The 230,686-nt window shown below is 43.2% G+C and carries 191 protein-coding genes and 2 tRNA genes; 102 read left to right on the forward strand and 91 right to left on the reverse strand.

Annotated elements, in window-relative coordinates:
- The coding region (locus tag J1N09_RS00005) for a fibronectin type III domain-containing protein (RefSeq protein ID WP_265197326.1) at window positions 1–2,121 on the forward strand (2,121 nt) is incomplete at its 5' end.
- Window positions 2,122–2,192: 71 nt separating this feature from the next.
- Here the strand turns inward: J1N09_RS00005 and J1N09_RS00010 are convergent.
- The 14 genes from J1N09_RS00010 to hemA all read right to left on the reverse strand — a co-directional run bounded on the left by J1N09_RS00010 (window position 2,193) and on the right by hemA (window position 13,759).
- Window positions 2,193–2,579, reverse strand: a complete 387-nt coding sequence (locus J1N09_RS00010) for a hypothetical protein (RefSeq protein WP_265197327.1) — start codon at window positions 2,577–2,579, stop codon at window positions 2,193–2,195.
- Between the two features lie 45 nt (window positions 2,580–2,624).
- Window positions 2,625–3,338 (reverse strand): 3'-5' exonuclease, encoded by a 714-nt coding sequence (locus J1N09_RS00015; protein ID WP_265197328.1) that lies wholly within the window; start codon window positions 3,336–3,338, stop codon window positions 2,625–2,627.
- Window positions 3,339–3,383: 45 nt separating this feature from the next.
- Window positions 3,384–4,544, reverse strand: coding sequence for a serine hydrolase domain-containing protein (locus J1N09_RS00020; protein WP_265197330.1), 1,161 nt, complete (start codon window positions 4,542–4,544; stop codon window positions 3,384–3,386).
- 9 nt (window positions 4,545–4,553) lie between these two features.
- A complete protein-coding gene (locus J1N09_RS00025; RefSeq protein ID WP_265197331.1) occupies window positions 4,554–5,027 on the reverse strand; it encodes a methylated-DNA--[protein]-cysteine S-methyltransferase in 474 nt (157 codons plus the stop codon).
- Window positions 5,028–5,085: 58 nt separating this feature from the next.
- Window positions 5,086–6,189 carry a CNNM domain-containing protein gene (locus tag J1N09_RS00030; RefSeq protein WP_265197332.1) on the reverse strand — a complete coding sequence of 368 codons (1,104 nt, stop codon included), beginning with the start codon at window positions 6,187–6,189 and terminating at the stop codon, window positions 5,086–5,088.
- 64 nt (window positions 6,190–6,253) lie between these two features.
- A complete protein-coding gene (locus tag J1N09_RS00035) occupies window positions 6,254–6,766 on the reverse strand; it encodes a DinB family protein (RefSeq protein WP_265197333.1) in 513 nt (170 codons plus the stop codon).
- A gap of 15 nt (window positions 6,767–6,781) precedes the next feature.
- Window positions 6,782–7,756, reverse strand: a complete 975-nt coding sequence (gene hemB, locus J1N09_RS00040) for a porphobilinogen synthase (protein WP_265197334.1) — start codon at window positions 7,754–7,756, stop codon at window positions 6,782–6,784.
- A gap of 10 nt (window positions 7,757–7,766) precedes the next feature.
- The gene (gene hemF / locus J1N09_RS00045; protein ID WP_265197335.1) at window positions 7,767–8,669 is read right to left on the reverse strand and encodes an oxygen-dependent coproporphyrinogen oxidase; all 903 of its coding nucleotides are present in this window, start codon (window positions 8,667–8,669) and stop codon (window positions 7,767–7,769) included.
- A complete protein-coding gene (locus tag J1N09_RS00050) occupies window positions 8,666–9,409 on the reverse strand; it encodes an EI24 domain-containing protein (protein ID WP_265197336.1) in 744 nt (247 codons plus the stop codon). The genes hemF and J1N09_RS00050 overlap by 4 nt, the downstream gene beginning before the upstream one ends.
- Complete coding sequence (locus tag J1N09_RS00055; RefSeq protein WP_265197337.1) at window positions 9,409–9,900, reverse strand: DUF6973 domain-containing protein; 492 nt, start codon at window positions 9,898–9,900, stop codon at window positions 9,409–9,411. The genes J1N09_RS00050 and J1N09_RS00055 overlap by 1 nt, the downstream gene beginning before the upstream one ends.
- Window positions 9,901–9,902: 2 nt before the next feature.
- Entirely contained in the window at window positions 9,903–10,931 is a 1,029-nt protein-coding gene (gene hemE, locus J1N09_RS00060; protein WP_265197338.1) for a uroporphyrinogen decarboxylase, read from the reverse strand.
- Complete coding sequence (locus J1N09_RS00065) at window positions 10,924–11,586, reverse strand: uroporphyrinogen-III synthase (protein ID WP_265197339.1); 663 nt, start codon at window positions 11,584–11,586, stop codon at window positions 10,924–10,926. The genes hemE and J1N09_RS00065 overlap by 8 nt, the downstream gene beginning before the upstream one ends.
- Entirely contained in the window at window positions 11,583–12,491 is a 909-nt protein-coding gene (gene hemC, locus J1N09_RS00070; RefSeq protein WP_265197340.1) for a hydroxymethylbilane synthase, read from the reverse strand. Before hemC ends, J1N09_RS00065 begins: the two co-directional genes overlap by 4 nt.
- A 2-nt stretch (window positions 12,492–12,493) precedes the next feature.
- Window positions 12,494–13,759, reverse strand: a complete 1,266-nt coding sequence (gene hemA, locus J1N09_RS00075; protein WP_265198094.1) for a glutamyl-tRNA reductase — start codon at window positions 13,757–13,759, stop codon at window positions 12,494–12,496.
- A 195-nt stretch (window positions 13,760–13,954) separates the two neighbouring features.
- Between hemA and J1N09_RS00080 the strand changes: the two genes are divergently transcribed.
- From J1N09_RS00080 to J1N09_RS00150, 15 genes are all read left to right on the forward strand, one after another.
- Window positions 13,955–14,848, forward strand: a complete 894-nt coding sequence (locus tag J1N09_RS00080; RefSeq protein WP_265197341.1) for a helix-turn-helix transcriptional regulator — start codon at window positions 13,955–13,957, stop codon at window positions 14,846–14,848.
- 68 nt (window positions 14,849–14,916) lie between these two features.
- Window positions 14,917–15,546, forward strand: coding sequence for a DUF4760 domain-containing protein (locus J1N09_RS00085; RefSeq protein ID WP_265197342.1), 630 nt, complete (start codon window positions 14,917–14,919; stop codon window positions 15,544–15,546).
- Window positions 15,547–16,304: 758 nt separating this feature from the next.
- Window positions 16,305–17,342, forward strand: a complete 1,038-nt coding sequence (gene hemH / locus J1N09_RS00090) for a ferrochelatase (RefSeq protein WP_265197343.1) — start codon at window positions 16,305–16,307, stop codon at window positions 17,340–17,342.
- Entirely contained in the window at window positions 17,343–18,770 is a 1,428-nt protein-coding gene (locus J1N09_RS00095; protein ID WP_265197344.1) for an MATE family efflux transporter, read from the forward strand. It begins immediately after the preceding gene.
- Window positions 18,771–18,824: 54 nt separating this feature from the next.
- Window positions 18,825–19,676, forward strand: coding sequence for a polyphosphate kinase 2 (gene ppk2, locus J1N09_RS00100; RefSeq protein ID WP_265197345.1), 852 nt, complete (start codon window positions 18,825–18,827; stop codon window positions 19,674–19,676).
- On the forward strand, window positions 19,676–20,506 hold the full coding sequence (ppk2, locus tag J1N09_RS00105) for a polyphosphate kinase 2 (RefSeq protein ID WP_265197346.1): 831 nt from the start codon (window positions 19,676–19,678) through the stop codon (window positions 20,504–20,506). Before ppk2 (J1N09_RS00100) ends, ppk2 (J1N09_RS00105) begins: the two co-directional genes overlap by 1 nt.
- A 97-nt stretch (window positions 20,507–20,603) precedes the next feature.
- On the forward strand, window positions 20,604–23,714 hold the full coding sequence (locus J1N09_RS00110) for a WD40/YVTN/BNR-like repeat-containing protein (RefSeq protein WP_265197347.1): 3,111 nt from the start codon (window positions 20,604–20,606) through the stop codon (window positions 23,712–23,714).
- Window positions 23,698–23,937: a hypothetical protein gene (locus J1N09_RS00115; RefSeq protein WP_265197348.1), complete on the forward strand. Its 240-nt coding sequence runs from the start codon at window positions 23,698–23,700 to the stop codon at window positions 23,935–23,937. Before J1N09_RS00110 ends, J1N09_RS00115 begins: the two co-directional genes overlap by 17 nt.
- The gene (locus J1N09_RS00120) at window positions 23,937–24,479 is read left to right on the forward strand and encodes a CopD family protein (RefSeq protein WP_265197349.1); all 543 of its coding nucleotides are present in this window, start codon (window positions 23,937–23,939) and stop codon (window positions 24,477–24,479) included. Before J1N09_RS00115 ends, J1N09_RS00120 begins: the two co-directional genes overlap by 1 nt.
- Window positions 24,480–24,536: 57 nt before the next feature.
- Window positions 24,537–25,997 (forward strand): sensor histidine kinase, encoded by a 1,461-nt coding sequence (locus J1N09_RS00125; protein WP_265197350.1) that lies wholly within the window; start codon window positions 24,537–24,539, stop codon window positions 25,995–25,997.
- Between the two features lie 55 nt (window positions 25,998–26,052).
- Window positions 26,053–26,835 (forward strand): enoyl-CoA hydratase/isomerase family protein, encoded by a 783-nt coding sequence (locus J1N09_RS00130; protein ID WP_265198095.1) that lies wholly within the window; start codon window positions 26,053–26,055, stop codon window positions 26,833–26,835.
- 82 nt (window positions 26,836–26,917) lie between these two features.
- Window positions 26,918–27,985, forward strand: a complete 1,068-nt coding sequence (locus J1N09_RS00135; RefSeq protein ID WP_265197351.1) for a PA0069 family radical SAM protein — start codon at window positions 26,918–26,920, stop codon at window positions 27,983–27,985.
- A 56-nt stretch (window positions 27,986–28,041) separates the two neighbouring features.
- Window positions 28,042–29,790, forward strand: a complete 1,749-nt coding sequence (locus J1N09_RS00140) for a hypothetical protein (protein ID WP_265197352.1) — start codon at window positions 28,042–28,044, stop codon at window positions 29,788–29,790.
- Between the two features lie 44 nt (window positions 29,791–29,834).
- Window positions 29,835–33,752: a carboxypeptidase-like regulatory domain-containing protein gene (locus J1N09_RS00145; protein WP_265197353.1), complete on the forward strand. Its 3,918-nt coding sequence runs from the start codon at window positions 29,835–29,837 to the stop codon at window positions 33,750–33,752.
- A gap of 96 nt (window positions 33,753–33,848) precedes the next feature.
- Complete coding sequence (locus J1N09_RS00150) at window positions 33,849–34,706, forward strand: carboxypeptidase-like regulatory domain-containing protein (protein ID WP_265197354.1); 858 nt, start codon at window positions 33,849–33,851, stop codon at window positions 34,704–34,706.
- On the opposite strand, the gene J1N09_RS00155 is transcribed toward J1N09_RS00150, so the two are convergent.
- Both J1N09_RS00155 and J1N09_RS00160 read right to left on the reverse strand, forming a co-directional pair.
- Entirely contained in the window at window positions 34,703–35,455 is a 753-nt protein-coding gene (locus J1N09_RS00155) for a lysophospholipid acyltransferase family protein (protein WP_265197355.1), read from the reverse strand. The two genes, J1N09_RS00150 and J1N09_RS00155, sit on opposite strands and share 4 nt — an antisense overlap.
- Window positions 35,456–35,521: 66 nt before the next feature.
- Window positions 35,522–35,932 carry a BrxA/BrxB family bacilliredoxin gene (locus J1N09_RS00160; RefSeq protein ID WP_265197356.1) on the reverse strand — a complete coding sequence of 137 codons (411 nt, stop codon included), beginning with the start codon at window positions 35,930–35,932 and terminating at the stop codon, window positions 35,522–35,524.
- A gap of 159 nt (window positions 35,933–36,091) precedes the next feature.
- Here J1N09_RS00160 and J1N09_RS00165 point away from each other — a divergent pair, with 159 nt between their 5' ends.
- From J1N09_RS00165 to J1N09_RS00200, 8 genes are all read left to right on the forward strand, one after another.
- Window positions 36,092–36,835, forward strand: coding sequence for a TerB family tellurite resistance protein (locus J1N09_RS00165; RefSeq protein ID WP_265197357.1), 744 nt, complete (start codon window positions 36,092–36,094; stop codon window positions 36,833–36,835).
- Window positions 36,836–36,900: 65 nt separating this feature from the next.
- Window positions 36,901–37,299, forward strand: a complete 399-nt coding sequence (locus tag J1N09_RS00170) for a hypothetical protein (RefSeq protein ID WP_265197358.1) — start codon at window positions 36,901–36,903, stop codon at window positions 37,297–37,299.
- A 63-nt stretch (window positions 37,300–37,362) separates the two neighbouring features.
- On the forward strand, window positions 37,363–41,682 hold the full coding sequence (locus J1N09_RS00175) for a CusA/CzcA family heavy metal efflux RND transporter (protein ID WP_265197359.1): 4,320 nt from the start codon (window positions 37,363–37,365) through the stop codon (window positions 41,680–41,682).
- Between the two features lie 10 nt (window positions 41,683–41,692).
- Window positions 41,693–42,838 carry an efflux RND transporter periplasmic adaptor subunit gene (locus tag J1N09_RS00180; RefSeq protein ID WP_265197360.1) on the forward strand — a complete coding sequence of 382 codons (1,146 nt, stop codon included), beginning with the start codon at window positions 41,693–41,695 and terminating at the stop codon, window positions 42,836–42,838.
- Between the two features lie 71 nt (window positions 42,839–42,909).
- Window positions 42,910–43,566, forward strand: a complete 657-nt coding sequence (locus tag J1N09_RS00185; RefSeq protein WP_265197361.1) for a metal-dependent transcriptional regulator — start codon at window positions 42,910–42,912, stop codon at window positions 43,564–43,566.
- Window positions 43,550–44,341 carry a transporter gene (locus tag J1N09_RS00190; protein WP_265197362.1) on the forward strand — a complete coding sequence of 264 codons (792 nt, stop codon included), beginning with the start codon at window positions 43,550–43,552 and terminating at the stop codon, window positions 44,339–44,341. Before J1N09_RS00185 ends, J1N09_RS00190 begins: the two co-directional genes overlap by 17 nt.
- Window positions 44,342–44,352: 11 nt before the next feature.
- The gene (locus tag J1N09_RS00195; protein WP_265197363.1) at window positions 44,353–45,183 is read left to right on the forward strand and encodes a ZIP family metal transporter; all 831 of its coding nucleotides are present in this window, start codon (window positions 44,353–44,355) and stop codon (window positions 45,181–45,183) included.
- 41 nt (window positions 45,184–45,224) lie between these two features.
- The gene (locus tag J1N09_RS00200) at window positions 45,225–45,641 is read left to right on the forward strand and encodes a hypothetical protein (RefSeq protein ID WP_265197364.1); all 417 of its coding nucleotides are present in this window, start codon (window positions 45,225–45,227) and stop codon (window positions 45,639–45,641) included.
- Here J1N09_RS00200 and J1N09_RS00205 read toward each other — a convergent pair.
- From J1N09_RS00205 to J1N09_RS00220, 4 genes are all read right to left on the reverse strand, one after another.
- Window positions 45,638–45,796 carry a hypothetical protein gene (locus J1N09_RS00205; RefSeq protein ID WP_265197365.1) on the reverse strand — a complete coding sequence of 53 codons (159 nt, stop codon included), beginning with the start codon at window positions 45,794–45,796 and terminating at the stop codon, window positions 45,638–45,640. The two genes, J1N09_RS00200 and J1N09_RS00205, sit on opposite strands and share 4 nt — an antisense overlap.
- 9 nt (window positions 45,797–45,805) lie before the next feature.
- On the reverse strand, window positions 45,806–47,905 hold the full coding sequence (feoB, locus tag J1N09_RS00210) for a ferrous iron transport protein B (RefSeq protein ID WP_265197366.1): 2,100 nt from the start codon (window positions 47,903–47,905) through the stop codon (window positions 45,806–45,808).
- Window positions 47,906–47,908: 3 nt separating this feature from the next.
- Window positions 47,909–48,133 carry a FeoA family protein gene (locus J1N09_RS00215; protein WP_265197367.1) on the reverse strand — a complete coding sequence of 75 codons (225 nt, stop codon included), beginning with the start codon at window positions 48,131–48,133 and terminating at the stop codon, window positions 47,909–47,911.
- Window positions 48,134–48,210: 77 nt separating this feature from the next.
- Window positions 48,211–48,873 carry an SCO family protein gene (locus tag J1N09_RS00220; protein WP_265197368.1) on the reverse strand — a complete coding sequence of 221 codons (663 nt, stop codon included), beginning with the start codon at window positions 48,871–48,873 and terminating at the stop codon, window positions 48,211–48,213.
- A gap of 139 nt (window positions 48,874–49,012) precedes the next feature.
- Here J1N09_RS00220 and rseP point away from each other — a divergent pair, with 139 nt between their 5' ends.
- From rseP to J1N09_RS00235, 3 genes are all read left to right on the forward strand, one after another.
- Complete coding sequence (rseP, locus tag J1N09_RS00225; protein ID WP_265197369.1) at window positions 49,013–50,332, forward strand: RIP metalloprotease RseP; 1,320 nt, start codon at window positions 49,013–49,015, stop codon at window positions 50,330–50,332.
- 71 nt (window positions 50,333–50,403) lie between these two features.
- Window positions 50,404–50,477: transfer RNA gene (locus tag J1N09_RS00230), tRNA-Asn, on the forward strand.
- Between the two features lie 114 nt (window positions 50,478–50,591).
- Window positions 50,592–50,879, forward strand: a complete 288-nt coding sequence (locus J1N09_RS00235) for a GIY-YIG nuclease family protein (protein WP_265197370.1) — start codon at window positions 50,592–50,594, stop codon at window positions 50,877–50,879.
- A 140-nt stretch (window positions 50,880–51,019) separates the two neighbouring features.
- Here J1N09_RS00235 and J1N09_RS00240 read toward each other — a convergent pair whose 3' ends face one another.
- Together J1N09_RS00240 and J1N09_RS00245 are read right to left on the reverse strand one after the other, a co-directional pair.
- Window positions 51,020–52,270, reverse strand: a complete 1,251-nt coding sequence (locus J1N09_RS00240) for a sensor histidine kinase (RefSeq protein ID WP_265197371.1) — start codon at window positions 52,268–52,270, stop codon at window positions 51,020–51,022.
- Complete coding sequence (locus J1N09_RS00245; protein ID WP_265197372.1) at window positions 52,261–52,947, reverse strand: response regulator transcription factor; 687 nt, start codon at window positions 52,945–52,947, stop codon at window positions 52,261–52,263. The genes J1N09_RS00240 and J1N09_RS00245 overlap by 10 nt, the downstream gene beginning before the upstream one ends.
- A 223-nt stretch (window positions 52,948–53,170) precedes the next feature.
- Here J1N09_RS00245 and J1N09_RS00250 point away from each other — a divergent pair, with 223 nt between their 5' ends.
- From J1N09_RS00250 to J1N09_RS00260, 3 genes are read left to right on the forward strand one after another with little or no spacing between them, the layout of a single operon-like run.
- Window positions 53,171–54,001, forward strand: a complete 831-nt coding sequence (locus tag J1N09_RS00250; protein ID WP_265197373.1) for a universal stress protein — start codon at window positions 53,171–53,173, stop codon at window positions 53,999–54,001.
- 13 nt (window positions 54,002–54,014) lie between these two features.
- Window positions 54,015–54,824: a universal stress protein gene (locus J1N09_RS00255; protein WP_265197374.1), complete on the forward strand. Its 810-nt coding sequence runs from the start codon at window positions 54,015–54,017 to the stop codon at window positions 54,822–54,824.
- 39 nt (window positions 54,825–54,863) lie between these two features.
- Window positions 54,864–55,265: an amino acid permease gene (locus J1N09_RS00260; RefSeq protein ID WP_265197375.1), complete on the forward strand. Its 402-nt coding sequence runs from the start codon at window positions 54,864–54,866 to the stop codon at window positions 55,263–55,265.
- On the opposite strand, the gene J1N09_RS00265 is transcribed toward J1N09_RS00260, so the two are convergent.
- From J1N09_RS00265 to J1N09_RS00300, 8 genes are read right to left on the reverse strand one after another with little or no spacing between them, the layout of a single operon-like run.
- Complete coding sequence (locus tag J1N09_RS00265; RefSeq protein WP_265197376.1) at window positions 55,237–55,704, reverse strand: hypothetical protein; 468 nt, start codon at window positions 55,702–55,704, stop codon at window positions 55,237–55,239. The genes J1N09_RS00260 and J1N09_RS00265 overlap by 29 nt on opposite strands.
- A gap of 37 nt (window positions 55,705–55,741) precedes the next feature.
- The gene (locus tag J1N09_RS00270) at window positions 55,742–57,556 is read right to left on the reverse strand and encodes a V-type ATP synthase subunit I (RefSeq protein WP_265197377.1); all 1,815 of its coding nucleotides are present in this window, start codon (window positions 57,554–57,556) and stop codon (window positions 55,742–55,744) included.
- 8 nt (window positions 57,557–57,564) lie between these two features.
- On the reverse strand, window positions 57,565–58,176 hold the full coding sequence (locus J1N09_RS00275) for a V-type ATP synthase subunit D (RefSeq protein ID WP_265197378.1): 612 nt from the start codon (window positions 58,174–58,176) through the stop codon (window positions 57,565–57,567).
- Window positions 58,177–58,178: 2 nt separating this feature from the next.
- The gene (locus tag J1N09_RS00280) at window positions 58,179–58,748 is read right to left on the reverse strand and encodes a DUF2764 family protein (protein ID WP_265197379.1); all 570 of its coding nucleotides are present in this window, start codon (window positions 58,746–58,748) and stop codon (window positions 58,179–58,181) included.
- A complete protein-coding gene (locus tag J1N09_RS00285; RefSeq protein WP_265197380.1) occupies window positions 58,745–59,344 on the reverse strand; it encodes a hypothetical protein in 600 nt (199 codons plus the stop codon). The genes J1N09_RS00280 and J1N09_RS00285 overlap by 4 nt, the downstream gene beginning before the upstream one ends.
- Window positions 59,337–60,668 (reverse strand): V-type ATP synthase subunit B, encoded by a 1,332-nt coding sequence (locus J1N09_RS00290; RefSeq protein WP_265197381.1) that lies wholly within the window; start codon window positions 60,666–60,668, stop codon window positions 59,337–59,339. The genes J1N09_RS00285 and J1N09_RS00290 overlap by 8 nt, the downstream gene beginning before the upstream one ends.
- Complete coding sequence (locus J1N09_RS00295) at window positions 60,649–62,394, reverse strand: V-type ATP synthase subunit A (protein WP_265197382.1); 1,746 nt, start codon at window positions 62,392–62,394, stop codon at window positions 60,649–60,651. Before J1N09_RS00295 ends, J1N09_RS00290 begins: the two co-directional genes overlap by 20 nt.
- 16 nt (window positions 62,395–62,410) lie before the next feature.
- Entirely contained in the window at window positions 62,411–63,553 is a 1,143-nt protein-coding gene (locus J1N09_RS00300) for a universal stress protein (RefSeq protein WP_265197383.1), read from the reverse strand.
- A 382-nt stretch (window positions 63,554–63,935) separates the two neighbouring features.
- Here J1N09_RS00300 and J1N09_RS00305 point away from each other — a divergent pair, with 382 nt between their 5' ends.
- Both J1N09_RS00305 and J1N09_RS00310 read left to right on the forward strand, forming a co-directional pair.
- Window positions 63,936–64,730 (forward strand): universal stress protein, encoded by a 795-nt coding sequence (locus tag J1N09_RS00305; protein WP_265197384.1) that lies wholly within the window; start codon window positions 63,936–63,938, stop codon window positions 64,728–64,730.
- A 384-nt stretch (window positions 64,731–65,114) separates the two neighbouring features.
- Window positions 65,115–65,873 carry a DUF481 domain-containing protein gene (locus J1N09_RS00310; RefSeq protein ID WP_265197385.1) on the forward strand — a complete coding sequence of 253 codons (759 nt, stop codon included), beginning with the start codon at window positions 65,115–65,117 and terminating at the stop codon, window positions 65,871–65,873.
- 52 nt (window positions 65,874–65,925) lie between these two features.
- On the opposite strand, the gene J1N09_RS00315 is transcribed toward J1N09_RS00310, so the two are convergent.
- Complete coding sequence (locus J1N09_RS00315) at window positions 65,926–67,308, reverse strand: tryptophanase (RefSeq protein WP_265197386.1); 1,383 nt, start codon at window positions 67,306–67,308, stop codon at window positions 65,926–65,928.
- A 145-nt stretch (window positions 67,309–67,453) separates the two neighbouring features.
- Complete coding sequence (locus tag J1N09_RS00320; protein ID WP_265197387.1) at window positions 67,454–69,145, reverse strand: T9SS type A sorting domain-containing protein; 1,692 nt, start codon at window positions 69,143–69,145, stop codon at window positions 67,454–67,456.
- A 246-nt stretch (window positions 69,146–69,391) separates the two neighbouring features.
- Here J1N09_RS00320 and J1N09_RS00325 point away from each other — a divergent pair, with 246 nt between their 5' ends.
- The gene (locus tag J1N09_RS00325; protein ID WP_265197388.1) at window positions 69,392–70,114 is read left to right on the forward strand and encodes a T9SS type A sorting domain-containing protein; all 723 of its coding nucleotides are present in this window, start codon (window positions 69,392–69,394) and stop codon (window positions 70,112–70,114) included.
- 67 nt (window positions 70,115–70,181) lie between these two features.
- Here J1N09_RS00325 and J1N09_RS00330 read toward each other — a convergent pair whose 3' ends face one another.
- Both J1N09_RS00330 and J1N09_RS00335 read right to left on the reverse strand, forming a co-directional pair.
- Complete coding sequence (locus J1N09_RS00330; protein WP_265197389.1) at window positions 70,182–71,846, reverse strand: DUF6029 family protein; 1,665 nt, start codon at window positions 71,844–71,846, stop codon at window positions 70,182–70,184.
- Window positions 71,847–71,877: 31 nt separating this feature from the next.
- Complete coding sequence (locus tag J1N09_RS00335) at window positions 71,878–72,363, reverse strand: TlpA family protein disulfide reductase (protein WP_265197390.1); 486 nt, start codon at window positions 72,361–72,363, stop codon at window positions 71,878–71,880.
- A 166-nt stretch (window positions 72,364–72,529) separates the two neighbouring features.
- Between J1N09_RS00335 and J1N09_RS00340 the strand changes: the two genes are divergently transcribed.
- The gene (locus J1N09_RS00340) at window positions 72,530–73,594 is read left to right on the forward strand and encodes an Omp28-related outer membrane protein (RefSeq protein ID WP_265197391.1); all 1,065 of its coding nucleotides are present in this window, start codon (window positions 72,530–72,532) and stop codon (window positions 73,592–73,594) included.
- A 77-nt stretch (window positions 73,595–73,671) separates the two neighbouring features.
- Here J1N09_RS00340 and J1N09_RS00345 read toward each other — a convergent pair whose 3' ends face one another.
- Together J1N09_RS00345 and J1N09_RS00350 are read right to left on the reverse strand one after the other, a co-directional pair.
- Window positions 73,672–73,902, reverse strand: a complete 231-nt coding sequence (locus J1N09_RS00345; protein WP_265197392.1) for a ferredoxin — start codon at window positions 73,900–73,902, stop codon at window positions 73,672–73,674.
- A complete protein-coding gene (locus J1N09_RS00350; protein WP_265197393.1) occupies window positions 73,902–75,143 on the reverse strand; it encodes a peptidase U32 family protein in 1,242 nt (413 codons plus the stop codon). The genes J1N09_RS00345 and J1N09_RS00350 overlap by 1 nt, the downstream gene beginning before the upstream one ends.
- A 143-nt stretch (window positions 75,144–75,286) precedes the next feature.
- On the opposite strand from J1N09_RS00350, the gene J1N09_RS00355 reads away from it, so the two are divergent.
- Together J1N09_RS00355 and J1N09_RS00360 are read left to right on the forward strand one after the other, a co-directional pair.
- Window positions 75,287–76,030 carry a DUF6503 family protein gene (locus J1N09_RS00355; protein ID WP_265197394.1) on the forward strand — a complete coding sequence of 248 codons (744 nt, stop codon included), beginning with the start codon at window positions 75,287–75,289 and terminating at the stop codon, window positions 76,028–76,030.
- 48 nt (window positions 76,031–76,078) lie between these two features.
- A tRNA-Arg gene (locus J1N09_RS00360) sits at window positions 76,079–76,150 on the forward strand.
- A 158-nt stretch (window positions 76,151–76,308) separates the two neighbouring features.
- Here J1N09_RS00360 and J1N09_RS00365 read toward each other — a convergent pair.
- Entirely contained in the window at window positions 76,309–77,271 is a 963-nt protein-coding gene (locus J1N09_RS00365; RefSeq protein ID WP_265197395.1) for an NAD-dependent epimerase/dehydratase family protein, read from the reverse strand.
- Window positions 77,272–77,370: 99 nt separating this feature from the next.
- Between J1N09_RS00365 and J1N09_RS00370 the strand changes: the two genes are divergently transcribed.
- On the forward strand, window positions 77,371–77,970 hold the full coding sequence (locus J1N09_RS00370) for a hypothetical protein (RefSeq protein ID WP_265197396.1): 600 nt from the start codon (window positions 77,371–77,373) through the stop codon (window positions 77,968–77,970).
- 74 nt (window positions 77,971–78,044) lie between these two features.
- Window positions 78,045–80,114, forward strand: a complete 2,070-nt coding sequence (locus tag J1N09_RS00375; RefSeq protein ID WP_265197397.1) for a M13 family metallopeptidase — start codon at window positions 78,045–78,047, stop codon at window positions 80,112–80,114.
- A gap of 30 nt (window positions 80,115–80,144) precedes the next feature.
- On the opposite strand, the gene J1N09_RS00380 is transcribed toward J1N09_RS00375, so the two are convergent.
- Together J1N09_RS00380 and J1N09_RS00385 are read right to left on the reverse strand one after the other, a co-directional pair.
- Window positions 80,145–80,951: an SDR family oxidoreductase gene (locus J1N09_RS00380; protein ID WP_265197398.1), complete on the reverse strand. Its 807-nt coding sequence runs from the start codon at window positions 80,949–80,951 to the stop codon at window positions 80,145–80,147.
- Window positions 80,948–83,362, reverse strand: coding sequence for a M20/M25/M40 family metallo-hydrolase (locus J1N09_RS00385; RefSeq protein ID WP_265197399.1), 2,415 nt, complete (start codon window positions 83,360–83,362; stop codon window positions 80,948–80,950). The genes J1N09_RS00380 and J1N09_RS00385 overlap by 4 nt, the downstream gene beginning before the upstream one ends.
- Window positions 83,363–83,468: 106 nt before the next feature.
- Between J1N09_RS00385 and J1N09_RS00390 the strand changes: the two genes are divergently transcribed.
- Window positions 83,469–83,933, forward strand: coding sequence for a CBS domain-containing protein (locus J1N09_RS00390; RefSeq protein WP_265197400.1), 465 nt, complete (start codon window positions 83,469–83,471; stop codon window positions 83,931–83,933).
- Between the two features lie 5 nt (window positions 83,934–83,938).
- Here J1N09_RS00390 and J1N09_RS00395 read toward each other — a convergent pair whose 3' ends face one another.
- A complete protein-coding gene (locus J1N09_RS00395; RefSeq protein ID WP_265197401.1) occupies window positions 83,939–84,289 on the reverse strand; it encodes a hypothetical protein in 351 nt (116 codons plus the stop codon).
- A gap of 4 nt (window positions 84,290–84,293) precedes the next feature.
- Entirely contained in the window at window positions 84,294–85,223 is a 930-nt protein-coding gene (locus tag J1N09_RS00400) for a hypothetical protein (protein WP_265197402.1), read from the reverse strand.
- A 124-nt stretch (window positions 85,224–85,347) separates the two neighbouring features.
- On the opposite strand from J1N09_RS00400, the gene ileS reads away from it, so the two are divergent.
- From ileS to J1N09_RS00415, 3 genes are read left to right on the forward strand one after another with little or no spacing between them, the layout of a single operon-like run.
- Window positions 85,348–88,749 (forward strand): isoleucine--tRNA ligase, encoded by a 3,402-nt coding sequence (gene ileS, locus J1N09_RS00405; protein ID WP_265197403.1) that lies wholly within the window; start codon window positions 85,348–85,350, stop codon window positions 88,747–88,749.
- A gap of 4 nt (window positions 88,750–88,753) precedes the next feature.
- The gene (locus J1N09_RS00410) at window positions 88,754–89,137 is read left to right on the forward strand and encodes a TraR/DksA family transcriptional regulator (RefSeq protein WP_265197404.1); all 384 of its coding nucleotides are present in this window, start codon (window positions 88,754–88,756) and stop codon (window positions 89,135–89,137) included.
- A 56-nt stretch (window positions 89,138–89,193) separates the two neighbouring features.
- Entirely contained in the window at window positions 89,194–89,826 is a 633-nt protein-coding gene (locus J1N09_RS00415; protein WP_265197405.1) for a hypothetical protein, read from the forward strand.
- Window positions 89,827–89,829: 3 nt separating this feature from the next.
- Here J1N09_RS00415 and J1N09_RS00420 read toward each other — a convergent pair whose 3' ends face one another.
- The 6 genes from J1N09_RS00420 to J1N09_RS00440 all read right to left on the reverse strand — a co-directional run bounded on the left by J1N09_RS00420 (window position 89,830) and on the right by J1N09_RS00440 (window position 94,180).
- A complete protein-coding gene (locus J1N09_RS00420) occupies window positions 89,830–90,978 on the reverse strand; it encodes an ATP-binding protein (RefSeq protein WP_265197406.1) in 1,149 nt (382 codons plus the stop codon).
- Window positions 90,979–91,060: 82 nt separating this feature from the next.
- Window positions 91,061–91,462: a DUF2752 domain-containing protein gene (locus tag J1N09_RS15535; RefSeq protein WP_414826838.1), complete on the reverse strand. Its 402-nt coding sequence runs from the start codon at window positions 91,460–91,462 to the stop codon at window positions 91,061–91,063.
- Window positions 91,449–91,727, reverse strand: a complete 279-nt coding sequence (locus J1N09_RS00425; protein ID WP_265197407.1) for a CD225/dispanin family protein — start codon at window positions 91,725–91,727, stop codon at window positions 91,449–91,451. The genes J1N09_RS15535 and J1N09_RS00425 overlap by 14 nt, the downstream gene beginning before the upstream one ends.
- A gap of 28 nt (window positions 91,728–91,755) precedes the next feature.
- Window positions 91,756–92,337, reverse strand: coding sequence for a 5-formyltetrahydrofolate cyclo-ligase (locus J1N09_RS00430; protein WP_265197408.1), 582 nt, complete (start codon window positions 92,335–92,337; stop codon window positions 91,756–91,758).
- Window positions 92,337–93,308 carry a succinylglutamate desuccinylase/aspartoacylase family protein gene (locus J1N09_RS00435; protein ID WP_265197409.1) on the reverse strand — a complete coding sequence of 324 codons (972 nt, stop codon included), beginning with the start codon at window positions 93,306–93,308 and terminating at the stop codon, window positions 92,337–92,339. The genes J1N09_RS00430 and J1N09_RS00435 overlap by 1 nt, the downstream gene beginning before the upstream one ends.
- Entirely contained in the window at window positions 93,305–94,180 is an 876-nt protein-coding gene (locus tag J1N09_RS00440) for an ATP-grasp domain-containing protein (RefSeq protein WP_265197410.1), read from the reverse strand. Before J1N09_RS00440 ends, J1N09_RS00435 begins: the two co-directional genes overlap by 4 nt.
- Before the next feature lie 99 nt (window positions 94,181–94,279).
- Between J1N09_RS00440 and uvrC the strand changes: the two genes are divergently transcribed.
- The 9 genes from uvrC to J1N09_RS00485 all read left to right on the forward strand — a co-directional run bounded on the left by uvrC (window position 94,280) and on the right by J1N09_RS00485 (window position 107,222).
- Window positions 94,280–96,076 (forward strand): excinuclease ABC subunit UvrC, encoded by a 1,797-nt coding sequence (uvrC, locus tag J1N09_RS00445; protein WP_265197411.1) that lies wholly within the window; start codon window positions 94,280–94,282, stop codon window positions 96,074–96,076.
- Window positions 96,073–98,307: a patatin-like phospholipase family protein gene (locus J1N09_RS00450; RefSeq protein ID WP_265197412.1), complete on the forward strand. Its 2,235-nt coding sequence runs from the start codon at window positions 96,073–96,075 to the stop codon at window positions 98,305–98,307. Before uvrC ends, J1N09_RS00450 begins: the two co-directional genes overlap by 4 nt.
- A 162-nt stretch (window positions 98,308–98,469) precedes the next feature.
- Window positions 98,470–99,627 carry a homogentisate 1,2-dioxygenase gene (locus tag J1N09_RS00455; RefSeq protein ID WP_265197413.1) on the forward strand — a complete coding sequence of 386 codons (1,158 nt, stop codon included), beginning with the start codon at window positions 98,470–98,472 and terminating at the stop codon, window positions 99,625–99,627.
- 86 nt (window positions 99,628–99,713) lie between these two features.
- On the forward strand, window positions 99,714–100,874 hold the full coding sequence (gene hppD / locus J1N09_RS00460) for a 4-hydroxyphenylpyruvate dioxygenase (RefSeq protein WP_265197414.1): 1,161 nt from the start codon (window positions 99,714–99,716) through the stop codon (window positions 100,872–100,874).
- A gap of 97 nt (window positions 100,875–100,971) precedes the next feature.
- Complete coding sequence (locus tag J1N09_RS00465) at window positions 100,972–101,742, forward strand: DUF3108 domain-containing protein (protein ID WP_265197415.1); 771 nt, start codon at window positions 100,972–100,974, stop codon at window positions 101,740–101,742.
- Between the two features lie 9 nt (window positions 101,743–101,751).
- Window positions 101,752–102,684 carry a tryptophan 2,3-dioxygenase family protein gene (locus J1N09_RS00470; protein ID WP_265197416.1) on the forward strand — a complete coding sequence of 311 codons (933 nt, stop codon included), beginning with the start codon at window positions 101,752–101,754 and terminating at the stop codon, window positions 102,682–102,684.
- An 18-nt stretch (window positions 102,685–102,702) separates the two neighbouring features.
- On the forward strand, window positions 102,703–103,926 hold the full coding sequence (locus J1N09_RS00475; protein ID WP_265197417.1) for a M23 family metallopeptidase: 1,224 nt from the start codon (window positions 102,703–102,705) through the stop codon (window positions 103,924–103,926).
- Between the two features lie 181 nt (window positions 103,927–104,107).
- Window positions 104,108–106,684, forward strand: coding sequence for a TonB-dependent receptor (locus tag J1N09_RS00480; RefSeq protein ID WP_265197418.1), 2,577 nt, complete (start codon window positions 104,108–104,110; stop codon window positions 106,682–106,684).
- 94 nt (window positions 106,685–106,778) lie between these two features.
- Window positions 106,779–107,222, forward strand: coding sequence for a COX15/CtaA family protein (locus tag J1N09_RS00485; RefSeq protein WP_265197419.1), 444 nt, complete (start codon window positions 106,779–106,781; stop codon window positions 107,220–107,222).
- Window position 107,223: 1 nt separating this feature from the next.
- Here the strand turns inward: J1N09_RS00485 and J1N09_RS00490 are convergent, their stop codons facing one another.
- Window positions 107,224–108,294, reverse strand: coding sequence for an endonuclease/exonuclease/phosphatase family protein (locus J1N09_RS00490; RefSeq protein WP_321160781.1), 1,071 nt, complete (start codon window positions 108,292–108,294; stop codon window positions 107,224–107,226).
- A gap of 245 nt (window positions 108,295–108,539) precedes the next feature.
- On the opposite strand from J1N09_RS00490, the gene J1N09_RS00495 reads away from it, so the two are divergent.
- The 6 genes from J1N09_RS00495 to J1N09_RS00520 are packed head-to-tail and all read left to right on the forward strand — an operon-like array spanning window position 108,540 to window position 114,788.
- Window positions 108,540–111,347, forward strand: a complete 2,808-nt coding sequence (locus tag J1N09_RS00495; RefSeq protein ID WP_265197420.1) for a carboxypeptidase-like regulatory domain-containing protein — start codon at window positions 108,540–108,542, stop codon at window positions 111,345–111,347.
- A gap of 15 nt (window positions 111,348–111,362) precedes the next feature.
- Window positions 111,363–112,787, forward strand: a complete 1,425-nt coding sequence (locus J1N09_RS00500) for a DUF5689 domain-containing protein (protein ID WP_265197421.1) — start codon at window positions 111,363–111,365, stop codon at window positions 112,785–112,787.
- A 26-nt stretch (window positions 112,788–112,813) separates the two neighbouring features.
- Window positions 112,814–113,302, forward strand: a complete 489-nt coding sequence (locus tag J1N09_RS00505) for a hypothetical protein (protein ID WP_265197422.1) — start codon at window positions 112,814–112,816, stop codon at window positions 113,300–113,302.
- Window positions 113,295–113,678 carry a cupin domain-containing protein gene (locus tag J1N09_RS00510; protein ID WP_265197423.1) on the forward strand — a complete coding sequence of 128 codons (384 nt, stop codon included), beginning with the start codon at window positions 113,295–113,297 and terminating at the stop codon, window positions 113,676–113,678. Before J1N09_RS00505 ends, J1N09_RS00510 begins: the two co-directional genes overlap by 8 nt.
- A gap of 6 nt (window positions 113,679–113,684) precedes the next feature.
- The gene (locus J1N09_RS00515; protein ID WP_265197424.1) at window positions 113,685–114,080 is read left to right on the forward strand and encodes a nuclear transport factor 2 family protein; all 396 of its coding nucleotides are present in this window, start codon (window positions 113,685–113,687) and stop codon (window positions 114,078–114,080) included.
- Window positions 114,081–114,086: 6 nt separating this feature from the next.
- The gene (locus J1N09_RS00520) at window positions 114,087–114,788 is read left to right on the forward strand and encodes an aspartyl/asparaginyl beta-hydroxylase domain-containing protein (protein WP_265197425.1); all 702 of its coding nucleotides are present in this window, start codon (window positions 114,087–114,089) and stop codon (window positions 114,786–114,788) included.
- A gap of 57 nt (window positions 114,789–114,845) precedes the next feature.
- Here J1N09_RS00520 and J1N09_RS00525 read toward each other — a convergent pair whose 3' ends face one another.
- The 5 genes from J1N09_RS00525 to J1N09_RS00545 all read right to left on the reverse strand — a co-directional run bounded on the left by J1N09_RS00525 (window position 114,846) and on the right by J1N09_RS00545 (window position 122,947).
- Complete coding sequence (locus tag J1N09_RS00525; RefSeq protein ID WP_265197426.1) at window positions 114,846–116,741, reverse strand: OmpA family protein; 1,896 nt, start codon at window positions 116,739–116,741, stop codon at window positions 114,846–114,848.
- A gap of 24 nt (window positions 116,742–116,765) precedes the next feature.
- The gene (locus J1N09_RS00530) at window positions 116,766–117,680 is read right to left on the reverse strand and encodes a type IX secretion system membrane protein PorP/SprF (protein WP_265197427.1); all 915 of its coding nucleotides are present in this window, start codon (window positions 117,678–117,680) and stop codon (window positions 116,766–116,768) included.
- Window positions 117,681–117,704: 24 nt separating this feature from the next.
- Window positions 117,705–119,816 carry a gliding motility-associated C-terminal domain-containing protein gene (locus J1N09_RS00535; RefSeq protein WP_265197428.1) on the reverse strand — a complete coding sequence of 704 codons (2,112 nt, stop codon included), beginning with the start codon at window positions 119,814–119,816 and terminating at the stop codon, window positions 117,705–117,707.
- Window positions 119,817–119,839: 23 nt separating this feature from the next.
- Entirely contained in the window at window positions 119,840–121,867 is a 2,028-nt protein-coding gene (locus J1N09_RS00540; protein ID WP_265197429.1) for a gliding motility-associated C-terminal domain-containing protein, read from the reverse strand.
- Between the two features lie 120 nt (window positions 121,868–121,987).
- A complete protein-coding gene (locus tag J1N09_RS00545) occupies window positions 121,988–122,947 on the reverse strand; it encodes an endonuclease (RefSeq protein WP_265197430.1) in 960 nt (319 codons plus the stop codon).
- Window positions 122,948–123,025: 78 nt separating this feature from the next.
- On the opposite strand from J1N09_RS00545, the gene hflX reads away from it, so the two are divergent.
- Window positions 123,026–124,231, forward strand: a complete 1,206-nt coding sequence (gene hflX, locus J1N09_RS00550; protein WP_265197431.1) for a GTPase HflX — start codon at window positions 123,026–123,028, stop codon at window positions 124,229–124,231.
- Between the two features lie 52 nt (window positions 124,232–124,283).
- Here the strand turns inward: hflX and J1N09_RS00555 are convergent, their stop codons facing one another.
- The 20 genes from J1N09_RS00555 to J1N09_RS00655 form a co-directional block, all read right to left on the reverse strand.
- On the reverse strand, window positions 124,284–125,201 hold the full coding sequence (locus J1N09_RS00555) for a DUF3078 domain-containing protein (RefSeq protein ID WP_265197432.1): 918 nt from the start codon (window positions 125,199–125,201) through the stop codon (window positions 124,284–124,286).
- 116 nt (window positions 125,202–125,317) lie between these two features.
- Window positions 125,318–125,824, reverse strand: coding sequence for a DUF2480 family protein (locus tag J1N09_RS00560; protein WP_265197433.1), 507 nt, complete (start codon window positions 125,822–125,824; stop codon window positions 125,318–125,320).
- Window positions 125,825–125,831: 7 nt separating this feature from the next.
- The gene (locus J1N09_RS00565; protein ID WP_265197434.1) at window positions 125,832–127,265 is read right to left on the reverse strand and encodes a hydroxymethylglutaryl-CoA synthase family protein; all 1,434 of its coding nucleotides are present in this window, start codon (window positions 127,263–127,265) and stop codon (window positions 125,832–125,834) included.
- Window positions 127,266–127,278: 13 nt separating this feature from the next.
- Complete coding sequence (locus J1N09_RS00570; RefSeq protein ID WP_265197435.1) at window positions 127,279–127,605, reverse strand: DUF59 domain-containing protein; 327 nt, start codon at window positions 127,603–127,605, stop codon at window positions 127,279–127,281.
- Between the two features lie 3 nt (window positions 127,606–127,608).
- Window positions 127,609–128,034, reverse strand: a complete 426-nt coding sequence (locus J1N09_RS00575; protein WP_265197436.1) for a SufE family protein — start codon at window positions 128,032–128,034, stop codon at window positions 127,609–127,611.
- Between the two features lie 6 nt (window positions 128,035–128,040).
- Window positions 128,041–128,445, reverse strand: coding sequence for an META domain-containing protein (locus J1N09_RS00580; protein ID WP_265197437.1), 405 nt, complete (start codon window positions 128,443–128,445; stop codon window positions 128,041–128,043).
- 88 nt (window positions 128,446–128,533) lie between these two features.
- A complete protein-coding gene (locus J1N09_RS00585; RefSeq protein WP_321160782.1) occupies window positions 128,534–129,763 on the reverse strand; it encodes a cysteine desulfurase in 1,230 nt (409 codons plus the stop codon).
- Window positions 129,764–129,773: 10 nt separating this feature from the next.
- Window positions 129,774–131,087: a Fe-S cluster assembly protein SufD gene (sufD, locus tag J1N09_RS00590; protein ID WP_265197438.1), complete on the reverse strand. Its 1,314-nt coding sequence runs from the start codon at window positions 131,085–131,087 to the stop codon at window positions 129,774–129,776.
- A gap of 21 nt (window positions 131,088–131,108) precedes the next feature.
- On the reverse strand, window positions 131,109–131,861 hold the full coding sequence (gene sufC, locus J1N09_RS00595) for a Fe-S cluster assembly ATPase SufC (RefSeq protein ID WP_265197439.1): 753 nt from the start codon (window positions 131,859–131,861) through the stop codon (window positions 131,109–131,111).
- 3 nt (window positions 131,862–131,864) lie between these two features.
- On the reverse strand, window positions 131,865–132,308 hold the full coding sequence (locus J1N09_RS00600) for a hypothetical protein (protein ID WP_265197440.1): 444 nt from the start codon (window positions 132,306–132,308) through the stop codon (window positions 131,865–131,867).
- Window positions 132,309–132,320: 12 nt separating this feature from the next.
- A complete protein-coding gene (sufB, locus tag J1N09_RS00605) occupies window positions 132,321–133,769 on the reverse strand; it encodes a Fe-S cluster assembly protein SufB (protein ID WP_265197441.1) in 1,449 nt (482 codons plus the stop codon).
- Window positions 133,770–133,785: 16 nt separating this feature from the next.
- Window positions 133,786–134,115, reverse strand: a complete 330-nt coding sequence (locus J1N09_RS00610; RefSeq protein ID WP_265197442.1) for a HesB/IscA family protein — start codon at window positions 134,113–134,115, stop codon at window positions 133,786–133,788.
- Between the two features lie 154 nt (window positions 134,116–134,269).
- Window positions 134,270–135,346, reverse strand: a complete 1,077-nt coding sequence (locus J1N09_RS00615) for a cytochrome-c peroxidase (protein ID WP_265197443.1) — start codon at window positions 135,344–135,346, stop codon at window positions 134,270–134,272.
- A 3-nt stretch (window positions 135,347–135,349) separates the two neighbouring features.
- Window positions 135,350–136,147 carry an MbnP family protein gene (locus J1N09_RS00620; protein ID WP_265197444.1) on the reverse strand — a complete coding sequence of 266 codons (798 nt, stop codon included), beginning with the start codon at window positions 136,145–136,147 and terminating at the stop codon, window positions 135,350–135,352.
- Between the two features lie 26 nt (window positions 136,148–136,173).
- Window positions 136,174–137,553: a hypothetical protein gene (locus tag J1N09_RS00625; protein WP_265197445.1), complete on the reverse strand. Its 1,380-nt coding sequence runs from the start codon at window positions 137,551–137,553 to the stop codon at window positions 136,174–136,176.
- Between the two features lie 11 nt (window positions 137,554–137,564).
- Window positions 137,565–138,971 carry a choice-of-anchor B family protein gene (locus J1N09_RS00630; protein ID WP_265197446.1) on the reverse strand — a complete coding sequence of 469 codons (1,407 nt, stop codon included), beginning with the start codon at window positions 138,969–138,971 and terminating at the stop codon, window positions 137,565–137,567.
- 19 nt (window positions 138,972–138,990) lie between these two features.
- A complete protein-coding gene (locus tag J1N09_RS00635; protein WP_321160783.1) occupies window positions 138,991–140,406 on the reverse strand; it encodes a choice-of-anchor B family protein in 1,416 nt (471 codons plus the stop codon).
- Between the two features lie 108 nt (window positions 140,407–140,514).
- Window positions 140,515–141,927: a choice-of-anchor B family protein gene (locus J1N09_RS00640; RefSeq protein WP_265197447.1), complete on the reverse strand. Its 1,413-nt coding sequence runs from the start codon at window positions 141,925–141,927 to the stop codon at window positions 140,515–140,517.
- 49 nt (window positions 141,928–141,976) lie between these two features.
- Window positions 141,977–143,893, reverse strand: coding sequence for a choice-of-anchor B family protein (locus J1N09_RS15495; RefSeq protein ID WP_321160784.1), 1,917 nt, complete (start codon window positions 143,891–143,893; stop codon window positions 141,977–141,979).
- 186 nt (window positions 143,894–144,079) lie between these two features.
- On the reverse strand, window positions 144,080–145,327 hold the full coding sequence (locus J1N09_RS00655; RefSeq protein WP_265197448.1) for a choice-of-anchor B family protein: 1,248 nt from the start codon (window positions 145,325–145,327) through the stop codon (window positions 144,080–144,082).
- Between the two features lie 165 nt (window positions 145,328–145,492).
- Here J1N09_RS00655 and thiL point away from each other — a divergent pair, with 165 nt between their 5' ends.
- Entirely contained in the window at window positions 145,493–146,545 is a 1,053-nt protein-coding gene (thiL, locus tag J1N09_RS00660; protein WP_265197449.1) for a thiamine-phosphate kinase, read from the forward strand.
- Between the two features lie 514 nt (window positions 146,546–147,059).
- Here the strand turns inward: thiL and J1N09_RS00665 are convergent.
- The gene (locus J1N09_RS00665; protein ID WP_265197450.1) at window positions 147,060–147,830 is read right to left on the reverse strand and encodes an alpha/beta fold hydrolase; all 771 of its coding nucleotides are present in this window, start codon (window positions 147,828–147,830) and stop codon (window positions 147,060–147,062) included.
- A gap of 29 nt (window positions 147,831–147,859) precedes the next feature.
- Between J1N09_RS00665 and brnQ the strand changes: the two genes are divergently transcribed.
- Both brnQ and J1N09_RS00675 read left to right on the forward strand, forming a co-directional pair.
- Window positions 147,860–149,158, forward strand: coding sequence for a branched-chain amino acid transport system II carrier protein (gene brnQ, locus J1N09_RS00670; RefSeq protein WP_265197451.1), 1,299 nt, complete (start codon window positions 147,860–147,862; stop codon window positions 149,156–149,158).
- Between the two features lie 270 nt (window positions 149,159–149,428).
- Entirely contained in the window at window positions 149,429–149,725 is a 297-nt protein-coding gene (locus J1N09_RS00675; protein WP_265197452.1) for an isoamylase early set domain-containing protein, read from the forward strand.
- A gap of 61 nt (window positions 149,726–149,786) precedes the next feature.
- On the opposite strand, the gene J1N09_RS00680 is transcribed toward J1N09_RS00675, so the two are convergent.
- The gene (locus J1N09_RS00680; RefSeq protein WP_265197453.1) at window positions 149,787–151,079 is read right to left on the reverse strand and encodes an aminopeptidase P family protein; all 1,293 of its coding nucleotides are present in this window, start codon (window positions 151,077–151,079) and stop codon (window positions 149,787–149,789) included.
- 129 nt (window positions 151,080–151,208) lie between these two features.
- On the opposite strand from J1N09_RS00680, the gene J1N09_RS00685 reads away from it, so the two are divergent.
- On the forward strand, window positions 151,209–154,052 hold the full coding sequence (locus J1N09_RS00685) for an exo-alpha-sialidase (protein ID WP_265197454.1): 2,844 nt from the start codon (window positions 151,209–151,211) through the stop codon (window positions 154,050–154,052).
- Between the two features lie 69 nt (window positions 154,053–154,121).
- On the opposite strand, the gene J1N09_RS00690 is transcribed toward J1N09_RS00685, so the two are convergent.
- Window positions 154,122–155,108 carry a T9SS type A sorting domain-containing protein gene (locus J1N09_RS00690; protein WP_265197455.1) on the reverse strand — a complete coding sequence of 329 codons (987 nt, stop codon included), beginning with the start codon at window positions 155,106–155,108 and terminating at the stop codon, window positions 154,122–154,124.
- A 435-nt stretch (window positions 155,109–155,543) separates the two neighbouring features.
- On the opposite strand from J1N09_RS00690, the gene J1N09_RS00695 reads away from it, so the two are divergent.
- The 3 genes from J1N09_RS00695 to J1N09_RS00705 are packed head-to-tail and all read left to right on the forward strand — an operon-like array spanning window position 155,544 to window position 158,982.
- Window positions 155,544–156,209 (forward strand): succinate dehydrogenase cytochrome b subunit, encoded by a 666-nt coding sequence (locus J1N09_RS00695; protein ID WP_265197456.1) that lies wholly within the window; start codon window positions 155,544–155,546, stop codon window positions 156,207–156,209.
- Window positions 156,210–156,221: 12 nt separating this feature from the next.
- Window positions 156,222–158,225, forward strand: coding sequence for a fumarate reductase/succinate dehydrogenase flavoprotein subunit (locus J1N09_RS00700; RefSeq protein WP_265197457.1), 2,004 nt, complete (start codon window positions 156,222–156,224; stop codon window positions 158,223–158,225).
- A gap of 10 nt (window positions 158,226–158,235) precedes the next feature.
- A complete protein-coding gene (locus tag J1N09_RS00705) occupies window positions 158,236–158,982 on the forward strand; it encodes a succinate dehydrogenase/fumarate reductase iron-sulfur subunit (RefSeq protein ID WP_265197458.1) in 747 nt (248 codons plus the stop codon).
- A 7-nt stretch (window positions 158,983–158,989) separates the two neighbouring features.
- Here the strand turns inward: J1N09_RS00705 and J1N09_RS00710 are convergent, their stop codons facing one another.
- Complete coding sequence (locus J1N09_RS00710; RefSeq protein WP_265197459.1) at window positions 158,990–161,224, reverse strand: response regulator; 2,235 nt, start codon at window positions 161,222–161,224, stop codon at window positions 158,990–158,992.
- Between the two features lie 106 nt (window positions 161,225–161,330).
- Here J1N09_RS00710 and J1N09_RS00715 point away from each other — a divergent pair, with 106 nt between their 5' ends.
- The 3 genes from J1N09_RS00715 (at window position 161,331) to J1N09_RS00725 (ending at window position 163,817) form a co-directional block, all read left to right on the forward strand.
- Entirely contained in the window at window positions 161,331–162,467 is a 1,137-nt protein-coding gene (locus tag J1N09_RS00715) for a methionine aminotransferase (RefSeq protein ID WP_265197460.1), read from the forward strand.
- Window positions 162,468–162,561: 94 nt separating this feature from the next.
- The gene (locus J1N09_RS00720; protein WP_265197461.1) at window positions 162,562–163,041 is read left to right on the forward strand and encodes an ankyrin repeat domain-containing protein; all 480 of its coding nucleotides are present in this window, start codon (window positions 162,562–162,564) and stop codon (window positions 163,039–163,041) included.
- Window positions 163,038–163,817 (forward strand): amidohydrolase, encoded by a 780-nt coding sequence (locus J1N09_RS00725; protein WP_265197462.1) that lies wholly within the window; start codon window positions 163,038–163,040, stop codon window positions 163,815–163,817. Before J1N09_RS00720 ends, J1N09_RS00725 begins: the two co-directional genes overlap by 4 nt.
- Here J1N09_RS00725 and J1N09_RS00730 read toward each other — a convergent pair.
- Both J1N09_RS00730 and J1N09_RS00735 read right to left on the reverse strand, forming a co-directional pair.
- On the reverse strand, window positions 163,804–165,408 hold the full coding sequence (locus tag J1N09_RS00730; RefSeq protein ID WP_265197463.1) for an Ig-like domain-containing protein: 1,605 nt from the start codon (window positions 165,406–165,408) through the stop codon (window positions 163,804–163,806). The genes J1N09_RS00725 and J1N09_RS00730 overlap by 14 nt on opposite strands.
- 23 nt (window positions 165,409–165,431) lie before the next feature.
- The gene (locus J1N09_RS00735) at window positions 165,432–165,962 is read right to left on the reverse strand and encodes a ComF family protein (protein ID WP_321160785.1); all 531 of its coding nucleotides are present in this window, start codon (window positions 165,960–165,962) and stop codon (window positions 165,432–165,434) included.
- A 220-nt stretch (window positions 165,963–166,182) separates the two neighbouring features.
- Here J1N09_RS00735 and J1N09_RS00740 point away from each other — a divergent pair, with 220 nt between their 5' ends.
- Both J1N09_RS00740 and J1N09_RS00745 read left to right on the forward strand, forming a co-directional pair.
- Window positions 166,183–167,067, forward strand: a complete 885-nt coding sequence (locus J1N09_RS00740) for a hypothetical protein (RefSeq protein WP_265197465.1) — start codon at window positions 166,183–166,185, stop codon at window positions 167,065–167,067.
- A gap of 63 nt (window positions 167,068–167,130) precedes the next feature.
- On the forward strand, window positions 167,131–168,666 hold the full coding sequence (locus J1N09_RS00745; protein ID WP_265197466.1) for a glycine--tRNA ligase: 1,536 nt from the start codon (window positions 167,131–167,133) through the stop codon (window positions 168,664–168,666).
- A gap of 47 nt (window positions 168,667–168,713) precedes the next feature.
- Here J1N09_RS00745 and J1N09_RS00750 read toward each other — a convergent pair whose 3' ends face one another.
- The gene (locus J1N09_RS00750; protein ID WP_265197467.1) at window positions 168,714–169,076 is read right to left on the reverse strand and encodes a hypothetical protein; all 363 of its coding nucleotides are present in this window, start codon (window positions 169,074–169,076) and stop codon (window positions 168,714–168,716) included.
- Between the two features lie 203 nt (window positions 169,077–169,279).
- On the opposite strand from J1N09_RS00750, the gene J1N09_RS00755 reads away from it, so the two are divergent.
- Window positions 169,280–171,472 carry a T9SS type A sorting domain-containing protein gene (locus tag J1N09_RS00755; protein WP_265197468.1) on the forward strand — a complete coding sequence of 731 codons (2,193 nt, stop codon included), beginning with the start codon at window positions 169,280–169,282 and terminating at the stop codon, window positions 171,470–171,472.
- Window positions 171,473–171,698: 226 nt separating this feature from the next.
- Window positions 171,699–174,329 (forward strand): T9SS type A sorting domain-containing protein, encoded by a 2,631-nt coding sequence (locus J1N09_RS00760; RefSeq protein WP_265197469.1) that lies wholly within the window; start codon window positions 171,699–171,701, stop codon window positions 174,327–174,329.
- Between the two features lie 49 nt (window positions 174,330–174,378).
- Here the strand turns inward: J1N09_RS00760 and J1N09_RS00765 are convergent, their stop codons facing one another.
- Window positions 174,379–177,798 carry a hypothetical protein gene (locus J1N09_RS00765; RefSeq protein ID WP_321160786.1) on the reverse strand — a complete coding sequence of 1,140 codons (3,420 nt, stop codon included), beginning with the start codon at window positions 177,796–177,798 and terminating at the stop codon, window positions 174,379–174,381.
- A 263-nt stretch (window positions 177,799–178,061) separates the two neighbouring features.
- Between J1N09_RS00765 and J1N09_RS00770 the strand changes: the two genes are divergently transcribed.
- The 4 genes from J1N09_RS00770 to J1N09_RS00785 all read left to right on the forward strand — a co-directional run bounded on the left by J1N09_RS00770 (window position 178,062) and on the right by J1N09_RS00785 (window position 184,487).
- Window positions 178,062–178,826, forward strand: coding sequence for an exodeoxyribonuclease III (locus J1N09_RS00770; protein WP_265197470.1), 765 nt, complete (start codon window positions 178,062–178,064; stop codon window positions 178,824–178,826).
- Window positions 178,827–178,847: 21 nt separating this feature from the next.
- Window positions 178,848–179,798 (forward strand): flagellar motor protein MotB, encoded by a 951-nt coding sequence (locus tag J1N09_RS00775; RefSeq protein WP_265197471.1) that lies wholly within the window; start codon window positions 178,848–178,850, stop codon window positions 179,796–179,798.
- Complete coding sequence (locus J1N09_RS00780; protein ID WP_265197472.1) at window positions 179,798–180,838, forward strand: NADP(H)-dependent aldo-keto reductase; 1,041 nt, start codon at window positions 179,798–179,800, stop codon at window positions 180,836–180,838. The genes J1N09_RS00775 and J1N09_RS00780 overlap by 1 nt, the downstream gene beginning before the upstream one ends.
- An 82-nt stretch (window positions 180,839–180,920) precedes the next feature.
- Entirely contained in the window at window positions 180,921–184,487 is a 3,567-nt protein-coding gene (locus J1N09_RS00785) for an HYR domain-containing protein (protein ID WP_265197473.1), read from the forward strand.
- 3 nt (window positions 184,488–184,490) lie between these two features.
- Here the strand turns inward: J1N09_RS00785 and radA are convergent, their stop codons facing one another.
- On the reverse strand, window positions 184,491–185,855 hold the full coding sequence (gene radA / locus J1N09_RS00790) for a DNA repair protein RadA (RefSeq protein WP_265197474.1): 1,365 nt from the start codon (window positions 185,853–185,855) through the stop codon (window positions 184,491–184,493).
- A gap of 71 nt (window positions 185,856–185,926) precedes the next feature.
- Between radA and J1N09_RS00795 the strand changes: the two genes are divergently transcribed.
- The 8 genes from J1N09_RS00795 to J1N09_RS00830 all read left to right on the forward strand — a co-directional run bounded on the left by J1N09_RS00795 (window position 185,927) and on the right by J1N09_RS00830 (window position 202,048).
- The gene (locus J1N09_RS00795; RefSeq protein WP_265197475.1) at window positions 185,927–188,935 is read left to right on the forward strand and encodes an ATP-binding protein; all 3,009 of its coding nucleotides are present in this window, start codon (window positions 185,927–185,929) and stop codon (window positions 188,933–188,935) included.
- A complete protein-coding gene (locus tag J1N09_RS00800) occupies window positions 188,932–189,573 on the forward strand; it encodes a response regulator transcription factor (RefSeq protein ID WP_265197476.1) in 642 nt (213 codons plus the stop codon). The genes J1N09_RS00795 and J1N09_RS00800 overlap by 4 nt, the downstream gene beginning before the upstream one ends.
- Window positions 189,574–189,673: 100 nt before the next feature.
- The gene (locus J1N09_RS00805; protein ID WP_265197477.1) at window positions 189,674–193,741 is read left to right on the forward strand and encodes an HYR domain-containing protein; all 4,068 of its coding nucleotides are present in this window, start codon (window positions 189,674–189,676) and stop codon (window positions 193,739–193,741) included.
- Between the two features lie 17 nt (window positions 193,742–193,758).
- Window positions 193,759–194,256: a T9SS type A sorting domain-containing protein gene (locus J1N09_RS00810; RefSeq protein ID WP_265197478.1), complete on the forward strand. Its 498-nt coding sequence runs from the start codon at window positions 193,759–193,761 to the stop codon at window positions 194,254–194,256.
- A gap of 3 nt (window positions 194,257–194,259) precedes the next feature.
- A complete protein-coding gene (locus J1N09_RS00815) occupies window positions 194,260–194,928 on the forward strand; it encodes an outer membrane protein (RefSeq protein WP_265197479.1) in 669 nt (222 codons plus the stop codon).
- 12 nt (window positions 194,929–194,940) lie between these two features.
- Window positions 194,941–198,150 (forward strand): hypothetical protein, encoded by a 3,210-nt coding sequence (locus J1N09_RS00820; RefSeq protein ID WP_265197480.1) that lies wholly within the window; start codon window positions 194,941–194,943, stop codon window positions 198,148–198,150.
- 9 nt (window positions 198,151–198,159) lie between these two features.
- Complete coding sequence (locus J1N09_RS00825) at window positions 198,160–201,474, forward strand: hypothetical protein (protein WP_265197481.1); 3,315 nt, start codon at window positions 198,160–198,162, stop codon at window positions 201,472–201,474.
- Complete coding sequence (locus tag J1N09_RS00830; RefSeq protein ID WP_265197482.1) at window positions 201,458–202,048, forward strand: hypothetical protein; 591 nt, start codon at window positions 201,458–201,460, stop codon at window positions 202,046–202,048. Before J1N09_RS00825 ends, J1N09_RS00830 begins: the two co-directional genes overlap by 17 nt.
- A gap of 61 nt (window positions 202,049–202,109) precedes the next feature.
- On the opposite strand, the gene J1N09_RS00835 is transcribed toward J1N09_RS00830, so the two are convergent.
- The 4 genes from J1N09_RS00835 to panC form a co-directional block, all read right to left on the reverse strand.
- Entirely contained in the window at window positions 202,110–203,264 is a 1,155-nt protein-coding gene (locus J1N09_RS00835) for an alpha/beta hydrolase (protein WP_265197483.1), read from the reverse strand.
- A 50-nt stretch (window positions 203,265–203,314) separates the two neighbouring features.
- Window positions 203,315–204,286, reverse strand: a complete 972-nt coding sequence (locus J1N09_RS00840; protein WP_265197484.1) for a lysylphosphatidylglycerol synthase transmembrane domain-containing protein — start codon at window positions 204,284–204,286, stop codon at window positions 203,315–203,317.
- A gap of 1 nt (window position 204,287) precedes the next feature.
- The gene (gene panD / locus J1N09_RS00845; RefSeq protein WP_265197485.1) at window positions 204,288–204,638 is read right to left on the reverse strand and encodes an aspartate 1-decarboxylase; all 351 of its coding nucleotides are present in this window, start codon (window positions 204,636–204,638) and stop codon (window positions 204,288–204,290) included.
- Between the two features lie 80 nt (window positions 204,639–204,718).
- Window positions 204,719–205,567: a pantoate--beta-alanine ligase gene (gene panC / locus J1N09_RS00850; protein WP_265197487.1), complete on the reverse strand. Its 849-nt coding sequence runs from the start codon at window positions 205,565–205,567 to the stop codon at window positions 204,719–204,721.
- 196 nt (window positions 205,568–205,763) lie between these two features.
- Here panC and J1N09_RS00855 point away from each other — a divergent pair, with 196 nt between their 5' ends.
- From J1N09_RS00855 to J1N09_RS00895, 9 genes are all read left to right on the forward strand, one after another.
- Window positions 205,764–206,573 carry a glycogen/starch synthase gene (locus J1N09_RS00855; RefSeq protein WP_265198104.1) on the forward strand — a complete coding sequence of 270 codons (810 nt, stop codon included), beginning with the start codon at window positions 205,764–205,766 and terminating at the stop codon, window positions 206,571–206,573.
- A 15-nt stretch (window positions 206,574–206,588) separates the two neighbouring features.
- Window positions 206,589–208,145 (forward strand): DUF4270 domain-containing protein, encoded by a 1,557-nt coding sequence (locus J1N09_RS00860; RefSeq protein ID WP_265197488.1) that lies wholly within the window; start codon window positions 206,589–206,591, stop codon window positions 208,143–208,145.
- A 9-nt stretch (window positions 208,146–208,154) separates the two neighbouring features.
- Entirely contained in the window at window positions 208,155–210,002 is a 1,848-nt protein-coding gene (gene glmS / locus J1N09_RS00865) for a glutamine--fructose-6-phosphate transaminase (isomerizing) (protein WP_265197489.1), read from the forward strand.
- 143 nt (window positions 210,003–210,145) lie between these two features.
- Window positions 210,146–210,868 carry a sulfotransferase family protein gene (locus J1N09_RS00870; protein WP_265197490.1) on the forward strand — a complete coding sequence of 241 codons (723 nt, stop codon included), beginning with the start codon at window positions 210,146–210,148 and terminating at the stop codon, window positions 210,866–210,868.
- A 3-nt stretch (window positions 210,869–210,871) separates the two neighbouring features.
- Window positions 210,872–211,768: an aminotransferase class IV gene (locus J1N09_RS00875; RefSeq protein ID WP_265197491.1), complete on the forward strand. Its 897-nt coding sequence runs from the start codon at window positions 210,872–210,874 to the stop codon at window positions 211,766–211,768.
- A gap of 167 nt (window positions 211,769–211,935) precedes the next feature.
- Complete coding sequence (locus J1N09_RS00880; protein ID WP_265197492.1) at window positions 211,936–214,695, forward strand: TonB-dependent receptor; 2,760 nt, start codon at window positions 211,936–211,938, stop codon at window positions 214,693–214,695.
- Window positions 214,696–214,705: 10 nt separating this feature from the next.
- Window positions 214,706–216,208, forward strand: coding sequence for an SGNH/GDSL hydrolase family protein (locus J1N09_RS00885; RefSeq protein ID WP_265197493.1), 1,503 nt, complete (start codon window positions 214,706–214,708; stop codon window positions 216,206–216,208).
- Between the two features lie 242 nt (window positions 216,209–216,450).
- On the forward strand, window positions 216,451–217,956 hold the full coding sequence (atpD, locus tag J1N09_RS00890) for a F0F1 ATP synthase subunit beta (RefSeq protein ID WP_265197494.1): 1,506 nt from the start codon (window positions 216,451–216,453) through the stop codon (window positions 217,954–217,956).
- A 10-nt stretch (window positions 217,957–217,966) separates the two neighbouring features.
- Window positions 217,967–218,245, forward strand: a complete 279-nt coding sequence (locus J1N09_RS00895; protein ID WP_265197495.1) for a F0F1 ATP synthase subunit epsilon — start codon at window positions 217,967–217,969, stop codon at window positions 218,243–218,245.
- A 111-nt stretch (window positions 218,246–218,356) separates the two neighbouring features.
- Here J1N09_RS00895 and arsB read toward each other — a convergent pair whose 3' ends face one another.
- From arsB to J1N09_RS00910, 3 genes are all read right to left on the reverse strand, one after another.
- Window positions 218,357–219,415, reverse strand: a complete 1,059-nt coding sequence (arsB, locus tag J1N09_RS00900) for an ACR3 family arsenite efflux transporter (RefSeq protein WP_265197496.1) — start codon at window positions 219,413–219,415, stop codon at window positions 218,357–218,359.
- A 20-nt stretch (window positions 219,416–219,435) separates the two neighbouring features.
- Window positions 219,436–219,768 (reverse strand): ArsR/SmtB family transcription factor, encoded by a 333-nt coding sequence (locus J1N09_RS00905; protein WP_265197497.1) that lies wholly within the window; start codon window positions 219,766–219,768, stop codon window positions 219,436–219,438.
- A gap of 73 nt (window positions 219,769–219,841) precedes the next feature.
- Complete coding sequence (locus tag J1N09_RS00910; RefSeq protein ID WP_265197498.1) at window positions 219,842–220,378, reverse strand: GNAT family N-acetyltransferase; 537 nt, start codon at window positions 220,376–220,378, stop codon at window positions 219,842–219,844.
- 144 nt (window positions 220,379–220,522) lie between these two features.
- Here J1N09_RS00910 and J1N09_RS00915 point away from each other — a divergent pair, with 144 nt between their 5' ends.
- The 3 genes from J1N09_RS00915 to bioA are packed head-to-tail and all read left to right on the forward strand — an operon-like array spanning window position 220,523 to window position 223,559.
- Window positions 220,523–221,668 carry an aminotransferase class I/II-fold pyridoxal phosphate-dependent enzyme gene (locus tag J1N09_RS00915; RefSeq protein WP_265197499.1) on the forward strand — a complete coding sequence of 382 codons (1,146 nt, stop codon included), beginning with the start codon at window positions 220,523–220,525 and terminating at the stop codon, window positions 221,666–221,668.
- Window positions 221,665–222,294, forward strand: coding sequence for a dethiobiotin synthase (bioD, locus tag J1N09_RS00920; RefSeq protein WP_265197500.1), 630 nt, complete (start codon window positions 221,665–221,667; stop codon window positions 222,292–222,294). The genes J1N09_RS00915 and bioD overlap by 4 nt, the downstream gene beginning before the upstream one ends.
- Entirely contained in the window at window positions 222,291–223,559 is a 1,269-nt protein-coding gene (gene bioA / locus J1N09_RS00925) for an adenosylmethionine--8-amino-7-oxononanoate transaminase (protein ID WP_265197501.1), read from the forward strand. The genes bioD and bioA overlap by 4 nt, the downstream gene beginning before the upstream one ends.
- Here the strand turns inward: bioA and J1N09_RS00930 are convergent.
- Window positions 223,548–224,003, reverse strand: coding sequence for a cytochrome c oxidase assembly factor 1 family protein (locus tag J1N09_RS00930; protein WP_265197502.1), 456 nt, complete (start codon window positions 224,001–224,003; stop codon window positions 223,548–223,550). The genes bioA and J1N09_RS00930 overlap by 12 nt on opposite strands.
- Before the next feature lie 64 nt (window positions 224,004–224,067).
- Here J1N09_RS00930 and J1N09_RS00935 point away from each other — a divergent pair, with 64 nt between their 5' ends.
- The 6 genes from J1N09_RS00935 to J1N09_RS00960 all read left to right on the forward strand — a co-directional run bounded on the left by J1N09_RS00935 (window position 224,068) and on the right by J1N09_RS00960 (window position 230,092).
- The gene (locus tag J1N09_RS00935; RefSeq protein ID WP_265197503.1) at window positions 224,068–225,219 is read left to right on the forward strand and encodes a beta-ketoacyl synthase N-terminal-like domain-containing protein; all 1,152 of its coding nucleotides are present in this window, start codon (window positions 224,068–224,070) and stop codon (window positions 225,217–225,219) included.
- 65 nt (window positions 225,220–225,284) lie between these two features.
- Window positions 225,285–225,893, forward strand: coding sequence for a hypothetical protein (locus J1N09_RS00940; protein ID WP_265197504.1), 609 nt, complete (start codon window positions 225,285–225,287; stop codon window positions 225,891–225,893).
- A 10-nt stretch (window positions 225,894–225,903) separates the two neighbouring features.
- Entirely contained in the window at window positions 225,904–227,316 is a 1,413-nt protein-coding gene (locus J1N09_RS00945) for a flotillin family protein (protein WP_265197505.1), read from the forward strand.
- 8 nt (window positions 227,317–227,324) lie between these two features.
- Window positions 227,325–228,419 carry a biotin synthase BioB gene (gene bioB, locus J1N09_RS00950; RefSeq protein ID WP_265197506.1) on the forward strand — a complete coding sequence of 365 codons (1,095 nt, stop codon included), beginning with the start codon at window positions 227,325–227,327 and terminating at the stop codon, window positions 228,417–228,419.
- Window positions 228,420–228,499: 80 nt separating this feature from the next.
- Window positions 228,500–229,129 (forward strand): fibronectin type III domain-containing protein, encoded by a 630-nt coding sequence (locus tag J1N09_RS00955; protein ID WP_265197507.1) that lies wholly within the window; start codon window positions 228,500–228,502, stop codon window positions 229,127–229,129.
- A 96-nt stretch (window positions 229,130–229,225) separates the two neighbouring features.
- Window positions 229,226–230,092, forward strand: coding sequence for a cupin-like domain-containing protein (locus J1N09_RS00960; protein ID WP_265197508.1), 867 nt, complete (start codon window positions 229,226–229,228; stop codon window positions 230,090–230,092).
- A gap of 53 nt (window positions 230,093–230,145) precedes the next feature.
- On the opposite strand, the gene J1N09_RS00965 is transcribed toward J1N09_RS00960, so the two are convergent.
- Window positions 230,146–230,634 carry a regulatory protein RecX gene (locus J1N09_RS00965; RefSeq protein ID WP_265197509.1) on the reverse strand — a complete coding sequence of 163 codons (489 nt, stop codon included), beginning with the start codon at window positions 230,632–230,634 and terminating at the stop codon, window positions 230,146–230,148.
- Window positions 230,635–230,686 lie beyond the last annotated feature (52 nt).

Here is a 230,686-nt window from a genome sequence, read left to right on the forward strand (position 1 = left end):
CTTACGGCTTCCAATACTACCCAGACCACCACTGATCTGAGCTGGACAGCCTCTACGGATAATGTAGGTGTAACGGGATATGACGTTTATGAAGGCGTAACACTTATCGGCACAACCGCCACAACTAGTTTTAATGTTACGGGGCTCACCGCGGCGACTTCATACTCCTTTACCGTGGTTGCCAGGGATGCGGCTGGTAACACATCTGCCGCGAGTAATGCGGCAAACGTGACCACTCTGGATCCACCGGACACAGAGGCACCTACCTCTCCTACCAATCTTTCGGCATCAAATGTCACCATGACGAGTCTCGACCTGTCCTGGACGGCTTCGACCGATAATGTAGGAGTAACCGGATATGAAGTTTACGAAGGTGTCAATTTGTTAGGATCTACGGCAGGAACGACCTTTAATGTTTCCGGGCTAAGTATGGCGACATTATATACCTTCACGATAGTGGCCAAGGATGCTGCTGGAAATTTATCGGTACCTAGTGCGCCACTGGATGTTACTACCATGAGTGATACAATAGCTCCAAGTGCTCCAACAAATCTTACGGCTTCTAATACTACTCAGACCACTACTGATCTGAGCTGGACTGCTTCTACGGATAATGTAGGCGTAGCTGCGTACGATGTATATGAAGGGGCGGCTGTAATTGGCTCAACCGGCAATACAAATTTTACTGTTTCAGGCTTGACTCCTTCAACGAGTTATGCGTTTTCAGTTGTGGCTAGGGATATGGCTGGGAATCAGTCTTCCCCGAGCAATATCGCCAATGTTACCACCCTCGATGAAGCAACCGGATGCACTGGAGGTATCTCAGCTTATCCTTATAACGAGAGTTTTGAGGGATCCTTTGGCGGATGGACACAGTCATCCAATGATGACTTGGATTGGCTAAGAGACAGTGCGGGAACACCCTCTAATAACACAGGCCCTTCGGCAGCAATTGATGGAAGCGTTTACATTTACGTTGAGGCGTCAGGTAACGGAACCGGTTATCCGAATAAGAGAGCTATTATTACATCTCCGTGTTTTGATCTGTCCAGCGAAAGCATTGCAATATTCAGTTTTAATTATCATATGTTCGGATCTACCGATATGGGTTCATTAGCACTTGAAGCAAGTGGAGATGATGGAGTTACATGGAACACGCTGTGGAGTCAGACGGGTAACCAAGGAAACTCCTGGCAAGATGTTTTTGTCGATCTATCCGCATATCTTGGCGGTGGTGTTCAACTGCGTTTTAATCGACTGACTGGTGGGACTTGGCAGGCCGATATTGCAGTTGATAATCTTCAACTACTGAATGAGTTAAATAGTGGCTGTTCGGCGGGATTAGCCCTTCCGTATTCTGAAAGCTATGAAAGTTCTTTTGGGGATTGGACCCAATCTACTAATGATGACCTTGACTGGACAAGGATCTCAAATGGCACACCTTCCAATAATACTGGGCCATTAGGCGCATCAGACGGATCATTCTATGTGTATGTCGAAGCGTCCGGAAATGGAACGGGCTATCCGGATAAAAGAGCAATTCTGAATTCACCGTGTATTGACCTCAGCACCTTTAATTCTGCAACTGTTAACTTTGATTATCATATGTTTGGCACTACAGATATGGGAATTATTTCCCTTGAAATAAGTACCGATAATGGCACTTTGTGGACCAGTATTTGGAGTCAAACCGTCAATCAGGGAGATCAATGGAACGGCGTAAGTTTGGATATTTCCAGTTACGTAGGAGGTGGAGTACAACTTAGATTCAACAGGCTTACCGGAGGTACTTGGAGAGCAGATGTTGCGATTGATAACTTCTCCATAACCGGTTCTATGTCGATGGCTCCAGTAACAACACCGATTGAGCAAACATCTGCAACCACCGTTTCGGAGATCAAGGAATTCACTCTTTATCCTAATCCGGTTCGTCAGGGTGTGCTGAATGTTGGATTTACTGGAAAAATAGACTCATATAAAATCTATAATATGTATGGCCAGGTAGTATTATCGGGCAATTTCATAGAATCGATTGATGTATCCCAATTAAGTGCAGCAGCTTATTTAATTGAGCTGCAATCCGGAGAGGATAGACTGAAAGGATATTTCATTGTTGAATAGAAACACTCAAGCTAAAAGCCTCCTGATAACAGGAGGCTTTTTTTATTTTAAACTTAAATTATCTTCTATTACTAAAGAGGATCGCCAACTTTCACATCGCAACGATGCCCTGGTTGGCCATGCGGTGGATTTATCTTCGGGTTAGCAGCTCCTGAATTAGTGTTCAATGGCGTAGCCGAATTTGTGTTTGCCGGAGGGGAATTCAAGGGTGCACCTACCGGAATATCACATCGGTGGCCAGGTTGGCCATGAGCCGGATTCTTGGCAATAGCTTCAGATGTCTCTGATGTCTCAGTTGCCGGAGTTTTGGTCATCTTTTCACTTACAGGGGTTATGTCTACTTTATTCCCATCGGCGGAACCCTTTTTTGCGTCTTCCCTACAGGAAGCTACCAGAATGAACAACATTGTAGTACAGATCAGGCCTAATAGACCAAGTTTATGTTTGAAAGTCTTCATATCATCAGTTTTTGATCGACTGTAAAGCTACAAAAAACAATACAGCTAAACCGAAACGACCTCATCTTCTTCAAGCAGGGGGTCATTTCGCAAACGAAGAAAGATCTGAGCCACAGTAACTGTGTCCTTTTCACAGTACTTAATGATTCGATCGATATCCGCTTCATCATAATAGACATCCCGTACCTGGCTTCCGTCTATGTCGTCCTTGGGTGAGGGAATACCTAAAATATGAGCCATTAGTTTTAGGGAAGTGAAAGTCTTGTAGTCCCCGAATTTCCACAATTCCATGGTATCCAGATGAGGAACCTCCCAGGGTTTTTTCCCGAATAAATTCAGCTTATTGGGTAGTGGTATACCGTGAATGATCATTCGCCTGGCGATATAAGGGAAATCGAATTCCTTACCATTATGGGCACAAAGGAGGTGATGCGGACGATTGAAGTGAGTCTCCAGTAAATTCTTGAATTCCTTAAGAATGACGTCTTCATCACCATGAAAACTGGTCACCCTGAAGTTCTGTTGATCGCCTTTCAGATTAAAAAACCCGGCGGAGATACAAATAATCTTACCAAATTCAGCCCAAATACCGGCACGGTCGTAGAATTCCTTTGGTGTGAATTCGTCCTTTCGCTGGTATTGGGTCTTTTGCTCCCACAAATCCTGGGCTAAAGGGTCAAGTTGGTCGTAATGCTCAAACTGGGGTACGGTTTCTATATCCAGGAACAGTATGTGTTCAGGATTTATTCTATTCAACATAGGATCATTGAATTATTGGGGAGTCATCTTAAAAGTACAAAAATATCAGGAACTCCCGTTCAACATCTTGTACCCCTCTTCGATATAGATCCCAATATCCTCGGTGAATTTTCCTACCCCTGCATCCGGACTCTTGGAATGTCCAAGACGAACAATGATGACATTGTCCTCAGGATTTACAATGACATACTGGCCCAGGTGGCCACGCATCATAAAAAAGGATTTTCCATCCGGGCTATCATACAACCACCAGCCATACCCGTACTGCGGACTCTCAGGGAATCGAGGTCGCACAGACAGGTCCACAAAAGCCGAATCCAGCACTTGTTTGCCCCGCCATTTTCCGTGATCCTTATACAACTTCCCGAAACGCGCGAAATCTCGGGCGTTTCCCGCAACACAACAATAGGCTTTTACCATTCCGTTGTCTTCGCTGTCTACCTGCCAGGGGGCATCGGCTTTCGCGCCCAGTGGTTTCCAGAAGGATGCACTAAGGTATTCACTAAGGGTCATCCCCGTAGCCTTTTCAATTACCATGGCTAGTAACTGTGTGTCTCCACTGGCGTATTTGAACTTTTGCCCCGGCTCCTCCACTACTTTGAGTCCGAGGATCACCTTGTTCAGATCGTCGTCAAAATAGGCACGTGTCGTAATGGAAAACGGGGAATAATATCTTTCATCCCAATTGGTTCCGGAGGCCATAGAAGATAGGTCTCCCACGGTCATTTTCGCCGCTATCCCTTCGCTGAATTCAGGGAAAAAGTCACCTACCGGCTGATCAAGCCCTCTGATATAGCCCTGTGAGATCGCTTTGCCCATCATTCCTGAGACCATGCTTTTTACCATGGAGAAAGAATTGGTTTTACTATCTGCATCATACCCATCGTAATAATTCTCGTACCAAACACTATCGTTCTTGATGATCATGTAGGCGATAGTGCCTAGTTCAGCATTGACTTTTTTCAATTCTGATGTTTCTTCTACGCTATTGTACTCTTTGTGCAGGGGCCATTCATCGTGTTTGCCGGATTCGATTGTACTATTGTCGAAATAATTATAATCGTCCAGGAAAGCGGTAGTATGACCGTTGAGGTAAATGGTTCTCACTGCTTTCAGTAAGTAATCTGTGTCTGTGATGTAGAGTGTTGCTACCAGCAGAACAACCAGGACTACCAGGACTTTGAGGAATTTTTTCAGATATTTCATATTGTTATTTTAGAATAATTGGGTTTGTTTAACCGGACTCTCATGTTCCAGCAACCACTTTTTACGATGCAGGCCTCCGGCATAGCCAGTTAACGAGCCATCGCTGCCAACAACTCTGTGGCGTGGTATTATGATGGCTATAGGGTTTTTTCCATTAGCGGAAGCCGCAGCCCGTATCACTTTTGGATCTCCAAGTTCATTAGCGATCTCTTGGTAAGATTTTGTTCTGCCAAATCTCACTTCACCCAATGTTTTCCACACTCTTTTCTGAAAATCAGTGCCATTTGGGTTCAATTTCAGTTCGAAATCGGTTCTGACCTTACTGAAATATTCCCGGAGTTGCGCTACGACAGGCTTTAGTGACTTAGGGATTTCTTCGGAACTTACCATAGGATCATCTACAAAGGAAACTTCGGAAATACCCTCGAGATCACCGGTGATTCGTAGCATTCCAAGTGGCGTTTCCATGGCATATTGTTCCATGTTTACGAATTTACTTATTTTCAGTAGTAATTCTGAAAAGAAAACACAGAAGTGAAGATCAATCCTCTGACGGCTCCTGATTCTGGGTCTTATCCGTAAGATCGATACCCATGCGTTTTGCGCGGCGCTCCCAATTCCTGCGAGCTTGTTTCTGCATGTCCTCAATGGCGTCACTTTCGTCCATGATCTCCAGGCCGAGCAAGGTTTCAATAATATCTTCCATGGTCACGATACCAATGGTATTTCCGAAGTCGTCCACCACCAGAGCGATATGCCCTCGTTGCTTGATAAACTGGTCAAATACTTCGGGGATTGGTTTCTCGTCTTCAACTACAAAAATATCGCGACGAATATCGGCTAATACCTTATTACCTCTTTCCTGAACAATCTCTTCCAGCAGATCATCTTTAAGAACAAACCCGGTGATATTGTGTGATTTTTCCCGATAAATAGGAATTCGGGAAAACCGCAATTTCTGATGCCCTTCATAGAATTCCTGGAGCGAGGTTTGTTCGTCTTCCATTATAACAACAGGGAATGGGGTCATGATGTCTTTTGCCTGTACCGACTTAAAGACAAGAAGGTTTTTGATCACCACACTTTCGCTTTCTTCGAAAACACCTTCCTGCTCCGCCGCATCGGTTATAGCTATAAACTCCTCACGGCTCATAGAAGTAACATGGGCCGATTTCCCAATCAATTTAGTGGTAAGCATCAGCAGCCATAAAATGCCTGTATACTTCAGGGGAAAGATGATGACCCTAAGGGTTATAGCCGTAAAGGCACCTAGTTTTTTCCAGTAAGTCGCTCCAATCGTCTTCGGAATGATTTCAGAAACAATAAGTACCAGCAAGGTCATTATTGCAGATACGACCCCCACTATATTGAACCCGAGGATCTCCACTTTATACGGAAGCTTTTCAGCTTCAACACCAACGAGAATAGCACCTACCGTATGAGCGATGGTGTTGATGGTAAGAATAGCGATCAAAGGTTGATCAATGTCTTTCTTGAGTTGCGTTAGCGTTTGCGCATACCCTTTACCTTCCTGGTCTTTGAGGCGAAGAAAGGTGGGTGTAAAGCTCAGCAATGCCGCTTCCAGGATGGAACACAGGAAGGAAAACAGAATAGCGAGAAAGGCATAAAGAATGAGCAGAGTCATGCACGCGAAATTTATTGCAAGTTAAGACAATACTGAAAAATGATGGTTCATTATTACTTGGAAATTACCAACCTACGTATGAAGGGGGCTCAATTCCCTTGAGATTCAGGTAAACTATTAACTGGCCCCGGTGATGAGTGAGATGATCTTGCAATAGATTCAAAATTTGAAGTCGGCTTTTAGGACCAGCGAAAAAAGAAACGGTTTCAGCCAACTCTTCCTCCGTAGTATTTGCGATTACTTCGCTGGTATTTTCGAATGATTGAGTTAATGATCTGATCAATGCCTCTTTTGTTCCATCTGTTGCAGTAACTGGCGCGTCCTTTTCCTGAAAATAACTATTCGTTAACCATTCGATGTTTTTTTGAATGTGCAAAAGTTGCTCTTCAAACGACATTTGTCTCTCGGTAGGTTTAAACCCGAAGTCTTCTTCCGGCATGGCCTTGATCACTTCAAGCAGGTAGTTTTTGGAATTCTCCCATTTTTCGAGGAAAGCCCCTTTTGGGGTTTCTTGCTGGGCATTCAGATGAGTTCCACACATAAGGATACACAAAAATATAAAGAAGGTTCTTTTCATATCATAATTTATTAATTAGGATAGCATTTTAACTACATCTTTAGCGAAATAACTCGCGATAATATGAGCGCCTGCCCTCTTGATAGCTGTGATCTGTTCCATCATTACAGCATCGTGGTCTAACCATCCCTTTTCAGCAGCGGCTTTCAGCATGGCGTATTCCCCACTCACCTGGTACACAGCTACGGGAACATCCACACTGTTGCGAATATCACGTACGATATCAAGGTAACACAGTCCGGGTTTCACCATAACGATATCGGCTCCTTCGTTTATATCCATTAGGGTTTCCCGAATTGCTTCATCCCGATTGGCAGGGTCCATCTGATAGGTCTTTTTGTCTCCAAAACCGGGTGCCGAGTCCAGCGCGTCTCGAAATGGGCCATAAAATGCCGAAGCGTATTTGGCACTGTAACTCATGATCCCGGTATCGTGAAAGCCTTCATCTTCGAGTAGGGTTCGGATTTCAAAGATCCTTCCGTCCATCATGTCGCTGGGAGCGACAAAATCGGCGCCTGCTTTTGCGTGGCTTAAGGCCATTTCGGCAAGTACGGCATTGGTGTCGTCGTTTAGTATTTTTCCTTCGGAAACGATACCGTCATGTCCAAAACTGGAATAGGGATCGAGGGCGACATCCGTCATAACTACCATCTCCGGAGCCGTTTCTTTCACGGTTCGAATTGCTCGCTGCATCAAACCTTCGGGATTGAGGGCTTCCTTTCCCGAGTTGTCTTTCAGTTCATCCGGAACTTTCACAAACAGCAGCACTCCTTTCAAACCCAGTGACCACAGCTCGTTTACTTCCGAAGTAAGTAAATCCAGGCTGTAGCGGAAATATCCCGGCATGGAAGAAATCTCCTCTTTTACGCCTTTTCCTTCAACCACAAAAAGCGGGACCAGGAAATCATCTGGCGCGATCAGGGTTTCTCTCACCAAACTCCGAATGGATTCGGAAGTTCTTAATCTTCGGTTTCGTCTTAATGGATACATAGTTTAACCTTTAAACCCAATTCCTGGGATTTTTCAAAACATTTTCCAATTTTTCTTCCTCACTTCCCGGCTCAGGCTGAAAATCATAACGCCATTGCACATGAGGAGGCAAACTCATAAGAATACTCTCAATCCTTCCATTGGTTCTCAACCCAAACAGGGTCCCTTTATCGTGCACCAGGTTGAATTCCACATAGCGCCCTCGCCGTATTTCCTGCCAGTCGCGATGATTTTGCTCGTATAGAAGGTCCTTTCTGCGGTTTACTATGGGAACATAGGCTTCGAGAAAGCTGTCGCCTACTTCAGTAATAAAATCATACCAGCGCGCCAGGGACATGTCATCAACAGGCTTTAAATAATCGAAGAAAAGCCCTCCGATTCCCCTGGCTTCGTTTCGGTGCGAATTGTGGAAGTATTCATCACATCGTTTTTTGAATTTGGGGTAAAATTCCGAATCGTGACTGTCACAGGCATTCTTGCATACCGTATGAAAATGAACTGCATCTTCCTCGAAAAGATAATAGGGAGTTAGATCCTGCCCTCCGCCAAACCACTGAGTAGCGATGTTTCCTTCAGAATCGTATAGTTCGAAATAACGCCAGTTGGCATGCACCGTTGGGACAAATGGATTTACAGGATGGATCACCAGGCTTAACCCACAGGCGAAGAAATCGGCGTCACTTACACCGAAATACTGTTGCATACTCTCTGGCAGTTTTCCGTGTACTTCACTGATGTTCACACCGCCTTTCTCAAATACATTTCCCTCCTGGATTACCCGTGTTCTTCCACCACCACCTTCGGGGCGCTCCCAAAGATCTTCTTTGAAAGTGGCTTTTCCGTCTATGTCCTCGAGTGCTGAGGTGATAGTGTTCTGAAGGTCGCGTATATAAGTTACAAACTGCTCTTTCATTTTTCTTCTGAAGGGTTTAAGATCTTAACGGTCTCGGTTGTTGCGGCGGTTACCGATAGTGGAAGGACCAGGATAATACCAATAACAGGTATTAGCAACATCAGCATGAAAACCATACCGTTACCGATGGCAATTCCGCGGTGATCACTCACAAACCGGACACTTTTTGTATAACCAAGATGTCGTTCCAATGTATAGTCCATATTTCCGAAGCCTGCGTAATAGGATTGTACGAAAAACAGGAGGAAACCGGATAAAAAGCCAATCACAGGGATGAAGCCAAGTATAAAAATTGGTATTGAAAGAAAGATCTCCATGATGAGGTTTCTTCCATTTACTTTTATGCCTCGCCAGAGCTGAGCCATAAAGGACGTATTCCGGTGTTCGGGTGTAATACCAGTTATGTGTGCCTCGATCTTTTCTGAAACAGGACTCATAAAGGGTGCGCTTAACGCGAGGACAATATGTTTATATAGAATGAGACCAAGGGCGACGATGATAAGCCCACCTATAAAGTCACTAATCGCTCTGAAAGTCTCCGACCCCCATTCCCAAACCCAGGCTTTTGCGATGAATCCTCCAATATTGTCAGAAAGGCCATAAGCGCCAAAACCAACTAGCACAGCAATGACCACACTAATTAGGATGGGAACACCGAAATATTTCCACAACCCCAGGTCGCTTATTAGCTTAAAAGTTCCACTGTAGGCTCGTAGTCCTCGAATTATATTTTTAAACATTATTCTGAAATATACACTAACTGATCCTCATCAGCTGAAATTTCTTCAATTCTTGCAATATTTATGGCATTTTCGGTCATTTTCAGCAATTTTTCGACGTTTTCCATCATATTTTCAGAAAAACCAACTAAAAACTGTTCCCTCCCAATTCTGTTATTATGCAAATCCATGGCAACATCCAATGGTTCGTTTTTTGTCACTTTTTCATATAAATCTGTGACTTTTTTAGCCCATTTAGATGATTTTCTGTCATTTTTAAGCCATTTTTGGCAAAAACGGCAAATTTCAAAGTTCCAAAGTGCATGGCGAAAAGCATTGGCCTTTCCGTTGCCGTGATGGGCCATTTTCCCAAACCGCGCATCGCAAATTTTAACGGTATATTTCGATGCTCGTATGGTAGGTGCGATCAAGAACGGATTCGTTACAAAGAGAAGCCCAAAACGAAAGAGTTGTGGGATGCTCATTTGTCGAATACGTCTCCAGATATTCATTGTTAGTCCGTTCGATACGATTTCACCGCTTCTATAAATGCAGCTGCATTCTCTACAGGTACATTGGGTAAAATTCCATGACCTAAATTTACAATATATCGGTCTTTACCAAATTCATCTATCATCTGCTTCACCATTCGTTTTATTTCTGAAGGAGGACTAAATAAGCGCGATGGATCGAAATTTCCCTGTAAAGTTATTTGTCCGCCGGTCAGGTATCTTGCATTCCCGGGAGAACAGGTCCAGTCCACGCCCAATGCTGAGGCCCCGCTTTTCGCCATGGTATCCAACGCAAACCAGCATCCTTTTCCGAAAGCAATTACATGAGTTTCGTCCTTCAGGGCATCAATGATCTGCTGAATATATTTCCAGCTGAATTCCTGGTAATCCTCCGGAGACAACATCCCTCCCCAGCTGTCGAACACCTGTACTGCATTAACGCCTGCCTTTACTTTTTCCTTGAGATAAGCAATGGTCGTGTCCGTTATTCGCCGGAGTAGATCATGCGCCACCTTTGGATCTGTAAAACATAACTCCTTGGCCTTAGCAAAGTTTTTGGAGCCCTGGCCTTCTACACAGTAGCATAAGATAGTCCACGGACTTCCGGCAAAACCGATAAGCGGGATCTCATCGTTTAATTTTTCCTTGGTCATTTTAATGGCATCCATCACATAGCCAAGGGAATCCTGAATATCCGGGATGATAACCTTGTCCATGTCTTTTTCCGAACGGATTGGGTCCGGTAGCCAAGGCCCTACACCGGGTTTCATTTCCACATGAATGTTCATGGCCTGGGGGATAACAAGTATGTCGCTGAAAAGGATAGCAGCATCCATACCGTATCTGCGAATGGGTTGAACAGTGATCTCACTGGCCAATTCCGGGGTCTGACAACGAGTAAAGAAATCGTACTTCGCTTTGATCTCCATAAATTCCGGCAAATAGCGCCCAGCTTGTCGCATCATCCATACCGGAGGGCGCTCAACACTCTCTCCTCGCAGGGCCTTCAGAAATAAATCGTTCTTAATCATTAGTTCTCAAAATTTTTACTGCTTTGGCAATCACACTTTCTATAGTAGTTTGATTGGCAACGTGCACGTTGGGAGTATATTTTCGGGCCTCGGAAGCAGTGGTTTCACCTATGCAAATAACAGCTGCACTCCCAGTTTTATTTTGTTGTGTAAAACTATCAACTCCACTAGGGCTGAAAAACAGGATTCCATCAAATATTTGGTTAAAACTCCTTGTTTTTAACTCAGTTTTATATGTTTTTAGCTCAAAAAGTTGATTTTTTGACGAATTTAGGCGATCTGGTAAATCGCTCTTACGAAGGGTTCCGCTGAAAAAATAAAAATCTTCATTTTCGAACGTTTTATCAATAAAATCAGCTAATTCTGAAGCATTTTTGGCCGTTTTTACCACATTTTGACCAAATTCAGTCAATTTTGTGGCTGTTTTGGGGCCAACGCAGTAGGTCTTTTTAATTTGAAGATTTTCAGGCTTGTTTTCGAACACTATATCGACTGCATTTCCGCTGGTGAAGATCGCATTATCAATCTTGTTTGGAAAGTCAAATTTAAGTGGAATAATTTCGATGGCATTGTAGTCCACGAATGAACATCCGGCATTGAGCAGCAATTCCTTTTGTGCAAGGTTCAATTGTTTTGTGGATAGTAATCTTTTCACTGCGCTTTCCGTATCTCCTCCATTAATTCCTTCCCGCCCTCATTCAATAATTCAATCGCGCTCGACTTTCCTAAGTCCAAATGCTCACCTAGTGAAATACTCTTCTTAACATCAAGCTTTTGCTTACCGTCGAGGGAAAGTAGTGTCCCTTGGAAATGAACGGTGTCGTCCGAGATCGTTGCCAGGGCGCCAATAGGGGCCGTACAACCGCCTTCCAGAACATTGAGGAATTCACGCTCGACACCTGTACAGATAGCCGATTCCTCGTGGTTAAGTTTTTCAGTGACTTCCCTGCTAAAATCATCAGTTTCCAATGCTACAACTACCATAGCCCCTTGAGCAGGCGCGGGTACCATCCAGTGCAGCGATTCGAATTCGTCCGGCAATACATTGATCCTCTCCAGGCCGGCTCTTGCGAAAATAGCACCTTGCCAATTGTTATCGGATAGTTTCTGCAGTCGGGTATTTACATTCCCGCGCAACCCAACCACTTTGTGATCTGGATAACGATTGAGCCATTGAGCCTTTCTGCGCAGACTACCGGTGGCAATGGTGCAGGACCCATCGGGATGAAATTCCCCCTTGTGAATCAGTATGTCTTCAGAAGATGCCCTTTCCAGTACGGCGGTTTGTACTATGCCTTTGGGTAGGAGGGTTGGGACATCTTTCATGCTGTGAACGGCAATATCCACCTCTCCGTTTAGCATAGCAATATCAAGGGTCTTGGTAAAAATGCCCGTAATACCTAATTCATATAGGGGTTGATTTAGGATGAGATCACCGGTGGATTTCACGGGAACTAGTTCCGCTTGGTATCCCAGCTTTTCTAAAGCTGATTTCACCGTGTTGGCCTGCCAAAGGGCCAGGGTACTGTCCCTCGTCCCGATTCTTATGATTTTGCTCACACCTATTGGGTTGGTAGTTTAAAAACTTGCTTAATCAGTTCAATGCTTTCTGAAGTAGGGGCGTCGCTGTTTTTAAGGTGATTCGCAAATTGGGTAGTGATCTTTTGGATAACCCGATCGGTAACAACGCTGGCTTGTTCCTCGTTAAAATCGGAAAATTTCTTCCTTTGGTTATCGATCTCTCCTTCCTTGATCTCGGCAAGTTTTAGCTTAAGCGCTTTAAGGGTGGGGGCAAACTTTCTGTTTTCAGCCCAGGTATTAAATTCTTCCTCGATTATCTCAATGATCTTTTCTGCCATTGGGACTTGTGATTGCCTGTGTTCCAGAGTACTATCAGTCACTTTTACCAGCTCGTCCAGGTGTACCAGGGTAACCATTTCGTTTTCCGTCACATCGGGTGAGACGTTCTTCGGAATGGACAGGTCTAGAATAAGCAGCGGTTGTTTCAGGTGAAGCAGATCTTTATTTATCGTAGGGTTTTGAGCTCCCGTAGCGACAATTAGAACATCACTGTGCGCTATTTCCGATTCAATTTCCGAATAATCCTTAACAACCAGGTTGAATTTCCCGGCCATTTCTTCGGCTTTCGGTTTGGTGCGATTTATAAGCGTGATATGTTTGTTTTGGGTATGTTTTATGAGGTTTTCACAGGTGTTTCGACCAATTTTACCAATTCCGAAGAGTAAAATATCCTTTTCAGAAACATAAGGAACACGTGCCATTATATACTGAACCGCTGCAAAACTCACGGAAGTTGCACCTGAAGAAAGTTCGGTTTCATTCTTGATCCTTTTACTTGCCTGGATCACCGCGTTGGCCAGCCGCTCCATATATGCGTTGAGAATGCCCATTTTTTTAGACAATCTGAATCCTTTTCTCAACTGACTAATGATCTCGAAATCACCTAGTATCTGGCTATCAAGTCCTGTTGCGACTTTAAAAAGATGTGATACCGCTTCTTTTTCCCGATAAACATAGGCTACGGTTTCAAATTCTTCAGCTGTACCATTTGTGAATTGGCAAAGGAGTTCGATGAGTACCTCGGGTGAAGAGGCAAATCCGTAAAGTTCGGTGCGATTGCAGGTTGAGAGGGCACTTAAAGAAGTAATTCCCTGCTTTCTTGCTTGTTCAAGTAGCTGAATATTAGCTTCTTCAGTCAAACTAAAATGACCCCGAGTTTCGGCGTCGGCTTTTTGGTAGCTCAACCCGATTGCATAGAAATGCAATGCTCCCTGAGGATTTGTAAACGATTTACCGTTAGAATTCATACCTGAGGTGCAAAAATAAAGTCTCATAAAATCAAAAAATAACGCCAGAGGCATCAAATATGTCGAAACCTGTTAATTAGTGCTAAAAATTGACATTTATCATCAAATTCGCCTAATTTCGGCATCTCACAACGTCTGTTATGCGTTGTTATCTAGAATAGTTCTAAATAATAACTTTAATTTCTGAGGAATGTCATGTTGGAAAATGTCGCTCAAAGTATTTACGATGAAATTTCATTAGATTCGGAAATATTTATACTGAAATTCACTAATGATACTGATGATAACAATCTGTTTAAGAGAGAGGTGAGTTCCAGTTATATACAGTTCCATTTTTGTGTAAAAGGGTCTGCTTCATTCAGTTTCAACAATGGAAATTACCGTTTACCGATTACTGAATCAACATCCCTGTTATTGTACAATCCTCAAAGGGATCTGCCCATTGAGGTGGCTGTTAGTCCGAGGTCTTGGGTTCTGTCACTATTAATTCCTATAAAGAGTTTTCACGCCTTGTTTTCTCGTGATGCCGATTATATCACTTTTCTGAGTGAGGAAAACAAGGATCGCAAGTATTATAAGGATGCCCCTATAAATCCGTCTATGGCTATTGTAATCAATCAATTGCTGAACTACAACCTACATCCTACGGTAAAACCGCTCTATTTTAAGGCGAAAGCGTATGAATTGCTGAGCCTGTATTTCAATCGGCCTTCTGATGGGAATATTGAACAGTGCCCGTTTCTGGTGGATGAGGATAATGTAGCGAAGATCCGAAGGGCAAAGGAGATCATTCTCAAGCGAATGGCAGAACCACCATCGCTTCAACAACTGGCAGATGAGGTTCAGTTACCAATAAATCGACTGAAAGAAGGATTCAAGCAGATCTATGGGGATACTGTTTACAGCTTCCTGTTTGATCACAAAATGGAACTCGCCCGTCAATTGCTGGCCACCGGATCACATAACGTGAATGAAGTAGGCCTGAAAGTGGGCTATAGTACGGCCAGTCATTTTATTTCTGCATTCAAGAAAAAATACGGAACGACTCCCAAAAAGTATGTGATGGGACTTTCTAATGGCGGAAAATAATTCCTCTTGTTACCTATAAGATTTTGACTAGGAGAATTTAATGTATACATTAGATAAAAATTCTCATTATGAAACACGAGTTAAATATTAAATACAGAATAAAATATGTTTGGTTAGGAGTAATTCTAATGATTATAGGTGGAATTGTACTGTTTGCTTCTTTAGACTATTACGATATTTATTTCGGTGTTAGGGAGGTAATTATCTATGTCGCTGGAGTGAGTGCAACGATGACTTTGTTTTATCATGCATTCAGCTTGGAATATCAGATTAACACACAGAATAAAAACCTGGATCTTCAAAGAGCAAAATATACCTACGATATTCTATCACAATGGACAAGTCCTGAAATGAGAGAATGTGTTAATGAGGTTCGTAATTTATTGATAACTCCGGCTCGAGAGAAAGAATTAAATGATATTACTAAAATTCAAGATTTTGCCGAGTATTTAAAGAAAAATCAGAAGGACAGAAGCTACCTTGTTCAAACCTTAAATTATTTCGAAACTATTTCTACTATGATTGAAACCAAACATATTGATTTGGATATTGTTAAAAAGACTTTTAAATCGCTATTTGTTAGTTATTATTTGGTTCTAAAGAATTATATAGATTTTAGGCAGAAAGAATATCCCGATAGTTGGATGTATTATGAGAAAATATGTAAAATATGGATCGAGGACAATAAAACGGCATAAGATTTGTTTTCTTAACTAATGAATTAATTTTTTATATATTTAGGAATTGTTATAAGTTTTAACAACTTACTTTTGCTCTAATTAACACTTAAAATTAAACAATCGAATATGAAACATCTTAGCACACTACGCGCCAATGCTAATGGCGTCGACGGACTTTAATCTTTTTTGGTTAAGACACTAATAACTATATACGATTTAAATGTATCTATTGCATGACAAAAAGGCATTTAAATTTGTAAAAGGTTTAATTACATTCTTATCTTAACGAATTAACAAATATTTAATTCAACTTTAGCATGTACGTTAAAATGCTGATATGTTGAGTTATATTAGTTGATATTATAGGGACGAAAGTCCCTTTTCAATTATTTAATAGTAGATATAAGCGAGATAAGAGAAATGGTAAATGCACCAGAACCAAACACGAAAAAAAGTTTCGATTAAACCCTTAATTACGCAGCCATTTGTCTGGGTATTATGCAAAACGTTATTTGCAACTGGAAAAGGTTAAGACTAAAATAGCCCTTAGCTCAAAGCTCCTTGATATAAGGTAAAAGCCTAACTCCCTTAAGGATTGAAATATCCCTACCCTTTAAAATGGCCAATTCCTGCCGACATTCCATCAACATATTGTTTTATTCCACTTTGAATAAAGATGTCGTTGGTTTTATTTATGGAATGATAACGTTAATCTACTCCTAAAGCCCATTGTTGTTATTCATATTGAGGTATTTTTGTGTTGAAATTTAACACACATGAAAGGAGTTCTCCTAGTAAATTTAGGTTCACCGGATAGCACCGATCCTAAAGATGTAAAGAAATATCTGGATGAGTTTTTAATGGACCCCAGGGTGATCGATGTCCCTAAATGGGCACGAACGCTATTAGTAAGAGGGATCATTCTCAATACCCGTCCTAAAAAATCGGCCGAAGCCTACAGCAAGATCTGGTGGGAAGAAGGTTCACCGCTTATTGTTATTTCTGAACGACTTCAGAAGAAAGTACAGCAAAAACTCAATATTCCCGTTGCACTTGCTATGCGATACGGCAGTATGACCTTGAAGAACGGACTTCAGGAATTAGTGGATCAGGGAGTGAATGATATCCTGTTGGTGCCGTTGTATCCTCAGTTCGCCATGGCAACTACCGAAACCATCGAAGTAAAAGTGGATGAACTTCGGAAGGAATTCTTCCCACAATTGGAGATTACCTCGTTTCCACCGTTTTACAACAAACAAGACTATATAAAGGTACTCTCTCAGAGCATTTCCGAAGTACTGGAACAAACAGATTATGAGCATCTCCTCTTTAGTTATCACGGAGTGCCAGAACGACATATTCGCAAAAGTGATGTTACCAAATCCCATTGTAAGATCGATGGGCAATGTTGCATGACCAAGTCGCCGGCACATCAGTATTGCTACCGCCACCAGTGTTTCGAAACTACCAGACTGGTAGCCGAGGAACTACAACTCAAGGAAGGAACCTATACAACTACCTTTCAGTCGAGGCTAGGCTTCGATCCATGGTTACAGCCTTACACCGACAGGACCATCGAACGTATGGGTAAGGAAGGTGTTAAAAAGATGGCCATAGTTACTCCTGCCTTCGTAAGCGATTGCCTGGAAACCCTGGAAGAAATCGCTATGGAGGGAGAAGAGATCTTCCACGAGGTAGGAGGAGAAGAATTCACCACAATTCCCTGTTTGAACGACAGAGACGACTTTGCCTCGTTGCTAGCCAATTGGATAGAGCGATGGACCGTAGTCGATATCAAAAAAGCCATCGCATAAATGGCATCCCGAAACCGATCGGCCGAACTGGGAAGTAAGCCCATAAGCAAGCTGCTGTTGCAGCAGGCGGTTCCGGCCTCCATCGGTATCCTGGTCATGTCACTCAATATGATCGTGGACACCATTTTCGTTGGAAGATGGATCGGTCCGCTGGCTATCTCTGCAATTACCGTAGTAATACCGGTTACCTTCTTTATAGGAGCCATTGGTCTCGCGGTGGGTATAGGCGGAAGCTCAGTCTTGTCACGGGCATTGGGTGCAGGAGACAATGAAAAGGCACTTAGGGTATTCGGGAATCAAACCACAATTACATTTTTCACTTCTGGAATCCTGGCTATACTGGGACTGGTATTTCAGTATCAACTCATAGATTTCTTTGGAGCCGATGATTCCTTCCGGGATCTAGCTCTTACCTACTACAGAATTGTTCTCTACGGAATCGTGATGCTGGCCATGTGTATGATGGGGAACAATGTGATCCGTGCCGAAGGAAAACCCAAATTCGCCATGTATGCGATGATGTTACCCGCTATCGGTAACATCTTTATGGACTGGATACTAATTAAGGTATTCGACATGGGAATGGCAGGTGCTGCCTGGGCGACCTTTATCAGTTATGCCGTTTGCTTTGTCTTTATCTCCTGGTTCTTCCTTGTAAAAAGTGAATTACGGTTGAAATTCGAATCCTTCTTCCTGCAGCGAAAGATCGTGAATGAGATCAATGCCCTGAGCTTTGTAACGTTGGCCAGGCAGGGAACAATAGCGGTATTAACAGTGTTACTTAATAATATATTGATTCGTTATGGTGATTCGCTGGACATTGCAGCCTATGGTATAATCAGCAGGATGCTTATGTTCGCGCTTTTCCCGGTGATTGGTGTGAACCAGGGATTCCTGCCCATCGCAGGTTATAATTATGGGGCGAAGAAATTCGCAAGGGTACGAGAATCTATCAATACCTCGATAAAGGCTTCTGGAGTATTCGCTCTGATTATTTTTACTATCATCATGATCTTTCCCGCTGAGATCGTTTCAATTTTTATTAGCAATTCCGATTCCCTTGACGCTGCCACACTGGAAAACAACCAGGAGATCCTTCGAAGGACGCCCTCTGCTCTGCGATGGGTATTTGCCGCAACACCGGTAATTGTGGTTCAGCTTATCGGGGCTTCTTATTTCCAGGCCATCGGTAAAGCCATCCCGGCTTTACTGTTAAGTCTTACAAAACAAGGATTTTTCCTTATTCCTTTGCTTCTAATTTTACCTCCTTTTATCGGCGTTTTTGGTGTTTGGATCGCCTTTCCCATAGCCGATGTCCTTTCCACTATCCTCACTGGTTATTTTCTGAATAAGGCCGTGGTTAAGGATTTGAATCCGCATATTAAGGCTGAAAGTGCATCCGTTTCAGAAATTGGCGGAACTGACTAATATCATATTTTGATCTATTTGAAGTCGTGACATTTGTAAATTAACGTTGCGCCTATGCTTGTACTAAATGATTTCAAAAATGTTTCCGACCGGAAAACATTACTTACTGTTTTAAAATCAAAATTACCCGAAGAACTCTACAGCGATGTGATGAGTTCTGTTTATTATGAGGAAGATCTGCTTAAACTCCAGGCGGAGTTGGTTGATTTTCAGAAATGGGTCACAAAAGAAGGCCGAAGGGTCTGTGTAATTTTTGAAGGCCGTGATGCCGCTGGGAAAGGAGGCGCTATTCGTCGTTTTACAGAACACTTAAATCCGCGTTCAATGCGCGTGGTTGCACTTACAAAGCCAACAGCAGTTGAAAAAGGTCAGTGGTATTTCAGAAGATACATAAAGGTATTACCGGATCCGGGAGAGATCGTGTTCTTCGACCGAAGCTGGTATAACCGGGCTGTAGTAGAACCCGTAATGGGGTTTTGTAATGATGAAGAGTACGATAAATTTATGGTGCAGGTTCCTGAATTCGAACATATGTTGTACGAAGATGGAGTGGATATCGTCAAATTCTGGTTTTCTATTTCCAAGGAAGAACAACAGCGACGATTCAACGCACGTCTTGAAAACCCACTAAAGCAGTGGAAATTCAGCCCTGTAGATAGGGTGGGACAACAAAAATGGGACGATTACACCTTCTACAAGGACCAGATGTTCAGTAAAACACACACCTCATTCTGCCCATGGATGATCATCAAGACGAATAATAAGAAAGAGGCTCGTCTTGAAAGCATCCGCTATGTACTGTCCAAGTTCGATTATAAAGGAAAAGGAGATTCCGGAGCGACCTTGTTCCCGGATCCTAACATAGTACAACGTTATCACAGAATGATCAAACACTCAGAATTCTAATGGCTTACAAACTATCATCCAAAGAGCGAAAGCTCCTCAATTCAAAGAAAGGGATCAAACAACTGATACTTACCGAAGGGCACTCAGTGGCGAAAGCTGTGAAATACTTAAAGTATGAAGCCAGGCTGAAATCGCTTCAGGAGGAATTGATCAAACTTCAGCAATGGGTATCAGACAATGACAAGAAGGTTGTGGTTGTATTTGAAGGAAGAGATGCCGCGGGTAAGGGTGGTGCCATCCGAAGGATCACTCAGTACCTAAATCCCAGGGAGTTCAGTATTGTAGCCCTTCCGAAGCCAACCGAAGAAGAAGAAAGTCAGTGGTACTTCCAGCGCTATATAAACAAGCTTCCGCAAAAGGGTAAGATCGTTTTCTTCGACCGAAGTTGGTATAACCGAGCTGTTGTAGAGCCTGTGAACGATTTCTGTACGGATCAACAGTACAGGACCTTCATGAACCAGGTGAATGAGTTCGAACGGATGATCATCGAATCGGGTATCATCCTTATCAAGTTCTATTTTTCAATTACTAAGGATGAACAGGCCAGGCGTTTTGAAGATATTAAATTGAGTCCTGTTAAGAAATGGAAATTCAGCCCTGTAGATCGGGATGCTCTTCGCCTTTGGGATAAATACACCGAATACAAATCGGCTATGTTTGAAAAGACCAACACAGAATTGGCACCCTGGCACATTATCAAAGCAAATAAGAAGACTAAAGCCCGAATTGAAACAATAGAGAAGATACTGGAGCTTGTTCCATACTTGCCGAAGGATGGTGAGCTCATTGAACATGTCTCACTTGACCTTATTAACGGAGGAGAGAAATAAAAATATCGCAATTCTTAAATAAGCGTTAATACGCCGGCTTCACTGAAGGTTTAGGCTGAAATTACCTATATTTAGCCAAACCAATTCAAACAAAAACATGTCGCTGAACCATCCTAAGATAAAGGTGATATTCCTTTGCTTTCTCCTTTCTATTATTTCTGAAAATCTTTTTGCACAAACCTATAATTCTGAACGCTACGATGCTCTCGAATACCGACTTGTTGGACCATTTAGAGGAGGACGTAGTGCTGCAGTAACTGGTGTTCCCGGCAAACCCAATCTCTTCTATTTCGGTGCGACGGGTGGTGGAATTTGGAAGACCACGGACGGCGGCCGGGAATGGGAAAATATTTCCGATGGGTATTTCGGAGGATCCATGGGAGCTATCGAAGTTGCACAGGACGATCCCAACGTTATCTATGTTGGAGGTGGTGAAAAAACAGTCCGTGGAAATGTTTCTTCGGGCTATGGTATCTGGAAGACTGAAGATGCAGGGAAAACATGGACGCGAGCCGGTTTGGAGAAAAGCAGGCACGTTCCGCGAATTGCAATTCATCCCAAAGATCACAAAGTAGTGTATGCGGCTGTTCTTGGAAATATCTACAAACCTACACAGGAAAGAGGCGTTTTCAAAAGCACCGATGGTGGCGAAACATGGAGAAAAACACTTTTCGCGAATGAGAATGCGGGAGCTGTAGATCTCATTATGGACCCAAATAACCCGCGTATCCTTTATGCTTCGACCTGGAATGTACGCCGAACGCCTTACAGTCTTTCGAGCGGTGGCGATGGTTCCGCCCTTTGGAAAAGTACCGATAGTGGTGAAACATGGAAAGAAATTTCAAAGAAAGAAGGATTCCCAAAAGACACTCTGGGGATCATTGGTGTAACTGTTTCACCGGCTAATAGTGAGCGCGTGTGGGCTATCGTTGAAAGCAAAGACAAAGGGGGGGTGTACCGAAGTGAAGACGGTGGCGAAACCTGGAAACAAGTGAACAGTGAACGAAAATTACGTCAGCGTGCCTGGTATTATACTCGTATCTATGCCGATCCAAAAGACGAGGATGTCATGTATGTTCTGAATGTGCGATATCACAAAAGTACAGACGGAGGTAAGACCTACGAAACTTATAATGCACCGCATGGAGATCATCACGACCTGTGGATCGCACCTGAAAACCCGGACCGAATGATCATTGGGGATGACGGTGGTGCACAAGTCACCTACGATGGCGGAGAAACCTGGAGTACGTATTACAATCAGCCAACATCACAGTTTTACCGGGTTACCACGGATAATGCGTTTCCATATAGAATCTACGCGGCTCAGCAGGACAACTCAACAATCCGAATTGCCCATAGGAATGAAGGCAGGAGCATCAATGAAGATGACTGGGAATCCACAGCCGGAGGTGAAAGTGCGCATATAGCAGTGGACCCTGAAAATAATGATATTGTTTACGGCGGAAGCTATGACGGCTTCCTAACCAGGTATAATCACAAGAACCGAACTGTACGCAGTATTAGTGTATGGCCGGATAATCCCATGGGGCACGGAGCCGAAGACATGAAATACCGTTTTCAATGGAATTTCCCCATCTTTTTCTCACCTCACGACCCGAACAAGTTGTACACGGCTTCCAACCACCTCCATGTTTCAACAAATGAAGGACAGAGTTGGAAACTAATTAGTCCTGATCTCACACGAAATGATCCTGATAAACTAGGTTCTTCCGGTGGGCCGATCACCCAGGACAATACGTCTGTGGAATATTATTGTACCATTTTTGCCGCGGCAGAGTCGCCGGTAACGCCGGGTCTGCTATGGACGGGAAGTGATGATGGATTGGTACATGTGTCCAGAAATGGAGGAACCAGCTGGGACAATGTTACACCCAAAGGTATGCCAGAGTGGATGATGATCAATAGTATTGAACCCTCAATATTCGATGCAGGGACCTGCTATATCGCCGGGACGAAATATAAAACGGGAGATTTTGCACCTTACCTATACAAAACCACCGACTACGGTAAAACCTGGACCAAGATCACTAAAGGGATTCCTTCGGAACACTTCACAAGAGTATTGCGTGAAGACCCGAATAAAAAAGGCTTATTGTATGCAGGTACGGAAACAGGTATGTATATTTCTTTCGACGACGGTGCCAACTGGAGTTCTTTCCAACTGAATTTGCCGATAGTACCTATCACCGATTTGGCGCTTAAGGACAACAACCTCATCGTTGCCACCCAGGGTAGGAGTTTGTGGATCATCGACGACCTTACGGTAGTTCATCAATTGGCAGCTAGTGCTAGCAAGGACAATTACCTATTCAAACCTAAGGACACCTATCGAATGGGTGGAAATTCACGAAAGGGCTCGCTTACTTCAGGCACTAATCATCCGTCGGGTGTGATGACCTATTTCTATGTGAAGGACCCTTCGGAAAAAGAAATCAAACTAAGCTACCTGAATAGCAGAGGTGATACCATAAAGACCTTTAGCAGTAAAGACAAAAAAGACAAACTGAAAGTGAAAGCCGGTTCCAATATGCACAGCTGGAATCTCAGAGGCAAGGGTGCCGAGCGCCTTGATGGTATGATCCTTTGGTGGGCGAGTACCAATGCACCCAAGGCAGTTCCCGGGCAGTACAAAGTAGTGCTGGAAGTTGGTGATGAGGCCTTGTCACAGCCCTTCACCGTGGTGGCCGATAAGAATGCTGAAACCGACCCTGCAGGGATGCAACGACAATTCGACTTTATCACCGATATCAATGAAACAGTGGACAAGGCGCATAAATCGATAAAGAAGATCCGGAAGATCAATAAACAGCTTGAGGCCTTTCAGAAACAATACAAAGACAATGAACAGGTAAAAGCACTGGTGGAGAAAGCTAAGGAGCTTTCGGAAGATTTCTCCGATATAGAAAAAGCTCTTTACCAGACTAAAAACCGCAGTGGCCAGGATCCGTTGAATTTCCCTATCAGGCTAACGAATAAACTTGCGCATTTAAACAGCCTGGTGGGTATGGATGATTTTCCTCCAACCGATCAGGATATAGCTGTAAAGAATGAATTAACGCAAAAGATCAATTCCGAACTGGACAAATTTGATCTCCTGGTTTCAAATGAAATTGAGAATTTCAACGAGGAATTCAATACTATGAAACTGGATTATTTGTTTATCGAGAGTGACGAAAAAGAATAATGATTGGAGGGTAGGTATACTGGCATTCGCAGCCACCTGTGTTATTGAAATAGGAATAGCGCTGCTGTTCTTTTCAGACTTTTTGCTTTCGATCATTCCGGGATGGCATACCACGATTTATCCACCGGCTACTATCATAGCAGCTATCGTAATAATTGCAGGTTTAACCATACTTTTGTACAATAGTTTTAAGAAAATAATCAGTAAAATACTAAACGCCTAGTGGCCTACAATTATATAAAGTCTCTTCATCTCATCTTTGTGATCACCTGGTTTGCCGGCTTGTTTTACATTGTTCGTCTGTTCGTCTACCAGATCGAAGCTTCTCTAAAGCCTTCACCCGAGAAGGAGATCATCGGTGACCAACTGAAGATCATGGCCAAGAGACTTTGGTATATCATTACCTGGCCGTCGATGATCCTGGCCACCGGTTTTGCCATTTGGCTGGTAATTCTCCGACCATTCTACATGACGGACGCCTGGATGCAGGTGAAATTAGGGTTCGTAGTACTGCTCATCATTTATCACATCAAATGTCATGTCATTTTCAAGGATCTTCAGCGCGACAAAGTGAAATACAGCTCGAATTTTATGCGGATCTTTAACGAAGGAGCCACTATCATTCTTTTCGCGGTGGTCTTTTTGGTAATTCTGAAGAATGCCGTTAACTGGATCTACGGAACGGTTGGGATCATACTGTTCGCTGTGCTTCTGATGTTGGGTATCCGGCTCTATAAACGAATCAGGGAAAATAAGGAGGGATAGGGATTCGCCGCACTGTTTTTGGTTTGATTATTGCTATCTTCACTGAAAAATTTACGCTTGGCATTCTACAAACGTTCACTTAGGAACCGCATTTTCTTTTCCATGATCGTACTGATCGTTCTGGCATCGGTACTGATCGCCGTGGTGACGATTTTTCAATACCGCGAAGAAGCCCGGGATTATCACCGCGAAAGATTACTTCGGAAAGAAGGGAACATCCGCGAGAATATCGATTATGTACTTCGGAATACTACGTACCCTGTTGAGACGGAACAAGTGCCTCTGATCTTCAAAGAAAAGATCTACGAGATCAAGGATATTCACAAACTGGAACTCTACCTGTACGACCTTGAAGGGAAGCTGCTGAAGTCGTCCAAAGCCTCATTTTTTAAGGATACCACCCACACCAAAGTACCTCAGTATGTGTTGGATGAGCTAGGGTCAAGTTCCACCAAGCACTTTATAGAAGAATTCACCGAAGATGGCCAGGAATACCAGTCTTCTTACAGTGTGATCACAGACCTTTACTTCAAACCCTTGGCGATCCTAAATTTACCGTATATCGAAGACGATGGGTTCATGAATAAGGAGTTGAAAGAGAATCTTTCCCGATTGGGGATGGCCTACCTTGTCATGCTACTCATTGCTATTATACTGGCTTATTTCCTGTCGAATTACATCACACGCTCTCTTAACGACGTGAGTGAGAAAATTTTGGAAACCCGACTAAACCGTCGTAATAAAAAGATCATGTTGAACGAGAACACTACCGAGGAGATCTCTACTTTGGTTAAGGCTTATAACGGTATGATCGATGAGTTGGAAAGCAGTGCGGCCCAGCTGGCGGCTAATGAGAGGGAAGCAGCCTGGAGGGAAATGGCAAAACAGGTGGCGCACGAGATCAAGAACCCACTAACCCCTATGCGACTTACGGTGCAGAGTTTTCAGCGGAAGTTCAATCCCGAAGATCCTGATGTAAAGCACAAAATGGAGGAGTACAGCAATACCCTGATCCAACAGATCGATACCATGAGTTCCATAGCTTCGGCCTTCTCTACCTACGCTAAAATGCCGGCCCAGCAGGACGAAACCCTCAATGTGGTACAGATCACCAAACTGGCACTGGATATTTTTAATGAGAATTACATCTATTACTTCCCTGTAGAAAAAGAGCTCATAGCTCGTTTCGACAGAACTCAGCTTATCCGAGTGGTGACCAATCTTATCAAGAACAGTATCCAGGCCATCGAACAAGCGGGACAGGAAGACCCAAGGATTGAGGTGAATGTTTTTTCTGAAGGAGAAAACGCTGTGATTACAGTTAAGGACAATGGAGTTGGAGTTTCTGAAGAGAACCTCAACAAAGTGTTCGAACCAAAGTTCACAACCAAAACCAGCGGCATGGGACTTGGTCTTGCCATGGTTAAGAAAATCGTGGAAACCTACAACGGATCCATCACCCTCGAATCCAATGAGAATGAACACACTATTTTTAAGGTTACATTCCCTAAATCCTAAGGGATTTTTGTAATTTTATCTTCTACATGTCCCCAAAAAACTAAACCAATTCATGATGACATTCGAAAACGTACTATTCGATTCCGAAAATGGGATCACGACTATTACTATTAACAGACCTTCAAAATTAAATGCACTAAATCGCAAAACGATTCAGGAACTTCACGATGCTTTTAAAGCAGCAGAAGAAGATGTCAACACCAAGGTCGTCATTGTAACCGGAAGTGGCGAAAAAGCTTTTGTAGCCGGTGCTGACATCAGCGAATTTGCCGATTATTCCGTTTCACAGGGAGCCGAACTAGCTTCCCAGGGCCAGGCGCTGTTATTCGACTATGTGGCGCATTTATCCACTCCTGTGATCGCAGCCGTAAATGGTTTTGCTTTGGGTGGCGGACTCGAACTGGCGATGTCTGCCCATTTCAGAATTGCCAGTGACAATGCCAGGATGGGACTGCCGGAAGTGTCCCTGGGCGTAATTCCCGGTTACGGGGGAACACAAAGATTGCCACAACTGGTGGGTAAAGGCCGCGCTTTTGAAATGATAATGACAGCCGGAATGATCAATGCCGAGCAGGCCAAAGACTTTGGACTGGTGAATCATGTGACAAACCAGGAGGAACTTCTACCTCTTGCTGAGAAATTAGCCGGGAAGATCATGAACAATTCATCTGTTGCTATCGCTGCGGCAATTACTGCCGTCAACGCCGGATTTGAGGATGGTGAAAATGGTTATGATGAAGAGATCACCCAATTCGGAAAGTGTTTTGGTACTGCCGACTTCCAGGAAGGTACCCAGGCATTCCTTCAGAAACGAAAAGCAGATTTCCCAGGAAAATAGGAAAAAATCCAAAATACTTCGGAAATATTCCAAAAATTACTAGCTTTGAAACACTCCACCAAGTTTTTCAAAGCTATTTTTTATGTCTCGATCTCACAATGGGCGAGGTGCACAACGCCGGGTCCATAATCGCTTTTTTGAACTGAGTCATGAGCTACGCGATGACTTTCTGAACTATTGTATTTCCGAAGGTGAAGATCCGGAGGCGATAAAAACCAACTATATCGATGTCTTTCCGAAGAGTTTCGTTAATAAGGTAGAGAGTCCGGACGTGCGTATGGAATATTCAGCTAACCCCTACCAGGGATGCGAACACGGATGTGTGTATTGCTATGCGAGGAATTCCCATGAGTACTGGGGGTTTGGTGCAGGGCTGGATTTCGAAAAGAATATTCTTGTAAAGAAGAACGCCCCTGAATTATTAGAGCAAACCCTTCAGAAAAAATCATGGCAGGGAAACACCATCGTTTTGTCCGGGAATACAGATTGTTACCAACCGATTGAGCGAAAGCTGAAGATTACCAGGCAATGCCTTGAGGTTCTCCTGAAATGGAAACACCCTGTTGGAATCATTACCAAGAATTCACTTATCCTGAGAGACCTGGATTTACTGAAAGAAATGGCGAAACTGAATACGATCGCGGTTCATGTTTCCATCAATTCTCTTTCCGAAGTAACCCGTCGTCTCGTGGAACCAAGGACGGCCAGTATCAAACAGCGCCTAAAGGCAGTTGAGGTGCTTTCAGACAATGGAATACCGGTGAATGCAATGATCGCACCTATTATTCCCTCACTCAACAGCCATGAGATTCTTCCCATCATTAAGAAAGTGACAGATCTGGGAGCTGTTAGTATTGCTCATACGGTGGTACGTCTGAATGGGCAGATCGCCCTGCTATTCGAAGACTGGGCAAGAAAAGTGATTCCCGATAAGGCCGATAGAATCCTAAGCCTGATCGCTCAGTGCCATGGAGGAAAACTTAACGATAGTCGGTGGGGAACTCGCATGAGAGGAGATGGACCCGTTGCTCAGCAAATAAGGGATACCGTAGCTTTGGGCAAGAAGAAGTATTTGAAAGGGAAGAGTATGCCTAAATTGGACAGTTCGCATTACCTGCAATTGAAAGATCCGCAAATGAGATTATTCTAAATTATAACGAGCTGTTAAAGTGTTTTTATCCTGATATTTAATTCAATATCTTTAGAATGAATCTAAATAAAATTGCTATGGGTTCTAACTACACTTACCGATTTGCAGTCATCAATTTCGGCTATTTCCGAAGCTTCTGCCTACTTCTTTTTGTATTCGCTTTTTTTACCGGCTATTCGCAGTCTTATGTTAATTCAAATTCTTTTGAACTTACAGGGAATGTTCAAAACACGGATGGAGCTCCCCTGATGTATGCTGATATACATATTAAAGACAGCTTTATCGCAACCTTGAGTGATGATAAAGGCAATTTTTCCATTGAAGCAAAGAAGGGTGATATACTTGTTATTACCGGCTTCCTGATGAAGACCATGGAATTTCCGGTTACTTCGGAAGAGTTCATGTCTATTCGATTAGAATCGGACGTGGAGCTTCTGGACGCGATTCTTCTAAGTCAGGAAAAAGAAGAAAAGGAGCGCATGAGAACGCCTTTTCAGAAGGTAAAGAAACGCGGACTCGGATATCCAACCCAACAATTCAGGAATAAAGATTTCTGGCCGGGTGATATCAGTGTTTTTGAAACCTTGTATCGAAATCCTTTGCTAGTGGCCACTAACGGAGGAGCTATTGCGTTACAAAGATCTCGCGGACAGCTGGGCCAGATGCCGGCTATGGTAATTTTAGACGACGTACCTGTGGATCAATCTATTCTCCAGCAACTCGATCCTGACCAAATCCGAAGTGTATCTTTTGTTCGTTCGCTTGCGGGAACGATTAAATACGGGAGTTTAGGTTCTGGAGGTGTTATTTATGTGAAGTCGAAAAACATGGACAATTTTGACGATTCTGAAGACATTGAACCGCGTTCGGCCCTGGCAACAGACAATGACTATGTGGAGGACCTGCTCTCTCTGGAAGAATCAATTGAAGATTCTCGCTACATCGCCCAACTGAAGTCCGCAGTAACCTTCGAACAGGCAAAATCCATCTACCAGCAGCATACGATAAGCCTGGGGGTAAGCTCTTTGCTTTATTATTTAGAGGCATCCGAGTTTTTCACACAATGGGATCTGCTGTATTCCCATAAGATCTTGTCAAGATTATTCCGGTTGAGCAACAACAACCCAAAGGTTTTGCTCGGAATTGCATATCAGTGTGAGCAATTGGGTCGCTTCAGACAAGCTGCCTATGTGTACCAGGAATTGATGTTAATGAGGCCGGATCATCTTCAATCCTATTTGGACCTCGCACAGGTGTACACTCAAATAGGTCACTACAAATTGGCCAACAGCCTGTACCGTCAGATGTTGTACAACAACATCCCAAACCTTGATTTCAGGCCGGTAGAGTTCCAGGTGATCACGGAGTACAGGCGTTTCCTGTCGAAATTTCGATCTAAGGTGAATTTCCAGGGATTGCCTAATGAATTATTAATCCCGAATTCCCGAAGAACGGTTCGAATTGTTTTCGAATGGACCAATCCACTCACTGAATTTGAGTTTCAGTTTGTAAGTCCGGACAAGAAATTCTATAATTGGAAACACACGGCCTTCGAAAACAAGAGCTATATCGAAAGTGAACTGGCCCTGGGATATATGACCAAGGACTTTGTTATTGAAGAGGCCGCTCGAGGGGATTGGATAGTGAACATCAACCGATTGAGCGAGGATAATGAGAACATCCCCACATTCGTAAAGTACACCCTGTATAAGAACTACGGCTTGCAAAATGAAACTATAGAAACCAAGGTGGTTCCGCTCACCAAGCTGGAAGATAAAGTGATGTTAGATGAGATATTAGAGTGAATGAAGTAGGTATTCACAAAATTGTTTTAGTAAAGAGGTTGTAAATGAAAAAAATAGTACTCCTTCTTCTGGTTTTTACAGTGACCCTGGGTGTTGCTCAGGAGCGCTCAACACCTTCGGGGCAACTAGTAAATGGTAATGTTGTTACTACTAGCGGAACCCCTATCCAGGGGGCTACTATCCTGGTAAAGGGTACTTTCATAGAAACCACAACCGATGTGGACGGAGCCTTTCAAATTGAGGCCAATGGTGAAAACACCCTGTTGGTTAGTGCCTTCGGGATGTATTCCAAGGAGGTTTCGGTGGATTCGTTCGATCTTCCTCCCATCAAGCTAACACCCGTTTCAGAAGAACTAGGAGAGGTAGAGATCAACCAGAAAAGGACGTATGAGAAAAAGAATGTCGTAAGTGGAAGCGGAATAAGAAAAGCATTAGGATTCAGCGGAGATCAATTTCGCGAACTTTTTGTTGGGGAATATGATCCGGACCTGTTTGTTTCTATAAACAATATGCCGGGTATTGAGGCTCCTATCGCGAATCAAAACCAATTTGGAAGTACAGGAAATTTCAGATACCTGGGAATTTCAAGGTTCAGACCAAAAGGATCTACAGCTCCACCACCACCTGCTACTATAATCATAGATGATGTTTTAGCGGAACAATGGCAGCTAAATAGTATCCGTCCTGAAATGATCGTGAATATTATGATCATAGAAGAAAAAGCACGGATGATGAGTTATTCAGGAAGGTTCGGTAAGAAACTGGAAGGCACAGGTGTTATTGTGATCGACACTATTTATGGTTCAATGTATGAAGGTGAAAAGGAGCTCCCATCATTGCTGGCGGATGGCAATGATTACGAGAACGATGCCATTTCCATGAATCAGGCCATGAAAAAACCGGATTACCTGCTAGCCCTGGAGCAAGCCACCTCTTTTGCAGAGGCACGTAGCATTCACCAGAAACAACTCAATGGCATGGATACTGCCTCCTTGCCTTTTTTCCTGGATACAGCGCACTACTTCAGGAAGTGGGACACGGAGTATTCCGAAGGGATTATGGACCAGCTCTACCAGATGGGCAAGGGGAACTCCAAAGTACTGTTGGGCATGGCCTATCATTACGAAAAGCTGGGAGAGCTTGGCAAGGCCACTTATCTGTACCAGGAGCTGATAGTAATGCGGCCCGAACGAATTCAGTCCTATAGAAACCTGGCACATATCTACGCTCAGACCGGGAAGTTCGAACTGGCCAATAGCCTATACAAACAGATGCTTTTTAACAGCATTGAAAATGTTGATTTCACCCCCATCGAGGCGATTGTTATCAATGAGTACCGAAATTTCCTGTCCAGGCATAAAAACGAGATCGACTATACAGATCTTCCTTCGGAATTACTCATAGCCGGCTATAAAAAAGACGTTCGTATGGTCTTCGAATGGACCGATCCTATGGCACAGTTTGAACTTCAGATGGTGAGTCCGAAGGGCAAATACTACACCTGGAAACACGATGAGTTCGATTCCAGGGAACTGTTGGAAGAAGAGTTGAAGTATGGCTATGGGATGAAGGAATTCATCATCGACGATGCAGAGCCCGGGGATTGGACCATCAACATTGAAGGCACGGGAGAGGTGAATGAGCAACTACCCAACTATATAAAATACACTGTCTTCTACAATTACGGCACACCTGAAGAGACCAAGCAGGTCCAGGTGGTGAGACTGAACGCTTTTGACAAAAAGGTAACCCTGGATGCCATTAGCCAGAATGCGGCAAAGTCGGATATACGAAAAAGAGACTTGCCTCAGCGTATCCTGCTGTACTGGGATGCTTCGCTGAACATGCGATTTAAGAACCATCGGAAAGAGAAACAATTTCTGGAATCCTATCTTCAGTTGATCACTTCCGAAGGAAAACAAGCCACTGTTGAAGTGGTCTCCTTCGGAAAAGACAGGTTGAATACAACTCCATTCACCCTTACATCAGGGAATTTTGATGCACTTTGGAATCACCTGGAAAAGATCGACTACAATGGTCCTACGGACTATTCAGAAATACTGAAAGAAAACGATCTCAATGCGCAGATCGCACTGGTATTTTCAGATGGAAATTCGTTTGCACAGGAACCGAAATCGGAACTGGGCATCCCTGTCTTTTGTATCAACAGTCACCCGGATGCCAATCATGTGGTGCTGAATGACCTGGCATTTTACTCAGGAGGATATTATATCGATCTCTACAGTCAAACTGTGGACATGGGTATGGAGAAATTGCTAACTGATGTCGTAGTGAATGAAGACTATGCGGCTTATAAACGAGGTCTTGACAAGAGTGAGCTTGTCTACGGAGTAATACATAATGAGAACGGTCCTATTGGTGGTGCCAGGGTTCGGGTGAGAAACAGTTTTGATGAAGTACGTACCGGGAACAATGGCATGTATCGCATTCGTGCAGCACAAGGCGATGTGCTTCAGGTCAAAGCGCTGGGCATGGTTTCTAAAGACACTGTGATTGGCGAGTCCAAAAAGATACACATTCGTATGGAACCCGATGGAGAGCTACTGGAAGAGGTAAGGGTGATGGCACAGAAGTCGGGAAATGAAACAGTAAAAACACCCTACGGCGAGAAAAAGAAAGCCGCGGTGGGATATTCAACCCGCAGTGTTGTTACCAGTGATGACATTCGTCCGGACCAGATCGAACTCTGGCAGATCTTACAAAAGATGCCGGGTGTTGTGGTTGAGGATCCCGGAGGTTCGAATCCGAGGTACAAACTCAGAAGGACCATGGAGATCACTATCCAGGGCACCACTTATCCTGTGCTTGTTGTAGATGGCATGGTGTACGAACAAACGGGTCAGCAACCCTATGTGAATGTCCAGCAGATAGAAAGTGTGAAGGTGCTCAACTCCCTTAGCGCTACAAACCGATATGGACAGTTAGCGGCTTTTGGGGCTATTGTGATTGAGATGAAGGACGGTTCAGAACGGGAAGTAGTGGACCAGCCTGAATTAGAAACAGTAAAGGGTAACGAGTATGATGAGGAAGTAGTTACTATCGAAATGGCCTCTATGAACGCTGAGAAACCAGGCTATCTCAAGGAGTTGGAAGCTGCCGGGGATTTTGAAAGTGCCAAAACGCTGTATTACGATATCCTAAGACAGAACAATTTGCCATCGGTGAGTTTCTTTTTAGATGTTGGGAAATACTTCCGAAAGTGGAATGCAGAGTTTTCCAACCAGCTGCTTTCCAACATTACTGAGATCGCTCCCAACAATACCAAGGCTTTAAAGTCGCTGGCCTATTCCTTTGAATCTTTTTCTGAAGATGAACTGGCCACACCCCTTTACGAACGTATTGTAAACTTACAGCCTGCTTCCGTGCAGTCGTACCTGGACCTGGCCGGGAATTACAAACGGGTAGGGGAATACCAGATGTCGGCAACCCTCTACAAACAAATGGTGGCCAACAGTATTCCGAAGGTGGATTTCAACGATGTAGGCGTGATTGTCTTTAATGAATTCAAACAACTTATTGCGCTGCACAAGTCGAAGATCGACTTCAGCGATATTCCCAACGAGCTTATGAAGGTAGGCTTCAAGAAAGACCTGAGGCTGGTAGTGGAATGGAACGATCCTATGGCCGACTTTGAACTTCAGTTTATCACACCCGGCAAGAAGTACTTCCCTTATGTGCACAATCTGTACGGTGACCAGGAAATGCTGAAGAAAGAAATGGAGCAGGGATTTTCTATAAAGGAGTTCGATATTGAGGATGCCGACCGGGGTAAGTGGACAGTAAATGTGAAATACTCCGGAACAAGGGATGAGCTGAACCCGACCCTATTGAAGTATACGCTTTACCGAAACTTCGGACTCCCGAATGAAGAACGTATCATCAAAACGGTGAAGTTGCAGGACTTTGACGGTAAGGTCACACTGGATTCCTTTGTCTATTAGGACAGGGTAGGTTTACTCATTGAAAAAGTCGTTTGGCTCAATCTAAGTGGTATAAAAGTTAAAAGTAGGATAGCTTCATAGTACAAAAGATCAACTATGAAGAAAATTACACTACCATTATTCTTGCTTTTTTGCTTTTTTTCAATTGCACAGGAGAATATTATCATAACAGCAACCCTGATAGATGAAAGCTCCGGGAAGCCTGTTGAATTTGCCAATATCGGGTTTGAAGGCCGTGGTGTAGGTACCGTAAGTACTCAGAGGGGAGAATTTGAATTGTATTTGAAACCAGGGTTTGTTGCACAGGAGTATGAGCTCATGATCTCTTGTATTGGTTATGAAACTATCCGTTTACCTTACACCAGTTGGATAGGATTTACAAATTCGGAAGAAAAAATCTTTCTAAAACCTCAAACCACCGAACTGGACCCGGTGGTAATACTTTCCGGTAAGCGGGAGTATGAAAAACTGGGAAGTGAGACCTATTCGCTAAGTGAACTTGGCTATTGGGTGGATAAGGATGCATTAGGAGGGGAACTCGCTTCAAGGATCACAATTCAGAATGAAAGAACCCGTCTTCACAATTTCAAATTCCATGTGATCCGAAATGAGGCGGACAGTGTGAAGGTGCGGATCAACATCTACAGCTGCAGGAATAATATGCCGGGTGACAACCTGCTGTCAGAAAGTATTTATCATACCATTTCACAAGCCAAAGGAATAGAGGAAATATCGTTTAAAGATCACAATATCGTTGTGGACGAAGACATCGTGGTGGGTATTGAGATGGTTGAGGCCTATGGAGAGGATCTCTATCTGTCGGTTTCGGCTACCCCTTTCGGCGGCACTGCTTATCTGAGGGAACGCAGTATGGCCCACTGGGATGTACGGTGGAATTTCGGACTCGCATTCGGGATGTTGAGTTCGTATCCGGCGAACAGGGCAAGTCCCTAATGAGATTTAATTTCCCCGGTTGTTTCAATTTCTGAAATCACCAGGTGCTCAACCTTATCGATTAGTTCGTTAGTATCCTGTCCTGCTATTTTTATTGCCGGATGCGCCTTCAGAATAAAATGGGTCCCAATAGGGATCGGGAACATGCCAAATCGTTGTAATTTCCAGGAATTGCTGATACTTACCGGTAGGATCCAGGCATCCGGAGCATTCTCAAAAAGAGTCATTAGCCCTTTTCGCTTAAAGGGTTTAGGCATTCCTGTCCTACTTCGTGTTCCTTCAGGAAAAATGACCACGGCACGGTTGTATTGCTGAATGTACCTTCCCATTTTTACTATTTCTGAAGTGGCTTGATTGGGGTTTTTTCGGTCGATGAGCACAGATCCACCGTATTTCAGGTTATACGAGATCCTTGGGATATTTTTACCCAGCTCCTTTTTCGAAATGAACTTCACGTGTAATTTCCGAAGGAACCAGATAAGTGGAGGGATATCCCACATGCTTTGATGATTGGAAGCTATGATCACAGGGGCTTTATCGGGCAGGTAATCCGGTATCTTGATGGAATAGGTCGTACCTAGTAGGTGCAATGACCGCACGACAAACAAGTTAAAGTAATCCACACTCTTCTTATGGGCAGAATAACCGAACAAGTTTAGGCATATCCTCTGGATTGGATCGAACAACAGCAGGAACAACCCGAAAACGAGGTAGAACAGAACGGTTAGAGGATAACTGAGTAGCTTCACATGTCAAAATTAAAAAAACCGTTCACATGGAATGCAAACGGTTCTTTATGTTATTGTTTCTGAAGTCTAGCAGTACTCGTTATAAGCACCTTTCAGGTTCTCGGCGATCAACTCGGCAGAACGACCTTCGATGTGGTGGCGCTCCAGCATGTGTACCAATTCCCCGTCTTTGAATAATGCCATGGAAGGAGAACTAGGCGGGAAAGGAACCATTTTGGCCCTTGCTGCGTCTACAGCATCCGTTTCCATACCTGCAAATACGGTAACGAGGTGATTCGGAGTTTTTGCATTTTGCAATGAAATTCGCGCTCCCGGACGTGCGTTGGCCGCAGCACAGCCACAAACTGAATTTACAACCACCAGCGTAGTTCCTTCTTTTGCCAGGGCCGTTTCCACATCGGAGGCGGTCTTTAGTTCGGCAAAACCAATTTTGGTAAGATCTTCACGCATGGGTTTTACAAGTTCTTCAGGATACATAATATCTATTTTTTAAGGTGTAACAATTTTTGGCAAAGATAGGGAATAAAGTTGCTAAATAAATCACAAAACAAAAGCCGGACGCGGCGAAATATGTAACAACAAGGAGCTGAGGATTACTTATCTTTGTCAGGTTTCACAAAACACCCCTTTTTATTCATGATTCGATGGTTAGCCGCAATTATTGGTTATATGTTCTACCGCTTCCCGGGAGCCATTATCGGCTTCATAATAGGCAGCCTCATCGATGCCACTATGGGCGGAGGAAAGAAAAAAGGCGGTTACAGGCAGGTTTTTCAACAACAACGTACGGATCGGGTTAGTCCGGCCGACTTCGAACTCAACCTCCTTTCCCTGGCATCCCTGGTTATCAAGGCAGATGGATCTGTTGGTCAGGCCGAACTGGATTATGTGAGGCGTTACTTCGTGCAGGCCTATGGAAAAGAAAGAGCGAATGCTACTTTCAAAGTGTTTAACGAAGTAATAAAGAAGCGAGAGATCTCGGCACAACGTATAGGTGGGCTGCTTCGACAGCGAATGCGTTATGAATCGCGATTACAGGTGATCCACTTTTTATTTAGCATTGCACAGGCAGATGGTTATGTCACAGATGCGGAGCAAAATGTGATCAATCAGATTTCGGTAAACCTCGGAATTCAGAATGCGGACTATCAGAGTATTAAGGCGATGTTCTTCAAAAGTGCCGACAGCGCCTATACCATTCTTGAGATAGAACGAACGGCAACTGATTCCGAAGTAAAATCTGCCTACCGCCGTATGGCGAAGAAGTACCATCCGGACAAGCTACAGCACATGGATGAGGCCTATCGCAAAGGTGCGGAAGAGAAATTCAGAAAAGTAAAAGAAGCTTACGAACAACTTCAGAAGGAGAGAGGATTCTAACAGAAACCTGTTATTGTAACCTATGTTACCATGTATTCTCAGGAATTCACTAATTTTATATGGTAATGGTGAAGTTAATTTCTTCTTTATTCACAATATTGATTCTCTCCCAGAGTATTGGAACTTACTTTGGAACGGTGGAGGAATTCAAGGTATTGCTCGAACATGCCAATGTACATTCCGAAGAATACGGTGACAACTTCATCGTTTTTCTTTCGAAACACTACGGAGACATGAAGGAACATCATTCGCACGATGATCAGGACAAGGAGAATCAACATGAGGATCTGCCTTTCACACATAACGAATGTTCACATTCTCCTGTTACATTAACTGAAACATTTATAGCATTTTCCCTTCTGAAAGTCGAATCCATAAGTGATCGTGTATCCATGTTCGGCTATGAGGATCTATACACCTCCCTTTATACCTCAGGCATTTTCCAACCGCCAAAAAGCGCATAATTCATCTTTCAAAGATCGAATTGTTTAACAACGCCGAATTTTCGGTTCGTTTACTCATGAATTATGCTTTCAAAAATCATAGATTTCAGTATTAGGAACAAGTTCTTAATTCTCCTGTTTACTCTTCTTATTGTAGGCTTTGGCCTGTATTCTTTACTCCGAATTCCCATTGGAGCAGTTCCTGACGTTACCAACAACCAGGTTCAGGTTATTACAACCTCCGAGAATCTGGGTACCCGGGATATGGAGCAATTCATTACCTATCCTGTCGAGCTGGAAATGGCGAACCTACCCGGTGTGGTTGAAATTCGTTCGATCTCAAAATTCGGATTGTCAGTGGTAACAATAGTCTTTGAGGAAAACATGGGGACCTATCTGCCGCGTCAGCTCATTGCGGAGAAGATTAAATCGGCTTCAGAAAAAATCCCTGAAGGTTTCGGCACCCCTGAAATGGGGCCTATTTCTACCGGCCTGGGGGAAATCTATCAGTACATACTCGACGTGGAACCCGGTTATGAAGAGCGCTATTCAGCTATGGACCTGAGGACAATTCAGGACTGGATCGTTAAACGGCAGCTGTCTGGGATTCCCGGGGTTGTTGAGGTTAACAGCTGGGGAGGATACTTAAAACAATACGAGGTAGCCATATACACTGAGAAACTCAACGCCATGAATATTTCCGTGAAGGAGATCATGGTGGCACTAGAGAATAACAACAATGTTGGAGGTGGTGGATATATAGAGAAAGTGAACCAGGCGTACTTCATTCGCGGTGAGGGGCTGGTTTCGTCTCTTGAGGATATCGAAAACATTGTTGTGAAAAATATCGATGGGTTCCCAATTTACATCCGGGATGTCGCCGATGTGGGTTATGGTAGTGCCACACGTTACGGAGCCATTACCGGTAATGGAGAAGGCGAGAAAGTACTGGGCCAGGTAATGATGCTAAAAGGAGGTAATCCAAACGAAGTTATTAATGCGGTACACGAAAGGGTGGCTTCGATATCAAAAACATTACCTGAAGGAGTCTACATCAATGGTTTCCTTGAACGGAGTGAACTTATTGGCAAGACCACCTATACAGTAGCCGAAAACTTAATTCTGGGATCCCTGATCGTAATTTTCGTTGTGGTGCTTCTACTTGGTAATCTGCGCTCAGGGCTGGTTGTAGCTTCAATAATTCCTTTAAGTTTATTATTCGCTTTATCCTTGATGTACCTTTTTGGTGTAGATGCGAATTTAATGAGCCTGGGAGCCATTGATTTTGGGATCATTATCGACGGGGCTGTCATTATCATTGAGTTTACGGCTTTTCAAATCTCCAAAAAGTTTATTGATAAAGAATCATTGGATTCACAGTCCAGGCAGGAGTTGATTGATGAGGCAACCAAATCCAGTGCGTCGAAAATGATGAATTCGGCCATTTTCGGGCAACTTATTATACTGATAGTTTTTATACCGATACTTTCACTCAGCGGTGTTGAAGGCAAGATGTTCGGCCCTATGGCACTTACCTTCAGTTTTGCGTTGATTGGAGCAATGTTGCTTTGTTTGACCTATGTTCCTGTTGCCGCTTCGTTGTTTTTAAAACCTACGATCAGGGGCAAAAGAAATATTTCGGTGAGGATCATGAGTTTTTTAAACCGGTTGTATGATCCAACAATACGATGGGCATTGCGAAGTAAGAAGCTGGTATTGGTGTCGGCAGTATTACTACTCGGCGGTTCGGTGTATCTATTTACTACAATGGGAGGTGAATTCGTCCCTACCCTGGATGAAGGAGACTTTGTTATTCAACCTGTCTTGAAAACCGGAACCTCATTGAGCAAAACAATAGAGATCACCACTAAAATTGAGCAGATCCTATTGGATGAATTCCCCGAGGTTGACCAAGTAGTAAGCAGGATCGGGGCCGCCGAAGTCCCAACGGATCCGATGTCGATGGAGGAAAGTGATGTTATTATTCGACTAAAACCCAAGAGCGAATGGGTTTCGGCAGCCACCAAGGACGAACTAGCCGATAAATTCAAAGAAGCACTGAGCGTACTTCCCGATATAGAGGTTGAATTCACTCAGCCTATTGAAATGAGATTTAACGAATTGATCACCGGGGTTAGAGCAGACATTGCTATTAAAATATTCGGGGAGGATCTCGATGTGTTAAACAAAAAAGGAAATGAGATCAAGGCGGCAATCCGCGAAGTAGAGGGTGCTGCCGATATTACGGTGGAAAAGGTTGACGGGTTGCCGCAGATGAATGTGAAGTATGATCGCTCAAAAATAGCCCGTTACGGATTGAATGTTTCAGATCTAAATGAAATGATCTCCATGGGATTCTCAGGAAAGTCCCTGGGAAGTGTTTTTGACGGTGAAAAGAGATTCGACCTGGTTCTCCGGTTGAAAGAGGACAAAAGACGTGATATCGAAAACATCGAGAATTTATACGTGGATGTACCAAGTGGTGGAAAGGTCCCGATGAGAGAGCTGGCCGAGATCAAGTATACAAAGGATGCAGCGAAGATATCTCGTGATGATACCAGGCGAAGGATCGTAGTTGGGATCAATGTTCGGAATAGGGATCTTCAGTCTGTTGTTGATGATGTACAGGAAATCATTGAGAGTGAAGTAACTCTACCCGTTGGCTATTCGATCTCCTATGGAGGACAGTTTGAGAACCTGCAAACCGCGAAAAGCCGACTCAAAGTAGCTGTGCCAATTTCCTTGCTGCTTATTTTCCTACTACTCTATTTCGCCTTTGGATCCATTAAAGATGCGCTGATGATCTTCACCGCGATCCCATTATCGGCGGTTGGTGGAGTATTGTTGTTATGGCTACGCGATATGCCTTTTAGTATATCCGCCGGTGTGGGCTTCATCGCATTATTTGGAATAGCCGTACTGAATGGTATAGTATTAATTGAGCAATTCAAACACCTAAAAGACAGTGAGATGAAAGAAAATGATGAGTATATAGTCTACGGAGCCAAAAGCAGGCTCAGGGCGGTATTATTGACCGCAAGTGCGGCCGCACTTGGATTCTTACCCATGGCTGTATCTACCAGTGCAGGTGCCGAAGTTCAGCGCCCGCTGGCTACTGTTGTTATTGGAGGATTGGTTACTTCAACCTTACTGACCTTAGTTGTGCTACCGGTGTTGTATTCTATCTTCCGGAAAGAACGGAAATTAAAGATAAACCGAAACCTGGTTGTTTTATGTTTGCTGCTATTTGGATCATCATTCACTTTCGCTCAGGAAAAAGAGTACAGTATTAGCGAATTGAAGCAGCTTGCATTTGAGAACAATCAGGGTTTGAAATCAGCAGATCATGCTGTAAATGAAGCGAAAGCCATGATTGGTACGGCATTCGATTTTGACAAGACCAATCTTTACTTTAGCTATGATGAAAACAATCTGGCGTTCAACAATGAAGTGCTGGAGGTTGTTGGTATTCAGCAGGACTTTCTCTTTCCAACGGTTTATTACGCCAGGAAGCGATTAGGCAAGACCAGGGCGGCTATGGTAGAAAGCACCTATGACATTCGAAAGTGGCAGGTTGAGAAAGAGCTGATGTCGGCCTACAATGATCTGCTGTTTCATAAAGAGCGAGAAGATATTTACACTTCTCTCGACAGTCTGTATGAGAGGTTTGCCTATGCGGCTAAACGGAAATTTGAGTTGGGAGAATCCAACTACCTCGAAAATGTCACTGCAAAAGCCAAGCATAGAGAAATAGCCGCAGAGCTGCTTCAGGTTAAAGAAGATATTGAGAAGGACCTGATCGTACTCCAGGCTATAGTTCAATCGGAAGAAAGTTTTAAAGTGAAGACTGAACCTTTATCTGAATTGGATGTTTCACAAATGGACCTAGAGAATAATCCGTTCCTGTTGTATTCACAAAATCGTGAATTGAACGAACAGGCGGAATTTAAGCTGGAAAAACAGCAGTTATTGCCCGATATTTCCCTTGAATATTTTACAAGTGTCAACCCTTCATTCGACCAACCATTTCGGGGTTTCCAGGCAGGATTGAAAATACCGATCCTTTTCAATGGCAAGAACGCTCGCATTAAAGCCTCCAGGATTTCGAAAGATCGAAGCGCCGTAGATCGAATTCAGGATAAAATTGAATTGGAAGCCAGGTACAATGTGCTTGTTACTGAACTTCAGAAGCAGGCCGGGCTCTTACAATACTATAAGAATGAAGGTGTATCCCTTTCCGAAGAGATACTGAGAGCGGCAAACTTGGGCTATAAAAATGGGGAGTTGGACTTTTTCCAGTATATACAAAGTGTAGAAAACGCGAAGGACATCTCACTTTCCTATCTGAAAAGCTTGTATAACTATAATCAAACGGTCTTGAAAATTAACTATTTAACATTGTAATCTATTAGCTATGCTACCAAGAATAATAATATCTATCCTGGTTTTATCACTATTTGTTGCTTGCGGAAAGAACAAGGAACAGCAATCCCCGGATGAAACGAATTCAAATGAAGGAGACGCTTTTTCAGAAATCCGGGTAACATCCACTCAATTCCAAACAGGACAGATGGAACTTGGAAGTCCGAAAGAAATGGATTTCCCTAGATATATTCGCACCTCGGGAATTATCGATGCCCCTCCCGCCAATAAGGCCGTTATTAGCGCTCTGGGTGGGGGTCATATCAAAGAGATCCTATTGCTCGTTGGAGATAAGGTAAAGAAAGGCCAGAGACTTCTAACCATTGAGAATCCGGAGTATATCCGATTGCAGCAGGAATTTCTGGATGCGTCGGAACAACTGTCATTCCTTGAAAATGAGTATGAGCGACAGAAGACCCTGTACGATGAAAGAATCACTTCCCAGAAGAACTATCTGAAAGCGGAAGCCGATTACAAAAGAAACCTGGCAGTATACAATACCCTTGATAAGCAGCTGAGAATGCTAAACATTGATCCTGTTGGGGTAATGAATGGCCGCATCGTGTCCAGTGTGGGCATATACGCACCAATATCCGGCACTGTTACTAAAATTTCAGCAAACAAAGGTTCCTATGTTACTCCTACCGATGAGATCATGAGGTTGGTGAATAGTGATCATGTGCATTTGGAGCTGGAGGTGTTTGAAAGAGATGCCATGGATGTAAAGGAAGGGCAGCACATAGAATTCTACTTTCCGGAACGTTCCACAGAAAGCTATTCAGGAGAAGTACATTTAGTAGGGGCACAAATAGATGAAGTTAAAAGGACGACCAAGGTTCATGGGCATTTTGAAAAATCGGATAGTTTGAATTTCTCTGTTGGGATGTTCATTGAAGCTGCAATTAAAACGGGTGAGATCAAAAGACTGAGCCTTCCTGAAACCGCTATAATCACAAAGGAGGACAACACCTACGTACTGAAAGTAATTGAGCAAAACAGTCAAGAATACAGTTTTGAGTTGGTAGCTGTTGTGGTGATTGAAACCTCTAACGGTCACTCGGCCATTCAGCCTACGGACCGCCTGAAACCTACAGATAAGTGCCTCGTTAAAGGCGGATATGGCCTGACAGTCGATTAGTTGAACACAATATTTAGGGTTGTCTAAAAAAACATAATAGATAAATCCAAAAATATATTTACTTTTGCCCCATGTATTCGTTGGCAGAAGAAAATTATTTGAAGGCTATCTACCACCTTGAACAGCAAACCAAGGGGGAGGTAAGCACCAACGCTATCGCAGAGCGTATGAGCACTAAACCGTCTTCGGTGACGGATATGATTCGCAAATTGGCGGATAAAAAACTACTTTCCTATAAACGGTATAAAGGAGCATTACTTACTTCGGATGGGCGTAAGACCGCAGCCAATGTGATTAGAAAACACAGGTTGTGGGAAGTGTTTCTAGTGGAAAAACTGAATTTTCATTGGGATGAGGTGCATGAGATCGCAGAGCAATTGGAGCATATCAAGTCTGAAGAACTCATCTCCAGGCTGGACAAGTTTCTTGGTAGTCCTGATTTCGATCCGCACGGCGATCCAATTCCTGACAAGCATGGAAATGTAAAGCGTACCGAGAAGAAACTACTTTCAGAACTCAATAAAAAACAACGCGGCGTGTGTGTGGGGGTTAAGGAGTCCAGTAGCGATTTCCTACAATACCTGGATAAGAAGAAGATCACGATCGGGACCAAGGTCACGGTTCTGGGTAAGGAATTCTTCGACGGATCCATGGTGATACAGGTAGGACGCGACCAATTCTTTATTTCAAAAAAAATTGCAGAGAATCTATATGTACAAACAAATTAAATCAGTATCAGTTGCTCTGTTGATTTCAGCCGTGGCGATTGCCCAGGAAAATAGTGATGTGAAAGAGCCTATGGTTACCGATCGACCGGATGTTACTGAGGCGTCCAGCACGGTTCTTAAGGGGGCGCTTCAAATAGAAACAGGAGCGTTTTACACCTCTTCGGAAGAGAATGGGGTAAAGCAGGAAGTTCTTGGTTATAATACCACTTTGTTGCGGTACGGGATCCTGAAGAATTTTGAGCTGCGGTTAGGTTGGAATTTCGAAGAAGGGCGCACTACGGTAAATGGAATGGAGCTGATGGATATTAGCAGTGGCTTTTCACCGCTACTGGCGGGAATGAAAGTTCAAGTGACCGAGGAAAAAGGACTCATGCCGGAAGTGGCCTTAGTTGGACATATTTATTTGCCATTTACAGCAGGTTCGGACTACCGTCCTGAAACTACGGGTGCAGATTTCAGGATCGCAGCTTCTCATACAATTAGTGAAAAATCCGGAATTGGGTACAACCTGGGAGCGGCCTGGCGAAATGATTCTCCTGAAGCTAACTTCCTTTATTCTGTATCGTACGGTTACAGCGTTTCCGAAAAGATTGGTCTCTACGCCGAAGTATATGGTGATTTCCCGGAAAACAGCAGGGCGAATCATTTTTGGGATGCGGGTATAACCTACCGGCTTTCCAACGACCTGCAACTGGACGCTACGGTTGGCACAGGGATCAATGAAGGACAGGATATACTCATTAGCGGGGGTGTTAGTTACAGAATATTAAATTAAACTAAAGAATTATGTTAGATCAATTAGTTGAATTTGCGAAACAGAATCCAATTTTAGCCGCTTTTTATGCTTCTGTGTTCACCTGGGGACTTACTGCCTTAGGCGCAGGATTGGTGTTTTTCTTTAGAAAAGCCAGCCGCGCTTTACTTGATGCGATGTTGGGTTTTACAGGAGGTGTAATGGTGGCGGCAAGCTTCTGGAGCTTATTAGCTCCTGCCATTGATAACAGCGAAGGCGAGGGATTCATAAAAGTAATCCCTGCAGCAACGGGCTTCCTCCTGGGAGCATTAACCCTTTTCGGACTTGACAAATTGTTACCTCACCTGCACATTAATTTTAGAAAGTCGGAAGCTGAAGGAGTAAAAACCAACTGGCATCGAACCACGCTACTGGTTTTGGCAATTACCTTGCATAATATTCCGGAAGGGTTAGCCGTAGGGGTATTGTTTGGAGCAGCAGCCACAATGGTTGGTGTTGAACAAACAGAAATGATTATTGCTGCCATTTCACTGGCCATTGGTATTGGTATTCAGAACTTTCCAGAGGGCTTTGCGGTTTCCATGCCGCTTAGACGTGAAGGTGTTTCCAGATTCAAGAGTTTCTGGTACGGACAACTTTCTGCTGTTGTGGAACCGGTAGCGGCAGTTTTAGGAGCAGTTGCGGTAAGTATATTCGACCCGATTCTTCCTTATGCATTAGCCTTTGCGGCCGGAGCCATGATATTCGTCGTGGTTGAGGAGGTAATCCCTGAAACACAAAGAGACAAGTACACAGATCTTGCCACCATGGGATTTATTGGAGGTTTTATTGTGATGATGTCGCTTGATGTTGGACTTGGATAGTTTGGCACGGATTTCTCGTTATCTTTATTAAAATGTTTGACATGAGATCAATATGTGCTTTGGTTTTCTTCGGAATAGTTTTCTCGGTATATCCCCAGGAGGAAAAGGTAGATCCCCCTCAGATCGCTATAAAGATCCAATTGGGAGAAACTATTACACTCGACGGAACCCAGATTACATTTTCTGAAGTGCTGGAAGATTCCAGGTGCCCGCGTGAAGTTCAATGTGTTTGGGCTGGTAGCGCAAGGGTTAAAATAACTATCGCTCTGGACAGAGAGAATGCAAGTTCACGAGAATTGATATTTGGAGCGATAAGACAGGGAGAGACCAGCAATAATTTGGTTGCTGAGACGGATGATTTTCACTACGAAGCTATCGGGATTAGTCCCTATCCCCAGGTCCCCGGGGAGGAACTGGATTATTCTTTATTGGTTAAGAAGGTGAAGAAGGAAAACTAGTGGCAAGCACAATCTTTGTTGCCACATTTGGTACGTCCGCCATCAACAGTAGTAACGGTCCTCTTGCGCGACTCGAAGATCGGGTCCCAGACGAATTTCTTCAGAAGAAATCCAACAGCCAGAGAAAATGTTATTAGTACCAGTACAGTTTGCATAGTTCAAAGTTAACTTAAAAATTGATATGCGCCAAGAGCTACTACATAGGCAATGGCACTCATCACTACCAGTTGCCACATAGGCCATTTCCAGCTATTAGTTTCTTTTTTAACCACGGCCAGCGTACTCATACACTGCATAGCGAAGGCATAAAACAAGAGAAGTGACACACCACTCGCGAAGTTAAATCGAGGTGTGCCTAATACTGGATTCACTTCGGCGGCCATTCTGTTCTTAATAGTTTCTTCTTCTTCACTTCCCACGCTATAAATGGTAGCAAGGGTTCCAACGAACACCTCTCGAGCTGCAAAGGAACTCACAATGGCAATCCCTATTTTCCAGTCGTAGCCCAAAGGCTCCACGGCGGGTTCAATACCTTTTCCAAGAATTCCGATATATGATTTCTCCAATTTGAAAGCAGCAATCCTGGTTTCCAATTCTTCTTTGGAAAGGTTTTCGGCACGGGATTGTTGAGCAACGATCTCTTCCGCATTGTTGAAATCGCCCGGGCCGTAGGATGCCAAAACCCAAAGGATGATCGATATAGCCAAAATGATCTTTCCTGCTCCTACTACGAATGATTTCGTCTTCTCAACCACGGTAATCCCCACATTTTTAAACATAGGAACCTTATAATTGGGCATTTCAACCACAAAAAAGGTTTTGGAACGGATCTTCAGTACTTTATTGAGCAACCAGGCAGAAAATACAGCTGATGCGAAACCTAAGATATAGAGAAACATAAGGGTAAGTCCCTGCAGACTAAAGATGCCCATCACCCTCTCCTCGGGAATTATGAGGGCGATTATAATGAGATAGACCGGCAACCTGGCGGCACAGGTAGTGAAGGGCGTTACCAGGATAGTGATAAGGCGTTCCTTCCAACTTTCAATATTTCGTGTTGCCATGATCGCAGGAATGGCACAGGCAGTTCCTGAGACGAGGGGAACCACACTTTTTCCGCTCAGGCCAAATCTTCGCATGACTCGGTCCATCAGAAAGACCACTCGGCTCATATAGCCGGACTCCTCCAGTATGGATATGAAGAGAAAGAGGAATGCGATCTGCGGAATAAAGATCACGATCCCGCCTAAACCGGGGACAATACCTTCGGCGATCAGGCTGGTAAAATCACCCGGCGGCAATGTTTTTTTCATCCACTCACTAAGTGAAGCAAAGGTGCTGTCGATAAAGTCCATAGGATAGCTACTCCAATCGAAGATCGCCTGGAAAATCAAAAGAAGTATTCCGAAGAAGATCACATATCCCCAAATGTGGTGGGTAAGCACCCTGTCTAACCGGCTCCTGAGGTCTTTAGCCTTTTTGCTGTCCACAAATAGTGATTCCTTGAGCACCTCGTTAATGAACTTGTACCTGGCAATGGTTTCTTTTTGCTGAAGTCGTTTCAGGGTGCTTTCGGATTCAGTCTTGAAAGAGGCCATTCCTTTGTACTCCTGCCTGTCCAGTTTACCGAAGTTTACATCCTGTGTTATAACCAACCATAGTTTATACAGGTGCTGATCGGGAAAGGCTGTCCGTAGCCTGTCGAAATATTCAGTGGAGATAGAGGAAGCGTTTAAGCAGGGTTTTAGGGAGAGAGTGTTGTAATTGAAAATTAATTCTTTCAGGTAGTCGAATCCTTCATTCTTCCGCGCACTTACCAGGGCGATCTTTGTTTCCAGTTGCTGCTCCAGTTTTTCAACATCCAGCGAAATAGCTTTTCGCTTCATGCGGTCGGCCATATTGATCACCAGGATGGTAGGAATCCCAAGATCTTTTATTTGAGTAAAGAGCAGTAGGTTCCTTTTCAGGTTTTCTATTTCTGCCACTACCACCGCAACATCGGGAAAATCCTTGTCGTTTTTGTTCAGAAGGAGTTCGATCACTACGCTCTCATCCAGAGATGAAGCATTGAGGCTATAGGTGCCCGGGAGATCCAGGACGTGTGCTTTTAAAGTGCGATCCAGCTTGCAGACCCCTTCTTTCTTTTCAACGGTGATGCCCGGGTAGTTACCCACTTTTTGGTTAAGGCCGGTAAGTCGGTTGAAGACTGAAGTCTTTCCGGTATTTGGATTACCAATGAGGGCTACGTTGATTTGCCGGGCCATGAATTACTTCAGTTGAATTTCGATCTTCTCTGCGGTTTCCTTCCGAATGGCCAGGTGGCTGCCGTTTATGTTCAGGTACAATGGATCGTTGAAAGGCGCTTGTTGAACTAGTTCAACTTCATTGCCGGGAAGACAACCCATTTCGAGGAGTTTTAAAGGAACCGATTCTAGAGGAAAGCTCTTTATTATAGCGTTCTGTCCCTTTTGAAGATCGGCAATGGTGAGCATACGTGCTATTTAGATTGATTATAAACAATGCAAATGTACACTAAATTGGGCAGCAAAAAAAGTGATACGAAGGGGAATTATTCACTCTTCAGTACTTTGATATCTTCAAGTAATTTCGAAATATCTTCAGGATTTGTACCGTCGTAAAAACCACGGATTCTTCTTTTCTTATCTACCAGGACAAAATTCTCTGTATGTATAAGGTCGTATTCACTGTAGGGAACATCTTTGGCCGCGAGATAGGATTTACGAGCCAGTTCATAGATCTCCTTTTTATCTCCGGTTACCAGATTCCATTTGGAGTCGTCCACACCTTTTTCGACCGCGTATTTTTTTAGCTGGGCCACACTGTCAATTTCGGGAGTCACACTATGGGAGAGCAGCAGTACTTCCTGGTCATCCTTTAGTTGTTTTTGAATTTCAACCATGTGGTCGGTCATGATAGGGCAAATCGTCTGACAGGTGGTGAAGAAGAAGTCGGCCACATAAATTTTTTGCTTATAATCTTCCTGAGTGATAATTTCCCCATTCTGATTCGTAAGGCTGAAATCGGCTATGGTATGGTATTTCCGAATATGCTGAACTGTGCTGTCAACCAGTTCGGACGTGACGTCATCCGGCTGATAGATCGGGAGTACTTTCTTGGGGTCAAGTGCCTGGTACATGATTGTGATGATGATAGCAGAAAGCACGAGCAGGACAATTCCGAAGAACTTGTATTTGGCAAAAAATTTCAACATAGCAGAGCAAAATTACAACCGTACAATATAATGTCCATGCCGTAACAGTTAAATATTTTGTAAGACTGGCAGCTCGTTTTGTTTTTATTTTCATAAGAAGCGCTAAAAAGGTTACTTTTGTGCTCAATTTTATTGCTATATGAGTCCATTTGCAGTTAAGGCTATTCAGCTAATTTTAAGCTTATCCATATTGATCGTGCTTCACGAACTGGGTCACTTTATCCCCGCCAAGTTATTTAAGACCCGGGTTGAGAAGTTCTTTCTCTTCTTTGATGTGAAGTTTGCCCTGGTCAAAAAGAAGATCGGGGATACGGTATATGGAATTGGATGGCTTCCGCTAGGAGGTTATGTGAAAATTTCCGGGATGATCGATGAGAGTATGGATAAAGAGCAGATGGCCCAGCCACCTCAGCCCTGGGAATTCCGATCCAAACCAGCTTGGCAGCGTTTGATAATCATGCTTGGGGGAGTTACAGTGAATATTATTGTCGGGATGCTCATCTACGTGGGTATTATGTATTTCCACGGTGAGTATATCACCACCAATGAAGATATGCCTAACGGATATGCCGTAGATGAATCATTCGAAGCATATGGTTTTCAGGATGGGGATAAGATTCTTCGTGTGAATGGAAAAGAATTCAGAGATGTATCTGATATTAACAAAGAACTTCTGCTGAGAGATGTTACAGCCGTTGAGGTAAGGCATTCGGACGGGAATGTCGAAACAATCAATTTACCAGAGGATATTGGTTCAGTAATGTTTGAATCGGATGTAATAGAACCATTTATCCCTTTGCTACAGCCTGTTATGGATACGGTGATCCCGGATTACCCGGCTTTTTCGGCAGGATTTAAGAACGGGGATAGGATAGTTAGTGTTAATGGTACACCAATAGAGTATTACCATGATTTCCGAGCTGAAGTAAAAAAGCGAAAGGATTCCGTGAACACTATTGTGGTATCTCGAGGAGGAGAGAACGTATCTATCGATGTTACACCTAATGAGAATGGACAGATAGGTGTGGATTATGATCGATCTCTAATAAGTAGAACTCATGTCACCTATGGTCTTGGTGCTAGTTTCTCGAGAGGAATTGGTTACGGATACGACATACTTCGCGATTATGTGAAGCAGTTCAAATATGTATTTACAGCTAAAGGGGCCACACAGATCGGTGGTTTTGGAGCCATAGGAAATCTATTTCCACCTACCTGGAGTTGGGTAGCATTCTGGCATACAACAGCTTTGATCTCTATTATTCTGGCCTTTATGAATGTGTTGCCAATTCCGGCTCTGGACGGGGGTCATGTTGCATTTTTATTGTATGAAATGGTCACGGGTCGTAAACCTGGAGATAAATTCCTGGAGTATGCGCAGATGATCGGATTCTTCCTGCTTATTGCGCTGGTTCTGTTTGCGAATGGTAATGATATCTATCGCTGGCTGTTCCAGTAAAAAAAGTAATATTTCTTTTTTGCAGCACTTAAAAAAAAATTATATTTGCGTCCGCTTTAAGCGATAACCATTCCTCCATAGCTCAGTTGGTTAGAGCACCTGACTGTTAATCAGGGTGTCGCTGGTTCGAGTCCAGCTGGAGGAGCGATAAAGTAGAGCAGAGCTCACTTTATCGCGGTGAAGTGAATGAAATTCTACTTTACTGCGATTTTCGGATTTAAAACCCATGCTATAACGGCATGGGTTTTTTGCGTTTGTTATGGTGTTACCTTACTGTGTTTATGTATTGCAAAGTGAAAGAGATCTGTTATTGTATCATGGTTATACAACAAATTTAGAGAAGAGATTAATTGACCATAACATTGGACGTACGATCAGCACTGCAAAGAGGAGACCCTTGAGATTGGTTTATTGTGAGTTCTTTTCCAACAAAAAGGATGCAATTCGCAGAGAAAAATATTTTAAAACTACTACTGGGAAAAGAATGCTTAAATTATTGCTTAAGGAAACACTTAAGTCTATAAATTATCCCAGGCGAGGGTTATAATTTCCAAACTAAGCGACTACAGGCCTCTTACGAAAGTGAGGGCTTTTTTCATGGAAAAACTCTATAGACCGGAGTAAATAGGAATTTTAAAAATAGCGACTTATTGAAAAGCCAATCAATAAGGATGAAATTTCTCATACTTAGGCTTTAAATCTCAATGAAAATGTATGAATTTCTTCTTTGGATTCATAGTTCAAGGTGAACTCATAGATTTCGCATATCTTTTGATTGATAGCCAGACCAAGTCCTAATGAGTCTTTAGATGAACTTCCCTTTTGAAATCTATCAAATAGCTTATCCGGTTTTACCTCTGAAACATCACCACAATTGGTTATCTCAAATGTGTCAGTACTGAGCCTTATTTTAATCCATCCTCCTTCTTTATTATGCTGAATGGCATTATTGATGAGATTTGTAAAAAGGATGTCGGCAAGAATATGGTCACATTCAATGGTCATGGGTTGGAGCTCCGTGGATATGTCAAGATTCTTAAAATTGATGATCTCCTCCATATTGTTTAGGATGTTCTCAACAAGGGTACTTACGTCTACTCGATCCAATCGTTTGAATTCCTGATTCTCGATTCTCGAGATTAGGGTTAGGGCTTTTCCTATTTTAGACAGCTTATTAGTTTCCTGGTAGATCGACTCAACCTGACGAAGTTCATTTTTATTTAAGTTTTTGCTTTCTAATAAATGGACTACTTTGTTTCGAATAATGGCCAAAGGGGTCTGAATTTCATGTGAGATATTCTCATTGAATTCCTTGAGATTTTGAAAATCCTTCCTTACTTGTTCCATAAGGGTTATGATAACTTGATTTATTTCTTCAAATTCACGAATTCCTGAAGAATTCAGCTGTGTGGATTCCATTTTCGAGAAATCATATTGCTTGAGCATAGATAGATTTTTGAAGAATGGATGCCACGTCGATCTGTAAATTTCCTGATGGATTAGATAGAGCCCTATAACCAGTAAAAGCAATATCGCGAAAGTTGCAATGAAAAAAAACCAAATCAGCTCTTCGATCTCCGGCAACATATGTCTCAATGTTATTTTAACGGGCTTTTGGTCAATTGAAGAGCTAAATGAATATAATCTATAAGGAATATTTTTGTCTGTATAAGCCTCGAAAAACAAAGTGTCTTTAAATTTTGGGTTCAATTCAAATCCTTTATCAATTGGGGTCACCTCGTGAAGATAGTTGGATATAGGTAGATCCCCGTCTTTTGCCAGGTGATATTGAATACGCTCTTCTTCATGTAAAAGCGTCTCTTCCACTTCACTGTTGAACAGATACTGAATGAGAAAGTAATCTGCGCCTATCATGATGGGCATAAGGAAGGCAAGAAAAATGAGGTAACTTGTATTTGTTTTGCGAATTAGGTCCATTCTTGGTCGGTAAATTTATATCCAACACTGTAGATAGATTGAATATAGTTTTTGCCTCCCAATTCGCCAATTTTCTTGCGCAGGTTGGCCAGGTGGGTGTAAATGAATTTATAAGAATCTGCCATTTCGATATGGTCACCCCATAAGTGTTCCGCAATGGCTTCTTTTGTTAAAAGACGATGCTTGTTAACAACGAAGAAATGAATGATGTCAAACTCTTTTTTAGTAAGGTTCATAGGTTTGTCGTTAATAAAAATCTCATAGCTGTCAGGCTTTATCTTGATTTCATTAAAGTAGATCTCCCGACTACCCTGGTAGGCTTTTCTTCGGTATAGCGCTTTGATCCGGGCATTGAGTTCCGCCAGGTAAAATGGCTTTGTCAAATAATCATCTGCTCCGATTTCCAAACCATGAATTTTATCTCCAACCGAATTCTTGGCCGAAATAATTATAATCCCTATATCGATGTTTTCCTTTTTCACCTCTCTGATTATGTCCAGGCCATTGCCGTCAGGTAAAGTGATATCTACCACAAGTATGTCGTAAGGGAAGAAACCGATTTTTCCCATGGCCGATTTGTATGTGGGTGCGATTTCGCAGATGTTTCCTTCCTCCTCCAGAAAACTTTTAATATCCTGCAGTAGTTCAAGATTGTCTTCAATTACAAGTACTTTCATGACTGCTCACATTTAGAGTTTATTCTGAAAGGAACTAAATTGGTAATAGGAACAATAGTTTCAGCAAATGAAACAAGATTCGTGTTGCAAGCAAATTTAAAAATATAAATTGGCAATCACCCTAATAGTTATTGGTATTAAGGCAATAAAATCTTAAACTTTCCTAAAGGTTTTTATCTTAAATTATAATGTTAAAAGCGTTCTATTATAGATTTCTATTGCGATGAAAAAAATTCTAATTCCTACAGATTTTTCAAAAAACGCTGAAAATGCAGCAGTCTATGCCCTTAATCTTTTTAAAAGCGAAGAATGCGAATTTCATCTGTTGAACACCTTTTTGCCTTCTGCTCAATATGATGAACACTATCCCTGGCATGATGAACTGGAGGATTCAACCCCCCAAAAATCGAAAAAAGGACTGGCAGCTCTATCAGATAAGCTTGCTAAAAAATATAAATCAGACAAACATATTTTTTTCGAACATTCAGCAATGAATACTATGATAGGGGAAATCAAGAAGACGATTAGAAAGGATAGTATCGACCTGGTAGTTATGGGCACCCATGGTGCTACCGGAGCCAAGAACAAGTTTTTTGGGTCGAATACCACGCAGGCCATAAGAAAATTAAATACACCCTTACTGGCAATTCCGTCTGAGTTTACATATAAGCCACCGAAAGAAGTCTTATTCCCAACAGACTACGAGATTGCCTACTCTGATAAACAGTTGGCAGAGCTGTTGCATATTTCCAAATGTCATAAGTCACGTATTAGGGTATTGCATATTTCACCTCAATTAGAACTTTCAGAAGACCAGAATAGTAACAAATCGACATTGGATGGTGTCTTGTCGGACATCGACCATGATTTCCAGCTTGTACACGGAGAAAACGTACGTGACACAATAAATGAATATCAGTTAGGGAGTACAATAGATTTTCTAGTGATGATCAAAAACAAACACACCTTCCTGGAACGCCTTTTTAGTAAATCGGAAATCAAGCAAATAGGGCTTCATATTAAGGTTCCGTTTTTAGTAACTCCTTGGAATTGAATAAAGTAATATCATGAAAAAGATTCTCGTACCTACCGATTTTTCACCAGTTGCCGACAATGCCTTGGAATATGCCATTGAATTGGCCGGATGGTTAGAGAGCAACATTTATCTATGCCACATGTATTCGTTTGACAAGGTTACATATAACCTCGAATATCCGAAGGATCAACAGCCTTATGCTAAGGAGTTAGAGCGCAGAATGAAAAGAACGAAACTCAAATATTCCAAAAGAATTGAAGAGAAAGGGTTATGGATTCGCACCTTCGTAGAGGAGGATACGATCTTGTCCCTGTTCAGCAGAAAAGTGGATGAGTTTGGGATAGATATGATAGTTTTGGGCAGTACCGGATCAACGGGCATTTCAAAGATATTTTTTGGCAGTACTGCGGCTACTGCGTTGCAAAATGCCAAAGTACCGGTGCTGGTTGTACCTCCCGGACACTCATTCCACAGGCTTAAGAATATCGTTCTCTCAATCGACCATAATTTATTAGTGCCCAATGTGTTATCAGCCCTAACTGAACTGGCCAAAAGGTTTAATGCCAAAGTGAGCTTACTCAACGTCATAGAGCATGAGAAAGACCATGTAGGCTGGAAGCTCGGAGCACTGCTTGAAGGTGTGGAAACGAATTTTCACGAAGTACGAATTTCAAAAAGCATCAATGAAACCATTAACCAATTCATTGAAAAGGAGCATTGCGATCTTCTTTGTATGATCCGAAGAAAACGGAGCTTCATTAGAAGCGTCTTCAGAAAAAGTGTCACAAAAGCCCAGGTATTCAGCAATAAGGTGCCACTGCTGGTGCTACCTGAATTGTAGACCTGTAAACATAGCAGAAGAACAATCAAATAGGATACTGTGAAGCTTAAAAAGGAATTAGGTCTATTCGATGTATTTGCCATAAGCACCGGGGCAATGTTCAGTTCGGCCTTTTTCTTACTACCGGGAGTAGCTGCTCAATATACCGGCCCATCAGTAATATTGGCCTATTTTCTTGCAGCCATATTAATATTACCTTCAATGTTTAGTGTCGCCGAGATTTCGACTGCCTTACCGCGATCCGGAGGAGCTTATTTCTTTCTCGATCGCAGCCTTGGACCAATGATGGGAACTATAGGTGGCATAGGTACGTATATCGCCCTGTTATTAAAAACAGCTTTCGCACTTGTGGGGATAGGTGCATATGGGGCCATTGTCTGGGACATCCCTATAAAGGAGACAGCAGTTACAATTACCCCGTTGGTAATCCGGTCATTGTGAATATCATAACAAAGAGTGCCACAGTCTCCACGATACCGATGATCATAATGTATTTTGCCGTATCACTTGCGCCCGAAGCAATGGCGTCGCAGGCACGAGCCCCGGCTTTGCCCTGGAATATGGCAGACCCTGCCATTGCGGCACCTGCGCCAAGTCCAATGATAGTTTGCCAAATGTAAGTATCGGGAGATAGGTTAGCATCTGCAATGGCGTTCTTTAGGATCATTCCATAGATGACCTGGGAGAGCGGTGCACCCACAAAAATAAGCATAGCCATAGCTGTCTTTTGGCCACTGAGAATCATTTTCTTCCAGGCACCAACAGCAGCCATTCCAGCAATCCCGGTTCCTATAGCGGATCCTATTGATGCTATACTGAGAGATAAACCCATATCACCAAGGCCTGATACTTGTGTTGTTAAAAATATGATATCTACCATAATCTTGTTTTTAAATTATATACTTCGGAATCAATAATTATTTATTCGATTTAAAACTATTACCGGGGGAATTCAATTTAAAAGGTTTAAAGGCTTCTCCGGAAAACTGGACGCCCAGATGTCCTGCAAACTCCAACATATTGAGTCTTATACCATGAACCATAACCGCCATTAGAGCCAGAACGATATTCAGCCCATGCCCTAAAAGTAATGCAAATGCCATCACAACTAGTTTTAAGATGCCAATTCCTTCCGTTTCTTCAGGGATGATCATATTGTTAAAACTCGCAGCGACCGCAGCTGTAGCCATCCCCACAGCGAAAAGTCGAACATACGAAACGATATCCGAGAATCCACTGATTAGACTAAGCGGTAAGTTTGCCAGGGAAACACCAACACTTTTCAAAAAGTTTTTACTTTCTGCGGAGAAGAGTGCTACGAATGATGCTCCAACTACAAAAAGCCAATTACCCCAGGAGGGCATGGGGTTTCCTAACACAAGTTGTTCAGACACGAAGAACAATCCCCATACCAATGCAATCCAGCCTATCTCACTTAAGAATCTGATGGAGTTGATGAATCGGAACACTCGAATTCCATGAGCAATGGTGAGGTGAATGGTTCCGATTAAAAATGATAGATGCATCATAAATGAAATATTGTCCACTCCAAAACTAGCAATTTCAGGAATTATCAGGTCGTTCAATACCGGGATTGCCGCAATCTTTTCAGAACCAAAATAAGTACCGCTGAAGACGCCCCAAACGATAGTTGCTCCACTCAGCACTAAGATCAATACCCTCAGCTGCGGACTCAACTTTTTACGCAGGAAAAATGTTAACAGAAGAAATATAAATCCGTAGCCGGCATCTCCAACGAGCATAGCAAAGAACAGTGCGAAAGCAATTAAAAAATATATTGATACATCCACTTCCTTGTAGCCAGGTACTATGTCAATGAACTTCATTACCGGGTTGATGATGCTGATCCATTTGGGATTCTTTATATAAACGGGAACGTCCTCGGGCTTCTCCGGTTCCGAGATGTGATAACCCCAATTATTGGCTTCGGCAGCGGCAATAAAATCCTTAACATTGATTGTGGGAAGGTACCCCTTCAGATACTTGAGCCTGCCATCGATATCACCCATGCCCTGCAGGGTCTGCTGCGCACGCAATTGTTCAGACAATTGATCCTTATATAATTCGAGCATGCTTATATTTCCTGTCCGATCTTCCATAAACTTTTCAACCCTCAGGAGTTGCCTTTCCTTTCTTCCAATTTGGTAGCAAAGATTTTCGAAGGACAGTTCAGGTAAAGCTTCTTCTTGATGTTCCAGCTTTTCTGATTCATTCCTGCCAACTAATACCAATGGAACCTTACCGTTTTGTTCCGGCATGGTCATGGTGAAATATTTTTGATTTGCGGATTTAGCCATCGTTTTATCCAATAGGTACAAACGGAGGAAGATGCCTTTTTCCTTCAGATAGACGATCTCTTTACTATCAACTTCAATGCCCCAGGTTTGGTACCATTCGCGTTGCTTGTATAAGTCCTCAAGTTTTTCCTGGCATATCTGCTTGATTTCTTCAGCCCGTAACACTCTGTCAACGATCTGTTTTGGATCTCTGGAGATGTATTTTTTGCCATCCCTGTCATCTGTTTTCTTTTTCGGGTGGTCTTTTAGAATTTTGATAACATGTTCTGCTCGCTCAAGGATGAGCTTACGTCTTTCTGCAGTTCCATTGTCTGAGCCATTGACTTCCCGGATTTCAATCGCACCCAGTTCACCTAACTGAAGGATGGTATCATCCACATTACGAGCGGAGGCGAATAATAGTATTTCTTTCATCCTTACGATCATGCCGTTGCCTTATTTTCTTCTTTCTTCTTTTTTACCAATTTAGCGCACCCGATGGCCAATCGCTCTACGTCTCCTAGATAAATTTCAATTTTTCGAATGTTTTCCATGGTTTCCGGAATGAATACCTCCTGAAGTGCATTCTTCATTCTTCGGGCCTCCGCCCATTCTTCCGAGAGTAATTCGAGATTTCTACGTTCTATTTGCAAGATGGAAAAATTCATTTTTTGGTCACGAACTACTTCAGATGCAGCATCGACCCACAACGGAGTGTTGAAAAGGTCGATTTCCGTATCTTCAAACTCAATATCTTCAAACACGACAACAGTCACACCTGCTATTTCCCTTTTTCGTGTGATTATCCTATCAATTGAAACAAGTTCATTCAGACCTGCGATATCTTCAGCCATGACAGCGATCCAATTTTTAACCTCCTCATTCGTAGCAATCATTGATTCTTCTATACGATTAATATTGTTTTCTACGATCCGGACCTCCTCTTTTAGCTGCTGTTCTTTCATTTCGAATACTGGAAGGGCAGTGTTGTATTCAGCGAGTTCCTTCTTAAGGCTAGCCAGGGTATTCTTATTCATAAGGATCTTATCGGCCATGACTAGTCTTCCTTAATTATTTTTAAAAAATTCTCAAACCCTTGTTTCTGGTCGAAACCCCACCAACGTATTAGTAACAGTAATTTTAGTTTATATATGATCAGGGCTCCGAAATTATCGTACTGCCCGCTGGAAATATCTTCAAGATAATTCCATTGTAGTTTCAATAAATGAACTTCCTCTTCCAGCGGATTACCAGGGTTAATTGCTAAGATCTGGTCTGAAGAAGAACCAGTGTCAGTTCCGTTCCTGCGGCCAACTCGAAGCTGCTCAACTCCTTTTTTTTGTTGAAATACATAGTTTGAAAAATCCGCTATAACGTCCAGATCACTTTTCTGAAAGATCTCAAGGTGGATGTTCTCTAACCGAATGCTCTTGAAGAGACGAAATTGGCCTGATCTCAAGAATTTCTCCGCTTCATCATCAAGGATCGCAACCAGGTTCATTTCATTATCGGGCTTGTTCGCATACTTAGAAAAAAGAGAGTAAACCTTGTGGCGTTCTTCAACCGCGTCCCGGAAAGACAAATAAGGCAGACTACACATCACGTATTCCAGGTTCCCTGTGATCATCGCTTGGATTCGTTTTTTATGAGTTCAATCCATTTCGGACTGAGATTGGCAAACAACAATTCTGTTACTTCTTCCGGGGTGATTTCATAACTCCACCCTCGGTCTTTATTTGAAATTTTAAAACCTTCGATCAAGTTCTTTTCCGTGATAATCGAAACGAGATTTTCTGAAGTGCTCAAGCGTTGCTGAATTTTATCGGCCAGTTCCTTTTGCATATTTTCCGGGAGTTCAACAGTTGCTTCACCACCCACATTCTCAACGATCTTCAGAATTGCATTTACTATTGTTTCTGAAGTAACCCCGTCTTTCACTTCTCTTTCCAGCACCGACTTGAGTAATTTTAGCAGGTCATTTCGTACCGATATGGAAAGATCTCTGGCAGCTTGCTGAAGGGCTGCTTTCCCTTTTTCTCGCGTTGCCTCCGCCTCCAATTCAGCACTTTGTAGCATCTCATCTCGTTTCGCTTCTGCCTCTTCTATGATCTTTTGGGACTGCACTCGCGCATTTTCCAAAATTTCCCTGGTTTTATTGTCAGCTGCTTCAATAGCCTCCGATTTTAGTGTGGCGATTAATCGATCCAAGGTCTTTTCACTCATGACTCATCTCTTTTAGTATTTTGAATTTCCTTTCTTCCGGCCAGTACTGCTCTATTAATTTGGAGGATAGCCCAACTTCTTCCTTTTTGAAATGTAGCGCAAGAATATCCCAACAAAGGTCCAATGCATCTTCTAATTCGACATAGACGAAGGGATCCATTAACTCCTTCTGAAAGGTTTTTCTGTATTCAAGTAAACGCAGGGAGTAATCGTCCTTAACCGATCCAAATTTCTGCGCTTTAACCCGTTCTTCAGCCTCGGATAACAACTTTGCCATGGCGTTCATGATACTTCGGTGGTCGGGTCTCGTTTTATCGTTCACTTGTTGCTTTAACCGACTCAGTGATCCGAAGAGCTCAAGATATCCATCTTTCATGTAAAGCTGACCCTCGGTGATGTAACCTGTATTGTCAGGTACAGGATGAGTAACATCGTCCATGGTGGTAACCCCCAAAATGGTGAGACTTCCGGCACCATCAATATCTGCGGCCTTTTCATAGCGGCTGGCGAGCTGGGAATACAGATCTCCCGGATACCCCTGGTTAGCAGGTATCTGGTCCTGAGCATTCGCCAGCTGCCTTAGGTAATCAGACCATTGTGTCATGTCCGACAGCAATACAAAAGCATTCTTACCCTGGAGTGCGAATTGCTCCGCTACGGCCAGGGCCAGATCCGGAACCATTAGTCCTTCAACGATTGAATCACGATGTGTATGAATGAACATGATCGTCTTGTGTTTACTTCCGGCCTCTTCAATTCGCTTTCTGAAATAATGGTATTCATCGTATTTTAGTCCTACGCCACCTATGATGATCACATCTGCGTCGGTTTGAGCCGCGATGTTGGCAAGTAGCCGATTATACGGTTCTCCTGCCTTCGCAAAAATTGGTATTTTTTGTGAACGCACCAATGAGTTGAAAACATCGATAAGAGGAACGCCGGTACGGATCATTTCTTTCGGAATAAGGCGTTTCACAGGATTAATGGAAGGACCTGCCACTCGTACCATATCGGCAAGCAGTTCCGGCCCTCCATCTATTGGTTGTCCGTTCCCGGAGTATATCCTTCCCAGCATATCATCCGAAAAACCCACTTGTACAGGTTTGCCGAGAAAACGTATTTTGCAATCTGTAGACACTCCAAAACCACCTCCGAACAATTGCAAGGTTACTTGGTCACCATCAAGGGCGATAACCTGAGCTAATGCTTTTCTTCCATCGGGATAAATAACCTCAGCCATCTCCTTATTGTGAATATCCTTGGCCTTAATGGTTAAGATAGCCCTGCCGATACTATCTATATTCTCATATGTTTTCCTCAACATGTGATCGTAGTTTAACCAGATTAACGAGTTTGTTTTTCTGTTTTTCGAATTCTTTATCATCAGGCTTCAGATAATTCCAATCAAGAAAAGCCTGCCTAATGAAGTTGAAGTGAGATCGGATTTCCTGCTTTCCTTTTATTTCGATAGGAGTATCAATAATGTCTTTCACCATGTTAAACATTAGTCTTAATCGTTTCGGGGTGGTCACACCATCTACCTCATGGAAACTATTCTGCTGTAGGAATACCGCATCCAGTAACTCAGCCTTTTGGTATCGAATATAGGAATCATCGGTAATCCCTTTTTCCCCCATTAAAATAATATTAGAGGCTATTGTCTGTCCGTCACGAAGCAATTCGAGTAAATATGTTACTTCTTCATGCTCCAGGAGTGACGGGTATTTTGAATTACTGTCTATACGGTCTATCGCCGGATATTTCCGGGCGTCGGACAATGCCCTGGACAATCCCCAAAACGCCCCTGTGCTTAACAATGTTGCCTGGGTTACCGGCTCATCAAAGTTCCCACCAGCCGGAGAGACTGTGCCAATGATGCTGAGGGAACCGGTAAGTCCGCCTTCCAGGATTTCAACTCCTGCCCGATCGTACAAGGCAGAGATCAGAGTTGAGATATACATGGGAAATGCCTCAGGACCCGGGATCTCCTCTTTTCTACCAGATGTCTCTCTCAGCGCCTGTGCCCATCTTGAAGTCGAGTCTGCTAACATCAGCACGTTCAAGCCTTGTTTTCGAAAGTATTCACCAACAGTTGTAGCCATATAAACTGATGCTTCACGGGCTGCCACTGGCATAGAAGAAGTGTTACCCACGATATACGTGCGATCCATTAATGATTTCCCCGTTCGTGGATCTGTTAATTTGGGAAAATCCTTGAAAACTTCAACCGCTTCTCCGGCACGTTCACCGCAAGCTGCAATAATTACAACATCCGCCTGGGAATGTCGTGCCAAACTGTGTTGAAGCACAGTTTTGCCAGCACCGAACGGCCCCGGGTTGCATGCTGAACCGCCGTAAGCAATAGGGAAGAGTGCATCCAATATGCGAATTCCTGTTGGCATAGGTGTTTCGGGAACGGAACGCTGGTGAAATGGCATAGGTATTTTAACTGGCCATTCAAATGCCATGGTGAGTTCTGTGGTGTTTCCAGCATCATCCACGATAACTCCTATACAATCATCAACAGTATATTCACCAGCATTCATGACCTTCTCAACAGTATATTCACCACGAAGTGAGAAAGGAACAAATATTTTATGTTCGAAGAGTTTTTCTGGCACAGAGCCTATTACAGAACCACCAGTTACTTTATCTCCCAAACTGATTTTTGGAGTAAAGGGCCATTTTTTGGTAGTATCTAGAGGATCTACTTCAAGGCCTCTTTCGAGAAACCATTCGATCTTACCCAATTCGTAGAGTGGATTCTGAAGACCATCGGTAACCAGTCCCAGAATACCCGGCCCCAGTTTAACAGTGAGTGGAAGCCCAGTAAACTCAACGGCATCACCTACTTTCATCCAACGCGTATCTTCAAAAACCTGTAAGAAGACATTACCTTCTTCCTTTACGTCGATTACTTCGGCCTTGAGTCTTTTTTCATCCTCAAGTACAATGTAGGCAACCTCACCATTCATCACAGCACCCTCAAGGATTTTTGCTCCTACCAGCGACTCGCTAACACTCGTCACTTTTCCTGTTGATTTTTGCATCCTTTACTGATATTTTCTATTTACGCCGAAGTTTCCGTACCTCATCTTCAATTTTCTGATTCCACATCTGATCCAGAATATCTCGCACATTTGCTCTGTACTTATTGGCTTTTTCTTGTTCTCCGAGCTTCTCATACGCCTTAGCTAAACCTCTGTGAGCCGGCACATGAATTGCACTGATGCTCAGACATGCTTCCAAGTGACCAATGGCTTGGTCGTAAAATCCATCATCTATCAATTTCATGGCTGTTTCATGTAGCTCCTGAATATCTCGCATATCCGTTTCCAATTGCAGGGAGATGACATCTTGAGATTTTAGTGTTAGGAACGAACAAGGGACTTCGCGCACAACTTTCTCCGTAACGCTTCCCATAAGCATCCTGTTAATTCCTGTTCGCCCGGCTGTACCTATTACAAGAAGGTCTATCATCTTTCTTGAAATGCTACTTAGAATTTCTTCAGAAGGATTACCTTTTGGGATTTCCTTAGTCCAATTCAGGTCCCTTAGATTGAAATCTTTTAAAAAGGAATCCAAATCCTTTTTGTGCATGGAATATTGATGTTCAATTTCTCTCTCCTGTTCTTTTTCAGAAAAAAACCAGTTGGAACCCTCAGGCTCACAGACAGCCAGAATGGTTAACTCGGATTTAAACCTTCGAGCCATGGTAATTGCGTTATTGAGGGCCCGTTTCGAAGTTGGAGAGAAATCAACAGGGCACAATATATGATGTACATTCAGTAAAACGCCTTCCTTAATAATAAAAACCGGTTTTTCGCTTCTATGAATAACACGTTGAGCTGTAGTACCCAACCGAAAAGAATCACTTTTCTTGGTTTCTCCAGAACCCATGAGGATCAGGTTTGCTCCAGTATCCAAAGCTGCTCTCGTAATTGCCTTATACGGAGTACCAGTCATTAGTAAAGATTTCTTAACCGAGACTCCTTCATCCGATATCTGTTTTTCAACTTCTTGTAATTTGGTAACAGTAGTTTCCTGAAGTGATTCTCGAACTTTATCGTTGGAAATATTATCCGGCAGAATATGAATTGGGATAATGGTCGAGTCAAATATTTTCGCCATTTCTATGGCATTTGCTAATACATTTTCAGAAGAATTACTGAAATCAAGAGCTACTAATATCTTTTCTAATAGTTTCATATTATACGATCTTTAAAGATGCACTAAATTAATTATTGATTAAGTGTGTTATAGGGAATGAGCTTTGTTTAACTCATTCTTAAAAGTATTGAGAAATTCTTAAGAGAAACTTAAGTATTAAACAAAATCCAAAAACTCTTTTTAGTATTTTTATGTTCACATTCGTATGCTATATGACAGCTCAATGTTGCGCGGATTGGTTTTCAATCGATTAGGTCTTGTGTAGTAACAATCTTGCGTTATTCTAAAGTTTTTCTAAAGAATCTTTTAATAAATTTATAAGTAACTTAGGAACAAAGAATCGATATGGTCGATTTTTGTTGATGACCTAGGTAATAGATCGTGACCAAAAAAATATACATTCACTTTAATTGAATTGAAAATGAATAGCATTCTCGTTCCAGTAGACTTTTCTGAAGCCTCATCAAATGCATTGACCTATGCGATCAAATTGTTTGGCTCAAACACTTTGGAAATTACATTGATCCATTTTTACGGAGCAAGATCGACCGCATTTGTGATGAAAAACATAGATAACGTATTAGAGGATGATGCAAACAGAAGTATGAAAAAACTTCTGAAAGATTTCCAGGGGAAATTCCCCAATGTGGTTTTCAAAACTAAAATTGTCAAAGACTACGCTGTTTCTGCAATAACTGAATTGGGAAATAAAGGAGATTATGATTTCATAGTTATGGGAACGGCGGGAGCAAGTGGATTGAAAGAAGTGTTTATGGGAAGTGTTGCCGGGGGAGTAATATCAAAAACTTCGGCGCCCGTAATCGTTGTGCCAAAAGCCTATGATTTTAAGTCAGTAAAGAAGATAGTCTTTGCTGTAAGTGACATACCGTTTTCTAGCTATGAAGTGATTGAACCATTAGTAAAGATAACAAGACTACAAAAGAGCGACCTTAGGCTTCTCCATTTTGCTCAAGAGAAGACACCTCAGATTGAGAGGGCTTTAAGCACTTTAGAAGATCTGAATCCTACGGCAGAATATCAAGTAGGAAGTGGAGACATAAATAAGGATCTTAGCAATTATTTAAAGAAGGATCAAGCTGACCTGGTTTGTCTTGTTCGCGCTCAAAAGGGATTTGTAGACCGTTTGTTTAAGGAAAGTGTGACGCTAAAGCAAACGTTTAGCAGCCCCGTTCCTTTACTCATTCTTCACGAATAGCGACTGGGTCCATCTAAGCGACGAACAAGAGAATCAACATAGGAAATGAGATGAGCAATCGATGTGGAAGTACTGAAAACACTGGCCTTACGAAAAGTCATATTTTCCATACCGGCGCATTCGAAAATTCGAAATGTTTTAGAAGTTAAACAGAGGAACTAACTTTTGGTTCAAGTCTAATAAGAGTCGAATTTCAAATAATTTGATAAATAACAGGCTATTGCGGTGCGATAATAGTCTAATATGAGGAGCGATAAAGTAGGGTGGAGCTCACTTTATCGCTGTGAAGTGAACAAGGTTCTACTTTTCTACGATTATCAAACTTACAAGAAGATTGGATATATTTGGCGCTTAGTACCACGGCTTAATTCTCGATAACACAGCATGAAAAAGATACTTTGTTGTTTATTGTTGATTCCTGTTTTCCTTTTTGCACAAACCAAGGAGAAGGATTCGTTAAAACTAAGGGCAGACTTGTCGGTAACCGGGTTTTTGCAAAGTGGAAATGTTGACACATGGATCTTCAGGGCCAAGTCGGAAGTGAGTTTCAGATCTTGGGGTAACACAGTCTTTAAAACCAAGAACTCCTATGTATACCAAGCTTTTGATAAGGAGAAGGCCGATGAGGATATTCTAAGTCTCAATTTCCTGGAATTTAATCCCACACGAAAAATCTATCCTTTCGTTTTGGGTTTTTTCAGCACCAATTTCCGCAGGGAGATCAACTATCGCTATCTCCTGGGGGCAGGAGCGAGTTTCAAAATTCTTAATAAGAAGAACTACGAGCTGAAGGCCTCCACCTCATTAGAATATGAGAACACCGATTTTAATCTAACCACCTTTAATGTCCCGGAGTATAACGGCAGTGAATCCATCGAAACCTACCGAGCGACCTTTTGGCTCTATGGTAAATATCATTTGTTTAAAAATAAGATCGTTTTCAGTCATGAAAGTTATGTGCAACCATCACTTGAGCAGATCAATAATTATCGTTGGAGGGCTGATATTAGTTTAGAAATGCCGATATGGAAGTATCTGAATTTCAAGATCAACTACATCCACGTTTTGGAAAGTATTGTTGTTATTGACCAGTCCAGGGTTGACCGGTTTCTGACTTTTGGATTGACCATAAAGAATTATTGATCCATGACAGGAGCTTACTCAGAATCCAGTCATTGACTGGTTCTTCCAATTTTTAATGTGAAATCTTCTCCAACTTCACAGTAAAATGACGCATTATCGGAGCTTCATCCACTATACTATAGCCCCTTTTTGCTTGTTCACGGGAATCGTAGATCTTTTTAAGGACTGCCGCTATATACCGCATATGATTTAAGGAATAGGTCCTTCGTGGGATAGCAAGCCGCACTAATTCCAGATCTGGATATCGGTTTTGGTGGGTAAAGGGATCGCGGTCGGCCAGGATAGTGCCTATTTCAACGCTCCGGATACCTCCTTCAATATAGAGTTCAATTGCCAACGCCTGGGCCCTGTATTCATTACGAGGAATGGTAGGCACAAACTTGTTAGCATCTAAAAATATGGCATGCCCCCCAAAAGGCTGAAGTACGGGAATTCCATGTTCTACAAGCCGTTCGCCTAAAAAGGCAACTTGTTTTATCCTGGTCTCGAGATAATCGAATTCGGTGGCCTCGTCCAAACCAACAGCCAGTGCTCCCATATCGCGTCCATTCATCCCTCCATAGGTAAGGAAACCCTCGTACATGATATTGAATACAGTAGCTTGTTTATAAAGCTCTTCATCACGAAGGGCTATAAATCCACCCATATTTACAAGGCCGTCTTTTTTGGCACTCATGGTCATTCCATCAGCATAAGAAAACAGCTCTCGGCAAATCTTCTTGATGGACCAGTCTTGATACCCTTCTTCCCTGATCTTGATGAAATAGGCATTTTCAGCAAAGCGCGCAGCATCAATAATTAGTGGTGTGTGGTACTTTTTACACACTTGCGATACTTTTTTGATGTTCTCTATGGACACTGGCTGCCCTCCCGCTGTGTTACATGTTATCGTATGCACAACAAAAGGAATCTTGTCTGGCGGATTGCTGCGGAATGCATTCTCAAGCTTTTCGATATCGATGTTACCTTTGAAGGGATGGTGCAGACTGGTATCGAATGCTTCATCGATGGTGCAATCCAAAGCCGTAGCCTTTCTGAATTCAATGTGCCCCTTGGTGGTGTCGAAATGTGCATTACCGGGTATGATATTCCCTTCCTTCACCATTACTGAAAACAAAACATTCTCAGCAGCTCTTCCCTGGTGAGTTGGTAAAAAGTAGGGGAATCCAGTGATTTTTTCAACAGCGTCTTTTAGCTTAAGGTACGACTGAGATCCTGCATAACTTTCATCGCCCATCATCATTTCGGCCCATTGTTTGTCGCTCATGGCCCCCGTGCCTGAATCGGTCAAGAGGTCGATAAACACCTTTTCCGAAGAGAGATTGAAAAGGTTGTAATTGGCTTCTTCAATCCATTTCTTGCGCTCTTCAACAGTGGACGGTTTAATGTATTCCACCATTTTGGTCTTATAGGGTTCTGCGTAGGGAAGATTCATACTTTGAATTTGCTGAAAAGTAAAACTTCCCTCTAATTCATGCCATGATTTATGTCAGTTCGGAAGTCGAAACATACCCATGAGAATGAGCATAAAAAAACCCGAAGAATCCTTCGGGTTTTTATTTTATGTGAGTTCAGGTAAATTAGTTTACTACTAACTTTTTAACTTCTACCTGCCCTTGTCTTTCCACTTGAACAAAATACATTCCAGTAACAAGATTAGACACATTCACTTCGTGACTATTGGATAGGTTTGAAGAGGAATGAACTTCTCGTCCCTGCATGTCGTACATGACAATATTTGCGCCTTCCGCATTACTTATGGTAAAGGTTGAAGTAGCAGGGTTAGGAACTATATTAATTCCATCTACTGAAGCATCACCAACATTAAGAACCCCATTGGTCTTAAATTGAGCAGAAATCTCCTCACCAAAGAACCCACTGGTGTTGATTAAAACGTGGTCATTGTTTGAATCGGTAAGACGGAAGTAGTACTGTCCGTCACCACCTGTATCGGTCAAAGTAAACTTATGACATCCTATATCATCAAGGTTGAACTCTAGCTCCACGTCTTCATCGGGGGCATAAGGACCTCCGGATTGAACTATATCACCATTAACATTTTCGATCTTCCAGGTGATCTCGTCTCCATTTGCATCACAGGATAGTCTGAAAGAATAACTGTTGGTATGCTCAAAAGTGATTTCTGAAAAGCTATTGGTAGCTGTATTATTGGTGTTATCCTCATCATTCGGGATGGAGAAGTTGATGGTATTGGTGGATTGAACCGCATAGGAAATCGGATCCAAACGAACATCTTCTTTTTCATAAGGGCCAAGATTTCCAGTCCAGTTATATGTTTCGGTTGCCCCTCCATTGATGGAATATTCAATTGCTAAACTTGTAAGCGGATTATTCCCTCTGTTTTGGATTGTAATTTCCGGAGCATAGTCGATACCACACTGAGCATCAATATCAAATTCAGCTTCTAAGGCAGCATCATTATTGAACGGAAGATTCGTATATGTTGGGAAAGCACCGTTTCCGCTAATTACTTCCTGATTGGTTTCAGTCATAAAAACAACTAATTCCAATTCTTCCAGGTTTACAGGAACGTTATTGTACGAAGCGGGGATGGTATACGTATAGTTTCTGTCTATAAAGCTTCCCTGGGTTGTAGGAGAAATAGATTCTCCCCATTGCCCTGTAATCATATGTACTAAACGATACTGGTGAGGGTAATTGTTACCCAATCCACCTCCTGTTTGAGGTCCTAATGTATTGTTTTGCAACAATGCTACATTTAACTGGTTAGTAGCCTGAGGACTATTACCTGTATAGAAAGCTTCCACGTGAACAGATATTTCACTAGCCGAGATATCTAATTCAGCTTCCACAGCCATATTCAGATAAGAAGCTTCGCCAAGGATTTGATTGGAAGCACTTGCCCATTGCCCTCGGCTCATGGCGGTGTGTGGACCACCACTTTGCGACTGTCCTGGGAACACATGCCTGTTTACTGTTCCGGCAGGGTATCCTACAAGGTTACTTTGGTTTGCGATTGCGGTTCCAAAAGGTGTTCTGAAATCGGGTTGTCCCGGTCCTGGAACAGCAAAGGACCCTACGTGGATATTAACTAAGAATACATTATCCGGACTCGAGTCTTTGATAGACTGTGCAATTGCGTGTCCTTGTGGACAGAACACACAGCTGATTCCGGTAAATTCTTCAAGAATCACTTTCTTGTTTTCAGGTGAAGTAGAGACAATGGTCTGCGCAAAACAGCTGCCTCCCATCACTAATGCAATAATAAAAGAGTAAAATTTTATTTTCATAATTAGGCTCATTTTGTGAAATTGAATATCAAATATATGTTAATAAATTCATAATTTATAATCAAATCCTTCTTAAGTTTTAATTTTCATTTAACCTATTAATTAGGTAGGATAAAAAACTCTACATCCCTTTACAACGCTGTATTTGAAGAATTTAACCATTCTTCGTATGCTCACGCATATTCATGATTATTTTCATATCTTTCGACAAACATTTTAACGAATCTTTAATATTTAATTATAGTGATGCAAAAAATACTTTTAGCGGCAGCCCTAACCGTTTCAATGGCTGCTTCAGCACAGTTTAATGTTGAAACACATGATGGTACGCCAATTACTGACGGTAGTACTTTCGGATTCAACACTTTAGATGAACAATCAGCTTCTTTGAAGTTCTATGTGAACAATGAATCTACTACGCAAGAGATTTATATGAAAATTGAATTTGTAAGTGCTGTCAACTATGACGGGACTGACATGCAATTATGTTTTGGTCTTTGTTACGACCCTATAAGTGTAGGGACTTCTTACCCTCCTGGGAACGAAGTGGTTACGATTCAACCAGGTTCAAACCAAGGAACCCCTGGGGATAAATTCTGGAATTATAACGATGGTGGCGGGAACCCTATAGAGTATGAATTCAGGTTTTACCAGGTAGATGGATCCGGTGTTCCTACGGGTGAAGAACTAAGCTTTACATACTTGTACGATTCAACTCTTGGGGTGGAAGGTCAAAATAAAGTAAACGCTTCTTTGCTTTCCACTGTGGTTAGTGAAGATCTTCAAATCGTTTCTCAAGAGGAGGTTAACGTAAAAATATACAATCTGCTTGGGGCAATAGTGGCCGAAAGAACACTTTCTTCGGGTACTAATAGTATTTCCCTTGCTAGCCTGGAATCTCAGGTATACATGGTTCAGATGACTAACGAATCTGGAGCAACTTCCGTAGAGAAGATTGTGAAAAGATAAATAACACCTCAGTAATAAAAAAAGGCCTGGAATTTCCAGGCCTTTTTTATTTAATGATTTTTCTACTCTAGAAGTTCACAGACAAGTTTATACTCAACCCATTGTTTGCGGGTACAAATCGGCAAACACCACCTACACAGATCAATCCTCCTCGTTGTCTTCCGTAATTTAATCCAAGGCGCGTTCTTCCTTTACTATAACTTCCTCCCACATTGTAGTAATGCAGCTCTCCTTCACCCGCATAATTAAATGCATCCGCCACGTAAACAGATAGCCTGGAGTTAAAATTGAATTCTGTCACTAAGCCTGCCCAGTCTTTTCTGTCTTGTTCTGTCCACAAGTGCTGTCCTACCAAACGAAGAGATTTACCATTATTGAACTTAATAGTTCCTTCAGCCACCACTACAGTAGCTTTAATATCGCCTTGTTGTCCTAACGGGCCACCCAGGACCACGCCTTTGTCGGTAATTACGTTTTGAAAAGTAAGTACGGAGCTAAACTTGGAACTCCAGCGGTTTTTTATTTCGAAATTCACATCGCGCCAGTAACGATCTCCGCTTCCGATGAATTCAACGTCGTAGGACAGATCTTCGTTAAAAGTAGTATCCAGACCTCCCCAATACGAGAAGTTGAAAGCAACTTTGGTTCGGTACTTACCCAGGAAACTCTCCTTCGGGAAAGTGTAATAGATATCCGTCTGTGTTCCTACTTCTCCAACGCGCTGTTCCAGGTTATCCGTTAATAGCCTGGGCTGAGGATTGTATACGTAGATGTTGGTAAGCAGGTAATCCTGTTGTTTGGTCAAACCGGGAGTATAATTGATCAATTGCTGATTGAATTGGTTCCCCTCTGCCAGTCGGTCTGAGTAAAATGAGAAGTTTTCAAGTCTTCTGAATGTGGAATTAATTCCTAATCCCTTTTGGGAGTAACCCAGGTTCACAAGCAATGCCGTACCATCATACAACCTATTGGACACCAATTCTCCTTCAGCGGCAATGGCGTCTTCATCCTTCATACCCGCTTCTACGCCTCCGAAGAAGTTCCCAACGCCAAAATCAAGCCTTGCTCCATAAGCGGCTACGTTACTGGGAATTACTTCGTTCGAGCCTCTGTCCTGGTAACGGTTTACATAGCTGGCTCCAAACCGAAGGTCTATATTTTCAAGCTCGGCCACATTGCCGATATCCAGATTGGAATCGAGAGCTGTTACAACCCCTTCTGAAACATTGAAACCATCACGTTGCTGTCCAACCAATGCAGTTACATCCCAATAATCGTAAGGCGTCCACTTAACTCGCGCCCCTCGTATAGCTGTGTTAACACCAAGTTGCCTGTCTTCCCAACTTCTTAGGAGTAATCCACTTCCGAATTGCTCATAGAAATATCCACCGGTTATATCGAGGGTTTCATTCTTGAAATTCAGGAAATAAGTTGCGACACCATTGTTTCCGTCAAAAACCGGGCTATAACCCAACAATGCCGATGGCAGGTATAGTTCGTATTGAACTCCGGCCGTAAATTTTCCGTAGGTATAGTTTAGCTGAAGATAATTATTGGCACGAAATTGATCCTCGGGCAGAAAAGTGGCACCGGGATCGAAAGTAAACAAGTCATCGTCTTGTTGCAACCATTGAGAGTTTGATTCGAAGCCACCGTAAAAGGTACCTTCCTCTTGAGCGAGTGACACCGCACTGCAAAGCAGCAATGCCACGATTAGGGTAAGTTGTTTCATGTTCTGGTTGATAGGATTTTTTGAAGTTGTCCTAGTTGGAATATTCCTGGACGTGGTCGTAAAGTTCGTTCTCTGCTCCCGGAGTATACCCTGAATGGCGGTATACGATCTCTCCGTTTTTTACCAATAGTGTGAGTGGAACAGTGGCTGCTCCTAAAGCCCGCTTAACATCATTATTGGTGTCCAGAAGAATTTCATAATCCCACCCTTTACCATTAATGAGTGGTTTTACTCTTTTTACCGTTCGGCTGTCATCTACAGAAATAGCAATGAGCTTCACGTTTGTCTCATCTTGCCAATCTTCATATACTTCGCTGATGGCATCTAACTCTTTCAAACATGGAACACACCAGGTTGCCCACAAAGAAATAATAACCGGATCGTCACTGTTAGCAACATCCTGAAGGTTTACATCCTCCTGACTCATGTTGGTTAAAGTAACATTTGGAAGTTTATCTTGAGCATAAATAAGGGTAGAAGACCCAATAAATAGTAGGATAAAGAACTTTTTAATCATGGTTTAGGATTGTTTGTTGTTGCACAATATTAATGAAAATTCACCACAAAAGCCCAATTTTTCAATTGTGACTATTATTACACCTATTGGGTCGTCGTGGTTTGATGGTCTTTAAGAAAAAATTAACTATTTTAGAAGCCCAAATAACGTGCCGAAAATTATGATTATGTTGAAATTCAAATCTCTCTCTCTTACAATCTTATGTGCAGTCGTGATTTCCCTAGCGGTTACTTCATGTAGCAAAAAGGAAGATTTCACCAATCTTGGTGTAGTTCCAGTAGCAAATTTGGAAAATGGTTTGGTCTTCAGAAAGGCCTCTCTTAAAAACCAGCAGGTTACTTTCCAGCTTTTCGACGATGATGGAAATGAAATACTTGAAGATGTTACGTACTACGTCGATGAAAACGCTCTTGATAACAATACATTCCTTTCCGACGTTGAAGGTACTTTTGAAATCTACGCAAGATTCCTTCTAAACGGAGAAGAAGTAGTTACCGAAACCGAAACCTTTGATGTTATCACACCTGTTAAAAAAGTGGTTGTAGAAGACTACACCGGAACCTGGTGTGGCTATTGTCCATCCGTAACTGCTGCTATTGAAGAAGTCCTGGCTCAGACCACTCATGTTTCTGTTGTGGCAATTCACAACGGAGACGATCTTTCATTACCTATAGAACCGGTTATTCGGGATGGTCTTGGTATTCCCGACGGATCGCCGAGGGCACGGATAGACAGAACGATAGTTTGGGGAACACCTTCTCCGGCTAATTTTCCAGTAGATGAGGTGCTTCCTTATGCAGGAATACCCTCAAATACAAGCATCGCTATTCAATCCAACATTCAGGGTGGAACTATTTTTGCCACGGTCACTGTTGCTTCTGAAGACGTCCTGGAGGGTAGAAAACTTGTGCTTTATCTAGTTGAAGATGGAATATTAAGAGACCAGACCAACTATTACAACCAGGATCCTGATAGCCCGTATTTCAATATGGGGGATCCGATAGTAAACTTCGAGCACAATCATACGCTTCGAGGGAATCTTTCCGATGTACTGGGAGATGCAATTCCTGATACCCCTGCACTTACCGATTATGTTGCAGATTTTTCGTTTTCAATGGATCCTGAATTCGTAGCCGAAAATCTGCACCTTGTCGCCATGGTGGTGGATTCAGACAACCTGGCTATCAATTCTCAAAATGCTTTGGTAGGCGAGGAAAAGCCTTTTGAATAATATAGGCTCAATTGTAGATTCTTTCAGAAAGTAAGTCATGAAACTTTATTCTTCTCTGTCGAAAACACAATGAAGAACTAGATGAGTTTTGCGGTTATTATTTTTACAGGGCAGGCTTTTGAAGCTTCAACACAACCATCATAGATGGTGTTATCCACTGATTTCAAAGTGTGAAATCCCTTTTTTTCAGTAGCATGTAGTAGGACGGACTTTCCATCCTTCTTGGACATTTGAAATTGACCGGGTGCCAATTCCACGCAGTAGTTGCAACCGATACATTTATTGCGATGCAGCGTAATTACAACCATTAACCGGGAACTATCTTGTACAATTTATCAGAAGGCCTTATCCTGAATTTCGTTGGAATGGTGCAGGAATCACCTTTCTTGGCAATACTCAAAGGTTCATCATTAACTAGCATTTCAGTTAGCTCAAACTCTTCAACTCCGGTCGTTGGCCCGGTAATTAGAATCGTATCCCCAATTCGGATATCGTATGCTTCAATTAGGAATTCACCAATGCTGGGTTTAGGGAAGAAATGAACTCCTTTGCCCACATATACCTTCTTCTGGGTTGCTTTGGAACCTGAGACATTACTCCATTCCCCCAATTTCTGACCTAAATAATAACCGCTCCAGAATCCCCTGTTGTATACTTTTTCCAACTCGGTCATCCAATGACTCACTCGTTCAGGTGTATAGGTTCCTTCATCGATTGCATCGATCGCCTCACGGTAGGTTTTAATAACTTTTGCCACATATTCCGGAGCCCGTCCCCGTCCTTCAATTTTTAATACTTTCGCGCCGGTATTAATAACCTGGTCCAGAAAATCAAGAGTGCATAAGTCCTTGGGAGACATGATATATTCATTATCCAACTCGAGCTCGACACCGGTCTCCTGATCGATCACACTATATTTTTTTCGGCAATTTTGCTTGCAGGCACCTCTATTGGCAGACGAATTATAAGTGTGCAAACTCATATAACACTTGCCTGAAACTGCCATGCAAAGAGCTCCATGTCCAAAGATCTCGACTTCGATTAAATTACCGGATGGGCCTTTTATCTGGTCCTTCTCGATCTGTTCACATATCTTCTTTATCTGTCGCAAACTTAGTTCCCTGCTTAGAACTACCGTATCCGCGAATAAAGCGTAGAATTTAACCGCTTCGATATTGGTAATATTTACCTGGGTAGATATATGAACTTCCATCCCGATCTCTCGAGCATAAGCAATCACCGCCTGATCCATAGCTATTACTGCGGTAATACCAGCAGACTTTGCTGCACTCAACAGGGTTTTGATCACAGAAAGGTCATGATCGTAAATAATAGTATTCAGTGTCAGGTAGGTGCGTATCCCTTTCGCGCTGCAACGTTTTACGATCTCCGGGAGGTCTTCGATAGTAAAATTTATACTCGCCCGGGCTCTCATATTTAACTGTTCTACACCGAAATAGACAGAATCTGCACTATTGTCAATAGCAGCCTGTAAGGATTCAAAATTTCCGGCCGGCGCCATCAATTCTATTTTACCCGATTTTGTCATAGTTCTACACTTTCTGAATGATGTGGTAAAAATACAGCATTAATTTACATCTCAGTAGGTAAGCTTGAAGACAACTCATGGACTTAATAGTTATTTGAAATATTGTCCTGTTATTTACAACTAATCGGTTAAATTTGATTGTTATGAGAGGATTTATCCCATTAATCTCCGGCTTATTGTTCTTGATGATCTTAACAGCTTGTATCAGCGATGAGAAGATCAATGCCGATACCCTGTTGGAAAAGGCGATGGGTTCTCATGGATCAGAGAATATTTATGGCAAAGAAATAAATTTCGACTTCAGGGATTGGAGCTATGTCCTTGATCGTGACAGCGCCTCCTACACCTATACCAGGATAAAGGATTCTATAGAAGATAAGCTTCACAGCAAAAGAGGATTCTCCAGGTCTGTGAACGGTGAAAAAGTAAAATTGGCCGATTCCATGGTGACCAAATACAGCAATTCCCTGAATTCCGTACTATACTTTTTCCAGCTTCCCCTGGTATTGGAAGATGCAGCGGTTCAGAAGGAATACCTGGGTACACTATCAATTAAGGAACAAAAATATCATACGCTAAAAGTAACTTTTCGCCAGGAAGGAGGAGGGGTGGATTTCGAGGATGAGTTTCGATATTGGATCAATGCTGAAACCTATGAAATAGACTACCTGGCCTACTCTTACCTTACCGATGGCGGCGGAGTGCGCTTTCGCGAAGCCTTCAGAAAAGAACGTCTCGAAGATATATTGTTCCAGGATTACCGGAACTTCAAGCCTAAGGAGAAAGATATTCCATTGGATAGCCTCCCGGACCTCTTCGTGCAAGGTAATCTCCAATTGCTTTCTACCATAGAGAACATGAATATAAGTGTAGAAACGGGGAAGTAATCACTTCCGGATATTAGATAAATCCTGTATTTTTGTGATCCTTTTACCGGCCCCGTAGTTCAATGGATAGAATAGAAGTTTCCTAAACTTTAGATGCAAGTTCGATTCTTGCCGGGGCTACAAAGTAGCACCGCAATTGTGCTTAGCACAAGAATGCGGAGCATTTGAATCGATGTTTACCCTGAGCGTTAGTCGAAGGGATTCTTGCCGGGGCTACAAAGACCTCTTCCCGCGTGAGCGGGATTTTTTGTTTGACCCAAGAATGGAATTCATACTTTCTATTCCGAAGTACGTCGTAGCGAACCCTGAAGATTCTCCAGCATCACCTCGGTCATCTCATCCAAATCGTAAGTGTGGGCCCATCCCCAATCTTTCCTGGCTTCAGAATCGTCCATGCTGTTCGGCCATGAATCGGCAATGTCCTGCCTGAAATCCGGCTGGTAGACGATCTCAAACTCTGGAATATGCTTTTTTATAGAAGCCGCAATATCTTCAGGACCAAAACTTATAGCCGCAAGATTGTATCCACTACGTATCTTTACTTCTTCCGATTTAGCCTCCATAATACCAATAGTGGCATTGATGGCATCGTCCATGAACATCATAGGTAAAACTGTTCCCTTGTCCAGGAAGGAAATATATTTTTTATGCTTGATAGCCTTGTGATAGATCTCAACGGCATAGTCTGTTGTTCCTCCACCGGGTGCCGTTTTGTAACTGATCAATCCGGGGTAACGCAGACTGCGAACATCTACTCCGTATTTCTTATGATAGTACTCACACCATCTTTCCCCAGTGAGTTTACTAATACCGTATACCGTGGAAGGTTCGGTGATAGTGTTTTGGTGTGTATTGATCTTTGGAGTGCTCGGTCCGAAAACGGCAATACTCGATGGCCAGAAGATCTTCTCGATCTTTCCTTCTTTGGCAAGATTCAAGACATTGAACAGCGAGGTCATATTCAGGTTCCATGCTTTCATAGGGAATTTTTCCGCAGTAGCGGAAAGCATGGCAGCCATGAGGTAAACCTCAGAGATCTCGTAGTTGATCACGATATCTTCAATAGCGCTATAGTCCATTGCGTCCAGCACTTCAAAAGGGCCACTTTCCATAAGCTCCTGGTTTCCCTCCCGGATATCGCTTGCAATCACTTTATGAGGCGCATAGATCTTTCGTAACCGTTCCGTAAGCTCCGAACCAATCTGACCGCTTGCTCCTATTATCAAAATCCGTTTTTTCATGAAATCCGTTATAGCTTATGTAAATATAATCATATTCCTTACTAAATCTTTTAACTCTCAGTCACATTTTTTTGATGGAGTACTTTATCTTTGTCCTTAATGAATAAAGGGATTCAAGGAATTTTAGTTGCGATGTTGTTTGGGTTGTTCCTGTGTGTTTCCTGTGAAGATTCGGCAGCGGATCCCGACGCAGAAATTGTTTCGGAACAAGAACTCTCCAATACCTTCGGTGATACTTCCGTACCATTACCAAAGCTAACGTCAGGTGCCGAGAACATCCTCTCTAATTGGCCCGTATTTGAGGATCTGAGAAATGAGCTTCGCACCATGAAAGGCACAACGATTTCAGAAATTAAAGTGAAAACCGAACGACTCGAGCTCTACGCGGATTCCCTTATGAAGACCATTCCGGATACCTTATCCACTAAAGCCATTCGTTCCAGGTTGCTTATTGTAAACACCCGTGTAAACATGCTCGGCCAGGAAGTACGAAAATCTCGTCTGGATTCCACCATAATCGAGGAATGCATGTTCGAGTTGAATAATGCAGGAATAAATTTTATCAACCAGATCGAGGCAAAACTTCAGAAAGATCAGATCAACCAGGAGCGGAGAGAGGATGAAGAGAAAGAATTGGAGAAACAGCAGCGTTTTCTGGATTCAGTATACCAGGCAGAACTCGAAGATCAGCAAAATTAAGTGTAACAAATCGGAAATTTTAATACATATAGCACAGGCGTTCACGCCTGTAATCACTAAAAACATATCAAAAAATGAAAACCGACTATTTCAAACTACTTTTCTCTGCGGCTGTGATGGCACTTGTTGTTGTGGCGTGTGCAGAAAAGGATGGTAAGATGGCAATGGAGGATGATGGCCCGCACGGCCTTATCCTTGCCAACATGGACACTACTGTAAGTCCGAAAAATGACTTTTATAATTACGTGAACGGCACCTGGATGAAGAATACTGAGATTCCCGACGATCAGGTGCGTTGGGGAGGCTTTATGGTACTTCGGAAAAGCACAGATAAGGACGTATTGGAGATCCTGGCGAACGCTAAGGGAAATGATAAATACACTCCCGATACCGATCAGGCCAAAGCAATGATGATCTTCGAATCTCAACTGGATACAATGGCCAGAAACGAGCGCGGCATCGAACCACTTCAACCAATCCTGGATAAGATCGCTGCGGTTTCTTCCGTAGAAGAATATCAGAAGCTCATGACACAGGAAGCCGTAACGGTTTCACAGCCATTCTTTGGCTTTGCAGCCTTTTCTAATCCTAGCAATAGTTCGATGAATTCAGGATACATCATTCCCGGAGGATTGGGATTGCCGGATCGCGATTATTATACTAATTCGGATGAGGCGTCAAAAACCATTCGTAAACAGTACCAAGATCATATCACTCGTATGCTTCAGTTTCTTGGAGATTCTGAAGAAGATGCGAAGGCACAGGCCGAGACCATTCTAGCCTTCGAAACACGCCTGGCCGAGCCAAGGCTGGATAAAGTAGCACGCAGGGATTTCAGAAATTTCAACAATCCGAGATCCATGGGAGAACTTCAGGAGATGGTCCCACAGATCCAATGGAATCAAGCATTAAAAGACCTTGGAGTTACTAAAGAAGTAGATACGGTTCTTGTAATGCAACCTGCTTACATGGAAGTTATGAGACAGATCATGGAAGAAGGAGATATAGAAACCTGGAAAACCGTTACCCGATGGGCTACACTCAATAGCGCCGCCGGATATCTAACAACCGAGATCGACAAAGCAAACTGGGACTTCTATTCCAAGACACTTCGCGGAGCGAAGAAACAACGCCCGGCAGACGAGCGTGCCTTGGCCACTGTGAACGGAACGGTTGGTGAAGCATTGGGTAAATTGTATGTAGACGAAAAATTCCCGCCTGAGGCAAAGGAGAAAGCAGAACTTATGATCGCCAATGTGATCGCTGCGTATAAAGACAGAATTCGTGCCCTGGACTGGATGAGTGACAGCACAAAGACCAAAGCGATTCAGAAATTGGACAAATTTACGGTGAAGATAGGTTATCCCGATAAGTGGAAGGATTATTCAACAATGAATGTAAATCCTGAAAACGGATACTTCGAAAATATGATCGCAGTTGGTGAATGGCAGTTGAAGGACAACCTCGATCGAGTAAACGAGCCTGTGGATCGCACAGAATGGGGGATGTCACCGCAAACGGTAAATGCCTATTTCCAGCCGTTCAATAACGAAATCGTGTTCCCGGCGGCAATACTTCAGCCACCATTTTACGATTATAAAGCGGATGAAGCTGTGAATTACGGTGGGATTGGAGCGGTTATCGGACATGAGATCTCTCACGCTTTCGATGATAGTGGTTCGAGATTCGATGGTGATGGAAACCTTGTGAACTGGTGGACAGAAAATGACCTCGCTGAATTCACAAAACGCGGAGCTGAACTTGCAGAGCAGTACGACAATATTGAAGTACTGGATAGTGTATTCATTAACGGTAAATTCACCCTGGGTGAAAATATCGGAGACCTGGGAGGAATCCTTGGTGCATACGATGGATTACAACGCTTCTATGCTGAAAACGGAAGACCTGAAAACATAGACGGGTTTACACCTGAGCAGCGCTTCTTCATGAGTTGGGCTACTGTTTGGAGAACCAAGCAAACAGAAAAGTACACTCAGGAACAGATTAAAACGGATCCACACTCTCCGGGGAGATACCGTGCTACACAACCATTAATGAACGTTGATGCGTTCTTTGAAGCTTTCGATATAAATGAAGGTGATGATATGTGGCTGGCACCGGAAGACCGGGTGCGTATCTGGTAAGAATATCAAGGAGCCTTCGGGCTCCTTTTTTCATAAGTTGTGTTTGAATTTATAGCTAAGCACACCTCCCAGGTTGATGGAATCTACCTGCTTAAATGTTTCTTCTGAATTAGTATCTGAATATTCGGGCGGTGTCAGGCCAAGTTTGACCGCAACGCTTCGATAGTATTCCCGTTTCTTCGGATGAGAGGGCATTACCGCGTTGAAGATATGCCCGAACGCTTCCTGCTTAATGATCTCGGCGAGAATCCCAACACAATCCAACCTATGGATTAAATTAACAGGGGCATTCCCGTTGATTAGGTCTTTTCTGCCGGCCAGATAGCGTACAGGTTGACGACTACCCCCGAAAAGTCCCCCGAATCGTATAATAGTGGCCTCAATCTTTTCCGAAGTAAAAAATAATTGTTCTACCTGGAATAATTGCTTTCCAGCCTGGGTTTCCGGTTTTGGAATGTCTTTCTCAGTTACCTTGCCTTGTGCATCACCGTATACCGATGTGCTGCTTACCAGGATTACTTTTTTTACTTCTGAAGCTTCAATCGCCGAGAGTAAGTAGGACATTTTCAGGACAAAATCGGAACCCGAACGCCTCCTCAGTCCCGGAGGAACCATGATCACTAAATAGTCTGAATTTTCCAACAGTAGATCGATGGGTCCGTTAATTCCGGATTCAGTGAGCACCATTGTGATGGTGTGATAGCCGCTCCTGCGCAAAGCTGCAGCCTTATTCTCGCTGGTGACAGAACCCTTAATGGTATATCCTAACATTTTGAGGTGACCGGCCAGGGCCAACCCCAACCAACCCATACCTGCTATGGCGATTGTTTTACTCATTCGCTATCTAATAGATCTTCAACCGTGTACTCCTGGTTGCGTGCTTTTTCTTGTGCTAGTTCGTCAATGCTAATGGTTCTTCGAACCAAAATTGCATCGGTATTCACAAATGGTTTTGGCATCATATGAGCAGGACGTTTGTTAATAGTAAACTGTGGATGGCTCAAAAGGTCGAACGAATACTCCATCACCGTGAATTCATAATCCCGAATTTCTGGGGTGGTATAGGTTATATTCAGGGAATCACCTTTGGAAAGATAATACCGTATCAGACGTTTATTTATAACATTGGCATGGACATTCCCCAATGAATCTCTGCTGGCTTCATTGCCGTTGAAGCTTAACCTGGAATAAGTGTTTGTGGTGTCTGCGTAGACGAATAATTCGGTTGCTTCGCGTTTAGGGAGAATTGTGAACGACACCGTCCTACCATTATCACTAATGGAATCTTCTTCTAAACGAACCTCAAAAGGCTGGAGCTGTTTTTGCGGAGCTTTTGCAGCAAAACGATAGGACGTATTGTATTTACTTCCCGCAGCGGGGGTGATATACTTTGAAGCTGCCTCCGGCTCATCACCCAGATAACCTTTGGTCCAATCGTCCAGGATCCTGTCGTAGGTAACCCAATACGATTCCTCAGAATCACCATCCTGGTAGTAGATAAGGCTGTTTGGCTTTTTACGATCTTCGGTGAAATCACTGCGGTTGTGTGCCTGTATAAAATAAACCAGTCCAATTCCGAGGCAAAGGAAAGAAAGTAATCGCTTCATGCGAAAGCGGTCCATGATAGAAAATACAAGCCCGAAAATTAGCACGGTGAATACACAGCTAATAAAGACACTACTCATGCCCAGCCCAACAGGGAAAAACTGTACCAACGGAGCGAAGAGGAATAAAGCAGGTGCCGCTAAAATCGCCAGCAACAATAGATTAGGACGCTCCTGTCGTATTAACACCCATAACGATATCAGTCCGAAGAATACCGGTATGATAAAATACCCGGCTCCTTGTATCACTACATAAACCAACACATTGATGAGTATCCAGATTGTGAGTGGTGCCACATACATTCCGGCTGTACTTCGACCTTGTCCCATTCTTCTGAAAACACTTATCGTGATCCCCAGTGAGATCAGGAAGAAAAAAGCAATGTAACTATGGCCATTATAGGTGAATCCATGTTGTATTTCGTTATACTGAGGGTAAATTGAGAGCAAGAGTTTCCATCCGAAGAAACCTAGCAAACCACAAATTATCAGCGATGTAAAAAGGGCAATAAACCCACGTCCAACCACAGCACCGGTTAAGACACCTTCTTTAAAACCATAAAAGATCAGTGCCAGGTAAAGCAGTACTAGCAAAATTAGCATGGGCAGGATCCAACTAAAGGGATAATGGATCATTTTAAATAAAGGCACATTTACATAGACATGATCTTCTTCTGCTTTTAGGTTTTCCAGATCTGCATCGGCAAAGTAATGGAGAAGCGGCAGAAGATAACTTCCCTGGTGCTGCAAAGTATTCTCGTCCAGGTTCTCAATATTGTCTCCAGCCGTGTGGTAGTCGAAGTGATCATCGATAAAGGCAAAGAAAAAGCTATCTATATCACCATCTTCGCGGAAAATGGTAGAGTCGGTATCATTTGGCAGCATCTTATAAATGCTATACATAAGAGAAGATGCTACTGGATATTCGGGCTTGGCTTCCACAAAAGCTTTAACCAGCTTTTCATTACCCCCGTTGGTTTCCAGTATCATATTGCTGGGGCCACCGCTTCCACGTGCTTCAAAATTAAGCACAAGAGCAGAGTCTTTAGACCATGGGTGTTCATTCACATATAGTTTGGCACCGTCAAGACCAATCTCCTCTGCATCTGTAAATAGCACGATAATGTCGTTTTTAGGTTGTTTGCCACTAACCTGATAGGCCCGAAGGGATTCGAGTATGGTAACAATACCGCTTCCGGCATCGCTGGCACCAAAGGATGGTACCTTGGCACTGTCGTAATGGGATAAAAGCACTAAAGCTTTACCGTTTCCACTTCCTTTTATACGCGCCATTATGTTTACGGGCTGGTCCATGTGGTAACCAGCAGGGTAGCGTTTAATCACTTCACCCTCTTTTACACTTCCCATGTGTGGTGTGAGTACATATCCTTTTTGGGTTTCCACCTCTAACCCCATTTTTCTTAATTCTGAAACAAGAAATTCTCGCACCCTGGTATGTTCTTCATTTGCATGGAAATGTGGTGCTTTGGTGATCTCTTTTAAGGTGGTCATAGCCCTTTGGGTTGAGAACTCCGTGTCCGGGCTGTCTGCTGGCGTTCCTTCCGAAGGCATAAGGGAAGAAAAGCTATAGAAGGTGAACCAGATTATGAGCAGGAAGGATACTAATGCGGAGAGTTGTTTCATACTGTGGGATTGTCGTTTTAAAGTTACAATTTTTACCGTAAGAAAATATGGTTGTCGTAATTAGCTGGATTTTAGTATATTTAAAAGAAACAAATACCTGACAATCATGAGTATCAAAAGTTACATTGGAAAGAGAGCGAAGCCCCGCAAAGGATCTACGGAGAATATCAAGGTATCTGATTACATGACGACAAACCTAATCACCTTTCGTCCGAACCAGTCGGTTTTGGAGGTGATGAATACTTTAATCCGAAAGCGAATATCGGGTGGTCCGGTGGTAAATGATAAGAATGAATTGGTTGGGATCATTTCGGAGGGAGACTGTATGAAACAGATCAGTAACAGCCGATACTACAATCAGCCACTACAGGATTTTAAGGTAGAGCAACACATGAATACGAGTGTCGATACCATCGACGGAAATATGAATGTCTTCGATGCCGCCGATAAATTCCTCACATCCAAACACCGTCGTTTTCCAATTGTGGAAAATGGAAAACTGGTCGGGCAGATCAGCCAGAAGGATGTACTAAAAGCAGCCCTTCGGCTTAAAGGCAATACCTGGAAATAGGAACCTCAGGAATCTTTTTTTACTAGGAGAAACCAGTCGTTGTCCAATGGCAGGTACCCCTGGTCGTACACATATTTGTACACAGACCCCGCTTGCGTTATATATTCACTTGTAAAATACGTGAAGTTAAAACCGTGCTTGGCAAGAGTTTCCTTTCTTACTTTGGTTTTGTCTTTTGAATTGAGTGCTTCGAGGATTCGGTAGTTCTTTCTCAGTCGATTGTTGATGTTGCGAACGAGATTCTTACTGTCCTTATTCAGGGCGTTGTTATAGGCATTTCGGCAGGCATCGCTGCAGAATTTCTTATCGGAGCGGCCTATGATCTTTTCTCCACATTCCGGGCATAAACGTTCCATTTTACTAATTGTCTTCTTGAGGGGAGTCGATTTCTGCGGTATCACCTGATAGGCGAAAACGGTAGATTGCTTCAAATTTAAGAAATAATCCTCCACTAATGTTAGGATTCAGTTGAGTTCGGTCATCCCCGAAACTGAAAGCAGATAGTCCCAGGTCAATTTTTTCTCCTTGCTGATACACCTCAAAATTGCTACTGGAATAGCCGAATTTCGCTCTGAGTAGTACACTATTCCCAAGTGTATTGAACTGAATATAACTCGCAAAATCCAGGGAGCTCAAGTCAACGTAGACATCGGGAGCTCCGGTTTCAGTGATGTTGAAGCTGCGTCCTATTCCGAAGTAATCCATCCCAAGGGTCGTTGCACCGAGGCAATAGTTAATATCACCCGAAATGGGCAATGACATATCCATTTCGAACCGGCCGTTCGGACTTAAATAATACCATCCGAAAATAGGAGTGGAGAAGAACCCAAACGCCTCTGTGGAGCCATACGCCCCAAAGCGGTAAATGAGATTGTCGGATTTTTTAAGTTTAACAACGGCGTACGCTCCAAAATAGAAATCCTCACCGGTAATATTTTGATAGTCGGAAGCGATCTTCGGAAGTAACACCACTGTGCTGCTCCATTTTTCATTGTAGGTTGTCGCCAAGCCTGCTTTTAAGGTAGTACTCAACAGACTTGTGAATTCAGCTTCCGGATACAATTGAAGGTTATTTCTACTGAAGGAACCTCCTGTGATCAATACATTTTTTTCGCTTAGGGGAACCGGAAATGTAAGGTCCGCCTCAAAGGACTTTACCTGGGTACTGTTCGGACTGTTTTCGAAATCATTGTTAAACGTCTGTCCATAACCAATCCGTAGGAGGTCGGCATAATTCTGACTATAACAAAAGAAGGGAAGGAACAGAAACAGGAATAGTGCTTTTCTCAAAGGTTGGCAGGTTGATTTGGCTAAAGATAAAACTTTTTAAAGTTTGGCTTACAACATGGTGAATCGAGTAGAATTTTATCGCAAAATTCCGTAATTTCGCGTCCTTATTGAACGGCAAAGCCTTATGAGTAAGAATTTTAAAGAATACAAAGGACTTAATCTCCCACAACTCGCGGAGGACGTACTCACATTCTGGAAAGAAGACAAGATCTTCGAAGAGAGTATTGCTATTCGTGAAGGAGCCGAACCATTTGTGTTTTTTGAAGGACCACCTTCAGCCAATGGATTACCAGGGATTCACCACGTGATGGCCCGGGCGATCAAAGATATCTTTTGCCGTTACAAAACCCAGAAAGGATACAAAGTAGACCGCAAAGCGGGATGGGATACCCATGGTTTACCAATAGAGCTTGGCGTTGAGAAAGAACTCGGGATCACCAAGGAAGATATTGGTAGCAAGATCTCTGTTGAAGAATATAATGAGGCCTGTAAGAAGGCAGTGATGCGGTATACAGATGTTTGGAACAAAGTAACCGACAGCTATGGCTACTGGGTGGATATGGACGATCCGTACATCACCTACAAGTCCAAATACATGGAAACCGTTTGGTGGATCCTCAAGCAGATCTGGGACAAAGAGCTGCTTTACAAGGGATATACCATCCAACCCTATTCACCAAAGGCAGGTACGGGACTGAGTTCCCACGAACTCAATATGCCGGGGACCTACCAGGATGTTACCGATACCACGGTAGTGGCACAATTCAAAGCGTTAGATGATACGCTTCCGGAGTTTCTGAAAGGATATGGAGAGGTTCATTTCCTGGCCTGGACGACTACACCATGGACACTCCCCAGTAACACAGCTCTTACTGTTGGACCTAAGATCGATTATGTGCTGGTGAAATCCTTTAACCAATACACCTTTGAACCGATCAATGTAGTTTTAGCGAAGAACCTGGTGGGATATCAATTCAGCGGGAAATTCGCTGAAGTTGAAAACGAGGCTGGCCTCGCCGAATACGTAGAAGGAGCCAAGAAGATCCCATATTTTATTCTGAAAGAATTTAAAGGACGCGAGCTGGAAGGTATTCGTTACGAGCAACTCTTGCCATATGCATTGCCTCACGACAACCCGGAAAATGCTTTCCGTGTGATCACAGGAGACTTCGTGACCACCGAAGATGGTACAGGTATAGTACACACTGCGCCTACGTTTGGTGCAGATGATGCCAAAGTCGCCAAGGAAGCGAGTCCTGAAGTTCCACCATTGCTTGTGGTGGACGAAAATGAAAACCTGGTTCCACTTGTAGATCTGCAGGGGAAATTCAGGCGGGAAATGGGTGAATTTGCCGGGAAGTATGTGAAAAACGAATACTACGATAATGGTGAAGCCCCTGAAAAGAGTGTAGACGTTGAGCTTGCCATTAAACTAAAGATAGAGAACAAAGCCTTTAAGGTTGAAAAATATGTACACAGTTATCCGAATTGCTGGCGTACCGACAAACCAATTTTATATTACCCGTTGGATTCCTGGTTCATCAAGGTAACCGAATTCAAGGATCGCATGTTCGAACTGAATCAGAAGATCAACTGGAAGCCTAAGGCAACCGGGGAAGGTAGATTCGGGAACTGGCTGGCAAATGCTAACGACTGGAACCTGTCGCGATCACGCTATTGGGGAATTCCGCTACCGATCTGGCGTACCGAGGATGGTAAAGAAGCCAAATGCATCGGAAGTATAGAAGAACTTGAAACGGAAATGCACAAGTCGGTGGAAGCTGGCTACATGGACAAAGTACTGTTCGAAGACTTCGAAATAGGCAACTATTCTGAAGAGAACTATGAAAAAGCCGACCTGCATAAGAATATCGTTGATGAGGTGATATTGGTATCCGATTCCGGGAAACCAATGAGACGGGAAGCCGACCTTATCGATGTTTGGTTCGACAGTGGTAGTATGCCGTATGCACAATGGCATTACCCATTCGAGAACAAAGAGAAGGTTGAATCCACCTGGCGAAAGGCCGATTTCATCGCGGAGGGAGTGGACCAGACAAGAGGTTGGTTTTATACCCTGCACGCCATTGCGACTATGATCTTCGACGATATTGCTTACAAGAACGTGGTAAGTAATGGGCTGGTTCTGGATAAGGACGGGCAGAAGATGTCGAAACGACTTGGAAATGCCGTGGATCCTTTTGACACCTTGAAGGAATTCGGACCGGACGCAACACGCTGGTACATGATCAGCAATGCGAATCCTTGGGACAACCTGAAATTCGATAGTGCCGGTATCGCGGAAGTTCGTAATAAATTCTTCGGAACGCTTTATAATACGTATAGTTTCTTTAGTCTATATGCAAACCTCGACGGTTTCGACTATGCAGAAGATGATATTCCGCTGGATAAGCGTCCTGAGATCGATCGATGGATACTTTCTGAATTACATACACTTATTACAAAAGTGGATGATGCTTACGGAGACTATGAGCCTACTAAGGCAGCAAGAGCGATAGCGATCTTTGTACAGGATTATCTAAGTAACTGGTTTGTACGTCTTAGCAGAAGGCGTTACTGGAAGGGAAGTTATGGTGAAGATAAGATATCAGCGTACCAAACCTTGTATAATTGCCTGGAGGTAGTTACAAGGCTGGCGGCACCTATTGCACCATTCTTTATGGACCGAATGTATAAGGATCTCACTTCAGGAGTGGTAAAAGAAGGAAAGAAATCTGTACACCTGAGTAACTTTCCGGTGGCAGACTCGTCTTATCTCGACAGAGAGCTTGAGCAGAAAATGCACAGGGCGCAAACAATAAGTTCACTTGTTCTTTCGTTGAGACAGCGCGAAAGGATAAAGGTGCGACAACCGCTTCAGAAGATAATGATTCCCGTATTGGAAGATTCTGAACGTCAGGCAATAGAAGCAGTATCGAATTTGATCCGTTCCGAAGTAAATGTGAAGGAGATCGAGCTTATCGACGAGGGATCTGGCATACTTGTGAAGCAAATAAAGCCGAATTTCAAGAAACTCGGTCCGCATTTCGGAAAGGATATGAAAGCCGTTGCTCAGGTGATCAACAGTTTTGGTCAGGAGGACATCGCAAAACTTGAAAAAGACGGTGAAATATCAGTGTTGGTTAATGAAAAAAGTATTACATTAACCCTTGAGGATGTTATCATCAGCTCACAGGACATCGAAGGTTGGCTGGTAGCCAGTGCCGATGGAATAACGGTTGCGCTGGATGTAACAATCACACCAAAATTGAAGAATGAAGGAATTGCCAGGGAACTGGTAAACCGTATTCAGAACCTAAGAAAAGACTCGGGATTTGAGGTTACGGACAGGGTCGAGGTCACCATTCAGAATGATGATCATTTACAGCCCGCAGTAGCTGAGAATCTTGACTATATAAAACAAGAAACCCTAACTGAGGTGTTGCAGTTTGAAAGCGAAGTAGCAAATGGAACGGAAATTGCTTTCGACGAAGTAGCAACACGATTAGAAATTAAAAAACATTAAGACGATGGCTAAGGAAGTAAAAAATCGATATAGTGATAAAGAACTGGAGGAATTCAGAAAACTTATACAAGAGAAAATAAAGAAAGCTCAGGAGCAGCTTGAATTAATTGAAAGTGCGTATAGGAACGACAGTAATAATGGTACGGATGACACCTCACCTACGTTCAAGGCCTTCGATGAAGGAAGTGAAGTGATGAGCAAAGAGACTTCGTCTCAATTGGCCATTCGTCAGGAGAAGTTCATACGCGATCTGAAGAATGCACTTATTCGTATCGAGAATAAGACCTATGGAATATGCCGTGTTACCGGTAAATTGATCAACCCGGAACGTCTTAAACTGGTTCCTCATGCTACCTTGAGTATTGAGGCCAAGAATATGCAGAAATAGGCTATAACAGCCATTTATCATAAAATTCACCCCAAAGTTTCTTTGGGGTTTTTATTTTGAAGCGATTTATTATAATACTACTTATCCTGGGTGTTTTCTCCTCGTTAACGGCCCAGAAAACCATCGAAAAACAATGGGATGGTTTTGATATCGATACGCTTCTTATCAAATCCGATGCTGCTTTTACTATCAATGTACTTTCAGTGCCCGATAAAAGCATCAACCTGTGGGCCAGGGTTGAGGGAGAATACCACGAGTCTGTCGTGATCAATTCGGTGAGCAAAGAAAGGTCATTAACTCTATCAACAGGTTTCAGTCCCTTCTTTACTAAGGACAATGATAAACTTGCGGCGCATAAGGTACTTTCTATAGAGATGACGTTTCGGGTTCCCGAAAAAACGGCGGTTTTGATTCAATCCAGCAGTGCGTTGGTGAGGACTGAAGGAAAGATAAAGTACCTGGAGACAGTGCTTTCAGAAGGGACAACAACCCTATCTAACTTCATTGGAGATGCGAGGTTGTATAGCCAAAAAGGCGATATTTCGGTAACTGTGGGTAATAATGTTGGGGGAAGAGGTAGTTCAAAAAATGGTTCGGTGCATACTGAAATACCCTTGCAGGGAGATTATTTTATTGAAGCGACAAGTATATACGGAGATGTATTCCTTCGGAAACAATCTGGCAATTAAAACTTAGAAACGAACGATAAAAGTACTTCCTTTATCTACCTCGCTTTGAACAGATATGGTTCCATTAAGTGATTCGATCTTGTTCTTGAGGATGAACAATCCAACTCCTTCAGCATTGGTATTATTGTGGAAGGTCTCGTAAATATTGAAGATCCTTTCACCAAAACTGTCCAGATCGATACCCAGGCCATTATCTTTTACCATGAGGCAAGGGCTGTCTTCCTCCATGATTGAATAGATCTCAATAACCGGACTTCGTTCGGGGTGACGATATTTAATGGCATTGGTTATCAGGTTGAACAGAATACTTTCCATATAAGAAGGAATGTATTCTACCGTGGGTACTTCGGAAAAGTCATTGAAGATTTCTGCCCTGGTACGCCCCAGGGAATTACCTAGTCTGTTTTTCACTTTTTCCAGTACACTGTCGATATCTACAATTTCCAGCGGTCTTTTTGCCGTGGTTTGAATTTCGCTTAATTCCTTAAGATGACGGATAGTATTGGATATACTTTCTGAAATTTCATAAAGGCCATTGCACAGCTCTTCTTTTTCTTCAAGGCTACTGGCACCTTTCATCAATTCCAGGGTCATTTCCAGGTTGCCCGTATGAGCATGCATACTATGGGTAACGATATTCGCGAAATTATTGAGCTTGGTGTTTTGAGATTCAATTAACTTTAAGCTTCGACGAAGCTGCAGCTCTTGCTTCTTTTCATTGGTAACATCCTGGAACACTCCTTTAATTCCAACAACTTCCTTTTGATCATTATATGTAGGTTCACCGGACGCTCTTACCCAGATTTCCTTACCTGTAAACGTTTGCATTTTAACGGTAGTTGAAAATGAAAGGCCCTGGGCACATTCCAAATAGAAATTGACAGCGACCTCTTTGTATTCATCTGTATAAAAATCCAGCGCGTTTCTCAAACTAATGTGGTAGGACTCCGGTATTTCGAGAATTCGAAGTGCTACCGCATCGAGAAATGTTTTTTTCGCAGGGAAGTCCACAGACCAAACACCGCAACCCGTGAGTTTGGCGATCTCCTTGTAATAAAAATTGTTGGGAGTGTCTTGTGCCGGGGGCGTGGCTCTATGATTTTCAGTATGCTGCGACAGTATTTTTCTGCGCTTCTGAGCTAAAAAGTTCATTCATTCAACTTTGCGCTCGAAATATAGGAAAAAAATATGAATTGTAGGATATTTCCTTCAACTTCTATTCAATAAAAAAGTGCTATTTGACGAAGGGATAAATGGATAGATTCCGAACTACCCAGTACACAATTGCAATTCCGAAGTAGGTGTAAATGAATATCTTACTATAAAAAAATTGTACTCGATGTGAGGCGTCGAATATATAATTATACACTCTTGCCCCCAGGCCATAAATAATAATTGGAACCGAGAGTACTAAAAGAGGATTTAGGAAGAATGCATCTCCCAAATTACCGTGCAGTAACTGGTGAATGGCTCGTTGTGAACCACAACCAGGGCAGTTGTATCCCGAGAGGAGTTTGAAGGGACACGGAAGGAAAAGCTTGTTATTCGTAGGATTATTGAAGAAATAGTAAAAAAAACCGCCCCCAAGAAGTATGATCGTGAGGGCGATTGTAATTATTTTCTTAGAATCCACCACCGGCAACTCCTAATACTACTACAAAAATTATATAAAGAATTACTAGCACACCACCGGCAACCATTCCCCAGATAGCATATTTCTTGGCATCGTCAGCAGCTTTTTGAGCACCCGCGTGATCACCAGACAACCATAGTTCTTTTACCTTGGTAGATTTGATAATTGCTACGATTCCTAAAGGTAGGCAACATAGAACCGTACATATAATTGCCCATACTAGGTTGTTATCAGGAGGTGTCCCGGCTTGATTGTTCGTTGTTTCCATAATTGAAAATTAGTTGGTTATTAATTGGTTATAAATATAGCTTAGAATTTTTAAAACCATAGTTTTTTTTCGGTGTAATGCAATAATCTAGCGGAAAATCCATGTTTTCATGGATAAATAATGTCTCCGTTTCAAAGAAAGAAAGCCCGATTTTAGTACAATCTTCACGACATTCGGATAAAAACCTATCGTAAAAACCTTTCCCATACCCAATCCGATGCCCTTGCTCGTTAAATGCCAGTAATGGCACAAAAACAATATCCAACTGCCTGGGTGATACCTCCAGTCCTTCAACTGGCTCCGGAATTCCATAATTATTGCTGCGTATCACGGTATTTTCCTGTAATAAAATGTGAGTCATTTCACAGGTTCTGAAGTTGGATCTGGACAACACAACACTTTTGTCCTTTCCTTGGAGAATATGCAATAGAAATTCAGTATTCACCTCTTTATTCCGCTTAATGGGAAGAAAGACATGGTAATAGTTCTTGTCCCAGATTGGCAGTCTGAGACAATTGTTTGCGATCTGCAGGCTCCGGGATTCTATTTCCGATTCGCTGAGAAGTTCCCTCTTCTTTTTGTATAATTTCCTAATCTCACTTTTTTCCATCAGAGCACGCCGGTTGAAATATGAAATAAGGCATCTCCCTGGTAAACCAACGGAGCTTCGTTCACATTGAATACATAACCTTCGTTGGTCGATTTGATCCAGTAATGGACTTTTCCGTAAGGATCGGTTATATGGCCTATTACATCCCCGCGTTTAACCATACTGCCTACCTTTACTGCCGGCTTAAACATGCCTGAGGCATGCGCCCTGATCCAGGAACTGTTGGTGATGGTCACAGAATTTTTCTTGGGTGTGGACACTTTAAATTTAGACCGAAGCATACCCAGGTGATTCAGGACTCGTTTTGAGCCATTAACGCCAGTATTGCTCACTACGTTGTCTATCGAATTCGATTTGCCGCCTTCAAAAAGCAACATTGGCACACCTTTTTTCTTGCAGGCATTTCTGAAGGACTTTTTAAGGTTTTTAGACTGAAGAATGAAAGGGGCATTGAATATTTGGGCCAGATCCATGAGTTCCTCATCTTCTTTGGCTACACGGATGTGAGGGGCGTTAAAACGACTGGAGCCTCCGGTGTGAAAATCAATACAATAGTCTACCTGGGGAACTATGTGATTCATTAGTTTGTGAGCCACTCGTGATGCCAAAGATCCATTTTTACTGCCCGGAAAGGATCGGTTGAGATCTCTTCCATCCGGGAATTCCCTCACTTTCTGAAGAAATCCGAAGATATTTATGATAGGGATACTAATGGTGGTCCCGATCTTTGGCTTGTTGATACCCTTGGAAACCAATTGTCGGACGATCTCGATACCATTTACTTCGTCACCGTGAATACCGGCAGTAAAAAGCACCGTAGGGCCTTCATAGTGAGATCTTTCTACGAAGATGGGAACATCTATTGGAGTGTTGGTATGTAATTTTGCAAAACTTAGGTTGAGTTCCCGGGATGCGCCGGGAGGGATAACTTCTTTGAACAATTCCAGTTCCTTCGCTTTTATCTTCTTCATCTACGTTTGTTTCGTTCAATGTAACTTATTATTTGTCCCGCGATCGATATGCCTGTTGTAGTTTCAATACCTTCAAGACCCGGTGTGGAATTAACTTCCAAAACTAAAGGACCACGGTTGCTTTGTAGTATGTCCACACCGCAAACTCCAAGTCGTAGCGCTTTGGCAGCTCTCAATGCCAGGTTTTCTTCGGCATAAGAAAGTTTGATCACTTCGGAAGATCCTCCTCTGTGCAGGTTAGAACGGAATTCACCATCCTGGCCCTGTCTTTTCATGGCCCCAACTACCTTGCCGTCCACGACGATTGCCCTAAGGTCGGATCCATTGGATTCCTCAATAAACTCCTGGATAACGAAACGAACCTTAGAGGTAAGCAATGTCTCTATGGTTGAAACAGCTCCCCTATAGGTTTCCGCAAGTATCACCCCATGTCCGTGGGTTCCCTGGAGCACTTTTATGATGTAGGGCGGATCCCCGAAGATGTCCAGCATTCCTTCAACATCCCCTGATGTCCCTAGCACCGTCTTCGGAACAGGAATTTTTGCATGTGCAAGCACCTGATTGCAGGTCCATTTGTTGCGAGATTGCAGAATAGGTTCCGCCTGGACCACACAGAAAACACCCATGGATTGGAAATGCCGTACCAAAGCAGCTCCGAAATAGGTGTTGGATGCTCCAATACGTGGGATTACAGCGTCCAGATCGTTTACAGGTTCGTTATTAAAATAGAGTACGGGTTTACCATCTTCAATAGCCTGGGTACATCTATTCGGATCCAGAACTTCCATCACATGATTACGGGAGGCTCCAGCCTTGAATAAACTACGGGTAGAGTAAAGATTCTCCCCACGTGATATAATTGCGATGTTCATTTTGGTTTATTAGTTATTGCAATTTAACAAAAATCCCTTTCAGTGAAATTTGCTACTCCGGTATTGCCCGAAGTTAATTAGAGGACTATCTTTGATATCATGGCCGAAGCCTCCGTAAAACTTCAGATTTCTACCTTGCCTTCTTCTCCCGGAGTTTATCAATACTACGACAAAGAGGGAAAGCTGTTGTATGTTGGGAAGGCCAAGGATCTAAAAAAGAGGGTGGCTTCTTACTTTACCAAGCAACACGACAATGCCAGGACGCGCCTGCTGGTTAAGAAAATTGCCGATATCAAGCATATAGTGGTCGCTTCGGAAACGGATGCGCTGTTGCTGGAAAACAACCTCATTAAAAAGTATCAGCCACGCTATAATGTGATGCTCAAGGACGACAAGTCCTATCCGTGGATCTGTATCAAGAAAGAGCGATTTCCCCGTGTGTTCTCCACGCGTCGGCTTATTAAGGATGGAAGTGAGTATTACGGGCCTTACACCAGTATGAAGACCGTACATACCTTACTCGACCTCATCAAAGGACTATACCAGCTGCGAACCTGTAACTACGATCTTTCCGAAGCAAAAATAAAAGCGGGCAAATACAAACTTTGCCTGGAATATCATCTGGGAAATTGTTTGGGCCCCTGTGAGGGTCTTCAGTCGCTGGAGGACTACGAAGAGAGTATCAGCGCGATACGAAATATCATAAAAGGAAATTTTAAGGATTCGCTCAATCGGTTCCGGAAGCAGATGAAGGAACTGGCTGCCGATATGCACTTTGAAGATGCGCAGCGAATAAAGGAGAAGATCGAAATTCTAGAGAACTACCAATCAAAATCTACCGTTGTAAATCCGAAGATCAGTAATGTAGATGTCTTTTCGATCGTTTCGGATGAGAGCTATGCCTATGTGAATTTTCTTCAGATTTCCTTCGGAAGTATCATTCGGTCGCATACTATGGAGATAAAAAAGAAGCTGGAAGAGAGCGATGGACAACTATTGGAACTGGCCGCCATCGAATTGCGGCAGCGATTCAATTCCCAATCGAAGGAGATTTATGTCCCCTTCAGAATAAATTCCGAAGAAGGTGTAAAAGTCACTGTTCCCAAGTTAGGAGATAAGAAGAAGATCCTGGACCTGTCTGAAAGAAACGCAAAGTACTTCCGGATGGAACAATTCAAACAGGCCAGGATAGTGGATCCGGACAGGCATCAAAACAGGATCATGGCCCAGATGAAAAAGGATCTGCGCCTTAGCGAGGAACCACGTCATATTGAGTGTTTTGATAATAGTAATATACAGGGAACTCACCCGGTAGCTGCCTGTGTGGTCTTTAAGAATGGAAAACCAATTAAAAAAGAGTATCGAAAATTCAATATCAAGACTGTGGAAGGCCCGGATGACTATGCCTCTATGGAAGAAGTTGTGTACAGACGCTACAAAAGACTTATGAATGAAGAGCAACCCTTGCCACAACTTATCATCATAGATGGGGGGAAGGGACAGTTGTCTTCCGCGCTGAAAAGCCTGGATAAATTAGGGTTGCGTGGAAAGATTGCGATAATCGGCATCGCTAAAAGGTTGGAAGAATTGTTTTACCCGGACGACCCTATACCTCTCTACCTCGATAAGAAATCTGAAACATTAAAGGTTATTCAGCAACTAAGAAATGAGGCCCATCGCTTCGGAATTGAATTTCACAGAAATAAGCGGAGCAAAGAGGCGTTAAATACAGAACTGGAGACCATTCCGGGAATCGGAGAAAAAACGGTTATACAGTTGTTGAAAGAATTCAAAAGTAATAAACGGATTGCCAAAGCCAGTTTTGAAGAATTAGAAGCAGTAATTGGCGCTGATAAGGCCAAAAAGATATTTAGTTACTATCAATCGATACAATGAAACGACTCCTATTGTTCATATTTCTCGCGATTTCCGCGGCTCTGAGCTGGGGACAGAACGATACGGAGGATCCCAAGGTTGGATTGGTCCTTTCCGGAGGAGGTGCAAAAGGACTAGCGCATATTGGGGCACTTAAGATCATCGAGGACAGCGGTATTCAGATCGATTATATTGGTGGTACCAGCATGGGAGCGATCATCGGGGGTTTATATGCTTCGGGCTATTCCGCTCGTCAGCTGGATTCCATCTTCGAGGAACTCGATTTTGACGAACTTATCCAGGATGAGATTCCCAGAAAAGCAAAAACCTTTTATGAGAAGACTGAATCGGATAAATACGCCGTAACACTGCCCTTCGATGGGTTTAAGGTGAGCTTTCCAAGTGGTTTGTCAAAGGGGCAAAATGTATACAATTTGTTTTCGAAACTCACTTCACACATAAGCGAGATCGACGATTTCAGCGAGTTGCCAATACCTTTCTTCTGTGTGGCAACGAATGTGGAGACCGGTGAAGAGATACTACTTGAAAAAGGGTATTTACCCCAGGCTATTTCTGCCAGCGGGGCACTCCCATCGCTGTTCAGTCCGGTAATCATTGACGACAAAGTGTTGATAGATGGCGGAGTGAAGAACAATTATCCTGTGGACCAGCTCAGGGCTAAGGGAATGGACATCATTATTGGTGTGGATGTGCAGGATTCCTTAAAGACACGTGAAGATCTCAATTCGGCTTTTGATGTGCTTGTGCAGATAAATAATTTTCGAACTATCGAAGATATGAAGTCCAAACGCGAGCAAACCGATGTGTATATCAATCCCAATATAGATGAGTTTACGGTGGTTTCTTTCGATGAGGGAAGAAAGATAATCGAAGCTGGTGAGGAAGCCGCCGCGGTATATAAAGAACAGTTGGAAGGCATTGCTGGTAAACAGACTTCCAGAAACCGTGTTCAGGTAGCACTCTCTAAAGAATCTTCTATTTTTATCGAAAGTGTGGAGATAGCTGGAAATGTGAACTACACCAGGGCATATGTGATGGGTAAATTAAAGCTGAAAGTTCCCGATGAGGTATCCTACGAACGCCTCAGTGAAGGGATTAACAATCTAAGTGCGACAGGAAGTTTCCAAAATATCAACTATCGAATGGTGGAAACTCCAAAAGGGACGCACAAATTGTATTTTGATCTTCGGGAAAGTGATTCCAGGACGTTGCTGCGATTGAGTGCTCACTATGACGATCTATATCGAACTGCGGCTTTGATCAATGTTACCAGGAAGCGCCTGTTTACAAATAACGATATTGCTTCTTTCGATTTTATAGTTGGGGATAACCTGCGCTATAACTTCAATTATTATGTTGATAAAGGATATTATTGGAGCATTGGGTTGAATTCACGTTATAGTTTTTTTGAAAAGGATGTTAAGACAGATTTTATTGTTCCTGAAATGATCGAGGATCAAAATCTGCAGCTGAACGAACTACAGCTGAAGTATGGAGATCTTACAAACCAGTTGTATGTAGAGACTTTATTCCGAAGGACATTTCTCATCGGTGCCGGGATAGAACATAAATGGTTGCGCTATCTTTCAGAAACCATTGGTATTGATGAAAACAACCTGCCGAGAACAGTTTTTGAGAATACTAACTATTTCGGAGTTTACGGCTATTTGAGATACGATACCATGGACAATACGTTTTTTCCAAGCCAGGGTATAGTCCTGGATGGGGATTTTCACTTCTATGGTTTTGCTAATGGAAGTAATGAAAATTTCGAGGAATTCTCTATCGCCAAGGCAAACTTAGCATACGCATTGGAGATCTCAGACGATTTCACCATGGTGTTGTCCACCGAGGGAGGTTTTAAGATTGGAGGAAGAAATACACGTTCGCTGGATTTCTTCGTAGGGGGTTATGGGTTTCAACAGATCAATAATATTGTGCCTTTGTACGGCTATGAGGCATTGAGCATAAGGGGCGACACCTATCTCAAAAGTGCAGTAACCTTCGACTACGAGTTTGTAAAGAACAATCACCTCAACCTCTCGGCCAATATCAGTAACGTTGGAGATCGTTTATTTGAAACCGGTAACTGGATAGACGAGATCGACTATAGAGGATATGCAATAGGCTACGGAATGGAAACATTTCTCGGTCCTTTAGAGTTAAAATATGCCTACTCCCCTGAAGTAGATAACGGCGAATGGTATGTGCGTATCGGCTTCAGTTTTTAAGAGTTAGATAACCCCAACGCGTTAAAAATTTTACGATATTTGTTGAATGGCAGTAAAAATCTGGAAATATTTACTCCTTCATCTAAAATTCCTTATCAAGAGAAATCCGGAGTGATACGTTTTACTACCTCTCAAGTAAGTATTAACGTAAATTAAATAAACATGCCACTTTATCATAAATTAGGGAAAATACCTCCCAAACGACACACACAGTTTCGCAAGGAGGATGGTTCTCTTTATGCCGAACAACTTTTTGGCACTATTGGATTCGATGGAATGTACAGCAATCTGTACCACGAACACCGACCAACCCAGGTGATCGATATTCGGGATCAATACAGCGTAGCACCAAAAATTGCAAAGGCGAATAATTTGCAATCCTACAGGCTCAGGGGCTTCCAGGTTCCCGCGGAAGACGACTACCTGGACAGCAGGAAGGTTGTTTTAACCAACAGCGATTGTAACATCATCCTGAGCGCACCTAAGAAGTCACTTCGGGATTATTTCTACAAGAATACCGACGCCGATGAACTGATCTTCATACACAAGGGTAGTGGAAAGCTTAGAACCTTTATGGGGAACCTGGATTTTAAATACGGGGACTATTTGTTGGTCCCACGAGGAATGATCTACCAGGTGGATTTCGACACCGAGGACAACCGACTGTTCATTGTGGAATCCTACAGCCCGATCTATACACCTAAGCGCTACCGCAACTGGTTCGGCCAGTTGCTGGAACATTCACCGTTCTGTGAAAGGGATATCAGGAAACCTCAGGAGCTGGAAACCTTCAATGAGCAAGGAGAGTTCCTTATGAAGGTGAAAAAGCAGGATGAGATCATTGAGATGGTATACGCTACCCATCCCTTTGACGTAGTAGGGTATGACGGATATAACTATCCCTATGCTTTCTCTATTCACGATTTCGAACCTATCACCGGAAGAATTCATCAACCACCACCGGTACACCAGACTTTCGAAACAGACACTTTCGTGGTTTGCAGCTTTGTACCACGATTGTATGACTATCACCCGGATAGTATTCCGGCGCCCTACAATCACAGTAACATCGACAGCGATGAGGTATTGTACTATGTGGACGGAGACTTCATGAGCAGGAACGATATCGATGCAGGTCATATATCATTGCATCCTGCCGGAATACCGCACGGACCGCACCCTGGAGCAACCGAACGAAGCATCGGGCAGGTAAAGACCGACGAGCTTGCCGTTATGGTAGATACTTTCAAACCTTTGAAAGTGACCGAAGAAGCCTTAAAGATTGCCGACGACACTTATTTTCAGTCGTGGCTTGATTAACCTAAACAATAATTTTTCTTCCGAAGAGATTTGAACGATAGAGGAAATGACGAAAGATCAGAAAGGAAGAACAAAACTTAAAAAAGATGAGTAAAGAAGTAAAATCCGTTGACTACGGACTAGAAAAAATATTTGAGGGAGCCCAGGATTTCTTACCACTACTGGGTACCGATTACGTTGAATTTTATGTTGGGAACGCCAAGCAGTCGGCGCACTACTACAAAACGGCTTTCGGCTTTCAATCCTACGCTTATAAAGGTCTGGAGACAGGTTCAACCGATTCAGTAAGCTATGTACTGAAGCAAGACAAGATAAGGCTGGTACTAACCACTGCACTAAACAGCGAATCGCCCATTAACGACCATATCGTAAAACACGGTGATGGCGTGAAGGTGATCGCGCTTTGGGTAGAAGATGCTCGCAAAGCCTGGGAAGAGACAACCAGTAGGGGAGCTAAATCCTATATGGAACCGGTGATTGAAAAAGATGATGATGGAGAAGTGGTGCGATCTGGGATTTACACTTACGGAGAAACGGTTCATATGTTTGTGGAGCGCAAGAACTACAATGGTGTTTTCCTTCCGGGATTCCGGAAGTGGGAATCAGATTATAACCCGTCTCCTACAGGATTGAAATTCATCGATCACATGGTAGGAAACGTAGGCTGGGGAGAGATGAACAAGTGGGTGAAATGGTACGAAGAAGTGATGGGATTTGTAAACTTCCTTTCTTTCGACGACAAGCAGATCCACACCGAATACTCTGCCCTGATGAGTAAGGTAATGAGTAATGGCAATGGACGGATCAAGTTTCCAATCAATGAACCTGCCGAGGGAATCAAGAAATCGCAAATTGAGGAATATCTTGACTTCTATGAGGGATCTGGTGTGCAGCACCTTGCACTGGCAACAGACGATATTATTAAAACCGTGGCAGAATTGAAAGCCAGAGGTGTGGAATTCCTGCCACCTCCACCTCAGACATACTACGATGAGATTCCGGGACGTTTAGGAGAACACATGGAGATGATGAAAGAAGATCTAAAGGAACTTCAGAAGTTGTCCATCCTGGTAGACGCAGACGAAGAAGGGTACCTATTGCAAATATTTACCAAGCCTGTTGAAGACAGGCCTACCCTTTTCTATGAGATCATTCAGCGAATGGGAGCTAAAGGATTTGGAGCCGGTAACTTCAAGGCCCTGTTCGAGTCAATTGAAAGAGAACAGGCTATGCGTGGTACCTTATAGGTTGTAACGTAGTAAGAACTCCATCGTCTAAAAGGTGGAGTTTTTACTTTGGCACCGTAGTTGTATTTTAAACTACGAATGAAAAAATACTTATGTTATGAAAAAGCTAGTTGCGCTTTTTTTATTCTTATCAATCACTACTGTTTTTCCCCAGAAACAGGCATATGGTGATGGAGAATGGTTTAAGTTCAGGGTGCATTACGGATTTGTGACCGCTGGTTACGGAACACTTGAAGTGCAGAATGATTATCTCGATGGTCGGAGTGTATATCATGTTAAGGGAGAAGGTAAGACCACTGGTTTGTCCAAATTTTTCTTTCGGGTGGAAGACTATTACGAGTCTTATATCGATAAATACAACGACCGCCCTTATCGATTCATTCGAGACATAGACGAAGGAGGTCATACAAAGGATATACAGATTGATTTCGATCACGAGTCGGGACAGGCACTGGTTCACAATAAGAAACACCAAACGAAGGAATTGGTTAGTTTTCCCGCTGATGCCCAGGATATGGTTTCAGCCTTCTATTACCTTCGGAATAATTTAGACGTTAAAACCATAACCGAAGGAGAAACGATAGACATGAATATGTTCTTCGATAAGGAAAACTATAAATTCCGACTCAAATTCTTGGGTAGGGAAACCTTAAAAACTAACTTTGGAAAAGTACGCTGCCTGGTATTCAGGCCTTATGTTCAAGCCGGAAGAGTCTTTAAGGAAAAAGAGAGTCTTACGGTGTGGGTGAGTGATGACGATAATAAGATCCCCCTCCTCATAAAAGCTGAGTTGGCCGTGGGTTCTCTGAAAGCCACTTTGACCGAATTCAAAGGTCTTCAGCATTCATTTAAAATACTTGTAGATTAACAATCTAGCATGGAAATACAACCCGAAACCAAAAAACTTCTAGAACAGCTTCAGAAAAAATACGATGCTATCGATCAGGATCTTGATACGCATCTTGAAGGGCTCCTTTACGGAGAGCCCATGACATACTGGGATTATATCCAGACGGACGCTCTGTTGAACCTCCAGGTTCAGCGCACTACTTTACCGGATGAAATGGTTTTCATCATGTATCACCAGATCAACGAGCTGCTATTCAAAATGATATTGTGGGAAATTCAACAGGTATCCCACCACGATAATTTAAAAGTGAAGTTCTTTTCTGAAAGGTTATTGCGAATAAGCCGCTATTTCGATATGCTCACCTCTTCTTTCGAGATCATGACTGAAGGAATGGAAGTGGAGCAGTACCTGAAATTCAGAAACACACTTGCGCCGGCCAGTGGGTTCCAAAGTGCACAGTACCGAAAGATCGAATTTTCATCTACGGACCTTATTAACCTTATTGATCCCCGTTTTAGGGAAACCATCGACCGCGAAACGCCCTACGAACACGCTTTAGAACATTTGTACTGGCAAGCCGCTGGCAAGGATTACAAGACAGGTAAGAAGAGTTACTTATTGTCCGCTTTTGAAGAGAAATATAAAAACGAATTCATAGCCTTTACAAAAGAATATAATACCATAAATTTGTATGCGAAGTTCAAAGGCCTGCCAGAAGAGGTGCAACAGGACCCCGAATTGAGGAAGGCGATGAGACATTACGACCGAACAGTAAATATCAAATGGGTCATGGCGCATTACAACACAGCGAAGAAATACCTCAACCACGGTAATGAACCGGAAGAAGCAACAGGTGGAAGCGATTGGGCCAAATATATGTTACCGAAATATCAGAGAAGAATATTCTTTCCTGATGTTTGGACGAAGGAGGAACTTGCCAATTGGGGCAAAGATGTGTAGCTAGAAATTGAAAACAACTTGAAAAAACTAATCCTTTTACTCCCCTTATTATTCTTATTCCTTGCCTGTAGTACTGATGTCAAGGAAGATACAGAGATTGAAATCGAACCCGTTCCGGATATAATAGAAGAATACGGCTACGTCCTGAATGACTTCAACGTAGTTCGTGATACCGTGCGTCCCGGAGACACCTTCGGAGGTATACTCGACGCCCACGGTGTTACCCAGGATAAGATATTTGCAGTTGCCACCAGGTTTAAAGACAGTTTCGACGTAAGGAGGATGGTTGCCGGAAAACCTTATGTCTTGCTCAATTCCAAAGATTCATTGAACCAAACCCAGGTGTTTATCTACGAGAAGAACAGGGTGGACTACGCGGTTGTTGATCTAAGGGACAGTATTACCGCCTTCAACAATAAAAAACCTGTAGATTATATAGAGAAATCTGCATCGGGGGTGATCACCAGTTCGCTTTATCAGACCATGGCGGACAATGACCTGAGTCCCTATATGAGTGAACGACTTGCAGATATTTATGCCTGGACGATAAACTTCTTCGCTATTCAGCCCGGAGATCGTTTCCGTGTGGTGTATACTGAAAAGTATATCAATGATACCATATCTGCCGGATTGGGAGAGATCAAAGCGGCCTATTTCGAACACAAAGGGAGACCGCTCTATGCCTTCCAGTTTGTTGGAGATACCGTGAATCAGATACCCGATTTTTACGACGAGAAAGCTGAGAACTTGAGAAGAGCCTTTTTGAAAGCACCTGTTAAATTCAGTAGAATCTCTTCCCGCTACAACCTGAAACGTCGCATCAAGTATTACGGATACAAACTAAGGCCCCACAAGGGAACTGATTTTGCTGCGAATATCGGGACGCCAATCTTAGCTACTGCGGATGGTACCGTTACCAAATCCGAACGACGAGGAGGAAACGGAAACTATGTAAAAATCAAACACAATAGCACCTACGACACCCAATACCTTCACATGAAGAGCCGCAATGTAAAGGTTGGTGATTTTGTACGACAGGGGGATGTTATTGGCTGGGTGGGAATGACCGGAAATACCGGTGGACCCCATGTTTGTTACCGATTCTGGAAAAATGGCCGTCAGGTGGATCCATTCAAGGAAGATCTGCCAACTTCAGAGCCATTATCGGAGCGGTTACAGCCACAATTCTTCGAATTTATCGCTCCTCTTAGGGAGAAATTGGACTGCATTTCTTTCGATTAATACAAATTTTTCATTGTTAACAAAGCTGTTACTAACTAACAGTCAGTTTATCAGCACATTAGGTTTTATAAATTAACTTTACGTTAGGGTTAGTTATTAATATTTTCTTAATGTAAAAATTACTCTAAGAAGATTTTAGGTAGTAATTTTGCCCTGTTATTCATAAACTAAACATCTAACAATGAAAAGACTTTTACTTTTAGTTTTCTTGTGCAGCAGCCTAGTGGCATATTCACAGGGAACAGTTACCGGATCTGTTCAGGATGCAGATCTAGGAGGACCACTACCTAATGCTAGTGTAGTTGAAGTAGGAACATCAAACGGGACAATTTCCGATTTCGATGGAAACTTCTCAGTTTCTGTATCATCTAATTCCGGAACATTACAGATCTCTTACCTTGGTTATGTTACCAGGACAGTTTCTTTTACCCTTAGTAATGGGACTGCAAACTTAGGAACAATCTCAATGGACGCAGATGCTGCCAGTCTTGGGGAAGTAGTGATCGTTGGTACTGGTGTAATTGACCTTGCTAGCGATCGTCAAACCCCTGTAGCGGTATCCACGATTACGGCCCAGGAGATTAGTACTAAAGCTGCCGGTAACGTTGAATTTACCGAGGCAATGAAAAACACTCCTTCTATCTATGTTGGGAATCAGGCCGGAGGTTTTGGAGACAGCCAGGTTTTCCTTCGTGGATTTGACGACACAAATACGGCTTTCCTATTAAACGGTCAGCCAATTAACAGCCAGGAGGACGGTAGAATGTTTTGGTCTAACTGGGCTGGTATGTCGGATGTAGCCAATGCCATCCAGGTACAAAGAGGACTTGGTTCTTCTAAACTAGCCATTTCATCAGTAGGTGGTACGGTTAACATTATTTCTAAAACTACCGATCAGAACCAGGGAGGTTTTGTTCGTTTCCTGGCGGGTAACGACAGTTACTTCAAAGGAACAGCAAGCTACAACACCGGGTTAAACGACAGCGGATGGGCATTCTCATTCCTTGTGGATCACTGGCAGGCACACAGAAAGTATGCCGTAGGAACTGCAGGACAGGGACAGAACTATCTTTTCTCTGTAGGTTATAAGCCGAATGAAAATCACGCTTTAAACTTCCTTATCACAGGAGCACCTCAGTGGCACGATCAGAATTTCTCCAATGACCTGGAAGAATATGATCTATACGGAGAAAAATACAACAGCAACACAGGTTTCCTTGATGGTGAACGCTATACGGAAAGAAGAAATTTCTACCACAAGCCTGTGGCTAACCTTAACTGGGACTGGACTATTAGTGACAACGCCGATCTATCAACTGTTGCTTACGCATCATGGGGTCGTGGTGGCGGAACCGGTATGTATGGTCGAGGAAGTCGTATTCGAACTTTAGTGAATGGTGAAATCAATTTTGAGGCAATTAGAGACAATAACATCGCTATTGCCGAAAACGGAATTGGTGATTTCGACGATGCTCGTATCAGAAGGTCTTCCATGAACAACCATAACTGGTACGGACTACTTTCAAGTCTGAATCTTGAAGCCGGAGAAAACTGGAACATCAATGTTGGTTTCGATGGCCGAATGTACAAGGGAGATCACTTCCGTCAAGTGAATGATCTGCTTGGACTATCAGGTCTTGCAGATAACAACCAGATCTACATGAATGAGTTTGAAGCGGATCCATGGAAAACTCTTTTCGACTCTGCCGAAGAAGGTGACAGGTTAGATTATGACTACTCCGAGAATATTAACTATTTAGGTGGATTCGGTCAGGCAGAATATGCTACCGATAAGTTCTCCATCTTTGTTCAAGGTGCATTCTCAACACAATCTTTCGAAAGAGAAGAACGCTACAACGTGGAAGAGGCAGGGAAGTCTGAAAAGGTTAATAAGACGGGTTATAATATTAAAGGAGGAGCATCCTATAATATCAACGATAACCATTCGATCTTCGCGAACGCCGGACAATTCTCTCGTCAGCCGTTCCTTGACAATATTTTCCGCGACATCCGTAACTCCAACGATCTGTTTGAGCCGGAAATTGACAATGAAGAGATCCTTGGTCTTGAGGCTGGATACCGTTTCCAAAACGATAACCTGAGAATCAATGTAGATGTATATCGTACGGAATGGGGTAACAGATTCCTTGCTGTAGGTGGTGAGGATGACACAGATCCAGATAACCCGGTCTTCTTTACAGACCGTTTCAACGATGTAACTCAATTGCACCAGGGTGTTGAATTCGATTTTGAATATCGTCCAACTGCGAGTACTTTAAGATTCAGAGGTTATGGATCTATTGGTAACTGGAAGTACGATGGCGAGACACCATTTACTCGTCAGAATGACGACACCAGTGAGTTTGTGATCACAGACGGTATGCTAGACCTTACGGGAACAAAAGTGGGTAACGCTCCTCAAACATCATTTGGTGCGGGACTATCTGTTCGTGTATGCGACGGATTAACGCTTGATGGTGACTACAACATCTACACGGACCTATATGGATTCGTAAATCCTGACGACGTAGTTGAAGCAGCTCAGGTGGGAATGCGCTACCAGGCAGAACGTCTGCCAGCCTATACCCTTGCAGATGCTGGTTTAACCTACCGATTCAACTTTGGAGGTCAGCGTTTCGTATTCAGAGGAAATGTATACAACCTGTTTAACGATTCTTACATCAACCAAAGAGACCGTTTCGGTTATTTCTTAGGAATTGGAAGAACGTACAACGCAAGTCTGCGTTTGAACTTCTAATTATCAGAAGCAAAATAGTTATAAGGGTCGGCAGAATGCCGACCCTTTTTTATTGAATAATACGTATCTTTAAACTCGTTCAAAAAACCAACCTATGTATACTACCGTTCAGTTTATTCACTCCTGGTGGGCCTATTTGGTCCTTTTTATGCTAGTAATTGCAACCATAAATTCGCTGGCTGGTCTGGTTGGGAAGAAAGAATACCAGCCCAGGGACTTCAGGATAGCTCTTTTTACATTGATCGTAACACATATTCAATTCCTGATAGGCTTGATACTATACTTCATCTCTCCACTAGGGCTAAAGAATTTCAGCAATATGGGGATGGGGGAGATCATGAAGAATTCTGAAGCACGCCTTTACGCTGTGGAACATCCACTTATCATGATCATCGTGGTAGTATTGGTTACTATAGGCTACTCCAAACACAAAAAGAAACTGGTTTCCGGGCCGAAATTCCGTGCGCTTACATTATTCTATGCCCTGGCAACGCTCTTTGCGTTAAGCCGTATCCCCTGGGCGCAATGGTTTAGTTGATCTATTTTCCTTCGGAAGTAGTATCTGCTTCTTTGATCAGGTATAAATAAACGGGGTAGTGATCGCTGTATCCACCTGTAAATAGTCCATTATTATTACTTCGGAAAGGATAACCTTTGTAACGACCTGAAGCTGTTTGCAGCTCGATGTCATTATGTATGTCTGCTTTAAAGAAACGAAGCGAACCATAGTCTTTTTTTAATAATTCGGATGAAATCAAGAACTGATCAAATAGGTTCCAATTATCCCTGTAGGCCAAAGTTCCGTAACCCTTTCGATGCAATACTTCCATGGGATTGAATAAACGCTTCAGTTTTGCGTTTTTTCTAGTCAGGATGGGTTTGAGGATGTTTCGAATACTCGGACTATTAGGGTCGTCATTGAAATCACCCATACAGATTATCTTCGAGTAAGGATCCTCTGTCCAAAGGGAATCAACAATTTGTTTCATACGTTTTGAAGCAGCAATGCGTCGTGGTCTGCTGGACTCTTCTCCTCCTCTACGGGATGGCCAGTGATTAACAACCAGGTGAATTGGTTCGCCATCCAATAGCCCACTGACCAATAGCATATCGCGGGTATAGATTCGTTTTCCCAGGTCATCATTCTCAAATAACAGTAGACGAATGGATTTTTCATGGGTGGGAAGAAAGACTTTAGTTCTATAAATAAGAGCAACGTCAATACCTCTTCTGTCCGGCGAATCGAAATGAACCACAGAATAATCGTAACTATTGAAAGGCTCCTCCCTTATTAAGTCTTCCAGGACGGCACGATTTTCGACTTCACAAACTCCAAGAATTTCCGGAGGATGAACTGAATATTCATCATTGAGTCCCCCCATAACAGCAGCCAGATTTTTCAATTTAGACCGGTATTTTTCTAAGGTCCAGTTGTACTTACCTTCGGGTGTCCAGTCATTGTCGAACGTTAGCGGGTCGTCCATTGTATCGAATAGATTCTCAAGATTGTAGAATCCGACAGTCAGGATTTTATATTGCCTGGTTTGCTGCCCGAGAATTGTACAGGGAAGCAAGAACAACAAAATGAAAAAACTCTTAAATCTGTTCAATGCTAATAGTGAACTAATGGGGAGAGATCCAAGCTACTTAATTCCAATTTATCTCGACCTTGATTTCATGAAATTAGAGAATTAAAAGATAAAAAAGCTACTTCCAGCTTACGATTACAGCTGTTTTTTTAGATAATTTTAAACAGTTCGCAGTATCTCTTTCTTCCCGCAATTGGACTCCAGGTCACACAGATTATTTTAAAGTTCATGATTGAAATTTGGTTGTGTCCGGTCCATCAGCTCATATGCGATTGATCTTTATCTTTTTATTTATTGCCTGTATTTTCTTCAGAAATAGTCACGCACAGCTCTCTGTGATATCCGGAAGAGTAACTAACATTCATTCTAATAAGGCTATAAACGGTGCCAAGGTTAGTGTGCCAGTTTTGGAATTAGAATCATATACCGACGAGTTAGGGGTCTTCAGCATTGAATATTCCGAAGTAAATCCCGGAGAACATACGCTGGTGATTCAAGCGGAAGGGTACCTGACGAAGAATTTCAGGATCTTATTGGAAAAAGGTAAGGACCTGAATATTGATCCTATTTTAATGGAGCCTGATTTCTCAATATCCAGATCTGAAATTTCGGTGATTGGATTGAGCGACTATGAACTTGACGAGGTGGGAGAGGTCACAGCCAACTATTCTGGCTTACTGGAAGCATCCAGGGATGTGTTCCTGAATGCCGTCGCGTATGACTTCAGCGCTACTTTCTTTAAACCCAGGGGGCTGGACAATCGAAATGTCCAACTACTTATCAATGGAATCTCCACTAATAAATTCTATGACGGTCGGCCACAATGGGGAAGTTTAGGCGGAGTAAATGACTTGCAAAGAATTCGTGAATTCGCCCGGAATTCAAAAAGCATCGACTTCGGATTCGGAGGGATGGCGGGAACAAACAATATTGTAATGCGCGCATCTTCTTATTCGAAAGGAGGCAAGGGATCTTATGCCAGAGCCAATAGATCATACCAAAACAGGATCATGTGTTCATACCGAAGTGGCATCACCCCTTCGGGTTGGTCGTATGCCATACTGGCATCACGTCGCTCAGGAGAGCGTGGTTTCATCGAAGGTACCCCATACGAAGCAAATTCCCTTTTCCTTGCAGTTGAAAAGAGTCTTGGAAGTAACCACAGTATTAATCTTTCGGCATTCTATACCCCTGTTGAAAGAGGAAGAGGGACCGCACTAACTGAAGAAGTGGAGCGACTAAAAGGTTCTACCTATAATCCAAACTGGGGATTTCAGGAGGGAAGATTGAGAAATAGCAGGTTAAGACGGATCGAGCAACCTCTTGTTCAATTAAATCATTTCTGGGATTTGTCCGATTCATTCAGAATAAATACAAACCTCGCCTATCAATTCGGCGAAATAGGGAATACCCGTCTCGATAATGGTGGAATTCGAAATCCCGCCCCCAATTATTACCAAAGGTTACCGAGCTATTTTCTCAGAAACCCATTTCCCAATAACTACGATTTTCGGTTGGCACTCGAAGCGGAAAGTGATTTTATAAATGACGGTCAATTGGACTGGGAGTCATTCTATAACACCAATGCAAATTCGTCCGATGGAATATCCAGGATCATTCTCCAGGAAGATGTTCGAGCTGAAAACCTTTTTGTTTTCAACAGCATCGCAACAGCAAAAATCAACGAACATTTATCCGTAAACGCCAAGTTGGAATTTCGCAGTTTGAGCAGTGATAATTTCGCAATAGCAAAAGACCTCCTGGGAGGCAGTGGTTTTCGGGATGTAGATTATTTTGGATCGGATCCAGATCAGATTCAAAGTGACTTGGACAACCCAGACCGGATTGTGGCTGAAGGTGAAAGATATAAGTACAATTACCGTTTGAATGCTTCCAGGTTGGATGGATTTCTCCAGGCCCAACTGCGTACGAAACGATTATTCCTTTACGCAGCCATTCGCGGGGACCAAACCAACTACCAAAGACAGGGTTTATATAGAAACGGGTATTTTCCTGGAGAAAATCGCTCGCTAGGGTCGAGTGACCGACTCTCGTTCACCTCCTTTTCGGGAAAATTAGGTGGGACCTATAGTATTAATGGCCGACATTTTACAGAGATAAATATGGCCTACTCAACACGACCGCCTTTGCTTCGTAACGCCTTTGCCAACCCCAGACAAAACAATGATTTAGTAATTGGGTTGGTTAATGAGGGTATTCAGCAGGCAGATGTAAGCTATTTGTACCGTTCTACTATTCTGGATACTCGAATCACGGGATACTACACAAGTGTTTCTAATCAAACGGATATTGGCTTCTTTTTCACTCAAAACGCTCTTGGAAGTGAAGATAGCAACGCATTTGTTCAGGAAATAGTAACTGGTATCGGTCTACGGAATGTTGGAATTGAAGTAGGTGCCGAGGCTCAAATTCTCACCTCCCTTAAGATCAAAGCGGCAGCTTCAGTAGGTCAGAGTATCTACAATACAAATCCCGAACTATACCTTTCGGGTGATGATTTCGATACAGATACAGCAGATGGTTTTGTGGAAGGTAATGATCTTTCAACCCTGGGTAAACGTGAAGTATTTATTGAAAATTATCGTGTAGCGGGAGGCCCGCAGGAGGCATACCAAATTGGGTTAGAGTACAGGGATCCTTCCTATTGGTGGGTGGGAGGCACACTCAATTATTTCACCAACACCTTTGTTGATATAAGCTACTTGAGGCGTACTTCCGATTTTTACACAGACAAGGACGGACTCCCTTTCAACGACTATGATGAGAACATAGCCAGATCACTCTTGAAACAAGAACGATTGAACGACTATTTTTTAGTGAACCTTGTGGGGGGAAAGACCTGGCGTATCAGAAAGTACACAATTGGATTGTTTGTCTCAGTAAACAATCTACTGGGGACAATTTATCGTTCCGGAGGCTTCGAAGACTCCAGACGAGTAAGCTATAGACAGCGTTTAGAGGAGGAAAATCGACCATATGGGCCTTTGTTTGGGAATCGATATTTCTATGGAAACGGCACTACTTATTTTATGAATATCTACTTCAGATTCTAAATAAATGATGATAAAATGAAGAAAAAACCAGTATTAAAGATTGCGATATTGACATTTGCTTCGCTATGTCTGATCACTTGTGAAATTGATGAATTTGATATCCCGTTACCGAAACAGCAGCCGTTCGAGATCACCGGAACTGAGGTTAGTTTTCGTGCACTCAGAGCTGCCTTGGATCAGCAAATAACAAATACAGGAAACCCATTGCTAACCGTGGAGGAAGATCTTTATCTCAGTGGTTATGTGATTTCCAGTGATGAACAAGGAAATTTCTTTGAGGAACTTATAATTCAGGATAAACATACAGATCCTGAAAGTGGTATTAGGGTTAAGATAGATGTGAATCCCTTGTTCTCAACATTTGAAAAGGGCAGGAAAGTACATGTGAAACTCCAGCAATTAACAGTTGGATTAGATAATGGTCAACTGACCATAGGTTATCGTGAAGGCAACAGGATTGGGCCACTATCAGAATCAAGAATGTTCGATTTTCTAAAGCGGGATACTATTGTAGCAGAGGTTGAACCCATGAATATTCTCATTTCTGAATTGAACGATACATTAGTCAATACGTATGTAAGGTTGAGTGATATGCAGTTTCATAGAAACGAAGTTTTAGGAAGCCATCCACTTACTTTTTCCGCAGAACCCGGAGACCAATTTGACGGGGAACGAATACTTGAAAGCTGTATTGAAAACAGCACGATCATCCTGAGTACTTCGGTTTTCGCCGATTTCAGCGCGGTGGAATTACCCGCCGGCATGGGCAGTATAGAAGGGATATTTACCTATAATTTCTTTGGTGATGAATACAACCTGGTAATCAACCATACGAGTAACATCGATATGGCAGGCACGGATCGTTGCGATCCTATGCAGGTGGATTGTGGTGTTGTTTCTGAAGCTGGCAGTGAAATTTTGTTTACTGAAAACTTTGAGGACCAGATCGAAGGTGAGCCTATACTTGGGAATGGTTGGACAAATTATGCTGAGGCCGGAACAGAGGTCTGGGAAGCCTATTTTGACGATGGCAGCAATGCTTCCTTGGGAATTTCGGCAAGGATGGGAGCTTATATGAGTGGTGATGACAACAATATTGGCTGGCTAATTACTCCGGAAATTGATTTTGACCAACAAGAAGGAGAGGAATTGCATTTTAAAACATCCAATAGTTTTGCCGATAACAGCACTCTGGAAATATTCTTTTCTTCAAATTGGGATGGTGAACCCGAGTCAATCATAAGTGCAGATTGGCAGATTCTGTCGAATGCGATCATAGTTCAGGACGACGACTTCTTTGGAGACTGGATCTTCTCAGGATATATAGATCTAAGCTGTATTGAAGGCGCAGGACATATCGCCTGGAAATATGTTGGATCCGGCGATCCGGATTCGGATGGAACCTATGAACTAGACGATATTGAAATCACCTCCAATTAAGCCCGATTTCTGTATCTTTATTCGATATGGATAAAGAGACTATCGAGAAGAGACAGGAGCGCTATTTACAGGTTGAAAAACTCATTGATGAGGTCGTCGAAATGTACTATAAGGATGGCTGTGCCTGCCAGCACCCACGATTTATCCAGATAGCGGGTATAGACTGTGTAGATTATAACACGGCCTTTGTTAGCTGGGAAACCGAATTGATGATAGGCAGGGTTGGCAACCAGTTTTCAGTAAAGAAACTAGAGCCAACAGAAAGTGAGTATCTCGAAGAATGGTGTTGTGATCACTGTGGGTCTGTTTTTCAGCTGTCCTGGTCCGAGTTCAGCCCGATCGTGGACAGAAGGGTACTCAAACCTATTAAGATGAACATTGAACCCATAGGCAAGGAAGCTCAGTTGCCTATACCTCTTCACGCAGGCCTTTACGGACACGGTTATCCGTCGAGATCCGAAATATCTGGTGTAGATCTAGACAGCTTGAGTAAATACCTCCTTGAAAATGACTAATAACTATATGCGATTTGTATTGCTGATAATCCTAGGTATTTTCTTAATAAGCAGTTGCGATACCAAAACTACCTTGCCGGATCCCCTGCAAGCGGGATGGGAAGGCCAAAAAGTATGTGAAGTACTTGAGGATACCGACCATATGAGAGTGCTTAAATGTACGTTCCCACCAGGGGTAGGCCATGAAAAGCATTATCACGACAGACATTTCGGATATACCTTGGCGGGAAGTAAATTTACAATCACTGATACAACGGGAACACGTGAAGTGGATATTCCCACCGGATATGGTTTTTCCAATGAAAAAGTGGAATGGCACCAGGTACGTAACACAGGGGATAGTACCGCCGTATTTTTAATTTTTGAACCGAAATAGCTAGTAATGAAAAGAAAAAAGGTCAAGCACTTAGTTAGGAACAAGGAAAACGCCATTGCCTTCTATAAGATGGCGTATGAAGGGAACCCTGCTAAGGCCGTGGAATTGTACGTGGGTGATGTGTACATCCAGCACAATCCGCTGGTAGGAGATGGGACACAACCTTTTATCGACTATTTCAACAGGATGCATAACGAGTACCCAAATAAATCCATAGAGTTTGTTAGGGCTATTGCCGAACATAATTTGGTGGCCTTGCATACCCACCAGGTCTGGCCAGGGAACGAGGAATATGTGACCATGGATTTCTTCCGATTTGATAATAATGGTAAGATCGTGGAACACTGGGATGCCATGCAACTCATCCCTGAAGAGTCGGCTCATGGGAACACGATGTACTAGAAAGTTATGATCACCCTCCTAGAACTTCCCTTTCAATTCGATCCTGTTCGTCTCACCAGGGATTTAATCGCTGCCTCTTCCGGACAATGGAAGGCTCATTTCAATACCACGGGATATGTGGGGGACTGGTCCGTGATAGCTCTTTATGCCCCGGGAGGTGATGCGTCCAACATAAACGCATTCCATACGGAAGATGGTCAAATTCTGCCGACCCCTTTACTCAAAGACTGTCCTTACTTTAAGGAAGTGATCTCGAGATTTGAATGCCCGATTCTAACAGCCAGGTTAATGAAACTGGATGCTGGAGCTGTAATAAAACCGCACAAGGATCACGCATCGGGTTATGAAGATGGAATGTTTCGGGTACATATTCCAATTCACACTAATTCTGATGTTGAATTCATACTGGATAGTGAGCGTATTGTGATGAAAGAAGGGGAATGCTGGTATACCAATGTGAATTTTGAACACAGTGTAGCGAACAGGGGAGAAGCAGCGAGAGTTCACCTCGTGATCGATGGTAAACGGAATGACTGGAGTGACAAGCTGTTCTTTTCATTAGCTCCTGAAGAAGATTTTATTCCTAAGAAAAAAGAATACAGCAAAGAAGAATTACAGCAAATGATAGAATGTATGGAGAATTTGGAGGGCTCAGGTTATGAAGTGCATATTCAGAAACTTCGAAAGCAACTGAAAGATATATCCTAAGCAAAAACCCTTCCGATTTGGAAGGGTTTTTTGTGGCTAATAGTTAGTTGAAAACGACTAGCGTTCTACAATTATAAACTCGGAACGACGATTCTTATCGTGCTGTTCCTGAGTACAGTTGGATCCGCAATCGAATTTCGGATCTGTTTCTCCTTTACCCTCACCGCTTATTCTTGAAGCTTCAACACCTTGTGAGATGACATACTGAACAGTAGACTGAGCTCTTCGCTCACTCAACTCCAGGTTGAATTCATCCCCACCTCGATTGTCTGTATGACTCTCTACTTTGATTGTCATGTTCGGGTATTTCTTCATAATGGCAACTAATTTGTCGAGCTCGAAAGCTGCCTGTGGTTTGATATTGGCTTTGTTGAGGTCGAAGTAGATAGGTTTGAGTACCACACGGTCGTCTACGATGATCTCTTCTATAGGACGGAGTCTAACCACAACATCCACTTCGGTGTCATTAGCCGATTCCACTACAACAGCATTACTTTCATAGTCTTCCATAACTGCCTGTATAACGTGACCTTTGTCACATTCTGCAGAGAACAAGCTCTTACCATCTACAGATGTTGTACGAGAATTCAGACTGTTCTCGAATTCATCGTAAAGATCAAGGCGCGCTCCTGATATCGGGCCATCCGTGTATTCATTAAGTACCGTAACATTTATTTTGATCTCACAGACTACTTCCAATTCTTTAATGGCGTAAATATCGTCGCTACCCTTACCACCTTCACGATTGGAAGAAACGTATCCTGTCATCGTAGCAGGATCGAAAACAAAGGCAAAATCGTCATCACTACTGTTGACACCTTTCCCCATATTGGTCACATTTCCAAATCCGGATCCGGAGGCTTCTGCCATGAATACATCCAGCATACCAATTCCCATGTGTCCGTCACTTGCGAAATACAAGGTGCCATTACTGTCTACGGAAGGGAACCCTTCACGTCCTTCTGTATTGATCCCAGCACCAAGATTTTGTGGTGTACCAAAGGTGCCATCCTGGTTAATCGAAACCTTATAAATGTCGCTAGCTCCTTGTCCACCAGGCATATCACTGGTGAAATACAATGTATTGCCATCTGGGCTAAGTGCGGGGTGTTGCACCGAATATTCGTCGTTATTCCACGGTACAGACTGAACTCCCTTCCATTGCCCATCGATCAATTCAGCATAGTACAGGTTGATCTGGTTTACGCCTTCGGAACTCTTATCGTAGTCACCCTCGAAGAAATCATTTCGGTCGAAATACATACGTTTGCCGTCTGGTGAGATCGCTACGGTTCCCTCGTGGTACTTCGTGTTCACATCGTCTCCGCCAAGTAGATTAGCATTTTTTATAGTTCCTCCAACATCTCTTGCCTTATAGATATCAAGGTAAGGTTCTTCATTCCATCCGTAACTTTTGCGTTTTGTGTTTCGGGCAGAAGTGAAGTAGAAATCTTTACCCATAACGAAAGTACCAAAGTCGGAGTATTCAGAATTGATCTCCTCCATGTTTTTAGCTTCCCAGCGTGGTTGTTCATCCATGATAAGTGGGATGTAGTTGGGATTTTTCATGAATTCCTTCGCTCGAGAATCATTTGGTTTCGCTTCAGCGAATGTCTTCATCCAGGTGTTGTGCAAGGCGAATTTTCCGTTCGCCTTCAGTACTTGTGCATAGTTATACACCACTTCAGGATCAACCTTACGACCTTTAACAACTCGCTTATAATAGGTTTCGGCCTTTTTTGTATCATTGATGAAGTAGTAACTATTCCCCAGTTGCTGGAACACATAGCGGCTTCCTTTACCTTTCTTAAGAAGTTTCTGATAAGCAGCAGCGGCATCGTTGTATTGATAACGCGCATACAGCTGGTCTGCCTTCTTAGTGTCTTTATTTTGAGCGGTAGTAAAAGTTGTGCTTACCGCGATGACTAGTAGTATTGTGAATATTTTTTTCATTGTTACTGATCTTAGAATTTGGGATTAGAAGTATCTCGGTGAGCGTAAAGTTCGTTTGTTGAAGAACAGGTCGAACGTCACTATGACTTCATGTGAAGCATTCGCCACCGCATCAAGGTCAGAAGTAATATAGTCGTATGCATATCCAACTCGAATATTTTCAGTAACCTGGAACCCAACCAGGCCACTAAAAGAATCATCTAATCTGTATGAAGCACCTAACTCGAATTTCTCGAAGAAGAGAGCATTCAGGTTTGCGTCGAATGAAAGCGGCGCATCGAAAGCCGATTTAACCATGGCCGACGGCTTTAGTTTTACGCTCTCCGAAACCTGGAACACATAACCCGCGGTTGCGAAGTAATGGTTTGTTTCCGAGCCGTATTTCAGTCCGTTCTCATCAAGGTGAACAGAGTTCAGAAGGTTTGGTACGGAGAGGCCTACATAAAAATTGTCGCCATAAAGGAAGGCCCCGGCACCCACGTTCGGATAAGTGTTGCTGATATCCTGTGAAAAGAAGGGGTCGTTTGGATCCTGAAGATCCAGATCGACCAGTCCAACATCGTGGAATGTGGCCCCGGCTTTAAGACCTAAGGCTACTTTAGTGTTGCCACCTACTTCCAGAGTATAGGAGAAATCGGCGTACACATTGGTTTCACTCACTGGTCCCAGCTCATCTCTAATGGCCGATAATCCCAATCCTACCTTGTCTCCGAAGGGGGAATGTACCGAGAAAGTAAATGTCTCGGGAGCTCCATCGAACCCAGACCACTGGTTGCGGTACAGTGCTGTGGCGGAAAGTCCTTCCTTGGATCCGGCATAGGCGGGGTTAACCACGTTCATATTGTACATGTATTGCGTATACTGTGGGTCCTGTTGCGCCGTCGTGAATTCGGTGCTCAGTATAGCGACTAAGAGTACTAATAGCGACAGTTTTTTCATTATCGTTAGTTATTATTGGTTGTGTTATCTGTTTAAATATATCCAACCGCTCAGCGGTTCGTCTGTTTCTAATTCAATTACATAAAAGTAGGTTCCCACGGGTAATTCGGAACCGTCATCGGTCTGTCCCATCCATTCATTCACATAGCGCTCCTTCTCGTATACCAATGCTCCTAACCTGTTAAAGATGGAGATCTTTACAATTCCCTTCTGATCGTTCAGGAACTCCAGGTCAAGTGTTTCGTTCATATCATCTCCATTTGGGGAGATACCTTGTGTTACCACACAGTTTTCGTTGGCGTAAAATTCAATTAAAATGGAATCGGTTCCCAGGCAGCCATCATCGTTCACTTCAACTTCGTAGATGCCTGCTTCAGTAACTTCAAGTATTTCTGAAGTCTCACCTTCCAGTACTCCACCATCGCGGAACCAGGTATAGGTAAAGGTGGCTCCTCCGGCATTTATTGGGGTGGCCGTTAATACACGAACGTCCTCCGCGCATTTTATAATATCTTCTCCCAGTTCAACTTCGGGAAGTGTCCTGAAATTAATGGTAACATCGTCGAATTCAGTACAACCCTCTATGGTGACTTCCACACTATAGACTCCATCTTCGGTAACAGTTATGGTAGGTGTAGTCTCTCCCGTACTCCAGAGGAAAGATGCTCCCGTAGGATCGGCACCTTCAATTACAGGTACTATCTCATATTCACTGTCTCCACATGGTTCTACAAAATCGCCAATATCCACAGTAAAGGAAACTAATTCAATGAATACCTGGTCTGTTATCGGACATCCGTTACCCGTAACTTCGGCAGCGTATAAGCCTGTGTCGGATACTTCCAAAGTAGCACCGGTTTCACCGGGAATCTCTGTACCATCCTTGAACCATTTATACGATATGTCGTTAAGTTCGCTTGTATTTACCGGAGTGGCGTCAAGCGTGATCATCTCCATATCACAGATCAATTGGTCTTCCCCAAGTTCGAAATCGGGAACCGGGAAGAATTCTACCAGAATCTCATCGCTTACCACACAATCGGGAGTGGACGAAAAAGTTAATTCAACACGATACAGTCCTGTTTCTGAAATATCAAGGGTTTGCGCTGTAGCTCCCGGGATCTCTATTCCGTCCTTGAACCACTGGAAGTCGGCATCCGGATTCGGCCCGGCATCCAGGGTAATAACATCCCCTGTACACTGAGCTTCAGGATCACCAAGTAGAATGTCGTTTCCAAGATCTACACTTCCAATATTGAAACTTCCGGCTTTCAGGAACACAGCCGAATCGAAGGCTGTATCTCCACGGTCTCCTATCACCATTTTTACGGTATAGGTCTCGTTTGGAACTATTGCTACAGTGGCAGTGGTTAGTGTAACCGTTAGTCCATCGAATTCAATTTCGTTTGTAGGAGGTGCTGAATTTGTTACATACAATTCCGGGAAGTAATTCACACCGGGAACTTCAAATCCACATAAGAAAGTATCCCTGTGAATAGTTGCCGTGCTCACAGGCACATTATTCGATCCTGGTACAGCAGCTACATTAGTTCCACCAAAGGGGGCTCCTGAATCGTCGGGTATACCCGGACCTTTGATGAGGAAGGCGAAGCCGTCCCTAAACTGATCACTACATTCCCATTGGTCTTCGTATTCTTCAGAAGCAAAAATAAATTCGAAAGTTGCTTCGTCCAGACTTGAAACGAAAGTGAATTCAAATACAGTTGCGTTGTTAGTGTCCTCGGAGGTACCGTACTGATTGTCCAGTATTGCCTTCAGATCATTATCACCTGTCCAGGTAAAGTCTCCGTCTGAAGTCCCGGTATCGTCGTTAGGTCCTTCCGCACTTACGGCAAATCCTGAGGATAGAACAATCCCTTCTTCAAGGGGAAAGGTTCCTCCGTTATTCTGGAAGTATCCCCAGCTCTGCTCGGCCGGGTTACCAACACCTGTTGGATTTTCACCCAGGGTGGTGAGTTCTATCTCAACACAAGATGAACCGCTCACAAGCACTTCCTGCACGAGCTCTTCGGCCGAAAACGCGGATTGCGGATCGGCAGGGTCGTTAACGGAAATGGACTGCGCCAGGGAAATGGCACTTCCCAACAAGAATATGCATGATACTATTCGGTTCATAAAAGAATTTCTTCTAAGGTTGCTTAATTTGCATCACGATTCAGGTAGACCCATCCGGTTGCTTGCGCACCATAGACAGGATCTTCCGAAGCAAGATCGATCACATAGAAGTAGGTTCCGGTTGGTAATTCGTTGCCATCATCAGATTGTCCTACCCATTCGTTTATGTAGTTATTCCTCTGATACACGAGACTTCCTAAACGGTTAAATATCTGAAGCTGAAGGATACCGCCGGCTCTGTCCGACAAGAACTCCAGGTCGAGTTCGTCGTTAAAGCCAGGTGATCCATTGGGTGAGATACCTTGCGAGATCACACAATTACCAACATCGTATGTTTCAATATTAATATCGTCTGTTCCGGTACATTCACCTTTGGTGATGATAACGGTATATACCTGGGTTCCCATAACACCTTCTTCAAGCATTAATTCCAGGGTATTGCTGGTTTCACCTTCAAGGGTATCGCCATTTAGCTGCCATTCGAAGGTCACGCCGTCTTCAGAAGTAACGGCTGTTAATGTTTGAGGTTCATTAGGACAAGACTTAAAGTCGTCACCTAAAGAAACTTCAAGGTCGGTACGGGGGGAAATTACTATAGTGTCGTTACTGGAACAGATACCTACTGTTACAAACACGCTGTAGATGCCACCAACAGTAACCGTTAAAGTAGGACTTGTTTCTCCGGCGATCACCACACCATCCAAGCTCCACTCATAAGTGGCTGCCCCAGCAGGGTAATTTGCCGGTGTAGCGTCTAACACTACTGTATTTTCAAAACAGGTTTCAAAATCGTCGCCAAGTTCAATAATCGGATTTTCGTTGAATTCAATCACAGTACTGTCTTCCAAAGTACAGGTATCGAACGTAACTTCACAAGTGTAGGTATCTGATGTGGAAACCGTAATTGTTTGTGTTGTTTCTCCTGTATTCCACAGATAGGTGGCCTGAGTAGGATCAATGCCATCAACTTCGGCAGTAATGTCGAAAGATTCAACATCACAGAAAGCTTGATCCGGGCCTACATCAACGGTGAATGTGGCAACTTTAGTGACTGTTACCGTATCCGTTTCGGTAATTACATCACCATTACAGTTTGTATACACCGCTTGGGCTGTATATTCGGTTACTTCATCATCCGGGCAAACATTAATCATTGGGTCATTGCCAATAACAGTTCCCTGTGAATCCAACCACGAGAAAACTACGTTAGAAGCTCCGTTTGGAGTGAATCTCCAGGCCTCCTGGTTTGCCTGCCAGTTCCCTGTATTTCTTCCCGGAGGAGTAAATCCTACCGTTCCGTCCTGGTTCTGGATACCTATTAGAGCAAGTCCGTCGTTCCAGTTCGAACATTGATCTGAACGCTCCTCGATATACACCTCGACCACGTTCGTAGTCTCGTACATAACTATTTGAGATGTCATAATCAGGTTATTGCAGCTGAAATAAGGAACATCTGGGAAATTGATCACCATAGTCCTACATGGAGCCTCACCAAACACCTCGAAGTTTATCTGTCCCGAACCTGCCACAGCAGGGTTTATATCCATGTATGCACCGAAAATGGTGGTCTTAAACAATTCCACAGGATCAGGGATCATTTCATTTGGTTCGAAACTCCACTGGCAGAAACCGTTTGGCGTGGTATCCGGTTGTGTAAAATCGAACGCCACAACACCGTTAGATCCAATGATCATTTCTGAATAGGTTTCCCCGAAGAAACAGAAATCAAAAGGGATTGGAATTATAGGAGACCATACATCATCGGTGTTAGCCGAAACAGGTGTCCCGCCTGTAAATGGAAACGGAGGAGCATAAGTTATCGAGCTTACTTCATAGCTAGTGGTCTCACCGGTCTGAAGGAAAGATGCCGTAAGATCAACACATTCAACCCCACAGTCCAGGTCTACATCTTCACCTGCATCTACGTTAGGACAACCGGGGCCCTGCCCGTAGGATAGGCCGGAAACTAACAACAGGATTAGAAGGCTGAAAAGAGGCTTTGCAAATTTTTGGTCAATGTATGAAAAGTCGAAGGTGTATTCTTTTTTCATTTGGATATGGTTGGTGGTTATTTCGGTCTAATTTACTTAAAAATATAAAGGTACATTATCCCACCGATTTTTTTAGATGAAATGTGAGAAAATCCCGACCAAATGTATGTTAATAAAATATCAGCCCTGATCAATTGAAAAGATGGCGTAGACGGGGAAATGATCACTAAACCCACCCGAATATCTCTTCCCTAAAAAGGTGCGAAAAGGGTTCCCTTTTCTTCGGCCACTACGATCGGTTAGAAAGGCTGGATTGTAAATATCTGCCTTCTGAAATCGGAAATCATTTCCGTGCTGTTGCATGAAATTAAGTGACAGGATGATCTGGTCGAAGAGATACCAGTCTCCGCGATAGTTCACACTGCCTTCATAGCGAGTAAGCAGCATTTCCATGGGATTGTAGAATTCCGAAGTAACCAGAGCTTTTATACTTTTACTTTTTGGGTCATCGTTGAAATCCCCCATCACTATTATTCGGGCCATTGGATCGACTGCGCGAATCTGCTCTGCTACCTCACTTGCCTTTTTCGAAGCTGCCATCCTTCTGAATGCAGTCGCCTCTACACCTTTTCGACGCGAAGGCCAGTGGTTTACAAGCACATAAACCTCATGGCCATCTATCGTTGCATGTACTTCTAGTATGTCGCGGGTGTAATCTCGAATTCCTTCTTCGTTCACTACATGCACTGTGTGGGCTGAAATATTCCTTATTTCAACATGGTCTTTCCGGTACAACAAAGCGGTGTCGATTCCTCTTTCATCCGGGCTGTCGACATGAGCGATCCCATAATGTTTGTGACGCAGGTATTTGGAGTCGACCAGCTCTTCAAGAACATATCGATTCTCAACTTCTGCAAGGCCAATAAGTGCAGGCGGATGGCCCACTTCTTCGGAACCTATCTGGGAGATCACACTCCCCATTTGCTTAAGTTTCCTTCGGAATCGTTTTTTGTTCCAGTTCCTGTCCGAATGTTCCGTGAAATCATCATCGATGGTATTGGGGTCGTCCCTGGTGTCGAAAAGATTCTCGAGGTTGTAGAAAGCAAAGCTGTAGTAATTGTGATTTTCCTTCTTTATCATCTATTCCGAAGTATATGAGTAGCAAAATACAAAATTCCCTCGCAAAGCTTTCGTATCTTTGACCCCCTTGATCAGAATATGTTAGAGAAAGAAGACATAGCATACGAGAAAACCATACTAATTGGTCTCATAACCCGTCAGCAGGACGCAGACAAATCCACCGAATACCTGGATGAGCTTGAATTCCTAGCCTACACGGCGGGGGGAGAGGTCATGAAGCGTTTTGTACAAAAGATGGATATGCCCAATCCCAAGACCTTTATTGGTTCCGGGAAAATGGAAGAGGTACTGGATTTTGTGAAAGAACACGATATCGGTACCGCAATTTTTGATGACGAACTTTCTCCAGCACAGCAGAAGAATATCGAGCGTATTCTGAAATGTAAGATCATCGATAGAACCAATTTGATCCTCGATATTTTCGCCCAAAGAGCGAAGACGAGTTATGCGAGGACCCAGGTTGAGCTGGCCCAGTATGAATATTTGCTACCCCGTCTTGCCGGGATGTGGACTCACCTTGAACGACAACGTGGAGGTATCGGGATGCGTGGACCCGGTGAAACGGAGATCGAAACCGACCGTCGTATCGTTCGTGACAGGATCTCTTTACTGAAGAAAAAACTGGCAAAGATCGACCGACAGATGGAAGTGCAACGAGGGAATCGAGGTTCCCTGGTTCGGGTTGCCTTAGTAGGGTATACCAATGTTGGGAAATCTACCCTGATGAACGTGATAAGCAAGAGTGATGTCTTTGCTGAAAACAAACTCTTCGCAACCTTGGACACCACTGTGCGAAAGGTTGTGATAGGGAATTTACCGTTTCTATTAAGTGATACCGTAGGTTTTATCCGAAAGCTTCCAACGCAACTTGTAGAGTCGTTTAAAAGTACATTGGACGAGGTACGGGAGGCGGATATGCTGTTGCATGTGGTTGATATCTCACATGCTTCTTTCGAGGATCATATAGCCTCGGTAAACCAGATCCTGGATGAGATCGACAGCTCAGATAAACCTACATTGATGGTCTTCAACAAGATCGATGCCTATCAGCCTGAAGTGATCGATGACGATGATCTGGTTACCGAAAGAACTAAAGCGCACTATACGCTGGATGACTGGAAGAATACCTGGATGGCGCAGGAGAATAGCGACGCCATATTTATTTCAGCATTGAACAAAGAGAACCTGGACGAATTCAGAAAAGTGGTCTACCAGAAGGTTCGGGATATTCATGTGACTCGCTTTCCGTATAACAATTTCTTGTATCCGGAGGTGTTGGAATAAAAAAAGGCTGCCTAAAAAGACAGCCTACTTTTTTACTAGTTTCTTCTGAAGTTTATAGTCCGTAAGTAATCCCGATACCAATTGCTTCACGTATCTGGAATCCTTGAACTGCGTTATCATCGTAAATGGCCTGGAAAGTGGCGTTTGCCGTGATCCATTTGTTTACTGCCATAACTAAATTCAGAGTGTAGTCGATATCAACATTCTGAGGATCCTCGAGGTAATTACTGTAAAGGTTCAGGACGTTTTCAACGGTTACGTTTTTCATAACGTCAAACTTAGCATATGCTCCCAGTGCGGCACCAAACTCGAAACGCATAGTATCGTTGGCGTCCACACCGAAGTAACCACCTGCATCGTTAAAGGCCATGATGAGTAAAGGGTCGTTACCCACATCGGTGAATTCGTTACTAACAAAAATGAAACGCGGTGTTGCCGGAGCGATATTAACTTTCAGATTATCACTCTCTTTCCAAAGGAAACCTGGACCTACCTGCAGATAACCTGGAGACATAAGCTTGGTGGTTTCAGTGCGAATCTCCATACCGTTAGCGTCCTCACCGTATTCATAACCGGATGTAAATTGAGTTCTGAAATTACCAAAGAAGGAATAGAACCACTTACTTTCCTTGATCTGGCGACCAAGGATGGAGTTGATCTCCAGTCGGTCGTTCGTCTTTCTTGTGAATTCCTGGTCACGGGTCTTCGTGATACCATAGTCGGCCATAAAACGGTTATCCCAGTTCAATTTACCTTTACGGTAGTTGGCATCGTACGTTAGTGCCAGGTTTGCGGCGTAGTTAGAGGTACCTCCACCGGTCCATTCTTCGTTGAAGGCTGCCTGGCTGAATAGTAGCGAAATATTTCCGGCTTTTGACCAGCCATCCTTTGGCTCTTCGGTTGCTTCCTCCTGCGCGAACAGGATGAAAGGTGTCAGCATTAAGAATGCAAATAGGGCTAATTTTTTCATCTGTTTTAATATTGTTTATGCGGGCAAAAATAAGATTTCTTCCTTTGCAGGGAAATGAACAATGCTAATTTGGACTCGTTTTCGATAAAACGACGGCTGAAATCGCTGTAAGGGGGTTATTTTTTCTTGTAAAGCGGTACTGAGGAGCAGGCTTCACCATACATTAAACTTTTTGCAACGGCTTGCAATCGTTGCGATATGAGAAGGTAGGCATTTGTTGGGATGGGTTTATGTGAGCATCCCTTAACGATAACAGGTTTATCCCGATATTCTTCAATGTCCAGATCATTGATGATCTCGGCAAGTACCACAGTTTCCAGATCCGGCAGTTTACCAAATACTACTTTCCGGGCAAATTTGGCAGCTTCAACGGAGATCAGCATATATGCCCATGCAGGGACGATGGCATCCGTTGAACAGTTTATCGCTACATAAGCATCCTTGTAAATGCTCCAGTCATGATCTTTTACCGAAGCCCTGAATTCTTTTTCCCGAAGGACAATGCCTTCGTACAGCCATGGAGCAATATCAAGTTCATGCCTGGGGCCTTCAGGATAGTACTCCTCAAGGTCGATAGTAACAAGCTTACTATTGGCTACTCTATTTATTATTTCATCGGCCATAATGCGATTAGGAATATTTTCTCAGTCCTTTGGTATTTTGGTCTTCGGTCTCAATTTCCTTTAAAGTTATTACTGAATGCGCCTCCACAGATTCTTGCTGAATCCCACGGTGAATCTTTTCGTACAACTCTACGTCAATTACCGATCGCTCTTCTAACTGTTCAAATAATTTTACTCTTGAAACGGACTTCTTCCATCCATTTTCGATTCTGCCTTCAAAGACTTTAGATTTGGAACCACTTCCGTAAGCGATGAACCCAACTTTCTTTCCCGAAAGTTCTTCTTCCTCAATAAAACAACTGCGAACTAAACTCAGGAAGGCCATAAAAATTGAGGCCGTGTACATATTACCGATCAACGAAGATGCGCGCTCACCTTTCTCGATCTTGTCCTTCACGAACTGGCGGTACATTTCCGATTTACTCGCCGCGCGTTCCCAGGTTTTCCTGTCGTCACCAACAGGTCCTGTCTCGGCTAACAATACGTCCATTTGATCATTTTCTTCTAACCATGTAAGCCAATTTGAAAAAATAATCCTTCTACCGTGATAGGCATACGGCAGGTGAAATACCAGGTATTCCCAGTCTTTAAGGAAATTCGTGGGTGTTTGTTGGTTAAAATGTTCTAAGGCTTCGGTGATTCGATCGCTGTAGCATTGGTTGGAATACTGACCTTCGAATACGGGCTCTTCTTTAAAGACTTCAACAAGGGCGTTACCGTCGTTCCAGAATTCGGAAGGTGCCTGGGTGACAATGGTATCGATTTGTTCTTCGGAAAGCTCTACCCCGGATTCTTTCAATAATGAAACCGCAAGGTCTGTTTTGTTAAAGTAGCGACGTGGTTTGAAAAAATCGCCCACGCTACTGGTGCCAACACCCCAGGTATCACTAAAAGATAGTATTGAGGGGTTTTCAGAGATCAAAACCGCAACAGCGCCTGCTCCCTGGGTATATTCCCCTGTGGAATTGAGTTCGTATTTCGAAAGATCTGAAGCGATCACGATGGCTTTCCGGTCATTCCCGGCCTTTACCCAATCGATACAATTGTGCATGGCATCTACGGCCCCTACGCATGCGAAGGTAAGGTCTACCACATCGCAATTTCTAAACGCCCGTTCTCCCCACTTTCCTGTGAGTTTTTCTTCCACAACACCCAATGCGTAAGTTGCGGTGGGTTTAGAGCCATCTACTGCGCTTTCAGTTCCCAGGTAGACTCTTCCAATATCCCTGGGATCAATAGTATTGTCTTCAATAAGTCGCAAAAGTGCATTAGCAGCAAAACTAGCGGCATCTTCATTGATGTCTGGGATGGCCATTTTTTCCAGGCCCAGTCCGCGTCTTAGTTTTTCATAAGGAATATCCCGGCGAGCCGCCAGTTCTTCCATCGGAACAAATAAAGAAGGGACATAAAATGAGAGGGCGTCAATTCCTACTTTCGACATAGCAATTATTACATTATAGCATACCTAATTCCAACTTGGCTTCTTCACTCATAAGATCCTGGCTCCAGGGAGGATCGAAAGTGATCTCTACCTCGGCGTCCTTTACGATTTTTATGGACTTAACCTTATCCTCCACTTCAACCGGAAGGGTTTCCGCAACCGGGCAGTTAGGTGTGGTAAGCGTCATTAGGATCTTTACTTCCAGGTCTTCATTAACGAATACATCGTAGATTAAACCAAGTTCATAAATATCTACCGGGATCTCCGGATCGTAAATGGTTTTGAGAACCTTTACGATCTTTTCACCTAGTTCGGTAGTATTGATTTCAGTAGTACTCATTGTTTATTTCTTAAGTTGCGCCTGAAACGCCACGGCATATAACTTCATTTGTTTTATCATAGAAACAAGTCCGTTGGCCCGGGTAGGAGATAGATGCTCTTTCAAACCAATCTCGTCTATGAAACCCAAATCTGCCTCTGTAATTTCTTCGGGGCTATTTCCGGAGAAAACCCTGATCAAAACCGCAACGATTCCCTTGGTGATAATCGCATCGCTATCGGCAGTGTAAATCACTTTGTCGTCTTCTAAAGTCGCATCAAGCCATACCTTACTTTGACAACCTTTGATAATGCGCTCATCTGTTTTAAGTGAGGGATCGATCATAGGAAGCGATTTCCCCAGTTCGATAAGATGTTCGTATTTCTCCATCCAATCATCGAAGAGGGCAAATTCCTCAATTAATTCTTCCTGTGATTCTTTTATTGACATGATTCTTTATTCGTTGGTCTCTTTTTGAGCTTTCAGTAATACCGACTGATCGTCTTTCGATAATAAGGTTAGTACATTATTCTGTAACGAAAATGAACCCGTTTCACGTAGTGCCTGGAGGAAGTTATTTTCGATATCCATGATCGGTTGCTCGCAGGCCATTTCCGTAGAACCTATATCGGAAAAGGTTAAAACATTTAGGTCTAAAGCGTATGTTCCAAAGAAAGAATTACAACCCGTATTCCCTTTGATCGATTTGTCATAGGCCATGAACGAAATGGTAGGCGCATTCTCTGCTACCTCCTTGTCGCCAATTACGCTAATAGCATAACTCCCTGCCAGTTGAACATTTCCTGCAACCTCAATTACTTTTTTAGTTTCATCACAACTTGTAAAAAAGATTGTGGCCATGAATAAAACAATTAGTGCTCTCATTATATGGTTTTTGTTGTTTTGTTCGAAGATACTACAAATCTTATTCCTTCTTCATTTTTGCTTGTTAACTAAGCATCACTTGTGCCTTTTTTATGCCTTCAACGAGCAGATCGATCTCTTCCATGGTATTGTAAAAAGCGAACGATGCTCTCACTGTTCCCGGAATCTTGTAGAAATCCATAATTGGTTGGGCACAGTGATGCCCGGTTCGCACCGCAATTCCCAGTTTATCCAGAATGGTGCCAACATCGTAAGGATGAATTCCTTCCAGGTTGAACGAGATCACTGAAGTCTTGTCCGAACCGGTTCCGTAGATCTTCAACCCGTCTATTTTCAGTAATTCTGTGGTTGCATACTCGAGCAGCTCTGCTTCGTATTCCGCAATATTGTCCAATCCAATGTTATCCAGATAATCTATGGCCGCACCAAAGGCGATCCCCCCAACGATATTCGGAGTACCGGCCTCGAACTTATGCGGCAGATCCGCATAGGTGGTCTTCTCAAAAGTTACCTCGGCAATCATCTCCCCACCGCCCTGGTAAGGAGGTAGTTTTTCCAACCACTCTTCTTTACCGTAAAGCATCCCTACACCTGTGGGTCCACAAAGCTTGTGAGCACTGGTAACATAGAAGTCCACGTCTAGAGCCTGTAGGTCTGGCTTCAAATGCGAACAGGCCTGGGCTCCGTCTACTAATACGGCGGCTCCCGAATTATGGGCTTTGTCGATGATTTCTTCAATAGGATTTATAGTTCCCAGAGCATTTGAAATATGATTTACAAAAACCAGTTTTGTCTTTTCTGAAAGTTTCTCATCAAATGCTTTCATGTCCAGCGTACCATCTTCCTTCATTGGGATCACCTTCAGGATAGCTCCAGTTCGTTCGCAAAGCATTTGCCAGGGGACGATATTGGAATGGTGTTCCATGGCCGAAACCATTACTTCATCACTTCCATTCAGAAAAGACGAAAAACCATTTGCGACCAGATTTATACTTTGGGTTGCTCCTGAAGTGAATATTATCTCATGACTTTTTTCAATGTTGAAATGCTTCTGAATTTTCTTCCTGGCACTTTCGTAAGCATCGGTCGCTTCCTGGGAAAGTGTGTGAACTCCCCGGTGAATGTTTGCATTGTAGCGACTGTAGTAATCTACGATACAATCGATTACCTGTTTTGGTTTCTGGGAAGTGGCGGCATTATCAAGATACACTAAAGGCTTTCCATTCACCTGGCGCTTTAGAATAGGAAAATCTTCTCTTATTTGAGTTACATTCAGTGCCATCTTGATTTTCATTAAACTGAGCTTAGAGATCGAAGCCCATATTAACCCCAATCTTCTCTGCGATCAATTTGTTGATACGCTTCTTGAGTTCGGGGATCTTTACGCTCTGCAGAACATTGTTTGCGAAGGCATACATCAATAAAGCACGTGCTTCTTTCTTCGCGATTCCTCGAGTTCTGAGATAGAACAATGCATCTTCATTCAATTGCCCGATAGTACAACCGTGAGAACATTTCACGTCGTCGGCGAATATTTCCAATTGCGGTTTCGCATTGATAGTAGCCTTGTCGTCGATCAGGATATTGTTGTTTTGCTGAAATGCATCGGTTTTTTGAGCCTCTTTATTCACGATAACCTTACCGTTGAACACCCCTGTAGACGCATCTCCGAAGATTCCTTTGTAATCCTGGTGGCTTTCGCAATTTGGTTCAATATGATGAACAAGTGTATTGTGATCAACATGTTGCTTACCCTCCAGGATGGTGATTCCTTTTAAAGTTGAGTCAATACGCTCACCTTTCTGATAGAAATTTAAGTTGTTTCGTGTCACATTCCCACCGAAAGAGAATGTATGAACACGGCAATTGCTCTGACCTTCCTGTGAGATGTAAGTGTTATCGATCAATGAGGCGGTAATTCGGTCGTTCTGAATCTTATAGTAATCTACAAACGCGCGCTTTTCCGCAAAGATCTCAGTAACCGAATTTGTGAACACGGGATTATCCGAAAGACTTTGATGCCTTTCGATTATCTGAACATGTGCATTCTCTCCAACGACAATCAGGTTACGTGGTTGCAACATAAGGGCAGCTTCGTTACCAGTAGAGAAATTGATCACTTCAATGGGTTTTTCAACCTCCCTGTGTTTTGGAATATAAATATAGGCTCCCTCCTTGGCAAATGCGGTATTCAGGGAAGTTAGACTGTCTTCCGGAGCTATTTTGTTGAAATATGCTTCGATAACAGGCTTGTATTTCGGTTTGCTCATGGCTGCCGACAGCAGGCATACATCCATTTTCTCATGGGTGGTTTCCGAAAGGAAAGAACTGTATACACCATCTACAAAAACGATCTTGTAGGTGTCAATATCGTGAAGGAAGTATCGCTTCACATCTTTGAACTCCAGGTCGTGGTCGCGTCTGGGTGACAGGCTGTAATCTGCCTTAAGCAGTGAGTTTAACGAAGTATATTTCCAATCTTCCTGCTTTTTGGTAGGGAAACCTTCCGACTCGAATATCTTTATCGCTTTGTTTTTCAGATCGTGAACAGGAGAGTCTGCTTCCAGGTAATCATCGAAAGCGATATATGAGGACAATAATTTATTCTTGAGATTCATAGCACTATAAAGTTTTAGTGACTAAGCTTTCACTTCTTCTTTGATCCAGTCGTATCCTTTTTCTTCAAGTTCGTAAGCCAGTTCTTTTGGCCCCGACTTCACTATCTTTCCATCCATAAGGACATGCACATAATCTGGAACTATGTAGTCCAGTAGTCGCTGGTAGTGGGTGATAACGATCACTGCATTTTCATCATTCCGTAACTTGTTTACACCATTAGCCACAATTTTAAGGGCATCGATGTCCAACCCGGAGTCTGTTTCGTCCAGGATAGCCAATTTTGGTTCCATCATTGCTAATTGAAAGATCTCGTTACGTTTCTTCTCTCCTCCGGAAAAACCTTCGTTCAGAGAACGAGATAGAAACTTTCGGTCGATATCCAGCATTTCTGCCTTTTCCTTGATCTTTTTCAGCATCTCAGAAGCCGGCATATCTTCAAGCCCCTGAGCCTTTCGGGATTCGTTGATCGCTGTTTTAATGAAATTAGTTACCGTTACTCCGGGGATCTCCACCGGGTACTGGAAGGACATGAAAACACCTTTATGTGCTCTCTCTTCAGGATCCAGTTCGGAAATGTCTTCTCCATTGAGGAGAATATCTCCTTCAGAGATCTCAAATTCTTCTTTTCCAGCCACTACCGAGGCCAATGTACTTTTTCCAGACCCATTAGGTCCCATGATGGCATGTACCTCTCCTGGTTTCACATGAAGATCAATTCCATTAAGGATTTCCTTTTCTTCAACTCCGGCGTGTAAATTTCTTATTTGTAACATTTTCTAGTTCTTAGCTTCAATTTTAACATCTGGTTGCGAAGGCTGTGCGCTTACGCTTAATATTTTCTTTATGGTAATTACTTTCTCCCATCCTTCTTTTCCTTCGGCCAGGGCAGGGTTGTCAGACACAACGCCTGTGACCACAACCTTTACCATGTCGTATTCATCCTTTTTTACCGGTTCTACCTGCGCCTTTAGGTCTTCTGCAACCGCATCCATCACAATGCCGTAAGTAAAATCCAGGCCATTCATAACCGCGCCTTCTTCAGTAAAGATCACTTCACCGCGATAAACCGGCATCCGCACATCAACAACGTTTTGATCAGACTCGGTGTCCGTAGACAGGCTATCCTGAATCTTAGTTTGATCTTCGGTTTTCTTTGTTTCTGAATTGTTGCAGGCAGCAACGATTAGGGTTAACAGAAATAGGTATGCGATTTTTTTCATTTTCAATAAAATTTATCCTACCGAGCCTTCAAGGCTGATTTCTAATAATTTTTGTGCTTCCACGGCGAATTCCATGGGAAGCTTGTTCAATACTTCTTTACTGAATCCATTTACGATTAAGGCAATTGCTTTTTCGGTTTCTATCCCTCGTTGGTTACAATAGAAAATTTGATCTTCTCCAATCTTACTGGTCGTGGCTTCGTGTTCGATCTGTGCCGATGGATTACTTACTTCAATGTAAGGGAAGGTATGTGCCCCGCATTCGTTCCCCATTAGTAAGGAATCACATTGTGAGAAGTTCCTGGCATTCTTAGCTCTCGGGCTGATCTTGACCAATCCACGATAACTGTTTTGAGATTTCCCCGCGGAAATTCCTTTGGAAATAATTGTACTTCGGGTATTCTTACCCAAATGGATCATCTTAGTTCCTGTGTCCGCCTGCTGATAGTTATTTGTTACAGCAATCGAATAGAATTCACCAATGGAGTTGTCACCTTTTAAAACACAACTTGGGTATTTCCAGGTCACAGCACTTCCGGTCTCAACTTGTGTCCATGAGATCTTTGCATTCTTTTCACAAAGTCCTCTCTTGGTAACGAAATTGAACACTCCACCCTTACCTTCTTTGTCGCCAGGGAACCAGTTCTGAACGGTTGAATATTTTATTTCAGCATCGTCGAGTGCTATCAGTTCGACCACTGCTGCATGCAGTTGGTTCTCATCACGGGAAGGAGCAGTACACCCTTCCAGGTAGCTTACATAACTCCCTTCATCAGCAATCACAAGCGTTCTTTCAAATTGCCCGGTTCCTGCCTGGTTGATCCGGAAGTAGGTAGAGAGCTCCATCGGGCATCTCACCCCTTTCGGGATATAGCAAAACGAGCCATCGCTAAACACCGCACTGTTGAGTGCCGCATAGAAATTATCTTTTTGAGGCACCACTGTACCCAGGTATTTTTTAACCAGTTCCGGGTGCTCTTTTATCGCTTCTGAAATAGAGCAGAAAATAATCCCTTTCTCCGCAAGTGTTTTTTTGAAAGTAGTTGCAACAGAAACAGAATCCATCACGATATCTACCGCCACACCAGCAAGTCGTTTCTGTTCCTCAAGAGAGATTCCTAAACGGCTGAATGTATCCAGTAACTCGGGATCCACCTCATCCAGGCTGTCGTACTTAGGCTTTGTGGTCGGAGCCGAATAATATGATATTGCCTGGAAATCGGGTTTTTTGTACTTCACATTTGCCCACTCAGGTTCTTCCATATCCAGCCAATGGCGGAAGGATTCCAGTCGCCATTCAGTCATCCACTCAGGTTCTTCCTTCTTTTTGGAAATGGCTCGAACGATATCCTCGTTCAAACCTGCCGGGAAGGTATCCGAAGCAATATCAGTGTAGAAACCATACTCGTATTCTTTGGTTTCTAATTCTTTTTTAAGATCGTCTTCTGTAAATTTTCCCATTTCTTTTCAGCAAATTTTATAGTGAGAAACTTTCTCCGCAACCACAAGTTCGGTTGGCATTAGGATTATTGAATACAAACCCCTTACCGTTCAGTCCTCCGCTGTATTCGAGAGTAGTGCCCACCAGGTAAAGAAAACTCTTCTTATCTACTACGATTTTCACCGGGCTATCTTCAAACATTTTATCTTCATCCTTAAGTGCATTGTCGAATGTTAAATCATATGACAATCCGGAGCATCCACCGCTTTTCACACCCACACGCACATAATCTTGTTCCACGGCGAATCCTTCTTCAGACATCAACTGTGAAATTTTCGACTTAGCCTGCTCACTAACTTTGATCATTTCTAAATAGATTAATTCTAAATTAGGATGCAAATATAAGCTAAAAGGGAGTTTTTACCATAGTCTAAGAACAAATTAGACCTATGATTGTATAGATTTAAGTAATAATTAACAGCCCTGAATTTTGCTTTAGTGGCTGCCCGACAATTCAGGATTAATTCGGATTCTGAAAATCCGGATTATCTATAAAGTTTTCATCGGTTAATGTAAGTAGGAAAGCCTTGAGGTCCGCCTTGTCTTCAGGACTAAGTTGAACGCCGCCTTCGTCCACCGACTTCATTAGGGGATCGATGGTTTCGGAATAAACGAGTCCTTCGCTGTAGTGATCGATCACCTCATCAATAGTTTCAAATCTGCCATCGTGCATATAAGGTGCGGTGTAGATCAGGTTTCTCAGGCTTGGTGTCTTAAACAAGCCAAATTCCCTTGGATCACCAGTTACACCTCCACGTCCGAGATCGGTGAAAGTTTCATCCAAGCCGTTGTTATGGAATATATTGTCAGTCCATAAGGGATTGTTGGGATTACCGTGGCAATGAAAGCAATCACCTCTGTTCTCATCCAGGAAGACATTCAGTCCATTTAATTCTGAAGGGGTAAGTTCTTCATTACCATTCATGTAACGGTCGAATTTTGAGTTTCCAGAGATCAAAGTACGGAGAAACTGGGCTATAGCTTTAGTAACCAGCACCGAATCTATCGATTGTGTGCCAAAGGCTTCTTCGAACAATGTGGGATATTCACCATCCGACTGCAAGGTTTGCGCCACATTAGACCAGGTATTGTGCATTTCAATTGGGTCCACAACTGGTGCAAGTGCCTGTTCTTCTATCGAAGCGGACCTTCCGTCCCAAAAGAATAATTCGTTGTAATTCCACGCCATATTGAACAAAGGCATAGAATTTCTTGTTCCTGCAATACCATCAATGCCAACACTAAACTGTCTGGGATCGGTAAAGGCACTGGCCGGGCTGTGACACCCGGCGCATGCCAATGTATTATCTGCTGATAATTTCTTATCGAAAAATAGTTTCCTGCCGAGTGCAACCCCTTCCACAGATTGTGGGTTGTCCTCCGGGATAACGGGAGGAAGGATCTTTTGGGCGAACAATGGAGGGATCTCAAGTTCCAGCGGTGTCGCCGTATATTCACTATTCACATTGTCGTCTTCATCATTACAAGAAGCAATGGTCAACGCGAATATTAACAAAAAAACTATTCTAACTTTCATGATCTACTGAGTAACTGTTCCCAGGCTAAACACTCCGGTACTGTTGGAAAAGGTTGAACCATTTTCAAACATCAAAACCTGAGCGTCGAAATTGGGCATTAACATCGTATTTAACACATTTAGATCCCACTGGTTCGGATTCTTGAACCATTCCGCTACGTTCATCTCTATTTCTATGCTGGTGCTGCTTCCAATTGTGATCTGTCCAAGGCTAACTTCAAAAGAGGTGTCTTGCAAGGTGATTGGTGTGGTAGAAGGATCGGCGGCACGAATTGCGTGATAAGCATAATTCGTCTCAGTAGCGGTGTTGTCAATGAATTTCCCTTCCAGACGCATATAGTGGTAACCACCACCAAGCATCATGGGTACATTCCAGCCTCCATCGGCTGAATTAAGATCCAGGTAGATACCATCCTGATTATCTTCATCATCAAACCCAAAAGTGAAAGAAACAAGGTAATCTCCTTCCGGGATTTCAATATCCGGGGTGAAACTCAAATTCGTTCCCTCACGAACATTTACAAGGTTGTAGTCTCCTGCATCGAGGGTTTCTCCAGTTGCGAGACTTTCAAACGTCACATCGGAAATGAGGTAAACCAATTTTGAAATACTCATTTGATCTCCGTTTGCATTGAAATACTGTAGGAAGTCAAAATCGGAGTTCTCAATCGCATCTCCATCCCAATTATGGGAAAATGTGAATTCTACAGTAGTGTTGGGGACAGGTTGTGGTGTGTCGTCATCATTGTTACAAGCAAACAACAGGAATGAAGTTGCTAGCAATAGGGCAATTTTTCTCATTAATTTTAATTAAAAAAGTTATTAAACTATTTAACTTTTATTAGTAGAAGGTCTTTAATTCCTCGGTTCACCGTGATGTCTACATCACTGCTTTCAGTGTTTCCAACCACGATGAGTTTGTTGTCTGAAGTTTGAAGGGCGCCATCGGCAAAATCCAGTCCTGTTCCGCCCACTGTTTTCTGATATTGCACCTGGCCGTTCTCATCGATCACCAATATCCAGGCATCATTTTGGCCAATATTGTTCGAAACATCTCCGTTGGACGAACGAGTTGATCCTACAATAAGGTAGGTTCCATTCGTCTGTCTGTGAATGCTTCTGGCCGACTCAAATTCAGTACCACCATAGGTTTTTTCCCAGATAATAGCTCCGTTGTTCTTATTGAATTTCACGGTCCATAGATCGGCATTTCCCAATGGGTTTGAAACGTCTTTGTCTATACTTCTTGTATCACCCACTAGCAAGTAATTACCATCTGTTGTTTGGGTGATGGCGTAAGCCACATCGATCTCTGAGCCTCCATAAGATTTTGTCCATTGTTTATCGCCTCCTGCACTTACTTTCACTACCCAGAAATCGTAACTTCCTTTGTCATCTACGATATCGAAATCATTACTTTCCGAAGCACCTACCATCAGGAATCCTCCATCCGCAGTTTGCGCCACATCGTAACTTCTGTCGTTGTTGGTTCCACCAAAATAACGACGCCAGATCTTCTGGCCGCTGGAATTCATTTTGATCCCCCAGTATTCGCCTACTCCGTGCTCCGGACTTCGCCCATCGTTTCCTTGTCCACCGCTTGCCGTAACATCCAGGAAACCGGTCGCGAAATAACCTCCGTCAGCGGTTTGTATAACATTCCATGCCTGGTCACTACCGGAAAATCCAAAGTTGGTCTCCCATTGCAGATCGCCTGCCGAATTTAGTTTGAGTATCCAGTAGTCGTGAAATCCTTCATTTCCACCCACATGGCCATCGTTGCTCCTGCTATGTCCGGAAACAATGTAGCCTCCATCGGAGGTCTTTCGAATAGCCGTGGCCTTGTCAGGTTCAGTCCCACCATAGGTCTTACTCCAGACTTTTGCGCCATCTGCATTCACTTTCAGGATCCAGAAATCGGCATCCGTAGTAGTTTTATCAGTGATATCTCCATCGATACTAGTGGTGGATCCTGCGATCACATAACCTCCATCATTAGCCTGCACTACAGCAACTGCATCATCTTCACCACTACCTCCGAAGGTCTTCACGTAATCTACGATTCCTTCAAAATTTACTCCTACCGGCGGATCGTCATCATCCGTATTTCCCTGGGGTGTTTCTTCAGGTGGGGTCTCGTCTTTGTTGCAGGAGTGAAAACCTCCTATTAATAGGAAAAGAAATGTGTAGGTTAAGAATTTTTTCATAGCAATAAACTTTAATTCACTATCAATCGTTTGGTTGATTCGTTATTGATCTGTACCATATACATTCCCGATTTCAAGTTCGAAATATTAATTGTTTCTGAAGTTGAATTGTTTAAATCGTATTGTGCAACACGTTGTCCCAATACATTATATATAACAACCGAGGTAAGAGGATTCCCCGTGGACGTGAGTGTAAGAACATCGCTTGCTGGATTCGGGAAGAGGCCGAATCCCGAGTCATCGAAATCTGTTGTACTTAGATTTTCATCCCTAACCAGGGTAAAACCGAATTCACCGCTAATAACAATATTCCCGCTGCCAAAATATGGATACACGTTCCAGGCACCGTCGAAACTTGCATTATTGTCGTCCGTGAAAGTGTCGAAATACCCGTATTCCGAAATGTTTCCATTGGCGATGTCGCTTATATCGAGTGCGCGCATTCCGGCCGAATAATTCGCTAAATAGTAGGTGTCGCCTAAAACATAACCATTATGATCCACCGCAGGGGTGCTTCCGAAGTACTCAAAATCGAATTGTGGATTGTCAAGGTCGGTAAAATCAAATACTATCGTTCGTGTATTGAAACCTACACTGAATTCGTCCAATTCATCACCTACAATAAAGTATCTCTGATCTTCCGTAAACCAGCCCTGGTGAGTGTATTCGACGTTGGAATAACCTGTTGAAGAAATCGCGATGGGACTATTCTTGTTGGTGATGTCTACGACCACAACAGCGTTCTCATTACTTCCCACAAGGATCTCTCTACCCGTATAATCACTATCGGGACCATTATAGGTGACTACCTGAGCGTCATGGCTGTAATCATCCAGACTATATCCACCTTCACTTACCGGGTTCAGCGGATCCTGGATGTTGATGAACAATGGGCCACCATTGAATTGATTGGTTCCTACAGGGTATGCGTACCCGGTTTCTTCATTGATCACAATATTGTGAGCACTTCCAAAACCATTGAAGTGTGCATCTTCAGTAAAAGTGACCGGAGGATTGCTAACATTTCTCAACCGCGTAAGGTCAAATACCTGCATTCCATGACCACTTGCCTCGCTAACCACAAAAGCGTGATTGTCATATACCTTAATATCTCTCCAGATACTTGGATCGGTGTGGGTGGGTAATTTTCCCAGGTATTGAGGATCTATGGGATCGGATATATCGATAAATGCGGTACCATTCGACAAGCCAACAAGCGCATATTCCTTTCCGGATTGTGGATCTGTCCATCCCCATGAATCATTCCCGGCACTGGCATCCATGAAGGACAATGGAATTTGCCCCATCAATTTGAAATTTGAACATGGAAATCCTGCAGCAGTACCTCCCGAACAGGGAATTTGGGCGATCATTGTTGAGCCGAATAAAACAGCTATTAAGTATAAGATTTTCTTCATTTAGTGGGTTTTAGGTATATCAGTTAACGAGTAAACGTTTTACGGTATTGTTATTAATTCGAACGAGATACATTCCCGTGCTAAGCGAAGAGATATCAATTTGTTCGTTGTCTGAATTTTCAAATGAGGCTGAGAACACTTGCTGTCCCAGCATATTAGAGATCTCGATTTCTTGTATAGGGTTTAATTCTGAACGAATCGTCAGTATATCCGAAGCAGGGTTAGGAGCTAAGCCAAAGTTGGTAGCATCTGTAGGATCAAGACCAAGGTTCTCGTCCCGAACGATGAAAAAACCACCATCGATATTACTTACAATGATATTTCCACTTTCAAAATATGGATATACATTCCAGGCACCGGTATAACTAACATTCTGATTGTCAGGATGAGTGTCGAAGTACCCAATTTCCGTCATATTTCCATTTGCGATATCGCTTATGTCCACCACACGCATACCGGCTGCATAATTCGCTATATAGAATCGATCTCCTTTTACATAACCATTGTGATCAATAGCGGGAGTTGGTCCAAAATATTCTAAATGGAACATAGGATTGTCAAGATCTGTAAAATCGAATACTACCGAACGAGTATTAAAACCGACATTGGACTCATCAAATTCATCGCCGGCGATAAAATAGGTTTGATCTTCGGTTAACCATCCCTGGTGGGTATATCCAATGTTGGCATAACCTATGGTTGATATCAATTGAGGATTGTTCTTATCTGTTACATCAACGATCACTACCTCGTCCGTATTACAAGCAAAGTAGATCTCACGGCCCGTATAATCTGAATCCGGCCCGGAGTAGACTACCACCTGCGCATCGTGGGTGTACCCGCTGCCGGCATATCCGCCTTCAACGACAGGGTTTGTTGGGTTCTGAATATTCACAAAGATCGCTCCTCCCGAAAATTGGGAAGTTCCAACACCATAGGCATAGCCGGTATCTTCATTGATCACGATATTGTGTGCACTACCAAACCCATTAAAATGAGCGTCTGGCGTGAAATTTTCCGGTGGATTGGTGACGTCTCGAAGACGTGTAAGATCAAAAATCTGAATTCCATGACCGCTGGCCTCACTGACCATAAAAGCATGGTTGTTGTAAACCTTAACGTCGCGCCATAAGCTGGAAGAGTTGTTGTGGCCTAATAATTTCCCTAAAATCACGGGGTTGACAGGATCCGAAATATCAATGAATACGGTCCCGTTATCTACTCCTGTTATGGCGTATTCCTTTCCGTCATTGGTATCTGTCCATCCCCACGAATCATTTCCTGTGGCTCCCCCTAAATCACCCAGGGTAAAAGAAGCCAGTAATTCGTAGCCGTTGCAAGGGAAGTTTCCAGCCATTCCATTGTCACAGGGTGTTTGAGCAAGTGCGAGTGTTGATAACACCGACAGGCCCAAAAGGAGTAATTTCTTCATCATAATTTTTAACCGTAGAATGCGTAAAAATACGAATAAAAAGGCACTAGCCTTGGTGTAATAGGCAATAATAAGCAGTGCCCAACTTTATCTATACCATTACCGGGTTAACTATTTCTTTAATATCTTCCGGGTTGAGTTGTTATTGATTCTTGCAAAATAGATCCCAGACGCTAGGTCGCTCAGGTCAATATTGACTTCCTGAACCTCGTTAAACCTGCCAGTATAGAAAACTTTTCCCAGCACATCGGTAATGATAACTTCTGAGATAGACTCTTGAGTTGCTTTAATATGAACTTTATTACTGAATGGATTCGGTGCGATTGTAAATTCACCAATAGACACATCCTGAGTTCCCAGAACACCAGTTTCTTTTACCAGCACAAAACCTTCTTCTCTATCCGAGATCACAATATATCCGCTGTCAAAATAAGGATAAACACTCCAGGAGCCATTGAAACCGGAATTGTTATTGGTAGAATAGGTATCGAAGTGACCTACTTCCATGATGTTTTGATTTGCTATGTCAGATATATCCACGACGCGTAAGCCTGCAGCATTATTTGCAAGGAAGAACTTATCTCCTTTCACATAGCCATTGTGGTCTGTTGCGCCAGTTGGCCCGGAATAGGTGAAGTGAATCTGAGGATTGTCCAGGTCCGAAAGATCGAGAACAATCGTCCTGGAATTAAATCCGAAGTTAATCTCGTCGGTCTCATCTCCCAACAAAAAGTATCGTTGGTCTTCAGTAAACCAACCCTGATGTGTGTAAGAGACATTGGAATAACTAATAGACGAAATAGCTACGGGATTAGCCTTGTTTGTTACATCAACTATTACTAATTCGTCCTCGTTGCTGCCCACGAAAATCTCCCGACCAGTATAGTCATTATCCGGGCCAGTGTATGTTACTACATGAGCATCATGTGTATAGCCTTGCCCTGCGTATCCTCCGGCAGCAATTGGGTTAAGCGGATCCTGGATATTTACGAAATACGCACCTCCGTTAAATTGACTGGAACCAACTATATAGGCATATCCCGTATCTTCATTGATCGCGATGTTGTGTACGCTTCCAAATGCTGAGAATAGTGCGTCATTGGTAAAGATTACTGGCGGATTGTTTACGTTTCTCAATCTCGTAAGATCAAATACCTGCATTCCATGACCGGGATCCTCACTTACGATAAACGCATGATTATTATAGGTCTTGGCGTCTCTCCAGGTACTGGCACTCCCTTCTGTAGGCAATTTACCGAGATAGACCGGATTTACAGGATCTGAAATATCGATAAAGGCGGTTGCTTCATTTAAGCAAACGATCGCGTATTCCTTTCCGTCCATAGGGTCTGTCCATCCCCAACTATCATTAGCACGATTTGACCCCATAGTTGAAAGCGGGATCTGTGAGACAAGGTCGTAGCCATCACAGTCGAAACCTCCGGCCGAGCCATTATTACATGGTGTCTGCGCGGAAGCCGCCACGACCATCAGAAGTAAAAACAGCTTTACCAGTTCTTTCATTTCAACAATCTATCTGAATCAGAAAAGGAGAGCTACCTCATCTTCCGATTTATCTTTTCACTATCTTTTTCGTTACAATATCGTTTACCCTTACGAAGTAAATTCCGCGGGAAATTGACGACAGGTCCAGGGTAGCATCAACCGCATTCAAGGCGGTTAATTGCAAGATTAGTTTTCCTGAAATGTCAACAACGGAAATTGTTTCGATTGCACTCGTTCCCGAATGGATATTCAGTATCTCTGTTACAGGATTAGGATACAAGCTAAGTCCTTCCTCAAATTCGAAAGTACTGGTTTGGAGTACTTCTGTCACTGTTAAATTGAACGAGCAACTCTGCGCATTACCATTCCCATCCGTGGCTTCAAAGCTAATTGTATGAACCCCTATTGGCAGTTCCGTTCCGGGTGCCGGATCCTGAGAGATCGAAGGGTCGGATTCACAGTTGTCGGATGCGGTAACATCGTTGTTCGCTACGTAGTCCGGAAGCGTGTAGAAGTCCTGTCCTGTGTCCGGTAGTGTTTGAGAATTCCCGGGACAGCTCATTTCAGGATCAATATCGTCCACCACGGTAACATTAGCTGTGCAGTAATCTTTGTTTCCGAAGTCATCATACACCTCAAGCTCTACCAGGTTGGCTCCAAGGTCACCACAATCGAAAGTGTCGTTGCATATTTTCAGGTATACGGTTCCGCTATTGTCCGAAGATCCATTATCCACCTGTGATGCTGTAATCGTTGCATTACCATCGTTATTGAGAGATACCGTAATATTTTGACAACTAGCTACTGGTGCCACGAGATCCGGATTCTGTGCTTTTACCACAAAGAAACCTCTGTTGATATCACTGATCACGATATTTCCGCTTTCAAAATAGGGATAAATACTCCATGCACCGCTAAAGTTCGCATTGTCGTTAGCCGGATAAGTATCGAAAAATCCTTCTTCACTTATGTTTCCGTTGGCAATGTCTGCCACATCGATAACTCTCATCCCTGCACGGTAATTTGCCATGTAGTATTTTGTTCCTTTCACATAACCATTGTGGTCGATGGCCGGAGTAGGCCCGGTGTATTCAAAAAACAGCTGCGGATTGTCCAGATCTTCGAAATCAAAAACTATGGTTCTGGTATTGAAACCTACACTGGTTTCGTCCAGTTCATCTCCCACCAAAAAATAACGCTGATCTTCAGTGAACCAGCCCTGGTGAGTGTATTCTACATTCGAATAGGATATGCTGGAAATACTAATAGGATTCGCTTTATCTGTAATATCGGCAATGATCACTTCATTTTCATTGCTTCCAAATAAGATCTCCCTACCTGAATAATCTTTATCCGGCCCGCAATAGGTTACTATCTGGGCGTCATGACTGTAGTCATCCATCGGATAACCACCCGCTGCTGTGGGATTAGTAGGATTTTGAATATTTACAAAATGGGGTCCGCCATTAAAAGTACTGGTCCCAACAGCGTAGGCGTAGCCCGTATCTTCATTGATCACAATGTTGTGGGCTCTTCCAAATCCGCTATAATGTGCATCATTGTTGAATGTAACAGGTGGATTTGGAACTGAACGAAGACGAGTGAGATCAAAGACCTGCATTCCATGGCCACTCGCCTCACTCACGATAAAGGCATGATTGTCGTATGTTTTTACATCTCTCCAACTACTGTTGCTAGTATGAGTTGGAAGTTTCCCCAGATAAATGGGGCTGGTAGGATTGGATATGTCTATAAATGCTGTCCCGTTACTTAGAGCCATTAAAGCGTACTCTTTTCCGGTGGCGGGATCCGTCCATCCCCAGGAGTCATTTCCACTTCCGGCATTTAATGTATTCAGGTCAAGATGGGCTAGTAGATTATAACCGTTGCATGGGTATGGTCCAGCCATTCCACCATTACACGGTGTTTGTGCCATGACCGAAATACTGCACATAAGTAGGATTGGGAGTAATAGGTTTTTCATCTTTAGTTTTAGGTTATTACGTTAGGTAGTCATCGATCTGACTCTAGGTTTGTTGATTTCGCATCGAAATTCTTCAATCTCTGAATATTTTTCAACGATTTTCTGAAATGCCTTCAAAAATAGAAAATAATGTAAGACAGCCAACCTTTTTAACTGTTAAATGTCCCTATTTACAGGGGTTTGCGATTAGTTTCCTCGCCTTACCACGAAGAATCCAAGGTTGATATCACTTATGATAATATTCCCACTAGGGAAGTAAGGGTAAACGCTCCAGGCGCCTCTGAATGCCGATGCATCATTGGCCGGATGCGTATCAAAGAATCCGGATTCGAACAAGTTGCCACTTCCGATGCCTGAGAGATCGATCTCACTCATACCGTGAGTATAATTCGCCAGGTAGTATTTGTTGCCTTTTACATAACCGTTATGATCAATTGCTGATGTAGCACCGTAGTATTCAGTAGCCAATTCAGGATTATCGAGATCGATAAAATCAAATACGAGCGTTCTAGAGTTGAATCCGAAGTTTAGTTCATCAAGTTCATCTCCCACAATAAAATACCGCTGATCCTCTGTGAACCACCCCTGATGCGTATATCCCGTTTGGTCATAACTGATCGACGCAATCTGCTGGGGTGAGAATTTATCACTAATGTCAATAATCACTACCTCGTTCTCATTACTTCCAATAAGGATCTCTGCTCCTGTATGATCTGAATCAGGCCCGTTATAGATCACAACCTGGGCATCGTGGCTGTATGAATCCATTTCATAACCACCAGCATATAACGGATTCAAAGGATCATTAATATCTATGAAATGAGGCCCGCCATTAAAAGTTGTCGTCCCTACAGCATAGGCAAAACCACTGTCTTCGTTTATAACAATGTTGTGAGCATTTCCGAATTCGTCATAAGTTGCGTCTGCATTAAAGTTCTCCGGAGGACTATTCACATTTCTTAACTTAGTTAGATCGAAGATCTGCATACCGTGACCCGCGGCTTCACTAACTATGAAAGCGTAATTATTGAAAACCTTTACATCCCTCCATGCTGAGCTGCCACTGGCAGAAGATAGTGTTCCGAGAAAAACAGGCTCAGCTGGGTTTGAAAGATCAATAAAGGCCGTTCCGTTGTCGAGTCCCATGATAGCATATTCAATGCCCGAAACTGGGTCGGTCCACCCCCAGCAATCGTTTCCTCTGGACGCGCCCATAGTGTCAAGTTCGATTCGACTCACCAGGTTGAATCCGTTACATGGAAAGCCACCGGCAAGACCGTTAACACAGGGAGCAGAGGTTGCCAGCTCTATTGGTGGTGGGTTGTTATTATTCTGTGGGACGGGCTGCACATTCTGAGGGATGTTACTAGCATCGTCGTTTGAACAACTCAGAGAGAGAATTAAGGTGATAAGCAGAAGAGACATCTTTTTCATAGATCATAAATGTATTCAACCTAAGGAGGAACACCAAATAGTTGAGGTCGGCTTTTATAAATGAAGGGTCTTGACCCCAAATACCCAATATTGAAGAATGATTTTCAATACAGGAATGTGTGCTACGGAAGGAAACCTTATTTTTGCTAAATAATTCTTACAACTATGTTTGAAAATAAGGATGAATCGAGAACAGCAGTATCCGAGCTAGGGGAGTTCGGATTGATAGAGCACCTTACCAAACACTTCGAATTAAAGCAGGAAAGCTCAGTAAAAGGAGTAGGTGATGATGCTGCCGTTATTTCTTCAGAAGAAGATAAATTAGTGGTGGTTACAACAGATATGCTTGTGGAAGGTGTTCATTTCGATTTAGGCTATATGCCTTTGAAGCATCTTGGGTACAAAGCCGTGATGGTAAATCTATCCGATGTCTATGCGATGAATGCTGAGGCAACTCAAATAACAATTTCACTTGCTTTGTCGAACCGATTTCCCGTCGAGGCAGTTGAAGAACTTTACAGTGGAATCAATACGGCGGCTAAACTTTATAATGTTGATGTGGTGGGCGGAGATACAACTTCCTCAACTTCGGGTTTGATCATCAGTATCACCGCTATTGGTAAAGCGAACAAGGAGCAAATCACTTACCGCAGTGGAGCAGGGGAAAATGATCTGTTAGTTGTGACCGGGGACCTGGGTGCAGCCTATCTGGGACTCCAGGTACTTGAGAGAGAAAAGAAAGTTTTCGAAGTGAACCCAAACGCCCAGCCGGACTTGGAGCCATATACCTATCTCGTTGAGAGACAATTAAAACCAGAGGCCCGAAAAGATATTCCTAAGTTACTAGCCGAGCTGGATGTTCTTCCCACGGCAATGATCGATATAAGCGATGGCTTGTCATCGGAGATTTTGCATTTGTGTAAACAATCTGAGGTTGGTTGTAACTTATATGAAGACAAAATTCCTTTGGACCCCCAGGTAATAAACACTTGTGAGGAGTTCGAACTCGATAGTACTACGATAGCTTTAAGCGGGGGAGAGGATTACGAACTGCTTATGACCATTCGCCAGGAGGATTTTCCAAAGATCAAAGGTAATCCTAATCTTACGGTAATTGGACATATGACCCCAGCTTCGAACGGCGCCAATCTGATCACCAGGGCTGAAGAAAAAATTCAATTGATTGCCCGTGGATGGAATGCATTAAAGGATGACTAGTTCTAAGAAATCATTCTTTTACTGAAATAATCGTGAAAGACCTTGTGATTCTCTTCCCAAAAACGAGTGAGCTTTACAATACGTCCATAACCATCTTCTGTAAACTTCTGCCGACAGCGAGAGTATTGGTATTCTTTTATTGCTATCGGTTGAATTGAAACAGGGTTAAGTTTATGGCCGATGAACTTGCATCCCAAATGCTTCATAATGTGGAGACTCTTCGATTCTTCTTTTGAAAGAATGTTGCCAAATTCGAGTTAGTGTTCTTTAATTTTTGAGTTAACACTTCCAAATGACCAGAGTCATTTTCAGCCACTTCACGGCCACAATGGGAACATTTGTACTCGTTTATATGGTTGGTGACTTTTCTGGTTACAATGTAGTCATGACCGAAAGCTGCACACAGGAGGCCGAACATAGATCGCTTGGAATTTGGGGAGGAATTCATAGACGTTGGTTTATTTTACAAGTCTAATATATATTTTTTATCTAAAAAATCGATAAAAAGTAATAATTATTCGATGAAATGCACAATATTAGGAATTTCTTTAACATTTTCCACCAATGTCATGTGTCCGGAATCTACTTCAAATAATTTTGACCCCGTCATTTTTGCGACTTTCCTGGAGTCATTAATAGGCACAACACTATCCTTTGTCCCAGCTATAATGACCTTACTGCCGCTGAATCTTTTTAGAACGCTACTGCGGCCTTTACGGTCGCGCATTCCACGGATTGCAGCCAGTATACCATCTACAGGCATATGGTTCGCATCTCTGATGAGTTGTTCGATCTCCGTTGAAAATTCATTACGAGTATCTTCAGCGAATAAATTAGTTATGGCAACAGGGATGAATAAATTTTTATTCTTCGGAATTAACTCGAGCGCGCGACCCCTGTTTTGTCTGCGCTCTTCAGAATCGGCATAAGGTGTTGAATTCAGAAGAATTATTTGCCTAACCATCTCTTGATAGCTCTCTAAAAAGGCCAACGCAACATATCCTCCCATTGAATGACCTATTAGGCTAACACTTTCTATTTGAAGATGCGCCATAAGTGCCCGAACAACAGAAGCCATGTCTTCCATGCTGTGTGTTTCTGAAAATACCTCGCTGTTTCCATGTCCGGGAAGATCGATTATCAGGGTGGTGAAATCTGTATTGAGCTGTTCTTCCAAGATTGCCCACATCTCCATATTTTCTAGGAATCCGTGTAATAAGACTACTGCCGGACCCGAGCCTTGGATGCGGTAACTAATTGTTTTATCGTTGTAAGGAAATATCATTTTTCTATCTTCATGGCAAATATCAGTTAATGTCGCAACGCAAACAAATTGTCATAACCGCCTTTGCGCTTTTTTCGCTCTTCTTCGGTGCCGGGAATTTGGTGTTACCTCCATTTTTAGGCTATAACGCAGGTTCAGCCTGGTTCTGGGTTGCTACAGGGTTTGCGATTTCAGCTGTGATAATTCCTATCATGGCAATTTACGGCCATTCTAAGCTACAGGGAAGTATGCTGGATTTTGGTAAAAAGGTATCACCCTGGTTTGCCCTGATATACTCTGTTGTTGTTTACGCCATTTCCATTTCACTGCCGTCTCCAAGGACGGCTTCTGTTGCTTATGAAATGGCTGTAGAGCCGTATTTTGATATGTCGGCCCTAAGCCTCAGTATCGTTTATTTCATACTTGTTTTGATCTTCGTTCTCAATAGGAATCGCATACTGAGTATTATTGGAAAGTACTTAACACCACTAATTATTATCATTCTTTTATTAGTGATCCTTTTTGGTTTGTTTACAGAAATTGCACCTCTCAGGGATTCTGTGTTTCCGAATTCATTTACCGAAGGTTTCCTCGAAGGCTACCAAACTTTCGATGCCATAGGAGGCGTCGTGGTAGGAGGGGTCATTGTGATTTCCATTGGACTTCAGGGCAACTACAACTATGCTGAAAAGCGAAGGATCATTGCTAGGTCCGGTTTACTCGCAGGAATCGGTTTGTTTGTTATTTATGCGGGTCTAATCGCTTTAGGCGCATGGCAAAGCGGAACGGAAGAGGTTAGTAACAGGACGGAACTTCTGAATCTTCTCAGCACAAAAACCCTTGGAAATACCGGAACAGCCTTTCTTGCAGTCCTTGTGGCACTTGCCTGTTTTACCACTGCTGTAGGAGTAGTTGCAGGAACAGCCGATTTTGTTAAAGGGCTGTTCAAGGAATCTAAACTTGCTTATGTGGTAACTGCCGTGGTCGGCTGTTTGGTAGGTGTGCTGGTGGGACAGAATACAGTAGGTTATATTATAGACATAGCTATCCCAGCGCTGATGTTCATCTACCCAATTACCATTGTTTTGATCGCTTTAAGCGTCTTGCCAAATTCATTAACGACGAGATTGGTGTACAGAACAACCGTTATTACTACTATTGTTTTTAGCACACCTGATTTTCTCACCACTCTTAATTCAGAATTGATCTCTTCGGAATGGGTGCAATCTATTGGAAAATTTATTCCATTCTCCGAAGTTCATATGGGGTGGATACTTCCGTCTGTGATTGCTTTCGGCCTGGCTAACCTTTTTGGTTCTTTGTTCAAAACAACATCGGAAATGTCATAGATTAAATTAAAATCTGACGTTTTTCATCCGTTTTTATGTTTTTCAGAAAAAAACGAAAACGATGTAGTGCTTTTTTTCGTAAATATTGAGGGTAGCGTAAAAGTGGTTTTTATTGCAAAATTCACTTTTTTACCCTGCTATTTTTCACAGTTTCTCAATTATCCCTTCAGCATTTTTAAATATTCGTAAAACACCAATATTTTATGATTTTTACGTTTGCAAATATTGTTTTGTGACATAGATTTATCCCAAACTTAAAACATTAATATCATGGCTATCGCTAAACAATATCTAAAAAGTAAGCCTGTCTGTAAAGTGACATTTACAGTGCCTGCTGCCGAGGCAAACGAAGTTAAAGTTGCAGGAACTTTCAACGAATGGAATGCGGAAACTACTCCGCTAAAGAAATTGAAGAACGGATCTTTCAAAGGAACAGTTAACCTGGACAAAGATCAGTCTTACGAATTCCGTTACCTGGTAGATGGAAACTGGGCCAATGACGACCAGGCAGACAGCTATCAGTGGAACGATTTTGCAGCAGCCGAGAACGGGGTACTGCATGTTTAATTATGGTTGTACTAGGAAGGATCCATCCGCCATTAGCGGATGGATTTTTTTGTGCCCGAAATCAGGAGTTCATTAGCTCCTCGATTTCCTCAGCTTCTATGGGAATGTTTCGCATTAAGTTAAAAGGTTCACCTTTCTCCTGAACCACTACATCGTCTTCCAATCTAATGCCGAATCCTTCTTCGGGAATATAAATTCCAGGTTCTACCGTAAACACCATTCCAGCTTTTATAGGTTCCCATAGTATTCCGTAATCGTGAGTGTCCAGCCCCATATGATGGCTGGTTCCGTGCATGAAGTATTTCTTATAGGCAGGCCAGTCTGGATCTTCGTTTTGAACATCGGCTTTGTCGATCAGGCCCAGGTTCAACAATTCAGAAGTCATAAGTTTACCAACTTCCACATGGTATTCTTTCCAGAAGGCTCCCGGAACCAACAGCTTGGTTGCTTCATCCTTCACTCTGAGTACCGCATCGTAAACGGCTCGCTGTCGTTCTGTATACCGACCATTCACCGGAATAGTTCTGGTCATGTCGCTACTGTAGTTCGCATAGGAAGCACCTACATCCATGAGTAACAAGTGTCCGTCCTTGCACTGCTGGTTATTCTGAATGTAGTGAAGTACATTTGCGTTGTTCCCGCTTGCAATGATAGGAGTGTAGGCGAAGCCATCGGATCTATTCCGGAGAAATTCATGCATAAACTCTGCTTCGATCTCGAATTCCCACACTTCGGGTTTGACAAAATTCAGTACTCTTCTAAATCCTTTTTCGGTAATATCACAGGCTGTTTGGAGTATGTCGATCTCAATATCATCCTTTACGGAACGCAGTCGTTGAAGAATCGGATTACTCTTGGCATAGGTGTGTGCAGGGAACTTGTCCTTGGTGGCTTTTATAAAACGCGCCTCCCGAGTTTCTGTTTCCACAGACTGCCTGTAGTGCTCGTTTGTATTGAAGTAAATGATTTCCGACTGTGTCATGAGTTCGAAGAAGATCTTGTCGAATTCAGATAACCAGTAAACAGTTTTAATTCCGCTTACTTCGAAAGCTCTCTCTTTCGTTAATTTTTCTCCTTCCCACACTGCTATGTGTTCATTTGTCTCTCTAAGGAACAGAACCTCTCGATGCTTTGGTTCTATAGCATCGGGGAAAAGAACAAGTATACTCTCTTCCTGGTCTACACCGCTTAGGTAAAGGATGTCTCGATGCTGTTGGAAGGGCATGGTACTATCTGCACTAACGGGATAGATGTCATTGCTATTGAAAACCGCCACGCTTTTAGGCTTCATTTCGGCCATGAAGTTTTTACGATTTTTAATGTACAACTGTTTGTTTATGGGATGATATTTCATGAGTATAACTTGAGAATTCTTTCAAAAATACGGCAAAAAGTTAAGGTGGACGGTACTGTTAAACTTGAAAAAAAAATTTTGCGATGGAGGCAGACTTCTGTACTTTCATTTACTGAAATAAAACCAAAAATGAAAAAACTCTTACTACTTGCCATCGCCCTGGCCACAGCTTCAATGTTTGGTCAGCCAACCCCCACATCTGTTTCCGAAGTTGAAAAAGGAATTCAAATGAAACAGCAGGAGGCGAAAACTTCAATTGTAAAAAACCTGAATTTCGAGAGTATTGGGCCTACCATTATGAGTGGGCGCGTTGTGGATTTGGCCGTCAATCCCGATAACCCGATTGAGTTTTATGTGGGATATGCCAGTGGTGGAGTATGGTACACCAACAACAATGGAACGTCTTTCGAACCAGTTTTGGATACGAGTCCGACACAGAATGTTGGAAGCCTGGCAGTAGATTGGAAAAACAAGGTGATATGGGTGGGTACCGGTGAAGTGAATTCATCCAGGTCGTCTTATGCTGGTATTGGCTTGTTGAAGTCTATAGATGGAGGAAAGAATTGGGAAAATAGGGGTCTTAAAGACACACATCATATCAGTAAGATCATCTTAAACCCGGACAATCCGGACGAGATACTGGTAAGTGCAGTAGGACACCTGTACTCTACAAATAGTGAACGAGGGGTATATAAATCTTTAGATGGTGGTGCATCCTGGGAGCGGACTTTATTTGTGAACGACCAGACCGGGATCATTGAAATGGACGCAGATCCCAACAATTTCAACCTGGTGTATGCAACCGCTTGGGATAAAGACAGAAAGGCCTGGAACTTTAGAGGGAATGGTGACGGAAGTGGCATATATAAAAGCACGGATGCCGGGAATACCTGGACGGAAGTATCCACTGAAAAAAGTGGTTTTCCTATCGGCGAAGGTGTTGGACGCATAGGCGTTGCCGTGGTTGATGCTAATACCGTCTATGCCATCCACGACAGTCAATTCCGAAGAGAACAAGAGAAAAAGGATACTGATGATAATGGAATGCTCACCAAGGAGGATTTTAAAACCATGACGGTGACGGACTTTCTGGCTTTGGACAATAATCGTTTGAAAGACTTTCTAAGGCAAAACGGTTTTCAGGAAAAATACCGCCCCGAGAATGTAAAGAACATGGTGAAAAGTGGTTCTGTGAAGCCTATTGACCTGGCTAAGTATCTTGAGGATGCAAATACATTACTGTTCGACACCCCGGTAATTGGTGCTGAAGTTTATAAAAGTACCGATGGCGGTGTGAGCTGGAAGAAGACGCATGAAGGTTATCTGGACGGGATCTATTATTCCTACGGGTATTACTTCGGAAAGATTCACGTAGATCCAAATAACAGCAATAAGATCTATATATATGGGGTGCCAATATTGAAATCTGAAGACGGCGGAAAGACATTTACATCCATTGCTGCTGAAAACGTCCATGCAGATCATCATGCCTTATGGATCAATCCAAAGATGCCCGGACATCTTATCAATGGAAATGATGGAGGGGTAAACATCACCTACGACGACGGTAAAACGTGGATAAAGAATAACGCACCTGCTGTAGGCCAGTTCTATACAGTGAATGTAGACAACGAAAAGCCGTACAATGTTTACGGCGGATTACAGGACAACGGGGTTTGGAAGGGAGCACACAATTCCAACATGAATTTTGGCTGGCACCAGCGAGGAGAGAACCCCTATAAATTCATTATGGGAGGTGATGGTATGCAGGTTCAGATCGACAGCCGGAATACCGATATCGTCTATACCGGGTTTCAGTTTGGGAATTACTTCAGACTAGATCTTTCTAAGGATGAACAAACATACATTCAACCTAAACACGAACTTGGTGAAGCACCGTATCGTTTCAATTGGCAGACTCCAATCCAATTAAGTTCACATAACGAGGACATACTGTATCTGGGTGGAAATAAACTCATGCGAAGCATGAACCGGGGGAACGATTGGGAGTCTATTTCAGGCGACCTAACCAAAGGGGGAAAGCCGGGTAATGTTGCCTATGGGACCCTTTCATCAATAAGTGAATCTCCTATTCAATTTGGATTAATTTATACCGGAAGTGATGATGGAATGGTTCACGTTACACGAAATGGTGGAGGTAGTTGGACTAATATTTCAACCTCCTTCCCTGCGGATCTATGGGTAAGCCGGGTGATTGCTTCTCAACATAAGAAGGAACGAGTTTATGTTACCCTAAATGGGTATCGTTGGGACGATTTCAAGCCATATGTGTATGTAAGTGAGAGCTATGGCCAAAGCTGGCAATCCATTTCCAAAAATTTACCGGTCTCGCCAGTGAATGTAATAAAAGAAGATCCTGAAAATGAAGATGTTTTGTATCTCGGAACCGATAATGGTGCCTGGGTTAGTTTCGACAGGGGGAACAGCTGGCAGGTATTTGTTAAGGGATTACCCAATGTTGCTGTGCATGATATGGTAGTCCAGGAACGAGAGAAGGATCTCCTCCTGGGAACCCATGGGCGATCCTTCTACAAGGCCGACACAGAGGTACTACAACAAATGACTGGGGAAAGCATGAGTGAGGTACTTATGGCCAACATAGCACCTATTCGATCTTCACGAAGGTGGGGTAGTAGTTTTAGTACCTGGTCCGATACCTTCACACCCTCCATAGATATTCAGTTCTACAGTCCGTCGGGTGGTGAAGTCACCGTGATGGTGACCGATGACAACGGAGTCACGTATAATGAATTTACATCCGACGTGGATTTAGGAATCAACACTATTGAATATGATCTTTCGGTTTCAGAAAAAGGAGTAAAAGCTATGAAGAAACGTGGCAAGGAGCTTAAGAAACAGGATAACGGTATGTATTACCTTCCGAAAGGAGAATACACTGTTAAGATCTTTATAGAGGGTAAATCCGACAGTACAACTCTCGAGATTAAATAAACAATAAATGGTGTCAATTAAAAAACCCGATGGATTCCATCGGGTTTTTTGTTCAGTATAAATTAAGAATTATCTCTTAACGAAACGCTTAGTAGCACTTCCGTTGTCTCCGTTAATCTTAACTAGATAAACACCAGCAGAGTAAGAAGCGATGTTTACAGTTTCCTGAGTTCCCATAGAAGAAAGGTCTACAGTTTGCATTAGTCTTCCCTGGATGTTGTAAATCTCAGCATTCTGAAGATTCAAGCCGTTACTAGAAATATTGATTTCGTTAACAGCTGGGTTAGGGAATACAGATACAGCATTGTTGATAGCTTGATCGTCAACACCAAGAACCTCAGTTCCATAAAGTTGGAAAGGAGCATCAAGTGGTGATCCATCACCAGTATCTGCCCATGTAGCATAAACACCATTATTAGACTGAAGACCGTTACCAGGAACGACTACATCAAGTTCTACTACAGGTGGTTGCCATGGACCAGAGAATGCAGCGTCACCAATGTATTGCCAGTCGATCCAGTAAGTACCAGGAGCTAATTCAACTCCACCAGGTAGTTCAGCATTCACTAATTGGATAGCACGTCCAGTACCTGGGTTAGATTCAGACTCTCTGTACGTGTTAGACCAAGCAGCGCCAGTCCAAACGTTGTTGATGAAATCTCCATAAATTACAGATCCACCAGCAGATGGGTCGCCATCCCAAATTTGAATTACTACTCCTGAAATAGAAGCAGGAGAGGTAGGTGCACCCGTTTGGTATCCGTAAAGATCAACAGCAGTAATATCATAAGTAGCAGTAAGTGTGAAGTCATCTGCAATAGAGAAAGCACCACTTACACCACCACCTAGCGTATTTTGTCCAAGAGTTTGATCTTGAAGCAAGCTAATATTCGGGTTTCCAGCAATATTAAAGTGTGGTCCGTTGTCATAAACCAACGCACCGCGGGTTCCTCTGAGCTCCTGTCCAAGAGGCTCGCCTATTTGGCGATCAGCCAGATTCACTTCAGTAGAAGTGTTTTCTACATCTGCACTCTGAGCAGTAAGGTTATAGCTCACGGCTGTGCATAATGCAATAAAAATGTAAATAATTTTTTTCATAATTCAGCTTTTAAGTTATTAATCAATTGGTCTACCAAATTTAAACAATAATTGATATAATTATATGCCTTTTTTAAAATTTGTGAAGATTAAAGTACTAATTTTATTTTAATTAGCGCCAGTTCGCGATAATGATTAGCTATGATTCGTGTAATTTCTCGTGGTTATCCTGGAAATTGAGAGGCGATTCTTTTTACTTGTCTGATAAACAGACAGGTTGATCAAATCTAAACTTGACCCATTTATTGCGAGAATCATTTCATCTGTTTTAACGAAGCGTTTTCAAACCTCGTTAATGGCTTGTTATAATTGAATCATTATTAGCCTTATTGTTTGGCGGTGAGTTTTTTCAACCTTATTTTTGTGTTTCTATAATCTTCCAAAATCAAAATAATGGGATTATTAAAATCTTCTGTTGCTCGAAAAGTCGCCATGGCGCTTTCCGGTCTCTTTCTAGTCTTCTTTCTTGGACAACATTTTGTAATCAACGTTTCATCGGTCATTGACCCGGAGACTTTTAATTCCTGGTCCCACTTCATGGGAACCAACGCGGTAGTGCAATTTCTCCTGCAGCCAGTTTTAATATTTGGTGTGATCTTTCACTTTGTAATGGGATTTGTACTCGAGTTGCAAAACCGCAGAGCACGTGCAGTAAGTTATACTTCTTACAAAGGCCACCTCAGTGCGAGTTGGGCATCGAGAAATATGCTTATTTCAGGAGTTGTGGTGCTGGCTTTCCTGGGGTTGCATTTTTATGACTTCTGGGTGCCAGAGATCGTTTACAAATATATCGAATCGAACCCCGCGGATACGGAACGATATTTACCGGAGCTGGTACATAAGTTTGAAAGCCCGGTGCGTGTAGGGTTGTATTGCCTTGCTTTTATTCTTTTGATCTTTCACTTATGGCACGGCTTTATGTCGGCTTTCCAAAGTGTTGGATTCAACAATAAATATTCAAGAGCACTGAAAGGTTTTACTAAGTTTTACGCGGTTATAATCCCGTTAGGATTTGTATTTATTGCCTTATACCATCATTTCAATCAATTACCCCACTAAAAAGCAAAAGATATGTCGAATTTGAATTCTAAAGTACCGAGCGGACCCTTAAGCGAAAAGTGGACAAAACATAAAAATGACATTGACCTGGTTAACCCGGCCAACAAGCGTAACATCGATGTTATCGTTGTAGGTACGGGACTGGCTGGTGGAAGCGCTGCAGCAACCCTGGCGGAACTTGGTTATAATGTAAAAACATTTTGCTACCAGGATTCACCTCGAAGGGCACACTCTATTGCTGCCCAGGGGGGAATTAATGCGGCAAAGAACTACCAGGGTGATGGTGATTCCACTTACCGTCTCTTCTACGACACGGTAAAAGGTGGAGACTACCGTTCCCGTGAAGCAAATGTATATCGCCTTGCGGAAGTTTCAGCTAATATTATTGATCAATGTGTGGCCCAGGGTGTTCCATTCGCGAGAGAATATGGTGGATTACTAGATAACCGATCCTTCGGAGGTGTGTTAGTTTCCCGTACATTTTATGCCAAAGGACAAACAGGACAGCAATTATTACTAGGAGCGTATTCTGCCATGAACAGGCAGATCAATCGCGGAAAGATCAAACCTTACAACCGTCACGAAATGCTGGATTTGGTAATCGTGGATGGTAAGGCAAGAGGTATCATAGCGCGAGATATGGTAACCGGTGAATTGGAAAGACACTCTGCCCACGCGGTTGTGATCGCGACCGGTGGTTATGGAAATGTGTTCTATCTTTCCACCAACGCCATGGGAAGTAATGTTACTGCTTCATGGAAGATTCACAAGAGGGGAGCCTACTTTGCTAATCCATGCTATACACAGATTCACCCTACCTGTATTCCGGTTTCGGGAGATCATCAGTCTAAATTGACATTGATGTCTGAATCCCTTCGGAATGACGGAAGAATCTGGGTTCCTAAGAAACATGAAGATGCAGAAGCCATCCGAAATGGTTCGCTGAAACCGGTTGACCTAGCCGAAGAAGATCGCGACTACTACCTGGAAAGACGATATCCTTCCTTCGGAAACCTCGTGCCTCGTGACGTCGCCTCCAGGGCTGCTAAAGAACGATGCGACGCAGGATTCGGAGTGAATAAAACAGGAGAAGCGGTATTTCTTGATTTTGCTTCAGCCATAATGCGATACGGTAGCGAAGTGGCTGCTGTGGAGCATATCGAGAACCCTTCAGAAGAAAAAATACGTGAACTGGGAGAAAAAGTTATCGAAACCAAATACGGTAACCTCTTCCAGATGTACGAAAAGATCGTGGATGAGAATCCGTACAAAACACCTATGATGATCTATCCTGCCGTGCATTACACCATGGGAGGTGTTTGGGTGGATTACAATCTGGAAACTACTATACCCGGATGCTATTGCGCCGGAGAAGCAAATTTCAGCGATCACGGTGCAAACAGACTAGGTGCTTCGGCGCTAATGCAGGGACTTGCTGATGGCTATTTTGTATTGCCATACACTATTGGAGATTACCTGGCAGATGACATTAGAACCGGACCTATCGCGACAGACTCACCAGAGTTTGACGCGGCAGAAAAGAATGTTCAGGAACAAATTAATTCCCTGATCAATAATAACGGAACCAAGTCTGTGGATTATTTCCACAAGAAACTTGGAAAGATCATGTGGAACAATGTAGGTATGTCCCGAAATGAAAAGGGGCTTAAGGAAGCTATCGAAGGTATCCGTCAGCTCCGTGAGGATTTCTACAAGGATGTTCGTGTTCCAGGAGATGCGGATGAAGTTAATCCAGAACTGGAAAAAGCAATGCGAGTTGCAGATTTCCTTGAGTTGGGTGAACTGTTTGCTATCGACGCTCTGCATAGAAATGAGTCTTGTGGAGGTCATTTCAGAGAAGAATACCAAACCGAAGAAGGAGAAGCGCTGCGAGACGATGAGAATTTCACCTATGTAGCGGCATGGGAATACAAAGGGGATCCGGGAAAGGCAGTACTTCACAAGGAAGACCTGATATTCGAAGATATAGAAGTTAAGACAAGAAGTTATAAATAATAAAGTTGCTATGAAACTAACTCTTAAAATTTGGCGTCAAAAGAACGCACAGTCAAAAGGAAGCATGCAAACGTATCCCATCGATGGAATCGATGGTGATATGTCTTTCCTGGAAATGCTGGATGTGTTGAATACGCAGCTTATCGATAAAGGCGAGGAGCCGGTGGTTTTCGACCATGACTGCCGCGAAGGGATTTGTGGTACTTGCTCATTGCAGATCAATGGAGAGCCTCATGGTCCCGACCGCCTGATTACCACTTGCCAGTTGCACATGCGAAAGTTCAACGATGGTGATACTATAGTGATCGAACCTTTCAGGGCTAAAGCATTCCCGGTGATAAAAGACCTTATGGTTGACCGTAGTGCCTTTGATCGCATTCAACAGGCCGGAGGGTATGTCTCGGTAAACACTTCCGGAAACACTATCGATGCCAATGCCATCCCAATTGAAAAAGAAGATGCGGATGAAGCCTTTAACGCCGCCGCATGTATAGGATGTGGAGCTTGTGTAGCTGCCTGTAAGAATGCGAGTGCTATGCTGTTTACGGCTGCTAAAGTGAGTCAGTTTTCCCTGTTACCTCAGGGGCGGGTTGAGGCTACTCGACGTGTGCTTAATATGGTGGAGCAAATGGACAAAGAAGGTTTTGGTAATTGTACCAACACCGGCGCTTGTGAAATTGAATGTCCGAAAGGAATCTCTCTGGAGAATATAGCACGAATGAACAGGGAATACCTTGCTGCCAGCCTAAGAGGTTAATCACACCTTACATCGCCCGAAGTTTGGAGATATCTCCTTTTCTATCTATCCCGTTGAGATGTTTTAGGATAGTTTGAGTGAATTTGGTAATGTCGTAGGGTTTCACGATGATATCGTCCATACCTGAATCGTATATACTGAATCGCATTTCTTCTACTTCAACAGCGGTAAGAGCAAGGATAGGAATCTCTTTGTTGCGCTCCCGTATTTTACGTGTAGCGTCCAATCCATTCATTACAGGCATATTGATATCCATCAGGATGAGGTCGTAGTTATCTTCCTTTTCCATATCGATGGCGATCTTGCCATTTTCCGCAATATTACAGATAACCTCTTCGCGCTCAAGGATCTTACGCGTTACGGTTTGATTGATCCTGTTGTCCTCAACGATAAGAATACGTTTACCCTTCAATTCTTTAGTGTCCAGGGTTTGAACAGGTTCCTTAACGTAGGCTTTGTTCAGGATGTCGTAGGTAAGATCGAAACTAAACGATGAACCTTTGCCAAGTTCGCTCTCTAGTTTAATTTCTGAGTTGGACAGGGCCAGTAATTTTCTAACAATAGGCAGTCCAAGCCCACTTCCCTGATAGTTATAGTTTTGTTTACTTCCCTGTGAGAATTCATCGAATATGGTTTCCTGCTTGCCCTGCGCAATACCGATACCCGTGTCCCTGATAGCAAATGAGATCGTAGCTTTGTTGGAACTCATCTCCTTGAGTTGGGCAGTAACGTAGATATTGCCTTCTTCCGTGAATTTACAGGCATTCCCGATGAGGTTCATCAGGATCTGGGAAAGTCGTACTGAATTACCTCGGATCAATTGAGGTATTTCATCGTCAATGTCTATTTGGAAGGTATTCGAATTCTGGATCCGCATATACTCAAAGGAAGAAACGATCGTATTTATTTGTTCTCGTATGTCGAAATAAGCCTTTTCATTCTCCACGGTCTTGGAATCTATTTTGTTAAGGTGTAGCACGTCGTTAATGAGTGCCAACAGATAATCTGCGGAGAACTTCAACGATTTAAGATCCTTTTCATGCGTCTTCAGTGCCTTGTCTTCAAGGAGTAATGTGCTTAGTCCGATCACCCCGTACAGCGGTGTCCTGAGCTCGTGACTCACGGTCGAGAAGAAATTACTTTTGGCTTTAGACAGTCGTTCCGTTTCTTCTTTTGCCAACAGATATTCAGTATTCTTTACTCGCAGCTCGGCTACCAGTTCTTTACGTTTCCTATACGCCAGGTATAAAACGAGTAGTAAAAAGAGGATACAAAAGGACACGATAAGTAGCACATTGTTCAGCATACTCTGCTTCTCAACAATCTGGGCCTGAAGACTATTCTGGAGTTCGGCAGCTTGGATCTCCTTCCGGTATTCTTCTATTTGAAAGCGCACAGAAGAGTCGTCACCTTCCGCAGAGATCGCCTTCTCCATATTGCTTATGGTGATGTTTTCGTACTTGTCCTTGATCAAAAAAGCTTCCTGATACTCTTCCAGGTTGTACAAGCATTCACTTAAATAGAAATAGGCATTCTCTAATTCAAGTTCATAGCCTTCTCGATCCGCAATTTCAATAGCCTTACGAAGATATTTTTGGGCCATTTCATAATTCTCCTTGCTGTAGTAGTATTCACCCATAAGATTATCGAGCCCAACGCCGAAAGACTTATGGGGTTCAAATTTCTCAAGCTTTCGTGCACGCAACAGGTGCGCATATCCTTCATTGAATTTTCCAGCCTCGAAGGCAGTAAGCACGGTGTTATAATGCGCTTTGGCCAGATTTACCGAATCGTTGATCTTCAGCAACTGATCCACGGATTTATTGTGGTACTTCATGGCCTTCTTGTAGTTCGGTTCTAGAGACGAATAGATATTCGCCATGTCCATATACATTTGAGCCACGGCCGTATCGTTTTCAGACTCCCTGGCAAATTGAATGGATTTCGAGAAATTTTCACGGGCCATCACAGTGTCGTTCATAGCCATATAATCATAGGCCAGCAAGCGATAACTCTGATGTTTGAAATAGGGATTGTCCACCTTAAGTGCGATCTTAAGAAGTTCAATATTCGTTTCTAAGGATTTTCTATAATTCCCATTGTTGTAGTACTGATCCGATGCAGCTTTTAGCTGTTTAAACTCGTCTCTTTCATTCGGGATAACAGGAATATTCGCAGCGTCCTGAGATATGACGGGGGCTGCGATGAAAAGGATAAGTAGGTAAAATATCCACTTTTTCATTCGGTTCAATCAAGATTTGGGGCTAGCAATATACACATTTTCAACAAAATACAATGAATTAATGCACAACCACTCTTTTTTTGGTCGATTGGATTACCTTTAACTCATGATTTCCAAGCTTCCAAATGTTACGACTACCATATTTGCTGTTATGAGCAAAATGGCACAAGAATACAATGCGATCAACATCTCACAGGGCTACCCGAATTTTGAAAGTGACCCGTTACTTATTCAGATGGTAAACGAGGCAATGAAGAGTGGCTTTAACCAATATGCTCCCATGCCCGGTGATCCTCTGCTCCGTGAACTTATAGTGGATAAAATGAACCAAGCATATGGGAGTTCATACGAGGCGCAAACTGACATCACCATCACTGCAGGAGCCACCCAGGCTATATTTACGGCAATTGCGGCAACCGTTCATCACGGTGATGAAGTGATAGTGTTTTCACCTGCCTATGATTGTTATGAACCAGCAGTAGAATTATTCGGTGGAACACCCAGGGCCATCCAATTGTCATCACCAGACTTTAAACCAGACTGGGACGAAGTAGCCGAAACCATTAATGATAAAACCAAGCTTATCATAATAAATTCCCCTCATAATCCTTCGGGGACTTTGCTGGATAAAGCCGATATGGAAGCCCTGGAGCGAATAGTAGTAGACAACGATCTATATGTTATAAGTGATGAAGTTTACGAACATATCATTTTCGATGGAGAAGAACATCAGAGTGCAGCCCGTTATCCATCCCTGGCCGAGCGAACCTTTATAACCGCCTCTTTCGGTAAAACCTTTCACAATACCGGCTGGAAACTCGGGTATTGCGTAGCACCGTCTGTGCTCATGACTGAATTCAGAAAAGTACACCAATACAATGTGTTTAGTGTGAATCATCCCATTCAAAAAGCACTATCTGAATACATTTCAAATCCCGAAACCTATGGAGGCCTGGGGGCTTTTTACCAGGGAAAACGGGATCTTTTCCTCGATCTGATCTCGAGTTCAAGATTCAAATTTAAACCATCAAAAGGCACCTATTTTCAATTGCTGGATTATTCCGAGATTTCCGACCTTGGCGACCTGGAATTCACGCGTTGGCTCACCCAGGAAAAGGGACTTGCTACTATTCCAACTTCAGTGTTTAATAGGAGTGGAGCCGATTTCAAACAAGTACGGGTTTGTTTTGCGAAAACAGATGAAACGCTAAAGGCGGCGGCCGAGATTATCAATAGTCTTTGATCTTTCAGAAATAATTAAGCTGTTAACAGCTTGCGAAAATTTTGTCCAAAAGCCTTCGGAATGGTATTTTTACTGAAATTCGAACGTTTAACCCATGAGTGAAGCACTTTTTAACGCTATCCGAAACCAGGACGCCACAACCGTGAGGCAGCTGCTATCCTCCGATCCATCCCTGATCAATTCCAAAGACCCCCGGGGTTCTACACCCCTGCTTTTGGCAACTTATTTTGGCAGTGGAGAAGTAGTTTCTGCATTACTGGAAGTTGAACAAGACGTCAATGCCACGGATGCATCAGGGAATACAGCCCTGATGGGAGTATGCTTCAAGGGATTTGAAGATATTGCAAGAAAACTCATCGAACATGGAGCCGATGTGAATATCCGTAATTCTAATGGTTCTTCAGCATTGATATTTGCTGCTACCTTCGGAAAAACTGCGATCGTGAAATTACTCCTGGATCACAATGCAGAAACGGAGGTGAAAGACGATCGAGGCCTCTCTGCGTTGGATCATGCAAAAGCTCAAGGGATGCAAGAGATTGTTACACTGATCGAATCAAAGAAAGCCGGATGAAAGATGAATTGATCATTAGTATTATTCAACCCGATTTGCATTGGGAAGATGCTGTAGCCAATCGCAGTAGCCTGGAACAGTCCATGCTATCCATTAATGATTCTACGCATCTCGTTATTCTTCCGGAAATGTTCACCACGGGATTTTCCATGGATGCGAAGAACCTGGCTGAAGAGCATGAAGGAGAAACGCTTGGTTGGATGCAGAATATGGCTGGCAAAATGAATTCGGCAATCACAGGAAGTATTATTGTAAAAGAAAAAGGTAAATATTTCAACCGACTCTATTTTGTCTTCCCCGATGGTAGTTACGATTGGTATGATAAGAAACATACTTTTACTCTGGCAGGAGAGCACAGGACCTACACGGCCGGGAAGAAGAAATTGATCATAGACTATCACGGATGGAAAATATGCCCATTGATCTGTTACGATCTCCGGTTTCCCGTTTGGGCTAGGAACACTGAAGACTACGACCTGCTGATCTATGTAGCTAACTGGCCTAAGAAACGCATTGCTGCCTGGGATGCCTTACTTCGGGCGCGAGCGATCGAGAATATGAGCTACTGTGTTGGGGTGAATCGTGTAGGGTTGGACGGGAATGACCACGAATACGTTGGCCACAGCGCCGTGTATAATGTGCTGGGCGACCATATTTCAAAAAGTCAGTTTGAGAAGGAATTTATCGATACAGTTTCCCTCTCGAAAGAGCATATCGTAACAACACGCAAGCACCTTCAATTCTTAAATGACAGGGATGCCTTTAATCTAATATAAAGGTTTCGTTCAGGCTCCAGTTCGCCAATACTTCGATCAATTTTGGGTAGTAAACGACGTCTTCCGGCTGCAATCGCTGCAAAAAGTTACCACTGTCCCATCGGTTATTCGCATTAGCGTCTATGATAAGCCTGATGAAGTAATTTCCCGGATCGATATAATCGAAATATACCGCCGCCTCTTCCTTCAGAAACTGTTCATTTACCACTTCGAACTTCTCGGTGAGCAACTGTACAATTACAGGATATTGTTTTACATTCTGAAGTTGAAGCGATATGGTTCCATAGTCGGATAGCTGTTTTGTATTTGCAGTGAACGAAAGCGAATCACTCACGTTTTCATGAAAATCGGTTAACGCACCAGGTAACATTTCCATTTGGTAACGTTGATCTTCAGAAGTTTCAAAAATGAACTGTGCCAGGTTGTTCTTCGGATGGATTACGGAAGAAAAACGGACCGGCAACGTATCCTTGTCCATAATGGTGATCTTGCTTTCGTCTATACTAATTATAGGGGTTGAAGTCTTCACACTAAAAGTGTCTCTTGGGATTAAGGTTCCCGTTCTATAAGCAGTAACCAGTAAAGAATCTGCATATAAATCCTTCATTCTAACTTCAAGGCTGTCCTCGAAACTACCTTTTCTACCCATGAACAACAGACTGTCTGCCTCGATCTCCGGTTTGAACCAGTAGTGTAATGTATCAGTTACGAGGTCACGTACGATCTTCGAACTAAAACCATCGGGAAGCTGGGAAAGGGGTTCGAGAGACGCACCTTCCACTTCTCCTTCATATCCAAAAACGATGTGATATTTGCTTAACTGGGAGGGACGTGTAAATTTGAACTCCGGGACCTCCTTAAAGATTGTTACGGCATACGAACTGTCGCTTGGTAATGTAATATTATCATTTAGAAACCCAATTTTATCTGTTTTGGGTTGAAATGTATAATCGTTTAGCTTTTCCTTTAGTGCAAGTAGCAGGTATTCCCCTTCTTTCACATTAGTGATCTCAAAGGTGTTGGAGCTATCCCTTGTAGTGGCAATATATCTAGGTTTTTCACTGTAGATCAGGGAGTCTTTGAAATCTTCGTTCACTTCATAGAGCATTACGGTTACCGGGAAATCCGCCGTTGGTAGCTGGGCATCAAGCACATTTCCTTTTACTTTCAGGCTATCGATATAGCTACCGGTTGAAAAGACGTATTTAAAATAGTCGAATTCATTTTCTTCGTTATTATCCACAATGCTCTTACCAAAGTTAAAAGAATAGGTGGTGTTTTCGGCCAGAGTATCCTGTATACGTATGCGAAGCATCTTTGAAGTACTTAGAGGCGTGATAATGGGGTCGTACTTCATGGGAGGAGAAATGATCAGGTTCTCCTGAAGATTTTTCAACTTGATATATTCATCGAAGTAGATACGGATCTCGGTTTCGGAAAAATTAGTAGTGAAGTTTTCCGGAACGCTCCTAACGATCATGGGTGGAATAGTATCGAGAGGTCCACCGCTGGGCCTGCCTTTCTTTGCACAATTCCCCATCAGGAGGATCCCGATGAGCACAATAGGAATGTAATAAAGGCGCTGCTTCATGCTCACAAAAATAGCTAAAGTTTTTATGCCATCGCCATGGTGGCTACACTAAGTCGGACATTCGAATTGGCAAGCAACTCAGTGGCGCAGTTTTCAAGTGTTGCACCCGTGGTAACAATATCGTCTACCAGTAGGATATGTTTTTGCTGAAGTGGTTCAGGGTTGGTGACATTAAAGAGTTTTTCCGATTTAAATCTTTTGGATCTTTTCTGAAACACCTGTGACCTTGTTCTGGATGTCTTCAGAAGTATATCTGCCCGATACTCCGCATTAAGTGATTTGGCTATCTCCCTGCCGAAATCACTTACCTGGTTATATCCTCTGAGCTTTTGCTTTCTCCGGTGCAGGGGAACCGGAATTACCATACCGATATCACGATATTCGGGTATTTCTGCCAGTTCTGCACCCAGCCATGAACCCAGAAAAGCACCTATTTGCTTTTGTCCCCTGTATTTTAAATTATGTAATAGTCGCTGTACGCTGCCTTTTTTCTGAAAATACAATAGCGCTGTAGCATTTTCTATCGGGATACGACCGTAAAAAACCTGCTTCATTTGTTCATTGCCGGTTAGGTGATGTCTTGCGAGGGGTAATTCATGCCGACAATGTGTACATAACACATTTTCAGAAGATTGCAGTACTTCTGAGCATCCATTGCATATTTTTGGAAATAAAAGATTTAACATTTTTTAATTAAATTTACCATTTCATAAACGTAACTAACTGAACCACAGCAGTACATTTGCCCTACAAACCTAAACAAACCCATTACCTATGACAACTACTGAAAACAGCAGCACCAAATTTAAAGTCCTCATCGGGATTCTCTCTGCCCTCCTCATTGCTCTGGCCGTTTACACTTTTACATTATACAAGGATAGTAAAAGTACCGTAAGCAATTTGGAACAGCAAAAAGCTGATATAGAAAGCGAATTGGAAGACCTAATCGCTAACTACGACGAGGTTATACAAGATAACGAATTAAAAGATAAAGATTTACTTTCTGCTCGCGAACGCATTGAGGTATTACTTGATTCGGTAAAAGACGCCGAAGCCAATGTGGCACTAATAGAAAGGTATAAGTCTGAAATAGGTCGACTGAAACAAGAAAGAAAGATCCTATTCCGGAAGGCGGATAGCCTCATAGCCGCTAATAAACAACTGGCTATGGAGCGCGACAGTACTAATGTGGTGCTTAACGAGACCATCAAAGTGGTGGATTCGGTTAGCGAACAGAATCTCGCAATGGCCGAGACGATCAAAAAGGGATCTGTGGTCAACGCAGTGGATCTGCGAGGTGAAGCAGTGATCATCAGAAGTAGCGGAAAGATCGTGGATACACGCCGCTCCAGCAGGGCTGATAAAGTACGTGCCTGTTTTACGCTTACTCCCAATGAGATAGCAGAAAAAGGAGATCGCCTGTTGTATGTGCAAGTGATCAATCCGAAAAATAACCTACTCGGCAAGAAGGCGACCATGGAATTTGAAGAAGGCACTCTCAACTACAGTGAGGCGACCAACGTATTCTATGAAAATGAAGAATTAGATGTTTGTGTCCTTGTGGATGCCGTTGAAGACGACCTCATAGAAGGTCGATATATCATCAATGTTTTTGATGGCGCCAGGCAGGTTGCGACCACTACCATGGAGTTGAAATAATATCATCCTTAAAAAAACCAAACCGCTATGATGTTATCGTAGCGGTTTTTTTATTTTTGCGCTATGGCAAACAATGAAGATCAGTTTAAGAAAGTGGTATCCCATGCAAAAGAGTATGGGTACATATTTGGTTCCAGTGAGATTTACGACGGATTAAGTGCCGTATACGATTATGGACAGCAAGGTGTGGAGCTAAAGAACAATATTCGTGATTACTGGTGGAGAAGTATGGTATACATGCATCAGAATATCGTAGGTATCGATGCTGCCATCCTAATGCACCCAACAACCTGGAAAGCCTCCGGGCACGTTGATGCTTTCAACGATCCGCTGATCGATAACAAGGATTCTAAAAAGCGTTATCGGGCCGATGTATTGGTCGAGGATCACGCCGAAAAGCTGGAAAACAAAGCCAAGAAGGAAATAGCAAAGGCAAAGAAACGTTTTGGGGAGTCTTTTGACGAACAACAATTTGTCACTACTAACCCCAGGGTACTGAAATACCGTGAGCAAAAACAGGAGATCCTGGACAGGATGGCTCGTCTTTTGGAAAGTGAAGACCTGGCTGGAGTGAAGGCACTGATCGAGGAACTTGGAATAGCCGATCCGGTGTCCGGAAGCAAGAACTGGACAGAAGTGCGACAGTTCAACCTGATGTTCGGCACGAAATTAGGAGCTTCGGCAGATAGTGCTACCGATCTCTATTTAAGACCGGAGACAGCACAGGGAATATTTGTGAACTTCCTCAATGTTCAGAAGACAGGAAGAATGAAAATTCCCTTTGGAATAGCACAAACGGGTAAAGCCTTCCGTAACGAGATCGTGGCTCGCCAATTCATCTTCAGAATGCGTGAGTTCGAACAAATGGAGATGCAGTTCTTTTGCCGTCCGGGCGAAGAGATGAAGTGGTACGAGTACTGGAAAGAAACACGCCTCAATTGGCACCTCTCCTTAGGTTTGGGAGAAGATAATTATCGCTGGCATGATCACGAAAAGCCGGCGCACTATGCCAATGCGGCCACAGATATCGAGTTCAACTTCCCGTTCGGATTTAAAGAATTGGAAGGTATTCACTCTCGAACGGACTTCGACCTTAAGGCACACGAAGAATTTTCAGGAAGAAAACTTCAGTTCTTCGATCCTGAATTGAACGAAAGTTATGTCCCTTATGTAGTGGAAACTTCCATAGGTCTTGATCGCATGTTCCTGGCCATATTGTCGAAATCACTTCAGGAAGAAACCCTTGAAGACGGCAGCACCAGAACCGTACTCAGGTTGCCTGCGATTCTTGCGCCGGTAAAAGTGGCAGTATTACCACTCATAAAGAGGGATGGCCTTCCGGAAATAGCTCATGAGATCATAGACGATCTTAAGTGGGATATGAACGTGATCTACGATGAAAAGGACGCTGTAGGAAGAAGATACAGAAGACAGGATGCAGCGGGAACGCCATTCTGTATTACCGTGGATCACCAGACCAAGGAAGATAATACAGTGACACTTCGGAACAGGGACAGTATGGAGCAGACAAGAATTCCAATTTCTGAAATCGCAGCTCAACTAAAAAACAGTATTTCATTCAAAGAGTGGTTATCGTAACTCGATAACCACTCCTTTTTTCCTTTGAATATTCTGTTGATGTAAGTCTACATCCTATCCTGTATCTCAACAATACTTATAGGGTTGGCTTTCTCACAACGGTTCATCATTTTCAAGCCGGCAAATTTAAACCAGATCTTAGCACCATCCTTTTGATATTTCTCATCCATATTGATCGGGTCCAGCAGGTAGGTATAGTCATCACTGTCCACATCAATTGTGTAGGGACAGTCTCCTTCCGCATCAGAATACATGACCGTGCCGCTGTAAAATCCGGCTTCCTTCATTTTTTTTGCGATCATTGCTAACTCCTCCTTGTCCGGCCCATCACCATTGGTGGCTTTGGATCCAGAATTACAGGAAACAATTGTTATAGAAAGCAATACGAAAAGTGTTCTAAATAGAGTCATTTTAATGGATTTAAGTGTTTTTATAGTTGGAATTGCAATTTACGTGCCTTTCGTTTGATTTTTAGAATGTTTTGTGATAAATATTAAGTGCTTCTGAATCAACCACCTGAAAATAGCTATTTCTTATGAACTCCTATGGATATCTCGAATATTGATGTTACTTTTAGGCTCTTAAATACCACTTTAACTAAAAAACTATTGAAATGAAGTTAAAAACCTACTTCACATTGATATTCCTTTTAGCAATATCAATGTCTTTAAGTGCACAGGTGAATAACGTTGTGCCAAATGAACCCCAAGGGCCTGTATCTGTGGGAACGTTCGACTCTATGGTCTATGTTCCTTCCCTAGCCTCAAGGCAAAGTATCCTAACTCCTCCTGATGACACCCCTAGGGAAGCTCAGGATAAGAGATCTATAAACGCTCCAGGAACTATTGGGCCAGACCCACAAACATTTGATGATTATCTGGCAACTAACCAGGATCCGGCATCACAAACTATTGAGGTGGCTCCGCCATTCCTGACATTTAACGCATTTACTTCTAACTCCAGTCCATCAGATCCAACTATGGCAGTGGGTCCAAACCACGTTTTTGTAACCTGGAATACAGCCTTTGCCATTTACGATAAAAACGGAAACGTACTTCAGGGACCCACATCACCAGCACCAGCTATTTTCCCTGGTGGAGGATGTTGTGACTTGACAGTTTCTTACGATGACGCCGCCGACAGATGGGTCGTTACGTTCTTGGGAAGTAGCACAAATATTGCTGTTTCTGATGGTCCGGATCCTATTAATGACGGATGGAACGTATATGCACAATCATTTAATGACTACCAGAAATTATCTATCTGGAGTGATGGTTACTATATGACGCAGAACGTGCAGGGATCTCAAAGAGTATTTGCTCTTGAGCGTGACGAAATGCTTGCTGGTAATCCGGCTGCCCAGATTGCTAGTTTCAATCTTCCGGGTGTTCAGGGGACGTTACCATTCTTTAGCCCACAGTTCTTATCGGTTACAGATGGAAATATGCCTGCGGATGGCAGTGCGACTGTAGTATTTCTGCAAGACGATGCCTTTGGAGGAGTAACGAGCGATCACATTAAATACTGGACGGTTGATATGGATTGGGCTACGATTGGAAATTCTACCATATCCGCCGCTACAGAATTACCTGCTACTCCTTTTATCAGTGTATTCGACGGAGGAAGTTTTCAAAACCTGTCTCAGCCAGGTGGGGGCGCACAGATCGATGCCGTGCAAAACACGATATACAACCAGGCACAGTTCAGAAAGTTTCCGGGTCACAACTCGGCCCTATTTAGCTTTGTTGTTGATACCGATGCTGGTGGTGGCGAACTAGCCGGGATTCGCTGGTATGAACTTCGACAAACATCCGACGGGCAGCCGTGGACCATTTTCCAGGAAGGTACCTACGTTTCTCCTGATGGAAAGCACGCATGGATGGGAAGTTTGATCATGGACGATGCCGGGAATATTGCCCTTGGCTACTCTGCCATGGCCGGACCCACTACGCCGAATCCAACTAATTTCCGAGTTGGTTCGTACTATACTGGTCGTTTTGATGGCGACCCCCTGGGAACTATGACGGTTATCGAGGAGGAAATAGGTGTTTCTGCCAATAACGTTCCTAACGTTCGTTATTGTGATTACAATAAGATGGACATAGATCCTTCCAATGATAATGAATTCTGGTTTATCAACGAGATCATGCAAGGGTCACGAAGAGGTATTGTTGGAGCATTCCAGTTAACACCACCACAACCGAATGACATCGGAATGGTGACAATTGATGCACCGAACAGTGGTAACAACCTAACGGCTACGGAAGACGTCATCGTAACTATCAGAAATTACGGAAGTAACGATATCGCAAATCCTGAAGTTCAGTATACCATCAACGGAGGAACTCCTGTTGTTGAGAATTACAGTGGAACTATTACTGCCGGAACAACCGAGCAATATACCTTCTCGCAAACTGCTGATCTGTCTGCACAGGGAACGTTTGATTTCGAGGCAAAAACCAACTTGCCAGCCGATTCGAACACAAGTAATGATACGGCTACAAAAACAGTTACAAATACTATACTGGGAATTGAAGATCAGGCTATCATAGAATCTGAACTTTTGGTAGTTACAAAAGCGAATAATCAGTTCGAGATTTCCCTGATCACTAGTTTTGATGGGGTTGCATCAATGGCAGTTTTCAATCAGCTTGGCCAATCGATGGAAGCACATACTATAGAGAAGAATGGAGATCGTTATGTATATCAGTTGGATATGTCTTACGCCTCTGCGGGTGTTTACTTTATCCAAATAGGAGATGGAGCATCTAATTCCTATCGTACTGCGAAAATTGTTGTAAGATAATAACCACTTACATATCAATATTTAAAGAGCCCTCCACGGAGGGCTCTATTTATTTAATTGATGATTTCTTTTAATTAACCTATCCAATAACTAGGGGTTTATTTGAGTAAATCACTCACCAACAGGCTATTAAATAAATATAGATTTGGTGAAATCCTTCATAAAAATTCAAATATTGATGGTATTTTTACAATACCAAAACAAATTTAACTAAAAGACTATCGAAATGAAGTTAAAAAACTATTTCGCCTTGATGATATGTTTCATATTAACAGCGAATCTAACTGCGCAGGTTGACCAACCTGTGCCAAATGAACCCCAAAGCCCTAATTGGGTAGGAACTTTTGACTCTATGGTTTATGTTCCCTCTATTGCTTCCAGGAAAGCAGAACTTACCCAGCCTGACATGACTCCCCGCGAAGCACAGGATAAAAGATCACTAAGGCCCCAGGTTGTGATAGGTAAAGATCCCCAAAACTGGGACGACTACCTCGCAGCAAATCCACACCCTAGCTCACAATCCGTTCGATCTGCACCTCCTTTTCTTGTATTCGATGCGTACACCGGAACGTCGAGTCCAACCGATCCAAGTATGGCAGTTGGTCCGAACCACGTTATTGTTACATGGAATACGGCATTTGCTATTTACGATAAAAACGGAAATGTACTTCAAGGCCCAACGGCGCCTAATCCGGCTATCTTTCCAGGTGGTGGATGTTGTGACCTAACCGTATCATACGACGATGCAGCGGACCGATGGGTGCTTACTTTCTTAGGTGCAAGTCAGTCCATTGCCGTATCCGACGGCCCGGATCCTATCAATGACGGATGGAATGTGTATGGACAATCATTCAATGACTACCAGAAACTTTCCATCTGGAGCGATGGATACTATATGACACAAAACACCCAGGGATCGCAGAAGATTTTTGCTTTAGAGAGAGATGCTATGCTAGCGGGTGATCCCGGAGCTCAAATTGCTACTTTTAACTTACCAGGTGTAGCAGGAACAACTCCGTTCTTCAGTCCACAGTTCCTAAGTGTTACCGATGGCAATATGCCAGCAACGGGAGGAGCAACAGTGGTGTTTCTTCAAGATGATGCATTCGGTGGAATTGCTACAGACCACGTGAAATACTGGACCGTAGACATGGATTGGGGTACAATAGGTAACTCTACCATTTCCGCAGCAACTGAGATATCTGTTGCCCCTTTTATAAGCGTCTTTGACGGTGGTAGCTTTGATAATCTGGCTCAGCCCGGTGGAGGCTCGGATATCGATGCGGTTCAGAATACGGTAATGAATCAGGCCCAGTTCAGAAAGTTCCCTGGTCATAACTCTGCCTTATTCACCTTCGTTGTCGATACCGATGCTTCAGCAGGAGAAAGAGCTGGTGTACGCTGGATGGAATGGAGACAACCCGGTGATAACCAACCCTGGTCCCTTTACCAGGAAGGCACCTTTACTTCGCCAGATGGCAAGCACGCATGGATGGGAAGCATGATAATGGATAACAATGGTAACATCGCGCTTGGATATTCCGCAATGGCGGGTCCAACTACGCCGAATCCAACCAATTTCCGAGTAGGGTCCTATTACACAGGACGATTCGACGGGGATGCTCTCGGAACTATGACAGTTATCGAAGAAGAAATTGGAGTTTCATCCAACAACGTTCCAAACCTAAGATATTGTGATTACAATAAAATGGATATTGATCCTTCAAATGACGATACTTTCTGGTTTATCAATGAATATATGACTTCCGGAACGGGACGTTCAGGTATTGTTGGTGTATTCCAAATTACACCACCTCAACCAAACGATATCGGTATGGTAAGTATAGATGAGCCCGTTAACGGTGTGCTTACCGCCACCGAAGATATTGTGGTTAGTATCCGAAACTTCGGAAGTAACGATATCGTCAATCCTGAGATCCAATACACCATAGACGGTGGGACTCCTGTGGTAGAAACCTACAGCGGCACAATAGTAGCCGGCACTGTAGAGCAATATACATTTGCACAAACCGCGGATCTTTCAGCACCGGGATCGTACCTAATTGAAGCCAAGACTAATCTGGCTGGTGATTCCAACACTTCCAATGATACTGCATCTAAAACTGTTGTCAATGGTCTGATCTATTGTCAGCCTTCCGCGGATTGTTCCTTTGGAGATGGCTTCCAGCTAATCTCTATCGAACAGATCAACAATCCATCGGGTTGTGAAGGATACGGAGATTTTACAAACCAGGTTGCCAATCTGGATCCGGACACTACTTATGATCTTACCGTAACCACCGGTTATGGAGATCAGTTTGTTTCTGCCTGGATCGATTTTAATGACGATGGAACTTTCACAGCAGATGAATTGGTAGTGGATAATTACGAGATCGCAGATGGTCAGGGTTCAGGTTCGTATACCGAAACATTCGACCTTGTGGTGCCTGCAGGTGCTGCTCTGGGAGAACACAGAATGCGATTTAAGTCGAATTGGGATGCTCCTGTTCCTCCCGATGCCTGTGCTACGACACAGTTTGGTGAAACCGAAGATTACACGGCTCAAATCGGAGAGCTAAGTATCCAGGATCGCGAGTTGGCAAATTCAGATCTCATTGTTGTTACCAAACCAAACAGTCAATATGAAATATCTCTGATCACTGGATTTGACGGCATAGCATCTATCCGCATTTACAATCAATTAGGACAAACACTAGCTTTCAATAACCTCGAGAAGAAGGGTGATCGCTATGTTTACAATCTGGATATGTCTTATGCTTCCGCCGGAGTGTACTTCATCCAAATGGGTGATCAATCTTCACGTTCATACAAGACCGCTAAGATCATAGTGAACTAAGGATTCAGAATAATTGAATATAAAGGCCCTCTTCGGAGGGCTTTTTTTATTAGAAATAAGCACGCAGTTGTATACTTCCTGTGTGAATCGTACTTGAGTTCTCACTCTTTCTTCCGAAGTAAGATAAATTAGCATCCAGGTATTTGGTAATTTTTTTCTGGAACAGAACGCTCCAGGTGAAGTTGGACCCGGGCTGAAGACCGTCCAGCATCTGGTACGCCACCGGAGAAAAGGCGCTTCCGTTGAAGTCGTTGTTTATATAGTTGAACTCACTGGTGATCGATATCTTTTGTGCATTGGTGTAGGCAAAAGATACCCCCGTGGTTTGCCTGTCAAGCTCCTCCATTCCCGTTAATTGGTTCTGCTCGTTTCCGTACTCATAAAAGATATCAAATCGCGTTTGTTTGTTGAAGAGGTAGGATAACTTCGGATTGAATTCGTAGGTATCCAACTCAAAATTTCTAACAGGAAAGTTCTCCGAAGTACTTGTATTATTTCCGAGGGAACCTTTTAATGTTACTAACCAACTGCCCCAAACTTTATGATTGAAATTAAACTGGTGACTTTCCAGATCATTCTGCTGCAATCCAACCGAAAGCAGGTTGTTAGCACTAGTGGCGATATAGGTATAGCTGGTGGTGAAATTCTGTTTTCCTCGATTGAAAAAAAGCACATTCCTGAAATTTAAGGTCAGCCCCAGTTCATCATCTCCTCCATCTTTAAATGGATTGATCTCAAAATCGTCATTGGTGCGCCTGGTCTTTCTGCTTATCAGGTAGGAGGTTTGGTTGTGAAATTTCGACAGAAATTTTTTTATTCCTTCGGAAGAGTTCCAGGATTGGGGGTTCAGGGTAAGCAATTGACTGAACCTGTTCTCCCTTATTTTCACAAAGATCTGGTTGGGGAGGAGCACCCGAATGTATTCTGCCTCATCCTGAAATTGGGCGACTTCGAATTCATCGAGTTCCTGTATCCCGTTGTTATTGTAATCCCTCCATGTGTAAATTCCCTGCCCGGGTTCCACCTGGAGGTAGGTGAACTCCTGCTGGGGGATCACCCCACTATTTGTTTCCAGTACCGTATTGGAGCGTATGCCACCTTTCAGAAATTGCTGGTTGTACACCAGTCTCGAATTCAACGTACGTTCGTCATCATCACCACCTTCTTCATCTTTTAAGTCCCTGTAATTGGCAAAAACAGTAAGCTGCGAAGTAGAAGAGTTGATCAATCGTGACTTCATAAAATAAGTGTTCGAACTATTAACGCGAATTAATCGATTGTTACGTACACTATCATTCAATTGCCGTCTGTACCCGAGTTCAACATACACTTTGGTGCTATCGCCGATTCCGGCGTATGCTTCATATGAATATAGCCGCTGACTCACATTGGTCAAACTATCGTTCGCGACTGTGGATACCTGGTTGTCCTCCAGGCTTACTTTAGCGCCCACCCAGGCCTTATTGAACGCGTAGGCGGTATTGGTAAAAGAACGGGCGAATTTAGAATCCAGCGAATCACTTTCACTCTTCAGGTAACTGCTAGAACTGTTTATCCTGAATTTTCCCGGGCTGAAATTCGCATTCAGAACATGTCGGTCCCCGTTGAAGTTTTCAGAAAAATTAAGGTTCTGGTATTGGTAGCTTCCCATACCTAACCCGGATTTGGCCACCTCAGCACCGGCAATTACAAATCGCTGATCACCCATGGGATCGATGAGGTTCCAGTCCCTTGCAAATTCGATGTTGTACAAACGTTCAATGGTCCGAAAATCTTCATTTACAATATCGATAGAGCCAATTCCGTTTACAGCCAGGGAATCCGAGGATGTATGAAGGTTTTGACGAACTCCTAATCTAAACGCGTATCCATCATTGTTTTCGTCATCAATTCCCGAAAATAGGTTGAGGTCGTTTCGGCTACCCGCGAGTTCGAAGTCGATATTGGTCTTTTCCGAAGGGTGATATTTACCGTTCACACCTAGGATCTGTAGTTTAACAGGAGCGGTGAGCTGCACTATGGGCTCATAATTTCCCTGGGGAACGCCGTTTACCGGTGATACATATTCGAAGATCCGGTTAATAGCTCCCTGGTCACTGAGTACATAGTTACCCAAATTCGCGCCTACCAGGCTAAACCGAACATTGAACAGTTCGTCCTCCGGGTTGCTGGAGAATACGAATATCTCGATCCCATCCATCATATCCTTTCGGTATAATATTTTGTTTTCTGAAAAGGTATCGGGAACTGCAGAGGGAGCCGTCATCGCAGTGCGATCATCTCCTGCAGCCTGTAAGATTGCAACCTGTTCTTCCGAGAGGTTCTGTTGCAGCGGTTGATTTTTAGCGTCATTTTCAGTGTAGGCGTAAAATCCGATATCGAAATTTTCGGTGCTATATCCACCACCACCATAGCCAATGAATCGTGAATAATTTCGGTCGGTGAATTGGTATTCCACGATGATCCGCATATTTGCCGTGATGGGAAAAGTTGGATTGAAACGGATCTCACCCGCGTTATAGTCGATCACATAATCGGCATTTTCGCCCCGCTTCAGTAGTAAACCATTTACAAAAACCCGCTCACTTCCCGAAACGATAAGGATGAACAATTCACCATTGGGGCCAACCAGTTTGTAGGGCCCCTGGTTTCCTTCCTGTCCTGTAAACTGACTTCTTTGAAACACTCCCCGAACCAGGGCACCGGATGCGAAAGCATTGGAAGTAGCACCGTTCTCATGATTCAGCTTCCCGGCTAAGGCGATTCCCTGAACTTTTTTGGTAAACCTTCCAAAGTAACTCTCCGTATTCTGAAGGTCCACATCACCTGCCCGGATGTTCCAGTTGTCGCTGAAGAGTTCTATAAAGATCTGGTCGAACTCATCCAGGCTCTGGGAATAACCACCTTCCTGGGTGGGAATATTAGCGTCTTGTATGGAGGCTCGAATCGAGACCCTGTCATTCAGACGCCCGGTAATCTGCAGGTCGAGTTCGCTGTTCACCACAGCATTCTGATTGTTTCCCACCGTAACTCCTCTCGAAATACTTCCTACCGTATTTAAACCTTCAAATGGAGTAAAGCCCCGTTTGCTACCTCCCTGCTGAAGGGAGTACAACTTCTCAATGGAGCCGCTTTGTTGGACGATGGTTTTTGGGTCGAAGACGTAGTAATCACGTGTAAGGTAGTCGGGATATCGAAGGTAGTTCACGGTGATCGAATCTTCCTCCTGCCGAAGAGTCTCATTTAGAATAAGAATGCCACTGTTGAAGTCGATTCTATAGTTAGTGCTATCGATCTTCGTCCCGTCTTTCCGAAGTAATTCGAAGCGAGAAGGGTTAATCGGGGTGCTGTCCACGCGAATACTATCCCTAACGGCCATTCGTTCACTGCGGTAGTTGGAAGTCACATCCTGCGCAAATCCCAGGAAAGGCGCAGTAAGGAACAGAACGAACAGGAGATGCTTCATCATGTATACAACTTTGGCGCAGGCTTTTTATTTTGTTGATTCTTTTTTGAAAACCTTTCGTACAGTTGTTGTGGTAAAAATACGATCTTATTTACTTTAGTGCAGCCAAACGGAAACCAGCTTAGATCATGAAATGAGCATAAACAAAATTAATTTTTCACTTATCGACCGAAATAATTAAATTTTTTATGCGAAAGCGTAGTGGTTGATCTAAGTAGAAAATTTTTATTTAGTTCATTTTAAGTAAAATAGAAATTTTTAAATAGATGAAAATAATATCGTACAATGTTAACGGCATACGCGCAGCTATGCGAAAGGGGCTTACCGACTGGTTGAAAGCGTCGAAGCCGGATGTGTTCCTGGTTCAGGAAACCAAAGCCAACAAAGATCAGGTTGAAGTTGAAGAGATCGAAGCTGCCGGTTTTCCATATCACTATTGGTTCAGTGCTGAGAAAAAAGGATATAGCGGCGTGGCGATATTCTGCAAAGAAGAACCCAACCACATTGCCTACGGAACGGGGATCGATTATATGGACAGTGAAGGGAGAAACCTTAGGGTTGACTATGATGACGTTTCAATTATGAGTTTGTACCTGCCCAGTGGGACGAATATAGCCAGGCTTGAACACAAGCTCACCTATATGGCCGATTTCCAAAGCTACATTGATGATTTAAAAAAGGAGATCCCGAACCTGGTGATCGGTGGAGATTATAATATCTGTCATGAAGCGATCGATATTCATGACCCGGTAAGAAATAAAAATGTATCCGGTTTCCTCCCGGTTGAGAGAGAGTGGATAGGTAATTTTATAGACAGTGGTTTTATAGACTCTTTCAGGCATTTCAATAAAGAACCCCATCAGTACACCTGGTGGAGTTATCGTGCCAACGCCCGTGCCAATAACAAAGGCTGGCGGATCGATTATAATATGGTAGCCAAACCACTGCAAGAAAAAATGAAACGGGCCGTTATATTACCCGAGGCCCATCACAGCGATCACTGTCCGCACATGGTTGAATTATCACTGTAACTGCCCTAAATACTACATGCTATGCTTAAAAAGATTTTCTTCGGAATTATTTTAGTCCCATTTTTTACCTCTTGCGTTTCATCTAAGATCTATGAAGATCTTCAGGACCGCTACGATGCCCTGAAAGCAGAAAACGAGTCACTGATGTCACAACTGGATGAGCGCAATGGAAATAGTGACTATTCGGAGGCGCGTTTTCGTGAAGAAATCGATAAACTGAATGCCGAAAATAGCAGGCTTAAAATGGACCTGGCAGCACTCCAGAATAACCTGGATCGATTGCAGGCCTCTTATGATGCTTTGGAGGCGAATAGTTCCAGTTCACTTACTGAAAACCTGGAACGAAACAGAAAACTCCTGGAAGAGTTGGAAGCCAAAGAAAGGCGACTTGCTGAAGAAGAAGCCAGGTTAAAAGAAGTACAGCGTCAATTGGCGTCACGCTCCGCCCGTGTGGATGAACTTGAAGGGATTATAGCGGCCAAAGATGCCAAGATGAGAGCGTTGAAAGATGCTATTTCTGCAGCTTTGGTAAATTTTGAAGGAAACGGGCTTACCGTCGAGCAGCGTGATGGAAAAGTATACGTATCCATGGAGAATAAATTATTGTTCGATAGCGGCAGTTGGGCTGTGAATAGCAGAGGAAAGGAAGCGGTTGTTCAGCTCGGTCGTGTATTGGCAGATAATCCTGAGATTGCCGTGTTAATTGAAGGGCATACGGATAATGTTCCCTATGGCGGTAGTGGAAACATAAAAGACAATTGGGATCTTTCTACCAAGCGTGCCACGGCTATTGTGAATATCATAATTGCGAACTCGAGGATTCCGAAAGAGAATCTTACTGCGGCGGGTCGAGGAGAATATGCGCCTGTTGCCAGCAATAGTTCCCCGGAGGGAAGGTCTAAGAATCGAAGAATTGAAGTGATCCTTACTCCGAAACTTGATGAGATAGCTAAATTACTAGAAGAGCTCTAATGAAATACACCAACCTCCCGAACACCAGTCTGAAAGTAAGTAAGATCTGCCTGGGCACTATGACCTTCGGAAACCAGAATTCCGAGGCAGATGCACATGAGCAATTGGATTTTGCCCTCGATAAAGGTGTGAACTTCATCGATACCGCAGAAATGTACCCTGTTCCCTTTATGGCCGAAAGACAGGGCTGGACAGAAAAATTTATTGGTTCATGGCTTAGCAAAACAGGGAATAGGGAAAAGATCGTTCTGGCTACAAAGATCGCTGGGTCCAGTAGGGGTATCTTCCAAAACATTCGGGAAAACCTGGATTTCAGTAAAAAGTCTCTCGATGATGCACTGCATAAAAGTCTGAAGCGCCTGCAAACGGATCACATCGATCTGTATCAACTTCACTGGCCGGAGCGAAGCGTGAACATATTCGGTCAGCGGGATTATGATTACACAGCGAACACTGAGTGGGAGGATAATATTGGTGCTATTCTGGACCGACTCGAAACTTACGTGAATGAAGGTAAGATCCGATACGTAGGGCTGAGTAATGAAACCCCCTTCGGTATTATGCGTTATATGGAAGAACACAGAAGGGGAAAGTTAAAGATGGTTTCTACCCAGAATGCGTATAGTCTTATACAGAGACGTGATGAGATAGGTCTAACAGAGGTTCTTCAGATGGAGGATATTGGTTACCTTGCTTATTCTCCTTTGGCATTTGGGGTGCTTTCGGGAAAGTACCTGGATAGTGCCAAACCTGAAGGCGCGCGGGTTACTTTATTTCCGAATTACAGCCGTTACAGCAGCGAACAGTCGTTGAAAGCTACTCAGATGTACTCGGACATAGCTCGAAGGTATGGCCTTTCGCTTACTCAAATGGCCCTGGCATTTGTGAATGAACGACCATTTGTAACTTCTAACATTATTGGCGCCACCAACCTTGAACAACTTTCAGAAAATATTGAAAGTATTAATTTGTCACTTTCTTCAGAAATAATAAAAGAGATAGAAAAGGTACATAGCCTCACACCAAATCCGGCTCCTTGACGTGTTTTTCGGGTGTTAAATATTCAGTTTTTCCGAATAATTATAATATATTTGACGCTATTAGCCACCAAATCAGAACCTTATGAAAATATTTCCTCTTTTAGGAGTGTTTTTATTCAGTATTAGCCTAACTCAACTTCACGCACAGGACTATCTGGATTTAATTCACAACCCAACCGAAACAACTACTCTTAGCGAAATTCAACAACTTGCAGAATCCTATTTTGAAGATAGAGATAGAGGCCGTGGAAGCGGTTACAAACAGTACAAGCGATGGGAGTACCATACGCAGCGGAAAGTTAATTCCGATGGGCGAATACTGAATTTCAGTAAGCTTACTCAGGATGCAATTTCCAGCCTTGAGTCGGAGAATCCACCGGTAGGAAGAATGCCGGGTAACTGGACCTCTATGGGACCCATGAGTTATACCAATGGTAATAGCGGTTATAATGGAGGCCTGGGGCGGGTTAACGTTATCGCTTTTCATCCCACCGATGCAAACACCATCTATTTGGGAGTACCCGCCGGGGGCCTTTGGAAAACTACCGACGGAGGTTCTTCATGGTCGCCCATGTCGGATCAGCTGGCAAGTATTGGTGTTTCCGGTATTGCCGTAGATCACAACAATCCAAATACTGTTTACATACTTACGGGTGATGGTGATGGTGCCGACACTTATTCGATAGGTGTTATGAAATCTACCGATGGTGGAGCAACCTGGAATACTACAGGTTTGACCTGGGGTGTAACCAACTTTGTACGAGGTTATAAATTACTAATGCATCCCACGAATAGTAACATTATGATGGCAGTCACCACTTCGGGAATATACAGAACAACCGATGGTTGGGCAACCGCTACTAATGTCCAATCCGGGAGTTTCAGGGATATAGAATTTAAACCCGGAGACCCTACCACTGTTTACGCGGTAACAACAAACACTTTCTATAAATCAACCGATACAGGAGCATCCTGGGGGACTGCAGGCACGGGATTACCTTCGGGAGAAAATCGTATCGCATTAGCGGTTACTCCTGCTAATGCGAACTATGTGTATTACCTGGCTGGACCGGGTGGTGCTTCAGGGAGCGGGACTTTCAGAGGATTGTACCGTTCAACGGATTCCGGGACAAGTTTCAGTAACAGGTCCACAACACCCAATATTCTTGGAAGCGATGTAGGTGGAGGTGGAACGGGTGATCAATCCTGGTATGATCTGGCTATTGCGGTTAATCCAACTAATGCCGACAATACAATTACCGGTGGTGTAAACGTATGGAGATCTACCAATGGTGGGAGCTCACATACCTTAAGTGCCTACTGGTACTTTCCGGGAGCATCTCAATATGTACATGCCGATATTCACGAACTGGTCTACAATCCATTGAACAACAGGCTGTACTGTGGAAGTGATGGTGGGATATCGTATAGTACTGATCACGGTGTTACATGGACCAATATCTGGGATGGTCTTGAGATCATGCAATTCTACAAGATATCAGGAGTTGAGGCGAACCAGAACCTCATCATTGGAGGTACACAAGATAACGGTACTAATAAATATACTGGTTCTACCAATATTGAACATATCCTTGGTGGTGATGGGATGGACAATATGATAGATTATACTAACAATAATACAATTTACTATAGTTTTCAGAATGGAGGCCTGAGACGATCTACTAATGGAGGTTCTTCTTCCACTTCAATCCAACCAGGTGGATCAACAGGAGCCTGGGTAACCCCATATGCAATGGATAGTTCCAACCCGAATATCATCTATGGTGGTTACAGCGATGTGTACAGAAGTACCAACCAGGGATCAACCTGGACCAATCTTGGAGCCGATGGGCGAGGGGCTCTGGCGGTTGGAATCAATGATGGATCAAGGCTATACGCTGCCAGGAACAATGTATTACGAACCTCCTCCAACACAGGAGGATCCTGGAGCACAGTGACCGGACCATGGCCAAGCGGACTTACGATCACCGACATCGCCATTGACCCGGCAAATGCATCCCGAGTGTGGATCACCTTAAGTGGCTATACTGCCGGTCAGAAAGTTTATGAATCTACCAATGCGGGAGCCTCCTGGACAAATATTTCAGGTACTTTACCCAATGTTCCTGCATTGAGTATTGCTTATGAGAATACAGGGGGGGCACCTGCCGATGCCATTTATATTGGAATGGCCGTAGGAGTTTACTATACTTCGGATTCAACCCCCTGGACCCTGTATAATACAGGTCTTCCGAATGTGCCTATTTACGACCTCGAGATAAATCACACCAACAGTAAGTTAAGAGCCGGAACCTACGGACGAGGACTATGGGAAACCCCGCTTTATAACGTAGTGGTTTGCGATATTTTAACCAGTACGGTTACCACTACTGCTCCTTCATGCCCAGGAGGCAATGACGGAAGCTTGTCGGTAACTGCTACCTGTTCAACTTGTACCGGGATTCAGTACACTATAACTCCTACAAACCCGGCAGGCCCACCAATAGTGCAGGTGAACAATGGTGCTTTTACTAACCTGGCTGCTAATTCATATACCGTTTATATTGAAGACACAGGAGATTCATCCTGTAATGAAAACTGGGGAAGTAATCCGGAGGTTGTCCCAGATGGAACCGATTCGATAGCACCGGCTATTAGTTGTCCTTCTGATGTAAACGTGGAATGTGGAAATGACACTTCACCTACTGCGACGGGCACTGCGACGGCCTCGGATAATTGCGATCCAAATCCGGGAGTGACATTCAGTGATAGTAGTGCTGCTGGTTGTGGTAACACCGAAGTGATCACCAGGACCTGGACAGCTACCGATGCCTCCGGGAATTCCATAGATTGTACACAGACCATCACGGTTGTAGATACAACCATGCCTACAGTTAGTTGTACTGCCGATATTACGGTTGACAACGACCCCGGACTGTGTGAAGCAGTAGTCAACTATTCCCTTCCAACGGCTTCAGATAGTTGTGGAGGAATAACAATAACACAAACAGCAGGGTTCTCATCAGGAAGTCTTTTCCCCGTTGGGACAACTACGAATGTCTTTGTGATAACGGACGATTGTGGTAATGCGGTTGGATGTTCCTTTGATGTGACTGTTGAAGACAATGAAGCGCCGGTACTAACTTGTCCGGCGGACCAAACTGTAAACGTTGGCCCGGGAAATCAATATACGGTTCCTGATTATTTTGCTAACGGTCTTATTACAGCCAACGATAATTGTACGAGTCCGGTGAGTAGTACGAGTCAGAATCCTGCACCCGGAACGCTGCTCTCTGGAGGAACTTATACAATTTCTGCAACTGCTACGGATGCGGAAGGAAACACAGGTAATTGTTCATTCCAGCTTATTGTGGATACTACTTTAGGAACCGTTGACAATTCTGGACTTAGGTCGGTAGTGATCTATCTGAATCCAGCCAAGGAGTACGTTATCCTTGGGAATCCAGGGAACATAGATCTGGACAAGTTGGAGATCTATACCTTGCAAGGAAGATTGGTGCAAACCCTGAATCTTGTGAATATGGGAACGGAAAAGCAGATCGAGGTTTCGGAATTTGCCGCGGGTACTTATCTCTTCAGAATTTATTCTGAAAATGAAAGTATCACGAAATTTGTGGTTAAGGAATAATCATCAACCGAAAAGGTGGTGAACTACATCCTTCACCTTTGCCACGCGAATGATATTAATAGTGAAGTTTTGCTTCGGAAGTTTACAGTATTTTGAAATTACTATACTTTCAAAGCCAAGCTTTTCTGCTTCCAGGATCCGTTGATCCACCCTGGTAACCGGACGAACTTCGCCGGCCAGTCCTATTTCAGCAGCAAAACATACGGACTTGTCAATCGCGATATCAATATTAGAGCTTAATACTGACGCCACCACAGCCAGGTCGATGGCTGGATCATCTACCGAGATCCCACCGGTGATATTCAGAAAAACATCTTTTGCACCCAGTTTGAAACCTGCTCTTTTTTCCAGGACAGCCAGCAACATATTGAGGCGTTTGGCATTAAATCCTGTAGCTGATCGCTGAGGTACTCCATAGACAGCTGAACTCACCAACGCCTGAACCTCCACCATTAAAGGCCTCATTCCCTCCAGGGTAGCTGCCACAGCCGTACCACTAAGCAGTTCCTCATTTTTTGAGATCAGGATCTCAGAGGGGTTGGACACCTCTCTCAATCCGCTATCCTGCATTTCGTATATGCCAAGCTCGTTCGTGCTTCCGAAGCGATTTTTATGCGCTCTGAGAATTCTGTATACATGATTTCGGTCGCCCTCGAACTGCAATACGGTATCCACCATATGTTCCAGGATCTTAGGCCCGGCAATATTCCCGTCCTTTGTGATATGTCCGATTAAAATTACCGGGGTAGCTGTTTCTTTGGCGAATTTTATAAGTTCGGTAGTGCATTCTCGTATCTGGGAAATACTTCCTGCGCTGCTTTCGATATAATCAGTATGTAGGGTCTGAATTGAATCGATCACCACGATATCCGGTTCGATCTCTGCGATCTGCCTGAAGATGTTTTGCGTCTTGGTTTCGGTTAGAATATAACAACTATCTGTATCGGGGTGGATACGTTCGGCCCGCATCTTGATCTGCTGGGCACTTTCCTCTCCTGAAACATACAGGGTTTTATAAGGGAGCATGAGGGCTATTTGCAGCATCAATGTACTTTTCCCTATCCCCGGCTCACCACCCAAAAGGATTAGCGAACCTGGCACCAGACCACCACCCAGGACACGATTTAATTCGGTGTTTTTGGTATCGATACGTGTCTCCTCACTTGCCGAGATTTCTCCAATCCTCAAAGGTTTAGATACCCGACTGGTTTTACTCAAACCGTCTTGCTTCCAGGATGTTTTTTCGGTTTTCTGAATTATCTCCTCCGCAATGGTGTTCCATTCCTTACAAGACGTGCACTGCCCCTGCCATTTGGCAAATTGTGCACCACAGTTCTGACAAAAAAAAGTTGTTTTGGTTTTGGCCATGATTGTACACGCTAAAATAGGGTTAAAATTCCTATCTTTCCGAAAGACGAAGAAATTTCCCAAGGCTCAAAATGAAGTATTTGTTTGTTACGCTCCTCCTGCTTATTTCTAGCCTTGGAATTGCACAATCATCAAAGTTAGATCACAGGGTGTTCACTTCGAAAGAGGGCCTCACACTGGACGCCATAAGGGCTATGGAATTCGACGATGACGGTTTCTTGTGGTTAGGCGGGATCGATAATGATATTCGGGATATCATTCATGGAGATCAGACTTTGTCGCTTCAGCGATTCGATGGGACCACCTTTCACAGTGTTCCACTTCCAAAACATGAAGATCGAATTACCCGTGTTGAATACCTTCACAAAAGGGATGATGGGAAATTCTATATCCGGGCTTCATCCTCACGACCATTGTTCTTCCTGTTCGATCCTATTTCGCTTACGTTTAAGGAAATTCCTGTTGGTGATCATGAAAAAGGACAAGTGGGGGTTTCCAATATCGTGAGTTACAAGGGAATGGATCATATCTTAACGCAGCAAGGGGAAAGTATAACTTTGAATATCATTTCTGAAGACACGACCCTGTATCCCGTCTTTTCGTTCAGTCAGCAAGAACATATATTCTTAATCGACGGTGCAACCAAGTTCATTCCGTTTGAGGATTATTGCATAATTGGGGATGATAACTTCCCGGTTACTTTGCTCGATTGGAACGGGAACATCCTCAAAACGATATTGGAAGATTCATTTTCACGAGATCGAGGTGTGTCGGTGGAAAAGTTTCGCATAGATGAAACGTTCAGAAACAAAAATCAATTATACACTATAATTGAGCGTTACTCCCAATTGCATAGAATCGATCCGGAATTGATGGAAATACATCCCATCCAAGGTGAAGGGTTCAGGATAGAAGCTGAAGACAGAAATGTATTCACAGACCCCAAAGGTGTTTATTGGATTGCGTCATTTGATTTGGCGGGTGAGCTAAGCTTTCAAAAAGTAGCGGACGACGAATTAGTAACACTGTTCTCGAAACAGATAGCCGATGAATCCATTGGCTTTGAAATGGTTTCAAAAGACAATAATAAGGATATCTGGATCGGCACTAATGACAATTCCTTACATCACTTCAGGTTCCCCGAGGAAAAAGTCACGAACTACCTGGATGGATATGCCATTCGCTCAATTCATGAAGTTGGAAACAATGAGGTTTTGGTTACCACAGATGGTGCTGGATGGTTTAAATTAAATCATAATACTCACAAGGAAATGGCCTTTCCATTGCTGGATTCCAGTGGCGTGTTTGTCCCGATGTCTTCCAGAAATATTATTCCTGATGGAGATCTGCTGTGGAGCAATAGTCATAGTAATATCATTTGTGTTGATACGAAGAGTGGGATAACCAAATCCTACAGGCATTATCCCGTAAACTGCCTGGAACAGCTCAACGACAGTACTTTGGTCTACGGTACGAATGGGTATAAATTAATGGCTTTTGACACCGGCCGAAATGAGCATTATCCCCTGGCCGTTACCGACACCTTGCGATTTAACGACATTGTCCTGGCAAGGGATCAGGGGATCGTACTTGGAGCTACGGATAAAGGCCTCTTTCATTATAATATTCGAAATGGCGCTGTAAAGATGTTCAGTGAAAATGATGGATTGATCGATTCTTTCCTGCTGTGTGCAGAATATCATCCAGAACACGGCTATCTCTTCGGAACAAGGGCGGGTAAGATATTCAGGTACGATATTGAAACTAATAGGGTGGAGCTAGTGTATGAGGACCGGTTGCAAGCAGGAATTGCCTCTGTACTATTTGATAATGATAGCTGGTGGATTAATACATTTAACGGTATTGTGGCTTTCGATCCGGTTTCAGCCAGCAGAGTTCGATTTTCTGAAAACGACGGCCTGAGTCATAACGAAACAAACAGATACAGCGCATTGTCTACAGAAGCTGGTCTATGGGTGGGAACCATTGAAGGTTTGAATTTTTTCGATCCTGATGAAATGCAGCCGGAACGATCCTCCGGTGAGTTGGTGCTGTTGAAGGTTCGCAAGTACTCTGAAGCGGAGGGAAGTGTTAGTGACGAAATGGACAGAAGTGTCCTGGATTCTCAATCGAGGATCACGTTACCCGCGGAATTTAAGGAGCTGGAAATCGATTATTCAATAACCGATAATTTGTACGGTTATCCACATAGCTATAGATATCGATTGAATGATGCTGAATGGACCTCCATAGGTGAACAAAAGCGTCTGCTGTTTCCAAATTTTGCCGTAGGCAATTATAAATTGGAGATTGAGGCCCTTGATTTTTCAGGGTCGAAGATCGGAGAATCGATCAAACTTGAAATTCTATCGAAAGATTTCTTCTACAAGACATGGTGGTTCTATCTATTGGTCCTGGTTGCTGCACTTCTGTTGTTCTTGTACCTCTTGAAGCAAGCGAAGCTCCGAAGCCGGCTTCAGCAAAAGTTTTCGGCAGATCTCCTTCAATCTCAGGAACAGGAACGAACCAGGATCGCCAAAGAATTGCACGATAGTGTTGGGCAACAGCTAACTTTGATTAAAAAGAAAGCCCAGTCGCAAGAGCAGGATGAGATATCTGATCTTACTCACAGAACACTGGAAGAGGTGAGAGTGATTTCCAGGGGATTATATCCGGCGGTGCTGGCGCAGTTGGGATTAACGGAAAGCATTCGTCAGTTGGTATATGAATTGGACGAGGAGACAAATCTGTTCTTTTCTTCGGAGATCGATACTATCGATGACCTCTTGAATAAAGACCAGGCTCTGAACTTTTACCGTTTCTTCCAGGAGTGTTTCTCCAATATTTTAAAGCATTCCGAAGCAACATCCGTTGAGGTTAACATTCAGCGAGAGAATAAGAGAATCCTCGCGGAAGTAGTAGATAATGGGAAAGGGTTTTCTGTGACAGAAGCAGAGCGACGAAAAAGTCTCGGATTGAAGACATTGTCGGAGCGCATTCGTATCTTAGGGGGGACGATGAAAATAGTAAGTAATCCTGAAGAAGGGACCAGAATAACCACAGAGATAAAAGTTAAATGAGCGGGATAAAAATAATGGTGGCCGATGACCATCCTATGCTATTAAAGGGGCTAACAGACGAATTGGTCCAATATGGCTACAACGTTGTTGGAACCGCTACCAACGGCGCAGCAGCCCTGGAGACTATCCTCGAGAAAGCTCCACACATCGCACTTCTGGATATTGAAATGCCAATCCTTTCAGGTTTTGAGGTGATCAATAAAACCCTGGAAAAAGGTCTTTCAACCAGGTTCATTATTCTTACATCACATAAAGAGAAGGCCTTTGTACACAAGGCGAAAAAGCTCAATATTTCAGGGTATTTGCTTAAAGACGAACCTTTTAGCGAAATTGATAAGTGTATTAAAGCCGTAGCCCGTGATGAAACCTATTTCAGCAAGATCTTTGATGATATTTTTAATTCTGAAATATCTCCTCAATTGGAGAAGATCAAGTTCTTGTCTCCATCCGAAAGAACAATTGTTCGGCTGATAGCCCAGGAAAAAACGTCAAGGGAAATTGGTGAAATGTTGAGTATTTCTCACAGGACGGTTCAGAAACACAGGGCGAATATCATTCAGAAATTGGACCTTCCTTCCGAAATGGATGCCTTAAACCAATGGACTCTGGACAATAAAGAACTGATTCTTTCACTGTAGGAAAGTAGCCTACGCACCCCTACGTACTTTTAGACAAAGCCTACGTATTTACTGGTGTATGTTGCAGGGATATATTTATCCTAACCAAATTAAATGCAGCATGAAGACCAGCCTTGCAGTAATTTTTTGTTTCCTTTCGCTGTCCTTATTCGCTCAAGACGATCCACCAGTGGCGGTGTGTATGGACGTTCCCATGCTTACTTTGGATGCCTCGGGGATGGCAATGATCACAGGTGCTGACGTTGACGGAGGTTCCACAGATGATATGGGTGCCGTTACGCTTTCCGTAACTCCAAATACCTTCGATTGCACAAATCTTGGAGCTAACACAGTAACCCTTACCGTAACCGATTCCGCAGGACAAACCGACACCTGTACTGCAATGGTCACAGTGGTTGATACAATACCGCCAGTTGCACTTTGTCAGGATATAACGATTCAGGTAGATGCGATGGGGAACGCATCTATCACGGCATTTGATGTTGATAATGGTTCAACCGACAATTGTGCCATCACAACACTTAGTGCAAGTCCGAACACTTTCAGCTGCGCGGATATAGGTCCTAATAATGTTACGCTAACCGTAACCGATAGCAGTGGGAATACTGCCTCTTGTACTGCAGTAGTTACAGTTCAAGATAGTAATAGTATCCCTCCTGTAGCTGTATGCCAGGACATTACGATTCAGCTGGATGCTATGGGGGTTGCAACCATAACAGCCGATATGCTGGATGGAGGATCCACTGACAATTGCGATAACCTTTCGTTTTCAGCTTCCCGTACTTCGTTCGACTGTTTAGATGTGTTTAATCCACCCCTGGCAAGTATGATAGTCACTGGGGTCATAGACGGCCCGTTACCAGCGGGAACACCTAAGTCCGTCGAATTATATGTTACTGAAGATATTGCGGATCTCACTCAATTTGGGTTGGGGATCGCAAATGATGGCGGAGGAACAGATGGACAGGAATTTACATTTTCTCCAGGTACCGCCGTAGCTGGATCTTTTATATATGTTGCTTCTGAAAGTACCGACTTCAATAGTTTCTTTGGGTTTTCTCCAAATGAAACTTCTGCAGTAATCGACGTGGACGGTAATGATTCGGTAGAACTATACTTCAACGGATCGGTAATTGATGTTTTTGGAGAGATTAACCAGAGCGGAAGCATGACTCCCTGGGATTATGAAGATGGTTGGGCGTATCGCAAAAACAATACGGGACCTAACGGGAATGGCTTTCAACAGAATGATTGGTTCTTCAGCGGCCCGAACGTACTCGATGGTGAAACCTCGAATGCTATGGCTCTTATTCCAATGCCAGTAGGTTCATACGCTTTTACACCATCCGGAGTAGCGAATCCTATTTCAGTTACCCTCACAGTGACTGATGGTAATGGCGATAGCGATACGTGTACAGCCAATGTTACCGTTGAAGACAATATTGCACCCACAGCTGTTTGCCAGAATATAACTGTTCAGTTGAATGATGCCGGAGAAGTATTCCTGGATCAACCTAGTGATCCGATGAATCCAACATCGCCAACTTATATACAATTGATAGCAGGGGCATCCACGGATAATTGCAGCGTCGCTACTTTCACCGCAGAGCCAAGTGCTTTTTTCTGTGACGATATCGGAACGAATAGCATTGTTATTACGGTAACTGATATTTACGGTAATCAATCCATTTGTTCATCTGCAACGGTAACAGTAGAAGATAATGTTGTCCCTACCATGATGTGCCAGGATATCACTGTACAGCTGGATGTTTCGGGGAATGCAACCATCACGGTTGATGATATCGACAATGGTAGCCAGGATGCATGCGGTTTAGCCAGTAGGTCTCTTGATATTAGCACATTTAGCTGTGCTGACATTGGACCTAATACCGTTGTATTGACAGTAACTGACACCAACGGAAATAGTAATTCCTGTTCCGCTACGGTTACAGTAGTAGACAATATTCCACCGGAGGCTGTTTGTCAGAACATCACAGTACAATTGGATGCCAACGGTATGGCTAGCATTACAGCCAATAGTGTGGATGGAGGTAGTGGAGCCGCTTGTGGAATTGATACACTGGCAGTTGATATCACCGACTTCGACTGTTCGGACCTTGGAGATAATCCGGTCACACTTACCGTAACTGATAACAATGGTAATTTCAGTGACTGTATTGCAATTGTCACGGTGTCGGATGCCATAGCACCTGTTGCGGCAGCAATGGATATAACGGTACAACTGGATGTAACCGGGAATGCGTTCATCTCGGGTAATATGATCGACAATGGTTCTACCGATAATTGCTCCATAGCTTCACTCGAGGCTAGCCCGGACATGTTCACTTGCGCGGATGTTACCTCACCTGTACCCGTAACTCTCACCGTTACCGATACTGCAGGAAATACTTCTACCGCAATGGCTATGGTCACTGTGGAAGATGTAGAAGCCCCTGTCGCAGCTTGTCAGGATATTACGCTTCAACTGGATGCATCAGGTAATGCCAGTATTATTCCTGGCGAGGTTGACGGAGGAAGTTCTGTTTCATGTGGAGCCGCGAGCTTTAGTATAGACCGATCTTCATTCACATGCGCAGACATTGGAACCAACAATGTTGTGCTTACTGTTACCAATTCAAGCGGACTCAGCAGTTCGTGTACAGCCGTTGTTACGGTTGAAGATTTTTTACCTCCTGTAGCTGTTTGTCAAGATATTACGGTTCAACTTGATTCGGGTGGGAACGCGAGCATTACAGTAAATGATATCGACAACGGAAGTTCGGACAACTGTGGAATAGCATCTCGAACTCTCGATGTATCCAACTTCACTTGTGCGGATATTGGTGTGAATTCGGTTACACTCACAGTTACCGATAACAATGGAAATTCAAGTAGTTGTACGGCGAATGTCACAGTTGAAGATACTATTGCTCCACAGGCGGTATGTCAGAACATAACTATACCTCTGGATGTTTCCGGACAGGCAATTATTTCAGCAATGGATGTTGACGGTGGTAGTACTGATTTCTGTGGAATTACCTCAAGAGCAATAGACGTTACCGCTTTTGATTGCTCGAACATTGGTGCGAACACCGTTGTGCTAACAGTGACGGATGCAAGTGGGAATACAGACTCCTGTGTGGCGACTGTAACCGTTGAAGATGTAACACCTCCCACAGTTGTATGTCAGAATATTACTGTTCAGCTGGATGCGTCAGGGACAGTGACCATAAACCCGATTGACCTTGATAATGGTAGCAGTGACGCATGCGGAATTGCAACCTACAGCCTGAACAACAGCTTTTTCAACTGTAATTCGGTAGGAGCGAACAGTGTTATTCTCACGGTAACGGATACCAGTGGCAACAGTAGTTCCTGTAATGCCATTGTAACGGTGGAAGATAGTGTAGCACCTAGTGTTAGTTGTCAGGATATAACACTTCAACTAGATGCTTCGGGAGTTGCTTTTATAGATCCTTCAGCGATCAATAGTGGAAGTTCGGATGCTTGTGGAATATCAACTGTGGAAATTAGCCAGAGTACATTCGATTGTGGTGATCTAGGCGCTAATAACATTACACTTACCATGACAGATGTGAACGGAAATTCGAATAGCTGTATCGCAGTTGTTACTGTTGTGGATACGGTTGATCCCGTTGTAGATTGTCCTTCAAATCAAGTGGAGTCTATACCAAACGGAACCATGTACTCTGTACCGGATTATTTTGCGGACGGCCTTGTAACCGCATCGGACAATTGCACCGATCCATTGACTAATTACAGTCAGAATCCAACTCCAGGGACCCTCCTGGATGTGGGTACCTATACCGTTTCAGTAACAATTACAGACGATAATGGAAACAGCGAAAGTTGCAACTTCCAGCTAGAGGTGGATTTCAACTTAGGTTCTCCGGAAAATCAAAGTATAACGGAGATTGAACTGTTTCCCAATCCTACAACGGAACATATCACGGCAGACAACCTGGTTTCAGCCGGAGTGAACAAGATTCGACTTTACGATCTCAACGGAAGACTGATCAAACAGATTCAGTTAGACGGCAATACAAAATCGGTAATGATAGATACTTCGGAATTGGCCAGCGGTTTATACCTGCTATTTATCGATACCGAATCTGGAGTTGTACGCAGGAAGTTTATTAAAGAATAATCTATTCAGAAGATATTATGAAACGATCCATACTAATAGTAATCCTGATCATAGCAACGACCAGCACCTGGAGCCAGGAATTGGTTCGCTCCACGGTTGGTGTTTCCGGGGCGTCTTCCACAGTTCAAAGTGGAAACAAGACCTATGTTGTTCAGCAAAGTGTTGGGCAATCAAGTGTAATCGGATTATACGCTTCGGATAACTATGCCCTAAGACAGGGATTCATTCAACCTCCCATTAGAATTTTAAGTGTGGGAAGTGAAAACAAAAACCCTATTGATGCAGTCATTTTCCCAAATCCGTTCGCAAGTGATGTGAGGATTGTTTTCAATGAAAGCCTTGAAGGGAAAGTGGAAATAACTATTTACGATATGCTGGGACGCGTAGTTCATACCCGTGCCATGGCGGCGAGTAAAGAGATCAATCTTGAGCTCTCTTTCCTCTCAAGCGCACAGTATGTGTTGCTCCTAACATCGAACAACAGAGAATTTAAAGCAAACATCTTGAAAGAATAAATCATGAAAAAACTTCTACTCATTTCGTTTCTAATTGTTGGATTTTCGGTCTCTGCACAGGGAGTCTATGTGGAAGCCGGTAAGGTGGATTCTACCTTCGATTTTACCAATTCCCAGGGAGAAACTCTCGATAATCTACAGCACACCACTCAGAATTATGTGGAAGCTGGCTACAGGCGAGAGATCCTTACCGAAGGCCTTAACGTGTCATTAGGATTGAACTACAACAGTTACGGTTCTGTAGGTAGCGACAACACATTAAACAACTTTTTCGAATGGGATGTGGATTATCTCGGGGTCATTCTTGGATTTGACTATACCTTGTTCAATATCCAGGATCTTGCCTTTCACATTAAGGCAACGACTTCCATGGAATTCCTTTTACAGGGAACTCAAACGATCAATAACCAGGTCATTAACCTGATAGATGTTGAAGAATTCGACGACAATGCCATCTTTTTCAGAGGAGGCGCCGGTTTGAGCTATCCGCTAACCGAGAACAGCAGCGTATACCTTCAGTACCTGTACGGTGAAAGTCTTGGATTGAATGATGATAATGGTGGCAGTACCAGTCAGGAAGAACTGCGAATTCAAACACATATGGTTGGTATCGGGATGCGTATCTCGATTCCTTCAAAGAAAGATGAAGAACAAATCGATTCAGAAGAATAAAAGGAATTACTTATGAAAAAATTAACCCTACTTTTCGTATTGCTGGTAAGCACATTTATCGCTTCGGCTCAGACAGACGGTCTTAGCTATCAGGCGGTGATACTAGATCCTGAAGCACAGGAAATTCCGGGACAGGACATCACCAATAATGTGCTTATCAATAGTCCTGTTACAGTTCGTTTTACAATTCTGAAACGCGACGGAACAACGCTTTACAGCGAAACTCAAAACACAAACACCGATTCTTTCGGAATGATTAGTCTAATCATTGGACAGGGAGCTCCTACCAATGGTTTGTTTACCGAAATAGAATGGGATGGAGTGCCCAAAAACCTGCAGGTCGACATCAGCCTGGATGGTAATTTTAAACTGCTGAACAAAGAGCCGTTAACATTTATACCATATGCTTTTCACCGAAATATTACAGCTACAGGAACATTGAGAGTGGATGGGGAGACGCTTCTTAATGATAACCTGGTGGTTAATGGGGAAACCATTCTGAACGATGCTTTATCGGTAAATAATGAAAGCCCTTCAAACTTTACAGGGACCTTAGTGGTTGGTGGAACAACAACGCTGAACAATTCCCTGTCTGTGATAAACGAGAGCCCAACATTACTTACTGGAACACTTGATGTGGATGGAGCTACCCGACTTAACAGCACGCTGAATGTAGAAGATGCTACTCAACTAAACAGTACACTTACGGTGGATGGGGAATCTACCCTGAATAGTTCACTTACTGTGGCAAATGAGAGCGCTACTTTTCTGTCGGGGTCACTAACTGTAATTGGTGTTACCGACCTCAATAACGCAGTGAACATTAATAACGGGAGTCCTTTGAATGTAACAGGTAATCTGAATGTGGACGGTTCAACCACATTGAACGATGATCTAACCGTTAATGGAGACACCAATCTTAATAGTTTATTAAATGTAAACAATAGTAGCCCTTCGAATTTATCCGGAACATTGGATGTAGATGGAGCCACGACGCTGGGGAGTAGTTTACAAGTGCTTGGGCAGACCAACCTCGAGGATTTGCTTAATGTAAACAACCAAAGCCCAACCAATCTTAGCGGTAGTCTTACTGTAGATGGAGATACTAATTTGAATAGCAGTTTATCTGTGAACAATGGCGCACCTACATTCCTTTCAGGAACTTTGGACGTGCTTGGAGCGATCACTCTAAATAACAATCTCACCGTAAACGGTGTGACCAATCTGAATGACGATTTATTTGTAAATAACCAAAGTGCTACTTTTCTTTCCGGCAACTTGAATGTGGAAGGGGCAACGAGTTTAGATGATATACTCATCGTTCAAGGTGAAACAACCCTGCAAGATGATCTAACTGTGGCTAATGGGTCTTCGACTTTACTTACTGGCTCACTCGATGTTAATTTGGAAGCCACATTGAACAACTCGCTGGACGTTACCAATGAAAGCCCAACCACATTAACCGGAACACTTAACGTAGACGGTGAAACGACCTTGAATAATAATTTGGAAGTTGCAAATCAAAGCCCTACTGCATTAACAGGAACCCTAACCGTTGAGGGTATAAGTTCATTCTTGAATTCGGTGAATGTTGAAAATCAAAGCCCCACGAATATGTCGGGGACATTAACAGTAGAAGGCGAAACCTTCCTTCGTAACACTCTCAACGTGAATAACCAAAGTGAATCCAACCTCGACGGAGATCTCAACGTAAATGGAGTTGCAACCTTCGATGACCAGGTAACCATAAACGGAGCAACCACCATCAACAATGATATGACGGTTACAGGTACTGCTTTATTGGGTAGCATTTCTACTGAAACCATCGCGGTGGAGAGTAATAATTCAGGTTATGTGGCGACGTTTACCAACACAAACGCCGGAAACGGTGATGGAATACTTATCAAACTTGGGCGTAACTATGGCCTAAATGGAATTACTCCTTTACCAAATCCTTACCTTGATCAGGGTCCGAATGCAAATCCGCTTTACTCAGAGGCAATTGCGCTGATGAAGGCCCAACTAGCCAGTCCCGGAGATATAACCCCGGCAGAGATCATAGGTGGTTTTGGTACGAGCGTAAATAACTTAAGGAGCGGTGCAATAGTAGCTGTGAACGATTTTGTTTTCAACCAGATAAATGGTTCGTTCGGAATGACGCCCACTAATGGAATAGACTTGCCGGGTGTATCTTTTCCGGTAACCAATATTCTTCAGGGGGCACAGATCTTTGGAGGTGTGACTATTCCTTTTGTAGGTATTACCATACCCGAAATAAATTTACCAAGTATAGACATTCTCCCGCAAAAACCAGGATTGCCTCCGGGTGTTTTGAATGCCGTAGTGCCGGATTTCATTCCCGGACTGCCTGTTTCACCTAATAACGGCGGGCTGCCTCCGGTAACCATTCCGTTCATCCCGGCAGATGATGTGCCTATCTCGTTGTCTAAAGAGAATGTTTACGTCTCGTTCCGTGACACCAACGACCTGATCACAGGAGAGATCCGAGGCCAGTCCATCAGTGACTTTTATGCTTCCACAGTTTGTGACCCGGTATACTTACTGAATGTTGTTAGCTCGTTTGTTGGAGTCGATCTTCTGGATGGACTTACGGCAGGTGCTGTGGAATTAACCAACCTGGTTGATGCCTTTAATAAAATTGGAGTAGAGTACTCTTCCGGAAATGGGGATTACGCAGAATGGCTTGAACGACTTGACCCTTCCGAATACCTAACTGCAGGAGATATTGTTGCAGTAAAGGGAGGAAAGATAACAAAGGACCTAAACGAACTAGAACAGATCATGGTAGTCTCACACAGGCCTATCATTCTTGGAAATGTGCCGGAAGAAGGAAAAGAAGGACTAGGTAACAACGTTGCATTTATGGGACAAGTTCCTGTAAAAGTAATGGGGCCGGTGCGCTCCGGTGATTTCATTGTGGCACGAGCCGACATCTCCGGTTATGGTAAAGCGATTGCCTTGCAGGATATGACCTCGGAGGATTTTGTACTTGCTGTGGGTAGATCGTGGGAAGAAAACCTCAACCCTGGACCGAAGATGGTCAACACTGTTGTAGGTGTACATAATGGTGACTGGGCCAATATCATGAAAAAACTTGAAGCCAAACAACGCTCTTACGAACAAAAGTTCAGGGCAATTGAGGCCCAGGTGGAAGCTTTGGAAGACAGAGCAGATGAATTGCTAATAGAATCCAATAAATAAGGAGCTGTTATGAAAAGATTTCTAATAATCATAGTCATATTGTCTGGAATTAGCGGACTGGCTCAAACCGACGGGCTTGTCTACCAGGCAACTATACTCGATCCAAATGCACAGCAGGTCCCTGGTCAGGATATCACAGGGAATGTGCTTCCTGATACAGACCTTTTACTTCGCTTCACGGTTACATCCGAGTTAAACGGAGTTGAATTTCAGGAAGTACAGGAAACCAGAACCGATGCCTATGGAATGGTGAAAGTGATCATCGGGCAGGGAGATGCCGTTATAGGAAATTTTGATGAAATCGATTGGAACGGAGCTCGCAAAGACCTAAATGTCGATCTCAATCTAAATGGAGAATTCGTGGCGCTGAGTAGTCAGCAATTATTATTTCTGCCGTATTCCTTCCACCGAAATATTACTGCTACCGGAACCGTAACTGTGGACAGGGATGCTTTGTTCAAAGACAGGCTTGTGGTAGATGGAGTGACAGACCTGAATGGTTTGCTTAGTGTTCGAAACTTTAGCCCCGTAGACCTTACAGGCTCCATGGAAGTTGGACTTCCCACCACCTTGAAAGATTCATTGTTGGTGAACCAGGAGGCGCCTACTTTTCTAAATGGGACTTTAAGAGTAGATCAGGAAACACAACTAAATAGTACCCTTGAGGTTGGGGAAGCCACGAGACTGGCAAGTACATTGGAGGTCACCGAAGCAACGGTAATGAATGATAACTTAAAAGTTACCCAGCAAAGCCCAACGCTTCTAACCGGGACACTTGAAGTTGACGGGATTACTAATTTTAATAATACCGTTAATATCAATAATGGAAGTCCTCTGAATTTATCCGGTGATCTTACCGTAGACGGAGAAGTGATCTTTGATAATGACCTAACTGTTCAAGGCGATACGAATCTGAACAGCTCCCTTTCGGTGAATAATATGAGTCCCACAAATTTGTCGGGAACATTGAATACGAGTGGACAAACCACTTTGAATGATGTGTTGTTGGTAAATGGTGCAACCAATCTGGACAACCTGTTGAACGTTAATAACGCAAGTCCAACCAACCTTTCAGGAACACTCACTGTAGACCTGGCAACCAACCTCAACAGTGCATTGAATGTAAACAATGGGAGCCCTACTTTGCTTACCGGGCCATTGAATGTGAATGGTGAGATCGACTTCGGAAATGACCTTGAAGTGAACGGCATCACAAATCTCAATGACGAGCTTATTGTTAATAACGGTAGTGCTACCGCATTATCCGGAAACTTGAATACGGATGGAGAAACAGCATTGAACAGTACATTAGAAGTGGTAGGGACGACTACTTTGAATAATGACCTTACAGTTGCCGATCAATCCAGTACAGTTTTATCGGGTATGCTCACGGTGGATGGTCCTAGTACATTCAATGTTTCATTGGATGTTGAGAATTCAAGTCCAACAGGCTTAAACGGACGTCTATCGGTAGATGGAATCACTACATTTCAGAATGATCTTACCGTAGCCAATACGGCATCATCATTATTTACAGGGGAGTTCGTTGTGGATGGCGTATCCACCATGAATAATGAACTAAGAGTCGATAATTCGGCCCAAACAAAGCTTACCGGGCTGTTGGATGTTGAAGGAGTGACAGCGTTGAATAACGCGTTGAATGTTACGAATGGTAATACTACAAACATGTCAGGGGAACTAAACGTGGCTGGGTTGAGTACCTTTAATAATCTGGTAAACATTTCCGGATTTACATTTATTCAAAATGATCTTACGGTTACCGGATTGTCCGATATACGAACGCTTCAGGCAGGTTCGATCTCAATTGAAAGTGACTCGGCCGAATTCGTCGCATCTTTTTCAAACACCAGTGATTTTACAAACGGAGATGGTATAAAGATCACTTTGGGGAATAATCACGGAAGATTTCTAAACGGTGGTGTGTTCAAAATAGACCAAACCCTTGTGAGTAACGACCCGGGAGCACAGAATCCACCCCCAGCTACAGATCCAACTTATGTTACGGCTTTCAATACCTTAAAGCAGGCACTCGTAAATAACTCACCTCAGTTTTCAGTGAACGATGTGATCGCCTTACTACCATCTTTCCGAAATTATTCGATAGCCAATATTAACAACCTGTTACTTCAGGAGATAAATGCCCAGTTAGGCCTTCCTAAGAATTTACCCAGTGTTGTTTCACCTTCATTCTTCATAGATCAGGTTATACCTCCGGGAAGTCCATCACTTTCATTGCCGTTAACTGTATTCCCCGGAATTAATGGGGCGTGTTCGGGGCAATCGTGCTTTAGTGTATGTGTTCCTTTTGCAGGCTGTGTGACGGTTTGTGTACCACCCGTAAATGTATGTGTGCCGGATATTCCTCCTTTGGTAATCCCTGAACTCTTTGCACCTGCGCTTACGCTCCAGGGAACCATTCCAAATTTCTTACCATCCCTACCGTTTCTGCAGGAACCGGGTATACCTTCTGTGCTGATTCCAAATATACCCACAGTGAATATTACTGAAACCCTGTCTTCGGAAAATCACTATTTAACTTTCCAGGATGTGAATGATGTTCAAACGGGAGCGGTAAAAGCACAGTCCATCGAAGATTTTGCCAATAATACACTTTTGGATGACGTATATGTCTTCAATGTGGCAAGTAATTTTATAGGAATTGATCTTGCCGATGGAATTTCGAGTGGAGCTTCCGCCATAGTAGGATTGATTAGTGAATTCAACAAATTAGGAGTTGAATACGCATCAGGAAACGGAGATTATTCAGAGTGGTTGGAGCGAGTTGATGTAAACGAATATCTGACTGCTGGTGACATCATTGCCGTAAAAGGTGGAAAGATAACAAAGGATTATAATGGGTACGAACAACTGATGATCGTTTCCCACAGGCCCATTGTACTTGGGAACGCACCCCAGAAGGGAAGGGAGCATTTAGGAAATACCATTGCCTTTATCGGACAAGTTCCTGCCAAGGTAATTGGGCCGGTAAAACGCGGTGATTATATCGTTGCGAGAAGCGAGTTCCAAGGCTATGGTGTAGCTGTAAGCCCTTCGGAAATGACAACTGAAGACTTCAGAATGGCTGTAGGAAGATCCTGGGAAGAAAACCTGAATCAAGGCCCAAAGATGGTTAACACAGTTGTCGGAATTCAGAACGGTGACTTCAGGTCACGAGTTGAAAAGCTTCAGAAAGAACAACGGCAATTAGACAATTCAATAGAAACCTTAGAATCGAAATTAGAGCGAATTGCCCAAAAGCTATCGCTTTCAGAAAATAGCAATGATTATGCGAGTAACAAATAGAATATATACTTTCCTGCTTGTTGGTTTCCTTATGATGGGAACTGCAAGGTCTCAGGAAACTACCGAAGGATATACTTTTTCAAAAGAAGAACTGGCGCAGCTAAAATTGCAGAAGGAAAAGATGGATGAATGGATAACCGTGCTGGAGACTCCTGGTGTTCGAATTGAGGGTAGTAAAATGATCTTCAGTGATGAAGCACAGAAGCTTATTAGCGATCACAACTACAGGATTAGTTGTTATCGTGAAGCCGGATATACATTTGCAGATGTGCAGGTAAGTTTGCAAAACAACGAATTACAAAAGGCTTTCTGGCAAATGATCAACCTGTATCCCGACCACAAAGAGGAAGTATTGAAATACATATATGCCTACGACAATGTATTGCAAACGGATAAGGTGGTGACGGCTGCTTTTTACACCTATGGCTTTTTCGACCCGGCAATAACTAAAATAGATAATGGAAGACCGGATGTATATCGCCCGGACCTCTTTGAAGGGCATTTGAAAAGTACCCGTGAAATCGTTTCGTACATACTCTATTTCCGCAAGCAGAAAGAGCAGAAGCAAATTTAAATTAGCTAACTAATCAATATAGCCCAGGACCCGGCAGCTTTGTAGAATCTGTCGGGTTTTTTTAATAGCCAAAGTCTTCCTTGATCCTATCCGCTTTATCCAGCATAAGATCCACGGTGATAAAGTCTACCTCCTCCTTGTCGAAGGCACCCTGAAAGGTACGCATGGCCTTTTTGGGTTCCCCTGTTTCCTCATAGAACCTGGCCATGTAATAGTCTCCCAGCACCGTATCCGGATATTGTCGTTGTGCCATAGAAGCGATCTCACGAAGTGATTCCCATTGTTTCTTCTTTTCGGCGGCAGTTGCGGTTGCTATGAAATCGTTGATACGAATCGGGTTGCTAAGACCAAAAAGGTCTTCGATGGTCATGTATTTATCCTGAAGGTAATGGTGGACAGGAGTTTCCAGTTTCATGATTACATCGGAGTACTCCTGTTTGCTGATGGGACGGTACACAGAAAAGATCTTTTCCATGGCAGAGGGAATGGCCCTAGCCACCAGGGAATAGTGCGTGGCTCCTTCAAAATTGTCGTAATAGAATTTAAAACGATCCGAGTCCAGTGGTTTGAGTGATTTATTCAAATTCTCGCTTATCGCCATGAGGTCCTGGATGTCGTCTGTTCCTGTGGCCAGGTAATAAAATATCTTCGATTCGATAGAGGGGATGCGCTCAGGCAGCCGTTCGTCCATCATAGGAGCCAGGTCCGGGCTAAGGCTGATATACCCATTGAACAATGGCGGATCCTTAAAGAGATAATAGTTGATAAAATTGGCAGTAAAATCGTGCCCTACTGCGATTACGAATTTCGCGGTTCTGTAGTTGTCATCGATATATGGAATAAGTTCAAGCCCTACGAATTCGAAAAAATCAGCACCCTGGTCCGCAGGCATGAAGTTAGTGTCGTCGTAATTACAGTCGTCGTATCGTCCATCTCCCTGCATTACGCCCACTACGATACATTCCGGCATATCTTCCCAATAAGCGAAATAATCTACATTTCCTGCTACAGGTTCGAAGAGGTAGTTTGCGTCCAGGACGATCACAATGGGGTAGGACTTCTCAACATTAGCTTCGTAATCCCTTGGGAGTTGAATTTTCAACCGTCGTGTGTCGTCCAGTTTATAAGAAGTAAATTCTTCATAAATAACTTTAGATTGGGCAAAGGCGTTAAAACTCAGGATTATGGTAAACGCCAGGGTCAGCAGTTGCTTCATAAGATAGGAAGTTTTGGTCCTGAAAGATAGTAAATTTTGAAAATGCCAGCCTAGTTAACTTCCTTCTTTCGATTATAGACGGGTAATAGGAACAAGGACAATAGCCCAAAGAAAACTATGGAAATAATATTCGATGTCCATACGATCACCCCAAAGGCAAGTCCGGCCGATTTCGCTATTCCAAAGATCAGCAGAATACCCATAATGGCTGCAGGATAGGTTCCAAATCCGCTATTGGTAAACGCAAAGGTGAAACTACCCACAACAAAGGTTATTATGATAATACCTGCGGAGAAGTTGGAAGTTTCATCCAGTGCTTTTGTGGCAACATAAAAGGATGCTACATATAATGCCCAAATGACAAAGCTTAGCAAAATGAAAAGTCCTTTTTTCTTCATCTTGACAATACTGAAAAGCCCTTCTTGAAGTCCGCCCAGAAAAACTTTAATCTTTTTAGCGAATGCGCCTTTTGATCGTTTTACAAAAACCAGGAAAACAGTGGTCAGTATTGCCAATGCAACTAAAGCAATGATCATTTTCTTTATTGGAATGGTTGCGTTTATATAATCGTATAAAGCATCGAATTGCATCAACAATGCGGTCAGTGTGAACAGCCCTAGAAAGAACAGGTCCACGACCCGTTCCGATATGATAGTGCCAAACCCTTTATCGAAAGGAATACCTTCGTATTTGGAATGAATCACTGCCCGGGAAACTTCACCGCTTTTAGGGATGAATAGGTTCATCAGATAGGCAACTGATACGGCCATGAAATTATTGGCCAGTTTGGGATGATATCCCATAGGCTCGAGCATCAGGTTCCAGCGATACGCCCTCATGAGATGACTGAGAACACTAAGCCCCACCGAAAATGCCACGATCCAGTAATCTGCTTCCTTGAAATGAGTATATGTTTGCTCGAGCTGTTCGGGTGTGAACAAGTTGTAAATATACCATAGCAGGAATCCTCCCAATGCCAGCGGGATGGCAACTTGCAGGAATCTGGAAAGGGATTTATTCAATTTATACTAGTAAGTTGTTCTCCTCATTTGGGAACACAAGTGCGGGCTTGAAGGCTTTAGCTTCCTCAACGCTCATGATGGCGTAAGTGATCAAGATCAGAACGTCGCCCGGGGCTACTTTCCTTGCAGCCGCTCCATTAAGTGTGATTTCTCCACTTCCGCGTTTACCGGGGATGGCGTAGGTTTCAAGTCGTTCACCATTGTTGTTGTTAACGATCTGAATTTTTTCTCCTTCCACAATATTAGCAGCGTCCATTAGATCTTCGTCTATTGTAATACTGCCGATGTAATTAAGATCGGCACCAGTAACCTTAACTCTGTGGATTTTGGATTTAACTACATGTATTTGCATGGCGCAAAGATACTAATTATGATTATGAAACAATAACAGGTGAAAACTGATTTCCAAAGCTCACCTCAGATTCCCGTTGCTCAGTACAATGCCACATTGTCTATCAGACGAATACTCCCGCTATGCACGGCTATAAAACCCCTGTAGCGATTATGCTTTCGTTTCCGTACTGCCGGAACCAGTGTTTTCTCGTTGGCGATCTCGAAATACTCCAGTTTCAGTAATTCGTGATGCAAAAACCGTTCCTCAACGAATTTTTTCAAATTACTGATGGATTCAGAAGAAAAACGAGTTCTCACTTCCATCAGGACTTTATATATGAACGCTGCTTCCTCAAATTCCTTCTTGCTTAGTCGCCTGTTCCTTGAACTCATGGCAAGGCCATTCGCTTCTCTTACAATCGGACAGCCGATAATTTCAACGGAGATATGGTGTTTTTCCACCAGTTTCTTTACGATTTGTAACTGCTGAAAGTCTTTCTCTCCAAAATATGCTCTATCCGGTTCCACAATATCGAATAGTAAGGTGAGGATGGTGCCTACACCGTCGAAATGCCCCTTCCTATGCGCCCCTTCCATCTGGTGTTCCAGTCCGTCGTAGGTAAACCGCCTCGCTTTAATGGATTCTCCGTAAATACTTTGGGCATCGGGGATATAGAGTATCACTTCACCTTCCAGTGATTCGAGTAGCTCCTGGTCCTGTTTATGTATTCTGGGGTATTTATCAAGATCCTGTTGATTATCGAATTGAGTGGGATTCACAAAGATGCTAACAACAACAAAGTCGTTTTCGCTTAACCCCATCTCCACCAGTGACATATGCCCCCGGTGCAGTGCTCCCATGGTCGGGACAAAACCTAACTGTTTCCCTTTTTTCTTTTCCCTTCTAACGAAAGATTGAAGAAGTTGCTTGTCTGTGTAAATGACCATAGAATATCTTTAGAGCCGGTAAAATTAAGATATTGGCCCCAATCTGCATAAAATTTCGTAATTTTGCGTGTTTTTAAGAGCAACGCCAATAAAGCGGCATTTTTTTTGATTTTAGCGTATAAAAGACGCCTGTTTCCAGGAAATCCCTGACGTAAACTAGGATTAATTAAAGGTGCCATAAACTATAGAATCAATGATGAAAGATAAAAGAGTCTTGTATGTTTCTTCCGAAGTAGTACCGTACTTGCCTGAGACCGAGATTTCTTCGATGTCGTTTGAAACACCTCGAATAGTGAATAACAACAGCGGGCAGATTCGCATCTTCATGCCGCGTTACGGGAACATCAATGAGCGGAGACATCAGCTGCACGAAGTTATTCGACTCTCCGGGATGAATCTTACGATCAACGACCTTGACATGCCCCTGATTATTAAAGTTGCCTCTATTCCGAAGGAGAGAATGCAGGTATATTTTATCGACAATGAAGAGTATTTTAAAAGAAAAGCTACCTATGCCGATGAAGACGGAAATCTCTTTGAGGACAATGATGAGCGAGCTATCTTTTTCGCAAAAGGGGTAATTGAGACGGTTAAAAAATTGAACTGGTCACCTGACATTATCCACGTTCACGGATGGTTGGCTTCTTTGCTTCCTCTGTACCTTCAGAAATATTACGAAAACGAACCTTTGTTCGAAAACAGTAAAATAGTTACTTCAGTATACAATCAAGGCTTCGAAGGAACGTTACATGAGAACGTTAAGGATAAGATTATGTTCGATGGTATCTCCGAGGAATGTATCAATGGATTGGATAATCCAACCTACGTAAATATGATGAAGGTCGCCATAGACAATTCCGATGCAATTATCATTGGTTCCGAAGTGATACCAGAGGAATTATCGACCTATCTTAATGATCTCAAAAAGCCGGTGTTAAAGTATCATAAAATTGAGGAGATCGAATCGGCATATATAGATTTTTACCAATCTAAGGTATTAGGATAACCGTAGCACAGCTTTATGAAGATTAAGTATACCCTGCCTAAAGCCCTGGCAATCTTAGCGCTAATTATCGCCTTTGCATCTTGCGAGGAAGATTTCAATACGATTGGAGTTTCTATAATTGGGAACGAGACCTTCCAATCGGAATTTACCGATAGCCTATCAGTTGTTTCGTACAGCCGCAAATTACTTCCGGTTCAGACCAACGGTTTGCCGGTATACCAAATGGGTGTTTACAACGATCCCATTTACGGAAAAAGAACGATAAACTTTCTATCACAACTTACCCTGAATAATACGGGCCCCAACTTTGAGATAGCACCAAGAGTTGATAGTGTAGTGTTGTATCTCCCTTATTTTTCTACTGAAATAACAGAAGGTGAAGAAGTGACCTATGAACTGGATTCTATCTACGGTGACGCTCCTATCAACATCAATATCTATGAATCGAATTATTTCCTTCGGGAATTCGATCCAAATACCGGATTCGAAGATCCGCAGAATTACTATTCGAATCAAACGTCCATATTTGAATCGAACCTTGGAGAACTCATTCACAGGATAGAGGATTTCAAACCAAGTGAAGACGCTATTGTTATAAACGATACAGTATCAATTAGACCTGGCCTAAGAACCAAACTTCCCAAAGAATTCTTCCAGGAGAAGATCCTGACAAAGAGCGGGTCGATTGAACTAATAAACAATAACAACTTCAGGGATTATTTCCGAGGATTGTACTTCCAGGTAGAATCGACTAACGATGAAGGAAACCTTTTCATGATGGACCTGGAGGAAGCGAGTTTAACGGTTCACTTTTCCTTTCAAACAGAAGGAACGGATGTGTTTGAAGCTCCCGGATCCGATACCATAGAGCGGTTTAACGGAGAAGTAGGAATGTCATTTAATGCTATCAGTGTTAATACCTACGAGGATGATCTTCCCGTTAATATTCGCCAGGATCTGTTCGAACAGAACCTTCAGGAAGGAGAAGAGCGTTTGTATGTTAGAGGTGGAGATGGGATTATATCTGTGATAGAGCTTTTCGGACCCGACCTGGATGACGATGGTGTTGCAGATGAACTGGAAGATCTTAGAAACGAAGGATGGATCATCAATGAAGCCAACCTCATTTTTTATGTGGATAAGAACCAGGTTACCGGGGGAGACCAGGAACCGGAACGCCTCATTATATACGACACAAAGAACAGTACTGTCCTGGCAGATTACGGACTGGATATCACTTCCAACCTTGATCCAGTGGATGCGGTGAACGTTCACCTTGGAAGACTTCAAAGAGGTTCCGACGATAATGGTGAGTTCTACAAGATCAGGATCACTAACCACGTGAGTAATGTTATCAACCGCGATTCGACCAATGTACCGTTAGGGTTAATTGTTTCCCAGAACGTGCTTGAGACAGGATTTCAGGATATTGAAAATATCCAGGCTCCGGGAATAGAAGAGTTGCCGGCAAGTTCGATTGTTTCTCCTGAAGGAACGATTCTGCATGGTAACAGATCAGCTAACTCCGACAGAAGACTGAAGCTCCAATTATTTTACACGGACCCTGAATAGAAATTTTATATGTGTGGTATAGTAGGTTACATTGGTAAAAGAGAAGCGTATCCAATCATTATTAATGGACTGAAACGACTCGAATATCGCGGTTATGACAGTGCCGGAATCGCTTTGTACGATGGGACCGAAATTCAACTTTCAAAAACCAAGGGTAAAGTTTCAGACCTCGAAGAGCGTATATCCAAAGAGATTACCACCCATGGTAGTTTAGGTATAGGTCATACTAGATGGGCAACTCACGGTGTGCCAAACGATATCAATTCACATCCACACTATTCAAATAGTGGAGACCTGGTGATCATCCACAATGGAATTATCGAAAACTACGCATCCATCAAACAGGAGCTTATAAATCGTGGATACTCTTTCGAGTCCGATACCGATACTGAGGTCCTGGTCAACCTGATCGAAGAGATCAAGAAGAAAGAGAATGTAAAACTTGGAAAGGCTGTTCAAATAGCTTTGAACCAGGTCGTAGGAGCTTATGCGATCGCTTTGTTCGACAAGAACAAACCAGATGAGATAGTGGTTGCCAAATTAGGTAGTCCTCTGGCTATCGGGATTGGTGATGATGAGTTTTTTGTGGCTAGTGATGCCTCACCATTTATCGAATTCACCAATAATGCCATATATCTTGAAGACGAGGAAATGGCCATAATTCGACTTGGAAGGGAAGTGCGGGTTCGAAAGATCAAGGACGATAAGTTGGTGGATCCTTATATCCAGGAATTACAATTGAACCTGGAACAGATCGAAAAGGGAGGATATGAGCATTTCATGCTTAAGGAGATCTATGAACAACCTACCGTAATAAAAGATACTTACAGGGGGAGATTACTTGCTAACAAAGGCATAGTTAAGCTAGGCGGACTTGAAGATCATATAGGTAAATTCAAAAATGCCAACAGGATCATTATTGTTGCCTGTGGTACTTCATGGCATGCCGGACTGGTGGCGGAATACATATTCGAAGACATGTGCCGAATCCCGGTTGAGGTGGAATACGCTTCCGAATTCAGATACAGAAACCCGGTGATCAGTGAGAAGGATGTGGTAATTGCTATTTCACAGAGCGGTGAAACCGCGGATACCCTGGCCGCCGTCAAACTTGCAAAGAAACGTGGTGCCTTTGTGTACGGCATCTGTAATGTTGTTGGATCTACGATTTCCAGGGAGACAGACAGTGGTACTTATACCCATGCGGGCCCGGAGATCGGAGTGGCCAGCACCAAAGCCTTCACGACACAGATCACGGTTTTGACAATGATCGCGTTGCGCATCGCCAAAGAGAAAGGAACCATATCCGAACGACACTTTATGTTGCATCTTCGGGAACTTGAAATGATCCCGGATCACGTTGCTGAGGCACTGAATAGCGATGAGAAGATTAAAGAGATAGCAGAGGTATTTATGGATGCTTCCAACTTCTTGTACCTCGGAAGGGGATACAATTTCCCGGTTGCACTGGAAGGAGCCTTAAAACTAAAAGAGATATCCTATATCCACGCTGAAGGTTATCCGGCTGCAGAAATGAAACACGGCCCTATCGCTCTTATCGACGAACAAATGCCTGTAGTTGTTATCGCCGTGAACAGTAATCACTACGAAAAAGTGGTGAGCAATATCGAAGAGATCAAAGCAAGGCAAGGTAAGATCATCGCTGTTGTTACGGAAGGTGATACCACGGTTAGAAACCTGGCCGACTTCATCATGGAAGTTCCTAAGACTCCCGAAACTCTGAGCCCACTGGTTACTACTATACCGCTTCAGTTACTTGCATATCACATAGCTGTGATGTTAGGTAAGAACGTGGATCAGCCGAGAAACCTGGCGAAGTCGGTAACAGTAGAATAATCCTTTCTTTTTTTCTAATCTGTATCCTCAGTTTAGATTCTTACCACGTCTAATTAACGGGACAATCTTTAATGGTTTGTTGTAGTAACAGGTAAATGGTTCAATTTCTCTATTGAATCAATGAATTTTAATACTTTTAAATCATGAAGGTCTTCAATCTTATTTCGGGCCCCAGGAATATTTCAACTGCCTTAATGTATGCATTTGCGCAACGCAGTGATTTTCATGTGCTGGACGAACCCTTCTATGGGTATTACCTGTCCAATGCTAAGTTGTCCATTGAGCATCCTTCTCATTCCGATATCGTGAATTCAATGGAGTGCGAAGAATTGGAAATCGTGAGGCAAATCGATGAGCTTGCCAATCAAAACCATGTATTTTTAAAAGGGATGGCTCATCATTTATTGAATGAGAATCCGGATTACCTTCTGAATTGGAAGAATTTTATTCTCATCAGGCATCCGAAAAAGCTTATAGGTTCGTTCGCAAAGGTTATTCCCAATCCCACCCTGGCCGATATTGGCATCAAAAAAGCAGCTCAGTTGTTTTCATTTCTTAAGAGCAAAGGCAGACCACCCATGGTAATAGATAGTGATGAACTCATGATAGATCCCGAACGTTACCTTCGGAAATTGTGCAATATGCTGGATGTACCATTCGAAAGAGGCATGCTGTCCTGGAAGGAAGGTGGAATTCCCGAAGATGGCCTATGGGCAAAACACTGGTATGCCAATGTGCATAAGACAACCGGATTCTCAAGACAACAGAGCAAACCAGTAACGGTTCCACCGCATCTGGGTCCGTTACTGGCAGAGGCAATGCCTTTTTACGAGAGTTTTCAATCACACATTATTCAAAACAACTAAAGAATGTTACAAAAGTTTGATCCACGAAATAAAGACATCAAAGTGTTTATTAAAGATAAACTGTATCCCCGATCAGAAGCAAAAGTCTCTGTATTCGATAGTGTAGTTCAGGGAGGAGATGCCGTTTGGGAAGGATTGAGAGTGTATCCCGAAGGAATCGTTTGCCTGGACAAACACCTGACCCGTTTGCACGAATCGGCCAAAACATTGGCTTTTAATGACATTCCTTCAAAAGAATTCATCAAAGATGCGATAAGGCAGACACTCGATGCGAATGAAATGAATGACAATACCCACATTCGACTCACTTTAACTCGCGGAGAAAAGATCACGAGTGGAATGGATCCCAGGCTTAACCAAAGCGGAAGTTGTCTTATCGTACTGGCCGAATGGAAACCATTGGTTTATGATAACACAGGCGGGATCAAAGTGATAAGTAGCAGTCAGAGGAGAAACAGCCCTCAGTTCCTGGACAGCAAGATCCACCACAACAATTTACTCAATAATATCCTCGCAAAGATACAGGCGAATGTGGCCGGTAAGGACGCTGGACTCATGCTGGATGAAAGGGGTTTTGTAGCCGAATTGAACGGTAGCAATGTGTTTATGGTGAAAGGCAACTCAATCTATACCCCTCACGCCAATGCCTGCCTACCCGGAATAACAAGGGGAACTGTTATAGCACTTTGTAGCGAAGTGGGGATTGATATTCAGGAGGCAGATCTCTCTCTTTCCGAATTCATAAATGCGGATGCCGTGTTTGCAACCGGCACTATGGGAGAACTCACGCCGGTGGTTGAGATAGATGGAAGGACAATTTCATCAGTGAACTCGCTAATGCATAAAGTGATAGCTGTTTTTAACGATAATATTAGAAGATTATGTGAGAAAGTTGAGTGATCCTTAAGTTCATGGATTTGAATATCTTATGCATGAATAGCAGTTTCACATATTCTTATTTATCATTGATTAAATTCTCAAAACCTCAAAAAATCCCCATCTTTACTCAGAACATGCTAAATTTATCTATATATTTAGCCGAATTTACTAATTAACAATTTATTAATATGAAGGCAATCATAGCTTTGTTTTGTTTGTGTTTGAGCACTATGGCTTTAGCGCAAACCGATATAAGTGGTAAGGTAGTGGATGAATCTGCCGAACCTGTTTTAGGAGCTAATGTTATCGTTACAGGAACCGGAACAGGAACAGCAACCGATTTTGATGGGAACTTTACCCTTAGGGTGGATCAAGCACCACCTTTCTCAGTGCAAATCTCCAGCATTGGATTTGTAACTCAAACTGTTGAAGTGACAACAAATAATCAGGTAATAAACATTACCCTTGCGGAAGGTTCTGAATTAGATGAGGTAATTATTTCCGCTTCCAGAACTCCGGAACGAATTTTTGAGTCTCCGGTAACTGTAGAAAGATTCGATATTCAGGACATAAAATACGCGCCGAATGCAGACTTCTACGATGGGCTTGAGAACCTGAAAGGAGTTGATATCAACACAAACAGTTTAACATTTAAGTCCATTAACACCCGCGGTTTCGCCACATTTGCCAACGAACGTTTCGTACAGTTGGTTGACGGGATGGACAATAGTTCACCCGCCTTGAACTTTGTTCTTGGTAACCTGCTTGGAATGACCGAGTTGGATGTGAATAGCATTGAACTGCTGCCCGGAGCGTCTTCAGCATTATATGGTGCAAACGCTTTCAACGGTATTCTTTTCATGACGAGTAAGAACCCGTTCGATCACCAGGGGATTAGCGCCTACTACAAGAGAGGTATTACCTCCCAGGAGGCAGCCGGAGAGAATGATTTCTACGATATGGGTTTCAGAGCTGCGCATGCCTTCAGTGATAAATTCGCGGCAAAGGTCAACCTCTCTATTTTGAATGGGACCGACTGGTTTGCTGTAAACGACATGGATGTTTTAAACCCCGGAGGAACTCGCGATGATATTAACTACGACGGGTTGAATGTCTACGGAGATGAGGTTAGTACAAACATTCGCGGCGTGGGAGTCGCGCTGGCAAATCAAGGATTGATTCCTGCTGGAGCTGAGAATCTTCTTCCGAATGAGGACGTAAGTAGAACAGGATATGACGAAAGAGACCTTACTAACTACAATGCCGAAAGCGTAAAATTCGATGCTGCTCTGCATTTTCGCCCTTGGGCAGATGACTTTGAAGTTATATACGTAGGGAAAGTAGGTGTAGGTAGTACAATTTACCAGGGTGCCAACCGGTATAACATTAGAAACTTCTTTCTTCAGCAGCACAAACTGGAAGTAAAGAATGACAACTTCTTTGTTAGAGGTTATGTTACCGATGAAGACGCAGGAGACTCTTACGATATGCGTTTTACAGGCATTAACATTAACAATTCTTGGAAAGATAATAATACTTGGTTCGGTGAGTATGCAGGAGCATATATCCAGGCTGCATTGGGCGGAGCTACTTCTGAACAAGCACATGTGATCGGAAGACAAACGGCAGATACGGGTAGACTGATTCCGGGAACCCCAGAATTCCAGGCCGCTTTCGATAAGGTGACTAATGATTCTGATCTTATATCAGGGTCAAAGTTTAGGGATGAATCTCAATTATATCACGCAGATGCCAATTACAATTTCAGTCATATGCTGAATGGTGTAGCCGATGTTCAAGTTGGGGGATCTTATCGCCAATACCGACTTAATTCTTCGGGTACCATTTACACCGATTTCGATGGTCCTATCAGTTATTCAGAGGTAGGTGCTTATACTCAGATTCAGAAGAAATTAGTAGACGACCGTTTGAAATTAACGGGTTCTATTCGTTATGATAAATCCGAATTATTCGATGGTCAGTTCACACCAAGATTATCGGTTGGGTTTACTGCAGGCGAAAAGAGAAATCACAACTTCCGCGTATCCTGGCAGACTGCTTTCCGTAACCCAACTACTCAGGATTTGTTTATCGGACTTAATGTAGGGCGAGCTATTTTAGTTGGTTCTGCAGAAGAAAATCTCGACAGAGATATCCGAACTTTCCCGCTTAGTGGTGGTGGCCAGAACGTAACAGGAGCTACTACTTCTACAATCACAGCCAGGGATGCATACACCAACTCCTTTACAGTTAGTTCTGTTTTGGCAGGTGCACCTGAACGAGCTAACATCAACCTGGTTGAGCCGGAAGAGGCAGACGTATACGAAGTAGGATACCGTGGTAAGATATTTGACTTCATTATTGATGCCAGTGCATATTACAGTCAGTATACCAATTTCATTTCGAATGAGAACGTGATCGTACCACTCTACGGAACAGTAGGAGATAATTCTTTATCGCTACTGGCGCTTCAAAATGGAGATACCGAGGTATATCAAACATATACGAATTCGGATGTCGATATTAAATCATATGGTGCTTCTGTTTCAGTTAGCACGCGTATCGCAAAGAAGGTTAGCGTGAATGCAAATTATACCTTTGCAGACCAGGATTACGATCGGGACGCGAACCCTGATTTCAGGACGAATTTCAACACACCTATGCACAAGGCAAAAGCTGGTTTCCGTGTGACGGACCTCTTCGAGGATTTCGGATTTGGAGCAAATTATCGCTGGAGTGACGAATACTTCTGGCAGGCCGGATTTGGTGATGGTATCGTTCCATCCTTCTCGGTGTTGGATGCCCAGATAAATTATAAGATTCCGAAGTGGAAGACCATGATCAAGGTAGGAGCAAGTAACGTATTGAACGAGGAATACTTCACTGCCTTCGGTACAGGAAACATTGGAGCACAATACTATGCTTCCCTAATCATTAACAACCTTTAAAATTTGCGGTATGAAAAGTATATTTAAGAACAAATATTTTCTGGCGATAGCTGCAGGGGCTTTCCTCTTCGCCAGTTGTGAGAATGATGACATTCCGGTTGTTGAAGAAGTTCCGGATATTCCACTTCAGGCAGGTTCTGCTAACGTAGCTAATTATGTGGCCATTGGGAATTCCCTAACCGCAGGACTTACTGACGGGGCATTGTTTATACTTGCTCAGGAAAATTCATTTCCAAATCTATTAGCTCAGAAATTTTCCATGATTGGCGGTGGTGATTTTACGCAGCCATTGACAAATGATAATGTTGGTGGGCTATTGTTAGGAGGTGTACAGATTCAGAACCCACGCCTGTATTTCGATGGTTCAGGGCCAGCAGTAATAAATCAAACACCAACAACAGAAGTTTCGAATATCCAACCCGGACCTTATAACAACATGGGTGTCCCGGGAGCCAAGAGTTACCATTTACTGGCTAACGGTTATGGAAATATAGGAGGAGTTGCAGCAGGATTAGCTAATCCGTATTATGCTCGAATGGCTTCCAGTCCAAATGCTTCGATGCTGGAGGATGCGGTGGCGCAAAATCCTACATTCTATTCATTATGGATAGGAAGTAATGATGTATTGTCATTTGCTACTTCTGGTGGAGCTGGAGTTAATCAAACCGGAAACCCGGATCCTACAACCTACGGGTCTACCGATATTACGGATCCGACAGCTTTTGCGGGGATTTATAACACTATTCTTGCTGCCTTAGCAGGTAATGGTTCGCAGGGTGTTGTCGCAAACATTCCTTATGTATTCACAATTCCCTTTTTCACAACGGTCCCATATAACCCGGTACCTATAGATGCTGCAACAGCCGCCCTGGTAAATGCCGGATATGCGCCATATAATGGTGGATTACAGCAGGCTTTGGCAGCTGGGTTAATAACCCCCGAAGAAGCCGCAGCCAGAACTGTAACTTTTGTTGAAGGTCAGAATGCGGTGGTAATCGAAGATGAATATCTAACCGATCTATCTGCTTTAGGATTGCCTTCTTATCGACAAGCTACACAGTCTGATTTACCAACTCTGCTAAGTGCTTCCTTTATCGGAACGCTGGTTAACAACGATCCTACATTGATCAATGGAGTTACCGTTCCGTTGACCGATCAATGGATTTTAACAGTGGACGAGGTTGAAGAAGTAACTGTGGCAACAGATGCGTATAACGCGATTATCGCTCAGGCCGCAAGTGATAACGGTGCCATTTTGATTGATGCTAATGGGTTTTTACAGCAAATATTCGATACAGGCGTCCCATTCGATGAGTTCAATTTGAATGGCAGCTTGGTGTTTGGAGGCACATTCTCTTTAGACGGAGTTCATCCAACGGCGCGAGGAAATGCATATATTGCCAATCAGATATTATTGGCAATGGACGAGGTTCTGGGAACAAATTTCCAGGAGGCCGGCGAATTACTTAAGGCAGCGGATTTCACAACTTTGTATCCTGAAGTATTACCCTAAGTAATTGTAAACAGAAATAATAAAGAACCCTTTCGAACTATATTCGAAAGGGTTCTTTAATTAGGGGCATGCAACATTTGTTATCAGGCAATTTCGGCAAAGAAGACATTTATATTGAGAGTTGAATCTTAAAAAATTAGCAGAATGGATTGCGTATTTCACACAGAAAAAACTATCTTTGCACCGTTAAAAAACAGGGTGTTAGGAACACTACTTGATAATTAAAAATAAATCCTTAGATAATGTCACAAATTACAGGAAAAGTTGCCCAGATCATCGGCCCCGTTGTAGACGTAGAGTTTGCCAGTGGGGATGAGCTTCCGAGAATTTACGATTCACTTGAAGTTGATAACCAAGGAAATACCTTGGTACTTGAAGTACAGTCGCACATTGGTGAAAATACCGTACGTACTATTTCGATGGACTCAACGGATGGTTTGAGCCGTGGAGTGAATGCTGTATCAACAGGTGTACCTATCCAAATGCCAATTGGTGAGGATATTTACGGACGTCTGTTCAATGTAATTGGTGACGCGATCGATGGAATTGGAAATCTGCCTAAAACAGGTGAAAACGGATTGCCTATTCACAGGGAAGCTCCAAAATTTGAAGATCTTTCAACTTCTACCGAAGTTCTTTTCACAGGGATCAAGGTAATCGACCTTATCGAGCCTTACGCAAAAGGTGGTAAGATTGGATTGTTCGGTGGAGCCGGGGTAGGTAAAACTGTACTGATCCAGGAATTGATCAACAACATTGCAAAAGGACACGGTGGTCTTTCAGTATTTGCAGGAGTAGGAGAAAGAACTCGTGAGGGGAATGACCTGCTTAGAGAGATGCTTGAATCCGGAATTATCAAGTATGGGGACGATTTCCTTCACTCTATGGAAGAAGGAGGATGGGACCTAAGTAAAGTAGATAAGGCAGCCATGAAGGAAAGTAAAGCGACCTTTGTGTTCGGGCAGATGAACGAGCCACCGGGAGCACGTGCACGAGTTGCACTTTCCGGACTTACCGTTGCTGAATACTTCCGTGACGGAGCCGGAGACGGACAAGGGAAAGACGTACTTTTCTTCGTAGATAACATTTTCCGATTTACACAAGCTGGTTCTGAGGTGTCTGCACTTCTAGGACGTATGCCTTCTGCGGTAGGATATCAGCCTACTCTGGCAACAGAGATGGGTGCCATGCAGGAGCGAATTACTTCTACCAAGAAAGGATCTATTACTTCGGTACAGGCGGTATACGTTCCTGCGGATGACTTGACAGACCCTGCACCGGCGACTACCTTCGCCCACCTTGACGCAACAACGGTATTGTCTCGTAAAATTGCCGAGCTAGGTATTTATCCTGCGGTGGATCCACTGGATTCTACCTCTCGAATTCTTACTCCGGACATTCTTGGTGATGAGCACTACGATTGTGCGCAACGAGTAAAAGAGTTGCTTCAACGATATAAAGAACTACAGGATATCATCGCCATCCTTGGTATGGAAGAACTTTCTGAAGAGGATAAACTTGCCGTAGGACGTGCACGTCGTGTGCAGCGTTTCCTTTCACAACCATTCCACGTGGCGGAGCAATTTACAGGTATCCCAGGGGTTCTTGTAGATATTAAAGAAACAATCAAAGGATTTAATATGATCATGGACGGTGAGCTCGATCACCTGCCTGAAGCTGCCTTCAACCTTAAGGGTACAATCGAAGAAGCTATCGAGGCTGGTGAGAAGATGTTAGCCGAAGCTTAATTGACTGCCTATGTATCTTGAAATAGTAACACCAGAAGCATCATTGGTATCCGGAGAAGTTGAATCGGTAACGGTTCCCGGAGTACAAGGGCCATTTCAAATGCTGAAAAATCACGCCCCTATTGTTTCATTACTGGACGCCGGGAAAGTGTTGTTCAGAGGGAACCCTACCATTGCTGAAGGATATGAGAATAAATTCACTAAAGAACCCGATGGAAAATGGTCTATGGAGATCAATAGCGGGACGGTAGAATTGAACAATAATAAGATCATAGTACTGGCAGACTAGCCCGTACCTAACATCAACATGCGAATCCCAAATTCCAAAAGGAGTTTGGGATTTTTCTTTGTTATTATTCTTTGAGAAGCTGGCGATCCGTATAATACGGAGTTATTGAACTTATGATTTGGTGGGCTGGGATTTTTTGTAGTACTTCTTCCTCAACCAAAAAGCAACCTGCACCAGTAAAATTAGAGCTGGAACCTCTACTAGGGGTCCGATGACACCGGCAAAAGCCTGGCCGGAATTCAACCCGAACACGGCGATAGCAACCGCAATGGCGAGTTCGAAATTGTTCCCTGCCGCGGTGAATGAGATAGCTGCATTTTTATCGTAATCTGCTCCCATGGCTCGGCTGATAAAAAATCCTATGAGAAACATTAAGGCAAAATAGATCAGTAACGGAATCGCAATAATAACTACATCAAAGGGGATCTCTACGATCATTTCTCCCTTCAGTGAGAACATTACAATAATGGTAAACAAAAGTGCGATTAAGGTCAGAGGAGATATCTTCGGAATAAAAACCTTGGTATACCATTCCTCTCCGTACATTTTTACAAGGATGAACCTGCTTAGAATTCCCATCAGAAAAGGAATTCCAAGATAAATGGCCACACTTTCGGCTATGGTTGCAATAGAAATATCCACAATAGCTCCTTCAAACCCGAAATATGGAGGAAGTACAGTAATAAATATCCAGGCATAGAAGCTATAGCCAACTACCTGGAAGATGCTGTTAAGAGCGACTAATCCCGCCCCGTATTCGCTGCTACCTTCCGCCAGGTCATTCCAAACCAATACCATCGCGATGCATCTCGCCAGCCCTATAAGAATAAGCCCAACCATATATTCCGGGTAGTCCCTGAGAAAAGTTATTGCCAGGAAGAACATTAGAACAGGTCCGATGATCCAATTAAGCAGCAAAGAGACCGAGAGTATCTTCACATTCATAAACACTTTCGGGAGGAGTGCATAATTTACCTTAGCCAAGGGCGGATACATCATTAATATAAGCCCAATAGCAATGGGAATATTGGTAGTGCCACTGCTCATGGAATCTACAATTGCCGGAAACGAAGGTGCGAAATATCCGATCCCTACACCAATAGCCATTGCGATAAATATCCAAAGCGTTAGATAGTTGTCCAGGAAGCTTAATTTTTTCTTTTTGGTCATTTTTGGTCAGTTATTTAATCTTAACAACAATCATTTTCGGGAGCTACATTCCTATCCAAAAACCCGGACATCACCTCCTTTATTAGTTCCCACTTTTCATGATCGATACAATAGCAAACACTGGTTCCATCGACATTCCCCTTGATCAGTCCAAGTTTCTTTAACTCTTTCAAATGCTGGGAAACAGTGGCTTGCGCCAACCCGATTTCTTCAACCAGGTCTCCGCAAAAACAGTTTTCAATTCTAAATAGATATTGAAGGATGGCAATTCTTGCCGGGTGCCCCAGGGCTTTACCTATTAAGGCAATCCGGTTCTGTTCAGAAGTGAATATTTCGGTCTTGGTTAATCCCATTGAAATGAAATTTATCGCAATATTACGATTAAAGATCGTAACGAACATTAAGGATTTGTTATGTATTGCCTAATTATTTATCGGCTTCCAGTTTTATCAATACCCAGCGACGATCGTCGGATTCGTATTCGCAGATAAGTTTGAATCCGATGGCATAGTGAGCATTAACGGATGTTGTATTTTTGAGATCTACTTCGGTGATTATAGTTGAAAATTCCGGCTGAATACCAAGAAGCATATGATCGTATAATTTCCTGAATATTCCTTGTCCCCGATAATCCCTGGAGATACAGACCTGTCCCATAACCATGTAGTCATCGTTGGGATAATACTTCCTTATCTGTTCGAACATGGGTCGCAGAATTTCTATTTCATTGCCGAATTTAGGGTGCATGCACAAACAGTAGCCAACTACTTCATTATAGCTAACAGCAATGAAATGCGGACAGGCAGTATTCATTTCGGTAAGTAGTTCCAGATCGTGCTTAACTGTTACGAATCCTTCCTTTCTTTTTGTTTCCCAAGAGATATTTTCCGGTAAATTTTCCTGCTGCAACAACAGTATTTGTGCCAGTTCATCTGGGTTATCAACTCTTTTTATATGAACCATATTAAAAAGATAAGAAAACAGATGGTTATATCTCAAATTTAAGTGCAATAGCCCGTACTTACGATTTCCCAATTAGCTTAATGAATGTTTCGAGTAATCGAATATTATCATTAATTTCTAATATGGAGATTGTATTTTTGACCTATGGCGGAATTCCCGAAAAAATTATTGCAAAAACTGCAGCAGAGAAAAGAGGATAATGCGCTTCGGCATTTGTCGGTGCCCGGGAAAGGAGTTGATTTCTCTTCAAACGATTACCTGGGATTCAGCAGGAATCCTGATATCGCGAAGAGGGCCAATGAAATCTTTAGTTCCTATACCGAAGAAACTTCAGGAGCAACAGGTTCCCGTCTTTTAACGGGAAATAGTACGCTCTACAACGAAACAGAGCAGTATATTGCGGAGTTTCATTTCTCTCCTGCTGCCTTGATCTTTAATAGTGGTTATGCTGCCAACATCGGTTTATTGGGGAGTGTTCCTCAGAGAGGAGATTATATCTTATACGATGAATTGGTTCATGCTTCCATTCGGGAAGGGATTTCACTGTCTAACGCCAAGGCTTTTAAATTCCCGCATAATAACCTGGAGTCATTAGAAAACCAGATAGATCGATTGGAAAGGTCTCCGGATTGTGAGGTTTATGTTGTTACCGAATCTGTCTTTTCCATGGACGGTGACACCCCCGATTTGAAGAGGATATCATCACTGTGTAAAAGGCTGAATTGTCGGTTGATCGTAGACGAAGCCCACGCCATTGGAATTTCGCAAAGGGGTTTGGTTGTGGATACGGGAATAGAAAACGATGTATTCGCAAGGGTTGTGACCTTTGGAAAAGCCCTGGGATGCCACGGTGCGGCGGTATTGTGTTCAGAAATATTGAATTCCTACCTGGTGAATTTTGCAAGGAGTTTTATTTATACTACGGGATTACCGCCCCATACATTGGCTACCGTAAAATCGGCATATGAATACCTTGATTCCGACTCCGGGATAGAAGAGATAGAAATTCTTAAAAGTAATATAGCAATATTACGAAGATATGCTTATAAATATGGACTTAGGGAAATGTTCTTACCCAGTGCAAGTGCCATACATTCTATCGTCATACCAGGAAACGACGAAGTAAAGTCATTTTCTGAGAAACTTATGGAAATGGGCTTCGATATAAGACCAATTCTTTCGCCTACAGTACCTAAAGGAAAAGAACGATTGCGAATCTGTCTGCATTCTTTCAACACTGAAAAAGAAATTGAACAGGTGATGCAACGAATAGCTATTTTTACATCATGAGTGACACCTATTTCGTAACTGGAATATCGACGGAAGTTGGAAAAACGGTGGTTTCGGCCATACTTACCGAAGCACTTGAAGCCGACTATTGGAAACCTATCCAGGCAGGCGAATTGGAGAATTCGGATGCCATGAAAGTTCAAAAATGGGTATCCAATTCGAAGTCGGTGTTCCACGACAACGCCTTCGCCCTCTCCGCTCCGATGAGTCCACATGCAGCTGCGGAGATCGATGAAGTAAAGATCCTTTCAGAAAAAATAATTCGTCCGAAAACAAAGAATACCCTGGTTATCGAAGGAGCTGGCGGACTATTGGTGCCTATCAATTCAAGAGAAACCATTTTAGACCTAATAGAGACTACAGATAAGGTCATCGTAGTTTCTCGTCATTACCTGGGAAGTATTAATCATACACTACTGACATTGGAGACATTGAAAAACCACGGTTTGAATATTTGTGGAATCATTTTCAGTGGGAATGAGCATCCTTCAACCGAGTCAATAATTTCCGAAATGGGAGGAGTACCCATCCTGGGCAGAGTTGATGAAGAACCCTATTTCGATGCGAATGTGATAAAAGAATACGCAGAAGTATTCAGAAAGAAACTAATTTCCGAAAGCAATTGAGCCTTTCTCAAAGAGACATAAAAAATATCTGGCACCCGCTTACCCAGCATAAGACGGCTACTGCCCCCATTGGGATAGTTAAGGCCGCAGGGGCAGTGTTACACGACGAAGAGGGCAAGGAGTATATCGATGGTATCGCTTCCTGGTATACTGCCATGTATGGACATTGTAACGAGTACATCGTAGAAGCGGTGACGAGACAAATGAAACAACTGGACCAGATCGTTTTCACTGGTTTTACCCATGAGGCAGCGGTTACCTTAGGCGAAAAACTGCTTGAGATACTTCCCGCAAACCAGTCCAGGATATTCTTTAATGACAATGGATCAACGGCGGTGGAGGCAGCTATCAAGATGGCGTTTCAGTTTCATTTTAACAAGGGGGAGAAACGAGATACTATCATAGCCTTCGAAGAGGGGTTTCATGGGGATACATTTGGCGCGATGAGCGCTTCAGGGCTTTCGGTTTATAATGGCCCCTTCGAAGATTTCTTTCTGAAGGTAGAACGAATTCCCGCACCACAGGAAGACAATCTCGACGAAGTTCTGGAAAAACTAAAAGCGATAATCTCAAATAACAAATGCGCAGCTTTTCTCTATGAACCCCTGGTTCAGGGAGCTGCCGGTATGAAGTTTCATTCGCCTGAAGGGCTTAATGCAATTCATAAGGTGTGCAGGGAACATGGTATTCTTTGCATCGCCGATGAGGTTATGACCGGTTTCGGTAAAACAGGAATGAATTTCGCTTCGGAATATGTAGCGACAAAACCCGATATAATTTGTTTGAGCAAGGCGCTTACCGCGGGTCTCGTTCCTATGGGAATAACAAGTTGTTCACAGCAGGTTTATGAAGCTTTTTTGGATGATGATATTGCCAGGGGCTTTTTTCATGCACATACCTACAGTGCGAATCCGCCTGCCTGTGCTGCTGCCATTGCGGGTATCGAACTACTTACTTCAGAAGAAATTCAGAAATCCATCCGTCGAATTGAAACCAATCACAAACAATTTGCAGCTTCTATTCGGGATCATAAGAAGGTGAGGGGTGTTAGAACGCTGGGTGTTATACTCGCGGTCGACATTAATGCAGATATGTCGCGCTATGGTTCACTTCGGAACAAATTATTCGAATTTTTTATGGAACGCGGCATCTTTCTCCGGCCCCTGGGAAACACCATTTATGTGCTACCGCCCTTTGTGATCAATGATGGACAACTTCAGAAAATATACAAAGCCATAGAAGAAAGCCTGGTTCTATTCGATTAGTTCATCATTTGCCCGAAGCTGATTATTTGCCTGTAGAAGGTCGATCACCTGGTCGCTGTCTTTTATAAATACCTCCATGCGATCGTACTTCCAGTTGCCTTCAACGCCTTCACCTGAAACATAGATGGTAGCAGACGCATTAGGTCCTTTGATAGGAATACTCAATTGAGCCTCACCAAAGCCTCCGGAATAGTTTATGCTCCCGCCAGCCATACCATCGGTCTCGATGGGTTCACCAAGTATTTCAATAACCTCGGTATTACTCGAAGCCTCCGTTAAGGCGTCTTCATAGGCCTGGGAGTCTGACATTAGGCTGGTAACTCCCCAGATTATGGATCCGGCAAACGCTACAATTAAAATAATAATAAGCAAGCATCCGCCCGTAGGGACTACCCATTTCCAATTTCTTTTGAACCAACTTCCGCGTGGGATCTCTTCTTCCATTTTATTTATTTATCAGTGGTTTTAATCTACCCGAAGGTTTATTTTTGCTTTAAATTAATAAAAATTGCAACACCCTATCTCGATTTCCGGAATTCGATCAGTATCTGCTTTAGGAAATTCTATTGAAGAAATCTGGAACAGCTATTTAAAAGGAGCCCCCCTATTTAAAAAATCCAGGCTTGGTGTTTCGGAAGATTGGATCTCCGAGATCAGCGATACTTCCGAAAAGGCACTGCTGGAGTTAAGGCAAAGCCAGCAGGCATACACGAAGTTAGACAGAAGTGTCTTGCTTGCCATGCTTTCGGCCAGGCAGTCTTTTCAATCAGGGAAGAGCGATATGCGAATTGGGATCAATTTTGGGTCTTCGAGGGGTGCCACTCAACTTTTCGAATCGTATCATGAGACCTTTCTGAACAGCGGCTCCGTGTCGGCATTTACCTCACCCACCACAACCCTGGGTAATATTTCGTCCTGGGTGGGACAGGAGTTAGGGATAGATGGATATATGTCTGGACACTCGGTAACCTGTTCAACTGCCTTGCACGGTGTTCTAAACGGTATCGCCTGGTTGCAATCCGGCATGGCAGATCTGTTCATAGCAGGTGGTAGTGAAGCGGCTCTCACTCCCTTTACGCTGGCTCAGATGAAAGCGATGAAATTGTATAGTACTTCTGAAAATGTAATGGCCTGTGAGTCCATGCGGTTTCAGAAGAAAAAGAACAGCATGGTACTGGGAGAGGCAGGTGTGGCTGCAGTTTTGGAGAAGAACATTTCAGAAAAAACCCTGGCAAAAATTATTGGGTATGGGGTTGCTTCCGAAAAGCTTAAGCACAATAGTTCGATCTCTGATAATGCCGATTGTTTCCAGCGATCCATGCGTGGAGCAATGGAGAGTGCGGGTTTGGAAAATGTAGATATTGTGATCATGCATGCCCCCGGAACGGTAAAGGGAGACCTGGCCGAAAAGAACGCTCTCGATCTGGTGTTTGGTAACAATTTGCCGCTTTTAACGACTAACAAGTGGTTGATCGGCCACACCTTCGGGGCCTCGGGTATGATGAGTATGGAAATGGCTGTACTCATGTTGCGCAAAAATACCTTCATAGAAAATCCCTTCTATGAGAACTCACGCCACCTTCCGAACGAGTTAAATACCGTGCTGGTGAATGCTGTGGGATTCGGTGGAAATGCGGTAAGCATTATTATCAGGAAATAACATTTCGGGGTTGTCCCCCGGAAGGAAAGTTAGTATATTAACAGTATCAAATAACCAACTATATTATGACTGAATGGTTCTCTTCTCTCGGCACTTTTGAAAAAGCGTTTTGGGTGATCGCAATTGTGGGTTCCCTCGTCTTTCTGATTGTTTTGGTGATGACATTCATAGGCGGTGATGTGGATGATGCAGGTGATGTTGACGCTGATGTTGACGGAGATACGGGAATTGGTTTTCAGTTCTTATCCTTTAAAAACCTGGTGGGATTTTTCACCATTTTCGGCTGGTCCGGGATCAGTTGTATGAGTATTGGGATTCCGGCTCCATTCAGTATTCTTATAGCAACCTTATGCGGACTGGCCATGATGTTCATTATGGCGTCTATCTTCTATTACCTGGGAAAACTAACAAGCGATGGTTCCCTTGTAATGAAGAATGCGTTAAACGCCGTAGGAGAAGTATATCTCAGCATTGGAGCCAATCGGTCCAAATTGGGAAAGGTACAGATCACTATACAGGGAACTATGCGGGAACTGGATGCGCTTACCGACAGTGATCAGGATCTGAAGCAAGGTGACATTATAACCGTTACCGAAGTAACTTCCAACGGAGTCCTTATTGTTAACAAACCCGGGGAAGAAAACAAGAACATATCTTTTATTGTAAACGATTAATTTTTTCTAAATGACATTACTATTACCCTTTCAAATTGAATCTGTAGCGCCCTTTTTTACAATTGGGTTTGCTGTACTCTTCGTTTTTATTATCCTGATCACTTTTATCAGGCGATACAAGCGTTGTCCTTCAGACCGGATCCTGGTGATCTACGGTAGAGTGGGAACCGGTAATTCGGCCAAATGTATTCATGGTGGGGCCGCCTTTATCTGGCCCGTAATTCAAGATTACGAGTTTCTCGACCTGACACCGATCTCGATAGAAGTAAACCTTATCAATGCACTGAGTAAACAAAATATTCGTGTGAACGTACCTTCTCGTTTCACAATTGGTATTTCTACTGAACCGGGCGTTATGCAGAATGCGGCAGAGCGACTACTTGGACAGGGATTAAAGGAAATACAAGAACTGGCCATGGAGATCATTTTCGGACAATTGCGTCTGGTTGTAGCTTCCATGGATATTGAAGAGATCAACTCCGATAGGGACAAATTCCTGAGTAATATTTCAAACAGTGTTGAATCCGAATTGAAAAAAGTTGGTCTGAAACTTATCAATGTAAACATTACCGATATCGTGGACGAATCCGGTTATATTGAAGCACTGGGTAAAGAAGCAGCAGCTCACGCGATCAACGCCGCACGTAAGTCGGTAGCCGAAAAGAACAGGGATGGAGCCATTGGTGAAGCAAATGCTGTTCAGGACGAGCGTACCCAGGTTGCTTCGGCGAATGCAAAAGCCACAGAAGGTGAGAACCTTGCTAAGATCGAAGTAGCGAATTCGAATTCTAAGAGAAGACAGCGAGAAGCTGAAGCAGAACGCGTAGCTATCGCTTCAGAAAAAGTACAGTCGGCAAAAGCACTGGAAGAGTCCTATGCGGCTGAAAAAGACGCCGAGATCGTTCGTGCTGAACGCGAGCGTAGTTCTCAACTGGCAGACGTGATCGTACCAGCCGAGATCGATAAAAAGAAAGTAGAGATCGACGCAGAAGCTGAGGCTGAAAGAATTCGTAGGCAGGCTAAGGGTGAAGCTGATGCGATCCTATACAAAGCTCAGGCTGAGGCCCAGGGACTTTTTGAGATCCTAACCAAGCAGGCTGAAGGTTTCGACAGAATTGTAAAAGCGGCTGGGAATGATTCAAAAGATGCTGTACTTTTGCTCATCGCCGACAAGCTGCCTGATCTGGTGAAGATCCAGGCAGATGCCATTAAGAACATCAAGATCGATAAGATAACGGTGTGGGAGAATGGAAATTCCAAGGACGGAAAAACTGCTACCTCGAACTTCATTTCAGGTATGTACGGAGCCGTACCCCCATTGCAGGAGATGTTTAATATGGCTGGGATGCAATTGCCCGACTATCTGAAGGGTAAGCAAGTGGAAAGCGATGATGAGCCTAAAGAAGAACAAGACGAAAAATAGCGATATAAATGACCCAAACGAGACACGACTGGACAAAAGAAGAGATACTCGAAATTTATAATAAACCCATGATGGAGCTGCTTTACGAAGCAGCTTCCGTTCATAGGGAGCATCACAACCCTAACCAGGTGCAGGTTTCAACCCTGCTTTCCATTAAGACCGGTGGTTGTCCTGAAGACTGTGGTTATTGTCCGCAAGCGGCCAGGTACCATACGGATATCGAAGGAAATGACCTAATGAGCGTTCAGCAGGTGAAGGCCCAGGCCTTGCGTGCCAAAGCCTCCGGAAGCTCCAGAGTATGTATGGGAGCTGCCTGGCGGAATGTGAAGGATGGAGAAGAATTCGACCAGGTCCTGGAGATGGTGAGAACCATCAACAAACTGGAAATGGAAGTATGTTGTACGTTGGGGATGATTACCGAAAACCAGGCAAAACGCCTCGCTGAAGCGGGATTGTATGCCTATAACCACAACCTGGATACTTCCGAAGACTATTATAAGGACGTGATCTCAACGCGTGCGTTTCAGGATCGATTGGATACCATAGACAATGTGCGAAAGACCAACGTCACAGTTTGTAGTGGCGGGATCATTGGTATGGGTGAAAACCTTGAAGACCGGGCAGGGATGCTCGTGGCACTGGCGACCCTCGATCCACAACCCGAGTCGGTTCCTATTAATGCTCTCGTCGCAGTTGAGGGAACTCCCATGCAGGAAATGGAGCCGATTAGTATCTGGGAGATGATACGCATGGTAGCGACTACCAGGATCGTGATGCCGCAAACGCAGGTTAGATTGTCTGCCGGAAGGACAGAAATGAGCAGGGAAGGACAGGCCATGTGTTTCTTTGCCGGGGCCAACTCCATTTTTGCCGGGGATAAACTCTTAACCACACCTAATCCTGATGTAAATGAGGATATGGAAATGTTTGAATTATTGGGGCTGAAACCCCAGGCGCCCTTCGTTAAGAAGGCGCAGCCGGAGACGGTGGAGGCGGATGAATCTGAATATACAGCCCTTGATGAAAAACCAAAATGGACGCGCCCGGGACATACGATAGACCGCAACGAAGAAGCGCGCCAGAAGACAAAACTGAACAGTTGATGATTTCCGACTTGAGGTTGGACAAGACAATTTTTAAAACTTGAAAGCGTTTAAGCAAAAGTAATCGCAACAAATCTCACATGAAAAAGATACTCTTACTATTAGTGGTCTCTTTGGCCATTTTTTCCTGTAAAAAAGATGATGACACTACTAATAATTGTGTAGAACCACTTTCTATATCGGTAGATCTTGTGAACCCTGAGTCGGCACGTATCAATTGGGATCCGGGTAATGAGACAGCTTTTGAGATAGAATACGGACTTACGGGATTCTCCCCAGGCACTGGTACTGTAACCCAGACTTCTCAAACGTCATTTGTAATTGACGGACTTACACCAATGACTACTTACGATGCGTATGTGCGCTCGAATTGCGGTAGCGATGGATTCAGTAATTACATCTCATTAAGTTTTACAACCTTGGCACCGGTAGTGTTGTGTAATACCCCAACAGACCTAACTCTTATAGACGTTTCTTCGGATACAGCTACAATAGGCTGGTCTGAAAACAATGAAACAGCCTGGGAAATCGAATATGGACCTGTTGGATTTACTATTGGTACCGGTACCGTGATCCAGACCTCTCAGAGCAATTACCAGATCACCGGATTGCAAGCTGCAACGACCTACGAGATTTATGTGCGCGCCAACTGTGGAGTTGACGGATATAGTGAATACACCGACCAATTGGTTGTAACTACCGATCCGTAAAAACTAATAACTTTTTTGAGAGCCCCGTTTTCGGGGCTTTTTTTGTTGTGTTACCTTAGCGTTAAGTTTTGTAATTTTACATATTCAGTTTGCAGCATGGACTTACAGCAGATAGAAAGAGTAGATACTATTACCAAGGAAGATTTCCTAAAGCATTATTTCAAGCCCCAGAAGCCGGTGATAATTGAACGGTTTATTGAGGATTGGCCCGCTTACTCAAAGTGGAATCTTGATTATATAGCTGAAATTGCCGGGGATAAAGAAGTTCCTCTCTACGACGACCGTCCAGTGGATTATAAGGATGGTTTTAACGAACCCCATGCGAAGATGAAGATGAGGGAGTATATCGATCTTTTGAAACGCGAACCAACCAAATTCCGCATATTTTTATGGAATGTGCTCAAAGAAGTTCCCGAACTGCAGGGAGATTACAATTGGCCGGATTTTGGTTTACGACTCATGAAGGGCCTTCCCATGTTGTTCTTTGGTGGAGAGGATAGTTACACTTTTATGCATTACGATATTGACCTCGCGAATATATTTCATTTTCACTTTCACGGGAAGAAACAGGTGATCCTTTTCGACCAGGACCAGAATGATTATTTGTATAAGATACCTCATTCGTTGATAACAAGGGAAGACATTAATTTCGCCGATCCTGATTACGGGAAGTGGCCAGCACTAAAGAAAGCCAACGGATTTATTGGAAACCTGGAACATGGGAATGTACTCTACATGCCGGAAGGTTACTGGCACTATATGAGATATCTTACCCCCGGTTTTTCAATGAGCCTGCGAGCTATTGCCAGGAATCCTAAGAACTTGGGTAAGGCCGTGTATAATGTGTTCGTGATGCGCCACTACGACAACCTCATGCGTCGTATGAAAGGCCAGGCGTGGATAGATGGGAAAAATGCCAAAGCCATCGAGCGCACCCACAGAAAATTAGGCATCGAGTTTTAGTATTTTAGTAAGTTGGAATGTTGGTATTTTAGTAAATCCGCTTGTCTAACATACTAAGAGCGAAGCGCTACTAACTCAGAGAGTTTCTCCCAAATCAAATGCGACTCCCAGCCTCGATACAAGAGATAATCTGCAAATTTTCTTTTTTTCTTCTGAAGATTTTCTTCTGAAGATATTTGCTTCCAACGTTTTTCAGACAATTCATGAAAAACCTCCAGATATTCGGTTTCGGAGATCTCTTTCATTGCCAGTTTGATATTGTACAAAGAAATGTCTCTCGCTTTAAGTTCCCGAAGCAGGCGATTTTTACCCCATTTTTTTATTCGGAATTTTCCGCGAACGAAGGCTTGTGCGAATCTTGTCTCATTGAGGTAGTTTTCGGTGATGAGATGATGAACTATGAGATCAATAGCATCCGGAATCATCCGCATCTCGCGAAGTTTTTCGGTTACTTCCTTATGGCAACGCTCGCGATAGGCGCAGTAGCGTTCCATTCGGGCTTTGGCTTCATCGATTGAATAGGATTTTCTTCCGAATGTCATTTTTCAAAAATAAAAAACCCTCCAATGTAAAAAACACAGAAGGGTTTAATAA

The organism is Aureitalea sp. L0-47, assembly GCF_026126405.1.
In the GTDB taxonomy this organism is placed as follows: domain Bacteria; phylum Bacteroidota; class Bacteroidia; order Flavobacteriales; family Flavobacteriaceae; genus Pukyongia.

What these genes read in the sequence shown, in the direction of transcription:
- J1N09_RS00010 (WP_265197327.1), bottom strand. Translation starts at nt 2,579, where the DNA reads ATGAAGACTTTCAAACATAAACTTGGTCTATTAGGCCTGATCTGTACT.
- J1N09_RS00015 (WP_265197328.1), bottom strand. Translation starts at nt 3,338, where the DNA reads ATGTTGAATAGAATAAATCCTGAACACATACTGTTCCTGGATATAGAA.
- J1N09_RS00020 (WP_265197330.1), bottom strand. Translation starts at nt 4,544, where the DNA reads ATGAAATATCTGAAAAAATTCCTCAAAGTCCTGGTAGTCCTGGTTGTT.
- J1N09_RS00025 (WP_265197331.1), bottom strand. Translation starts at nt 5,027, where the DNA reads ATGGAACAATATGCCATGGAAACGCCACTTGGAATGCTACGAATCACC.
- J1N09_RS00030 (WP_265197332.1), bottom strand. Translation starts at nt 6,189, where the DNA reads ATGACTCTGCTCATTCTTTATGCCTTTCTCGCTATTCTGTTTTCCTTC.
- J1N09_RS00035 (WP_265197333.1), bottom strand. Translation starts at nt 6,766, where the DNA reads ATGAAAAGAACCTTCTTTATATTTTTGTGTATCCTTATGTGTGGAACT.
- hemB (WP_265197334.1), bottom strand. Translation starts at nt 7,756, where the DNA reads ATGTATCCATTAAGACGAAACCGAAGATTAAGAACTTCCGAATCCATT.
- hemF (WP_265197335.1), bottom strand. Translation starts at nt 8,669, where the DNA reads ATGAAAGAGCAGTTTGTAACTTATATACGCGACCTTCAGAACACTATC.
- J1N09_RS00050 (WP_265197336.1), bottom strand. Translation starts at nt 9,409, where the DNA reads ATGTTTAAAAATATAATTCGAGGACTACGAGCCTACAGTGGAACTTTT.
- J1N09_RS00055 (WP_265197337.1), bottom strand. Translation starts at nt 9,900, where the DNA reads ATGAATATCTGGAGACGTATTCGACAAATGAGCATCCCACAACTCTTT.
- hemE (WP_265197338.1), bottom strand. Translation starts at nt 10,931, where the DNA reads ATGATTAAGAACGATTTATTTCTGAAGGCCCTGCGAGGAGAGAGTGTT.
- hemA (WP_265198094.1), bottom strand. Translation starts at nt 13,759, where the DNA reads ATGAATTCTAACGGTAAATCGTTTACAAATCCTCAGGGAGCATTGCAT.
- J1N09_RS00080 (WP_265197341.1), top strand. Translation starts at nt 13,955, where the DNA reads ATGTTGGAAAATGTCGCTCAAAGTATTTACGATGAAATTTCATTAGAT.
- J1N09_RS00085 (WP_265197342.1), top strand. Translation starts at nt 14,917, where the DNA reads ATGAAACACGAGTTAAATATTAAATACAGAATAAAATATGTTTGGTTA.
- hemH (WP_265197343.1), top strand. Translation starts at nt 16,305, where the DNA reads ATGAAAGGAGTTCTCCTAGTAAATTTAGGTTCACCGGATAGCACCGAT.
- J1N09_RS00095 (WP_265197344.1), top strand. Translation starts at nt 17,343, where the DNA reads ATGGCATCCCGAAACCGATCGGCCGAACTGGGAAGTAAGCCCATAAGC.
- ppk2 (WP_265197345.1), top strand. Translation starts at nt 18,825, where the DNA reads ATGCTTGTACTAAATGATTTCAAAAATGTTTCCGACCGGAAAACATTA.
- ppk2 (WP_265197346.1), top strand. Translation starts at nt 19,676, where the DNA reads ATGGCTTACAAACTATCATCCAAAGAGCGAAAGCTCCTCAATTCAAAG.
- J1N09_RS00110 (WP_265197347.1), top strand. Translation starts at nt 20,604, where the DNA reads ATGTCGCTGAACCATCCTAAGATAAAGGTGATATTCCTTTGCTTTCTC.
- J1N09_RS00130 (WP_265198095.1), top strand. Translation starts at nt 26,053, where the DNA reads ATGACATTCGAAAACGTACTATTCGATTCCGAAAATGGGATCACGACT.
- J1N09_RS00135 (WP_265197351.1), top strand. Translation starts at nt 26,918, where the DNA reads ATGTCTCGATCTCACAATGGGCGAGGTGCACAACGCCGGGTCCATAAT.
- J1N09_RS00140 (WP_265197352.1), top strand. Translation starts at nt 28,042, where the DNA reads ATGAATCTAAATAAAATTGCTATGGGTTCTAACTACACTTACCGATTT.
- J1N09_RS00145 (WP_265197353.1), top strand. Translation starts at nt 29,835, where the DNA reads ATGAAAAAAATAGTACTCCTTCTTCTGGTTTTTACAGTGACCCTGGGT.
- J1N09_RS00150 (WP_265197354.1), top strand. Translation starts at nt 33,849, where the DNA reads ATGAAGAAAATTACACTACCATTATTCTTGCTTTTTTGCTTTTTTTCA.
- J1N09_RS00160 (WP_265197356.1), bottom strand. Translation starts at nt 35,932, where the DNA reads ATGTATCCTGAAGAACTTGTAAAACCCATGCGTGAAGATCTTACCAAA.
- J1N09_RS00165 (WP_265197357.1), top strand. Translation starts at nt 36,092, where the DNA reads ATGATTCGATGGTTAGCCGCAATTATTGGTTATATGTTCTACCGCTTC.
- J1N09_RS00170 (WP_265197358.1), top strand. Translation starts at nt 36,901, where the DNA reads ATGGTGAAGTTAATTTCTTCTTTATTCACAATATTGATTCTCTCCCAG.
- J1N09_RS00175 (WP_265197359.1), top strand. Translation starts at nt 37,363, where the DNA reads ATGCTTTCAAAAATCATAGATTTCAGTATTAGGAACAAGTTCTTAATT.
- J1N09_RS00180 (WP_265197360.1), top strand. Translation starts at nt 41,693, where the DNA reads ATGCTACCAAGAATAATAATATCTATCCTGGTTTTATCACTATTTGTT.
- J1N09_RS00185 (WP_265197361.1), top strand. Translation starts at nt 42,910, where the DNA reads ATGTATTCGTTGGCAGAAGAAAATTATTTGAAGGCTATCTACCACCTT.
- J1N09_RS00190 (WP_265197362.1), top strand. Translation starts at nt 43,550, where the DNA reads ATGTACAAACAAATTAAATCAGTATCAGTTGCTCTGTTGATTTCAGCC.
- J1N09_RS00195 (WP_265197363.1), top strand. Translation starts at nt 44,353, where the DNA reads ATGTTAGATCAATTAGTTGAATTTGCGAAACAGAATCCAATTTTAGCC.
- J1N09_RS00200 (WP_265197364.1), top strand. Translation starts at nt 45,225, where the DNA reads ATGAGATCAATATGTGCTTTGGTTTTCTTCGGAATAGTTTTCTCGGTA.
- J1N09_RS00205 (WP_265197365.1), bottom strand. Translation starts at nt 45,796, where the DNA reads ATGCAAACTGTACTGGTACTAATAACATTTTCTCTGGCTGTTGGATTT.
- feoB (WP_265197366.1), bottom strand. Translation starts at nt 47,905, where the DNA reads ATGGCCCGGCAAATCAACGTAGCCCTCATTGGTAATCCAAATACCGGA.
- J1N09_RS00215 (WP_265197367.1), bottom strand. Translation starts at nt 48,133, where the DNA reads ATGCTCACCATTGCCGATCTTCAAAAGGGACAGAACGCTATAATAAAG.
- J1N09_RS00220 (WP_265197368.1), bottom strand. Translation starts at nt 48,873, where the DNA reads ATGTTGAAATTTTTTGCCAAATACAAGTTCTTCGGAATTGTCCTGCTC.
- rseP (WP_265197369.1), top strand. Translation starts at nt 49,013, where the DNA reads ATGAGTCCATTTGCAGTTAAGGCTATTCAGCTAATTTTAAGCTTATCC.
- J1N09_RS00235 (WP_265197370.1), top strand. Translation starts at nt 50,592, where the DNA reads ATGGTGTTACCTTACTGTGTTTATGTATTGCAAAGTGAAAGAGATCTG.
- J1N09_RS00240 (WP_265197371.1), bottom strand. Translation starts at nt 52,270, where the DNA reads ATGGACCTAATTCGCAAAACAAATACAAGTTACCTCATTTTTCTTGCC.
- J1N09_RS00245 (WP_265197372.1), bottom strand. Translation starts at nt 52,947, where the DNA reads ATGAAAGTACTTGTAATTGAAGACAATCTTGAACTACTGCAGGATATT.
- J1N09_RS00250 (WP_265197373.1), top strand. Translation starts at nt 53,171, where the DNA reads ATGAAAAAAATTCTAATTCCTACAGATTTTTCAAAAAACGCTGAAAAT.
- J1N09_RS00255 (WP_265197374.1), top strand. Translation starts at nt 54,015, where the DNA reads ATGAAAAAGATTCTCGTACCTACCGATTTTTCACCAGTTGCCGACAAT.
- J1N09_RS00265 (WP_265197376.1), bottom strand. Translation starts at nt 55,704, where the DNA reads ATGGTAGATATCATATTTTTAACAACACAAGTATCAGGCCTTGGTGAT.
- J1N09_RS00270 (WP_265197377.1), bottom strand. Translation starts at nt 57,556, where the DNA reads ATGAAAGAAATACTATTATTCGCCTCCGCTCGTAATGTGGATGATACC.
- J1N09_RS00275 (WP_265197378.1), bottom strand. Translation starts at nt 58,176, where the DNA reads ATGGCCGATAAGATCCTTATGAATAAGAATACCCTGGCTAGCCTTAAG.
- J1N09_RS00280 (WP_265197379.1), bottom strand. Translation starts at nt 58,748, where the DNA reads ATGATCACAGGGAACCTGGAATACGTGATGTGTAGTCTGCCTTATTTG.
- J1N09_RS00285 (WP_265197380.1), bottom strand. Translation starts at nt 59,344, where the DNA reads ATGAGTGAAAAGACCTTGGATCGATTAATCGCCACACTAAAATCGGAG.
- J1N09_RS00290 (WP_265197381.1), bottom strand. Translation starts at nt 60,668, where the DNA reads ATGTTGAGGAAAACATATGAGAATATAGATAGTATCGGCAGGGCTATC.
- J1N09_RS00295 (WP_265197382.1), bottom strand. Translation starts at nt 62,394, where the DNA reads ATGCAAAAATCAACAGGAAAAGTGACGAGTGTTAGCGAGTCGCTGGTA.
- J1N09_RS00300 (WP_265197383.1), bottom strand. Translation starts at nt 63,553, where the DNA reads ATGAAACTATTAGAAAAGATATTAGTAGCTCTTGATTTCAGTAATTCT.
- J1N09_RS00305 (WP_265197384.1), top strand. Translation starts at nt 63,936, where the DNA reads ATGAATAGCATTCTCGTTCCAGTAGACTTTTCTGAAGCCTCATCAAAT.
- J1N09_RS00310 (WP_265197385.1), top strand. Translation starts at nt 65,115, where the DNA reads ATGAAAAAGATACTTTGTTGTTTATTGTTGATTCCTGTTTTCCTTTTT.
- J1N09_RS00315 (WP_265197386.1), bottom strand. Translation starts at nt 67,308, where the DNA reads ATGAATCTTCCCTACGCAGAACCCTATAAGACCAAAATGGTGGAATAC.
- J1N09_RS00320 (WP_265197387.1), bottom strand. Translation starts at nt 69,145, where the DNA reads ATGAAAATAAAATTTTACTCTTTTATTATTGCATTAGTGATGGGAGGC.
- J1N09_RS00325 (WP_265197388.1), top strand. Translation starts at nt 69,392, where the DNA reads ATGCAAAAAATACTTTTAGCGGCAGCCCTAACCGTTTCAATGGCTGCT.
- J1N09_RS00330 (WP_265197389.1), bottom strand. Translation starts at nt 71,846, where the DNA reads ATGAAACAACTTACCCTAATCGTGGCATTGCTGCTTTGCAGTGCGGTG.
- J1N09_RS00335 (WP_265197390.1), bottom strand. Translation starts at nt 72,363, where the DNA reads ATGATTAAAAAGTTCTTTATCCTACTATTTATTGGGTCTTCTACCCTT.
- J1N09_RS00340 (WP_265197391.1), top strand. Translation starts at nt 72,530, where the DNA reads ATGTTGAAATTCAAATCTCTCTCTCTTACAATCTTATGTGCAGTCGTG.
- J1N09_RS00345 (WP_265197392.1), bottom strand. Translation starts at nt 73,902, where the DNA reads ATGGTTGTAATTACGCTGCATCGCAATAAATGTATCGGTTGCAACTAC.
- J1N09_RS00350 (WP_265197393.1), bottom strand. Translation starts at nt 75,143, where the DNA reads ATGACAAAATCGGGTAAAATAGAATTGATGGCGCCGGCCGGAAATTTT.
- J1N09_RS00355 (WP_265197394.1), top strand. Translation starts at nt 75,287, where the DNA reads ATGAGAGGATTTATCCCATTAATCTCCGGCTTATTGTTCTTGATGATC.
- J1N09_RS00365 (WP_265197395.1), bottom strand. Translation starts at nt 77,271, where the DNA reads ATGAAAAAACGGATTTTGATAATAGGAGCAAGCGGTCAGATTGGTTCG.
- J1N09_RS00370 (WP_265197396.1), top strand. Translation starts at nt 77,371, where the DNA reads ATGAATAAAGGGATTCAAGGAATTTTAGTTGCGATGTTGTTTGGGTTG.
- J1N09_RS00375 (WP_265197397.1), top strand. Translation starts at nt 78,045, where the DNA reads ATGAAAACCGACTATTTCAAACTACTTTTCTCTGCGGCTGTGATGGCA.
- J1N09_RS00380 (WP_265197398.1), bottom strand. Translation starts at nt 80,951, where the DNA reads ATGAGTAAAACAATCGCCATAGCAGGTATGGGTTGGTTGGGGTTGGCC.
- J1N09_RS00385 (WP_265197399.1), bottom strand. Translation starts at nt 83,362, where the DNA reads ATGAAACAACTCTCCGCATTAGTATCCTTCCTGCTCATAATCTGGTTC.
- J1N09_RS00390 (WP_265197400.1), top strand. Translation starts at nt 83,469, where the DNA reads ATGAGTATCAAAAGTTACATTGGAAAGAGAGCGAAGCCCCGCAAAGGA.
- J1N09_RS00395 (WP_265197401.1), bottom strand. Translation starts at nt 84,289, where the DNA reads ATGGAACGTTTATGCCCGGAATGTGGAGAAAAGATCATAGGCCGCTCC.
- ileS (WP_265197403.1), top strand. Translation starts at nt 85,348, where the DNA reads ATGAGTAAGAATTTTAAAGAATACAAAGGACTTAATCTCCCACAACTC.
- J1N09_RS00410 (WP_265197404.1), top strand. Translation starts at nt 88,754, where the DNA reads ATGGCTAAGGAAGTAAAAAATCGATATAGTGATAAAGAACTGGAGGAA.
- J1N09_RS00420 (WP_265197406.1), bottom strand. Translation starts at nt 90,978, where the DNA reads ATGAACTTTTTAGCTCAGAAGCGCAGAAAAATACTGTCGCAGCATACT.
- J1N09_RS00425 (WP_265197407.1), bottom strand. Translation starts at nt 91,727, where the DNA reads ATGGAAACAACGAACAATCAAGCCGGGACACCTCCTGATAACAACCTA.
- J1N09_RS00430 (WP_265197408.1), bottom strand. Translation starts at nt 92,337, where the DNA reads ATGGAAAAAAGTGAGATTAGGAAATTATACAAAAAGAAGAGGGAACTT.
- J1N09_RS00435 (WP_265197409.1), bottom strand. Translation starts at nt 93,308, where the DNA reads ATGAAGAAGATAAAAGCGAAGGAACTGGAATTGTTCAAAGAAGTTATC.
- J1N09_RS00440 (WP_265197410.1), bottom strand. Translation starts at nt 94,180, where the DNA reads ATGAACATCGCAATTATATCACGTGGGGAGAATCTTTACTCTACCCGT.
- uvrC (WP_265197411.1), top strand. Translation starts at nt 94,280, where the DNA reads ATGGCCGAAGCCTCCGTAAAACTTCAGATTTCTACCTTGCCTTCTTCT.
- J1N09_RS00450 (WP_265197412.1), top strand. Translation starts at nt 96,073, where the DNA reads ATGAAACGACTCCTATTGTTCATATTTCTCGCGATTTCCGCGGCTCTG.
- J1N09_RS00455 (WP_265197413.1), top strand. Translation starts at nt 98,470, where the DNA reads ATGCCACTTTATCATAAATTAGGGAAAATACCTCCCAAACGACACACA.
- hppD (WP_265197414.1), top strand. Translation starts at nt 99,714, where the DNA reads ATGAGTAAAGAAGTAAAATCCGTTGACTACGGACTAGAAAAAATATTT.
- J1N09_RS00465 (WP_265197415.1), top strand. Translation starts at nt 100,972, where the DNA reads ATGAAAAAGCTAGTTGCGCTTTTTTTATTCTTATCAATCACTACTGTT.
- J1N09_RS00470 (WP_265197416.1), top strand. Translation starts at nt 101,752, where the DNA reads ATGGAAATACAACCCGAAACCAAAAAACTTCTAGAACAGCTTCAGAAA.
- J1N09_RS00480 (WP_265197418.1), top strand. Translation starts at nt 104,108, where the DNA reads ATGAAAAGACTTTTACTTTTAGTTTTCTTGTGCAGCAGCCTAGTGGCA.
- J1N09_RS00485 (WP_265197419.1), top strand. Translation starts at nt 106,779, where the DNA reads ATGTATACTACCGTTCAGTTTATTCACTCCTGGTGGGCCTATTTGGTC.
- J1N09_RS00495 (WP_265197420.1), top strand. Translation starts at nt 108,540, where the DNA reads ATGCGATTGATCTTTATCTTTTTATTTATTGCCTGTATTTTCTTCAGA.
- J1N09_RS00500 (WP_265197421.1), top strand. Translation starts at nt 111,363, where the DNA reads ATGAAGAAAAAACCAGTATTAAAGATTGCGATATTGACATTTGCTTCG.
- J1N09_RS00505 (WP_265197422.1), top strand. Translation starts at nt 112,814, where the DNA reads ATGGATAAAGAGACTATCGAGAAGAGACAGGAGCGCTATTTACAGGTT.
- J1N09_RS00510 (WP_265197423.1), top strand. Translation starts at nt 113,295, where the DNA reads ATGACTAATAACTATATGCGATTTGTATTGCTGATAATCCTAGGTATT.
- J1N09_RS00515 (WP_265197424.1), top strand. Translation starts at nt 113,685, where the DNA reads ATGAAAAGAAAAAAGGTCAAGCACTTAGTTAGGAACAAGGAAAACGCC.
- J1N09_RS00520 (WP_265197425.1), top strand. Translation starts at nt 114,087, where the DNA reads ATGATCACCCTCCTAGAACTTCCCTTTCAATTCGATCCTGTTCGTCTC.
- J1N09_RS00525 (WP_265197426.1), bottom strand. Translation starts at nt 116,741, where the DNA reads ATGAAAAAAATATTCACAATACTACTAGTCATCGCGGTAAGCACAACT.
- J1N09_RS00530 (WP_265197427.1), bottom strand. Translation starts at nt 117,680, where the DNA reads ATGAAAAAACTGTCGCTATTAGTACTCTTAGTCGCTATACTGAGCACC.
- J1N09_RS00535 (WP_265197428.1), bottom strand. Translation starts at nt 119,816, where the DNA reads ATGAACCGAATAGTATCATGCATATTCTTGTTGGGAAGTGCCATTTCC.
- J1N09_RS00540 (WP_265197429.1), bottom strand. Translation starts at nt 121,867, where the DNA reads ATGAAAAAAGAATACACCTTCGACTTTTCATACATTGACCAAAAATTT.
- J1N09_RS00545 (WP_265197430.1), bottom strand. Translation starts at nt 122,947, where the DNA reads ATGATAAAGAAGGAAAATCACAATTACTACAGCTTTGCTTTCTACAAC.
- hflX (WP_265197431.1), top strand. Translation starts at nt 123,026, where the DNA reads ATGTTAGAGAAAGAAGACATAGCATACGAGAAAACCATACTAATTGGT.
- J1N09_RS00555 (WP_265197432.1), bottom strand. Translation starts at nt 125,201, where the DNA reads ATGAAAAAATTAGCCCTATTTGCATTCTTAATGCTGACACCTTTCATC.
- J1N09_RS00560 (WP_265197433.1), bottom strand. Translation starts at nt 125,824, where the DNA reads ATGGCCGATGAAATAATAAATAGAGTAGCCAATAGTAAGCTTGTTACT.
- J1N09_RS00565 (WP_265197434.1), bottom strand. Translation starts at nt 127,265, where the DNA reads ATGTCGAAAGTAGGAATTGACGCCCTCTCATTTTATGTCCCTTCTTTA.
- J1N09_RS00570 (WP_265197435.1), bottom strand. Translation starts at nt 127,605, where the DNA reads ATGAGTACTACTGAAATCAATACTACCGAACTAGGTGAAAAGATCGTA.
- J1N09_RS00575 (WP_265197436.1), bottom strand. Translation starts at nt 128,034, where the DNA reads ATGTCAATAAAAGAATCACAGGAAGAATTAATTGAGGAATTTGCCCTC.
- J1N09_RS00580 (WP_265197437.1), bottom strand. Translation starts at nt 128,445, where the DNA reads ATGGCCACAATCTTTTTTACAAGTTGTGATGAAACTAAAAAAGTAATT.
- J1N09_RS00585 (WP_321160782.1), bottom strand. Translation starts at nt 129,763, where the DNA reads ATGAAAATCAAGATGGCACTGAATGTAACTCAAATAAGAGAAGATTTT.
- sufD (WP_265197438.1), bottom strand. Translation starts at nt 131,087, where the DNA reads ATGAATCTCAAGAATAAATTATTGTCCTCATATATCGCTTTCGATGAT.
- sufC (WP_265197439.1), bottom strand. Translation starts at nt 131,861, where the DNA reads ATGTTACAAATAAGAAATTTACACGCCGGAGTTGAAGAAAAGGAAATC.
- J1N09_RS00600 (WP_265197440.1), bottom strand. Translation starts at nt 132,308, where the DNA reads ATGAAAAAAATCGCATACCTATTTCTGTTAACCCTAATCGTTGCTGCC.
- sufB (WP_265197441.1), bottom strand. Translation starts at nt 133,769, where the DNA reads ATGGGAAAATTTACAGAAGACGATCTTAAAAAAGAATTAGAAACCAAA.
- J1N09_RS00610 (WP_265197442.1), bottom strand. Translation starts at nt 134,115, where the DNA reads ATGATCAAAGTTAGTGAGCAGGCTAAGTCGAAAATTTCACAGTTGATG.
- J1N09_RS00615 (WP_265197443.1), bottom strand. Translation starts at nt 135,346, where the DNA reads ATGAAAGTTAGAATAGTTTTTTTGTTAATATTCGCGTTGACCATTGCT.
- J1N09_RS00620 (WP_265197444.1), bottom strand. Translation starts at nt 136,147, where the DNA reads ATGAGAAAAATTGCCCTATTGCTAGCAACTTCATTCCTGTTGTTTGCT.
- J1N09_RS00625 (WP_265197445.1), bottom strand. Translation starts at nt 137,553, where the DNA reads ATGAAAAAATTCTTAACCTACACATTTCTTTTCCTATTAATAGGAGGT.
- J1N09_RS00630 (WP_265197446.1), bottom strand. Translation starts at nt 138,971, where the DNA reads ATGAAGAAAATCTTATACTTAATAGCTGTTTTATTCGGCTCAACAATG.
- J1N09_RS00635 (WP_321160783.1), bottom strand. Translation starts at nt 140,406, where the DNA reads ATGATGAAGAAATTACTCCTTTTGGGCCTGTCGGTGTTATCAACACTC.
- J1N09_RS00640 (WP_265197447.1), bottom strand. Translation starts at nt 141,927, where the DNA reads ATGAAAGAACTGGTAAAGCTGTTTTTACTTCTGATGGTCGTGGCGGCT.
- J1N09_RS15495 (WP_321160784.1), bottom strand. Translation starts at nt 143,893, where the DNA reads ATGAAAAACCTATTACTCCCAATCCTACTTATGTGCAGTATTTCGGTC.
- J1N09_RS00655 (WP_265197448.1), bottom strand. Translation starts at nt 145,327, where the DNA reads ATGAAAAAGATGTCTCTTCTGCTTATCACCTTAATTCTCTCTCTGAGT.
- thiL (WP_265197449.1), top strand. Translation starts at nt 145,493, where the DNA reads ATGTTTGAAAATAAGGATGAATCGAGAACAGCAGTATCCGAGCTAGGG.
- J1N09_RS00665 (WP_265197450.1), bottom strand. Translation starts at nt 147,830, where the DNA reads ATGATATTTCCTTACAACGATAAAACAATTAGTTACCGCATCCAAGGC.
- brnQ (WP_265197451.1), top strand. Translation starts at nt 147,860, where the DNA reads ATGTCGCAACGCAAACAAATTGTCATAACCGCCTTTGCGCTTTTTTCG.
- J1N09_RS00675 (WP_265197452.1), top strand. Translation starts at nt 149,429, where the DNA reads ATGGCTATCGCTAAACAATATCTAAAAAGTAAGCCTGTCTGTAAAGTG.
- J1N09_RS00680 (WP_265197453.1), bottom strand. Translation starts at nt 151,079, where the DNA reads ATGAAATATCATCCCATAAACAAACAGTTGTACATTAAAAATCGTAAA.
- J1N09_RS00685 (WP_265197454.1), top strand. Translation starts at nt 151,209, where the DNA reads ATGAAAAAACTCTTACTACTTGCCATCGCCCTGGCCACAGCTTCAATG.
- J1N09_RS00695 (WP_265197456.1), top strand. Translation starts at nt 155,544, where the DNA reads ATGGGATTATTAAAATCTTCTGTTGCTCGAAAAGTCGCCATGGCGCTT.
- J1N09_RS00700 (WP_265197457.1), top strand. Translation starts at nt 156,222, where the DNA reads ATGTCGAATTTGAATTCTAAAGTACCGAGCGGACCCTTAAGCGAAAAG.
- J1N09_RS00705 (WP_265197458.1), top strand. Translation starts at nt 158,236, where the DNA reads ATGAAACTAACTCTTAAAATTTGGCGTCAAAAGAACGCACAGTCAAAA.
- J1N09_RS00710 (WP_265197459.1), bottom strand. Translation starts at nt 161,224, where the DNA reads ATGAAAAAGTGGATATTTTACCTACTTATCCTTTTCATCGCAGCCCCC.
- J1N09_RS00715 (WP_265197460.1), top strand. Translation starts at nt 161,331, where the DNA reads ATGATTTCCAAGCTTCCAAATGTTACGACTACCATATTTGCTGTTATG.
- J1N09_RS00720 (WP_265197461.1), top strand. Translation starts at nt 162,562, where the DNA reads ATGAGTGAAGCACTTTTTAACGCTATCCGAAACCAGGACGCCACAACC.
- J1N09_RS00725 (WP_265197462.1), top strand. Translation starts at nt 163,038, where the DNA reads ATGAAAGATGAATTGATCATTAGTATTATTCAACCCGATTTGCATTGG.
- J1N09_RS00730 (WP_265197463.1), bottom strand. Translation starts at nt 165,408, where the DNA reads ATGAAGCAGCGCCTTTATTACATTCCTATTGTGCTCATCGGGATCCTC.
- J1N09_RS00735 (WP_321160785.1), bottom strand. Translation starts at nt 165,962, where the DNA reads ATGAAGCAGGTTTTTTACGGTCGTATCCCGATAGAAAATGCTACAGCG.
- J1N09_RS00740 (WP_265197465.1), top strand. Translation starts at nt 166,183, where the DNA reads ATGACAACTACTGAAAACAGCAGCACCAAATTTAAAGTCCTCATCGGG.
- J1N09_RS00745 (WP_265197466.1), top strand. Translation starts at nt 167,131, where the DNA reads ATGGCAAACAATGAAGATCAGTTTAAGAAAGTGGTATCCCATGCAAAA.
- J1N09_RS00750 (WP_265197467.1), bottom strand. Translation starts at nt 169,076, where the DNA reads ATGACTCTATTTAGAACACTTTTCGTATTGCTTTCTATAACAATTGTT.
- J1N09_RS00755 (WP_265197468.1), top strand. Translation starts at nt 169,280, where the DNA reads ATGAAGTTAAAAACCTACTTCACATTGATATTCCTTTTAGCAATATCA.
- J1N09_RS00760 (WP_265197469.1), top strand. Translation starts at nt 171,699, where the DNA reads ATGAAGTTAAAAAACTATTTCGCCTTGATGATATGTTTCATATTAACA.
- J1N09_RS00765 (WP_321160786.1), bottom strand. Translation starts at nt 177,798, where the DNA reads ATGATGAAGCATCTCCTGTTCGTTCTGTTCCTTACTGCGCCTTTCCTG.
- J1N09_RS00770 (WP_265197470.1), top strand. Translation starts at nt 178,062, where the DNA reads ATGAAAATAATATCGTACAATGTTAACGGCATACGCGCAGCTATGCGA.
- J1N09_RS00775 (WP_265197471.1), top strand. Translation starts at nt 178,848, where the DNA reads ATGCTTAAAAAGATTTTCTTCGGAATTATTTTAGTCCCATTTTTTACC.
- J1N09_RS00780 (WP_265197472.1), top strand. Translation starts at nt 179,798, where the DNA reads ATGAAATACACCAACCTCCCGAACACCAGTCTGAAAGTAAGTAAGATC.
- J1N09_RS00785 (WP_265197473.1), top strand. Translation starts at nt 180,921, where the DNA reads ATGAAAATATTTCCTCTTTTAGGAGTGTTTTTATTCAGTATTAGCCTA.
- radA (WP_265197474.1), bottom strand. Translation starts at nt 185,855, where the DNA reads ATGGCCAAAACCAAAACAACTTTTTTTTGTCAGAACTGTGGTGCACAA.
- J1N09_RS00795 (WP_265197475.1), top strand. Translation starts at nt 185,927, where the DNA reads ATGAAGTATTTGTTTGTTACGCTCCTCCTGCTTATTTCTAGCCTTGGA.
- J1N09_RS00800 (WP_265197476.1), top strand. Translation starts at nt 188,932, where the DNA reads ATGAGCGGGATAAAAATAATGGTGGCCGATGACCATCCTATGCTATTA.
- J1N09_RS00805 (WP_265197477.1), top strand. Translation starts at nt 189,674, where the DNA reads ATGAAGACCAGCCTTGCAGTAATTTTTTGTTTCCTTTCGCTGTCCTTA.
- J1N09_RS00810 (WP_265197478.1), top strand. Translation starts at nt 193,759, where the DNA reads ATGAAACGATCCATACTAATAGTAATCCTGATCATAGCAACGACCAGC.
- J1N09_RS00815 (WP_265197479.1), top strand. Translation starts at nt 194,260, where the DNA reads ATGAAAAAACTTCTACTCATTTCGTTTCTAATTGTTGGATTTTCGGTC.
- J1N09_RS00820 (WP_265197480.1), top strand. Translation starts at nt 194,941, where the DNA reads ATGAAAAAATTAACCCTACTTTTCGTATTGCTGGTAAGCACATTTATC.
- J1N09_RS00825 (WP_265197481.1), top strand. Translation starts at nt 198,160, where the DNA reads ATGAAAAGATTTCTAATAATCATAGTCATATTGTCTGGAATTAGCGGA.
- J1N09_RS00830 (WP_265197482.1), top strand. Translation starts at nt 201,458, where the DNA reads ATGCGAGTAACAAATAGAATATATACTTTCCTGCTTGTTGGTTTCCTT.
- J1N09_RS00835 (WP_265197483.1), bottom strand. Translation starts at nt 203,264, where the DNA reads ATGAAGCAACTGCTGACCCTGGCGTTTACCATAATCCTGAGTTTTAAC.
- panD (WP_265197485.1), bottom strand. Translation starts at nt 204,638, where the DNA reads ATGCAAATACATGTAGTTAAATCCAAAATCCACAGAGTTAAGGTTACT.
- panC (WP_265197487.1), bottom strand. Translation starts at nt 205,567, where the DNA reads ATGGTCATTTACACAGACAAGCAACTTCTTCAATCTTTCGTTAGAAGG.
- J1N09_RS00855 (WP_265198104.1), top strand. Translation starts at nt 205,764, where the DNA reads ATGAAAGATAAAAGAGTCTTGTATGTTTCTTCCGAAGTAGTACCGTAC.
- J1N09_RS00860 (WP_265197488.1), top strand. Translation starts at nt 206,589, where the DNA reads ATGAAGATTAAGTATACCCTGCCTAAAGCCCTGGCAATCTTAGCGCTA.
- glmS (WP_265197489.1), top strand. Translation starts at nt 208,155, where the DNA reads ATGTGTGGTATAGTAGGTTACATTGGTAAAAGAGAAGCGTATCCAATC.
- J1N09_RS00870 (WP_265197490.1), top strand. Translation starts at nt 210,146, where the DNA reads ATGAAGGTCTTCAATCTTATTTCGGGCCCCAGGAATATTTCAACTGCC.
- J1N09_RS00875 (WP_265197491.1), top strand. Translation starts at nt 210,872, where the DNA reads ATGTTACAAAAGTTTGATCCACGAAATAAAGACATCAAAGTGTTTATT.
- J1N09_RS00880 (WP_265197492.1), top strand. Translation starts at nt 211,936, where the DNA reads ATGAAGGCAATCATAGCTTTGTTTTGTTTGTGTTTGAGCACTATGGCT.
- J1N09_RS00885 (WP_265197493.1), top strand. Translation starts at nt 214,706, where the DNA reads ATGAAAAGTATATTTAAGAACAAATATTTTCTGGCGATAGCTGCAGGG.
- atpD (WP_265197494.1), top strand. Translation starts at nt 216,451, where the DNA reads ATGTCACAAATTACAGGAAAAGTTGCCCAGATCATCGGCCCCGTTGTA.
- J1N09_RS00895 (WP_265197495.1), top strand. Translation starts at nt 217,967, where the DNA reads ATGTATCTTGAAATAGTAACACCAGAAGCATCATTGGTATCCGGAGAA.
- arsB (WP_265197496.1), bottom strand. Translation starts at nt 219,415, where the DNA reads ATGACCAAAAAGAAAAAATTAAGCTTCCTGGACAACTATCTAACGCTT.
- J1N09_RS00905 (WP_265197497.1), bottom strand. Translation starts at nt 219,768, where the DNA reads ATGGGATTAACCAAGACCGAAATATTCACTTCTGAACAGAACCGGATT.
- J1N09_RS00910 (WP_265197498.1), bottom strand. Translation starts at nt 220,378, where the DNA reads ATGGTTCATATAAAAAGAGTTGATAACCCAGATGAACTGGCACAAATA.
- J1N09_RS00915 (WP_265197499.1), top strand. Translation starts at nt 220,523, where the DNA reads ATGGCGGAATTCCCGAAAAAATTATTGCAAAAACTGCAGCAGAGAAAA.
- bioD (WP_265197500.1), top strand. Translation starts at nt 221,665, where the DNA reads ATGAGTGACACCTATTTCGTAACTGGAATATCGACGGAAGTTGGAAAA.
- J1N09_RS00930 (WP_265197502.1), bottom strand. Translation starts at nt 224,003, where the DNA reads ATGGAAGAAGAGATCCCACGCGGAAGTTGGTTCAAAAGAAATTGGAAA.
- J1N09_RS00940 (WP_265197504.1), top strand. Translation starts at nt 225,285, where the DNA reads ATGACTGAATGGTTCTCTTCTCTCGGCACTTTTGAAAAAGCGTTTTGG.
- J1N09_RS00945 (WP_265197505.1), top strand. Translation starts at nt 225,904, where the DNA reads ATGACATTACTATTACCCTTTCAAATTGAATCTGTAGCGCCCTTTTTT.
- bioB (WP_265197506.1), top strand. Translation starts at nt 227,325, where the DNA reads ATGACCCAAACGAGACACGACTGGACAAAAGAAGAGATACTCGAAATT.
- J1N09_RS00955 (WP_265197507.1), top strand. Translation starts at nt 228,500, where the DNA reads ATGAAAAAGATACTCTTACTATTAGTGGTCTCTTTGGCCATTTTTTCC.
- J1N09_RS00960 (WP_265197508.1), top strand. Translation starts at nt 229,226, where the DNA reads ATGGACTTACAGCAGATAGAAAGAGTAGATACTATTACCAAGGAAGAT.
- J1N09_RS00965 (WP_265197509.1), bottom strand. Translation starts at nt 230,634, where the DNA reads ATGACATTCGGAAGAAAATCCTATTCAATCGATGAAGCCAAAGCCCGA.